We start from the raw sequence: 230,686 nt of genomic DNA on the forward strand, positions 1-230,686 counted from the left end.
ACGACCAAGCCGAGCCCGGCACGTGTATTTGCGAATGGGACTACGGCGTCGTGGAGGCGAAACTCGGTGCCCAGCTCAGGGCGCTCTCTCGCGCGCTGTCGAAGGGTGCGGCTGATGCAGTGCGCAGCGCGCGTGGCGCCCGCGAAGCGTTCGACGACGACGAGGATGACGAAGATCGCATCGACGGCGGCACCGAGGAAGGCGACGCCGGCTTTCCCGGCGACGTCTTCGGCCATGGCGGCGGCATGTACGCGGGCGCGCGCTACGACGAGGAGCGCTGAGCATGCATGCGATCGACAATCTGGCGGACCGGCTGGAGGCCGCGCTCGGAACGAGCGGTTCGTTGAAACGGTACGGCAAGGTGATCGAGGCGGTCGGCACGCTCGTCAAGGTGGGCGGGCTCGATGCGCAGCTCGGCGAGCTGTGCGAACTGCGCCGTCCCGACGGCACGTTGATGCAGCGTGCCGAAGTGGTGGGCGTCACGCGCCAGCACGCGCTCATCGCGCCGTTCGGGAGCATGACCGGCGTTTCGTGCAGCACGCGCGTGACGGGCAGCGGCGCACCGCTCTCGGTGGCGGTGGGGCCGCGCCTGCTCGGGCGTGTGCTCGACGGGCTCGGCGAACCGTCCGATGGCGCCGGGCCGATCGAAGCCGAATGCCGCGTGCCGGTGTTCGCGAACGCGCCCGATCCGCTGGAGCGGCGGATGATCGACACGCAGATCGCCACGGGCGTGCGCGTGATCGACGGGCTGATGGCCCTGGGCGAAGGGCAGCGTATGGGCATTTTCGCAGCAGCCGGCGTCGGCAAGAGCACGCTGCTCGGCATGCTCGCCCGCGGCACCGAATGCGACATCAACGTGATCGTGCTGATCGGTGAGCGCGGTCGCGAAGTCCGCGAGTTCATCGAGTTGATTCTCGGCGAAGACGGCATGGCGCGCAGCGTGGTGGTGTGCGCGACCTCGGACCGCTCGTCGATCGAGCGCGCGAAGGCGGCCTATGTGGGCACGGCCATCGCCGAGTATTTCCGCGATCAAGGGCTGCGCGTGCTGCTGATGATGGATTCGCTCACGCGTTTTGCACGCGCGCAGCGCGAGATCGGCCTGTCCGCCGGCGAACCGCCGACGCGGCGCGGCTTTCCGCCCTCGGTATTTGCCGAACTGCCGCGCATTCTCGAGCGTGCCGGCATGGGCCGGGACGGATCGATCACGGCCCTCTACACGGTCCTTGCCGAAGACGAAGAGGGCGGAGACCCGGTGAGCGAGGAGGTCCGCGGTATTCTCGACGGGCACCTCGTGCTGTCGCGCAAGATCGCCGCACGCAACCGCTACCCCGCGATCGACGTGCTCAATAGCCTGAGCCGCGTGATGCCGCAGATCGCCTCGGAGCAGCACTGCTCGGGCGCCGGCCGCGTGCGCCGTCTGATGGCGAAGTACGACGAAGTGGAAATGCTGCTGCAGATCGGCGAATACAAGGAAGGCAGCGATCCGGTGGCCGACGAGGCCATCGCGATGCACGAGGAGATCGAAGGCTTCGTGCGTCAGCGCACCGATGAGCTCGCCGACATCGAGCACACGCGCGGCGTGCTGGAGAGTTTCGGTGAATAGCGATGGCGATGACCGGCGCGCCCCATGAGCCGTTCTCCGCAGCAGGTATGGAAGACGGTCGTTGCCGCGAAGGAGCGGGCGAAGGAGCGCCTCGAGCAGGAGCTGTCCGACGCACGTAGGCATTACGAAGCGCTGCTTGGCGCGCTCGACGAAGCGCAGGCTGGCGTGCGGCACGCCGACGCTCAGCGGCTCGAACACGAGGAGCGCATCGCCGCGCTGCTCAGCGACGCGCGCGGCCTGTCGCCCGCGAGCTACCTGAACCACGACCTGTATCGCGCGCCGCTCGCGCAAGCACTCGAAGCTGCCCGGGCCGCACAGCGGCAGGCGGCCGATGCGGCCGAAGCCCAGCGGCGCGCTGTCGAGCGGCTGGGGTTTCTCGTCCGGCGCGCCGACGCCGCGCTCGAGGCCGTGCGCGAGCAGTTGCGTTCGGTGCTGGCGACGGCACAGCGGCGTAGCGACGAGCGCACCGACGAGGAAGCGGGCGAGGCGGCGGCGGCACGAATAAGACGGGAGGGATAGGGATGTCCGAAGGATTCGCCGTAGGCCACACGCTTGCGGCTCTGTTCAGCGAATACGAGGGGTTCTTTCTGACGCTTGCGCTGGCCGGCGCGCGGGTTGCGGTGCTGTTCCACATTCTTCCGGCAACGAGCGACGAAATGCTGCCCGGCGTCGCGCGCAATGGTCTCATCTATCTGATTGCATTCTTCGTGGCATCTTCGGAACCCGCGCACGGAATCGACACGCTCGGCTCCGCGCAGATGCTGATGCTGGCGGTCAAGGAGATGTTTCTCGGCGCGGTGCTCGGCTTTGCCGCATCGTCGGTCTTCTGGATCGCGCAATGCACGGGAACGATGATCGACGATCTGGCGGGCTACAACAGCGTCCAGATGAACAACCCGATGCGTGGCGACCAAAGCACGCCGATCTCGAACACGCTGATGCAATTGGCCGTGACGCTGTTCTATGTGGCCGGGGGCATGACGTTTCTGCTCGGCGCGCTGTTCGAATCGTTCAAATGGTGGCCGCTCACCTCGATTACACCGTCGATGAGCGACGTCGCAGAGTCGTTCGTTATTGCGCGAACCGATTCCATCATCGGAACGGCGGTGAAGCTCGCCATGCCCGTCATGCTCGCCCTTGTGCTCGTGGACGTTTCGATCGGCGTGCTTGCCCGCACGGCGGAAAAACTCGAACCGTCATCGTTGAGCCAGCCGATTCGCGGTGCCGTGGGTTTGCTCATGCTCGTCTTTCTCGTCGGTGTGCTCGCGCAACAGGTGACCGGCGCGCTGCGCCTCGACTCGTTCATGCGCGAAGCCGGCACGCTGCACGGGGCACCCGGCGGAGCGACGCGACGATGACCAACTATCGGGACGTGCATTGAGCATTGTTGTGAATACCGGTGAGATTGTTGAAACTGGCCCGCACGGCCGCCGCTAACATCGATCTCAACAAAGGCGGACCGTATAGCTCGGAACCGCCGATGCCCGGTCCCTGCCCGTTTGGCCGCTATCTGACGGGCGCTTTCGCAAGAGTGCTGAGCTATGTACCCGACGATTCATATGGCGTTGTTGTCTGCTTTCCGCTTTCGCGGCAGCTTGCCGCGCTATTCGGCAGCCCTTCTCGATGGCGACTTTGCACGCGCGTATTGCGCGGTGGACGACGCGGCCGACCTGAGCGCGCACTCGCCGGTACGCACCCGCGATCACGGTCATGAGGAACTGACGGCGCTCGCCGACGTCTCGCTTCTGCTCGACAATCATGAAGAGGCCGAGGAGTTTTATCGGCGAGCACAGAAGCTGATCTGGAAGAACGATCGCGCGCTTCGTATTGCATCGTGCCGCAATACCGGCTGGCTCTCGCTGATGCGTTCACGCCCCGGTGTGGCCGAGCGCAGCTTCGCGCGCATTGTCGCGGAGGCGGAGCTCGACGCGGAGCAACGAATCGAAGCGTATATCGGCATTGCGCTTGCCCGTCATCAACTCGCGTTTCAAGCGGGGGCCGACGATGCGCTGATCGCCGCAGCCGAACTGGCAGACACGCATACCGAGCCGCGCCTGCGCTTCGTCGTCGATCTGCTCGCACAGGAATTCGACGTCCGCTTGAAAGTGCGCGCGGCGCGCGCGCTGAACGATCACGCATTCTGGCAGTCCGCGCTCGCGAGCGCATCGCTCGGCGCGAGTGCACGCAACCGCGTGGAGCCGGCACAGGCAATTGGCCATCGCCCGACGCTGCTCGTACGGCGGATGGAGGAACTGCAGTGCCTGGACCGGCTTGCCGGCGGCGATCGCACATGGTCCGCGCAGACGCTTTGCGCGCGCGCGAAACAAAGCACGGGCGGCCCGCTCGCCTTTTTCCACGCCAACCTCGAGATGGCGCTCGCCGCACTTGCGGGCGGGCTTGCGGATCTGGCCGGCGAACTCGTCGAGAGGATGCCGGTGGGGCATGCCGACGAAGCGCGCCGCAATTTCGACTATCTCTACTGCATGGCGAAGGTGAATGTGCATCGCGGCAATCCCGCCGATGCGCTGAGGTTCTACTCGAACTACACGACCGAAGCATTGCGCTGCCTGCGCAGCGAAACGGCAACGCAGCCTGCGGCGAGCGGGCCGCGCAAGCGGGCCGATACCGCGAGCGACGACGTTTCCGCTCGCCTGCCGCCCAAGTACCGGCGCGCCTACCGCTATATCCTCGAGAACATCGATCGGCCGGACCTGACCACGCGCGAGGTGGCCGCGGAACTCAACGTCACGATGCGCACGATCCAGCTGGTATTCAAGCGCGCGCTCGGCGTGACGCCGTGCGGCCTGATTCGCGCGCTGCGGCTCGAGGGCATTCGGGGCGATCTTCTGCAAGAGAGCGGGCCTTTGAATTCGATTTTCGATACGGCGTCGCGCTGGGGCCTCACGAGCCGTTCGACGCTCGCAAAAAGCTACCGGAAGCATTTCGACGAATCGCCTTCCGAAACCATCGTCGCGCACGCGCGCTAAGGCGTCGATTCGGATCGGAGTCCTGATATGACCATGATTCAAACGAAGCCGCGCGGCGCGTGCCGCGCGCTACGTCTCTCCGCGCTTGCGTGCGCGCTTTCAGCGGCAACCGCACTGAGTCCGCGTACCGCGCTGGCAGGCCCTATCCCGTGGAAGGCGGGACACTTCCAGTACGTTGCGGACCACAAGGATCTCAAGGAGGTATTGCGCGATCTCGGCGCGAGCGAAAACATCGTGACGTGGATTTCGCCGCAGGTCGACGGCACGGTCACGGGCCGCTTCGACGAATCGCCGCAGCGCTTTCTCGAGCGCATGTCCGATTCGTTCGGTTTCATCTGGTACTACGACGGCTCCGTGCTGCGCGTCTCGGGGCCGAACGAGGCGAAGAGCGCGACGATCGGGCTGCAGCATGCGTCCGCGGAGGACCTGCGCCGTGCCTTCAAGCGGCTCGGCATTGCCGATCCGCGTTTTCCAGTGCTCTATGACGACGATACGGGCACGGCGATCGTATCGGGGCCGCCGCGAATGGTCGAGTTGGCCACGGACGTCGCGCATCTGATCGACCGTAGCGTGGAGCGCGCGGACGAGCCTGAAATTCGCACGTTCCCGCTGCACTATGCATGGGCGACGGATCGTACGCTGACGATCAATGGCCAATCGGTGGCCGTGCCAGGTGTGGCCACCGTGCTGCGCAGCATGTATCCGAACAGCACGATCGGCAGCGTGAGCGGGCAGCAGGCGCCGCGCGCGGATGCATACAAGATGCGCAGCCTGGACCCGTCGGGCGGTGCGTACCGGCCGAGCGGCAATACGAACTCGATGCCTACGTTGCCGGGGCTTTTCGGCGGCGATGCATCCGAGCGGCGCACCGCGCAGAACCCGCCGCTGCCGGCCAGCTACTCGCCGGGCGGGGGCGCGCCGGCGCCCGGCCTGCCGTCCGACGCGCAGACTGCCGAGGGTGCGCCGGCGGGCAGCACGGCGCGCGCCGTCGATCCGGTGATCCAGCCCGACCCGCGCAACAATGCCATTCTCATTCGCGCGCGTGCCGACGCGATGCCCGCGTTCGAGAAGCTGATCGCGTCGCTCGATCGCAAGCCGGGCGTCGTGGAGATCGACGCGAGCATCATCGAGATCTCCGAGACGGGCCTGAAGGAACTCGGCATCGATTGGCGGCTCCATTCGAGCCATTTCGATCTCGAGACCGGCAACGGTCAGGCGGCACAGGCGGGCTTCCCGGGATCGGTCAATCCGCAAGGCTTCAACAATCCGAACGACACGACCACGGCGGGTATGCTGGCGACCCCGCAGGGCGCGGTGCTGACCGCGGTGATCGGCGGGGCGGGGCGATATCTGCTGAGCCGCATCAGCGCGCTGGAGCAGAAAGACAACGCGCGTATTACCGCGAGCCCGAAGGTGGCCACGCTCGACAACATCGAAGCCGTGATGGACAACAAGCAGACCTTCTACGTACCGGTGCAGGGCTATCAGTCGGGCGATCTGTACAGCGTGTCGGCCGGCGTATCGCTGCGGGTGCTGCCGAGCATCATCGACGGCCAGCCGACGCCGCAAATCCGGCTCGATGTTCACATCGAAGACGGTCAACTGACGAACCAGCAAGTGGGGCAGTTGCCTGTCGTCAGCAACAGCACGATCGACACGCAGGCGCTGATCGATGAAGGGCAAAGTCTTTTGATCGCCGGGTATTCCGTCGATCAGGACGACAGCAGCACCTCCGGGGTGCCGGGTCTCTCGAAGATCCCGATCATCGGCGGGCTCTTCAAGTTCAAACATCATCAGGGCCAGAAGTTTCAGCGGCTCTTCCTGCTCACACCACGCATCGTTTCGGCGGCACCTCCTCAGCCGTCGCAAGGTACCTTGTGACACCCGGCGCGAAGGATGAGCGTCCGTCGAACCTGGCAAGCGCCTTCGCGCGCGCCTGCCCTGAATAATCCCATCGATGGGCGAAAAAAAAGCCGGCGCGAGCCGGCTTTTTTTAAGGACGATCAAACACCAGAGGTGCTCGGCGTGCCCTTTTCGTGTTGCATGATTTGCTGCAGCATCTTCGTGATTTCGCCGAGCATTTGCAGTTCGTTCCCGCCGAATTGATTGCCGCCGCCGTTGCCGTTGTTGCCCGAGGCGGACTGCTCGAGTTGCTTAAGCATCTGGATGATGTCTTTCAGCATCGATTCGATTTGTGCCATCGGCGAGTTGCCCGCACCGTTCGACGCATCCGTGCCGTTCGAGCTGTCCGGACCGCTCGCGCCGTTGCCACCGCCTGCGCCGCTGGTATCGCCCGAGCCGCCTGCGCTGCTGGTATCGCCGCCCTTGACGCCCTGTTGGCCGAGCATTTGCGAGAGCATCTGCGTGATCTCGCTGAGGATGTTCAGCAATTCGCCGTTCTGGCCGCCCGCTTGCCCGGAGCCGGATCCGCTGCCGTTTTGATTGCTAGTCTGCTGCAGATACTGCTGCAGCATCGAGATGATGTCCTGCAGCATCGAAGCGATCGACGAATCGCCGTTTTGGCCGTTGGCCGCGTTGGCGCCGCTCGCGCCGTCGGGACCGCCTGCGCCTGTCGGGCCGCCGCCGCCGCCGGGGCCGCCAGCGCCACCGGTGGACGGCACGCCGCCGCCACCGCCGCCACCACCGCCCTTCGTGTTCATACCGGTCTGCTGGTTTTGCTGCGCGATAGCCTGCTGCAGCATCTGCTCGAGCATTTGAAGGATTTCCGCCAGAATCTCTTCGAACTGGGCGATGCTGTTGCCCCCCGATTTCGATTCGCTCGTGCTGTCGAGCGACAGATTCGAGGAAGCGGCGGTGGAGTTGTCGATTGCCAAACTCATGGATGACCTCGTCGTGAGAAGATGAAGCGGGCCCCCCGCAGGCGGGCCAGTTGTTCGCCGCGCGACGACACGCCTTGCGCTGGCCGGAACGTGATGCGGCCAGGTAACGCATCGCTCGCCGTCAACGATAGCGGCAGCGCTGCGCCGGTACTCGCATCCACGGCGAACTGTGCGCGACCCCCGCGAAAAAGTCGCATACGTTTCCGGGCACGCGAAACAAGGTGGTTTCGATCGGCGATACGCGTTCCTGGCCTGCAATCGACCGCGCGGCAAACACGCGTGCCGCAGGCGCGGCCCGAAGCGGATTTCGTCGTGGATGGCGGTTGTTCGCCGTGCGCTCTCGGGCGATTCGACGCGGCGAGAAACAATGAGAGCGAATGAACGGGGGGAGGCCGGGGGCGCCGATCGCACCCCCGACAAGTGTTGGCGCCGCCGTCAGGCAACCTGTGCTTCGAGAACGGAAGCAGAGGAACGAAGCGGCACCGTACCGGGGTCGACCGCCTCCGCGGCGGCCGCATCAAGCTTGTAGCCGAGGGCATAGACCGTCTTCAGCGCAAGCTTCGAGCGGGCCGTGAGACGCAGTTTCCTGCGCAGCTTGTACACGTGCTGCTCGATCGATCGGCCCGCGATGTCTTCACATGCGCCCCATACGCTGCCGGCTATTTGAGCGCGGCTGAGGAATTTGCCCGGGTTCGAGAAGAAGAGCCAGGCCATCGCGAACTCGCGCGGCGTGAGCGGAATCTCCTCGCCGGCGAGCGTCACTCTTCCGAGGTCGCGCCTCAACACATAGTCGTGAAGGCTGATCTCGTCTTCGTCCGCGTCCTGTTCCGAGCGTTGAAGCGCGATATGCGCGCGCAGACGGACCTGCTCGATGTCGAAGCGATTGGCCACGTCGGTTGCTCCCGCGTTGACCCAGCGCAGCATCGCGGACCAGTTCGAAAACGGCGTCAGCACGATAATCGGCGTATGCAGGCTCGCATTGCAGTTGCGCCATGACAGCAGCGAATTCACGAGCATCGAATTGCTCTTGGCGTCGATGAACACGAGATCGAACGACGTCGTGCGCATGGCGCGCAAAATAGGCAACTCGCCTGAGAACGAGTCAATCGTGGTCGCATCGTCGCTGAAGCAGTCGACGAGGCTGGCGGACAACAAGGGGTCTTCTGTTACTAGAGCAAATCGCACATTCTTCTCCCATCGCGCGGCCCTTCGCGTCGTGGCTTACGGGGCTTGATTGGTGGTTGCCCGTTCGACGAGGCTACTGTCGAACGGTCCAGTCACGTTTCGTCCGCGACAAGCCGTGTACGGCTTGCCGTAGGCGATGCGTGTGCCTGGCTGGTCTATCCATGACACACGGATCGGCGCGACCGGCTACGCCATGCTTCATTCATGGATGAAGTCTTTGTCCGTAAGTGATGCTGTAAGCGAAATTCGATTCGTCGTAGGTAAAAACCCTAGGTTGATGGTGCGCAGCTCGCGCACTACCGGCTCAAGCCCGTGAATAGAGGGGAGCGCGGTCGGAAAGGATGTGACTATTAAGGATTCCCTGACGGGCGATTCCGCCAGGGCTGACAAGGTGGCCGAATGATGGAGGGGGTTTTTTAGTACACTACATACGCTCGTGAATAGTCGAGCTGAAGAAGACATTGCTGTTTTCTTTCGAAACCCTTTCGGCATCTCCGCGTAATAGACTCTCTTGGCTAAATACACTCATGGAAAAAAAGTATTCTACCTGTCGCTTACTGCGTGCCCAGGCGCCTTTTAAAGGAAAGCAGGGGCTCGATTACGCGGTTGGGATTTCCGCCGAGACCGTCGGCGCCACGGGAATCAATCTTCAGCTCGTGACGATTCCTCCCGGGGCGCGGGCCAAGACCCACGTGCATGCGGGCCACGAAACCGCCATTTACGCGCTCGAAGGCGTATCGCATGTCTGGTACGGAGAATCGCTTCAGGAGCATGCGACCGTAGCGCCGGGCGACTTTTTCTATATTCCCCCCGGGGTGCCTCATCAGCCATACAACAGCTCCGGCGAACCGGCCATCGTACTGATTGCCCGTACCGACCCGAACGATCAGGAAAGCGTGAAGATGCTTCCGGAACTCGATGGATTGCACCCGTGAGTGCGATCGCGGAATTTTTATAAAGAAATACCGATTTACGCAGATTGGCTTTCATCGGGAATTTTGGTTTGCCGCTGCCCTGTAAATTTCCCGAGTCGAACAGCGAGTTTAAACAAGAAACGCCATCGTTTTCGCCCATTGTTCGAAAAGTTTCGCGAGGGGCGCGTGCATTTCGCTGCACCGGACTGTTTCGCGCGGGCGTCGGACCGACAATCGACTTGCCCAGTGGATCCAGGGAGGTCTCGTATGCGCCGCATCAACTTTTTCCGCAGCACGGCCGAGCCGTCCTGGTCGAACAACGAAAGAACGGGCAATGATCAGCGTACTCGCGGCAGCGAGCATGACGACCCGGCTCGAACCGATCCCGATTCCGGCTCCTCGCCCCGGCCTCGATCTTTTGCCGCGGACAGCAACGCACCGCTCAGCAGGCTTTCGCGCAGCAAAAGCCTGCCGGCCCGGCTCGATGCCGCCGCAACGCAAGTCGAGGCGCCCCGGCCGCGTCGGCCTATCGATGCCGGTTCGAGGCCGGGGCGAGGCGCATTTTCTGACGAGAGCATGAACGCGGAGGCGCCCGGCCGACATCGAGGACGGGCGGAGGCTTCGGACGACCACCGGATCGAGATCGGCAGCCCACGAGACACGCCTGCGCAAAACCCTGACGGCGAAGGGCCGTCTGCCCACTCGTCGTCGTCCATGGCCGAATTGGCGAAAGGGTTCGCACGAATGTCCGACGTGCGAACGTTGCTGAGCCGCGCCGACGATCGGGAATTCGTTGCGGATCTGCGAACGCGTTCGAGCGGCGATGACGACGACGGCGCGCGGCTGGACCGGCTGAGCGCGCACGTTGGCGCGCTGAAAGCGCGAATCGATGAAGCGGGGCTCGGTGAAGCGCTGTCGGCCCGCTTCAAGAAGCGTCTCGACGAAGTAAGCGACACGCTCGTCGCGCTGCGGACCGATAAGCCGCTGCATGAACGGGCCATGAAGATCGTCGGCCTGAACCTGCTGCTCGCGCCGTTGCCGCTGATCGTTCCGCTCATGACCCGGCCGCGCCAACAAAAGACCGAAGCGGAAATCGCGGCACTGATGGCGAAGGCGATGGTGGAGGGTGTGGGCATGATCCGCACGCCGACCACCGATGCGAACCTGATCAAGGATCGCGCAATGGCGCGGTACTTCGCGAATACAGTGCAGGCGCTCGAGTTTGCGCTTCCGACGTTTGTGGGCAGTCTGCGGTTTCTCAACGAGAACGCGCCGTTCAACGTGGCGGCAGGTGTCCTGTCGACAGGCGCGCTTTTCGGTGGATTCCTTTCGAAGGAGATCCGCGACAAATACAACCTCTGGCGCAAAGGGGCGGTCTATCCGGATTTGCGCGCGGCGGGGCGGCAGTTCTCGCCCGAAACGAGGGCGGCGCTCGCGGCCGTGCGGGAAACGCTGGAATCGGACAAGGGTGCGCTGAACGCAGGCAAGGCCGCGTTCGTGGCAGACGACCGTCGCGAACTGAGCCCTTACGTGGCCAAGCAGGTGACCATCGCCGTCAATGCGTACCAGCGTCTTGCGGACGAGTTGGCGGACGCCCTGGGGCTCGAGCCTGCAACCTCGCCCGCAGAGAATGTCGACCGCTCCGCCAAGCTGGCGCTGGCGCTCTTTTCGACGGCTGTATGCGTTGCGACCACCGTCCTGATGCTGCCTGACAAGATCGGGACGGTCGATCTCGCGTCCGATGCCGCATTCACCGCCGCATTGATGTTCAGTTTGATGGCCGACAAGAATGTGAGCCGCAAGGACGCACTCGAGGAATTCAAGACATTCGTCGGGCTGAGTCTCGTCATGCTCGCCGTGCTTGCGGTGAACAAGGCAGCCCACGATTTCATCGAGCACGGGACGAGCGGGCTGCTCGTCGGATCGATCACAATGGCGGCACTGAACCTCACGATGCCGGGGCCGGTCGGGCACGCGAGCGCACAGGCTATCGAGCGGCTGCTCGGCGCGAAGCCGTCCGATCTTGTCGCCACGCTGAAGGACATCGGCCATCGCGTGTACCAAATGTTCGCTCGGCCGGCGGCGCGTACAAGCAGCGTGAGAATCGAGGAACTGCCGGCCGATCTGGAGGGCGGGCTGCCTGTGTAAGACGGGTATCGTTCGCACCGTTCGCCCCGTTCGGATCTGCCATTCCCGGAGGCGATCGCAGCATTCCTTGAATCGCCTTCCGCACCGAGTTCGGCTACGCGTCCGGCGGAGATTTCTTCTCCGTTTTCCGGAAGAGCGCCTGGGCGTTGCGACGCAGCCGTTCGGGCCAGCCCGCCGCCGGCTTCTTCGCCGCGACCGGCAGCGATGACGGCGACGGTCGACTCGAGCGTGGCCGCACCGCCTGCGGCGATTGGGCGGCAGAAGCGGGCATGGCCGACGAGGCGAATAGGCCTTTCTTCCGCGCTGCGCGGCGCTGTGCCGGCGTATCGATCGCTTCCGAGCGACCGACGGGCTCTCGGTTCAGTACCGTAGGTGGTTCGTTCGGTACGGTGTCGAGCCAGGCTCGCACGCGCTCGATCGAATCCGCAACCTTGTCGCGCCGCGTGGGCGTGGGCATCGTTGCGCTCGGGTCGATCGGCGAAACGGGTTCGTTCGAGCGTGTCGGCGCCGGGTGCGCGCTCGCCTCGGGCGAGGTGCCCGGCTCGCCTCGAGCAGCGGACGTCGTGTCGGTCGGGCCCATGTGACGAAGCGCCTGATAATGGTTGCCGAACATGACGATGCCGACGCGGTCCGTGCCGGTGCCGGCGGATTGGATCCGCACGGGCCCGTCGACGGTGGGCAGTACGAGCTGAAGGTCCATGCTGACACCGTAATCGCCATTGATCGTTTGCAATAGCGCTGCGATTGCGGGCTCGTCGTCGTAGAGCATCTGATCGCCTTCGGCGATCTCCGGATAGCGTTCGACGAGGGCGGCCCGATACCCGGCCGCGGCTGCGGCGAGCCGTGGCTCGTACTCGGCTTCGTAGCATCCCGTCGCATGCTGCAGCAGCGAGATGATCAGGCAGTCCATCGATGCGCCGCCGCTGTTGTATGCCGCTTCGATCCCGTTCGCCGCAAACCATCGATGCGTCTCGGCTGCGCCTTCGCCTTGCATCATCCGTTGCTGCCGCACGGCGTCGCCAACCGGTTGCGCGAGCGCGGCCGGCCTGGGGCGGAATACCGCAGCCGGCGGTGCGGGGGCGAGCTCGGCGCGTTCGTTGCCGCCCAGCAGCGGAATGACCGCCAATGCCCGTGCCGCTGCGGCGGGTTCGTACGCAGTGGGAACGCGCCCGGCGCTCTCCGGGGCGGCCGTGTCCGCGGCGACGGGCGGCGTCTGCGCGACTTGCGCGGGCGATGGCGGGATTTGGGCCTGCTCGGGGGAGCCGTCATGCCGTGCCGGTGACGAAGCAAGCGGCGCAGTGGCTTCGGCGGGAGAACCATCGCGGCTCAACTCGGTCAGTTGCGCGCGTACACGGAGACTCATCGCCTTGCCGCGATCGGCCGCTCGGCGCGTCATGGAGAGCGGCACTTGTGCGGCTGCCTGCGCAATCGGCGGAAAGACCGAAACGGCCACGCTGTTCGCGAGCATCGCCAATTGCTGCGATTGAAACTTTGCCCTGGTGCCCAGCGAGGCCTTCCGATACCGCCACTCGTAGTTCGACGTGGTGCCGCTGAGCTTGCCCGACGTCAGCTTCCGACCGTTGACGGCGAGCGCTATTTCGTCCGGAATGTCGTGCATGGCCTCCACGTCGGCCAGCAGTTTGTCCAATTCGGCATCGACATGACGATGGCCGAGATCGAGCAGCATGGGATTGGTCCCGGGCAGATCGAGTTTGACGATGACCGGCTCGCCCTTGCGCGCGAGCGTACCCACGAGCTTCGCCATCCCCGTTTTCTGAAAGCGTGCGCGCTGTGCGGCCGTGTACGGCGCGGTTATCGGGGCGCTGCTTTGCGCGAGCACGCGCGCATCGTTTTGATCGCCGTACTGCGGCGTCAGGTGAATACCGTGGCTTTCCTTGACTGCTTTCTCGATGTTGAGCCCGAGCCCCGCGGTGGCGCCGCCAATATTGACGAGCCCGGCAAGCGCGGCCGGGCCGGCATTGGTCATCGTGTAGCGCTCGGCCTCGCCGATCGTCATCCGCTTTGCACGCTCCGTGGCCTCTACCTGCTTGCGGCCATCAGTGCTGAAGAGGGCGCGGGCATCCGCGTTTTCGATGGCGGCGAGTGCCTGGCCGGCCGCGCGCAGCGACGCGCGCGCCGCTTCGGGGTCTTTTTCGGAGAGCGCAGCCTTCATGCGCGACTGTGCAAGCTCGAAATGAATCCAATCGCGCAGGCTCGCCTTGATATCGGCGCGCCGGCCAGCATGAATCTGTGCGCGCGCCATGCTCTCCCGCCGGGAATCGCGCGGTGCGGCAGCCTTGGCTTTCTCGTTGAACGTGTGCAGCGACGCAATCGATTCGGAGACTTTCCCGATCAGAAGCCGGCTCATATTGTCGAAACGCATCCGCTCGGGCGTTTTCCATCCGTCGGACGCGGTTGCCGGCTTGAACTGGTTTGCATGCGCCTCGACGAAGCGCTGCTCGATTGCCTCGAGCGCCGATGCATCCTCGCCGGCCTGTGCTGCCTCACGTCGGTAAGCGGCGTAGTCGAGCCAGTTCTTCAACGGGTCGAGATCGTTATCCGTCCGGTCGTTACGCGCGATCTCCGCGAGCGCGACGAGCAGCTTTTGCCTGGCCCGTGCACGGGCCTCGGGCTTGTACGACGCACGCTTGTCGGCCACGTACGTGCGGTAGGCCTCGGCGCGCGCCTTTTGCTGCGACGAGGCGTTGCCGGCAAGCAGATCGAGCGATTTCGCGAGTGCCACGATTGCGCGCTTTGCCTTGGCCTCGCCGTCCTTGCTCGGGCCGGGGCTCAATTGATAGCCGACATAGAGCAGGGCAGCAATCACAGCGGCACCAGCCGTCACGCCCGTCGTCACGGCCGTCGATACGATCACGGGCGTGAGGATGCCGAGTATGGTCGTGGTCGCGCTGAGCGCGCCGGTCCCCACGCTGACGCCGAGATATCGCTTGTTGCCGTGGTACTCGATCTTCGCGCTGTCGGCCGCGGTCTTGTAGTCGGCCTTCAGTTCGTTGCGCAGGCAAAAGCGCGCGAAGGCAATGCTGAGCTTCTCGCCCGCGGCCCGCGCATCGCGCGTGGCTCGTTCGCGCTCGGCGGGGGCCGCGTCGGGATTCGCGAGCCGTGCTTTGGCATCTTGCAGTTCGGCCTGGGCCTGCTCCATTCGCTCGACGTTCTTCGAGATTTTGCGCAAGTCCCAGAGCAACTGCATCGACGCGCGCATGATGTCGGGGCCGACCTTGGCGCTCGGTGCGGCATCGGCCCGGCCGAGCGGCATGACTTCTTCCGTGCCTGCGTTGCGAAGCCGCAGTTCCGCGGAAGTGAACGCAAGCCGTGTGGTCAATGCGGTGAGCAGCACCGTTATGCCTGATAAAGCGGTTTTCGTGGGCGTGTGGGCGGAAGCGGCCAATTGGGCCACGCTCAATGCGCCGCCGGCTGTCGACGACATGCTGACGGGCAGGCGATGAAGGCCGCCCGTGCCGGCTTTCTTGAAGCTGTCGAGCACTTCGTCCGTGTTGTCGAGCCCCATCGTCTTCAGAAACGTGACGATCATCTCCTGATAGTAGGCATCGTTCGACGAGCCTTCGGGCAGCAGACGCTGATCGCGCCGCTCGGGGGGGATTGCATCGGGCCGCGCGCGCTCGAAATTCAGCGCGACCAGGCGCGACAGGCCCACGACGGAAGGCTGCCGGCGCTGGCTTTCGAACCAGCGCTCGCAAATCTCCGTGGTGGCCGCTTCGTCCCAGCGCTCGGCGCTGACCGCGGGCCGGTGGTCCACGCGCTTCATGTCGATCAACTGAGCAAGACGCCCTTTGATCGTGCCGCGCGAAGGCCAAGCATCGGGTCGCTGCTCGGATGGCGCGCCCGGGGTGACCGGTGTGGTCGCGGGGGCCGTCGGGGCCGTATTTTCAGGCGTCGAAGCCGAGAAGATGCGAGGCATGGGCAGTACCTTGACCGGTTGGCCCGATATCGGGCGATTTACACCGTAATTCGGATGTGTGGCTGCAACAGGAGAGGCAGCGAAACGTCGTGTGTCTCGGCGAACCCAAAACGCATGCGATCGATGGCGATGAAAACAGGCTCATTGCTCGACGCGCGTGTTACGGCGCGGGCAGGTGTATATCGGTCCTCGCAGCGACAAACACGGGCCGAAGCCGTCGCGCTCACGCGTGCCCATGAGGTTTCGGCGATCGAGTGGCCACGTAGCGCCACCAGCCGCCGGCCATGCGCCATACGGAAGGCAGGCTTGCACATGCGAAACGGAGCGCATCGCCGAGAACCGCACGGCGGCGCGCGCCGCGCGCGATATCGCAGCGGCAAAGCGCGATCGTGGCGCACAGCACGTCGTGCATGAGGAACGCGCTGGCGACCATGAGCGCGAACATGCGCCGCGCACGCCCGAGGCCGTGATATGCAGCGACTTCCATCGCCACGTCGTAATGGCCGATTTCTTCGCGCGCATGCCAGCGCCACATGCGGCTTTCGGGCGACGCGTCGTGCACGAGCAGGTTGCGGTGTTCGACGATCTCACGCGAAACGAGCGCGGTGAGGTGCTCGAACGCGGCGACGAGCGCGAGCTTCGTTCGCATATCGAGCGCTGCCAGACTGTCAGCGGCACGGCTCGCGCGTTGCGCGGCGGCTGCCGCGAGCGGAAGATCGGCGACCAGCGCGGCGTTGTATCGTTCGTGCACCCTCTGGTGGGCCTGCTCCTCGCGGATGAAGCGGCCGACCTCGGCGCGCAGGCGCGGCGCCAACGCAGACCCCATCTGCGCGCGCCAGATCGACAGCGTTGCGATCATGAACGTTTCACCGGCCGGCAGCAGCAGCGACAAGGCGTCGAACGCACGGGTGCGCACGAGCGAGCCATTCCAGTGGACGCGTGCGCCGCTCGCCGACGCGGCAGTGCGCGACGGTGCGACTCGATCGGGCTGGGCAGGGCCGCGCACCTCTGCACGGGCGATGGGTTGCCAAAGCCTGGGACCGCCTGCCAGCCAGCGGCGCGCGAACGCCGAATAGGAAACGGACATTGCCGGCGAGACCGCGCGCGCACGGCGAGGCGCTTCGAACCACCGTATGCCGGGGTGGCGATGATGGGTGGCATGGAGCGAGCGATGCAGCGTCAGCCAGCCAAGGCCGGGTGGCAGCACGATATCGAGTGTCGAGGCACCTGGGCGGGGCGTGGCCGCGGCCGGCACGATAGGCGCCTCGTAGTGTTCGGCCTGCGTCAGCAGGAAGTCGAACCATGCGCACAGCGCAAGCGGAACGACATAGGCCCACACGAGTGCGTGCGGCGCGAACCATGCGGCAAGTGCGAGCAGGCCGCCGAACGCCACCATCCATGCGAGCGCTGCTCGACGCAGGCCGCTGTGCGCGCAGGGCACCAAGGGGCCGCCGATTCGGTTGAGATGCCACGCGACCCACGGCAACTCGAGCGGTGCGAGCAGCCAGATCCATCGTGTGGCCCAACTGCGCATGTAAAGCAGGCCCTCCGGGTCCGCATCGGTGCACGTGGCCCGGTGATGCTGAAAATGAAAATACCGGTAAGACGCGAAGTTGACGCCTGCAAGCGCGGCGCACACGATCCCGGCCGCATCGTTGAGCCGGCGGTTGGCGAAGAATGTGCCGTGCACGCACAGATGCTTGGCTTCCTGACAGCCGGCCAGCAACAATGCCTGCAACAATACGAGCAAGCCGCGCGCGACGGGTTGTGTAGCGTGAGCGATCGAGACGGTATTGAGCGCGACGACGCATAAGAAGAGCGCACTCGGCACATCCGCCAGCCAGCGGGCAGGGCCATGCGCGGCACGATGCATGGGCGCGGTCATAGCAGTCCGGCGAGTGCCTGGGTGATGCGTTGCACGACGGCAGGAGGCAACCGGGCCCAGAGCGGCGCAAGGCTGGACAGGGGGATGGTGCCTCTCAGCAGCACGCCATAGTCGAGCGACCGTTCATGCGGGAAATAACCGGGCTTGATGGCCACAATCTTGTTGAAACCGCGTGCGCGGTAATAGCGCAACTGTGGATCGACCGGGCGACCGCTGCGCGTGGCGCGCGCGTACCGTCGCACGCTGTCCGCGGGGTGGCCTTGCAGCCACTCGCGCAAGCCGGGTATCGGCGAGCCCAGATAGATGCGGCGCCAACCTTGCCTGAGCGCGCGTGGCCAATAAAACCGCAGCAGCGCATCGACCGCCGGCTGGCTTCGGCTGCTCAAGCTGATGCCGAAAAGTGTGGTACTGCGGCGCGGCACGGGTAAGGACGCGCACGCGCGCCAAGTCGTGGCCGTGCGATGAAAATCGTCGGGCACCGGCCTCAGGAACAACGATGCGAGCAAACGACCGGTACTTGTGCAGAACGCGCCCATGGCCAGATCCGGATACGCGTCGATGCGCGCGCGCAGCGCGTCTTGCGAAGCGGCCTGATCGACGTCCCATTTTTCATGCTCGAGTTCGAGCAATGCCGAGAGGTCCCGGTGCGTGAGCAGGCGGACATGAATCGGTTCGTTGGCGCAGGCGGGCGCGGCAGTCCGCGCGAAAATTCGAAGGTCGTAAGGCATGACGACAGCGGAGAAACGAGCGAAAGTCGCATTGATTAAAACGAGCTACGATTTCACTCGGGCGGCATGTCACGCTTATGACAATTCGTTAAGAAAAACTGTTAGTACGATGAACTGGTATTTTTTGAGATTCGTTGAGATTTTATTGGAGATAAATGGTGTATTTTTAATGCGATACGAAAACAGATTGAAAGGATGCGTAAAAAGGAATACGGTGCAATCGAAAGAGAAGTGCACCCCTGGCACGCGTGACGCGGTCGCAGAAGGGATACGCGCAAGCTGCGTGGCCCGCGCGGAGGGATTGACAGATGCTGATCGGAGCGGGGCGAGCAAAGCGTCGCTCAACTCGCCCCGAGGCACGCGGCGGCTGGAAGGGTGATTTACGACGAGGCCGAAAGGGCCGCCACTTCACGCACACCGCCTACGCTTTGCGAACTCTGCGCGTTGAGCAGGAAAGACAGGCCGAGCGTGCGTTGCGTGCCGATCGACTCGAGCACGTACAGCGACGCACGACGCCAACTGTTTTCGTTGCCCAGCACCTGCCGGATGTCAGCATCGATTCTCGCAAGTTCGCGGGCCTGCGCCGGGGTCGGTTTTTCGAGCCGCGCGAGCCGCTGTTTGCGATGCAACAGGAAGTCCATATTTTTCCCGGCCTGCCGGGTCATATGGGCACGCTCGCCCATGATGAGATTGCCCGCGTCGGCGCCTTCCCTTACCCGGGCGACCCACGTGTCGAGCTTTTTGCGCGCTTCGTCGCCGCCGCCCAGAGACGTGAGCCATTCGGAACGGTAAGTGTCGACAAATTGCTTGAAATCCTTGAACGTGCCGAACTCCGTGTCCTTGAACGTATGCTCCGGGATCGTCTGATCGCCGTCGCGCGCGATGCGCAGCGCGGCGTTCGTGTTGGTCGCGAACAACGTCGTCCCGATGCCGACGTACGGCTGAGAAGGAAACGAGAGCGCTGCGAGGTGTCCGCTGTGATGCGGCATCGCGGCGCTCGGCATGCCTTCGACCAGCGAGGCCGACACCGACGTCGCGCGGCCGCTGCTGTTCGTCGCGGTGTTGAGCACTTGCGAGCCGGTTTGATCCTCGAGCCGGTTCTTGGCTTGCGAGACACTTCGGTGGCTCACGCCCAGCGACGGCCCCCACTTGGTCTTCGCGGTTCCTCCGCGCAAGGTCGCGCCGGCCGAGGCCGTCGTGGACGACGTCTTATCGCGGTTATCGGTCCAGTTGATGGACACGGAAGGGTCCTTCCAAAACCGCTGAACCACGCCACCCCACATTTCGCCCGCGTTGCGCGGTGCTTCGTCGTTGGGGCCCGCGTGCCGCACGGTATCCAGTATGTCGAGCATCGTCGTGCGCCATGCATCGGGACTGCCCGGGCGTTCGTTGTCGGAGCGGCGGGTGCGGATGGTCACGCCGCGCGGCCCGCCCCGCTCGTAGCTTCGCCGAAGGCCGCCCGATACGCCGGCGCTGAAATGGCTTTTCTTGTCGAGCCCCCAGCCGAAGAAAGCGCCCGCGCCGAGGTAGGCGGTTCTGCGCACGTCGGAGCCGATGAAGATGTGGCCGAAATGCTGATTCGAGCCGACGTCGATCACCGCGTTGCGTCCCTGGACATAACCGACGTCGGGCACGGCGGTGAACGTCGGCACCTTCAAATGTTTCGAGAATGCCTTCAGCGACTCGGGCGGCACTCCCACGACGCCGAGCGTGCCACCGCTCGTGAAGCGAACGTCATAGGTGTCGGGCATCTGCCGGACGAGTTCGCCGATTGCGTCGAACTGGGTGTTGGCGTCGCCGGGCTTCGGCCGGATGCCGCCGCCCGAGAGGCGCGTTTGCAGCGTATCGATTTTTTCGGTGACGTAGGCAGGCACGCCGTCGTCCGCCGCGCTCCACGATTCGTTTGCCCAGGCCCGCAGTTGTTCAGGGGACATCTTGCCCAGCGTTTTCAATTCGGCACGTACCGCCTCCCTGTTGCGCGTGCGGCGCCCCTCATCGTCGCCGACGATAACCAGATCGGGGCTGGCGGCCCCCCCGGATGCCCTTTCGCGCGATTCGTTGCTCGCCGGTGTTTCCTCGTTGCGGCCGAGCGCTGGCCGGTCAGGCAGCAACGCCCGCGCGCGGACTTCGATCTTCTTGAGGTCCGACGACGAGAGCTTGTAGCTGCTTCGCAGCCCTTTCACCGCCATGCGTGCCTGCCATTGATCGAGGGTTGCGACGCGTACGGCATAGCGCGCCTTGGATTCCTGCGATGCCGATGGGTTCTGGATCTGTTCGACAAGCCGCGTTCTCAAGGCGTCGACCGTGTCGGTAAAGCGCGCGAATTCCTGCTCCGGATGGCCGAGCAGCAAGCCGCCCGTTCCGAAATTCTGCAGTGCGGACAGCGGCGATTTCTGTTTGCCGAGGAAGCCCGAGAGCGCACGCACGCCGAAACCCGTTTTCGCCGCGCGCTCGGTATACGTGAAAAGCTTGAAAAAGCGCTGCTGCGTTTTCTCGAGATCCGTTCCGGGCCCTTCGCGCTCGAAGCCGTTGCGCCACGCCATGTAGGCCGCGGCTTGATGGGGCGGACAATTCGCGGCCGGATCGGCGCGCAACGCGTTTGCCGCCTGCAGCGCCTTGATCGCAAGCGTATTGTGCGGATTCGCGAGCCAGGCCGGCATGGGCTCGGGCGTAGCGGGGAGGGCCGCCACGCGGCTGCTGTTGGTGCGCGCGCGCTCCGCGACCGGAAGCGCTTTATCGGCCAGCGCGGCCAGTTCTTCGAGGCTCGTCGGGCCGATTTCGTCGGCGGGCTTCGATCGAAGCAGATGGTCCGCGGCCCGCAACGCGTGCCGGAACGCCTCGCGCCGGATCTCGGGTGCGCCGCCGTCGCCTGCCTCGTGCGGCGGCAGTACGTGAGGCGCGAGCGCGAGCAAGGTCTGCAGCCCGGTACCTGACGCGCCAAGCGCGATCTGCGTGGCGAGCACGTCGGCGCGCACTCGCGGATCCTCGTGGTGGGCGCCGTCGAGCAGCGCATGCAGCGCGGCATGCGCGCGCACCGGATCTCCGCCTGTGGCATGGGCGAGTGCGTCCGAGAGCATGATTGCGTGGGAAGCAGCCTGCCGATGGCCGTCAGCGGGCACGCTCCCGTGCGTGCCGACCGGGCCCGCGAGCACACGCTCCGCTATTGCGGTGGCCAGGCGGTCGACGGCGGCCGGCGAGAAGTTGCCGTTGGCTTCCACCTCGCGCCATTGCGTGCCGATGTAACGCGTGGCACCCTCGGGCGTATGCATGTCTTCGGGTAATCCGAATCTGATCTCCGCGCGTGCGTCGATCGCCTTCGACTGCGGCACGATCGCATCGATGTTGCGTTCGTGCTTGTGGCCAAGCGCGCGCGGCGGACCCATGCGGCGCGGCGGTGGCGTCTCGGCCGGCTTCACGTCGGGCGCGGGTCTGGCACGTGACGGCGCCGTGCTCGTTTTTGTGTAGAACGGAAAGGCGACGGTTTTCGACGTCGCGCGCAACGTTCGCTTGACGGTCGATTGCAACTGGCTGAGCATGCCGCCACTGCCGCGTCGGCGCGCGGCATTCGAATCGGTGGAGGCCGATGAATCATTCCCACGCGCTGTGTCCGACACCGGCTCGTTGCCATGCGAAGCAACGCTGCTCGATGCCATGGGGGGCGACGTTATTCTGCCGGACATTTTCCGTTCCTTGCATTGAACGCGGAAAAGGAAGCGCGATCGACTCGATCGGGCTGGCGGGCAATCCGGGCCGCCGCGGGGAAAATGCGATAGCGCATTATTCGACAAAATAATGCGATCCGTCCTTCTCAGCCGTTTTTGTTGGGGGGATTGCAAATTTCATCTTTTGAATACGGATCACTAAATCGGTATAACGCTTCTTTTGTAAGAATTTGTGTCGTTATCGTCAGTGGCCATTATTTGATTTGCTTCCGTCGCGGCGAAATTGCGGGGAAGCGGGCGAAGCCGGCCGGCCGAGGTAACGGGGCACGTCGTGCACGCGCGAGGCGCGCCTCGCCGGCGGCGAATTGCCGTGCATGGCGGTGCACCCGGAGAGCGTGTCCGATTGCGCCAGCACCGGCCCTGCCGGCTAAAGCCCAGGGGTGTTGCCGGGTCCGGCTCCTCTCGCAGCAGCGAGGAATTGCGCTAGAAGTGCCAGACGACGTCGGCGGTCCAGCCGTGGGACAGGAGTGGGCCCATTCTGGCTCTCGTTGCCGCGGGGGCTTGCGTCCCGATGTACCAGAGATCGAATTGCACGGTGCGGTATTGGTAGGTCAGTCCGGCATCCGCATAGACATAGCCTCCGCCCACCTGCGCGCGCAGGTCGTAATAGCCGATTCCGGCCGTTGCCGAAAAGCCGTGTTCGAGCGGCAACCGCCCCGCGACGTCATACGAAAAAGCCCTCGTCTTCGAAGACCAGCCGATTGCCGTATCGGGGGAAGCGGTCAACGAGGCAAAGAGAAAGTCGCGCCAGCCGCCACGCAATTCGAGTTCGTGGTAAGCCATCCGTCCCGCGAACGGCACGCGTGCGAATTGGTAGCGCGATACGATGGCCTGCAGTGTCCAGTCGGCGTCGAGACGCCATGTATAGCCGGCGTCGGCCACGATCTTGGCCCCCGTCTGCGAGAAGGCTGAATTGCGTATCGACAACGCCGAGGCGCCAATGAAAAAACCGCCGCTCGGGTCGGGGTACCAGTTCGCGCCCACGCCGACTGTCGGTGCCTTGTTGCTATCGACGAGCCCGCGCGTGACCGCGCCCGTGGCAGCGCTGAGTTCGAATTGCCACGCGTCGGACGCTACGGCTGGCGACGGCAGCACGAAAGCGAGCCCGGCTAAAACAGCGATCATTCGTGCGCCTGCCGTCCCGGGCGGACGCGGCGCGAGCGGGCTCTTACGACACCTCGACTTCATATGAACGACAACTTGACCCGTGGGGGCGGAACATGGGGCCGGAGCGTTCCCGGCTGCGTGCGTCCCAAGGGGGCAGGACGATGCGTCTGCGCACTGCAATCCGCAAACGCATCCTAAAGCAGAACGAAAAAAATCTCGACCCAGGGTCGCTTTGTCGCAACATTTGGGACGCACGGCGACACTCATGGAGGTGCGCTATCGTGGGCATCGGCTTTTCCGATGGCGGGGCGTACCGCATAGGCAGCACGCGATGGCAAAATTCGCACGTCGACGCCGTGTCGGTTGTGCGCGAGTTGAGGATGACGCCGATGAACCTGAATGCAGCACCATATGCGCGATATGCACGATATGCGCAATGTACGCGATATGCGTTATCGCTCTGGCCGGCGTGGCTGGGCGCGTTTGCGGTGCTCCTGCTTGCCGGCTGCGGCAGCTCCGCCCTCATCCCGCCTTCGGCGAACGATGCCGATCCCGCGGTGGTTGCCCGGATGTATACAGCCGTCGACAGGATGGTCGTGATTGCGGTGGACAACCCTTCGGAATCGGTACCGGTGATGGCCGGCACGACGGCGGGCGGCTATAGCAGCCCGCCGGGTTATGTGGCCTACGGCAGTGCGCGTGCCACCATGGCCACGCTGGCGAAGGACTACCGCTTGCAGGAGGTGACCGCGTGGCCGATCCTGCCGCTGCATGTCCATTGCGCCGTGCTGGAGGCCGCCGATGCACGCGCGCGCGACGAAATTCTCGCGAAGCTCGCGCATGACCGGCGCGTGAGGCTGGCCGAGCCGCTGCAGTCGTTTCACACGTTGAGCACGACGCCCGGCTACGAAAGCAACTATCAGCCGCTCCAGCACGGCCTGCGCGACATCGATGCGCTTGCGGCACAGCGGGTGACGCGCGGCGACGGTGTGCGCGTAGCGGTGATCGACACCGGCATGGATACGACGCATCCGGGCCTGTCGGGCAAGATCGAACTCATGCGCGATTACGTCGAGCGCGACAAGACGCTTTTCAATCGCGACGTTCACGGCACGGCCGTCGCAGGTGTCATCGCCGCCAGCCCCACGGGCGGCCAGGGCGTGCTCGGCGTCGCGCCCGGTGCGAGGATTCTGGCGCTCAAAGCCTGCTGGCGCGTGCCCGGTACCGCAACCTCGGCCTGCAATTCGTTGACGCTGGCGGAGGCGCTTTCGGCCGCAATCGCCGCGCACGCGCAAGTGATCAATCTGAGTCTCACCGGGCCGCCGGATCCGCTGCTTGCCCAATTGACCGAATATGCGTTACTGCATGGCGCGGTCGTCGTCGGCGCAGTACCGCCGGACGGCGACCGCCGCGCTTTTCCGGTCGGCGTGCCGAACGTCATCGGTGCGGACTTGCCGGGCTCGAGCGTGAGCGGCGTGATCCAGGCTCCCGGGCGCGACGTGCTGACGCTCACGCCGGGCGGCCATTACGATTTTCTTTCCGGCTCGTCATTCTCGGCGGCCTACGTTTCAGGCATCGCCGCATTGCTGCTGTCCGTTGCCCCGCATCTCGACGCCACGCGCCTCTACACGGCGCTCAAGGGTAGCGTAAGCGGCCCCGGCCCGCAGCAGACGGTCAACGCGTGCAACGCCCTGGCCGCCGTCGCGGGCGGGGTCTGCTCGGCCGTGGCGTCGCGGTAGCGCGCCAGGGGCGCGATTTCCCTACGGCAGATTCAGCCGTTTCGTCATTCGAACAACGCGCGGCTGGCCGCCGGGTCGCGCCCGCATCGCACGCGCGGCGCCCGCATGTGCGGCGCCGCGGTTCGCGACCGGCGCCGGCCGCTGTGAGAGGATCTCTACACGATTATGAGGGGCATCGACGATGAGCGCGTGCATCTGCGCGTATGGGAATGTTTGCCGTGGATCGTCAACGGCCGTTCGTCGAAAAATGATGCGGAAGAAATGGCCCGGCACCTGCGTGAGTGCCGGCGCTGCCGGGCCGAACTGATCAACGAGCGCACGCTGTATAGGCGCCTGAGATCGGGCAGGCATTGCGGGCCTGAGATGGAATCGGGGCTCGCGAATCTGCGGCGGCGCATCGACGAGGTCGAGCATGAGGCAAGGGCCGTGTCCGCCGTATTGGCCGTATCGGCCGTATCGGCCGTGCCGGCCCGCAGTGGACCGGCGATGAGATTTGCCTGTGTGCTGGCTGCCATCGTCGTGCTTCAGGCCGGTGCGCTCGTGGCGATGGGGGTACGGCCGGAAAGCGATCGCACGAGCCCGGCATACCGCACGCTGTTTCGGATACGTCCCGCCGCCGCGGGATCGCGACAGATGCCGCGGGCAACGATCAGGCTTGTCGTCGATGACGGCATGGCAGCCGGCCGGTTGCAGGCGCTGCTTGCATCGCTGAAGCTGCAGATCGTCGGTGGCCCGGGCGAAAGCGGCATCTACTCGCTCGCGCCGCTCGGGGCGAGCGGCGACGTCGATCGAACAATCGAAGTGTTGCGTGCCGCGCCGGGCGTGCGCTTTGCCGAACCCGCCTCCGATTGAACCACTGCAGGCAACGCACAGCGACCAGAGCCCCGGTTCCGGGATGACCGCTCGACGCCGCACGCGGCGCCGAGCGGAGCGGGAAGTGCGGCGTCAAGCCGCCAGAGAGGTATTGGCGTACGGGTTCGAGCGGTTGTCCTGAGGCGCGTTGGCCATATACGCATCGATCTGCGCCGAGGTCGATGCGAACGTGGAGTCGTCCCCTCGCAGCATGGCCAACTGCTGGTTGTACTGCTCCTGCAGCGGGCCCATCTCGATGCGGGTCTTCAGGTTGCCGAGATAGTTCTCGGTATAGTCTTTCGCAACCGATACCGGAATATCGATGGCCTGATTCGCGGCCTTTTCGAGCACCTTCTTCGTCAGACCTTCCTTCATCGCGAGCTTGGCTTCAGGGCCGGCCATATCGCCCACGGCCTGGGCGGCCAGGCTCAGACCCGCTTCTTCCAGCGCCTGTTTGACGTTGCCGCCGCTGATCGCGGCATGCAGAACGTTCATCGCTTGCGATTCGCTTTCGATCGCCATCGATGCGGCGTCGGCCACTTCCCCGATCGCGGGGATGAAGCTCAGGGCGCTCAACGCGGTGGCTTCCCAGTCGAGCACCTTCGAGCCGATCTTGAGCGCATCGTCGAGCGCATGTTGCAGGAACCCACCGTTGTGCTTCGGCGTCTTGATGTCGGGCTGATCGGCCGTACCCATCATCATGTCGACGACGGCGCTCTTTTCAGCGTCCGTTTTCGGCTCGTGCGTCTGCGGCTTTTGCACGTCCTTGTTCGCCGGGGTCATGTTGTCCAGGAAGTGCTGGAAGTCCTTGCCGCTGATGTTGCCCGAGTCGACGGTATGACCGCCGCCAAAGCTGAAGAAGCCGTGATGCGTTTTGTAACCGGTGATCGAATTGTTCAGCATGCCGAACAGAACGGGATCGTTGAGCAACTGCTTGGCCGCGTCGCGCACGCCCTTGTCGAGGTGTTTATCGTTGACCATGCTCGAGAGCTTGTCGCGCGTGAGATCGCCGCTGCCGAAGAAGGCATTCTGATTGGCTTTCATCGTATCGAGCGTCTTCGTCTCTCTCTGTGTCAGGTGCATCGACGATGCCGCGGCCTCCTCGATATCCGATCTGCTCATGCGGCCGTCGCCCGACAACTTGTTCCAGGCATCCTGATGGTCGCGGAAGTACTGGGCGGCCGCAATGACCTGCGGCGGCGTTTTACCCGTCTTCGCATCGCCGTCGACGATTTGCTTGAGCTGGTCCTGATCGATCTTCTTGGGCAGGTTTTCCGAGTATTTGTACAGTTCGCGCAGGGCATCGCTCTCTGTCATCACCTGCGGTTTGCCGTTGCTCGAGCCATCCGAAGGGATGTAGTTGTTCACATAGCTTTTCGCCTGCTGCTCGTTGAACTGAGCCACTTGCGGATGATTCTCCGAGAACTTCTCGAGGTCCTTGGCCTTGATCTTGCCGCCGCAGCGACCGTCGCCTTGTGACCCGATCGCGATCGCGAGCTGCGGATCCTGCTGCAGCCCTTGCAGGGCGGCCTTCAGATCGGGCGGCGTGGACGGGTCGTTGATCTTCGCGTCGAGGTTGTCGATCTCGAGCGGGCATTGATCCTTGTGGCGATCGAGCACGGAGACGATCTGCAGTTGCTGATCGGTCAGCGTGCCGCCGTTCCAGGTGACTGTCGATTGCTGTTGTTGCGGGGTGGACGCGTCCTGTGCCGCGGACGACTGTTGGTCGTTCTGGCTATGCGTGATGGTCGAGTCCGGGTCCGAATCGTTGCCCACGAGCGAACTGAGGGACGACGAAAACATTGAATCGATCTGCGCGTTGATGCGCGCGCTCGTGTCGTCGACCGGCTGCTGAGTGCCGCCAGTGTCCGTTGGGACGGGGCTGGTCGAGAACGTACTGCTCGACGGTGTAACGGTGTTGAGCGACATGATATGCACCCTAGGGTTGGAGTTACGGATAGCTGCAAAACATCGGTTCCGAGCAGGTGGGCACGCGCAGGCACGGCCTCGGCCTTGCGGCCGCGCCGAGTCAAGGCGAGAGCGCCCGCCTGGATGCCAGCCTAGAGGGTGCGGCTTTCGTTCGTGCCAAGGGGCGGCGAAAGTTGGGTGGTGGCAGCGAAATCTCAGGAGTGGTATGCACGTGTTTGCCGATACCTGACATGGGGTGGATCTCACCCGGTACTGGGTGAAATCCACCCCAGTTTCGCCCGGCGGTGTGGCCGTCATCCCGCCGCTGCTGCGGTCGAAGGCCCGGTTGCCCCGAGGCTGTGGGCACGACCGATTTCCTGGCTTGCACTGGCTCGATACTTGCGTCGCGTGCGTGCTCTGCCTGCCGATAGCCATGGAGATGCGAAATGAAAGGTGACCCCAGCAAGAAGAGAAAGGCATCGGCCGGCGCCAGCGGACCCGGCTCGCCCGGGGCGGCGAGTAGCAGCAGTAGTAGCAGCAGTAGCCGTGGAAAAGGTAGCGAGCCCAAGGCGAAGCGGGCTTTTAGACTGCCTGCGCTGACACTCGATCCCGGCTTTACGCGCCAGCCCATCGCCGAAATCGGCAGGGGCATCGCGCCCACGTCGAAACATGGCTCGGAGTTCGTGGACGCGATCGAAAATCGACAGCCTCGGTGACGACCGTGCAGCGCAAACCGACTCGCCATGGCATCAAGGACGACTGATTCATCTCGGCACCGCGCACGCCTCGGGAGAAAGTCGTTCGCGCCCACAATTTCCGCTAAAGTTTCCGCGTGGATGTCCGTTAACCGCCCCCGTGCTTTCGTAGTGAACATGATTACGGTCTTATTCGAAATTTGTTTGCAACAACTTTCTCGCATAGCGTTTGTTTTGCGATGCGCAAATGGAGGGAGCGGGATCGCGCGATTTTTTCGCGGAAAGTACTTCAAAGTTCGTACGTTTACCTCTACGATTCCATACGCGCCGGCTGACCGAAATTCTCGAAACACTTGCCCGCGCAGGAGACCAACAGGCGGTAATGCCCGTGCAACTACACTGCACGCTGCCGCATTGTCGCGTCGCTCAAAAGAACAGCCGGATTCCTGCATCCGGCTACGAGGGCCAGTTCGGGAGTGCGCATGGATCCGTTCGTCCACCTGAATCTTCTCGGCTCGTCTACCGCCATGAAAGCGGTAAGGCGGCAAATCGAGAAGATCGCAACTGTCGACGTGCCTGTAATGGTGCTCGGCGAAACAGGCACCGGAAAGGAATTGGCGGTGCGTGCCGTTCATTACCTGAGCGAGCGGCGGCAAGCGCCATTCGTTCCCGTCAATTGCGGCGCATTGCCCGAAACGCTCGTGGAAAGCGAATTGTTCGGCCACGAAAGAGGTGCCTTTACCGATGCTAAGCTCGAAAGCCGCGGGCTGATCGGCGAGGCCGAGGGCGGCACGCTTTTTCTGGACGAGGTCGATGCGCTCGGGCTGCGGGCGCAGGCGGCATTGCTGCGCTTCCTGCAAGACGGCACTTATCGTCGCGTCGGCGGCGCCAAAACCCGGTGCGCCAATGTGCGTATCGTCGTCGCGACGAATGCCAACCTCGCCGAGCTCGTGGAGGCGAGACAATTCAGGCGGGATCTGCTATACCGGCTGGATGTGGTCACACTACGCATTCCCCCGTTGCGCGAGCGCGGAGACGACGTCGTCGAACTCGCCCTGGCGTTCGTCGAGCGGTTGCGCGTACGTTACGCGCGGGCCGAGATGCGGTTGCCTCAGGAATCCATCGCACACCTGCGCAGCCACCGCTGGCCCGGCAACGTGCGCGAACTCGAGAATGCCGTACACCGTGCTTTCGTACTGGCGGAGGACGACTTCGTGCGGCTCGGTCTGCCGAAAGACGATCTCGCGGGCTTGGCCAGAGCGGGGGGCGAAGACGAGTCGAGGCCGCGCAGTTTCAAGCACGAAAAAGCGGCGGCCATCGCCAGCTTCGAAGCGGACTACATCCGGCGGCTGCTCGCCGAGTCGAACGGCAATCTTTCACAAGCGGCACGTCTGGCTGGCGAAGAGCGCAGCGCGTTCGGCAAGCTCGTGCGCAAGCATGGTCTTGCGCGCGATCGCACAACCTGACCGGCATTCACGTTTAGTTCGGGTGCCACGCCGCATCGTTGCGATGGAATCGCCCTATGGATGACCAACGGGTTGCGAGCATCGCCGCTCGCATTGCGTCGTACCTCGAGCGCAACCGCCGCGCCGCCGATACGATCGACGGCATCATGCACTTCTGGGTCGGCGTCGACCTCACGCTCGGCTCGCGAGAATTGACGCAGGCCGCGCTCGAGCGCCTGCGCGACGAGGGGCGTATTGCGCGCGTCGCCATCGGCGGGCGCGAGCTTTGGCGTGCGGTCCCCACCAACGATCCCGACGGCGAGTAGCGCGTCGCCGTTGTCTTTCCGAAGCGGCACTGCGTTGACGCGCGCCGGCAACGCAGCCGGATGAATCTGCACACGCGGGTTGCCGCTCCTTCGCTTCCTCTCTTGCTTTTCTGATCGTCCTCCGCCTCGGCTTCCCCGATCCGTATCACGCCCGGTCCACCCAACGTTGGGTCGCGACGCACCCATGACCCTGCGGGCGCAGCATGGGCCGCGCGCTCGTGCTTTGCGCCGTTCGAATGTGTCTTGCGCCGTTGGGCGCAGGGTGATTCGGCACCCAACCGGCAGCCTCCCGCGCATGCATGTAGTCGCGCGCAGCGTTGACCCGCCTGCGTCTCGGGCGGCGCGTCGAACTGGCACGGACCTTGTATAACGACGGCGCGAGGAGAGATGCGGTCGGGCCGTACGCGATTCGTCTTTTCCATTTCATCCGATCGAAGCGAGGCGAACACATGGGGTTCATCGAGGACGACAACGTCCAGCAGAAACTGACGCGCGTGAGACCGCCGCGCGTGAGGATCACCTACGACGTCGAGACGGGCGGAGCCCAGCGGGCGACGCAGCTACCGTTCATCGTCGGCATCGTTGCGGACCTCGCTGGCGACGGGGGCGGCGCTCAGACGCCGATACCGTACAAGCAGCGCGAGTTCATCGAGATCGATCGCGACAACATTTTCGATGTCATGAAGGCGTCCGGCGCGTGCGTCGACCTCGCCCATGTGGCTTTGCCGCCGTCGAACGCGGGTGCTCAGGCCGAGCACGACGGCACGAAGCTCGTGTTCGGCACGCTCGATGATTTCTCGCCGATGCGGGTGGTCGAGCAGGTGCCGCGACTCAGCTCGCGCAATACGGCGCGGCGCAGCGTTCGGGGGCTGCAGGCCCGCGCCGAGATCGACGACGAGCTCGCCGCCGTTCTCGATCGTATTTGCTCCCCGGAGCAGGGCGCATTGCGCAAGGCCATCGCAGACAAGTACGCGCCGGGCACGGACAAGACGAAGCCGGGCGGCGAGCCGGCGTGGGCTGTTCTCGATGTGACGCCCGCGGCAAGCGGCGCGCTCGTCGAGGCCGACAACCTGAGCGCCGAGAACGTGCTGCCGCAACTGATGGGGCGGTTGATTTCCACACAGCCGCCGGCGCCCGAAGCGCAGGCGGCCGGCGCGCCGAAAACACCCGTCGAAGCTGCGAAGGAAACCGATGCGGGGGATACCGCGAAGGATGCGCCGAAGGACGGGAACGCACAGAGCCAGGCGGGCGCGGACGCGCCTGCTCGCGGCCCGGGCGCACCCGCCGCCGCGTCCGCCGGCCGGCCCGTGGACTGGCGCGACGCGCTGGTTCTTATCGGCCATTTCAACGAGACGGTGCTCGCGGCCATTCCGGCCGCGAATCCGCCGGCAAAACGCGCCGCGATCTGGATCGACGAAGCAGTGGTGGCGATCGATGGCTTCCTCGGCGCGAACCTCGATGCGATCCTTCATGCGCCGTCGTTCCAGCGGCTCGAGTCGACATGGCGCAGCATCGCCGGTCTCGTTGCGAGCACCGAGACTGGCGAAATGCTGAAGCTCAAGATATTCAACACGCGCCGCGCGGAGTTGTCGAGCGATCTCGAGAACGCCGTCGAGTTCGATCAAAGCACGCTTTTCAAGCTGATCTACGAGGCGGAGTACGGAACGCTCGGCGGGCATCCGTTCAGCGTGCTGATTCTCGACTATCCGATCTCCAACAGCGCCGTGGACGTCGAGTTTCTAAACAAGCTGACGCAGGTGGCAGCGGCCGCGCACGCGCCTCTGATCGCCGGCGCGGACCCCGCGATGTTCGCGCTGCAGGACTTCTCGCAACTGGGCAAGCCTCGCGATCTGGCGAAGCTCTTCGAAGGAAACGACTGGATCGCGTTTCGCGAATTCCGCAAAACCGAAGATTCGCGCTATGCGACGCTCGTGCTGCCGCGTCTGCTGCTGCGCTTGCCGTACGACTATACGGTGACCCCGGTGGGTTTCAACTACGTCGAAGACATCTGGTCGGACGGTGCGCGTTCGACAAGCGACGCAAGCAGCGCCGGTACGGAGGGGGCAGCAGCGAAGGCGACGCAGGTCGATGCGGCCAACAAGTTTCTGTGGGGTAATGCGGCCTATGCGCTCGCGCAGCGGATCACGAATGCGTTCGCGCTTTACCACTGGACGGCCGCGATCCGTGGCGAAGAGGGCGGCGGGCTCGTCGATGGCCTGCCGCTCTATCAATACCGCAACGATCGCGGCTCGGAAGTGCTCTTCTGTCCGACGGAGGTTGCGATCACGGACCGCCGCGAGAAGGAGCTCAGCGACCTGGGCTTCATCGCCCTATGCCACAGCAAAGGCTCGTCGCAGGCGGTTTTCTTCGGCTCGCAGACGATCAACAAGCCGATCGTCTACCTCTCGGACGAAGCCAATGCGAACGCGCAGCTTTCGGCGAGGCTGCCCTACATGCTTGCGGCATCGCGTTTCGCGCACTACGTGAAAGTGATGGTGCGGCGCAAGACAGGCGGTTTCCTGAGCCGGGGCGCGCTCGAGGCCTACCTCAACAACTGGATCGCGCAATACGTGCTGCTCGACGACAACGCCACGCAGGACGTCAAGGCAAGCTATCCGCTGCGCTCGGCCAGCATCGTCGTGACCGACGTTCCCGGTGCGCCGGGCGCCTACAAGGCCACGCTTTTTCTGAAGCCGCATTTCCAGCTCGAAGAGCTGACCACGTCGATCCGCCTCGTTGCCGATCTGCCGAAGGCGAGCTGATTCCACAAGACCCAAGGAACGAACGATGGACCTCATTTTGCTGCAACCGGGCGACCCGGACGTGTTCGGCGGCCCCAACAACTGGGGCAACGGCGGGAGCCTGATCGACAACCAATGGCGCGATTCCGTGCTCGCGCTCGGCGAATGCATGGAACTCGTGTCGGTGCATCAGGGCATGAAGCAGCAGATCACGACCGACGTCAGCAATTCGGCGCGCACGTCCGGGCGGCCGATCATCACCGAGTTCACCTGCACGAAGTACGTGGACAAGACCTCGGTGAAGCTTTACGACTACTGCCTGCGGGCCAAGCCGCTCGGCGCCGGGCCGGGTGCGCCGACGAAGCTCTACATCGCGCGCAACTCGGGCGAGAACACCGGCAACATCATGACGTTCCAACTGCGCGACGCGATTATCAGCGAGATTCAGTTTCAGTCGCATCCGGACGACATGCCGACGGAGCAGTTCAAGCTCAACTTCACCGAGATACTTTGGACCTATACGGTCCAGCGCGCCGATACGAAGGCCGCCGGGAATCTCGCGGCGGGGTGGAGCATCGCACGCAACCGGCCGATCGGGCAATTCACCGACTAGGCGGGGCCGGCCGCGCGTCGCGGGCTGGCTTCCACCGCAATCGATTCAGCGCTATCGCCTTATGCACTATCTGTTCGAACGGCTCAACTCGGTCGATTCCGGCCCCGCGCGCGCTCAACCGCTGGCGCAAGCCGTGGCCGCGCAGATCCAGCGCATCGTTGCCACGCGCCCCCGCGCGGCCGACGATACGAACGATCTGCTCGGCTTCGGCATGTTGAGCGTGGTCGACGTTTCCGCCGCGGGCGGCGCCGGATTGCGCCGCTATGCCGCGCGGCTCGCGCGCATGATCGAGCGCTTCGAGCCGCGTCTCGAGAACGTCGAGATCGCACTCGTGCCCGATCGCAATCCGTTGATGCCGAACCGGTTGAGCGTCTCGGGCACGCTGCGGCATACCAATGGCGAGGCGTTGCGCGTGCTATTCGATGCCGAGAACGGCATCGCGCTCGAGAGCGACCCATCATGAAGCTCACGGACACGACGCTCTCCGATTACTTCAACGCCGAGCTTGCGGCGCTGCGGCAGGATGCGGCCGTTTTCGCGCACAGCTATCCGGCGGCGGCCGGCGCGCTGGGCATGAGCCAGGGGCGTTCGACCGATCCGCACGTCGAACTGCTCATGCAGTCGTTCGCATTTCTGGCTGGGCGGCTGCGCTATCAGCTCGATCTGGGGCAGGCGTCGCTTCCGAATGCGCTGACCGATCATCTCTATCCGCATCTTTGCGCGCCCGTTCCGTCGATGACGGTGGCCGCGCTCGACGTGAAGCCGGACGGCGCGAATTTTTCGCGCAGGCAGGTGCTCCAGCGCGGGCGTCTCCTCACGGCGCGCGCGCACGATGCGGCGGGCAGGCCCGTCAGTTGCCGCTTCACCACCTGCTATGAGACGCCGCTCGTGCCGCTCGCGGTCGAATCCATTCAGCTCCTCGCACCGAATCATGCTTCGCTGCACGACGATTGGCGCGACCCGAACCTGCGCTCGGTGCTGAGCGTGAGGCTGCGCAGCAGCGGCAATGGCGCGTTGCGAGAACTACGCCTCGATACGCTGCGTTTTTATCTGAACTGCGAGCCGAACGAGCTGCATATCTTCTATGAAATGTTGAAGATCGGGCTCGCGAAGATCGTCGCGCAGCCGCTCGACAGCGAAGGGCGCGCACTGGGCGCGCCGCAGGAGCTGCCGACCGGCGCGATCAGATGGTGCGGCTTCGACGAGGACGAAGCGATGCTGCAGGCGAGCGCCAATACCCACCCGGGGTATCGACTGCTGCAGGAGTACTTCGCCTTTCCGGAGAAGTTTCTGTTCTTCGACGTGCGCGGTCTCGCATTCGATGCCGGCACGAACGCGTTCGATCTGATGTTCGTCGGTACGCAGCCGCTCGACGTCATCAAGTCGTTGCCGCCGGACCGGTTGCTGCTCAATTGCGTGCCGCTCATCAATCTGTATCCGCAGCGGATCGAATCCATCGCGCTCGATCACACCCGCTACGAATACCGGCTCGAGGGCGATGCCTCGAACCATCGGTACTGCGAGATCTATACGCTCACGGAGCTTTATTCGTCGCGGCCCGGAGAATCGCCGCGTACGCTTGCGCCGTATTTTTCGATGGACGACTTCCAGCGGCTGCGCGCGCAGGACTACTTCTACATGACGCGACGCGAAGAAGCGCAACTCGGAGACGTACAGGGCACGGAGGTCTACGTGTCGTTCGTCGACGCAACGTTCTCGCTTGCGCGGCCCGCCGATGAAACGCTCAGCGGCGCGGCGCTGTGCACGAATCGCGACCTGCCCGATCAGATTCGCGTGGGCGCGGTGCTCCGGCTCGAGGGCGCCGGCCCCATTGCGGGCGCATGGGTTGCGAGCCCCGTCACGTCGCATCAGACGCCGCGCTTGATCGGCGCACGGCCATGGGCGCTCGCGGCCCAGCTTGCGCTGAATCGCCTGTCGCTCGCGGAGGGGCCCGATCCGCTCGCGGCACTCAAGGATCTGCTCAAGCAGCATATCGGCACGCGCGGGCAGACGGGTTTCAAGCAAATCGACGGCATTCGCGCAATGAGCACGGCGCGCATCGTGGTGCCGCGCGGCCCGGACGCGTGGCGCGGGTTCATCGACGGCATTCGCGTGGACCTCGCACTCGATCGCGCCAGCTTCGCCGAGACGAGTGCGATTCTTTTCGGAGACGTCCTGCTGCATTTCTTCGCGCTCTATGGAGCGGTCAATTCCGCTGTGACGCTGCGCGTCAGCGTCAATGACACCAAAGGAATTCTTCACGAATGGCCACCGATCGCCGGGGCTCAGCCGCTTCTATAGAGGCGTGCCTGTTTTCCGAGCCCGACCGCTTCGACGTGTTTCAGCTCGTACGGCTGCTGCGCATCCGCGATTCGTCACGGCCGGATGCGGCGGCCGCCCTCAAGCGCAGATTGCGCTGGCGGCTCATGAGCGGCGAGGCGGACACGCGCAGCTTCGTTCGCTTCGCGCGCCGCCTGCGCTTCAGCGCCGAGCTGTCGGCAGCCTTCCCGGGGCGCGAGCTGACCGCCTGCACAATCATGCCGCAGCAGGGGGCCGGCCATGACCGGCGTGGGCGGACGGTTCCGGCGCTACCCGCGCCGCTCGCGCCCGGCGAGCACGAGGTGGTGGAACTCAAGACCCCGAATTACTGCGTCGCGAGCGAACTGGGGCCGCTGCCCGAGCCGTTTCTCGAGTGGGTGCGGGAGCGCACGCGCGACGACGACCGCACGTTCGCCGCATTCCTCGATCTCTTCAACCATCGCATTCATGTGTTGCGCCATCAGTTGAAGGCGATGCAGGACGTCGCGCTCGACTATGCCTTGCCACAAGATACGCTACAGGCCGACTATCTCGCGAGCCTTGCCGGCATCGCGTCGCTGAACGCGGAGGCCCAGCTCGCGTTGCCGCGCCGTGCGTGGCTCGGCATGGCCGCCACGCTCGCCGACCCGAGGCGGGCGGCCGCGCCGGCGCTCGCCGCGTTGCGGCAGTATCTCGGCGCGCCGCGCGCGCGGCTGGTCCCGCTCGTCGGCAACTGGCGCGCCCGCTCGAGTACGTCGTGGATGGCGCTCGGGCAGGCTTCGACACTCGGGGGCGACGCCGTGCTCGGTACGCGCGTCTGGAACCAGATGGCGAGCGTCTATCTGCGCGTGCCCGACATCGATTACGGCAGACTCTGCGCGCTGCTGCCGCCGCGGCGCGAAGAGAGCGGGGAACCCGCGCACGGCGTGGATGCCCGCGGCCCCGCGTGGCCGGCCGAGCGCAATGAGGGCGCGGGGGAGGCAGGGGCATCTCGCGCCCGAGAGCCCGAGCCGGATCCGCAGCGAGAGGAGCGTTCGTCCCCAATCGACGGCTACGAAGGCCTGGCGCAGATGGTCCGTCTGCTTTTCGACCGCAGGGTCGACTGCATCGTTGCGCTGACGACGGACGCCCGTCATCTGCCGCCATCGGTGCTCACCGCCACGCCAGGGGTGGGCGCAACGGCGCCATCCGCACCGGCCCTGAACGGTGCACTGGCGGACGGCGTGCCGTACCGGGGCCTGCTGCTCGGGCAGACGGCATGGCTCGCGGGCAAGGGCGGTGCGGCGGGCGGCAGGCGGCACGTCCGCTACACGATCGCAGCGGATCCTTCGGGGGCGGCGGCATGAGCGAGAACGAGACGATCGGTGCCACCCGGATTGCGCGCATCGGGGCTCCGGCTCCGGCGGTGTTTCTGCACGTTGCGGTTTTCCTGCCCGGCGGGCGGATACTCGGTGCGGAGACGTTCAGGCTCGTCAAGCTGAGCGGCGAGGAAAAGGTGTCCGAGCCGTTCGAATTCCAGCTCGAGTTGCGAGCCGATACGGTTGCCTCGGGCGCGCCGCCGCCGCTGCGCTTCGATCAGTTGATCGGGCAATCGATCACGTTCGCGATCGACCGGCCCGACTTCAGCGCGCCGGCCGGTGCCACGCGCGAGATACTCGTCGGTGCATCCAACGGGCGGTTTGCGGCCGCGCTCGCGAGCGGCGCCGCCGATCCCACGCTGTCGGTGTTCAACGGCATCGTCACCGCGTTTTCGATGAGCGAGCCCGGCGTTTATCGCGCGACCGTCAAGCCGGCTCTCTGGAAGCTGGCGCTCACCAACCGTTATCGCGCGATCGCGCAAAAGAGCGTGGCGCAGGCAATCGAGACGCTGATGAGCGAGCACGGTGTGCGCTGCACGGTCTCCGGCCTCGGCGGCTCGCACAATCTCGCGCAAACGCGGATCCAGGATTGGCTTCAGGCCGGCGAATCGGACTTCGCACTGTTGCAGCGGCTGCTTGCAAAGGCACGCATTCACTACTATTTCGAGCACACGGCCAATGCGCACACGGTCGTTTTCTCGAATGCGGCGCAGTATCCGGCGATTCCTTTCGGCCGGCCGCTGCGCTACACCTATGCGGACATTTCGGCACTGGGGCTCGCGCAGAGCGATGTGATCTCGCAGTACACGTATGAGCAATCGCTCGTGACGACGGGCGTCGAGTGCGTGCTTGCGCGTCAGCAGGAAACGTGGGACGTGGACGCGATTCCGACGTTCGAAACCTACGGCGCGCAGCCCGGTGACGCCGGCGTGCTGCCGTTCCGACAGTACAAGCAGTACCAGTACGGCGTCAGCGATTGGCAGGCGCGAGAGCTCGCGCAGACGGTGGATGCATCGCGGCGGGCATCGGCCGAGCGCTTCAGCGGGGCGAGCACCTGTGCACAGCTTCGCGTCGGGCACAGTTTCACCGTCGTCATGCCCCAAGGCGGCGCCGCGGGCATGAACGTTCAGCCGACGCTCGACAACCGCCGTTTCGTTGCCACGCACGTTTCGCACGAGGCGGCGGCCGAGGGCGATTATCACAACAGCTTCGACGCGACCGATGCGTCGCTGTTGATCACGCCGTTTTCGCTCGAAGAGACGCAGCAAGGTTCGCTGCTCGCCACGGTCGTCAATGCGGACGGCAGCACGACGCCGAAGACATGGCGATACTATGCGAAGCCCAACTTCGAGATGGGCACGAGTGTCGAGATCGATCGCGATGCGAATCCCACGTCGATGCAGGCGAAGGGCGTCTACGTGGCATTCGCGACCGACCGGGGCGCGAGCGGCTCTTCCGCCCCGGTGTGGGTCAAGCTCGCGAGCCATATGCAAACCGTGCCGGAGGTCGGCGTGACGGTGGTCGTCGCGCGCGCACAGGACGAGTCCGAGCTGCCCGAGATCCAGAGCATCGTCCATGCGAACGGCTCGCGCGTCGTGACGCCGTCCGGGTGGACGGCCAGCACTTCGATCGGCAACAGTTATTCCACGAGCTACAGCGACGGCAAGAGCATTCGTTTCGGCGCATCGTCGGACGTCTCGTCGGACCAGACGCTCGAGAACGCGATCGACATCGTCACGGCCGCCTATGCCACGAAGCAGTATCGCGACACGAGCTATTCACAAGGCGCGAGCTACAGCTACTCGACCTCGGAAGACAAGGAGCAGGGACTGCTGAGCCGGTCGTTTTCGTACGGATCGACCTACGGCAGCAGCTGGGCGGCGCAGCAGGAGAGCTTTTCCGCAATCGGCAAAACCTACAGTCAAAGCATCGTGGGCGAGTCGAGCCCAAGTGCGGCACAGCCGCAGGCCTCGCCGGATCCGAGCGCCGTGTCGGTCAGCACGAGCACGGTGCATGGCGATGCCTACAGCGAATCGACGAACCACGGCAACGTCAAGAACCTCTCGACCATCGACGGAAACTCCGCGTCCGAAAACACCGTCACGCGCGTGAGTTCCTCGAAGTCCACCGTGACCGAGTCGACTTCCGAATCGCTGACCGGGAAATCGACGAGCAGTGCCGTCACGGGCATGTCGAGCAACACCAACGTCGTCGGCGTCTCCGACGACGCTTCGACGATCGGCGTGTCGGTGAGCCGCTCGACGATCGGCGTGCAACGCAGCCTCGGCATGACGGGCAGCACGAGCGCCATCAACATGACGGGGGCCTCGTCGTCCGTCGCGATGACGGGCGAGCAAACCGCGGTCAACATGGTCGGCGTGTCCACGACCGTCGACATGCAGGGCTCGTCGAGTTCGGTGAGCCTCGTCGGCAGCGCAACGCGCCTGAATCTCTCGGGCGAGAGCATGGATGTCACGCTGGCAGGCGTCCAGACGCAAGTCTCCATGTCGAGCGAAAGCCACATCATTTCGTTCATGGGGCCGGGGCTGCGCATGAGCGAAGAGGCCGAAACGCCCGAAGTGAAGATGTCGAACGCGACGATCACGATCGTCGGCATCATTCAGATCTATCTGTGAGCGCGTGATGAAAGTCATCAAACCGTTGACGCTCGGTGTGCTGACGCGATCGTGCCGGATCGGCGGGGCGCGGCGGTTCGTCGTCTCGGCGCTCGGTTTCTTTCCGCTTGGCGTGTCGGTGCAGCGCTTCGCGACGGAAAGCGAACAGTGGCCTGTTGCCCTCGCGGCGTTGGCCGAGCAGGGCATCGCCCAGCCGCTCGACGAAGTCTTCGCGAAGCCGCGGGCGGAATGGCTCGTCGCCGGTAGCGCGCATGCGCCGAACGGTGTGCCCGTCGCACGCATGCGGGCGACGGTGCGCCTCGCGCACAGCGAGAAGACGCTCGAGATCGTCGGCGAGCGCGCGTGGCGCTACGCACCCTGGCTCGTCGTGGACGAGCCGCAGCCATTCGTGAGCATGCCGCTCGGCTACGCAAATGCGTTCGGCGGGCCTGGCTATCGTCGCAACCCGCTCGGACGCGGCTACGACGGCAACCGCTTTGCTGCGCTCGTCGGGGCCAATACGGCGGCGATGCCCAACCTCGAGCGGCCGGGCGAGCCCGTTCGCCGGCATTGGAAGCGTTATGCGCCGGCCAGCTTCGCGCCGCTTGCATTCGAGTGGCCGCAGCGCGTGCGTCATGCGGGCCGCTACGGCAGGCACTGGCTCGAGAACGAGGCGCCCGGCTTTCCGTCGAGCGCCTCGCCGCGCGTTTTCCAGCGCGCCCCCGACGATCAGTGGCTCGACGGCTTTCTGCAAGGCGGCGAGCCCTATCGGCTCCTGGGCCTGCATCCGACGCGCCCCGAGATCGTGGGGTGCTTGCCGGCGCTCGCGGCGCGTGCCTTTATCCGTCGCCGCGGAGCGGATTCCATCGAGCCCGTACCGCTCGTGTTCGATACCGTCTGGTTTTTCCCCGATCGGGAACTCGGACTTGCGCTGTTTCATGGCGAGGCGGCGCATGCGGACCCGCTGGGCTTCGATATCGACGCGGTGATGGTCGGCTACGAACACAAGGACCGGGCCCGCCCGCTCGCGCATTACGCGGACGTATTCGCCAAGCGCTGCGACCCGGCCGTGGCGATGGCGCATGTCTTCAACGAATCGGAGCTGGCGGCCGATTACGATGCGCCGACGCTCGCCGCGCGAGCCGACGCCGCGGCCGAGCGCGCAGCGGCGGCCGAGGCGGCGCTGGCGGCGCGCCGGCAGGCGCGACAGGCCGCGTTCGGTTTATCCCCGCACGCTGCCGGCGCGGGCAGCGTGCGCCCGCGACATGCGGGCGGGGCGCAGCTCGAAGCGGGGGCGCGGCTACCGGTGCCCGACGGCGTTGCGATCGCCGAATCGGACTTCGATCTCGGCCCGACGTTCGCCGCGGCCAAAGCGCTGATCGTCCAGGCGCAGGAGCAGGCAGACGCGCTGCGTGCCGCACTGCCCGAGCTTGCGGTGCCGTCAGCCTCGGCGGATCTGACGACGCGGCGCGAGCAGGCCTTTGCGCGCGCAAGCGAGGCGGCGCCGGATCTCTTGGATATGGAGGCGGGCGGGGGCACGATGGGCACGATAGGCACGCGGGCAGCGAACGCCGACGCGCGGCCGGCCGAGGGCACGGATGCGCTCGATGCCATGCTGACCCGTCAGGCGCGCCAGCAGCGGGCGGCGCGGCGGGCCCGCATGCGCTACGTCGATCCCGACGGGCCGCTGCCGTCCGATTTGGCCCGGTGGCTGGGCGAGCAGGTGTATCAGTGGCATCGCGCGGGCGTGTCGCTTGCCGGCCGGGATCTGTCGGGCATCGATCTGTCGGGCTTCGACCTGTCGGGTGCGGACTTGCGCGAGGTGCAATTGGAGAATGCGGACCTGCGCGGCACGCGGCTGGCCGGCGCCAGGCTCGACCGTGCGGCGTTGACAGGCGCCCGGCTCGACGGCGCGGACCTGCGGTGCGCTTCTCTCGTCGATGCGAATCTGAGCCACGGCAGCGCTAAAGGGGCCGTGTTTGCCGGCGCCGATCTCGGCAAGGCTTGGGCCGTGCAGGCGGTATGGAGCGATGCCGATCTGAGCGGGGCCAGCCTCGAGCGCTGCCTGGCTTACGGCATCGACCTGTCACGGGCGATCCTGTGCCGTGTCAAAGCGTCGGAAGCGGTGCTCATCGATGCTTGCGCGCCATCGAGCGACTGGCGCGAGGCAACGCTCGGCGCCGTTGTGCTGATGCGCGCAAAACTCGACGGTGCGGTGTTTGCGCTGGCGGCGATGCGCAAAGTCGTACTCGTGGGCGCATCCTTGGCGGGCGCTTCGTTCGAAGGTGCCGCACTGGTCGACGTCGTTGCAAGCGGGACCGACGCGAACTGGCGCGGCGTACGCGCCGCTGGACTGCGCGCCGAGCATTGCAGCTGGCATCAGGCGCAGATGCAGGGCAGCGGCTGGGACGGCGCGTCGATCTCGGCCAGCGATTTCGGGCGAGCGGATCTGTCCGGCGCGACGTTGGCCGATGCGCTATTGGCCAACTGTCTGTTCACGGGGGCGACGCTGCGCGGCATACGTGGCGAGCGGGCCGATCTCTTTCGTGCCGTGTGCCGAGGCGCCGATCTGAGCGATGCGTCGCTGGCACAGGCGAGCCTTTATCAAACGGATTTCGCCGATGCTCTGATGGCACGCGCCGACCTGAGCGGGGCGCGCCATGAAGCCGGGCGGAAGGTGGCGGCATGAACACGGAGCGCGCGGGCTCGACACGGCAACGGCGCACCAAGGAAGCGTGCGCACCCGAACTCGAAGAGGTGGCCCGGCAAACGGCGCTCGGCCAGCCGGTGGTCGGCCTCGATCTGTCGAATGCCGACCTGAGCGGCGTGGTTTGGGCCCAGGCCGTCTTCAAGCAGGTCGTATTCGCCGCCGCCGATTTCCGTGGCGCGGATCTGCGCGGGGCCCGCTTCATCGATTGCGATCTGACGCAAGCCCTGCTCGGCGAGGCCAAGCTCGTGCGCACGGCCTTCGTCGATTGCCGCTGCGGGAGCGTCTGCTTCGCGGGTGCGCAGGCGCTGCATTTGACGATGATGCAATGCGATATGAGCGGATCGGACTGGCATCGCGCCGCGCTGGCGATGTCGGCGCTTTCGTCATGCACGCTGCGCGGCGCCCGGTTCGCCGGTGCCGCTCTCGTGCGGAGTGTGCTTTTCGATTGCCGTGTCGAGAACGCCGATTTTTCGGCCATGCGGCTCGAACACTCGGCACTCAGCAAGACCGATTTACGCGCGGCCAAGCTGACGGGCCTGTCGGCCACGACGTCGGTTTTGATGGACTGCGATCTGTCGGGGCTCGACCTGCGCGGGATCGCACTCGTGCGGTGCACGCTGCAGGGCAGCGATTTCTCCGACGCGGATCTGCGCGATGCAGTGCTGACCGAAGCCAACTGCCGCGGCGCGACGCTTGCCCGCTCGCGCGTGAGCGGCCTTCGCGCCGAACGCGCGTTGCTGCTCGGCGCGCATCTCGCCGACCTTGACCTGTCGCGCACCGCGCTGAGCGGCGCGCTCTTCGCGAAAGCATGCATCGAGCGCGTTTCGTTTGCGCATGCGGCGCTCGAGCAGACGGTCTGGCACGAGAGCCGGCTCGTCGATGTCGGCTTCGATTCGGCGAACCTGACCTATGCGCAATTCGATCACGCGCGCGGCGAGCGCGTGTCGTTCGAGCGCGCGCGACTCGAACGTGCGAGCTTCCACGACGCCCGCTTCGAGCAGGCATCCTTCGCGGGCGCCCGGGCCTACCGCATGAAAGCGACCGACGAAGCGCTGCTTGCCGCGCAGCGCCGCACTCTGGAAAAGGAGACGCTTCGATGAACGAGAAGCTGCTGACGCAGCGGGATACCGCGCCGCTCGCACCGGGCCTGCGCGAGGCGACCGTTGCCGTGGAACTCGATGGTCAACGGTTCCTGCTCGACGATGGCCGCATCGCCATCGCTGCGGTGACCTGCCTTATCGCGCCACACGTGGGCGACACGGTGCTGTTACTCGAGCGGGGGGATGCGAGCCGATACATTCTGCACATCCTCGCTCGCAGCAGCGATGCGAACGCCGCGCCGGCCGAGGCCAGACTGAGCGTGCCCGGGGCCGAGAAACTGACGATCGAGCAGGCATGCGTCGATATCGTCGCGAGCGAGCGGGCGGCGCTGCGCTCGGCAAAGCATGCCGACATCGTTGCCGCCACGGGCACGCTCACGGTCACCGCGAACGATCTCTTTCGAACGGTTGCGGAAAGCGTCGTCGATGCGCTGCGCCACTATGTCGGCCACGCCGAGCACTATTTGCTCGACGTCGATTATCTGCTGCGGCAGCACGGGCAGCAGGTCATGGTCACAGCCGAAAAAGACGTCAAGGTCGATGCCGACCGGATCTCGATGGGATGAATCATGTTTGCGAACATCAATCTCGGTGTGCTCAATTTCGCGTTTCCGGACGTCTGCAAGCTGCTGCCGGTGCCGATTCCATTTCCATTCCCCAACTTCGCGCTTTCGTTCACGCACATTCCAAGCGTATTCAACGTGATCTTCGGTGGAGGGCTCGCGGAGAACCTGATGACGCAGGGCACGGTGAGCCTGGGGGACATCTCCGCCGGCGGCGTCGTCTCGCAGATCGAGCTGGGCCCCGATCGGCAGATCCTCGGCAGTTTCAAGGTGACCGTCGGCGTCATGTTCGCGACGCGGCTCACCACCGTGACGATGCAAAACGGCATGCCGCCGAACGCAGTCGGCATGTCCATCACGCCGGCGCAGTTCCGCGTGATCCTGCTTTCATGAGTGCCATGGATGCCACGTATGCCCGCACAGCCGTCCGTGTCATGAGCGCCGCCGTCATGAACCGCCACCCGTGTCGCCTCGCCGCTCGCATCGGGCACGTGAGCCGCGCCGCGCGGGCATCCGTGCTCGTCGTGATCGCCGCCCTGCTGGGCGGCTGCGGCTGGTTCGGCCCGACCCGCACGGCCTTGCGCGACGTGACCGTCGTGGCGCAAAGCGCGGCCAATAGCGGCAGCGCGACCGCGCTCGATCTCGTTTTCGTCTACGACGCGCCGACGGCGGCCACGCTGCCGCGCACGGGCCCTGAATGGTTCGCGCAAAAGGCGAGGCTGCTCGTCGCGCTCGGGCCCAGGATCGACGTGGCCTCGGTTCAGTTGCCCGCGGGCCAGAGCGTCTCGCGCGTGCCATTGCCCGAGCGCCACAAGAAGGCGCTCGTCGTCTACTGCTACGTGAACTTCGTCGCTCCCGCGGGGCAGGGCGTCGCGGATCTGACGACGTACAAGCGCGTCACCATCACGCTCACGCCGGACGCGGTCAGTTACGCAGTCAATTGAGCGCAGCAAACCCGAATCGACCAGAGGACCCCATGACCCGGCCCACCGCTTCCACCGATCTGCCCTACGACATCCAGTGGTCCGAGGGGTTGTTGCTGTCGCCGCAGCACCTGCAGCAAAGCGATCGGTTCTGGCATGCGCGCCTGCGCTACCTCATCGGCTGCGCCAGTCCGGATTTCGTCGGCGTGCATACGCTCGAGCTCGACGAGGGGTTGCTCGAAAAGGGGCGCGTAGTGATTCGCTCGATCGAATGCGTGCTCGACGACGGCACGCCCGTGCAGCTTCGCCGCGACCGCGACAAGCCGCTCGAGCTCGACGTGTCGGGCAAACTCGCGCAGGCGGGCGAACGGGCGACGATAGCGCTCGTACTGCCGATGCGCGGCGAGGCGTCGGCAGCGCGGGGGAGCATGAACCGGCGCTACGAATCGATGGCCGGATCGGCCGCCGTCGACGAGAACACGGGCATGACCGCCGTCACGATCGCTCGCCTGCGGCCGATCGTGCGGCTCGATACCGAATGGACGAGAGGCGCCAATCAACTCGCGGGCTGTCCGCTATTCGAACTCGAGCGCACGCCCCTCGGCGCGTTTCGGCGCACGGCTTACCATCCGCCGATGGCGACGCTCGGCGCATCCGCGTTTCTGAAGGACAAGGCACTCGCGCAGCGGGTCGAAGCGCTGCGCGATGCCGTGCGCCTGAAGCTGCGCGAGATCGCGCAGGCGGGCGAAACGGCGGCGGCCGATCCGGCGTCGGGGGACCTTTCGCTCGGCATGGCCGCGCGCCGTCTCGCGATGATCCTGCCAGGGCTCGATGTGCTTGGCGTCGGCGGCGACGCCGCCCCGCGCGACGTTTATCTCTTTCTGGCCGAGGCTGCGGGACAGGTTGCTTCGCTCGACCCGCTGCCGGACCCGCCGGTTCTCCCGCCTTACGATCACTTCGATTGCCAGGCGGGATTCGATGCGGCGCTGGGCTTCATCGAAGCCCGCGTGGCGGCGATCCGCCCGAGCTTCGAGCGTCTGCCGTTCGAGCGCGACGATGACGGGCAGTTCTCGCGCCTGCTGCCCGCCGACTCGGGCGACGTACTGCTCGTCGAAGTCGTCCCGGCTGCCGCCCAAACGCGGGCCGATATCGACCGTTGGTTCGAAAGTTGTGCGATCGCGCACCCGACGCTGCTCGACGAACTCGACAGCCGCCGCATGCCCGGGGCGGCGGCGGCACTGTCGACCGTGCGCCGCAAAGGCATGAATCCCGCGGCGCTTTACTACGAGATCCGCAACGCGGCGTTCGATTTCGCGGGCGGCAAGCGCAAGGCATTTGCCGCGGGCGAGCGGCTCGCGATCCGCAGCGGCAGCCGGCACGCACGGGCGTATGCACCGGCCGCAGTCGTGCTGTACCGCGAGCCGGGTGCCCCCGAGACGCGACATGCCGCGCCGCGGGCGGCCGAGCGCCATCCGGACGCGGCCCGGCATGGCGCGCACGAAAGCACGCGGACGGCCCCGGAACACGAGGGGCCGACGGGCGGACAAGGTGGCGGGCATGACGATCTCTGAGCACGAGGGACAGCACACCCGGCTGCCGCTTTACCGCTACTTCTGCGACTTCTATGCGCTGCTGGTGGAGGTGAAGCGGGCGCTGGCGAATCAGCCGGCCGTAGCGCAGGCGCCCCCGCCGCGCGCGCTCGCGCCCTCGGCAATCCACGAGCGTTTGCGCGAGCACCTGCGCGCGCAAGAGGCCACCGTGCGCGACGACGGCACGCCCGAACAGTGCGATCTCTATGGCGACGCTCAGTACGCGATGGCGGCGCTCGCCGACGAACAACTGCTGCTCGAGCTCGACTGGGCCGGCCGCGCCGACTGGCTCAATCTCACGCTCGAGAGCGCACTTTTCGATACGCGCATGGCTGGCGTGCGTTTTTATCGCGTGATCGACCGGCTGCTCGCGGTGCCCACGGCGACGCAAGGCCATGCCGAACTCGGCCTCGTGCTGCTCGGCGCGCTGCAAGCGGGCTTTCGCGGCGAGCTGCGAGGCCCGGACGAGGCGGCCCGGCTCGCCGAACGCCGGCATCAACTCGTGAGGTTCGTGCGGGAGCTGCGCGGCGACGAGCGCGGCCGGCATGCGTTCGAGCAGGCATACGAGCACACGCTCGGACCGACGCTCCCCGAGCCGGCCGACCGCCGGCTTGCACCGCTTTCACCGTGGTTCAATGCCGCACGCATCGGCGGGGCGGCCTACCTGGCCACCGCCGGTGCAATCTGGTTCGTCACGCTGCACCCGTTTCATCGCCTCGTGGCGGACGATCCCGGTGCACAACGGATGCGTTCCGAGCATACGAGCCAGTACGCCGAAGGCACCATCCTTGCGCCCGGCCAGGTGTCGGGCATCGGGGCCGCGTCTTTTGCCGCTGCGTCCGGGGAGCAGCCCGCGGGCACGGCCGGGTTGGGTGCCGGCGTGCCGGCGGATGGCGGCACCGCCTCACCGCCCGTTTTGCCCGACGGCCAAAAGGAGGTCCGGTGACCGCCGTATTTTTCGCGCTGCTTGCCGTGGGCACCTTGCTCGGGCTCGTCGCCGCCTTGCTGATCTGGCGGGCGCGAGCCAAGGGGCCGTCACAGGCAGCGGATACGGAAGGCCGTCTCGGACGTTGGATCGGCTCGCTCGTCGCCGCGCTCGACTATGCGAGCACGCGGCGCGCGTGGCGCTATCGGCTGCCGTGGGTGCTTGTGCTCGGGGAACCTGGCTCGGGCAAGACGAGCCTCGTGCTCTCTGCGAGCGATCTGCTGCAGCCGCAACCCGACGAGCGTTATGCATCGCTCGGCATCGCAGATGCAAGCTGGTCCGTGATGACCGGCGGCGCGCTTGTGGATGTGGCCGGGCAGGCATGGGCGAGTGCAGGGCCAGCGGGGCCGCGGCGCACAGCAGGCGAGGAGCAGGCCTCCGGCGCTACGGGAGGCTCGGCCTCTGCGACGTCGGCCGGGGCAACGGCGGCCGTGCCGCCGGACTCTCAAAAGTCGCGCTGGGGAACCTTGCTCGGCAAACTCGTGGATTTGCGCCCGGAGCGGCCCGTCGACGCCGTGATACTGACGGTTTCCGCGCGCATGTTGCTCGGCGCCGACCTGGCAGAGCTCGAGCGATCGGCTGCCGGGGCCTACCGTCGCCTTTGCGATCTGCAGGACACGTTCGGTTTCGTGCTGCCGGTAAGCGTGGTCGTGACGCAGTGCGATCGCGTCGACGGTTTCCCCGCGTTCTGGCGCGCGCAGCCGGCCGGCTTGCTCGGCCAGATATTCGGCTGGTCCGCGTCCGGGCTTGCGCGCAACGACACGCCGGCCGAATGGTGCGAAGCCGCGTTTGCCACGGTCGGCGATGAACTGCGCGCGCTGCAGATCGACGCGGCGGCGCGCGACGAAGATCCGTCGAGCGCCGAGGCGCGCGACGGCATGCTGCTCTTTCCCACATTCCTGCAGGCCCTCGAGGCGCCGCTCGGGCAATGGCTGAGCACGGCTTTCCGGGCGACGCTCGACCGTCCGGGGCATCTCTTTCGCGGGATTTTCTTTACCGGCGACATCGAAGGCAGCGGCGTGGCGCCGCGCCGCGACGTGTCGTTCGTCACCGGGTTGCTCAAGGACAAGGTCTTCGCCGAGCGCGGCAACGCACGCGTGGTTCGCGCCTCCGCGTGGTCGCGCAACCGCTACCTGCGCGGGTTCCAGATCGCGGCGCTGACAGTGGCCGCCGTGCTCGCGGTGGGCCTCGGCGCTTCGGCGGTTACACTGCACGACAAGGTCGCGCGTCTCGATCGCGCGCTCGTGCAACTGCGCGGCGAGCCTGCCTATGCCGGCGGGGTGTGTCCGAGTGCGGGCAAGATCTCTTCGCTGCTGCTGGCCGTGCGCGAACTCGATACGGCGTCGTTTCACTGGGCCAACCCGTGGAGCTGGTTCGGTCAGCCGCTACGCAGAGGGGCGGCACAGGTGGTGGCGGGGCACGTATTTGCGGATGTGATCCTGCCGGGGCTCGCGTGCCGCTTGTCCGTGCGCGCGCAAAATCTGCTCGCCAATGGCCAGGCCCCTTTGGCTGCGCACCAGGCCGCGAGCGCTAATCTGCGCGAGGCACGCTCGACGCTGACCGTGCAGTTGCGCGCGCTGACCGAGCTGGAGGCGGGCCTCGCGACGTACGAAGAGGTGGCCAAGCCGTTCTCGGGGGCGGCAACGGAAGACGACCTCAGGCGTTTCGCCCGGCTGCTCAATTTCGCGTACGGTTTGCCGGCATCGCTCGTTCGCCCCGAGGAGACCGGCAGCATTCTCGCGGCTTCGCTGAGCTGGGCGTCGACCGACGCGCGGCCGACGCTGCCCGACGACGCCGCTCGAAACTACGCCCGACAACTCGGGCAAATGGAGACCAGGCTGCGCGATGCGCTCGTTCTGGAGGCCGGCGCGGGGCAGCAACTGTTGCTCGAGCTGGGCCGGGGGCGGGGCGACGCGGCTGCGCAGACGAACGAACTCGTCTGGTGGCTCACGTGGACGCGCGACAACTGGCTCGGGCGGATGTCGGCCAACGCCCCCCGGAATCTCTGTGCGCAACTGCGCGCCGACCTCGCGCAACAGGTCCGCCAACTCGTGTTGACGGATGCGTCGTCGGGGCACGGCGCGGCAGGCACCGCGGCGGCGGCCTCGCCCTATAACGCATTGCTCGACGAGACCGCCACGATCTTTTCGCCACAGCGTTGCGACGTGCCCGTGTATGCGAGGCTCGATGCGATTGCGGTACCGCCATACGATCCGCTGATCGTTCATACGCAGGGCGAACGTGCCTTCAATCCGGCATTTACGAACGAATTCGCAGGCTTGATGGCATTGGCGAAGCTGCCGTTCATGCAAGTGGGCCATCTTCGCGAGCCTTTCGTCTGCGACGCCGCTGCGTTGGGCTGGGACGCGGACGCGCTCGGCGACGCAACCGCATACATCGCCCAATATCGTGGTTTCCGGCAACGCTTCGGGCTGGCGCAAGGCGCGGCCGGCCCGCAACCGCTCTATGCGCAGATCGCCTCGCGGCAGCTCGAAAGCGCGCTCAATCACGCACTCAATCGTGCGCAGCGGCCCAAGCCGAAAGGCTCGAACGTATGGCCGGCGCAAAGCGGCACGAACGCGCTCGCGCCAGCGCCATTCGACGAGCAGGCGCTCGCGCAGACGAGCCGTGACCTTGCAGGCGGACTCGGCACGCTGGTTTCGATCGAGCGCGCCTATCAGGCGTTCGGTTTCGCGGGCAGTTTTGCGGCGCTCTCCGGCTGCCTGCAGCAGTTCGCCGACAACCGGTTGTCGACGGTCGGCAGCCTCGCGGTGCAAAGTCAGCTCTATCGGCCGGCCGCGAGCGATACGGGCCCCGAGTTCTTCGATCTCGGCACCATCGATGCGACGCGCGATTATCTGGCTCGTCAGGTCGCGCGTGCCCAGGTGTTGGCTTCGTACGCGGCTCCGTTCGTTACGCTTGCGCAAAACTCCGGTACGGCGCGCGGCAACGACCCGCGCATGCAGACCACCGCGTATTGGAGCAACTCTATCGCCGAGGTGAACCGCTATGTGCCGTCGAACGATCCGGCGAGCGAGATGGGGCAGCTCGCGACATTGTTCGTGGACCGCCTGAACGGCATGACGGCGCAAAACTGCGGAGCGCGTCTGCAAAACCTCGCGGGCGCTTCCGGAGCGAACAACCTCTTTGCATCGGTACGTCGAAACCTGATCGGCTACACGGAGTTGCGCTGCCAGGGCAGCGATGCCGATGCGTTCTCGCAGCTCTTCGCTCTCTTCGATGCGACGCTGGCCGGACGTTACCCGTTCGGAGAAAGTGGCGCGCCCGAAGCTTCGCTCGCGGCCGTGCGGGACTTCTTCGCGCAGTACGACCTGCAAAGTGCGACGCTGCGCGCGAAGCTTCCGATGTTGCCGAGGCCGCAGCAGGCACCGGTGCGAACCTTCCTCGACCGGCTCGACGAAGCGCGGAGATTCCTCGCCGCGACATTGCGCGCAGACGGCAGCCTGGCCGTGCGTGTGCAGCCGACGTTCAACGTTCGGCCCGCCAGCGAGCGGGGCGCCGATCAGATCGTGAGATGGCAACTGAGCACCGCGGCGCAGTCCGCCGCCTATCCGAACAGCGTGGCGGCGCTCGACTGGCTGGCCGGACAGCCGCTGACGCTCGAGCTGACGTGGGCCGACCTGTCACGGTTCGCACCCTACGTCGATCCCGGTGTGCCGGATGCGCCGGCGGTAGAAGGGCGCCGGGCGACGTTCTCGGCCCAGGGCAATTGGGCGCTCATGCGGGTCGTGCAGGGCCATGCCGCGGATCGCGGCGCCTCGCCAGCGGACGGCATCACGTTGCGCTTCACCGTGCCGATCGTCGTCGCCGAGGGCGCGCCGGTCGACGCATCTGCGGGCGCGGCGGCCAGGCGGGGGCCGCGCCCGGCGGCAACGAGCTTCGCGCAGCTGATGCTCAACCTGCGGCTCGAGGGCACGGACCCGACGAGCCACGCGGCTGTCGCGCTGAAGCTGCCGGTGTTTCCGGCGAGGTCGCCGACTTTGCAGCCTGCCGCATCGGCGCTGCGCACATCGGCGGGCGGGCCGCCGATCCCGAGCGTGCCTCCGCTGCCGCCCTTGCAAACGCTGCCGCCCGCTGTCGACGTTCAGACGTCGAGTGCCGCGTCGGCCGATTGAGTAAAGAAACGAGGAGCCTGAAATGAGCGATGCGCTCGAGTACGCAAACAGCTTTCTTCTCGGCCGATACGGGATCGATTGCGCGCGCGTCTTCGCCCCGATCGATGCCCACGCGCCGCAGGGCGACATGCTGCGCGGCACGCCGCTTTGGCAGAGCATTCGCCGCGCGCGCGAAGCGGACGATGCCTCGCTGCCCCAGGGGGCCTGGGTGAAGCGGCTCAAGCGGGCCGAGTGGGACGAAGTGGCAAGGGCTGCACTCGATGCGCTGGCCACGCGCAGCAAGGACTTGCAACTGGCGGTATGGCTTGCCGAAGCTTTGCTGCGCGAGCATGGCTTCACCGGCCTTGCGGCCGGCACCGTCATCATCGACGGGCTGTGCCGGCGCTATTGGCGAACGCTGTACCCGATGCCGTCCTCGGACGAACAGGAGTACGAGCATCGTGCGAACCTCGTGCGCTGGTTCAACGAGAAGCTGCTTGTGCCGGCGCGGCTCGTGCCGCTGACCTCGGGGGCGGCCGAGCCCGATGCCGAGGGCAGCCCCCGGGCCTTCGCATGGGCTGATTTTGCGCAGTCGCGCCAAGCGCGGCATGCGCTCCAAGGCAGCGCGCGCGAGCGCGCCGAGCACGACGAGCGCGATGACGGGCCCCAAGCCGCCGAATTGGCGCAAGCGCTCGCGGCCACCTCGAACGATGCGCTCGTCGCAGCACATCGTGCGCTCGATTGCTGCAACCAGGCGCTGGCCGAGCTGGACGCGACGCTCGACGCGTGTTTCGAACGCAACGCTCCCGGTGTTGGCCAGCTTGCGGGGCTGCTCGGTGAAATTGCCGCGTTCGTCGCCGCGGAGCTTGATCGCAGAGGCCTGCTGCCGGCCGGAGAAGCGGCCGACGCAACGGGTACATCGGCCGGCCCCGCAGGCAGCGGGGGGCATGGAGACGATGGCATCGGCATCGGCATCGCCGAGCCCGATGGCTGCGCGGCGCCCGACGAGCAAGCGCCGGAGCCCGCGCGGGCGGCCGGCGAGAATGCGGCCATCGATGCCCGCGGTTCCGAAGCAGATCAGGAGCGCCGGCACCTGTGTGCGCCGGCGCTTGCCACGCGTCAGCGCGCGTACCTGCAGCTTGCCGAGGCGGCCGATTTGCTGGCGCAGCTCGAACCGCACAGCCCTGTTCCCTATCTCGTGCGCCGCGCGATCGAATGGGGGGCGCTCAACACGGCACAGCTGTACGACACGTTGTTCATTCGCGGTCAGGGACAACTCAACCTGTTCGAACTGCTCGGCATTGGCGTGCCGCAGGCAGAGGAGGCCACGTGAGGCGCGGCGCGCTGCGGCTGCGGCGGAACGCGAACCCGGCGCGGCGTGCACATATCGGCCCGCGCTACCCCGATGTCACCGGCGTCACCGGCGTCACCGGCGAAATTGGGCGTCAACGCCGGCCGTTGACGAGATCCGCGATGGGGGCAGGCAGCGAATCGGAGAGGATCGTGCGCGTGCGCTGCGGCAGCGCCTGCTCGATCGCGTTATCGGGTTGCCGCCGCGATGGCGCGCGCGGCACGCCCCAGGCATCGAGCGCCCGGAGCCGGCGGGCGACGTCGCCGCTGTCGGCCGGCTCGCGCGTGCCCAGCGTCGGGCGCTTCGCGCCGTCCGGCTTCACGAGCGTGACCGGTGTGCCGTCGGGCAGCACGGCAACCGTACCCGGTACGGCGGGCCGCCGAGGGGATGCTTCGGATGTCATGCGCAACCTTCTTTTCGGAAGAGACCGCGGGGAGGATGACGCAGTATCGTGGTTTGCGCGGCGCCATGCAAGCCGACGATGCGCGGCACGAAGTGCGGTGCGCGTAGCCGAACGCGTGGAGGCGCGTTGATGGCGCGCATCTATCAGGCCGAGTCGATGGGGATGGCCGACGTGCGGATCGCGCTCGTCCGCGACCGGGCGCGCGCGGACCTGCTCGCGTGCCGCGTATCGAGCTACGGCATGGCGACGGGGGATGCAAGATGGTTTATTACGACCGATCGGGCGCAGGCGACGGTCACTGCCTATTTTTGTGATGAAGGTTCGGCGAATTTGCGCGTCTGTTTCGTCTCGTCGCTTGGCGAAGCCGGCTGGCTCAGGCTGCATCGGCTGCAGGGGCGACTGGGATGAGCGGCGAACGCACGTACGCGGTGCGATGCGCTGCGCGGGCAGTGGCCCTTGCGGCCATTGCCGGGCGATCAATGCGCGGCCGGCAGCATGATGACGGGCGCGAGTGTCACTGATTTGAGTTCCTCTCCGAGGGCGAACTGCTGAGCGCGCGCGGCCTCGGGCGTCGGAAAATCGCCGACGGCGACGATGAATGGATGGTCGGCATCGCTCACGGGGACGACGACGGTGCGATGCCCGCGCGCGGCAAGCTCCGCTGCCAATGCGCCGGCTGCATCGCCCGATTCGAAACTGGCGGCCTGCAGGGCGTAGTGCGCCTTGGCGGGCGGCACGGCCGGCACGAGCAGATCGGCCATCGGTGCGGAGGCGGCATAGACGACACCCGACGCGGGCGAGGTGGCGCCCGCAGGCGCGGCGGCATGCGTGACGGTGCCCGTGCGGGCGATGCCGGTATCGGCGGCCTTGGCGGGCTGCCGTCCCGCCCCGACAGGCAGCCGCGCGGCGACCTTCGAGGCGAACGCTTCCAGTGGCGCCTTGACGTGTGCCGGAGCCAGCGCGCCGGCCGCGAACATCGCGGCGCCGAATAAAACGAGCAGCAACAGGAAGACGGGTTTGAGCATGGGCGTGCGGAACGAAAACGCGGTGGCAGGCCCCGATCATAGACAAAGCTCGGGCAACTGGCGAGCGGCGGCGGGGGGAGCTCTTTGCCGTCGCCGTCAGCAGCCCCCTGCATGCAGTCGATCGACTGCGGGAGCGTCATCATGATGGACCGCGTAGCTGACCTCGATTGCGATGCATTGCCGGCCGTCGACGAATGCCGTGCATCAGATGTTCGCGCGACGGACTGCGGACCGAACCCGTCGCTCGATACGGCGGAGGACGGCGCCCCCTGGATGTCGATGAGAGACGTGTGCTCCGAACTGCATGCGCCCGAGCCGCTCGGCGATACGTTGGCGGGGCCCGCATGGGCCGACGTCTGGGCACGGGCGATCGTGTTTTTCTGGCAGACCGAACATGACGCCGGGATGCTCGATTCGTCGGAGTCCGTTGTCATACTCGATTTCGCTCCAGGCAGCGGTGCGCTCGCATGGCTGATGCGGCTCGCGATCGACGAGCAGTTGCAACGCAGCACGTTGCCGGCGCTGCGCGTGTGCTATATCGCCTGCACGAACAGCGAAACGGATGCCGAGGCACTGCGCTCGAGCGAACGATTGAATCGGCCGGTCGGCGGGGATCTGTTTCGCGTCGCGCATTGGCACATCGAGGAGGGGGCGATACGGTTGGCCGCTCGCGGTGACTACGCGTGGGCCCATGGCGTGCGAGCCGGGCCGCTCGCCTCGATAAACGTATCGGCGAATCCCGCCGTCGTACTCGGCGCGGGCTTCTTTGGCTGCCTGCCGGCCGATCTCTTCGCGGCGTGCAATGGCGAATGGATCGAGGGGCGAGCACGCTTCGAGGCCGCCGCCGACGCGCCGGGCGGTCGGCGCTTGAACTACCAGTGTCAACCGGCGGGCCCGGGCGAGGGCGCACTGCAATGCGGGCCACCGTGGGACGCACTGATCGAACACTACCGGCGCCACCTCGTCAATGCGCCCGTCTTGCTGCCGACCGAAGCATTCACGTTCGTGAAAGCGTTGCGACAAACGATTGCCGGCCGCTATCTGCTGCTTGCGTGCGATGTCGCCGCCTGTTCCGAAAACGAGATCCGCGATGGCGCGCTGGCGCCGCCGCAGCCGTGGGTGTCGGCGGTGAGCGGACTTCCCGTCAACTACCACGCGCTGGCGTGGCACGAAGACGGGGCATGGTGCGGCACCAGACGCGTCGACGAAGGCGGACTCGCGCTCTACGCGGCATGGAGCCGAGGCGGAATGCCCCCTTCCCGTCGGGCGAGCGGCGAGATGGACGCGATCCTCAGCGGCTGGTCCCCGTTTGACGCGGGCCGGTTGGCGCGGGCTGCGGCCACTGTCCCGGACGACGCTTCGTTCGACATGGCGCTCGCGTTGCTCCGGACGTCGCGGTTCGATCCGCGCGTACTGGGCGCGATCGGAGGGCGCGTGCAGGGGGGCATGCCGTTGCGGCCCGAGTCGCGTCTTGCCTGGGGCACCGCACTCGAGCGTGCGTGGCGGGCATTCCTGCCGCATGCGCGTGCGGAGGACGTCGAGTTGGGAATCGGCTCGGCAGCGATGGCGCTCGATCGCTGGGACATCGCGCGCGACGCTTTCGCGGGCGCTCTGGCACGCGGCGGCGAGCCGCTCGCCGCACATTACTACCTCGCCTTCAGCCTCGCTTCGAGCGGGCGCCTGCAAGAAGCGCTGCACCATGCGCGGCGTGCGTGTGCCATCGATCCCAACCACGCGGCGTGCCGCGCGCTCGAGGAGGAACTGAGCGAGCGCGTGCGGCGCCGCTCTTCGTTCGATTGGTACCGTCCCGAATGCGCGCGCGACGGCAGCTTGTCGATCGAGCCGCTCGGCCCCGAACATGCGCGCGCGCTGACGGAGTACGTTGGGCCGCCGCATATCGCCCTGATGGCCAACCTCGAGACCTTGGACGACGAAGAGCAGGCGCTCGCCTGGATCGACACCGAAACGCGGCGCGAGGCCAAGATGAATTGCGCCATCGTCGACGAGCGGTTCGGGTTCGTCGGCATAGTCAGTCTCTTTCGAGCGGCGACGTCGGGCGACTTCTATTTCTGGCTGCGAGCCGACCTGCAGGGCAAGGGTATGGGCGTACGCGCGGCACGGTGCCTGTTCTCGATGGCGCATGCGGCCGGGGTGACCGATTTCTTCACGACGGTGTACGAAGGCAACGGGTATTCGGAACGTGCATTGGCGCGGCTCGGATTTCGCCGCCTTCCGATCCGGGAAGACAGCAACGCCAACGTTGGCTACTTTCATCGAACGGCGCAGCGGGTGGAGGGCAACCCGGACCTCGACGTCGCCGATATCATCCGCCGACTCCTGCGGTATTGCGACGAGATCGGCCAACCGCTGCGGCTGTGCGGCCATGCGGCGGCGGGGCGATGAAAAGAAACCGCGGAAGGGAATAACGACTGCGGCGGTGGCGGGGAATCGGGGGGAAAGCGGGGGAGAAGCGGGTGCGTCTAAAGACCGCACCCGCGTCATTCGCCTCGCTGCGGGCGTGAGCGCCTCGCTGCCCCCGTGCGTGGAATCGATTTCAACTATTTGGCTTCGATTTTATGTATTGCGAATCATTATCATTTGCGTTAGTGTTGACAAATCGTAAGATTCCCATCAACGAAGAAGCTCCGTTCAAGATTTCCAGATCATGTCATTTCGGCCTCGTCGTTTTGCCGTTGGGCCCGATTTTTCGGCCGCTTCAGTTCTCAATCCACTGTCGTTTTCCGCACGTCTTGTTTATGCGGGTGCGTTGAGCGTTATCACCGGCTCCGTTCATGCGCAGGTTGTCTCCGAGCCGATCATGGCCGCGAGCGAAGCCGATCAGACATTGCCAACAGTCGTGGTCAAGGCCGCAGTGCCCCTGGAGGAGCCCACCCAGCCTTACGCGGGCGGCCAGGTGGCGCAGGGCGGCCGAGTCGGGTTGCTCGGCAGCAAGAGCGTCATGGATACGCCGTTCAGCGTAACCAACTACACGTCGAAGCGCATGGAAGATCAGGAGGCCGCCACGCTTGCCGACGTATTGACGAAAGATCCGTCCATTCGTCTCACGGGGCAAACGGGTGGCGTGACCGATTCCTTTTATATTCGCGGTTTTCCGATCAATGAGGGAAATCTCAGCGAATTCGCATTTGACGGCGTTTATGGCGTTGTCCCCAACTATCACGTATTCACCGAATATGTCGAGCGGGTCGACGTGCTCAAAGGGCCGGCCGCATTCCTGTATGGCATGTCGCCGAACAGCGGCGTGGGCGGCGTGGTCAATATCGTGCCCAAGCGTCCGCTCGCGAAAGATCTGACGCGTTTCACCACTGACTACACGTCGGACTCGCAGGTCGGTGGCCATGTCGATATCAGCCGGCGCTTCGGCAGCGACCGACAGTTCGGCGTGCGCTTCAACGGACTGCATCGCCAGGGCGGCACGCCGCTCGACAATCAATCGTCGCGTGCGGAGGTCGGCGCATTGTCGCTCGACTATCAGGGCGAGAAATTCCGCGCGACCCTCGACGTGATCGAGCAATATCAGTGGACCGATGCGCCGTCCCGCCCGTTCCTGGTGGCATCGGGCGTTCAGGTGCCGTCCGCCGCCGACGGCCGGCGCAACGTCACCCAATCGTGGGGATGGTGGAAGTCGTACGATCAGTCGACGCTGCTGCACGCCGAATACGACATCGCCAAAAACGTGACCGTGTTCGCCGATGCAGGCGGGGCGAAGACCGACGTCGCGCGCCTTTCCGACCAGACGCCGACGATTGTCGACGCCGCGGGCGATACCCGCTCGACACCCCAGAACTGGAAGTTCCAGGTCAACCGCTGGAGCGCCGATACCGGCGTGCGCGCGAAGTTCGAGACGGGCCCCGTCGCGCATGCCGTCACGCTGCAGTGGAGCATCTACCACGATCGCCTTGCCCAGGCGAGCAATTCGGGCTCGGCGATCCTTTCGAACCTCTATGCGCCGGTTGCCAGCCCGGCGCAGGCCATCGCGTCGCCCTCGAGCGTTCCCAAGGTTTCCGCCTCCCAGCTCACGGGGGTCGCGCTGGCGGATACCCTGAGCATCCTCGACGGGCGTGTGCAACTCACGGCGGGCGTCCGTCAGCAGCAGGTCGAGTCAGACAACTTCAGCGCGGCCACGGGCGCGAAAACCTCCTCGTATGACAAGAGCGCCGTCACGCCGCTCGTCGGCATCGTGTTCAAGCCGGCTCAAAACGTCTCCCTGTATGCCAATTACATCGAGGGGCTCAGCAAGGGCGACATCGCGCCGGCCGTCGCCTCGAACGCGGGCCAGGTGTTCGCGCCGTACAAGACGAAGCAGCAGGAAGTCGGCGTGAAAGTCGACTTCAGGAACGTGATGGCAACGCTCGCGGCGTTCAGGATAACGAAGCCGAGCGGCCAGCTCTCCGGCACCGTCTACGGCGTGGACGGCGAGCAGCGCAATCAGGGGCTCGAACTCACGCTCGCGGGCGAGCCGATCAAAGGTATTCGCGTGCTCGGCGGCGTCACGCTGCTCGATGCCGAACTGACCAGGACAGCCAGTGCGGCGACCGTCGGCAACCGGCCAGTGGGCGTGCCGGCCTGGATGGCCAACGTCGGCACCGAATGGGACCTGCCTTGGGTGGCGGGCCTCACGCTGACGGGCGGGATCAACTTCACGGGGCGCGAGTACGTGAACCAGGCGAACACGCAGTCCGTTCCGGCCTGGGCGACCGTCGATTTCGGCACGCGGTACACGACCTCGCTCCACGGCAAGTCCACGACCTTCCGCGCGGGGCTGCTCAATGCGTTCAACCGCAAGTATTGGTCGGGCGTCGCGTCGTTCGGCACGATCTCGCTCGGTGCCCCGCGCACGCTGTTCGCTTCGGCAACGGTCGACTTCTAATCCACGAGAGGAGGGCGGATGCAAGCCAGCCCGTCGCATTCGACAGCTGAAATCTGCAACTTCCATGTGTCGGAGCCGCCGGTGCTCCGGCCCATTCTCGGCGCGGCGCTCGCACGCCTCGTCCGTTCCGCGCCGCAAGCGCTGTTCGAGCTGACGCAGGCGTATGGGTCTCCGCTCAACGTCGTCGTGCCCGATGTCCTCGTGCGCAACGTCGAGGCGCTTCGCGCCGTGCTGCACCGCCATGGCGTCGCATTCCAGATTTTCTACGGAGCGAAGGTCAACAAATCGCCGGCGCTCGTGAGCGCCGCGGTGCAGGCGGGCATCGGCATAGACGTGTCGAGCGTCTACGAAATGCGCGATGCGCTGCGTGCGGGCGTCGCGCCGGCACGGCTTTGCGCCACCGGCCCGGCGAAGACGCGCGTGTTTCACATGGCTGCGATCGCGAACGACGCCTTGATCTCGGTGGACTCGCCCGAGGAGTTGAAAGACATCGAAGCTGTCATCGGCGAGATCGAGCCCGATCGCCCCGCGCGCGTGCTGCTTCGCTACCGGCCGGAAGCGTCGGGTTCGAGCCGCTTCGGCATGAGCGCCGAAGCGCTGCTGGCGTGCATGAGGCGCGTCGCCCGCCGCGATGGCATGTTCTCGTTCGAAGGCTTCCATTTTCATCTGGGCGGGTATCGATACGAAACGCGCGCGGCCGCGGTGCGCGAACTCGTTTCCTTCGTCGAGGCGGCCCGTGCCATGGGGCTCGCCCCGAAAACGATCGATATCGGCGGTGGGCTGCCCGCGCAATATGTCGAGCCGGCCCGGTACGACGCGTTCGTTGGTGCGCAAGGCGCCGGAGACTACCGTAACGGACAGGTACCGGCATCGTTCTACCCCTATGGCGGCGCCATCGGCGCGTGCGATTGGCTCGACGGGTTCCTCGCGGCACCGTGCGCGAGGGGGCTGTCGATCGCCGGGTACCTGAAGGAGCAAGAACTCGCGCTTGCGATCGAGCCGGGGCGCAGTCTCGCGGATCAGACAGCTGTCTCGATCTTTCGAGTGACACGCGTCAAATCGCTCGCCCCCGGCGAGGCCGTGATCTTCGCCGAAGGCAGCAGCTTCAGCGCGTGCGAGACGTGGTTCTCGTCCGAGTTTCTGGTGGACCCGATCCTGATATCGACGCGCACGGATGGAATACACGGCGAGCCGCATGACCGAGCGCGGGACGATGTGCCGGTGCACGCCTGGATTGCCGGGCACAGCTGCCTCGACGAAGACGTCCTGACGAATCGCCTGATTCGCTTCGAGAGGAGACCCGAAGCGGGGGATCTGCTCGTCTATGCCAATACGGCCGGATATCAGATGGACCTGCTCGAAAACGAATTTCATCGCCATCCCATGCCGCGCCGAATTGCGGTGAGCTTCGACGCGGCGGGCCGCATGGGTATCTCACCTGACGTTTCGCACGGAGAATCGGAATGATTTTGAACAAGGTCACCGACCTCATCGGAAACACGCCCATTCTGAGCATAGCCGTTCCAGCCAAACATGCGCGGCTGCTGCTGAAGATCGAAAAGAACAATCCTGGCGGGAGCATGAAGGACCGCATGGCCCGCAACATGATCGTTGCAGCGCTCAAGTCCGGACGGCTCAGCCCGGGCGGCGTCGTGGTGGAGTCCTCGTCGGGCAACACGGGCATCGGCCTCGCGATTGCCGCCGTGGAGTTCGGGCTGCGCTTCATTGCCGTGGTCGATCACCACGCCGCGCCCGACAAGATCGCCGTCATGCGCGCGCTCGGCGCGGAGATCCGCTATGTCGAGGGCCAATATCGGGAAGACGAAGTGGCCGTGGTCGAGCGTCAGCGCATGGCCGCCGAGCTGGCCGGTCAGATCCCGGGCGCCGTGTTCATGAATCAGTCCGACAACGCCGCCAACGCCGGCGCGTATGCCGACTTCGTGAGGGAGGTGGTGGCCGAGGTGGGCGGTGTGGACGCCTACGTGGGCTGCGTCGGTACCGGCGGCTCGATGACGGGCATCGCGCACGGGCTCAAGGTTCACAATCCGCAAACGAAGACGATCGCCGTCGAGCCCGATGGTTCGATCGTGTTCGGCCAGCCCGGGCATCCGTACTATCAGTCGGGCACCGGCACGCCGGCGGGCGATACCGTGGGGCTCGTGCTCGATTACAGCTGCATCGATATGGGCGTGCAGGTCAGCGATGCGCAGGCGTTCGAGACGGCCCGCTATCTCGCGCGGCGCACGGGGCTGCTCGTCGGCGGCTCCACGGGCGGCGTGGTCTACAAGGCGCTCGAGTTCATCCATGGCGGGCTGATCGGCGGCAACGTGCTCGCGGCAGTGGCCGATGGCGGCGAGAAGTATCTGCACACGGTGTTCAGCGAGAACTGGCTCGAGGAGCGCAATCTGCTCGATCCGACGGTCTGGGAGCAGTTGGATACGTGGCTCGGCCAGGAGCAGCTTGCCGAAGCGCCGCGCGACGTCCCGCGCCTGCATGCGGTGCAAGCGGCATGACGGCGACGAACCCGAACCCGATGCCGGTGCTCAATGTCGTCGTGTGCGGCGGTGGCCGCACCGGACATCTCGCGGCGGTGCTGTTCAAGCAGCATCCCGGCGTACGTGTCGCACTGCTCACGAACAACCGCGACACCGTCGAGAAATATCGCGGCACCGAAGGCGGCATCGCCGTTTCAATGCCCGACGGCACGACATGCTCCGCGCGCCCGGACGTCGTGACGGGCGAGCCCGCCATCGCCCTGGCCGGCGCGGACGTGATCGTCGTCACGGTGCCCGCACACGTGCGGCCCCCGTTGCTGCGGGCCATCGCTGCGCATGTTCCATCCGACAAGCCGGTGTACGTCGGTGCAATTCCGGGCTTTTGCGGCTTCGACTGGCTCGCCGAGCAGGCCTTTTCCGCGTGTCCGAACGTGGTCATCTGGGGCATGAAGGACGTCTCCCATATCGCCTCCGATCTCGATCCGGGCAGGTCGGTCCGGATGGGCGGCGCCAAAAGCATGCTCTACGTCGCGACGCATGCGCGCGAGAGCGCCGCCTCGCGCGCAGCGTTGCTCGCCCATCTGCGAAGGCTCTATACCGCGCCCGTCGAATTGCTCGACGACTATCTGGAGATCACGCTCACGCCGGGCAACCCGATCATGCACAGCTCGGTCATCTACGGCTTGATCGGCCCATACGGCCAGTGGCACGACAAAACGTTTTCCGAGCCGATCTGCTGGTGGACGGACTGCCCCGAACTCGGCGCGTATTTCCTCGAGCGCAGCGACGAAGAGAACCAGCTGTTGTGCAAGACGATCGAGCGCCGCATGGGCCTGGACCTCTCTTCGGTCAAGCCGTTGAAGCAGGAGATCGTCGAGGCGTACGACGACCAGATCCGCGACGCGGGCACGATGCTGTCGGTCCTGCGCACGAATCGCGCGTACGACGCGATTCGTGCGCCGCTCGTCGCGGCGGCGGGCCGCCCTGGCTACGTCATCGACAAGACCCATCGCGCTTTTCACGAAGACGTGGCCTATGGGCTCGCCTTGCTCGTGGAGATGGGCCGGCGCCTCGGCGTGCCCTTGCCCCATATCGAAGAAGTCTTTCGCTGGACTGTGTCCTACATGGACGGACTGCGCAACTCGGCGCTCGACTACTTCCCCGAAACCTGGCCAGCCTGATTCAGGAGTCTCATGAAGACCTCTCTCTCCTTGTTGCAGCCCGATAATGCGTTTTATGCGCAGCGTCAGCAAACGGCGCTGGAATCGGCCCGGCACAATGCACTGCGCCGGGTCGTTCGCTGCCTGCTCGCCGAGCGGATCATCGACCGCGACCGGCTCGTGTTCGCCCCGGAAGGCCGCAGCGCCTGGCTGCCGCTTTGGAACACGCACGCGCTGCTGTTCTTCGGCGATCTGGAGGCCGCTCCGGCCGATACGTTCATCCTGCACGGCGCGCTGACGTTGATCGAATCCGATGGCACCCGCGTCAAGATTCGCTCGCCGGCGCAACTGATCGACCTGCTGCTTCCATACTTCGATTTCGTGCCCGGCGAGGAAGGCGTGGCCGGGCTCAAGCGCGATATCGCCAACAGCGTCGAAAACGATGCTCTCGCGCGCATCTATCGCGACGCATGGGACGCGGACTTGCGTACGAGGATCGACACGGCCGAAGCCGACGGCTTTGTCGGCTACCTTCACCAGCACATGACGGTGCGCGATGCGGCGGTGCTGCTCGATCAATGGGGCGCGTTGGAGGGGCATCCGTTCTATCCCACCTGGAAGAGCAAACCGGACCTGAATGCGCGCGAAGTGGCCGCGCTTTCGCCCGAGTTCAACGCCATCGTTCCCGTGCGCATCGCCGCGTTGCGCGCCGATATGGCCTATGTCGAGCGAATGCCGCACGTCGAGCGCTATCACGATTGGTTCGCCGCGAACTTCCCGCAACTTTGGGCGCGCTGGACGGCCGGCCTGCGCGAACGCGGGCTGGACGAGCGCGCATGGCTGCCGTTGCCCATCCATGGCTGGCATCTCGAACATTTCGTGCGCGAGGAGTATGCGGCGCTGATGGAAGAGGGCGCGCTGATCGTGGACGGCCCCGACATGGAAACCTGGCCGACCATGTCGTTTCGCACGATGATGCCGCGGCTGCCCGGGCCCGTGCCGTTCATCAAGCTGCCTGTCGCACTTTGGCTCACGAGCGAGCAGCGCAGCCTTCAGGCGAAATCGATCCATATGGGCCCGCGCATCAGCGCGGTGATCCAGCGCATCCTCGCGGACGAAAACGGCTTCGAGCACACGCTCGAGGTGTTTCCGGAAGAAGTCGCGCTGCACTTCAAGCACGCCGTGCATCAGGAGGACCGGCCGGGGCGCCACCTTTCGGTGGCCTTCCGCGCGAGCAAGGCGGCGTTCGAGCGGGCGGATGGCCTGTTGCCGATCACCGTCGCAGCCTTGTTGACCGCATCGCCCACAGATGGCCGCGCGCTCGCGACCGAACTCGTCGAAAAGCGCGACGGTGCACACGCGACGCCGGAAGCCGTCGAAACGTGGTTCAGGCGCTATGCGCACGTCGTCACGCACCCTGTGGTGGGTATCTATCTGCTCTATGGCATCGCACTCGAGGCGCATCAGCAGAACACCTCGGTACTGTTCGCCGCCGATGGCATGCCGGCCGGCCTCCTCGTCCGCGATTTCGGCGACGGCCGCACCTACGCACCGCTGTTGCGCGCGCGCGGCCATTCGCTCAAGCCCTATGTTCATCCGGGCATTCTGCCGACGGTTTTCGAGGAAGACATCGAGCCCGTGCGCGCCTTCGTGCTCGACGCCTGCTTCGTCTGCCATCTGCACGAAGTCGCGTTGCTGCTCACCCGGGAGTATGGTCTCGCGCCCACGCGGCTCTGGCAGATCCTTCGCGAGGAAACGGCGCGCGCGTTCGATGCGTTTGCCTCCCGCGTCACGAGCGAGCTATGGCGGACGGAGCGCGCCGCATTTCTCGAGCATCCGTGGCCGACCCGTTCGATTTTGCGCATGCATCTGCTCAAGTACTCGGACTACCGGCTGCAGCATCGATTGCCGAACCCGCTGCGACAGGCGTGCCGCGAGGACTGATCGATGACGAACGCCACGGTCGCGCCTGAGCGGGCGGCACGCCTGATTCACATCCTCTTCGCGATTCAACTCGTTTCCATGGGGGCGATGGAAATGAGCGGCCCGTTCTGGCCGCTGCATCTGAAGGCGCTCAGCACGTCCGATCTCGAATTCGGATTCGCGGGCGTGGCCGTATATGTCGGGCCGATGCTCGGCATCATGCTCACGAGTGCGTTCTGGGGGAGGGTGGGCGACCGTACCGGACATAAGCTCATGATGGTCCGCGCGCTCGTCGGATTGTCGGCAACACAGCTCGCGCTGGCGTGGGCAAGCAGCGTGTGGGCGATCCTGATCCTGCGATTCGTGCAGGGCGCATGCGCGGGCTACATCGCCCCGGCACAGACATACGGCGTCGGCATCGTCTCGTCGCAGCGTCGCGCGCGGCTCTTTGCCTATCTCCAGGTGTCCACGAACCTCGGCTCGCTGGCGGGCGCCGTTGCGGGCGGCTTGATCCTCGATAACGCGACGTTCTTCTGGATCAACATCGTGGCCGGCGTATTGTGCCTGTGCTGCGCCGGTGCCGTCATAGTCGTTCTCCCCGACGCAAGGGCTTCGAAGCCGGCGCCGGCTGCAGTGCGCAACCACGATCCGGCCACCGCCGCGCAACCCCAGGCGTTCGGATGGCGGGCTTCGCCGGTACCAGGGCTCCTCGTGATCGCGGGCATCCTGCTGGTGAGCAGAACGATCACTCAGGCGCCGTTTTCGCTCTATGTGAGTTCGATCTTCCACGTGGGCAATTGGGTAGTCGGGCTGTGTTACGGCATGTTGTCGCTCGGATTCGTGGTGTCCGCGTCGCTCTGGGCGCGCTACTTCGAGAACCGCATACGTGGCGAGTCGTTGCGGCGAATGACTTTGATCGCCCTGGCCTGCGCCGTGCTGACGCTGGCTGCCGCGCTGACACGGCACGTGGGCATGTTCGTCGCGCTCCATTTTGCGTGGGGCGTACTGCTGGGCGCAACCACGCCGGTGCTGATGTCCCTGGTCTCCAAGGCGGCCGGCGGGGTTCATCAGGGGTACGTACTGGGCATCGCACAAAGCACCACCCAGTTCGCTCAGGTCGCCGGCATCGCACTCGGCGGTTGGCTGAGCGATAGCGTAGGCCTGCAATACACCTACTTCTTCGTCGCGGCGTCCTATGCGCTCGCGCTCGCGGCCATCCTCGTGCTGGCCCGCGAACGCGGCGCGCTGGCACAGCCGCACGTTTCGGCGGGCTCGTGACACCGATTCGCTGAGGAGGCTCGATGCCGACTGATTTCTCATACTGCATAGCCGTCAAACCGATTTCGTTTCTGCAGGCGTCCGAGGTGGTCGACGAGAACCACGTAAGCGAACTGGCCGCCGTCATTCGCGAGGCGGGCAGATGGACGACACCGATCCCCATCGATACGGAAACCGGAATCGTGATGGACGGCAACCATCGCCTGCGAGCGGCGGCGATGCTCGGGCTGAGCTACCTGCCGTGCGTGTTGCTCGATTATCTCGACCCACGGGTATCGGTCACGCACTGGCGCACGGGCGAGCCGTTTTGCGTCAAGAGCATCGGCACGCGGTTGCTGCGCGACAAAATGCTCTTTCCCTACAAGACGACGCGACACCGGTTCGCATCCGTGCTGCCGCATACGGACATCCCGTTGGCGCTATTGAGCGCCCGGGGTTGAACACAGCCGAATATCATTTCCCCGCGCCAGGACTGGCCGGCCCGCCTTGCAGTCTTGCGAACAGCGACGTGCTGACGTAGCCGTCGGGCACGAGATGCTGACTCTTCTGGTAGGCACGGACGGCCTTTTGCGTACGATCGCCGATCACGCCGTCCACGGCACCCGGGTCGTATCCCTGGTCAGTCAGTTTCTGCTGAAGCAGCGCGATATCGGTGACGTTGTTCAAGGGGGGATCGTCGGTCGGCCACGGCTGGACAAGCTTGCCTTTTCCAACGTAGCTGTCGGCAAGCAGCGCCACAGCCAATGCATACGCTGTGGACGCGTTATATTTCAGAATCGCCCGATAATTGTTCAGAACCAGAAATTTCGGGCCGCGATAGCCGGCCGGCAGAATAATCGATGCCTGCAGATTCCGCATTTCCGACGAAATGGGCCCGCTTGCACCGATGACCCCCATCGCTTGCCATTCCGCCACGGATTTCCGGGTCGATAGCGCAGCCATTTCGTAATCGAACGCTTTGGGGACCTGCACTTCCATTCCCCATATCTCGCCACGCTGCCATCCCATATGCTCGAGGTAGTTCGCGGTGGACGCCAGTGCATCCGCGGACGAATGCCAGATATCGCGCTTGCGATCTCCGTCGCCGTCCACGGCGTATTGGAGATACGTCGTCGGAATGAACTGCGTCTGCCCCATCGCACCCGCCCAGGAACCGACGAGTTGGTCGCGCTGGACGTCGCCTTCCTGAAGCATCTGCAGCGATGCGAGCAGTTGCGCTTCCGCATACGGTTTGCGCGGCCCGTCATTGGCGAGCGTTGCGAGAGACCGAACGACGTAGCGCTGGCCCATATCGCTCCCATACTGGCTCTCGATTCCCAGAATGGCTGCGAGTACGTACTTGTTCACGCCATAGTCCCGCTCCAGCGTCTGGAATACCGAATACTTGCTCGCGACGAACGCATTGCCCTGCTGGACATTCTCCGGTGTCACGCGCTTATTCAGATAATCCCAGATGTAGGTCGTAAATTCCGGCTGCCGCCTGTCGAGATCCACGACGTCCGGGTCTGGCGTCACACGATCGAATGCATAGTCGAACGTGCTGGAAGGGATACCCTTGGCCAGTGCTTTTGCTCGAAAGCTCGCGCGCCATGCGTCGAAAACGGCCGCTTCCGCCGAAGGGCCGCTCTCGGTCGCCGAAGCGCCTTTCTCATTGGACGCCGGCGCATCCACGGCCTGTCCATGCGTGGTCAGACGAAACATACAAAGCGTCAGCAAGGAAAAAATCGTCGCCCCTCTTTTCAAGGTTTGCTTTTTCATCGTGAAGAATCAGATACAGAACGGAGGAGACTCCAATTTATCAATAAATGGCGACGTTCGAAATATTAAAAAAACCCGTCAAGCATAATCTTTCGACAGCGAAAAAATGGATATCGAAACGAATCTCGCCACTGCTGCCAACCTGGCGCTCGACGGCTCCGGGCGTTCCGCCCCAGCAATAGCTTTGCGTAAGCACCCGATGTTTTCGACAATGAAATCGGCGGTTCTGTCCACGTGAACAGGCGTTTATGGACGTTGTACCGATCGACGTATCGTTGGATGCGGCGATCGATTGACGCCCGCTCCCAAACGATCCGCGACCAATGCCTGTTGGGTGATCGACCCGAACCAGCGCTCGACGTAGCCAAGCCCCATCCGCAACATCGGTTGCGTACGCGCCCACGCCCGCCATCTTCCGGGACGGAACACTAGTTTCCCGTACCCGCGCTCGCTCCAGGCTCGCTTCGCGGCGCGGACCCCGGCGGTGAAGCTGGAACGGCCGGCGGCTCGGTGTCGGCCGGCTCGGGCGGTGACGTCCCCGCCGGCCGGGAGGCCGGTGCGCCAAGAATTGGCGGAAGTGCGGGGGACGACACGGCGGGCGCGGCCGACGATGCCCCAGCCGGCGCTGACGCATCGGGGAGCGCGAACGCGCCGATCGCATCGACCTCCGATGCGGCGGGTACGTTGGCCGCCGCGGCGCTGCTCGCTTCGCTGGCCTCGGGAGCGGGTGGCGGGCGGCGGCGAACCGCCTGCCCGTTCGAGGGCTGCGACGGCTGCGACAGTTGGGGCGCCTTCGCGCCGAACAATGTCTCGCGCCACGCCTGGAGACGCTCGCTGAGGCGGGTGCGGAACTGTTCGAACGCCGAAGGTTCCACGGCGGTATCGAACCGTGCGCGGGCATCGACGATTCGCGCGCGCAACGCCCGCTGGAAAAAGTCGCCAACGATCGGCAAAGCGGTATGAGCGCCTTGCCCCCAGTAATCGCTGCGCAGCGTGACGCGCCCGTCGTCGAAGCCCACCCACGCGCCGGCCACCAATTGCGAATGCATGAGAATGAACCAGCCGTCGGCGCTGTCTTGCGTCGTCCCTGTCTTGCCGGCCACGTCGGCACGAATGCCGAACCGGCTGCGAATCGACGAGCCCGTGCCATACGTCACCACGTCGCGCATCGCATCGACGAGCGTACGATCGACGTCGGCGTCGAGCGCGCGTTCGGCCTGCGACGGGGCGAATTCGGCAAGCACGTTGCCTTCCGCATCGTCGATCCGGGTGACCATCCGCGGCGCGCGATAAATGCCGTCGTCGGCAATCGTGCTGTAGGCGGAGACCATCTCCATCAACGTCACCGGGCTCGTTCCCAGCGCCAGCGACGGCACTTCCTCGAGCGGGCTCTCGCGCACACCCATCGCGCGTGCGAGCCGTGCCACCTTGTTGGGCCCGACGCGCTCGATCACCTGCGCGGTAATCCGGTTACGCGAGAGCGCAAGCGCGCGCCGCAGCGTGAATGCCTCGCCCGTCGGCGGCGCTTCGTCCGCCGGACGCCAGATTTCGCCGCCCTTGAGCGCGATCTCGACGGGCTGGTCCGTGAGTTTGTCGTCGGCCTTGGCGCCGGCAGCGAAGGCGGCACCATACACGAATGGTTTGAACGTCGAGCCTGGTTGCCGCCGGGCCTGTTGGACGTGGTCGAACGGTTCGCGCACGAAGTCGCGGCTGCCCACCCACGCGCGGATCTGGCCCGTACGCGGATCGATCGCGAGAAAGCCCGCCTGAACGTCCGTTTTGCTCGCACAGAGATTGCGCATGAACTCCCGGTCACGCGTCAGTTGCTTCATGGCGTCCTGCTCGCTTCGACCTGCTGCCAGCGCCGCGCGATACTCGGCGCTTTCGCGCACGAACGCCACGAAAAGCGGGTTGGCCGCCGAACAGCCGTCGCGCCCGGACCATGCGCGATTGGCTACGCCCTGCAACTGATTCGCCTGCCATGCGACAGCCTGCGTTGCCATTGCCTGCAGCCGCGCGTCGATGGTCGTATGCACGACGAGGCCGTCGGAATAAATGTTGTAATCGTTGCGGTCGGCCCAGGCAATCAGCCATTTACGCAGATAACGCGCAAAGTGAGGTGCGGGACCAGGCGGTTCCGTCTGCCGCTCGAAGTCCACGCCCAGCGGCCGTGTTTTCAGTTGCGCGAACTGAGCCGGCGTGAGCTTGCCGTATTTGACCATCTGGGAAAGTACGGTATTGCGCCGCTGCAAGGCCCGCTCGGGGTTGATGACGGGGTTGTAATAAGCGTTGCCCTTGAGCATGCCGATCAGCGTGGCTGCTTCGCGCACGTCCAGATCGGAGGCGGACTTGTCGAAGTAGGTGCGCGCGGCCATCTCGATGCCGTACGCGTTGTAGAGAAACGGCACGGTGTTGAGATAGGTTTCGAGGATTTCGTCCTTGCGGTAGACCGCCTCGATCTTGAGCGCGGTGATCGCCTCCTTCAGCTTGCGCGTGAGCGTAGGCGCCCGCCCGATTTGCTCGGGATAGAGATTGCGCGCCAGTTGCTGGGTGATCGTGGAGCCGCCTTGACGGTCCCCCGAGAACGTGTGCAGGGCGGCACCGGCCGTGCGGCGCCAGTCGATTCCATGATGCTCGTAAAAGCGATGGTCTTCTGTCGCGATCAACGCGTCGATCACGCGTGGCGAGATGTCGGCGAGCTTCACCCATTCCCGGTTCGAGGGCTTGAACTCGGCCAGGAGCTTTCCATCCGACGAGAGAATCCGCGCGGGACGATCCACGCGTGCCTTGCGGATGTCGCCGATGCCGGGCGTAAACGGGATCAGCAACAGCACATAAAGGACGAACAGCGCGGGCGGCACGGCGAGAGCGAGCAGGAGGCCGCGGCGGGTAGGGCGACGCAGGCGCTCGAGCGCGGCAACAGCCAGCTTGCGCGCGGAGGAAAGCAATCGCTGGGCAAACTCGATCATCTATCGGCACGGCGGGGGCGAAAGGAGGCATCGTACCAAAAGTTGGCTGGCTGCCGGCGCGCCGCCCGGCCGGACGTGCCATCCGCAAGGCCCGCCACATCGAGGATCCGAGACGGACGATCGCTTAAAAGGCTGACAGCGCCAAAAAGCAGAAGCGATTCTGATTGTCAAGGCGAATAGCGACCAGGCGTCGGGCATATTTCAGGAATATGACTTTGTGATTCTTTGAGGTTCTTTGAGAATTGGTATAAGGATTTCCTTATTTGCGCGTAATCCATTCTCTGTGCCCGGAATGCGCAAATGAAATAAATCAAGCAGAAAGCGGATGTTGTCGGCCATCGCCGAAAAATTCCACGCACCGAGGAAGTCGCACATGATTTGCGAAACGCCACGAACTGAATGATAATCTGCCCGCCTATAGCGGTAGGCCACCGCAATAGACCAAAACTCCCGTGATACGGGGCTGTCACATGCGGATTACTCGCGCGCGCAAAAGCATCACGTCAACTGGATCGGCAACCCGACCGTTGGCGCTCGCGCTCGGTTTTAGCCATTTCCCGGAGCCAACATGCCAAATAGTGGACCACTGAATGGTCTCTCATTTCGTTCGACCAACGTCTTCGTTTTGCCGTTACTGATTTCGGCGTCGCTTTGCGCGCCGTCGGCACATGCCGCCGAATGGGTTTCCACGCGCACGGGCGCGTTTATCGTCCCCAATACCGCGGGAAGCGCCGCCAGCGGCATCGCACGTTCGCTGATGGCGTCCGCAGTGGCGACATCGGGCTACAAGCTCAAACGCGCAGGCGAGCCGGCGCTCGTCAATACGCGCGTCATGCCACTCGAAATCAGCCAGCCCGTGCACGTCGCCGTCGTATTGAAAACGCATAATGCGGCGGATCTCGACAAGCTCGTCGCCGACGTGAGCCAGCCCGGCAGCGCCAATTACCGCAAATTCATCACGCCCGAGGAGTTCAAGCGCCGCTTTGCACCGACCGACGCCGAAGCCGCGGCCGTCGTCGCGCATCTGAAGTCGAGCGGCTTTTCCAACGTTCGAGTGGCGCCCGGCAACCGCGCGGTAACGGCGGTGGGCAACGCCGATACCGTTCGAACCGCTTTTCATGCCGGTCTCAAGCGTTTTCGCTATGACGGCCGCAATGTCTACGCGAACGATGCGGCAGCGTCCGTTCCCGCTTCGCTTGGATCGATCGTGGATTCGGTCCTCGGGCTGCAAAACGCCGTCGTGCCGAAACCTCTTTCGCATCGTCTGACCGACAGTGCCGTGGCCGGCGCCGCCGACTCCACCCGCAGCGATTCGCCAAGCACGGTGGTCGTGCACGACGTGACCGACTACGCGAAGATCTACGGCGCAAGCCGGCTGCCGGCCGCGACCGGCACCACCGTAGGCATCGTCACGTGGGGCGACGTGAGCCAAACGATAGCGGACCTCAAGACGTTCACGACGCAGGCGGGCCTGCCGCCCGTGGATACGCTCGTCGTACCGGGCGACACAGGCACGTTGGCCGACGACGGCAATCCCACGGAGTGGAACCTGGACAGCCAGACGATCGTGGCGACGGCCGGCGGCGTCAAGCAACTGATCTTCTACTCCGCGATCAATGGCGACAGCAACGACAGCGAGCTCACCGAAGGTTCGCTCATCATGGCGATGAACAAGGCCATCACGGACAACGTCGCGAAGATCGTCAACGTCTCGCTCAGCATCGACGAAACCGCCGAAAACGCCGCCGGCGTTCAGGCCGTAACCGATCAGTTGTTCCAGCAGGCGGCCGTGCAAGGGCAGATTTTCTCGGTAGCGTCCGGCGATTCGGGCGTCTATCAAGCGTCGGATTCTCCGGGAGGCACGCCGGGCATGGTCGGCACGTTCGACGGCACGACCGTGACGACGACGATCGATTTGACCCGGCGCAGTGTGGCGTGGCCCGCGAATTCTCCCTACGTGGTGGCCGTCGGCGGCACGTCGCTCGCGACGATCGATGCCACGAAGTGGGCGGGCGAAACCGTATGGAACGACGGCTTGTTTTACGCCGATCGTGATGCCCAGGGGCAGCCGGCTGACAATGCGGTTCGTCTGTTGGCCGCTGGAAGCGGCGTGAGTCAGTTCGAGCCGGCGCCCGTGTGGCAAACACTCGCGCTCGGCCGCTCCGTCACGAAGCGCGTACTGCCCGACGTTGCGTTTGCCGCTTCGGTCAAGTCCGGTGCCCGAATCATCGTGAACGGTCAGCCGCAAGTGCACGGAGGAACGAGCCTGGCGTCGCCGATTTTCGTCGGGGGGTTTGCTCGGGTCGAAACGGCACATGGAAATGCGATCGGCTTGCCCACACCGTGGCTCTACAGCAACCTGTCGCACCATCATTCCGCGTTTCACGACGTCACGTCCGGCAACACCGGCTATAAGGGCAGCGGATATTCGGCGGCAGCAGGGTGGGATAACGCCACGGGCTTCGGCAGCCTCGATTTCGGCAAGCTGAGCAAGGTGCTCGCGCCCGACTCGGGCTCGCTGTAGCGGTAGCAGCCCCCGAGCCCCATCGCGCGATGCGGTGCGGGGGCGCTCAGTCTCGTGCGCTCCACCATGAAGAATTCCGATGAGGAAAAGAAGAAGTAGCCGCGCCGGTCAGTCCGCCACTGCATGAGGCGGACCGCCTCTGCGTCTTCCGACTGCAGGGTTGGCTCAACGGCTCACCCGCCTCGCGTTGCAAATCGAGCGCGGCGAATGCGTCATGCCGCAACGACCAGCCCAGGGTTGTCCGGGGCGATCCTGTAGGCGCCGGGTCGCTCGCGGTTGAGCTCATCGAGCACCGCTGTCTTCACCGCGTTGTTCCCCTGATGGCCGACGATGTACTTCGTGCGGCCATTCAGATTGCCGGCGTCGCGGTGATACCTGAGAAGCGCCACGGCCAGCCCGGCGGCGACACCCTTGGGCCGCTCCGACGGCGGCGGGTCCACGCAGATGCGGTTGGCGTGGAAATCCAGCGCATTGGCCCCCGCATCGTATCCCGCATGGGGTTGGAAGACCCGCTCCTCGATGGCCGATACGATCAAAGCGCGGACCTGCTCGGGACGATTCGCGGCACTGTAGGCTGAAATCATCGCGCTGTACGTGACGAGATCCGCATGGCGCGAGGAGGCGCCGCGCTTGAGGCGGTTCACCTCGTCGAATAGAGCCTGCGCGTCGTCGAGGCGGCCCGCTTTACCGCATGCGATGATGGCCGCGTTGTATGCGCCGAGCTCCGGCTCGACCGATCCCCGCTCCGGCGCCGCCTGTTTCATTCTGTTCAGCACGCTCAGTGCGTCGTCCACGCGGCCGGCCCTGCCGCACGCCGAGATCACCGTGCTGTAAATGACCAGGTTCGGACGTACCGCAGCGTCGTCCCGGCTTCGTTTTTCCAGCCTGTCCAGAATGTGGAGCGCCTCTTCCGCGCGCGCATTGATCTCCAGCGCGCGAAGCACGGCGCCATAGGTGGCAACGGTCGGTCGCATTGCCGGCTGCGCATGCGCCAGCATCTCGAGTTCGTCGAGCAAGGCGAGGGCGGCATGTGCCTCGCCGGCATTGCCATAGGCGGATATGGCCGCGCCATATGTAGCGAGCGAGGGGCGCATCGAAGGATCATGCCTGGCCCGGTCCTTCAACTCGGCGAAGAGTCGGATCGCTTCGTCGGGCCGGCCGCCTTTGTCGCATGCCGCCATTGCGCAAGCATAAGTGACAACGTCAGGCCCTGTCGGCAACTGCTCGGCTTCACGCAGCAAGGCGAGCGCGCGATCGACCCACCCGGCGTTCTCGCAGGCTGAGATTGCCGCGTTGAACGTGACGACGTCCGGGCGCATCGATGCCTCGCGGCTGCCGAGGCGCTTGAGCTCCTCGAGCAGTGCCAAGGCCTCGTGCGGCAGCCCGCCCTTGCCGCATGCCGTCAGCGCTGCGTTGTAAGTGACCTTGTCCGGGCGCATGGAGGCATCCACTGCAGAGCGCTCCTTCAATTCCTCCAGCAGTTTTAGCGCTTCGTGCGGCCGGCCCGCGTTCGCGCAAGCGGAGATCACCGAGTTGTAGCTGATCGCGTTAGGGCGCATGGCCCGGTCGAGCGACTCCAGCGTCTTCATTTCGCGCAGTAAATTCAGCGCCGTGTCCGCTTGGCCTGCTTTCGCGCAAGCAGCGATGGCCGCGTTATAGCTGATATTGTTCGGGCGCATCGATCGATCGCCCACTGCCTGCTGTTTGAGATCCGATAGCAACGCGAGCGCCTCGCTTGCCCGTCCGCTCTTTGCGCACGCGGAGATCGCCGCGGTGTAGCTGATGAGCGTTGGGCGCATCGCCGCATCGTCGGTGGCAAGGGCCCTCAGTCCGTCGAACAATCGCAGTGCGTCGTCGGCGCGGCCGGCTTTGCCGAGCGCGGAAATGGCGGCATTGTAGGTGACGACGTCGGGTTTTCTCGACGGATCGCGCCGCGCGACGTCGTTCAGTTCCGCAAAGAGCCTGAGTGCTTCGTCGGCGTGCCCGGCTTTCTCGCACGCCGAAATCGCGGCGTTATATGTGATGACGCTCGGGGGAATGCCCGCCTCCTGCACGGCGCGAAACAGCTTCATCGTCGTCGAAAATTCGCCGCCTGCTTTCAGGAGCGAGGCGGTGACTTTCAGAACCTCGTCGGGAGCGCGTTTGCGCGCCTTGTATAGCGCGATGATGGCAGCGTTCGAGCGGGTGTCCGCTTGACGCGGCGCCTCGGCCTCGGCGCCCAATGGGCTGCGCGGCGGCAGCCTGCGAGACATGCCTGGGCGCTTCGATTCCGGCGCTGGGGCGGACGCATCTTGCAGGGTAGGCGCGAGCGTTGCCGGACGGTCGTCGTGGAACCCGGCGAGCGGCCGCCGCAGCAGGCGCGGCCGCTGAGCCGCAGGCTGCGCCTCGCCGGCCGCACGGTTGGCATCGAACCGGCTACGCGGCGCATGTTCCGTCGGCTCCGTCGACGGCTCCCCCCGCGCAGCAGCCGTATCGCCGCCGCGAGGGTGCTTCGTCAGGGTGATGAGACGTCGCGGTGCGTCCGCCGGGTTTCCCTTGGCGGGCGGCTGGGTCGCACGGGCGTCCGGCAGGCCCTCGAATTGCCCATCACGCGGTGATCGGCGCGTCTCCTGCAGGCGTTCTTGCCCCTGCTCGGGGGATGGGGCCTGCCGCGTGGCGAGCGCATCGCTTGCCGGGATGGGGGCGACCCTGGTCGTCTTCATCGGTTCGTCGAGAGTAATGATAAAAAAGCGTGGTGCAAGGCCGCGTGAATGATAGTGCAGTCCACGGCTCTCGGCCAGATTGTTCATGCGTCGATCGCCCGAGCGAGCTTTCGGCAAGGTACCGGGAAATCTACCGGACCGCCACACGCAAGGCGGTCAGGGACAGCGAAATCCCGGCGGCGAATCCGAACCGCCGCAAAACGATCCGAAGCCGAGCGCGAGGCGGTCCTCACGGCCCCAATACGGGTAGCCGGCTGGGATCGAGACAGCGCGCATATCGCTCAGATCGTCGGTTTTTCGCTTTTGGCGCCATGGATTGACGCCGGTATGAGCGAAGATGCCGCCGAGCTCCCCGAAACGGGCGCCATTTCTCATTTTCGACGCAACCGAAATCTCCGTTTACCGTCCGCATTCGCGGCCGGTAAACGGGCGGTCATGACCGATGTCCTGCGCGTTCCGCCGCAGCCTGACGTCCATGGCATGCATGACGCATGCCGCGGCGAATCTGAGCAATGCGAGTGGGCGATTTCTGACAACGCAGGGCGACGGCATGGACTCCTTTCTAAAATACGGCAACGTATTCAATCACGCGCAGTTTTCCGAGGCTTACCAACGCGCACTGGTGCCGAGAGACGTAGGCGGGCAGGCGAGCGGCGAACCGCCGCCGGCCGGGGGGCAGCCGATGGCCCCGCGCCCTCAGCCGATGGCCGGCGAATTGCAGGCGCTTCGCGATCTGCGCGGCGGAAATGCGCCGAAGCCCCGCTCGCCGCGCGCCGAACAACCGAACGCCGCGCACGTACCCGCTTGGCGGCCGGCAGCCGAGGCGAAGAACTCGGAGGCCCCGTTCGAGGAGCGCGTCGAGCAGGAGTTCGTCCGTTGGCTGGAGGGCGGGGGCCCCACCGCACGCCGAACCGAGGCGGCTGCGCGCATGGAATATGCGCGGCTTGAGAGCGCGCGCACGCTGAAGCTCGACGGTCTCTCGCTCGGCCGAATTCCGGCAAGAATCGGCCAGTTCGCGAAGCTGCAGACGCTTCGAATCGGCGGAAACGAATTGGACCATCTGCCGAGCGCCGTGACCCGCCTGACGCAGTTGCATACGCTCGACGCGCGAAACAATCGGATGACTGAGCTGCCGCCCAAGATCGGCCGATTGAGTTCGCTGAAGCATCTGAACGTCGACGCCAACAACCTGACGTCGCTTCCCAACGAACTTGCGGCGCTCGCACGGCTCGAAACCCTTTCCGCCCGCTCCAACCAGCTCAAACTCGTGCCTTCGCGAATGAGTGCGCTCGGGAACCTGAAAAAGCTGGATCTTGCCCGCAATCAAGTGGGCGACATTCCAGGCACCTGGGGGGTGCTGTTCAGACATCTCGAGCACCTCGATCTGTCCCATAACCGGCTCGAGCAGCTTCCGTCCACCTGCGAGGTGCCTGCCCGAAAGCTCCAGTTGGATCTTTCGGAGAATCGTTGGTTAAGCGGCCTGCCCACCGCGTTCCGCGGCTTCCGTTACGCATCGAGACTTCGTTTGTCGGCCGCGGACGATCACAAGCTGGAGTCTGTCGGCGGCACACTGGCGGTCAATACCAAGGGCACCGGGATTCGGCAAACGCTGGTGAACGAAGGTCGCCTCGAAGCGGGGCGAGGCATCGTGGTGAACCGGACCGTTCCGGGCCGCAACCGGCCGCGTCTTGTTCAGCTCGAGGGCAGCGATTGGAACTCGACGATTTCCGAACTGAGCTTCATACGAGATCACGCAGAGCCGGGCGGAATCGAGGGGCTTGAGCAGGCACGGCAGAACGCGGCGTTTGACGAGGATTGGGGCGAACAACGCCTGCAGGCCTGGGTCGAGGCAATGGCCGATCAATACGCCGAGCGGCACCTCGTCTCGCGGGGAGGTACGTCGGCGCCCGCGCAGCCGGAGAGCGCGCCGGAACCGGATGCGTGGACGGCAACGGGTGTCGATATCTTCGATCGAGGCCGCAGCGGGGCGCTTGCACCGCCCGCGTCGCAAGAGCCGCAAGCCGAGCCGCAAGCCGGGCCGGGACCTCGTACGGATTATATGGCGGCGCTCTATGACGAACTTGCACGACTGCCTCCGGCAGAAGCGAGCGCCGTAGCCGCCTATCTGCGCAGCATTCCGTCAGACCGGCTGGCGAGCGCGCTCGAGCAGTTGAGCGGCTCGGCGGAGCAGGGCGGGGCGGCCGTCCGGAGACACTAGCAGGATTGTTTCAGACAGGCGGGGGGCGTCAGACGCTGCACCGATTCCAATATATTTAGCACTACCAATAAATACGGGAGCATATGAAAAGCAGAATGGGCGGAGGCGGAACATATGCCGACGACGCGATCGGACCTTCCGCGCTACAAGCGCTGCAGGCGAAGAAAGACGAACGCAATCAGGAACGACCATGTTGAAGAAAATCGCTTCAAATATATCCGCATCGATCAGTTTCCCGGTGTCGTCGTCCAACGACGAGACGGCGAGCTCGAGCGCCGGCCACCGAAACATGCACGACTTCGAAACGTTGCGGTGGATCAACGATAAGAATCGTGAGAGCAATGAGCTTCGTCACACCGCGGCGGATCGTCTGACGACCGCCAGGCGCGGCGCCGACATCGATCTGGAGAGATTGGGCCTGACAGATGTGCCCGACCATCTGCTGGCTCGCGTTGCCGATTCGCGCACGGTCAGTTTGAAGGGAAACGGCCTGAACGAAGTGCCGCGCAGGATGCTGACTTTCGCGAAACTGCAGAGCCTCGATCTATCACGCAACAAGATCGAGGTGCTCTCGTCGGAAATCGGGCAGCTCACGACGATGCGCAAGCTCGACCTGTCGCACAACCGGCTCAGCGAACTTCCTGACAGCATCGGCCAGCTTACGCAACTGGAGTCGCTGCGGGTACGACACAACGCGCTGGAATTCGTGACGCCGTCCATCGGCAACCTTACCAATTTAAAGAAACTGCTGCTTCGTGCGAACGTGCTGACGGAACTGCCCGACGAGATCCGCCGATGCTCGCGCCTCCAGGAACTCGACCTGTCGCAAAACCATTTCACCGTACTGCCGGAAACGGTCGGCTCTCTTTCCCAATTGCGCAAGCTGCATGTCAGCGACAACGATCTCACCGACGAAGTCGTGGAGATCGACGATGTCGACGCACAGCACGAAGGCGAGCCCGGGCTGATGATCGATCGTGCGATTCCTCAGTCGGTCGGCGAGCTCAAAAAGCTCAAGGAGCTGGACGTGTCGGGCAATACCGGATTGTCATTCCTGCCGACCGGGTTTGGCCCATTGGAGTATGCGTCGACATCCAGGATGACGGTGAAAAAGTTTTCGGATCGGCCGTCGGTTCTGTCCGAACTCCGCATTCATATCGGGAATACGCCGCTGCCCGTCGAGCTTGCCAAGGACGGCCGCCTGCCGCTCCTGGCGTCGATTCCCGCCATCGAGCACAGGGAGCTCTACCAGCCTCCACTTGCCCGGGCGCGACGGACGCTTGACGAAGCGCATGATGCCGATCGGCCAGACCACGGGCTCGACGCGTTCGACGAAAACCCCATCGCGAGAACCGCGCATGCGATGCCGGAGATACTCGCGGCACAAACGGCGTTGGGTGGCAACGGTCAACCGGTTCTCGACGCATTGCTGCGATCCCTTGCGGGAGGATCTGGCACGCTCGGCGCGGGCTATGCCGGCATGCACCCGATTCACCCGCCGGCACCCGCCGGCGAATACACGGTGCCGGTGCAACAGAGCGAACGCGGCGTGAAACGCGTCGCGTTCGCCGATCGGCAGGGCGGCGTGCGCACGCCGTCCGGCGGCGCCAGGTCGTCGGCGCGCAACCGCGTATCGCCGCCTTCTCCGACATCTTCAACAAGCGCTTCCTCTCGCGCATCGTCGTCGCGCGTTTCCGAACCGGCCTCACCGCGGGTGCCGCAGGGTTACCCGCCGAGGGCGCGGCGCCATGACGACGGATATTCGACCATGCCCGCACCGGTGCAGCAGGCCGCGACGCAGATTCCTTATGCGGTCCCCTACATGGCGCCGTATCCAGGGCAACCCTCGGCGTCGCAGGCGTATGCCGCACAACCGCCGCAGATGCAGGCGCCCTACGCTCAACCGCCACATACTCAGGCCACGTACGCCCGGCCGGAATTCCCGCAGGCCGCTCAAAGCCCGGCTCTCGCGGAATTGCTGCGCGCGCTCGCGCTATCGTCGCGCGGCCCCCAACAGCCGCAGCCGCTGGCCGCGCCGCTGCATACGCAGGAAGTCCGGGAGACGCTGTTCGACTATGCGGCGTCGGGCCCCGCCGCGGCCGAGCAATTCGAAACCGACATGGTGGGCGTCGAGCAGGTACAACACGCGAGGCTGACGGGACTGGCGCAACGGCATATGCAGCAGATCTATATGCAAGGCCCGTGGCTCCAATACAACCTGACGAAAGCCAGGAACGGCCAAAGCACGCGCCGGGACCTATGGAATCTCGTGGTCACCATGTTCCGTCAGCACGTCATCTGCAAGCTGGCCGATGACGTCGCGAAAGAAAATCAAAAAAAGCTGGCCAGCGATCCCAGCAAGACGCACCTCGTAACGGACCCACTGCCGATTGCGCTGATGTACGAGGTGCTCGTCAGCGGCCCCGGCGAGCTCCAAATTCCGGGCTTCGAGGACCTGCGCGGCCAACTGGAAAAAGACGCGGGGTTGCGGATGATGTTCGCAGGCATCGTGCCCCCCGATCAATATGAATTTTTCCGAGCGCACATCATGATGGAAGTAAAAGCGGCACAAACGCAGAAAAACGGCCTGGACCTGAAGGAGTTCGCACGCAAGCAGGATTTCTGGCAGGCATTTTTGCGCGAGGAAGAACTAGGCGCACGGATGGCGCCCATAGGCCGGTACGGGTTTTGATCCTCGCACGCCGGAGAACGTAAATGAAGAACATAAAGCTATCAGGGCTGTTGTGCGGCGCGGGCTGGGCCGATTGCACGCAGCCCGCATCCCGGCGCGACGCAACGGGCGCAGGTGATCAGCCGTCATCGCAACGGCGGGCAGGTGGGCCGCTGGACGCGCTGAGCCCGCGTCGAACGCCTCCCGATTTCAAGAAAGGCCTCGACGTCTGGAAAGGAAAGGCGGCCCGCGAGCAACATCGGGCGGCAGCGGGCGAACTCATCGAGAGGGCTCAGTTGGAAGGAAAGGGAGAGTTGGTCCTCTCGAGTCTCCGGCTCACGAGCGTGCCGCCGCAAATCGGTGCGCTCAAGAAACTGCAGGTGCTCGACTTGAGCGACAACAATCTCAGTGATTTGCCGGCCTCGATCGGCGATCTGGAGTCGCTGACCCATCTGTTCCTCGATGCGAACCACCTGGAGCGGCTTCCCGACGAGCTGGAGAACCTGGGCCAGCTCAAGCACCTCTCTGCGCCGGGCAACCGCTTGTCTCAGGTGCCGGAATCGCTGCATAAGCTGCAGAGGTTACAGCGCGTAGACCTGAAATCGAATCAACTATGGACACTGCCGCCCAAATGGGCCGAACTCCTCACGCGATTGCGCAGGCTCGATCTTTCGGACAATCAGTTGACGCAAATGCCGACGTTGCCGGATCAGAACCTCGCCGGTGCGCGGGCGGATGTGCGTGGCCGGACGCTCGAGTTGAATCTGTCGAACAACGCGATCTCGAATCTGCCGATAAGCTATGGCTCATTTCGGTATCACAACCGGTTCAACGATCACACGCTCATCAATCTCGCGCAGACAATCATTGTGCGCACAGAGAATACGCGTATCCGCGAGAGCCTCGTGGCGGTCGGGCGCCTTTCTCCGGGACGCGGCGTGTCCGCGCATGACGCGAAAATGTTTGCACGCCAGACGAGCAGGGCAGCGCGCGGTAAGCAACCGTCCGACCAAGACGGCGCATCGTGCGATTCATTCGACGGCTACGTCCGCCGGCATGGCGAACAGGGGCAGGCCGCCCGCTTCGGGCGTCGACCGGAGATGCCGCCGGAGTCGCCACGGAGCGAGCTCGGCGAGCGGCCGGAATGGACGAAGCCGGCAGCCGCACGCGGACTCGACGGCGTTGCCGGCCTGTTTGCCGCGCTCGGCGCACGGCCCGCTCCGAACGCCGCCCCGGACATCATGGCCGTGCTGGCGAAGGAACTGCAAAATCTGCCGCAAGCGCAGCAGGCCGCTGTCATCGGTCAGCTGGCCGCTGTGCCGCCCGAGGTGCTGGAGGCCGAACTGGCTCGTATGCAAGCAGTCTGGCACGGCGGCACGGCCGAGCCGTCCGGCGCGCCGCCGAACGTGCCGCCTGCGTCGACCTTTGCACCGCAGGCTCCGTTTGCGTTTGGAACACAACCCACGCAGCCGCTCGCGCCGCAGTTTGGCATGGCGCCCCCGTCGTCAGTTCCGCCCGTGCCATCTTTCGCGATGCCGATGGCGAATCGCTTCACCGCTCAGCCGGTTCCACAGCCGTTCTTCATGGAGCCCGAGTTACCCCGAGGCGGGGCCCAAGCGTCCGCCGAGCGGACTGACGCATGGCACACCGTGAATGAGATTGCGGCGAATAACGCACCGCCCCCTTGGGCAGCGGCGCGCGCACAACAGTCAGGCGCGCATCAAGAAGGTGTCGATCGGTGGGCAAAGCCGACATGGACTACGCGATCCACGCAAGAGGAAGTCCGCACGAGCACTGAAACGAACGCCTATGCAGAGCCTCCGGTTTTCGATGCCCACGGATGGTCGCGTCAGTCGAACGCAACACCATCGGCGCAGAGCGGATATGACGCCATGCCTCAGTATCGAATGCCCGCCGCAGACGAAGCGCCCCCGGCATATCAGACTGCTTCCGACCATCAATTTCACGCTGCATATAGAACGGAGGCTGAGGACTTCGATGCCATCTCCATGCTCGAAAGAATGATGCGAATGATTAACGGAGACTCGGTCGATTAGAACGTCACAAGCACGTGCGAGATGCACTCGAGACACCCGGTCTCGCCGTGTAGCCCCGACGGCCTTGGGGTGCGCGCAATTCGCAGTTCAGGTCTTCCGCAATACGGGCGGAGAGATCATCCATAAATTTTTATGACGCGATCCTTGAGACAGGAGAAAATGCAATGAGCAGAATTAGTCGCGGCGACGGTAAAAATAGCAATCCCTGGTCGACAAGCCCCTCGATGGCACCAAGTGTGCAGAGTCAGGCTTCTACGCGAAGCAGGCGCTTCGCGATTTCGAGCATTTTGGAAAAACTGTCGTTGAAGCCGAGCGGTTCGGGATCGACCCGCGGCAACCCGCTGCCCGCCGATGCACCGCCGGCTCGCACCACCACCAGCCGCAGCCGGCGCCTTGCGGACACGGCGTCGGTGCTGAGCGACACGACGGCGGCAAGCGGCCGGTCAGGCCTGTTGTGCCACAGCCAGAGCGACCAGGCGCGTTTGACCGCGCCTACCGATCGGGCTTCGATCGCGCGGGCGGACGATACCGCATCCGTGCAAAGCAACAGGAGCGAGGCGAGCGGCCGCACGAATGCGTCGAACCGTTCGGCTTCGGCACTCAGCCGCAGTCGATCGCACGCGCTGGCGCAGAGCCTCGTACCGGGTTCGCGCCGAGAGGAATTGGGCCGTCCTGGTTCGTCTTCGTCGCAAGGCGGTGGCAGTTCCTACGCAGAACGGGCTGCGCATCAGTGGGATCCACAACGCGATCTCACGAGCGTCATGTTTGATTCCGATGACGAAGACATCGTCCAGAACGCCGTGGCTGAGGCGCGGGCAGGGGGCCGATTCCGCCCTGGCCCGATCCCGGAACGCAAAAAGTACTGACGCTCAGGCGACCACGCCGGAATAGTTGCGGTGTTCCATTCGTCCTGGCCTTCACGGACTATCAGGTATTGACGATGCCGAAAAATCGTTCGCTAAAGTTTTTTATGTTCGCTGGCTGCCTGTTGATCCTGGGCGTCGTCGGCGTGTGGAACGTGCTGACTTTGCACGAGGCGTTCGGTAGCGGATCGCCTTATTATTCGCGCAAGACGAACATGGATAAATGGACAGATCCGAGGCCGACATTGTTGGTTGTCGATATAGGGGTGTTAGCTCTGGTAGGCGCCGGGATGTACTGGGTCCGGCGAAACGCATGTCCAGCTGCAGCTGAACGGCAAAATTGGTGTCGTTCGCCGCAGGTCTTGAATTGATGCTGGTATCCCACGTGTTAGCTCTGTGATGACCCTTCAATTATCTTACAGAGCAACCATGAGTTCGATAATTATGATTATGTCAAATCATACATTCGCTCCGTGCGCATAGAGCGACACCGACGAGTTCGCTCGACACAGCGGCAAGACGCCGGCTCGCCGGCGATTTGCTTCGCCATCCCGATTTGGCTCAGGCCGAGCGCATCATGTCGTTGCAACTACCCCGTTCCCACCCTGCCTTCGACACCCGCCACTCGACTCGCCCGGACGAACGGTTCGCACTTGCCCAAGGCGTCACCAAACATCTCGGACGAAAACAATTGGTAATGATATATTCGGCGCGCACCGCGCTGAAATGCCGCATCGGTGCCCAACCCGGCGAGTAAAAAAGAACGATCGCCGCCGAAATACGAAAAAGCAAATCGATACCGCGCCGGCCGTCGCGAACCGAGCCTCGCTCGTGTCTTCCGCGTCGTTGGCGCGTGGGGGAAACGAACTTGAACCGCCGTTACCGGCTCGTGTGGAATCATGCGCTCCAAACCACACAAGTGGCCTCGGAACTAACGGTTGCGAAGTCGGCAACTTCAGGCCGCAGTACCTCGCGCCGGGCGCGGCGCGAGCGCAGCCGGCGCCTCGCGCGCGTCGCCGGGAATACGGCCCTCGCGCTCGGGCTCGCAAGCGCAGCTCCAGCAATTTGGGCCGCCACATGCACCTCCAGCGACACTACCGCCTGCAGCCCCGCGGGCGGAAACGGAGCGCCGGGTCGCGGCGGCAGCGGCGGCGCAGGTAACGGGCAAGGCGGAGGCGCAAGCAGTCTTGGCGGCAGCGGCACGGTCCTGACCGACGGCGGGCTGAGTACCGGTGGCACAGGCGGGACCGGCGTGGCCGGCGACCAGTCGAGCCCGACGACGGGCGGCGCGCCCGGTGCAGCAACCAGCATCAGTAGCGTCGTCGTCAACGGGGACTTGTCGGCCGGCGCCGGCACACAGCCAGTAGCCGGCTTGAATTTCGGCGGCGGTGGCTCGGGCGGCGGTACCGGTCTTTATTACAGCGGCACCTCGGTCACCATTAATAGCGGCGTGACCATCTCCGGGGGCAAAGGCGGCGACGGCGGCACCGTCTCCAATCTCGGCTCGGGCAACGGCGGTGGTGGCGGCGGTGGCGGCGCGGGGATGATCGCCGCGACCATCGGCACGCAAATCACCACCTTCGGCTCGCTCGTAGCCGGCAACGGTGGCGCAGGGGGCGACGGCGGCTTTGGTGGCGGTGGCGGCGGCGGCGGTGACGGCCTGCTCTCGCTCGGAGGCAGCACGCAAATCACCAACCTCGGTTCCATCACCGGCGGCGCGGGCGGCGCTGCGGGCACGGGTTTCTCCGGTAACGGCACGAGCGGAGCAAGCGGCGTGGGCGTCAACCTCGTCGGCGGCAACAATGTCCTCGTCAATGCCGGCACCATTACCGGCGGAGCCGGCATCGGCGCCGGAGCCGGCGTGGGCGTCATGACGCGCGGCTCGGACTTCATCAACAACTTCGGCACGATCAGCGGCGGACTCGACTCGGGCGGCACGCGTGCCGCCGCGATCGAATTCAGCGGCGCGAACAATACCCTGGCCCTGTCGAGCGGCTCGGTGTTCGTCGGCGGACTCGTCATCGATGCAGGGGCATCCGTCACCGTCATGCCGCTGAGCAACGGGCTTTCGCTCGACACGACAGTCTCCATGGCGAGCAGCAGCTCCGCCCTCACCTTCAATACGGTCTCAACGGCGCTCACTACCACAGGCGTCATCTCGGGCCCCGGCACGGTCACGCTGACCGGCGGCAAGACGCTGACGCTGACCGGCACGAATACCTACACCGGTACGACGACGATCACGAACGGCACCCTCGCCTTGTCGGGCAGCGGCAGCATCGCCGCATCGGGCGGCGTGGTCGACAACTCCGCGCTGGATATTTCGGCTACAACCGCTGGTGCATCGATTACGGCACTGACAGGCTCGGGGGCCGTCGCGCTCGGCGGCAAGACGCTGACCCTGAGCAATGCAGCCGGCACCTTCAGCGGCGTCATCGGAGGTTCGGGCGGCTTGACGGTGGCCGGCGGCACCCAAACGCTTACCGGCGCGAACACCTACACCGGCACGACGACGATCGGCAGCGGCGCGGCGCTCGTTCTGGGTGCGGGCGGCGGCCTCGCCTCTTCGAGCAACGTCGTCAACAATGGAACACTCGATCTTTCTTCCACGACGAGCGGCGCCTCGATGGCGGGCCTGGCCGGCAGCGGCAGCGTCGCGCTCGGCGCACGCACGCTCACGCTGACGAACGCGGCGAGCACGTTCAGCGGCACAATCAGCGGCACAGGCGGCTTGACGCTCGACGGCGGCACTCAAACGCTGACCGGTGCGAACACCTATGCCGGTGCCACGACGATCAACGGCGGCACGCTCGCACTTTCAGGCGCGGGCAGCTTGCCCTCGACCACCAGCATCGCGCTGGCAGGCAGCGGCGCGACACTCGACGTATCGGCCGCCGGCGCACAGGCGATCAAGGACCTCTCCGGCGTGACGGGCTCGCAACTCGCGCTCGGCTCCAACACGTTGGCAGTCACGACAACGACAGACGCCACGTTCGCCGGAACCCTGACGGGTAGCGGCGCATTCGCAAAGCAAGGCAGCGGGACGCTGACGCTCAACGGCATCAGCAGCGGTTTTACGGGTGCGACGACGGTCGCGGCCGGCACGCTGGAAGTGGGCGATGCGAGCAATGCCACCGCGGTGCTGGGCGGCAACGTAACGGTTGCATCGGCAGGCACGCTGCGCGGGCACGGCACCGTATCGGGCAACGTCCTCAACAACGGCATCGTCATGCCTGGCGGCTCCATTGGCACTTTGACGGTCGGCGGGAACTATACGCAAGCCAGCAACGCCACGCTAACGCTCGAAGTGAGCCCAAGCGCCGGCTCTCAGTTGAAGGTCAACGGTTCTGCTTCACTGGGCGGGGGGCTTTCGATCGTCTACGATCCGGGCACCTACACCGCGCGCCGGTACGCCCTGCTGACAGCCGCCAACGGACTGAGCGGCACATTCTCGAGCGTCGCTGCAAGCACGTCCACCGGCACGGACCTTTCTTCGCTGAAGCAGTCGCTGATCTACGGGACGAACGAAGTCGACCTGTTGCTTGCAGCCGCGGACACGACGAGCCCGGGCATCGGGGTTATCGTCGCGCCGACGAACACGAGCATCTATACTGCGGTTGGAACGACCGCTCTCATGCGTGCGCAGTCGTTCAACGAGGCGCTGCTCGAGCGCTCGGCGGCGGCACCGGCCGATGAGCAGCATGCCGGACGCCGCGCGTGGATCACCGCGACGGGTTCGGGTACGCACGTAGGCGGCGCCGACGGCCACCCCGGCTTCATGGCGCGCGAGTATGGGTTCCTTGCCGGTGCGGACGGCCGGCTGGGCGATTTCACGATCGGCGCGGCCGGCGGCTATTCACATACCTCGATCGACGAACAGTCGACCGGCGCGTCGGGCGCGACCGATTCGCTGCGCGTAGCGCTCTACGGTGGGCGCAAGGTAGGGCCGGTCGGCCTGTCCGCGACGGTCGGCTACGCCCTCGACTTCCTTTCGCAAAAGCGCCCGTTCGGGTCCATAGGGACGGCCGAAGGCGACCACCTCGGTCACGAGTTCACCACCGCCGCCCAAGCCGCACTGCCGATGCAACTCGGCGGCATCGTGCTCACGCCGAGCGTGGGTCTGCGCTATGCGTACTTCCGCGGCAACGGCTTCGGCGAAAGCGGCGCTGGCGGTCAGAACCTCTCGGTCGGAGCGGACAACGCGCGCAGTCTGCAACCCTACGCATCGCTTGCCATCGACAAGGCCTTCGGCGACGCGTTGAAACCGGTGAACGTGCAACTGCGCGTAGGCTACGCGCGCGAGCTGCTCGGCAGCGGGCGCACTGTGACTGTAACGGCGCAGGATGGCACCCCGTTCGCCGCACCGGGCGTCGCCCTGCAGCGCGACTATCTGACCACCGGCGCGAGCGTGAGCATTCATCCAACAAAGGCAATGACCGTCTCGCTGGGCTTCGATGCACTCGTGAACACCGGGCACGCATCGGCGCAATCGGGCCATGCGCGGCTCGACTATCGTTTTTGACAGCGACACCGGCAAGACCAGGTATGGCTCGATCGAATCGGGATACGTTGAGCCATATCAAGACATCGATAATATATCACAATATGACATATTATCGATGTGGGTTTCGGTACGAGTGCAGGTCGACGTGGATATACTGCGCCGGGTGTCCGTCAACCCGTCAAGAGCCGCTTGAATGTTGCTGCGTCAGGGAGAAGCCCGCAACCACGACATCGACCGCCAACTCGCCTGCATACTTGCTGCGATTGCGGGGGCGCTGAACACCGCGGCCTTCCACGCCGTAGGATATTTCTCGGCCAACATGACCGGAAACGTGTCGTCACTTTCGGATAAGGCCGCACTCGGGCAATGGTGGGGCAGCACCTTCTATCTGACCATCGTCGTCATGTTCGTTCTCGGCGGCACTACATCGACTCTGCTGATCAACGCAGGACGCCGGCGCACCATCCGCAGTATCTATGCGATCGCTATCCTGGCGGAAGCCATCCTCATGACGGTGCTCGGTCTGGCGGAATGGTCGATCCCCTCGATCGAACGCGGCCCCGTGCTGATCCTTGGCCTGAGTTTCCTGATGGGGATGCAGAACGCCGTCGTGACACGCATCTCCGATGCCCGGGTGCGTGCCACCCACGTTTCTGGCATGTCGACCGACATCGGGATCGAGTTCGGCATGCTCCTCGATATCATCCGCGGACGGGAACCGGATGCCGAGCTCGCACCTTATTCCGCCCGGCTACGCTTGCACGTGCAAACTGTTCTCTCGTTCCTGACAGGCGGGGTCGCCGGGATTATCGTTTATCGGGCAATCGGCACCCGACTCCTCTTTGCCGTGGCGCTCCTGCTATTCGCAATGGCGATCACGGCCATCGTCCGTGCCCGGATGCAGGTATGCCAGCTGTGACTGGCAACAGGGCCGCGCACCACCAGATACGCCCGACCCTCGCCACATCCGTCATCCCGGTGCGGCCCTTCGCGCGGCTCGACGCTTACAACGCCTCCACGAGCTCGCGCTTCATCGATCGGCAATAGGCCGAACAGGCCAAATGGGCTGCGTTTGCGGCTGCGTTGATCATCGCACTTGCATTCGCGGGCTTGCATAGCGAGACGACGATCGGCGGCGGCACGGGCTTGAGCGGCAACTCCACGAATTCGCCCGTTGCCAGCTCCTCGGTGACGAAGAGGCTCGGAATACAGGCCACGCCATACCCATCGCGGACGAGCTGGACGATGGCCGCGACCGAGGGCGAGCATGTCACGCGTGCCTGATCGGGGTGCAAGCCTTCCTGCTGGGCGAGCGTATGAACGATGCTCTGCAGCGCGACCTGCGGTGCCGTCCCTCGCCCGAACGTGAGGATCGGGCGCTGCAGCACACGCGAGGCGAGGCCCGTCGTGCGCTTGGACGTCAGGCCGCGACGGGCGATCCATCGCACAGGATAGCTCGCGATCGCGCTCGATACGATCTTCGTGCTGGCGATGCCCTCCACCCTGATTGCGAGATCGATCTCTCCCGCCAACAACCGCTGTTGCAGCACGGCGCTTGAATCGACGGTCAAGTCGACTTCGAGCTGCGGATGCTTCGCATTGAGCTGCGTGATGTAATGCGACAACCAGGAATGCACGACCGTCTCGATCACGCCGAGGCGCAGCCTGCCTCCCACCACCGTTTCCCGCCCTGCCGCCTCGCGCAACGCACGCGCCGCCTCCACCACGTTGCGAGCGAGACCCAGCAGGCTTTCGCCGACGGGCGTCAGCCGGAACTGCGTCGTCGAGCGGTCGACGAGCTCCGTGCGCAGTTCGTCCTCGAGCGACTTGATCCGCAACGAGATCGCGGCAGGCGTGGCATGAAGCACGCGCGCCGTTGCCCGGAAGTTCTCGAGTTCGGCCAAGGTGACGAATGTTTCCAGAAAACGAGTGTTCATACAGACCATTCAGGTAACCGACCACGACGCCACAACCGGTGCACGTCGCGCATCGACGATGCGATCCGACCGGGACCGGGCCGTGCCGAATACGATCGATGCGTGTGTTGAGCGAGGGCATGATGTCAGGATTATCTTTCGATAAACCGTGGCGCTTCGCGTCGTTCTATCCGCGCGAAACCTGGCATACGTACAAGGTTTTGCGCCGGGCCACGGCCACAGTATCCGCATGCCCCGGCCCCGTCGCATCAGTACAAACCCCGACCGAATCGTTAAGGAAAGCTTAACACTTACGGCCGGAATATCTTGCTGGCGTGGCCTTTTTGACGCCCCTAATCTCCTCGCATCGACACCAGCGAAGGATGCGTTCATGCCATACGATTTCCGCAAACAAATCCGCTCCCGGACGTTCAGGGGGCCGACCGCCGGCTACTGCGGCGACTACGCCCAAGCCAATCTCGTGATTCTCCCGAGCACCCATGCCGACGACTTTTTGCGCTTTTGCGTGCGCAATCCGAAACCATGCCCGCTGCTCGGCGTGGGCGACCGCGGCGACTGGCGTCTGCCCTCCCTCGCAAAGGATCTCGACATCCGCACCGACGTGCCCGGCTTCAACGTCTACCGCGACGGTGTGCTGAGCGAGCAACCGGACAACATCGTGGATCTCTGGCGCGACGACTTCGTCGTCTTCGCGCTCGGCTGCTCGTTCTCGTTCGAGCAAATGCTCATCGAAGAAGGCATTCCGATTCGGCATATCGACGAAGGCGTCAATGTGCCGATGTTTCGCACGAACATCGCGAACGTCCCCGCCGGGCCGTTCGGCGGCCAGCTCGTCGTGACGATGCGCCCCATGACGGGCGCACAGGCTATCCGCGCCGTGCAGGTCACGAGCCGTGTGCCATCCGTGCACGGTGCGCCGGTTCATCTCGGTAGCCCCGAGGCGATCGGCATCGCCGATCTCTCCCGCCCCGACTACGGCGACCCGGTCGAAATCCGCGAGCATGAGGTGCCGGTTTTCTGGGCCTGTGGGGTCACGCCGCAGACGGCGCTCGAGCAAGCTCGCCTGCCGCTGGCCATCACGCACCGCCCCGGCCACATGCTCGTTACCGATATCCCCAACGCCACGCTGGCCGTCCTTTGATCGACCTCCCAGGAGAACGCGATGAATCCTGAAGCACATTTCCCATCGACGCACGATACGGGCGTCGCCGCGCCGACGAGCGGCGCATTGGGCTGGTACCGCCGCATGCAGCCGAACGAGCGGCGGGCCTTCTGGAGCTGCAAGATCGGCTACGGGCTCGACGCCATGGATACGCAGTTTCTCAGCTTCGTCATCCCGACGCTGATCGCGACCTGGGGTCTCACGAAGGGAGAAGCCGGCCTCATCGGCACGGTGACACTGTTGGCTTCCGCCGTGGGCGGCTGGGCTGCGGGCGTTCTGTCCGATCGCTTCGGGCGCGTGCGCACGCTGCAGCTCACGATCGTCTGGTTCGCCGTTTTCACGCTCGCCTGCGCATTCGCACAGAATTTCCCGCAGTTACTCGTCGCGCGCGGCTTGATGGGCCTCGGCTTCGGCGGCGAATGGACCGCTGGCGCCGTACTCATGGGCGAGGTGATTCATGCACGCGATCGCGGCAAGGCCGTAGGCATGGTGCAGGCCGGCTGGGCGATCGGCTGGGCCGTCTCGGCCGGCCTCTATACGCTCGTCTTCACCATACTGCCGCCCGAGCAGGCATGGCGCGCGCTGTTCGCGATCGGCATTGCCCCTGCGCCCTTCGTGATCTTCATCCGCCGCTTCGTCGAAGAGCCGGAAATCCATCGCACGCAAAAGCAGCTCGAACGCAAAGAGCACGCCGATCACTCGTTCCTCGAAATCTTCGGCCCGGGCATCTGGTGGACGACGCTGCGCGCCGCGTTGCTCGCCACGGGCGCGCAAGGCGGCTATTACGCGATCACGACCTGGCTGCCGACCTATCTGAAGACCGAACAGCATTTGAGCGTCGTCGGCACGGGCGGCTATCTTGCCGTCATCATCGCGGGCTCCTACGCCGGCTATCTGTTCGGCGCATGGCTCAACGACCGCTTCGGGCGCAAGCCGTCGTTCATCGCCTTCTCGCTCGCTTCGATCGTCATCGCGATCGTCTATACCCGCCTGTCGCTCAACAACACGCTGCTGCTCGTGCTCGGCTTTCCGCTCGGGTTTTGCGCATCGGGCATCTTCTCGGGCATGGGTGCATTCATGACCGAGTTGTTTCCCACACGCGTGCGCGGATCGGGCCAGGGGTTCTGCTACAACTTCGGGCGCGCCGTCGGCGCGACCTTCCCTTTCCTCATCGGTCACGTCGCTCAGAAGATGACGCTTGGGGCCGCGATCGGCACGTTTGCCGCCGCAGCCTACGGCATCGTGATTCTCGCCGCCCTCACCCTGCCCGAAACGCGCGGTGCGCAACTCAAGAACTGACCTCCTCCCCTATTCGCATCCGATCATGAAGCAAGTCACTCCCGCTCCTTCGTCCCCGTCCCAGCGCTGGCAGTTCTGGATCGACCGGGGCGGCACGTTCACCGACATCGTCGCCCGCCGCCCCGACGGCACGCTCGTCACGCACAAGGTGCTTTCGGAAAATCCGGAGCGCTACCGGGATTCGGCCGTCCAGGGAATCCGCGAGCTGCTTGGCGTGGCACCCGGCGCGCCCGTACCGGCCGATCTCATCGAATGCGTACGCATGGGCACGACCGTCGCCACCAATGCGCTGCTCGAGCGCAAAGGCGCACGCACGGTACTCGCGATCACCAAAGGCTTTGCCGACGCACTGCGCATCGCTTATCAGAATCGCCCGAAGCTTTTCTCACGTCATATCGAGTTGCCGACGCTGCTCTACGAAACAGTGGTGGAGATCGACGAGCGAATCGGCGCGCGTGGCGAATGTGTGCGCGATCTCGACGAGGCGGGTACGCGGGATGCGTTGCAACGCGCATTCGACGAAGGCATCCGCGCCTGCGCCATCGTTCTGATGCACGGGTATCGCTACACGGACCACGAGCGGCGCGTGGCCGCGATCGCCCGCGAAATCGGCTTTGCGCAAATCTCCACGAGCCATGAAACGAGCCCGTTGATGAAGCTGGTTTCGCGCGGCGACACGACCGTGGTCGACGCCTACCTCTCGCCCGTGCTGCGTCACTATGTGGAGCAGGTCGAGCAGGAACTCGGCCCCGTGCCGCTGCAATTCATGCAAAGCAACGGCGGGCTGACCGACGCGCACCGCTTTCAGGGCAAGGACGCGATTCTCTCCGGCCCCGCGGGGGGTATCGTCGGCGCGGCACAGGTGGCGTCGCTGGCCGGCTTCGAGCGCATCATCGGCTTCGACATGGGCGGCACGTCCACCGACGTCACCCACTATGCAGGCGAATACGAACGCGAGTTCACCACCGAAGTCGCAGGCGTGCGCATCCGCGCCCCGATGATGAAAATCCACACCGTGGCAGCCGGCGGCGGCTCCATTTGCACGTTCGACGGCGCTCGCTTTCGGGTCGGGCCCGAGAGTGCCGGCGCCAATCCGGGGCCGGCCTCATACCGGCGCGGCGGCCCGTTGACGGTGACCGACTGCAACGTCATGACGGGCAAACTCGATCCGCGCTGGTTTCCGCGGGTGTTTGGGCCCAACGGCGACGAGCCGCTCGACGATGCAGCCGTGCATGGGCGGTTTGCCGCACTCGCGCGTGAAGTGGCCGCCGCAACGGGCGTCGAGCGCACTCCCGAGGAGATCGCCGAGGGGTTTCTCACGATCGCCGTCGAAAACATGGCGAACGCAATCAAGCAAATCTCGGTGCAGCGCGGCTATGACGTCACGCAATATACGCTTGCCTGCTTCGGCGGCGCCGGCGGGCAGCACGCCTGCCTCGTGGCCGATGCGCTCGGAATGACGCGCGTGTTCGTTCATCCGCTGGCAGGCGTACTCTCGGCGTACGGAATGGGGCTCGCAGACGTGCGCGCGCTGCGCCAGAGCGCACTGGAAACGCCGCTCGATACGGCGGCCCTCGACGCGTGCGAGACCGCATTCGCCGCAATGGCGCGGGCGGCTCGCGAGGAAGTGGCCGATCAGCGGATCGCTGGCGACCGGATCGATATCCGGCGCACGTTGCATCTGAAATACGAGGGTACCGATACGGCACTCGAAGTCGACTTTCGGCACGACGTTGCTTCGATCGTCGCACAGTTCGAGGCGCTCTATCGCACGCGATACGGCTTTCTCATGCCGAACCGCGCGCTCGTGATCGAGGCCGCGGCCGTCGAAGCGATCGGCCGCACGCAGCAGGCTGACGACGAGCGCTGGCCGCTCGACGCAGGCGCCTGCACGCGCCCGGCTGCGCTTGCCGCCACGCGCGTCTATACGGGCGGCGCCTGGCGCGACACGCCTGTGTACCACCGCGATGCGATGGCACCCGGCGCGACGATCGACGGCCCCGCGATCATAATGGAACGCACGGGCACGACCATCGTCGAGCCGGGCTGGCAACTAAGCGTGACGCGCCACAACCACCTCGTGGTCGAACGCCGTGTGGCGCGCGACGTTCGTCATGCTGCGGGCACGAAAGCAGACCCCGTTCTGCTCGAGGTGTTCAACAATCTTTTCATGTCGATCGCCGAGCAGATGGGCGTGACGCTCGCGAATACCTCGTATTCCGTCAATATCAAGGAGCGCCTCGATTTTTCGTGCGCCCTCTTCGACGCAGATGGCAATCTGATCGCCAACGCACCGCACATGCCGGTACACCTCGGCTCGATGGGCGAAAGCGTGCGCACCGTCATCGAGCGGCGGGACGGCACGATGAAACCCGGTGACGCCTATGCGCTCAACGCACCCTACGCCGGCGGCACGCACCTGCCCGACGTCACCGTGATCATGCCCGTCTTCGCGGGCGAACAGCAGGCGGCACCGATGTTCTATGTCGCCGCGCGCGGACATCATGCCGATATCGGCGGCATCACGCCCGGCTCGATGCCGCCCGATTCGACCCACGTCGACGAGGAAGGCATTCTGCTCGATAACGTTCAATTGGTTGCGCAGGGGTGTTTCCTCGAAGGTCAAATGCGCGACCGCCTGCTTACCGGCGCATGGCCCGTTCGCAACGTCGAGCAGAATCTCGCAGACCTTCGCGCCCAGGTGGCCGCATGCACCAAAGGCGCTCAGGAGCTCGCGCGCATGTGCGGGCAGTTCGGCGTGGAGACTGTTGCTGCCTACATGCGGCATGTGCAGGACAATGCGGAGGAAGTCGTGCGGCGTACACTCTCCGTGCTGCAAGACGGGCGATTCGAGTACGCGTTCGACGATGGCGCGAAGATCGCCGTGAGCGTGGCGATCGATCGCGCGGCGCGCTCGGCCGTGATCGACTTCGAAGGCACGAGCGCACAGCGCCCGAACAACTTCAACGCCCCGTCGTCGATTTGCAAGGCGGCCGTGCTCTACGTCTTCCGCACGCTCGTGGACGAGGATATTCCACTCAACGCCGGTTGCCTGAAGCCGCTCGAGATCCGCATCCCGGAAGGGTCGATGCTGAATCCGCGGTATCCGGCCGCGGTCGTCGCCGGCAACGTCGAAACGTCGCAGGCCGTCACCGACGCGCTTTACGGCGCGCTCGGCGTCATGGCCGGCGCACAGGGCACAATGAACAACTTCACGTTTGGCGACGCGCAATTTCAGTACTACGAAACGATCTGCGGCGGCTCCGGTGCCGGCCCTGACTTCGACGGATGCAGCGCCGTGCAGACGCATATGACGAACTCGCGCCTGACGGACCCCGAAGTGCTCGAATGGCGCTTCCCGGTGCGGCTCGACGCTTTCGGCATTCGCCGCGGCAGCGGTGGCGCAGGCCGGCACACCGGTGGCGACGGCGTGGAGCGGCGCATCCGCTTTCTTTCGCCGATGACGGCCGTCATGCTCGCGAACCGGCGCGAGGTGCCGCCTTTTGGCCTGGACGGCGGCGAAGCCGGCGCGACGGGCGAGAACTGGATCGAGCGCGGCGACGGCACGCGCGAAGTGTTCGGCGCACGGCATCGGATGGCGGTACAAAGCGGCGACGTCGTTGTCATCCGCACGCCGGGCGGCGGGGGCTACGGCGTGCGCCGATAGCCGGAGCATTCTCGCGTGCCGCCACTTGCTTTCGCTTCAGCGGCTCCTGCTACGCTTCGCCGCGCTCTTCTGTCGCCATCGCAGTACGCCGGTGACGAAGAGCAGCGGCATGGCGAATCCGGACATGAAGACGGCAATGCGGCCGGTCAGCCCAAGCGCTTCCCCGCTGTGCAGCGGGTGCAGCCACGCGAGAAACGTATCCCCCGCAGATTGCGTCGCGATGTCGCGTGCGCCGACTATGTTGCCGGTATAGGCGTCGACCCAGACGGTCGTCGCCGGAAATCGGAAGCCCGGCTCGCCCGTCCGATGCAAACGGAAGCGATAGCAGCTCTGCGGCCCGTCCGGCGTTTCGAGCCATCGCGGCACCGCACCGGGAAAGTAGCGCCGGGCCGCCTCGAGCGCCTCGTCAAGCGAGAGCCGCCTAGGGCCGGGGACGCTTTGGCACACAGGCGCTTTGAACAGCACAGACGTCCGTCCAATCATCGGATTGAACGTCTCCGGCATGTCCAGCAGCACACCGGTCACGATCAGGACGGCGACCACGGGCAGCAAATAGATTCCGCCGATTTTGTGCAAATCGTAGGTCGTACGCTGCCGGCTTGCGGTGAGCCGCAGCGTCAGCGCGGCGCGGAAGTTTCGGCGCCTCGGCCACCAAAGGTACAGCCCCGAGCCTGCCGAAACAAGCGCGATGAGACCGATGCAGCCGACGATCTGCCGCCCGATGCCATCCATCAGCAACGTGTAATGCAGGTCGTAGAGCCAGGTCATCAACGTGTCGCCCCAGAACGCGTGATGTACGACATCCATGGCGGCCGGATCGATCCAGACGAGCAGCGGAGCGAACGTCTTGTCCGCTTTCTCGGCGGGCCGATAGTAGCGCGCCCGGATCAGCGACGATGCGCCGGAGGGAAGTTCAAGGCGCCAGCCGCGCGTCCGTTCGGGCCAAGTGCGCTTCAGCAACTGGATGACGGACTCGTAGGTCGGCGCATCGTTCGGCATCGCGGCGTGCCGGATCGCCGGCAATTCCAGCGCGTCGTCGAGGCTCGTGTAAAAGACAAGTGCGCTGCCGGTCAGCCCGATCACCGCCAGCAGGGCGCCCACTGTGAGCCCGAGCCACAGATGAATGCGCAACCATACAGTGCGCAGGTTGCGCTTGCCGGTTTCGATTTGTGCGAGGTCGTGCGCCATCGTATCAGTAGCTCACGGTCAGCGATGCGAACGCCGCACGTCCCGGCGCGGGTGAATGGAGCGCCTGCGTGTCGTCGTACCAGACGTACTCGTTGAAGCGGTTGAAGAGGTTCGTCACCTGGACATCGACGGTCATCCACTTCGACAACCGATACGCGGCACGCGCATTGACGGTCACCGCGTCGCCGAACTTGCCCTTTGTGTTGGTCGGCTCGAGGTAGTACGCGCTCTGCGCGTTCACCCATGTCGACAGGCGCAAATCAGACGTCGCTTGATAGTCCATGCCCGCCGACAGCAGATGGTTCGGCACGTGATCGACCTGCTTGCCGGCGCTGCCCGGATTCGCCGGTCCCGGGTCAACGATGCGGGCCATCTGGTACGTGTACGCGAACCACACGCCGACATCGCGCGTCATGCGGAGGTTGGCCTGCAGATCCACCCCGTGCCGTTTCGTCTTGCCGAGGTTGTCGTAGTCGCCGGTCGGATCGTTGAGCTTGCGGCGGACTTCGTTGCTGGCAAGCTGCTCCCAGTACGCGACGCGGCCGTCGATCCAGTCGGCCGGCTTGAATTTCATGCCGACTTCCCAGCCGTCGTTGATCGACGGCGCAAGATCGGCCGTGCGCGGCGGGATCTTGTAGGCGCCGGCTCCCACGCCAACCTGGAACGAGCGTCCGTAGTTGCCGTAGAAGCTGTAGCCGCGCCACGGCGTGTAGACGGCGCCGATCTTCGGCTGCTGAACGACGCCGTAGTCGTTCATGTCGTAGCGCGTGCCCGTCAGGTTGTTGGTCAACTGTCCGCCCAGCACGTCAACCCGGTAAGCCGGAATGATCTTCAACGTGTCGATCGGCTTGATGACTGCTTGCACGTAGGCGCCCCACGTATCGTACGAAAACGCCTGATCGCGAGTCTGCGACGTACGGACATGCTGGTTCGTCAGCCAGCGTTGGCTGACGTCGTCTTGCCATTCGCCGCTCACGCCCGCTTCCAATGCGAGATCGTGAAGCCAGTTCACCTGTGGGCGAAACGTCAGCGTGCTCAGAAAGCCGAGATGCCGTTCGTCGGAGAAGCGCTCCTGCTGGCTTGCCGAGGAGGAGAAGGTCACCCAGCGCCGCTCCCGGAACGTGTTCAGATAGGCGGTGGTCGACCACGACAGCAGGTTGGTGAGATCGACGTCGGCATACAGTGCGTATTGACCGGTCTCCCGCGTCGCCTGATCCGTCGCATTGAACGCGTACGATTCGGTCGGGTGAGCGCGGGCGTCCGCATCGGTCAGATAGCCCGGTTCGTCAGCCGAAACGCGCGCGTATCGTGCAGAGAAACCGAGTCGCACGTCGGACGTCGGGTGGAAGAACCACTTGCCGCTCAGCGCGACCTTGTCCGAATCGGAATGATCGCGGTAGCCCTGCGACTTGCGATAGCCGAATGCGTAGTTCTGCGAGAACGCATCGGTCTCGTGGCCGGCAACCGTCTCCGCGTCGAACGTGTTGTAGCTGCCGTAGCCGATTCGCCCTCGCGCGTAGTTGCCGCCCGTCAGGGTCGAGATGCTCGCGTTGCCTGCGATGTTGTGCAGACCGTAGCGCGGGTCGTTGGTCCCCCGCACGGTCTCGAGCGAATCGATTTCGAGCGGAAATACCGCGTCCATGAATGGCATGTTGCCGTCGTTGCTGTTCGACGGCACGCCGTCGATCAGAAGCTTGACCGCGTTGATTTCGCCTTCACCGTTGAAGCCGCGGAACGAGAGCTTGCCCGACGTCGTGCCTTGATTGAAATCGGTCAGCAGTACCCCCGGCAGTTGGCCGAACAGCTCCCACGGACTGCGCACGTTCTGGTTCTCGATATGGTCCGCGTCGACGCGATCGACCGACGTCAGAATGTTCTTCGAAGTCAGCGATCCCGTTCGTGTGCTGCTGACGTTGACCGTGCCCAGCACGAACGTCGAGTCGGCGTTGCCGGACGCGCTCGGCAGCGCGGACTTCGTTGTTTGAACCGCGCTGCTGCCGCGCGCCTTCGCCGGCTCGCTTGCCTCAGGATCGCTATTTTGCTGCTGGACAGGATCGGCCTGTGCCGTCAGGGCGACGGCGAAGCAGGCCGGGATAACCCACCATTTGTTCTTTACGCTGATCCTGCCGGTCGTTGCGATGGCGCTCTGCGCGCACGCGCTCGTGGCAGAGCGAACCGAGGTCGCGCCAGAGCGCGCGATGGCGATGCGAGTCAAGCGAAACATGTTGTTGTTTGTATGGTCAGGTTGGATGCGAAACGGATCGAACGCGGTGCTCGCGCATGGCCGCGAGCCGTTGCACGCGCTCAGGCGCGCGGGGTCGACGTCATGCGCAAACGATGCGCGCACGATGGCGTCGCCCGCGCGGTGCGGGCGTTCGAATGAACGCTTGAATCAAGTCGTATCAGACGAACGGCACGACGGCTCGCGCATATCGAATGCACGAGCCGCTGCGCGGGAACGTTCAGCAGAACACAGGAGGAGCGCGGGGCGGCGGACGATCGTCGAACAGCGATCGCACACGGGGAGGACTGCCTGGGAGAATTCGAAAGCGCTGCGCAACCCCGACCGGAAACAGCAGTTGGAGCAGCATGAACGACGCCACCGCGACGAACAGCGCGGCATTGAACGCGCACGTACCGTCGCCGCTGCCCGGGGACTGCGCCTTGCCCGCGTGCGGGCCTTGCTCGATCGTGTCGACGAGCGCCGGCGCGTCGTTGGCCCCGGTGGTCTGGGCACTCACGTCGAAACGGGAGGCCGATACGGCCGGGTCGAGAATCAGGGGGCCGTGGCCCGAGCACAGCACCACCGAGCCCGCATCCAGACCGTCCGGATCGAGCATCACGGCGCCGGACACCAGCGCGCGGGACAGCACTGTCACCAGGAGAAGACCCCACAGCAGCTGTCGCGCGACGCCAGGCCGATGCAGGAAGCGGCGAAGTGCGTTCATGGCGCGCGATTGTACCTCGATCCGGCACGACGGCCATGCGGCTTCCGCGCGCAATCGCCGTCATGACCACGATGCCGCGCCGTTCCGCTCGCAGACTGCAACCGCCCCCTGCGCCGCGAAAACGCGGTGCATCGTCGATCATCGGGAGCGGATGCTGCTGCATCGGCGCCAGCGGCCTCACCGCGGGCGATGACTTCGGCCGTCGTTTATCGAGTGTGACGTTTGCGGTATTGGTCGGCGATCACGGCGGCGACGATAATGCCGCCCTTGACGATTTCCTGGATGTACGAGTCGATACCGAGAAAAATGAAGCCGCTGGAGATCACGCCGAGAATCAACGCGCCGATGACGGTCCCCGTAATGCGCCCCACACCGCCCGCGAGGCTTGTTCCACCGATCACGGCCGCCGCGATCGCATCGAGCTCGTACGACAACCCCATGCCCGACTGGCTCGTCTGTGCCCGCGCCGATACGACCACGCCGGCGAGCCCGCTCAGCAGTCCTGCGATCACGTACACCGCGATGAGGCTCTGCCCTACCGCGATGCCCGACACGCGCGCGGCGTGAACGTTGCCGCCGATCGCATAAAGGCATTTTCCGTAGCGCGTGTAGCGCAGGACGATATGAAAAATCAGCGCGGCGATCAGGAAGATGGCGACCGGCTTCGCGCCGTTGCCGATCGCCGAGTAGGCATCGGTGAACATGCTGATCGGCTGGCCGTGGGTGTAATAGCGCGCGAGGCCGCGCGCGGACACCATCATGCCGAGCGTGACGATGAAAGGCGGAACGTTCGAGCGCACCGTGACCATGCCGTTGACGAGCCCGCAGAAGCCCCCCGCCAGCACCCCCGCGATTACGGGCACCGCCACCGGAAGGTCCGTCAGGCCCGGAAATACGGTTGCCCCGAAGCCGCCCGCCTGCGCGAGGCTACCGGCGATCATGGCCGACAATGCGACGACGGAGCCCGACGACAGATCGATGCCGCCGGCGATGATGACCATCGTCACGCCCACGGCGATGAGACCGATCTCGGACACGCGCAGGACCATGATCATGAGGCCTTGCGGGTTGTAAAGGAAGGACTGCCCGCGCTCCATCCAGCCCAGGCCTTCGAAGGCGAGCGCAATTGCGAAAAGCACGAGGAGAATGCCTGTTTCCTGCGGCAGGCGCCATTTACGCGGTGCGATGCCTGCCACATCCGCCGTGCTCGTCATTGCCGGTACACGCATGTTCGTCTCCTTCTCGATGGCCGCTTCAGAGACGCTCGCCGGAGGCCAGCGCCATGATGGATTCCTGCGTTGCCCGCTCGCGCGGCAGGATGCCGCTCACGGTGCGTCCGTGCATCACCACTATCCGGTCGCTCATGCCGATGACTTCCGGCAGTTCCGAGGAGATCATGATGATCGCTGCGCCTTTCCTGGCGAGTTGGGTGATCAGTGCGTGGATCTCGGCCTTGGCGCCCACGTCGACGCCGCGCGTCGGTTCGTCGAGGATGAGAATCCTCGGCTGATTCAAGAGCCACCGGGCGAGCAGGACTTTTTGCTGATTGCCGCCGCTCAGGTTCTCGATGGTTTCGCCGAGCCCCGGCGTTTTGACCTTCAAGCTGCCGCACATGCGCGCGCATTCGCCGTCGATGCGCTGCTGCCTCACGAAGCCCAGCATGCAATAGCGCCGCATCGCCGAGATCTCCATGTTTTCGCCCACCGACAATTGCGGGAACATCCCGCTGCCCTTGCGGTCTTCGGTCAGGAACGCAAGGCCCGACTCGATCGCCTCGCGCGGCGTGCGGATTCGCTTCGGCTTGCCGTCGAAGGCGATTTCCCCCCGGTCGGCCGGCAGCGCGCCGAAAATCGCCTCCATGACTTCGGTGCGGCCGGAGCCCATCAATCCGGCGAAACCAAGAATTTCGCCGTATCGCACATCGAAGCTCACGTTCGAGAACGCGCTGCGCCGGCCGAGATTCGTGACCGCCAGGGCCACTTCGCCAATGGGCACCTGCTCCTTCGGAAAAACCTGCGTGAGTTCGCGCCCCACCATGGCGGCGATCAGCGACTGCTTGTCGAATTCGCTCGCCGGGCGAGAGACGATGTGATGTCCGTCGCGAAAGATCGAAATGTCGTCGGCGATCTCGAACACTTCGTCCATCTTGTGCGTGATGTATACGATGGCCTTGCCGCGGGCCTTCAACTCGCCGATGATCCGAAAGAGCTGCTCGACCTCCCTGTCGGTGATGGCCGAGGTCGGCTCGTCCATGATGAGCAGGTCCGAATCGAACGAAACGGCCTTAGCGATCTCCACCATCTGCCGATTGGCGATGCTGAGCGAACCCAGTTGCGCTTCGGGATCGATATGGATGCCGAGCTGGGCAAAGAGGGCCTCGGTACGTCTGTTGAGCGCCTTGTGATCGACGAGACCGAAGACGTAACGCGGCTCGCGGCGAATCCAGATGTTCTCCGCCACCGTCATGTCGGGCAGCAGATTCAGCTCCTGGTGGATCATCGCGATGCCGCTGTCGAGCGCATGGCGCGGCGACTTCAGCTTGATCGGCTCGCCCTTGAAGCGCAGCGTGCCGCCATCGGGCGTGTAGATGCCGGCAATGATCTTCATCATCGTCGACTTGCCCGCGCCGTTCTCGCCCATCAGCGCATGAACCCGCCCCGCATGGATCTCGATGGAGACGTTATCGAGCGCGACGACGCCGGGGAAAGCCTTACGAACGTTCCGGGCCGCCAGCAGCGGCTCCATGCCCGAATGCATCGGGAAATGAGAACGCGCATCCGAGGCGCACGCTGCGATCGTTGGATTGGACATGGCCGCACTCTCCTGACAAATCTGAGCAACGAAAACATTCGCTCGATGCGAGGGCGGCACGCAGCCGCGCCTCGTCGGATGATCGGACCGCTGCCTCTTATCGGCTCAGAAAGCTTTTGTAGTTCTCGGGGGTCACGAGTTGATAGGGGATCCAGTCCTCGCGCTTCACGTTCCGGTCCCCGCTTGCCAGCTTGGCTGCCATGTCGACGGCGGCCTTGCCCTGCCCCTTCGCGTCCTGGAAGACCGTCACGGCCAGATCGCCCTTGGACATCGCGAACAGCGCGTCTTTCGTTGCGTCGACGCCGCCGACCAGCACCGTCTTCGGCGAGATGCCGGCCTGCTTCATCGCAATCAGCGCACCGAGGGCCATTTCGTCGTTGTTGGCCGCGATCGCATCGAACTTCTTGCCGGCGCTCAACCACTGGCTCATGAGGTTGATGGCTTGGCTGCGATCGAAGTTGGCGGTTTGCTCCGCGACGATCTTGATACCGGGGTTCTTCGATAGGATGTCTTTCACCCCGCGCGTGCGGTCGCGGGTGGCATCGGTGGATAACTCCCCGAGCATGACGGCGATATTGCCGCGCCCATCCAGCTTTTTGGCGAGGTATTCCATCTGCAGGTGCCCGGCAACGAGGCTGTCCGAGCCGACGAAGTAAGCGCCGTTGCCCATCGGCTCGTCGGGCTTGCGGTTGACGTAGACGATCGGAATACCCGCCTTGCGCGCCGCGTCGGTCATGCGCTTCGTCGCCGAAGCATCGGCCGGATTGACGATGATCGCCGCCACGTGCTGCGCCACGAAAGCCTCGATCTGGCTGACCTGACGGCCGACATCGCCTTGCGCGTCCTCGAAGTCGAGGTTGACCGCCTTTTCCTTGCCTTCGGCCGCCATGGCCTCGCGCACCGTGGTCAGGAAGTTGTCGTCGAAATGAGCCATCGACACGCCGATCGTCGCGGCGGCGAACGCCGATGCGGGAAGTGCCAAGGCAAACGACAAGGTAAGCAGGCAACGCAAGGAACGCGCGAAAGACTTCATGTTTGTCTCCGGATATATAGTCGAATCGGCGTGCCGCCGCGCAACGTGCGATGCGGGCATCACGCCTTTCAAGCCGTGTTATTCACGGTCTGGCCATTACGCCGATCCTGCGGGTCGCGACAGATGCTGCCGATCCTGACGCCACGGCGTACGGTGGTTGCCACAAGACACGCGACAACCGGCATACGCCGGCCCGCAAACGCGTTATGCCGCCTCGCGCAAACGTGCGGCCTCCACACCGATGCGGACGTGAGCCATGCTCTCGCGCAACAACGCCTCGATGTCGCTTGCCTGGGCGATCTCCTCGGCGAACGGCTCGAATGAGATGTGCCCGCGATAGCCGCGTTCACGCAGCGCAATGAGTTGTCGAATGTTGCCGAGGCGATCGCCGCAGCCCACTAGCACGCGATGGCGGTCGCGCATCCCGCTCACCGGGACGGTGCCGTCCTCGACGCCCGAGATGTGGACCAGGCCCGTCAGATCGGGAAAGAAAATGTCCTCGCCCGACAGATGATGGTGGAAGGTGTCGTGCACGAGCTTGAAGTGCCGCTCTGCCGCTGCGTCGTAGATGCCCTTGACGGCATCGGACTTTCTGCGCAGGGCACATTCCTCGAAACCGAGCGTCTCGACGAGGCCGAGCACGCCGTGATCGTCGAGAATCGGTTTGAGCTGCTTGAGCGCGGCGACGTAATCGACATGCCGCTCGGCGGCCGTACGGCTATCCAGCACGCTGTTCGTCGGGCACATGACGAGTGCCTTCGCGCCGCAGCCGGCGGCGTATTTCGCCAGCGCCACGGCCTCCTCGGCGCGCGTCGCGTCGAACTGCTCGAAGCGCTGCAGCGCGTTGATGGTGAGGATCTCGAGACCGGCTGCCTGCGTCGCTTCCTTGATCCGCTCGGCCGGCGTTCCATCGACGAGTTCGATGCCGGGCAGATCGTTGCGAATTTCGATTGCCTGGACGCCCAGGCGCCGGCACAGCCCCACGTAGTCCGCGAACGGCATTCGCGGAGCGCTCATACGGTTCAACGAAAATTGCACGGCGACGCTCATCGATTTGCCTCCGGTTCACGCAGATGGATGGTGTACTGGCGCTCGCACGGCGCCACCCGATTCGCACGTGCACGCGCAGGGGGCCGCCGTATAGATGCTGGAAAGGTAAGTGACTGATTGACGCGCCTCAACGAAAAGATTGATGATTTATCGTCAGCCAGAACATAGGGGCACGAGGCGGGGCACGGGTGCTGTGCTGCGCCATCGGATAAGCCCCGGCAAAACATTGGGAGACACCGATATGACCGACGCCGCATCGCCACGGCGCAAACGTACGCCGCGCTTCGTCGAGATTGCCGAGGCTGCGGGCGTGAGCCCCGCCACAGTGGACCGCGTGCTCAACGAGCGAGGCAGCGTATCGGCAGAGATGCGCGCGCGCGTGGTTGCCGCGGCCCGCCAGCTTGGCGTGCCGCGCGTGCTGCCCGATACGCGTCATGGGCTCGTCCATATCGACGTTTTGCTGCCCCGAAACGACACACCGTTTTTTCGACGCTTGAATCTGGCGTTGCAGCGCTCGATGCAGATGCTCGACAGGCGCATCGTGCTGCATCGCCAGATCCTTCCCGAAGACGACGACGACGTGATCACGCGCGCGATCTTGAACCCGCCGTATCCGCGCGCGGGCCTCCTCATCACCACGCACGACACCGCGAGCGTGCGCGAGGCGCTGCGCACGGTGAGCAGCCGCGGCGAATCGGTGGTGACGATGGTGACGGACATTCCCGACGTCGGGCGTGTGCATTACGCCGGAATCGACAACGCTTGCGCCGGGCGCACGGCTGGCTATTTCGTGGGGCGGCTCGCAGCACGGCCCGGCCGCGTGCTGCTGCTGTGCAGTCGCAAGGATTACCGCGCGCATATAGAGCGTGTGCGAGGCTGTAAAACCGAGCTGCTGAAATCGTTTCCAACTCTCGTCTGCGAAGAGGAGCCGATGGAGACGCTCGACGACCCGGACCGATGTCATCGGGCCGTTGCATCCGCGCTCAAGCGCGGCGAACTGGTTGGGATCTATAACAGCGGCTATGGCTCTGCCGGCGTGGAAGCTGCGCTACGCGTGGCCGGTGTGGCGGGCAAGATCGTATGGGTCGGCCACGAAATGCTCGATCATCATCGGCAGTACATCGAACAAGGCACGATGGATATCGCGCTCGACCAGGACCCGGACGGGCAAGTCATGTCCGCGCTGCAGCATCTGCTCAATGCCTGCGGCGTAGTGGATGCGCCCGCGCCGCCCGGCCCGGTCGAATTCCGGATCTTCTGCTCGTCCAATGTCAGGCGCAGCCCGTATCTGGTCGACGACGAATGTGGCCACGCTGTTTCGACGGGGCGCGCGCGGCATGCGGCGGTTTGAGTACGGCTGTCGTTCGGCATCCACCGCGAGCGCCACGGAGGGGGAGGCACCCGCATCTCCTGGCCCACCACTCCGCCCGAGATTCGCCATGCATGCAAATTGTCTTTATAATTCAATGACTAATGATTTCTTGAATTCGCCAAGTGAACGCCAGCAACATGATCGAACCGGCCTTCCCTGACGACGGCCAAATGGTCGATGTCCTCGACAGAGTCGGCGATCTGCGAGCCGCGGCGGCCCGGCTGTCGGCGAGCGCGGGACCGGCCTCACGTGCGGTTCTCACACCGCTGCTTCGCGCGATGAATTCGTATTACACGAACAAGATCGAAGGACAGCAAACTTATCCTGCAGACCTTGAAGCCGCCCTGGAGCAGAAATTCTCGAAAGAACACGAGACATACCGCCGGCAACAGCTTGCCCTCGCTCATATGCGTCTTGAGGCCGAACTCGAGCCACTCGCGCTTCAGATGTCATGGGCAGAACAGCTCAGTCCGGACTGGATCACTCGTATTCATCGGCAACTCTACGAGCAGTTGCCTGCGGAGTCGCGGGTTATCCTTGACGCGCAAGGCCAAGTGCGCGGCTCTTTGGCCCCAGGTGCGTTGCGCGAGATCGAGGTAACGGTAGGCAACCACCTTGCCCCTCCGGCTGCAATGCTGCCCGACTTGCTGCGGCACTTTGTTTTTCGCTATGGCGTCGAGCACTATTCCGTCAACAAGAAGATCGTTGCAGCCGGCGCTTCCATGCACCGCCTATCATGGATTCACCCGTTTGCGGACGGCAATGGGCGCGTCAGCCGGTTGCAAAATCACCTCCTGTTGACCCATTTGGCGCTCACCGACGGCCTGTGGTCTCCGATGAGAGGACTTGCCCGGCGGCAGGGCGATTACTACGCTGCGCTTAGCGCGGCTGACCAGCGGCGCCGGAACGATACCGATGGGCGCGGAAACCCGAGCTCGAGCGGCTTGACACACTTCGTGTCGTTCTGGCTCGACGTCTGCCTCGATCAGGTCAATTTCATGGCTGGCCAGCTCGATTTCCCCTCGCTCGAGCACCGCTTCAACAGTTTGGCCTTGCAGATAACGCATGACTTCGGCCGCAGCATGGCGCACTCGCGTACGTCGATTTACCCGGAGCAACTCGGTCGGGCGCTTTACCGCTTGTTTCAGATCGGCAAGCTCGATCGCGGAGAGTTCAAGGCAATGCTCGGCGTTGCGGACCGGACTGCATCCCGCACGGTCGCTCAACTGCTGGCCCTGCGGCTCGTGAAGACGACAAGCCGGGTCGGGCCCATCGAGCCCGCCCTGCCGTTCTTCAGTCTGCGTTTCCTCTTTCCGGGCCTCTGGCCGGAAAGCGAGAGCGTTCCCCTGCCAACGATCGAATCACATCGAGCGCAAGACGCTCGCGGGATCGAGTAAAGCCGAGCGAAGCACACCGGCCGCCGCGTGGCCGGGATAGGGCCAGTGTCCGGCGCCGAGTCTCCAAGACACGGTCAAACCATTTCGCGGGCGCTCGCATCAATAGATTTTTCGGGCGAAGGCTCACGATTCACGTGAGCGCATCCGACGCGTTTCTATGCAGGTGGGCATGACGCATAGCCCGCCGAGCCCGGAATTCATCCGGATAACGATGCAAGGAGATGCAAGGAGCCTCATCATGCCTTTCGATCCGATACTGCCCCATCGCGTGAAACCAAGCGAACTCGAGTTGATCAATCCTGTCTGGATCGACATTGAAGCGAACCCCAAGGAGTTCGTTGCCGACCAGAGCCTGACCTATCTTTGGGTGTTGCGTGACGACGGCAAGGTCATTCTGGGCATCGAAGAGCCCTGGAAGTATCCGCAGGCATTCAGTGACGCGGTGCGCGAAAAGCTCGACGAGATGCGGGACCATTACGAGGCGCAATATCAACAGAACGAAAAGGACGGAAGCGGTGGACACCCTACCCTGGCGGCCTGGTTCGATGAAACCGGGAGGGCCGATCCCCGGGGAGGCTACGCCTTCCTCGGCGGGGAATTGAAATACGACGGCCAGATCGGCGGATGGATGCTGTCGAACAGATCCGGCCGATTTGGCCGTGGAGCGGGTCTGACCGACGGGACCGTCTCCGAGGAAGCGGTTCTGGAGGCGATGAGCTTCGCAGCCCAGGTGATCGAGGCGCAAACGGGCCTGAACGTGAGCATCGAAGTCGTGCGCAAATAATCGCGATCGGGCACGCAGAGGATGACCGACGCGGCGGATAAACCGCCGCCGCGGCCCGGATCACCGGCTCGGCTCGCTCGAAGCCCTCGTCGAGCAGAGCCGCCACGGCCGCTTTTTTTGTCAGCCGTCGCGGAAGATGAAACTGTATGCGCTCAACGCGGGCACACCGCCCAGATGCGCATACAGCACTTTCGAGCCCGGCTCGAATTCGCCGCGGCGCACTTTGTCGATCATCCCGTGCATCGATTTGCCTTCGTAGACGGGGTCCGTCAGCACGCCTTCCATGCGCGCGCAAAGGCGGATCGCTTCGAGCGTGCCCTCGTTGGGCAGACCATACTCGGGACCGGCATAGCGCGTGTCGAGCACGACGTCCTTCTCGGTGATGTTGCGGCCGAGATCGACGAGCTCTGCCGTATGCCGTGCGATTCGCGTGATCTGCGCGTGAGTTTTTTCCGGCGTTGCCGAGGCATCGATGCCGATGACCCGATCGGCACGCCCGTCCGCTGCGAAACCGACGACCATACCGGCTTGCGTGCTGCCCGTCACCGAGCACACGACGATGTAGTCGAACTTGAAACCAAGTTCCGCTTCCTGCTGGCGCACTTCTTCGGCGAAGCCGACAAAACCCAGACCGCCATACGGATGCTCGGAGCAGCCTGCCGGAACCGGATAGGGTTTGCCGCCCGCTTTGGTCACGCTCTCGAGCGCCTCCTCCCAGCTCGGGCGAATGCCGATATCGAAACCGTCCGGCACGAGCCGCACGTCCGCGCCCATCATGCGCGACATCTGAATGTTACCGACGCGATCGTAGACCGCATCCGAGTAATTGACCCAGTTTTCCTGGACCAGCACGCACTTCATGCCGAGATGCGCGGCAACAGCGGCCACCTGCCGGGTCTGGTTCGACTGGATACCGCCGATCGATACGAGCGTGTCGCACCCTTGCTCGAGGGCGTCGGGAATCAGGTATTCGAGCTTGCGCGTCTTGTTGCCGCCAAACGCAAGACCGCTATTGCAGTCCTCGCGCTTCGCATACAGCTCGACCTTGCCACCCAGATGCTCGGTCAGACGCTTGAGCGGCTGAATAGGCGTTGGCCCGAACGTCAGGGGGTAACGGGGAAAGCGTTGAAGGTTCATTCAGTGTCTCCGGAGAGGGGCGATCCATGCGAGTACGGGCTTCGCCGGCGGTGCGGCTGCGCGCGTTGCCGTAGGAAAAATGATAGGGATATCCGTGAGAAATAAGCTTGCGAAATAAATCGCAATGACCTACTTTGGAAGGCCACCCGGCGACGTATACGAATTTTTCATTCTTAACGCCCACGGTCCACGCAATGAAATTAGGCAGTCCAACGTCACCTCCTTCCGGCGCCCAGCCCGCATTGGATCGCATCGATCGTGCGATCCTCAGGTATCTGCAGCAGGATGCGTCGATCTCGAACGTCAACCTTGCCGCGAAAGTGAAGCTCAGCGCGCCCGCATGCCTGCGGCGCGTCGAGCGGTTGAAGGAAATGGGCCTGATACGTGGCATCGTCGCGCTGCTCGACCCGAAAGCGCTCGGCGTCGGGATGCTGGTCGTAATCGGTTTCGTGCTCGATCGGTCGACGCCCGAAGCGTTCACCGAGTTCGAGAAGGCCGCGCAGAAGGTGTCGGGGTGCGTCGAGTGCCACGTCGTAACCGGCGAGTTCGATTACTTCATGCTCGTGCGCACGAAGGACAACGAGAGCTTCAATCGCTTGCACGCCGAGCAGCTGCTGTACCTGCCGGGCGTGCGGCAGGTACGCAGTTTCATGGTGTTAAAGGAAATTTTGTCGACGCATGCGCTGCCGCTGTGATGCGGCTCCCCCGCAAGCACTGCGGCAACGCGTGGGACAACGTCGCGGCGGCCCGGCAACCGCATCTTGAGTTTCGGGCGTGGGAGGCTCAGCACTGCAACGGGTCAGCCCACTTACCATGCCCCGCCTGCAAAACGAAGACTGACCGACTCGCGGTCACGCCATTCGCAGCGATCGGATGACGAGCAAGCGGTCAGAACATCCAGCAACGCCTTCGGATCGCCTTCGACGCAAAGCAATTCCCTGTGCACGCGCGTCAGAAACGATTCGGCAACTACATGATCGAGAAATGTCAGCAACCGATCGTAGTACCCGCCGACGTTGAGCAATCCCAGCGGCTTCTCCAGATAGGCAAGCTGGTTCAACGTCCATATTTCGAAGAGTTCCTCGAGGGTGCCGATCCCGCCCGGCAAGGCAATAAACGCATCGGCCAGTTCCGCCATTAGTGCCTTGCGTTCATGCATCGAGCCGACGATACGCAAATCTGCCAGACCGCGGTGCGCGACCTCCATTTCGACAAGGGCTCGAGGAATAACGCCCGTCACATGGCCGCCCGCGGCCTGCACGGCGTCGGCGATCGCCCCCATGGAGCCGATCGCCGCTCCACCATACACGAGGCCGATGTTTCGCTCGGCGAGCAATGTTCCCAGGCCCGCCGCGGCCTCGAGGTAACGGGGCGCCCCCGCTTCGCTGGAACCGGAAAACACGCAAATCCTTTGCATCGAGCCCTCCTCAAAGATCAGCAATACGAAGGTGCCCCGCGCTCCCGGAGGGGGTACCTACCAGGCGTGAGCGACGTGCCTCCAACATGTCGGCGGTGAAGCGAACCGCTGCTCCTGCCAGCACGCATGCTCCCAATACTCGCGGGCGATGAGCTCGACCCAGTCATCGAAGATCTCAGGCGCCGCGTTCGACAGTTCGACGACCGGTATGCCAGCGGCGCGAGCGTAACCGATCAATTGCCGGTATCCGTCGATATCTTCGAGCACCGCGTGCGTTCTCGGATCGCGCCAAAGATCGACTAATTCGTCGAGCATGCTCCGTTCTCCAGCCGGCGCATCGAGCATCGCACGAGCACGGCCGCGGGCGCGCTTCATGAACACATCTTGCGCTGGCAAGGGGACTCTTTGCAGCACCCACTCGGCAATATGCGCCCATGAATCGTCCGCAGTCATCTCGTTGAAGAGAGAAACCGATCCTCCCTCGAGAATCAGCGCCGGCAAATGCCTTGAGTAATCGAGCACTTTCGCCTTGAGGAGCCGGTTTGCCTCGGCGGCCGACACGACGCCGTCCGCCACTCGCCGGTGGCAGAGATACTCGCGCGCCGTACCTTCCAATTCCTCCGGAGAGGGGCGACCGCTGCCCACGGCGATTTCATGGCAGCATTGCACACGGTCCAACGACAGCACAGGCACCCCGACCATGCGGGCAAGCGCCACGGACAGCGCGGTCTTGCCGGTCGTAGTAGGCCCCCAGATCATGTAAAGGCGGATCGTCATCGCGTTCCCCCCTCCTTCAGTTGTGCAGCAGGGAAATACGCGAACGTGTGCGGTCCGACAGTTCGCGAGCGTACTTTTCCAGGGAGCCCGCCACGTGGCAGGCAACGCCCTTGTTCCAACCCGACGAAAACAGCAGCCCGCACGCACCCGGAGCGTCAGGCGAGGGGTCGCGCCATTCGACGCCGCCCGAAAGGTAATCCCGCAGGGACGCCATCAGTTCCGTGCCGTAGCCGTGGTTCAGATAAAGCAGGCACACGTGAGCGCTCGATGTCATGCGCCGTTCGAACTTCTCGCCGATGCGCGACAAATGCGACAACCCGGCCGAGCGCCCCGGAACCACGACAAAAACGACCTCGCGCGCGAAAGCGCCCCGCTGTTCGTCGTCGGCCCGGCCAGCCGGTTCGAAAACAACTCGCTTGGTGCCGTTCTGGACCGTCAATGCCACGTACTCGCCATGCAGGTGCTGCGATGGCGTCACGAGGATCTCTCGCACCAGCGGCGCGAACTCGAGATCGTCGAAGCAGATCGCCTCGGTCAGGGCAATCAATTCGAGCGATCCGATGCCGTTAGGCGCATCATTCGACGACGACGATGCAAACATCTATCACTCCCCAATAACATTCCTAATATGCGTTTAGCCGGACCGTACGCTGCTCAGACGCACCCACCCCCACCCCTCAGAATGGGAATCACTCGCGTACCATATAAGTCATACGACGTTGACGTGGATTGCTTATCGATCCGATTTCCGGTGAAAAAGCCGACAATGTTATTGGCGCCGGTTTCTCGCATTTCGGAGCAGATCAGGTCTGCTACTTCCTCCGGCGTACCGGCGACAATGTCCTCGTCGAGAATGGACGGCAATTGCGCCTGTGCTGCACGCGCATGGCGGATAGCGAGGTCGTGCGTTTCGGCGACAAAAATGCACCGACGTACCGCCATGTCGTTCGGCGAAACGGATTTTCCGGAACGTTCCGCAGATTCACGATAGGCATCGAAGATTTCCACCACTTGCTGCCGCGGCAGGAATCCGGTGCAGATTTTGTGGCCGCGTTTTCCTGCTTCCCTGGCCGCGTTCACCGTGCGCGCCGTGGCCCAGATCGGCGGCGGCTGTTGAAGCGGCTTTGGGACGATCTGCAACCGCTCGTATGTCCAGTAGTCGCCGCGGTGCGAGATGCCGGGCCGCTGCCATGCACGCTCGAGGATGGCGAGTGACTCGAGGAACATCGGCACGACATCACTTTCGCCTATGCCGACCGCCGCCATTTCGGCGGGATTCGAGCCGCGTGCGACTCCTACCTCGAGGCGGCCCTGAGTCAGGTGATCGAGCACGGCAACTTCCTCCAGGAAGCGCCATGGTTGCCAAAGCGGCAGGACCCATCCCAGCACACCGATGCGTAGTCGCTGCGTTCGCGCAGCGACGAATGCGGCGAACAGCCCCGGTGCCGGAATGGCGCGGGCGCCACTGAAATGGTGCTCACTAAAGAAGATGCCGTGGAATCCCAATTGCTCCGCCCTCGCCCACAGATCGCTATGCCATGCATATTCGCGCGAACAATTTTGAACGTCGAAGTTGATCGGGTCGTCGTCGCTTGAAATATTGACCAAGTCGAATATCCATGATCGGATCATTTCTTCAATCTTCCTTTTCAGATTCCCCGCGATAGGATCAATTAATGAGGCCAATCAAGTTATTCTATGTCGACACGGGTTGCACCGTAACATATCGATCGCGTAGAATCGCCGCATCCCGCCATAACCGGCGTCGAATTGATTTTCGAAATATACCTGCAAGCGGAGGAGAATCTCGTGTTAAACAATGAATCGAGATTTGCTTGACGAACCGCTGTATCGTATGCCCTCTCGGTCAACTGCCACAAGCGAGCTGACTGTCTCCTCCTCTGCACTTGGCCTCTCGATGATTCTTATCAACGTGCAATGACTTTATATGTTCTCAGGAAGCCTGAAAAGGAGGCAGTTTTGCGACACCAGGTGACGAAAAGTAGACCTTCGACACGCGGCGAAGCGAAGGATGACAAGGCTCGCGACGTTTGCGGACCGGCGGCCGACGCGGCCGATCCATGTCCGGTGCGCGATGTGCTCGACCGGGTCGGCAGTAAATGGAGCCCGCTACTGCTCTTGTGTCTTACCGAGCGATCACAACGGTTCAATGCGCTGAGGCAAGCCGTCCCCGAGATCTCGAAGCGGATGTTGACGCAGACGTTGCGCAGCCTCGAGCGCGACGGGCTCGTTACTCGTCATGTGTTCGCGACGAAGCCGCCGAGCGTCGAGTACCGGCTGTCTCCGCTCGGACGGTCGTTCCTGAGTCCGCTTGGGGCGCTGATCGAATGGGCCGGCGAGCATCATACGGAGATACGCGTCGCACGGCAGCAATTCGATGGGGTTGGGGTTTGATTCGCCGCTGACGGGTCGGGCATTCAACACGCTTCGATCTCGCGCCACATATCGCGGATCCAATTCATCAGCAGCAACGACTCCGACCAGCGGTCGGTGGTGTCGTTGCCGTCGCGCCCCACAATCGCATAGGGCTGCGGCCCGAGCTCGCACGTGAACGCAAGCGTGTCGTTCTCTTTCGCCCGGCGGCGCCACGAGAGAAACCCGTAGCGCCACCATCCCATGAAGAGATCGACCCACTTGCGGTGCGGCGGAAACGACAGTTCGATCTGCACCTGTTCCCGGGTCGCCACGCGCCCATGAAATGCCCAGGAGTTATCCGCGATGCGGTGAATCAACGCATGGTTTTCGTCGGATACAGGCCATGGAAACTCGCGTCCGACGAGAAAGTGCGACAAATCGGCCAGCAACATCAGGTCGGGCCGAGCGTCGAGCAGATCGAGCGTGAAGAAAAGGTCCGTCGTCATCCGGTCCCGGTGCGTTTCGATATAGACCGGGAAATCGACCTGTTCGGCCAGCCGTCTCCAGCCATCGAGTAGCGCCAACGCTTCGCCGAGGGTCCGCGGCCGCACGTCGGGCTGCAAATCGAGGTGATGCACGCCGAACTCGGTCGCGTGCTCGAGCACCGGCTGCAGATCGTCCACCGTGCGGGGAAAACACTGCCCTTCCGCATCGAGGCCGAAATCGCGGCGCAACTGCGCGAGCCTTTTCACGCTCTCGCGGTCCGTATAGTGCGCGCTCACGCCATCGAATCCCGCATTGGCGATCATCTCGACGTTTTCCTCGAGCGAGCGCTCGTAACCATCGGTATGGCGCCGCTCCATGGCCCAGAGCGATTGGAACACCCGCAGCCGCTGCGCCATTCATGCCTCCTTCGTGCGCGGTTGTGCGCCGCATGTACGATCGATGAGATCGGTCACGGATTGCGCCGTTCTCGCAACAAGCTTTTGAGGTTGACGTCGAGATCGACGAGTTGCGCCGGCGTAACGGCGGCCTCGCAATCGACAAGCATGCGCGCCAGTTTCATTTCGCGTGCGAGCGCACTCGCCGGGCCGAATCCGCTGGCCCCGACAAGGCGGCCGTTGGCTGTACGACCGTTGTTCGCGCGGCCATTTCGCTCGAAATGAAAATGAATCTCCGCGCCGCCGCCGATCGGGCGCACGACCGAGTCCTTGCCGAGTGCGGGCTCGCCCGCAACCTGTAGCTGATGGTCGTACTGATCGGACCAGAACCACGGCAACTCGCGATACGCCGCTCGTGCCCCGAGCATGTTTCGGGCTGCCGCCCGCGCTTGCGTCTCGGCGTTGTGCCAGGTTTCCTGACGTATGCGGTGCGGTCCGAAGCGGCTCGGGAACACGGCCACGTCGCCTGCTGCATAGACGTTGCGCGCAGACGTTTCCAGCGCGTCGCTCACGACGATCCCTCGCTCCACATCGAGGCCTGCCGCGCGTGCCAGCGCATCGGCCGGCTCGATTCCGATGCCGACGATCACCGTATCGGCGCGCAATTCGTCGCCGGTTTGAAGCCTGACGACGATCGAGCCGTCGCTTTGCGGCTCGATCGCGCACGGCGCTGCGCCCAATACGAGCCGTACGCCGTTGTGCTCGTGCAGCGTGCGGGCACGCGCCGCGATCGGCTCGGGCACTGCGCGTCCCATCAGGCGCACGGCGCCCTCGACCACCGTCACCTCGCATTCGCACGCACGTGCCGACGCGGCCACTTCGAGTCCGATGAAGCCTCCGCCGATCACGACGATGCGCGCGCCGGGAATGAGGCGCCGGCGGATGCCGATCGCGTCGTCGAGCGTGCGCAGGCCATGCACGCCGGTGCCGCGCGCGCCGGGAATGGCGAGCGGCCGTGCGTACCCGCCGGTTGCCAACAGCAACGCTTCGTAATCGATCTGCCGGCCGCCATGAAGCCGGACCGTTTGCTCGTGCGGATCGAACGACTGCACGGTCGCAACGATGTGTTCGATGCCGTCCTCCTGCCACGCGCCCGGAGGACGCAATCCGCATTGCCCGGGCTCGCGCTGCGCCGTCAGCAGATCCTTCGAAAGCGGGGGCCGTTCGTAGGGCAGATGAGACTCCGCGCCGATGAGCGCGATGCCTCCGCGCCAGCCCGCCTCGCGAAGCGCTTGCGCGGCGCGTCCGCCGACGTGGCCGGCGCCCACGATCGCCATGACTCGTTCGCCCGCCATGACATCAGATCTCGATCAGGACGCGGCCACCCTCGACTCTCGCGGGGTAGGTCCTCAGCTTTTCGCAAACCGGCGCGCCGAGCGGACGCCCGTCGCGCACATCGAAACGGCCGTTGTGCTTCGGGCACTCGATGACGTGGCCCATTACGAGGCCATCGCAAAGGTGGACGTGTTCGTGGGTGCAAAGCCCGTCGCTCGCGTACACCTCGTCGTCGACACGATAGATGGCGAACGTACGCCCCGCATGATCGAAGCGCACCACGTCTTCGTCGTCGATTTCGTCGAATGCGACTGTGTCGATCCAATCGGTCATGTCGTGTCTCCTGTCCTTGTTATGAACTGAAATCGAAGCCGGATTCGTCGGCCCGGCTTACATCCGCGATGTTTCCGGCACGGGCCGTATCACGTGATACGAGGGGTCGCGCGTTTGCCGCATCAGCGCGGGAATGATCTCGGCGTAGGCCGACAGCGTGCTCGGATAAGGCGGCGGCATATCGTCCCTGACGATTTCGTGCAGACGCTCGAGAGCATGGAACGGCACCATGGGGAACATGTGGTGTTCGATGTGGTAATTCATGTTCCAGTAGAGAAAGCGGAACACGGAATTCATCTTCACCGTCCGGCAATTCTTGCGGTGATCGAGGACGTTCTCGGGCAAGCCGGCGTGCTGCGTCAACCCCAGGTAGAGATAGAGCCACGCGCCGTAAAGGCTCGGCAGTCCGATATAGAGGAGCGGCAGGACCGAATGCGATGCCACACTCGCGGCGATCACGGCCGCATGAATCGCAAGCATGATGCGGGCTTCGCGCACGGCCTTCGGCCATTCCGATTCCGGCACGAAGGTCTTGTCCTCCGCACCGATGTTGCCGAACGCGTTCGACACCATCTTCGGCAGCTCTTTCGAAACGTGCTTGAGCGCAAAGACGTTGAGCAGCAGCCCAAACCAGTCGGTCGGCCGCGGCGCGGCGATTTCCGGGTCGCGCCCGACCACGAGCGTGTCGGTGTGATGCCGCGCATGGCTCCAGCGCCAAACCGTCGCGCGGCGAAAGACCTGAAACGAAGCGAGCTGATACAGCACGTCGTTCATCCAGCGGGTCTTGAAGGCGGTGCCATGCCCGCATTCGTGCCAGCGCGAATCCGCCGGGCTGCAATAGAGCGTTCCGTAAGCGAAAAATGCCGGAATCGCCCAAAGCGAATCGGCACGCCACGCGAGCCACGCCCATACGCCGCTCGCGGCAATTGCTGCATACCAGACGATGGTATCGGCGATGGCACGTGCGTCGTGACGCTGCATCAGCGATTTCATCGTCGCGCGCGGCACCGGGCATTTGTACCAAACCGCATTCACGAGGCCCGCTGCATGCGCCGCGTCGCCCGCGCCGCCAATCAGCCGATACGCCCCATGGCGCGTGTCCGAGTCGCGCGAGCAGTTCTGCGTGTTCGACACCCGTTGTCTCCTTGTTCGAGTCGTTGCGCGGCGATCGGTCGCGCGCCAATGCGATCAAACATAGGCTTGTCGGGCACGGCCCTCAACGGAAACGTTGATGAAATTTCGTCAATGTGCGCTCGCGGGCCATGGTGCTGTCAGGGCCGTCGCGTAAGCGGGGCCCCGCACGCCGGTGGCTATCGCGATTTAGCTTTCGGGGGCTTCCTGCCCCCGACGGCACGCGCCGCATCCCTGCCGGGCATCACCAGACCGCCGCTCATTTGCTCCATCCAGGACAGCGTATCGGCGTATGCCATGAACCGCTGGAGATAATCGGGAGACAGCTCGCGCATGAGCATAAGCGCCCGATAAACGAGGCTGTTCGAGTTCAACGGACCCGCATTTCCTGGCACCTGTTCCAACGATTGACGCAGTTGCCGCTCGGTGCTGACCTTCGACCAGACGCCCCGGAAATAATCGACCACGTCGGTCGGCGGCTCCACGCCCGCTTGCGCTCGTCCGCCTCGTTCGGTATCGTCCTGGCCGCTTGCGGGCCATCGGCTCGAAAGTTTGTCCGCCAATTCGCCGAGCGGCCCGCGCGCCTGCCGGCCGCGCCCGATGTCCGCACCGGTATCGGCGCAAGCCGCGGCGGCGTCCTGGCCGGCGTTGCACCGGGCCTCGGCGCACGTGCGCTCCAGGTCGGCCGCGTAAGCCTCGACGAGCCGGGCGAGCTTATCGTCGAGAACCTTGCGCGGCTCGCCGCCGTAGCCGGCCGTCCGCCGCTCCATCGCATCGATGAGATCGAAGCGAAGCCGATCCATACGGTCGGCCCCGGACGCACGCCACACGTCCAGCTGCGCTCGCACCCGCGACTTGCCGTTATCCACGCGACTTCACCGTGGCGGCTGCCTGCCGCGGCACCGGCGCAATTTCCACTCGCCGGTTCAAGGCGCGGCCGGCTTCGTCGGCGTTCGAGCTGACGGGCTGCTCCGAGCCGAATGCGGCGGCAAACACAGACTTCGCCGGGACACCTTCGTCGATCAACGCGCGCGTGACGGTCAGCGCACGTTTGGCAGACAGCTCCCAGTTGTCGGCGAAGCGCGCGTTGCCTTCACGCACCTGCCTGTCGTCGGCGAACCCGCTGACCATGAGCGCCTCGTCGTGGCCTTGCAGGTACGCGGCAAGCGGCTTGGCCAGGCTTTTCAGCAGATCGCGCCCCTTGGGCTGCAGTTGATCGGAGTTCAGCGCAAAAAGCAGGCTGCCGCTGATGCCGATATGGCCGTTCGCGAGCGTGACGCGCCCGGCCGCCAGGGGCCCGGCCAGCGCCTGCTCCAGCGTCTTGCGGCGCTGCGCTTCGGCCTGCCGTTCCTTGACCTCGGCACGCAGCTGCGTCGAGAGCTGCACTTCCACGCCCACGACGCTCACGAGAATCAGCACGAATACGCCGAGCAGCACCGACATCAGATCGCCGAAAGCGGCCCAGACGGGAGCGCCGGCTTCCAGGCCGCCGTCGATCTCTTCGCTCATGCCGCTTCCGCTCCGGCCGACGTGCTGCGCGCGGCCACCTGCTGCAGCTCTTCGACGATCTGCTTTTGCGCCCTCATGCTGAGGTCGACCACTTCGCGCGCCTGGGCAACATAATAGGCAAGCTGCTCGTCGCTGCGCGCCAGCGACTTGTCGAGCGCGCCCTCGATGCGCCGCAGTTGCGCGAGGAGTTGATCGCTCGACTCGCCGAACACGCGCACGGCTTGTCCGAATGCTTCGCCGAGGCTGGCCACCTCGACGGCGCTGCCCGTCATTTGCGCTGCTACGGCGCCCAACTGCCCTGCCTGCGCCTCGATCTGTTCGCTGAACCGCTTGCCCGCGCGGTCGAGCAACTCGGCCGACGTGGCCACGAGCGCCTCGACGTTCGTGCGCTGCTCGTTACTGGCATGGTTGACCGCGTCGAGCAAGGTTTGGACGGTCGCGAGCAAACGGCTGCGCTCCTCCAGCATGGCGGTATCGCGTGCCATGCTGTCCGAGAGTTTCGCGCGCAGTTCGGCCACGACTTCGGCGGCGGCTTTCGGCGCTTCCGAGGCAGCCTGCACGAGTCCCGAGATCTCGGCGATCGTCGCATTCGCATGCGCTTGCGTCTGAGCCGATATCTCGCGCACGGTTCGCTCCAGCAGATCGCAGACTTCCCGCTGCTGGCTTGCCGTGCGCGCACCGGCCTGCTCCCACTGCTCGCCGAGCGTCCCGGCGAGCTTGGCAAGCGTCTCGGACCACGCCGCGAGCCGGTGCGCATCCTGCGCCGCGAGCTCCGCCTGCAAGCCCGTGTGCGCCTCGCTCAGGTCGCGCAGCAGCGAAGTCGAGTGCTGCCTGAATGCCTCTGCGGCGCCTTCGAGCGCGCGCTCGTTGCGCTGCGCCAGGTGCTCGCCTGTTTGCGCCTGGTGCGACAGCGCCTCGGTCCATGTATCGGACATGCCGCGCGCGAGCGTGTCCATGCGCACCGCCACCGCGTCGACGAGGCCGCGCGATCGCTCGTCGAAACGGTCGCTGAACCGATCGAGGGCGTCGCGCAGGCGTTGCGAGAGCGCCTCGCTCGAGCGCCGCTGCTCCAAGAGCGCTTCGTCCCAGATCGTCGCCACTCGGGCGGTGGACGCCTCGAAGCCCGTCGAGAGCGCATCGAGCTGCTGCTGCACGGATTGCGCGACCGTATCGCGCAGCGCGGCGCTCTCGCTCGCGAGCCCTGCCATCGTCGCCTGCGCCACGGGCGCGAGCGCGGCACCCGCCGCACGTGCGCTTTCTTCGACGCTTTGCTTCAACGCGCGCTCGACCGACGAGGCCAGACGCAGATACGCGGCCTCCGTACGGCCGTGGAACGCGTCCTGGCTCGCGGCCTGCCGCTCGCTCAGCGTCTCGCTCTGCCGTTCGATCGTTACCATCATGGCCTGCAGGCGATCCACGAGCGCCGGCATCACGGCCGCCTGCTGCTGCAGCAGCTTCAGCGCTTCTTCGCGCTGGTGCGCCGGCGAATGCACACGCAAGGTCGTCGCGATCCTCATGTCGAGCCATTGCGCGGCCTCGCCGCGCTCGCGGCGGCTCAGTGCCGACATCAGCCCCAACATCGACGAAGTGGCCACGCCGGCAATCGACGTGCCGAATGCGAACCCGAGCCCCGTGATCGGCGCCGCGAGCGAGGCACGAATCGCCTCCAGATCCGTCGCGCTGTCGAGCGCCGCCCCCGTTCCCTTCAACGTGACCACCATGCCGAGCAGCGTGCCGAGCATGCCCAACAGCACGAGGAGGCCGACGAGATACGGCGCGAGCGCCGGCGCCGGCAAAGGCACGCGCTCGCCTTCCACGCGCAGACGCACGGCGTTGCGCAGGCTCGGGTGCATTTGCTCGAGCCATGTCGCAAGCACCGGAGCACGATCGGCAAGGCACGCGACAGCCGCCGCCAGGCTCGAGGTCGCTTGTCGATAGCGATGCAGTTCGACCGCGCCGGTCACATAGCAGGCTGCGATCGACAGCGTAACGGCGAATGCGAGCGGGTTGGACGTGACGTAACCCGCACCGATCCAGCAGACGGCCGCCAAGCCGGCCAGAAACACGACGAGATAAGTAAGACGTCTGGACATACGATCCCAGTTAGCAGGTACGAAGAGCCGCGAGCAGCCCCTCGACCGGTTGTAGACGAAGATCCAATTCGGCCAGCAGCAGGCTTTGCATGTCTTTGCGAAAGACGTCGAGCCAGGTGCCGGCCGCGACCGGCACGGTCTCGGCGCAAGCGTCGGCCGCGGCCTGCGCCAGCGCCTGCTGTTCCCCCTGGCGAAGCCGCTCGAAATACCGGGCGAGCAGCGCGGGCAGCCCGGCAAGCAGCATCTGCTCGCGCGCGCCCAGCGCCTGCTCCATCGCGGCATCCACCCACGCAAGCCGCGCCATACGTGGCTCGCCGGCAGCGAGCATGCGCCGCAGGCGGCCGCGAAGATGGCTTACACCCGTTTCCATGGCCTGCTGCATCGACAAATAGCGCTGGCGAAAAAACGCAAAATCCGCCGCGGCGTCAGGCTCCCCTATGGCTGCCGGATGCGCCGCCCGCGCCCCGCCGCTCCGTTGCCGCAGGCCCGCGAAGGCACTGTCTTCGACGATCACGCGCGTGAGTTGCTGGCGCAGCCGCAGGCATTCGCCCGTGTCCGCGCCGCCGGCCGGCGGGGCAGCTTGCGCGCCCCCCGCCGGCATGGCCGCGGGTGCGCTCAGCGCCGTGGACAGCGCGATTGCGTCGGTCCAGTCGAGCCATTCGCTCAGACGCTGCGAGATCGATTGCTCGGGCTCGGGTACGTCGGCGTCGGCCAGCCTGGCGAGCAAGCGAATCAGGGTCGGGCCGCGCAAAGCGCTGGGCCGCGAGGCGTTCTCCATACTGGCTGGACAAAAACCCGCTAGTTTACACGTCGGCGGCCGGCGCGCACGCGTGGCACCGGTGCCAGTGCGAGATACCGACGGCAGCGCCGCCCGGTGCAAGGGCCAGCGGCGCCGCGGTGGTACGATGCACACACTCCATCAGGGTTTGGCGCGAGATGGGCAACCACAACATGCTGGTCGTCGGGCGGGCATCATGACGAGCCACCGCACACTGGGTCAAACGGACCGGGTATTCATCAGCGGTGCGTCCGATGTCGCCTGGGCGCGCCGGGCCGTTCAGGATCTCGCCGCGCGCGAGGGGCTCGGGCCTGCACGGGCGGCGGCGCTTGCCACGGCTGTCTCCGAGATCGCCCGCAACATCGTCGTGCACGCTGGCAGAGGCCAGGTGGCGTTCTCCGCGGTGACCGACGGCATGCGGCGCGGCATCGTCGTGGTCGCCCGCGACGACGGCCCCGGCATCCCCGATATTGCGCGCGCCATCGAGGATGGCTATTCGACGAAGGGCAGCCTCGGTTTGGGGCTGTCGGGTGCGAAGCGTCTCGTCGACGAATTCGCGATCGAGTCCGCGCCCGGCGCAGGCGTGACGGTCACGCTGACCCAATGGGAAGACGAGGTCTTGTGAGTCACACTTTCGCTTCCACGAACGCGAGCGGCAGGACTGCCGTCAACACGAATCCCGCACCGGGCGCAGTCCGGATACGGATTTCGCCACCGAGCAGCGCGGCGCGCTCGCGCATGCCGAGCAGTCCGAACGAGTGCCGGGCTCTCGGCCCGCCGCTGGTCGCGCCGCGGCCGTTGTCGGCAATCCGCACGATGCAGTTCGGGTCCTCGCGCACGATGTCGAGTACGACTTCCGTCGCCCTCGAATGGCGAGCCACATTCGTCAACGCTTCCTGCACCATCCGATACATGTCGATCCGGCATTCGCGGTTGAATGCAATCGCATCCGCGTCGATGTGGCGAACCACGCGAATGCGATAGCGCGCCGCGAACTCGTCGGCCAGCACCTCGATGGCGGGTATCAACCCGAGATCCTGCAGCATGGGCGGGTGCAGGTCGGCCGCGATGTGCCGCACGGAATGGATCAGTTCGTCGATCATCCCATAGATGCCTTTGAGCGCACTCTCGGGCGGTGACGGCTGCCTGCCGCCGCCGTACTCGAGCAATGACGTCGCCATCTTCAAGGCCGTGAGCTGCTGCCCGAGATCGTCGTGCAACTCGCGGGCAATGCGCGCCTTTTCCTCTTCGCGAACGTGCTGGATATGCGCCGACAAGCGCCGCAATTCTTCGCGCGATGCCCTCAGCGCTTCCTCGTCGCGCTTGCGCTCGGTGATGTCCATGATCCAGCCGACCATCCGATAGGCCAGCCCCGCTTCGTTCCAGAGCGCCTGCCCGCGCGAGTGCACCCAGCGAAACTCGCCCGATTTCGTACGCACCCGGTACTCGACGTTGTAGCTGCGGCGCTCGTCGAGATGCGCGCTCAGCGCCTGCTCGACCCGTCCCAAGTCGTCCGGATGGATCGCCCCCCAGTGCGCTTGCCGTTCGTTCGGCAGCTCGTCGTCCTCATATCCCATGATCCGCTTGAAGTGGGGCGAGAAGTACACTTCGCCCGTCCGGGGATTCCAATCCCACACCCCCGCGGCGGCCCAGCTCACGGCCAACTGGAAGCGCTCTTCGCTCGCCGTCAGCGCGGCGCGGTAGCCTTCGATGGAAAGCTCGAACGGCGCCAGCAGTTCGTTGAAGAAGGCATCGGCGGCATCCACGAGCTCGAGCTGATCGGCCGGCGCCGCCGGCAGCACGAGCGCATCGAGCGCCATCCGGTGCAAGGCGGCCATCTCGAGCAAGCCGATGCCCTCGGCCATCGCCCGACGGCCGATTTCATAGGCACGCGAAAGCTCGGTTTCGCTCCCCGCTTCAACGTAGCCTCGCAGCGCGGCAAGATATTCCGCGCGGAGCGCCTCGCGCCGCGCTGTCATGGATCCGCTCCGAGATAGCGCGCGACGACGACGTGAGCGTCGTCGTTGCCTTTCGCGTAGCCGGTCAGGACCGATTCGGCGATCTCCTGCGCGGCGGCATGCGGGCTCACCCCGGCGCCGAACGTACTCCGGATGCCGTCGGTCGCCATGACGAGGACGTCGCCGCGCGAGACCGCGATGCGATCGACGCGCAACGAGGGCAAACGGTAACCCACCACGCCGCCGCGCGTGGAGATGGCTTCATTACGCGATTGCCCGATTCTCAGCGCGCGGATCAATACGCAGTCGACGTTGCCCACGCCCACCCATGTCAGCGACGAATCGAGCACATCGAACCACGCTACGCTCATGACGGCACCGCGCGTCTTGCGCAACGCCTCGTGGCAGCGCTGCACGAGCGCGTCGACCGGTTCGCCCGCGTGGGCTTCGATCACCGGAATCGCTGCCCGGGACGCTTCGGCTGCCTCGAAGCCATGCCCCAGGCCATCGAGCAGCGCCACCACCGCCCCGCCGCGGCACTCGACGACGGCATGCGCATCGCCCGACGGTTCCTCGAGCGCACGGCCCGCCCAGCCCCATTCGATGACAGCCTGTCGCGGCGCGGGAGGGTCGCTCATCGCAGCCACCTTTTCATCCTTACGGTCGTGCCTTTGCCGACCGTGGACGTCAGCTCGAACTCGTCCATGATCCGCTTCGTGCCCGGCAGGCCCACGCCGAGACTGCGCGCCGTCGAATAACCGTCGCGCATCGCAAGCTCGATGTCGGGAATCCCGGGCCCTTCGTCTTCGGCGACGATTTCCACGCCCACGCGCATGCCTTCCTCGACGCGGCGCAGCGTGATCTCGCCCCGGCGAGCGTAGCTCACGATGTTGCGGGCGATCTCGGAGATCGCGAGCGCGATGATGGTCCGATCGGTGTTCGAAAAGCCCGTTTCCGCAGCCAGCTCACGCCCTTTTTGCCGAGCGATGACGACGTCCTCCTCGTGCTCGATGGGCACACGGATTTCATCCGGCATGGGGGATGCTCCCGCCTGCTGTCGTACGCAGGTATGCAAGACCTTCCTCGAGGTCGAGCGCGGTCGCGACACCGTCGAGCGTCAGCCCGAGCTGAACCATGGCGAACGCGACCTCGGGCTGAATGCCGACGACGACCGTCGTGGCGCCACGCAGCTTCGATACATAGGCAATGCCGCGCAGCGTACGCGTGGCGAAGGAATCGAGCACGTCGAGCGCCGTCACGTCGATGATCACCCCGCGCGTGCGAAAGCGCCCGATCTTCTCGGCGAAGTCGTCGCGAAGCTGAACGAGATCCTGATCCGAGAGTGCGGACTGGATCGATGCGATCAGCACGTCTGCCTGTTTGAGGATGGGAACGGACACGGTATCAGGCCCCTGCCCCGAGGTCGGCGTCGACCGGCTCCCCATGCGTCACCCGGTAGCCGAGATTGCGCTCGGCAAGCTCGATGCCGCCTTGCAGGTCGCCCACCGTGTCGAGCCCGCCGAGCTCGATGCCGAGCGAGACGAGCGACTGCGCGACCGCCGCCGAAATGCCCGTCACGATCACGCGCGCGCCCATCAGCCGGGCCGCCGTCACCGTCTGGAGGATATGGTTGGCCACGCGCGAGTCGATCGTCGCCACGCCGGTGATGTCCATCACGACGGCCCTCGCGCGGTTCGTGCGGATGGCCTCGAGCAGACTCTCGGTAATGAGGCGCGCGCGGTAGGTATCGATGACGCCGATGATCGGCAGCAACAGCAGTCGCTCGCGCAACTGAAGCACGGGCGTGGACAGCTCGCGAATCGCTTCCTGCTGCTGGCGTATGATTCGTTCCCGCTCGAACACGAGCACATCGATGATGAGCGCGATGTCGAAAAAACCGACCTTCGTCAGCGACATGAAGGCATCGAAGGCGCCGTCGCCCGCCTCGCCGGCACGCTTCATGACGTCGGCGCCGATCACTTTCAACAGGCGGTGGAACGCGCCCAGGAACACGCGCATATCGAGGCCCGCCGCAGCGTAGAGCAAGCCCAGCTCCACGCGTTGCTCGACATAGTCGGCCCCGTAGTCGCCCGCCGCCAGCGCTTGCAGATGCTTGACTTTCAAACGCTTTGCGCGCTCGAGGAACGTGCGATTGCCAAGGAGCGGCCGTGCCTCGTCGAGACTCGCGAGATGATCGAAGAAGGCTGCGGCGTAATCCTCCGCCCGGCCCAGCACGAGATCCTTGATCGTCTCGATGCGCTTGATATCGGCCGGCTCGAGGCCGACGATCTGTTTGCGGCGCTCGATCGCAGCGCTCGACAACCCCATCTGATGCATCAACGTCAGCGACTCGCGCTGCCCAACCTGATCCACCATGCGCGCCTCCTCGAGTGCTTGTCCGGGTCGAGCCGGCGCCCGACACCACGGGATCGGACAAGGATGATACGGATGCGGATACGGACACGGAGCAGCCGCACGGCTGCCGCCATGCGCATCCGCGGCTCATCGCGGCGCGTAACGGACGCCGCTGCATCGGTGCAGCAATTTTCGTTCTTCGCTCCGCACCGCCGCGCGAAGCATGGCGCCCCATGCGACTGGGCCGACTCATGCTAGCCGTTTCGTCGGAGTTTTCCAAGTATAGGCAGCGTCCGGGCACTGGCAAGGGCCGTGCCTGGCGCGAAGGAGGAGGACAAACCGCGGGAGGGGAGTACGCGGCGGATGCGGCGGCGGCCGGCCGCATCGCCGGCTCGAGCAGGGTGACGGTGAGCTCGCGACGAGCGTGCGGATCTACCACCGCTCGGCAAATGGCCTGATCGTATAGTCGAAGGTCCAGGCGGAGGGATGTTGATGAGCAATATGAAACACTTCGTCCGCGATGGCATCGGGCTGCGCGAAATATTCGTCTCGCGAGAACGGCCAGCCGGCCGGCGGCTCGGCCCAGGACGGCCGCGTGCGCCCGTCGTCACCCAACCACGCGGCATCGATGACCGCATCGATCATCAGATAGCCGACGTGAACACGCTTCGGGCCCAGGTCGCGCGCCAGCGCCTCCGCGAGCACGCGTTGCGCGGCCTTCGTCGGCGCGAACAGCGCGTAGTTCGGCTTGCCGCGCAGCGATGCCGTATTGCCCGTGACGACGATGGCGCCTTCGCCGGCCGCGATCATGTCGGGAGCGCAGGCGCGCGCCAGATGCAGCAACGCCGTGGTATTGACGCGGAAGTTGCGCTCGAGCGAGGCGGGGTCGCCCTCCAGGAACGTCGCGAACGTTTCCGACACGGCGTTGTGGACGACCACCGACGGTTTGCCCATCGTGCCACGCACCCGATCGATCACGGCTTCGAGCCGATCGGGATCGGATACGTCGCACGGGAAGGCAGCCGCCAAGGCAATCTCCTGCTCCAGGCGCGCCAGCCTCTCGCGATTGCGTGCCAGCATCGCCACGCGGTAACCGTCCCGCGCGAAACGCCGGGCAATTGCAGCGCCCGTCGCATCGCCCACGCCGGTGATCAGGCAGACCCGCTCGTTCGTCACCATGTTCGCTCCGTGCCCCTCGCGTGTTCGCATCGCGGCCGGCGCCGCATCGCCCCGCCCGACCCTCGCACGACGCGGCGCCGGTTCGGTCTCATGCGGCTGCCGCCACGCGCAGGTCGTGCAACTGGCCGAATTGCGTGCGGATATCCACCTTGTGGCCTGCCTCGAAGTCCCTTCGCAGGCGCGGGCGGGCATCCTTGCGCGACACATTGGGCCAGCGAATCGTCAGTTCGTTGAAACCGCGATTGACGATACCCGCGCTCGCACGCGTGCGCAATGCTGTCCAATCGTCTTTCAAAGTGGCCTGCATGATCGGCTTGCCGTTCAGTTCGACCACGACGTCGCCCGACTGCGTGGCCCCCGGCAGACGCGACGTGACGTCGATGGCCAGATCCTGCGGCGACGCGCAGCAGAATGTAAAGCGGCTCTCGACCCCATAGGCCGCGGCGTAAGCGCGCCGATACCAGCGGTTGCGATCGGTCAGCTCCATCGAGTGAGATTGCAGCAAATCGATCTCGTCGACTTCGCCGATCGAGAGTTCCGGCCCCGGCGCCGCGGACACCACCTCGGGAAACGCGCTCTCGATCGCGCGCAAGAGCGCATGCTCCTTGATCACGCCGCGCGCGAGCGGGCTATATCCGACGAGACACACCTCCGCAATGTCGTTCTTGACGATCCGGTCGAACGCGGGCAGCAGCACCGTGGGCGTCTGGTGGCGGTACGCGTCGTAGACGAGCGCGATATCGGCCGCGATTCCCGGATGGTATTCGCGCGCCTTGCGCAAGTGATAGCTGCAGATTTCCGGATCCTGGCCCCAGTGCGCATTGTGAATGCCGGCAAGCAGATGGGCCCACGCCTCGTGCTCCGGCTCGGGCCGCGATGCCGCATCGATCAGGTCGCGAAGGCCGGCCTCCTTGCGGAACAATGCGGGCAGCAGCTTTTGCGAAACAGCGGCCATGGCCACGCGCATGCCTTCCGAAGTGTGGTGACAGAAGTCGAGATAAAGACGCCGGCCCGGGATTTCATGCTCGTAGAGATCGCCGAAAAGCTGCGGCAGATCGACGACGGCCGCACCCAGTTCCGGCGCGACGCGGCGAATCGCGTCGGCCACGTTGACGAAGATGCCCGGTACCACGCGCGTATCCTCGATGATGTCGCGGCTCTTGCGCAGCGTTTCGTACACGTCCTGGCTGCGCTTGCCCAAGCCTCGCTGCGCACGGGCCAGCAAGTCGAGGCTGGCCGAAGAGGTGCCGCCATCGAGACCGATCGCGTTCGACGCGTAACGCTCGGCCGCCGCGAAATCTCCGCTTTGCACCGCCCGTCGCGCGGCTTCGTAGGCGCGGACCCACGCCTGGGTATCATCGGCGGACATGAGCGGAACGTCGAGCGATCCTGCCGGCGCGCCGGTCCAATCGGCCACGTTGATCTCGGGAATCGCGAACACCACCGGCACGCCGAGCGGCATCAGCGATGCGCCCAACTGCCTGACGACATGGGTCGCGAACTGCTCGAGGCCGCCCAGTTGCTTTTTCAGGATCTTGGCAAAACCATCGCGCGCTTCGATGAGCTCGCCATCGCCGATGAACGCGTCGACCGACGTATTGGCCAGCGCGCCGACACGCCAGTTGTTGCCGGCGAACACGACGACCGCATCGGGCTCGAGCAACGGCACCGAAGCGGCGATCTTCGAGAGCCACCACGGGTCGCAGTTGCTCTGTGCCAGATCGATCACCTCGACAGGCTCGCCGCAAGCCGTGAGCTGTTCGCGCAGCACCTTGGCCGGGCAATAAACGGGATCGAAGAAAAATCCGCGTGCGACCGATTCGCCCAGAAGAACGATGCGCTTCTTGTCGCCCTTCTTGCCGATGCGCTCGACGTCCGCGCAAAAGCGCCAAAGGTCGATATGCTTGCGAGCGCGAACGAATTCGCCGGTCTCTTCGTCTTCTTCCCAGATGCTGACCGCCCGCTTCTCGGCGGCCTGCCCCTTCAGGCTGGCGAAGTCCTCGCCGAGCGCGGCAAACGGGCCTGACCAATGATCGGAGCCGTGCGAATCGACACGCGCCGCGTCGTGGCTGAGTAGCTGCAGCACCGACAACGCCGCGTTGTCCTGCCTGAGCAGTTCCGCAAACCGGCCGCTCAGTTCCTGCCGTATCGAATTGTCTGCCATGTTGATTACTCCCGTCGTTGACATGAACGTGTGAACCTTCAGTGCGTCGCACGGCATCGTCGGCGCACGCATTGATCGAGTGAGGCGATGAAGCGGTGCACCGCGCCTGCCAGCCGCTCACGCATATGACGCCGCGAGTTCCGTACGGGCTTGCGCGCCGGTGCCCGCGGCCGCGGCTACACCATCCTGCATTTGCCCGCCATCGACGATCGTGAAAGCGGGCCGGCGCGTCGCGAGCAACGTCAACAACGCCGCACTGCCGGTGCGATAGTCGTCCGCGGCGTCGCGCTCGAACACGCATACGTCGGCTCGCATGCCGGGGGCGAGCGAGCCGACGTCGGCAAGCCCCAGCGCCGCCGCGGCCGCGCGCGTCAACGCATCCGCATAGCAATCGAGCTGCGCGGCCGGCGCAAGCTGTGCGAGCTGGGCCAGAAACGTCGGTGCGGCCTCAGCGCTCAAGTGCCATGCGGCAAGACCTTGCGCGAAAAGCGGTGCATATGCGCGCCACTGACCGGCCGCCTCCCCGCCCCCGGGAACGGCCATCGAAACCGCACACCGCATCCGCCTCAGCAGCCCGACATCGCGCCTATCGATCCCGGCTGCGCCAAACACGGTGACATCCTTGTCGTCGGGCAGCAGGTAGGCGATCAGCGCGCTTTCGGCGCAGTAAAACCGCGCGCGAAATTCGAGCGCCTCGTCGAGCGTCGGCGCGAGCCGCACGCCGACTCGCGCGCCCATCGTCTTCGCGAACTTCGCAAACTCGACGAGTTCCGTGGCGGACATGAGCGTGCCCGTTTCGAGCACCGGCATGACGGTCAGCGGGCGTCGCGCGTCCGTTCGCTCGCGGCCTCGCGACGCTTGGAGGAACCAGTCGAGAAAGCCGTTGACCTGCTCCAGGTAGTTCCCGCCGAATCGCAGCAGCGCCACCGTGCGCAGGGGCGCCGCCGGCATGGCCGCCGACATTTCGCGCATCGTGGCGCCATGCACGCCGACCGAGGTCACGCACGCCGGCCAGGCCGAACGTGCGGACCCGGCCATGGTGGCACCGGCTGCGCCGATACCGACGACGCCCGGCGTGCAGACGAGCCGCGACCCGTCCATGCCGTCGGTGAGCGTCGACGTGCCGGCGGGCAGCATGGCGCTGATACGCCCGCCGGTGATCTCCATATCGCGATGGACAAACGCATGATGCGCGCTGTCGAAGCAGAGGGTTTGCCGAATCACCCAGGATCGAACGTGGCCCATGCTGCGCGCTCCGGTGGATTACAGGAACGTATAGACGTTGACCGACTCGGGCACCGCGCGCTTTTTTGCCGAGCGCGCACTGAAGATCTCCTTGAGCTTGGACCAGGTGTCGAGTCTGAAGCCACGATCGACGATGTAATCGCCAATCACGAGCGCGTCGATGTCCGACACGACGAAGCACCAGATCGCATCCACCGGATCGAGCACGATCGCATCGCCGCGCATGTTGAACGAGGTGTTCAGCAGGATCGGGCATCCGGTCAGCCGGTCGAACTCGGTCAGCAATGCATGAAAGCGCGGATTGCTGGCTTCGGTCACGGTCTGCACGCGGGCCGAGCCATCGACGTGGGTGATCGCCGGCAGCGACAGCCGCGACACCACCTGACACGTCTCGAGCATGAACGGCGACGCATGATCCAGATCGAAATGCTCGGCGGCCTTCGACTCCAGCACCGCGGGCGCGAAGGGCCGGAACGCTTCGCGCATCTTCACGAGCGCGTTGATCCGATCCCGCATTTCCGGACGGCGCGGGTCCGCGATGATCGAACGCGAGCCGAGCGCCCGCGGGCCGAACTCCATCCGCCCCTGGAACCAGCCGATGACCTTGCCGTCCGCGAGCCGCTGCGCGGTTTCGGCGATGAGCGCCTCCGGCCGGTCGGTGCAGTCGACGATCGACGTGTCCGGGAACACCGCGCTCACCGCCTTGTGAATCTCGCGATTCGAATAGCTCGGGCCGAGATAGGCGTGCGGCAGCGGCTTGAGTTCGGGGCGCTCGCCCGTGAGGCGCACGTGCGCTACCGCGGCGGCGCCGAGCGAGCCGCCCGCATCGCTCGCGGCCGGCTGCACGAACAGCCGCTTGAAAGGCCCCTCGCGCAACACGCGCCCGTTCGCGACGCAATTGAGCGCGACGCCGCCAGCCATGCAGAGATTGTCGACGGGATGCGTGTCGTGCAAATACTGCGCCTTCGCGAGCAGGATATCTTCGAGCGTGCGCTGCAGGCTCGCCGCCAGATCCTTGTGGAACGACTCCAGATCCGATTCGGGCTCGCGCGGCGCCTCGCCGAAGAGTTCGGGCAGGCGGTCGGAGTACATGCGGTCGCCGTTGAGGAAATCGAAGTACTCCATGTTGAGCCGGTACTGCCCGCGCGCGTCCATTTCGAGCAGACGCTTGACCTGATCGACGTAGAGCGGACGGCCGTAGGGCGCAAGCCCCATGACCTTGTATTCGGCGTCATTCACGTCGAAGCCCAGATAGGCCGTGATCGTGCTGTAAAGCAGGCCGAGCGAGTTCGGAAAGGCCACCTCCTCGAAGAGATCGATCCGTTCGCCCTGGCCGAGACCATAAGTGGTGGTCGCCCATTCGCCGACGCCATCGACGGTCAGCAGCCCGGCCTCCGAGAATCCGGAGTAGAAAAACGAACTGGCCGCATGCGACAGGTGGTGGTCCACATACTCGATCGTCCCGTCGAAGCCGAGGCTTTGCCGAATGTCGCGCTCGGCCCGCTCCGGGTCCACCTTGAAACGGCGCCGCGGGTTTTGCAGCAGGTCCGACAGATTCGTTGCGATCTGGCGCGACGCCTTCTTGTACGGATCCTCGTAATACGCGATGCAATCGACGTCCTTGATCGAGACGTCCGCTTCGCGCAGGCAATAACGAAATGCGCCCGTGGGGATGCTGTTGTCGTGCTTCACTTTCGAGAAGCGTTCTTCTTCGGCCGCGGCAATGAGCTTCCCATCCTTGAGGATGCAACAGGAAGAGTCGTGATAATGCGCGGAAACGCCAACGATTATGCTCATGGTCTCACCAGTCTCGGGTTGGAACGAAGGGTAAAGAGAACCGTGGCGCGCGAGCCCGCGGCCGCGCCAATCCGCCGGTCGGTCATGCTTGCGTTACCGCGATACGGCGTTGAGCGCCTTTCTCAGAGACTCGAAAATGCGCGGCACGTCCGCCTCGCCCGTGCGCCAGTTCGTGAAGGCGACGCGTAACCCCCAGGTGCCGGCATACACGGTGCTCGTCACGAACACGTCGCCCAGATCGCGCACGGCGCGCACGTAGGCGTTGATGCGCGCCTCGTCGGGCTCGCTCGCGAGCGTGAAGCAAACGACGTTGACCCGCGTCGGTGCCAGCAGCCGAAAACCCGGATCCGCGCTGATCTTCTCGCCGAGCACCTGTGCCAGCGCGATGTTGCGCGCGACGATCTCCGCATGGCCCGCACGGCCATAGGCGGCCAGCGAAAACCAGGTGGCGAGCGCACGCAGCCGCCGCGAGTTTTCCGGCGTCAAATGCACGAAATCAGGGTTTTCCGCAGGCACGCCGAGATACGCGGCGCTGTTCTGGAACACGCGTACCTGCAGGTCGCGCCGGCGCGTGAACTGAACGGCGGCGTCGTACGGCACGTTGAGCCATTTGTGCAAGTCGATGCAGATCGAATCGGCGAGGTCGAGGCCATCGACGAGCCGCGCGTAATCGGGGGCGAGCGCCACGAACGCGCCGAACGCGGCATCCACGTGCAGCCAGAACGGATAACGCTGCTTGAGCGCCGCGATGGCTGCCAGATCGTCGAAGTCGACCGTATTGACGGTGCCGGCACTCGCGACGACGATGGCCGGCTCCCCGCCGAGCGCCGCCAGCGCATTTTCGAGCGCATCGACATCGATCGCTTCCCGCTGCGGCAGCGTCGCGATCTTCTGCACGGCGTTGCGGCCGATGCCGAGCATCGAAAGCGACTTGTAGATGCTCGAATGCGGCGTGGCCGAAAGCACGCGTACCGGGCCGAGCGCCGCCACGCCCTGCTCGAATACGCGAACCTGCTTGCATTCGCCGAGCCACTCGCGGCCGATTGCGAGCCCCACGAGATTCGACATGGTGGCGCCCGTCACGAACACGCCCTGCTGCGCCTCGCCGAGCCCGAACAATTCCTTCAGCCGGGCAACCGTCTCGCGCTCGAGATCGGGCGCCGCGCTATCGATGCCGGCGGTCGGATTCTGATCGTAGACGCTCGTGAGCCAATCGCCGGCCAGCGACGCGGGGGTCGCGCCGCCCGTAACGAAGCCGAGATAGCGCGGGCCCGCGCTGCCGGAAAACCCGGCCGCCCAGCGTTCGGCGAACTCGGACAGCGCGCCTTCGAGTCCGGCCCCCTCTTCGGGCAACGGGCGGACGTTCGCCGCCGGCGGGGCGAGCGCGGCTGGACGGTCGTCGAGACTGGCGAGCGCCGAAACCGCGTGCTGCCGGGTGCGCTCGAGCAGCGTATCGACGTTGGCTAGGTCGGAGGCAAGTGTCGGATGCATGGCGAAATTGAAAAACGGAAAGAGTGGCGACAAAAGGACGGGCGCCGGCATGCGCCGGCCGCCCGGCACGGCTTGCTCAATGCAGCTTGCGGTTCATCAGCTCCCGCGCGCCCGCGTAATACTCCTTCTCGATCTGGTAGCGGATCAGACACCCTTCGCACAGGTCCCGGATGAGACGCGGATTCTTGCGCGCGAGCGGCAGCAGCACGCGCGCGACCAGTTGCTTGCCATGATTCGCGTCCACCGGCACATGAAGCTCGTGGTAGTAACGGAACTCCTTGGGCACGTCGTGGCGCTGCATGCCCTTGAGCATGCGGGTGAAGCGGTACGGCACCGTCTGCTCGAGCAGCGTCAGCGCGCCGAGCAGACGGCCTACGTGCTGCCGCCGCAGCGCATACATCAACAGCAGGTTGCCGTTCTTCATCGCGGCCACAGGCATATCCACCTCGAGATCGAGCTCGCCGAGCTGAGCCTTGAAATACGGCGCGGCCCGCATGAACGTGCGCGTATGCATTTCGTCGAGTTCGCCGAGGCCCATTTCGTCCCAGAAATTCTCGGCAAGCGCGAGCTTCATGTCGCCATCCATGCCCAGTTGGGAGAGCGCGATGATGTCGTCGAAACGGCCATCCACCTGGGCCTCCAGCGCAACGAAAAGCGACAACTGCGGCAGCGATGCCTCTTCCGCGAGAAAGTCGAAGAACGGCGCCACCTCCTTGCGATGCGTATTGCGCAGCGCGACGTACCACTCCTCGAACTCGTCGGCATTGGAGGGCAACTCGCCGAGCACGACGCGCGAGGCTTCGTAGTCGCTCCAGGCCGTCTCCAAGCCGAGAATGCGTGCGTAGTCCTCGGCCAACGGCACCGTCTCGGGTGCGCTGGGCGGCGCCAGCTCTCTCAGGTAAAACGAATTGAGTTCCATTTGGCCGGCGAGCGTGTTGCAGCGGTCCGGCTCGTTCCATTGCGGTTGCGTACTCACGGTCTTGACTCCCATCTCGTCGATCGATTTATGAAAATGCGCATCGTCGATGCGCGGATGAATCAACGCAGTGCCGCGTGCGCGGCTTCGGTGTACGAGCGCAAACGCGAGGCCGCTGTCTCGCGCGACGACCCGCTGGCCGCGAAGAGCGCGCCAATCCAATCGCGCGTGGCCTGCCAGCGCTCGTGCGCGACAATGCCGGCCAGCGGCGCCTCGTGCGCCGAATAGGTCACCTTGCGTTTCAGCTGTGCGCCGATGGGCAGCTCCACCCAGCGCACGAGCGATGGATCGCCGCGGAACGCGTCGATGCCGGCGATTCCGTCGTACGTCTCCTCCTCGAGCGTATGGCCCGGAAAGACGAACCAGCCGTGCCAGCGGGCATTGGTCTGCGTTGGCGGCAACTGGCGCGACGGCGTCCCATCGATCAGCAGCCGCAGTTCTTCGGACGGCAGATGCACGCCCGTTGCGTACTCGAATGTGGCGACGACATCGGCTCCACCGACGCGGTTGCCGACTTCGAGAAACACGAGCTCGTCGCCGCTTTCGATTGCTTCGAGATGGAAGCTGCCCTGGCGGATGCCGACGGCGCGCAGCGCGGCGCTCACCCATTCACTCGTTGGCGCGGACACCGGAAAGTGATACGAACCGAGCGGCTTGCCGTTCGCATAGTCCAGGCACGTTCCGATATAGCGGCTTGCCGTGAGCGTCAGTACATCGCCCTGCGCGACGAGCCCATCGAAGTGCAGAATGTCTCCCGTCACGAACTCCTCGAGCTCGTAGCCACCGGTTGCCGGCGTTGGGGAGTCGAGCCGCGCGACGCCGCTGCGGCGCGAGCGGATGGCGGCGAGCGCCGCCTCCATCGTCTCGAACACCACCACGTCTTCGCTCGACGCACCCGCGAGCGGCTTGAGCACCGTCCGGCCGCGCCATCCGGCCGCGCCCGGCGATTCGACGAGCGCCGGCAGGCCGACGAATCGCGGCACGCGCAGGCCCGCGCGGCCGACCGCCTCCTTCATGGCCACCTTGTCGCGCACGAGCCGCACTTCGTCGTAGGTCGGGCCGGGCGCGACGAGCCACGCACGCAGCCGCGCCGCGTCGAGCAAGTCGTACTCGGAGAGCGCAATCACGCGGTCGAAATTCCGCGGCGTGCGTGTGAGCCACGCCTGCGCCTCCTCGAACGTGCCGGCCTGGCCCGGCCGCTCGACCTGCTCGCAACGCAGCCCGTGAGGAAGCGTTGCAAGCAGCTCGGGCACGCCGAAGTAGGTAACCTCGTGCCGATCGTGATCGATGCCGCGGGCGTATTCGATTCGCGGATAAGGCACGCGATGCAGGACGAGAATGTTCATCGGCTTGCTCCGGTCAGGCGGCGGCGAGCGTCGTGCGCGCGAGCGAGGCCGCATGCGCGGGCTCGAACACCTGGCGCGACTCGCCGAGCACGGAAAGCCACGTCGCGCGGACGGTGGCCACGACGCTATGGATGTCCTGCGCGTCGCTATCGACGACCAAACAGGCTTGCGCGGCAAAATCGGCGTTGTCGCGAGGCAATGCCGGGATGAAGCGTGTGCCCTCGCCCAGCCATCCGAACTCGATCCGGCGGATGGCCTCGGCGCCGAGCAGGGCCGAGGCGCGCGCGAGCGTCCGGTCGAACAGGATTTCGCCCTGTGCGGTATCGGGCGGCGTCAGCATGCCGTCGACAGGCACGCCGAGCATGACGGTGGCGGCCCGCTTCCCCGACGGGGCGACAGCCGGCTCGCGCGCCACGCCGAAAGCGGCATCGACCCACAACGCGTAGAAATCGATACCGTAGACCTGCTCCGCGATGGTCCAGATCTTCATACCCGCCGGCCGCCGGTTCGGCTCGACCACGGCCGCGCACAGGCCGGCGTCGTCGAGCTTTATTTCGTTATGGAACGGCCCCGTGTGCTGACCGACAAGCACATTGGCCAGCCGCCCGGCACGCGTGATCGTCGTCCGCTCTCTCGACGTGATTCGCGCCGGCAGGATTTGCGCAACCTCGACGGGGTACCGGCCGTGCGCGCTGACCTTCTCCGTGATGAACTCGGTGGCCCCGACACCGTCGAACGAAAATTCGCGCGAGAACGGTATGAATCCCTCGCAAATGGCGCCGCGCGACAAATACGGGGCAACGGCGGCGAACGCGGCATCGAGATTGTCCCCGCGCTTGACCACCACCACGCCCCGATTGTTGCCCTCGCACGACGGTTTGACGACGAACCCATTGGGGTGGGCGTCGGCAAAACGCCTCAGATCGTCGACGGTGCGCACCTCCACGCAGTCCGGCACCATGATCTGCTGCGCTTCGAGCAGGTCGCGTACGCGCGCCTCGCTCACGCGATACGCATGCTTGCTGTACGAATTCGCGGCAAGTGCCGACGAATCCACCGGCAACGACAACCGTTCGAGCAGCGCGGCGCCGCTTTGCACGGCGTTGTCGGAGAACACCATGCCCGCGCGCAGGCGGTCGCGCCACGGCTTCAGGTAATACAGCGCCTGCTCGACGAAATCGTCGGCGAGCGGATCGAGGTCGATCAGATATTGGCAGATCTGACGATCGCGCTCGTTCGGATTCGAACGGATCAGAATCGTGTCGGCACCATGCCGCTCGCGCGCGTACGACGCGATGTGTGCGACGTCCGCTACCCGCGTGAGGTTGTAGTCGACGATCAACAGCAAAGGTCTGGGCATGTTCATGATTGAGCCTCCAAAGCGAGAGATGGGGTCCGGTAACGAACGTCGATGGTCGTTGCCGACTCCGCCAGCAGCGCCGTGAGCGTTTCGTCACGCTCGGCTCGCGTCATGCTCCAGAGCAGTTGACCCAAAAAGGCTTCGCGTGGCGTATCGGGCACGACGTCGCCGGCCTTGAGAAGAATCTGTTCGATCACCGGGTGCCGTGTGCCGGGCCGGACTTCGATGCTGTCGATCTGGCCCGGCGCCGCGAAATAGACACGAAAGAACGTGGCGAGCGCGGTAGGCGGCGTGCCGTCCTGCTGGTAGGCAAGACGCCGGAACGTATTGGCGAGTCCCGCGTACTGAACACCGCCGGCCTGCTCGAGCAAGAGCGCGAGCCAGAGCTCGAGCATGCCCGCCTCGCCGTTCAGGGACTTGACGCTCGGCGAGATGAGGCTGCCGCCAACGCGCGGGTTGATCTCGATCAGGTCCCAGCGCGAGCCGTCGAAGCGGGCTTCGACGTGAAAGCAGCCCCAGTCGAGCTGCAACTGCGCGAATACGGCGCGCAGCCAGGCGAGCCCAGCCGCGACGCTGCCTGCCGAGATCGATGCAGGCGGGCTCGTGCAACTGTCTTCGAGCACTGTCCCGTTCGCTTCGGTCAGCTCGCACTTTTCGTGGATGGCGAAGACGTGCGGGTCTCCATGCGATACCAGCAGCTCGAAGCTGAACTCGGTGCCGCCGAGATAATCCTCGGCGACGAACGTCACCGTCTCGCCGAGCGCGGAGGCATAAACCGTATCGGCATGCGCGTGTGCGGCAATGGCTTCGAGCGTCGCCCAGGTCGTATCGGGCGCGAGCCGAAACGCGCCGTACGAGGCGATACCGCGCGCCGGCTTGATGAAGTATCTGCCGCCGTCGCGTTTCAGCGCATCGAGTACGTCGGGCGTGAGCACGCGCGCCGCGATACGCGAGAGGCCCGTGCGATGCAGCTCGCTGCGCACGGCGAATTTGTCGCGCAGGAACTCGATTCGCTGAGCCGGCAAATCGCTCACGCCCAAAAGCATGTTCGCGTGGGCCATCAGCGCGCGATAGCCCTCCCATACGCTGATACAGGCGCGAATCGAATGCCCCTGCGCCTGCAGCGAGGCGATCGCGCGCTCCACGTCCCCGGCCCCGAGCACGTGGGAATCGCTCGCCAGCACCGCTGCGGCCATGCTCCGCAGTTTGTTCAGCCGTTCTTCGCCGTGCTCCGGCAATGGAAGCGAGCTGAGCACGAACGGCTGCAGGCCGCGCGACCTGATTGCCGCGATCAGATCCTCGGCGAACGAGAATCCGCAATGACTCAGGATGAGAACGCCGGTGTGCGCCATCGCCATGTCTCCTCGTTGCCGGTCAGGCCGCGGCCTTCAACGCGGGCGCGATCTTGTCCTCGTAGAGCTCCTTGAAGTACAGGGCGAGGACCGTCTGATGCTCGTGCAGATAGCGCTTGAGCGCGTCGATATCTTCATCGCTGCGCAGCAGGTAGCGGATCGCCTGCCACACTTCGCCCGGATGGTCGTCGTTGATATCCGTATGCGAATGCGCTATCTGCCCGGTGATGTTGGTTTCGCCGACCGAATCCTTCAGCGCCTTGAGCTTGCGCGGCTCGAGCTTCACGTTGACGTACTCGACGAGGTAGGAATAGGCGATCACGCCAAGCGGACCCTCGTGGTCGAGCAGATAGGAGAAGAACCCGGTGAGCAGCTTGGTGGACAGGTACGGCTCGGTTGCCAGGAACTGTTCGCGCGAGACGCCCGCTCGCTCCAGGTCCTGAACGAAGAGCTCGTCGTGGAGCATCTCCTCGCGCTCGTAGTTCGCCCAGATCTGCGCCGCCTCGGGGCTTTGCTTGGCCACTTCCGCGAGCGTTTTCGACTCGGAAACGCGCAGCAAACGGATGCGCCAGGCCGTTTCGATCAGGTGGCGCCGGTAATACTCGGAGTCGACTTTCTTTCCTTCGAGATGAGCGGCGTAGGGTACCGTTTCGTACCAGTTATCGATTTGCGCGTCGATAATCGAGTCGATTTCCTTGCGCAATTCCAACGAGCGCTGGGCGTTGAGAAAAGGGATGCGATTGCCCAAGCCTGCGTTTTTGACGCGATTGCTCATAATTCCTTCCTTTAGGTGTAAAGAAGAGACCGCCGAAAAATCGGCCGAACAGATTGGTCTGGTTAACCTACTGCGAAGCCGCCCGAATCGTCACCGCTCCATTGACACTGCATTGACATGCCAATCTAAAAGAATCTCCGGGAAATCCGAGCGTCTCCAGAAAATCCCGCTCCTCTCTCCCCTTGGCGCCGAGATAATCCACGCCCTGCAATATCTCAATTACGCAAGCCCCGCACACGCCCGCCCGGCAGCCAAATGGGACGGATTCCTGACCATGAAGCTCAAATTCCAGTTCTGTCAAGGAGCTACCGTTCGGTAATATCACCTCAACGTTCTGAGGCATCAGCTTTACGATGTGCATGACGAATCCAACATGATTGTCGCAGCCCGACGGAAGTGCAGCCATGCAACGCGCCAGGCAACAAGAGGGCTATTGGTGCGAACGTCGAGCACAATATAAGGCATAGAGTTGCAAGTTGCAACTGTCATTTCATGAAATTCGAAGGCTTTTTACACGAGGGGGAATAGCGGTATTCGAGCGATTTTAAGCTAACACTTATTATAAAAGTCCGCTCGATTTACAGATAACTGCTCAACGGCATTGCCACTCGATCAAATGATCGGCGCATGAGCAAAAGGTAATTAAGCTGATGAATTACCTTTTTGAAACGATGTCGGGCAAAAGCGCGACGATACGCGCGGCGAGCTCGATGCCCGCCGCGGCCGGGCGACGCAACCTGTGATTGGACAACGGGCGTGCGAAGCGGCGGCGTCAGTCCGCTTCGTAGATGTCCTTTTCCGAGGCGAACTCCGCCACGTGGCGCCGTACCTCGTCAACCGTTCTGACGACCGTGTCTTCCGGGCCGAGCAGCCGCCCATCCTGCGAGCGAAGCTCGAGCCGCTTGACCGGTAGACCATGCTCCCGGTCGACCAGGCAAACACGGCATTCGGACGGTTCGAAGAAATATTGCTCGCCCCACTGCCTGAGCGCCACGAGCAGCGGAAACAACCCCCTGCCCTTTTCCGTCAATACGTACTTTTGATAGGCACTGCCATCGGACGCGGGCACCGTCTCGAGAATCCCATGCTCCACGAGGTTGCGAAGCCTCGTGGTCAGGATGTTTTTGGCAAGGCCCAGGTTTTTCTGGAACTCGCCAAAGCGCTCGAGCCCGTCGAAAGCATCGCGAACGATCAGCAGGGACCACCAGTCTCCGATCGCGTCCAAGGGCCGTGCTATGGGACAAGACGTTCCCTTGTGACTCGTTCGCTTGACCATCGGGCCCTCCAGTTTCAGCACAGAGACTGGTCCGGCCGGCCTCGATCGAGTACGTCACGGCAACGTACCGCCGAAGACCCTGGTTCGACCTTCATCGAGTACCAGACCATGGACGCGCCGCAACTTCGAACAACAATGTCGTGCGAAACCGCAGTGCAACTGGTTCCATTATAAAACTCAGACCGGGCGAGAACAAACCCGCCTGAGATTGGCCGCAGAGCGGTCGGCCTGCACCAAGGCGCATCCGGTTTCGCTCGATAGGCCAGCCGGGCACTTGCAAAGCGGGAATGCGCTTGTCAGCGCAGACGAAAATCGGTGAAGCGGATCCACACGAGCAGCCGGTTGCGATCGGGCTCGTCGTCGACACCGCGCGCATAGGCATGGCGCCGTGTAGGGAAACGCAGGCCCTGGACTTCGGCGTGGTCGGACACGTAGTGCGCCACGCGGGCCTTGCCCGAAACGTCGAGATGGTAATCCTGGCGCCGCAGCAGATAGTCCGGCCCGAAGTAGAACCGCTGCTCGCTGCTGTGGCTCGCGAGCGAATCGGGCAGCACGACCTGAAGCACACGCCAGACTTCGCCGTCTTCGTACCAGGGCGCGGCCTCTTGTGCCTGAACGCCCGGCAGCGCGAGCAGGAACGGCGTGGCGAGGTAGGTCCAAAGCGCGTAGCCGTTGAAGTAGGCGCGGCGGGGAATGTCCCAGTACGCGTGCTCGCCGTATCCGGCGAATGCCGCGCGCGGATCGGACAGTTCCTGCACGAGCCGATGATCGAAGTCTTCGATGACCACACGCTCGGGCGTAAACGTCATGCGGTGGTCTGGCGCATCGTAAGGCGATATGCTCGTCCACTCCTGCGCCGTCCTGATCGTGACATTGCCCCAGCCGTGGTTCTCCGGAATGCCTTTGGACGCCCAGAAGGGTCCGCCGGTAGCGCTTTTCACGGCCAGTTCGTTGAAGGCATTCCAACGATCGAGGCCGCCATAGGCGTCGAGTACGTTGCTCAAGAGATCGTCCATCGGACGCTCCTCGGAAAACGGAAAATGCGGGTGAATGAAGACCGGCGACGATGCCGGCAAGACGGATACGGCGGGGGCACCCCGTCACGCGAGGCAGGGTGCCCTGTCGTTGCGCGCGCCGCCTCGAGCGCGGCGCGCGCCACCCCATGTCTGCTCAAGTCCGCGCGGGTTGCCCGGCGCGTTGCGGCGCGAAGATCAACAGGCTGATCGCACCCAGGATCCAGACACCGAAGCCGCCATAGAGCATGAGCCAGCTGAACCCTTGCACGAGCGCGCCGTGCATGATCGCACCCGTCGGGTCGGCATGCGCGAGCGCGGGGAACCGCTCCGCGAGGGAGCCCGCGCTGCCCGCGGCGATTCTTTCCGCAAGCGTTTGCAGGTCCACGGCACTGAATGCGGTGGGCAAGGCGTTCTTCAGGTGATCGACGATGCCGGCAACGAGCACGAAGCCCATCACGGCAATATTGATCGCGAGGCTGATCAGACGAGCGCTGATGTCCATGCCCGAAGCCATGCCGGCGCGGTTGGACGGTACCGAGCCCGTGGTCGTATTCGTCGTGGGCGTGTTCGTGAGGCCGAGGCCGATACCGGCGATCAGCGATCCCGGCAGCATCGTCAGGCCGCTCGCGTGCTCGGCAACCGCACCGAATCGCATCAGGATGAATCCGAGGCCGATCGTGAACATACCGAGCGGGATGATCACGCCCGGTTGGTACCGGTGCGAGAGCTTTTCGGCGAGCGGAGGAATGACGAGCGTCGGCAGCGTATAGGCGAGCAGCGAGAACCCGGCCGTGACGATGTCGTAATGAAGACCGCTTTGATAGAAGATCGGCAAAAAGATGATGAACGGCCAGAAGCTGAAGTTCATGCCGATCGACCCCATGATCGCGCCGGAGAACTTGCGGATGCGAAAGACCGAGAAGTCGAACATCGGGTGAGCGGCGAATTGCTCCACGAGCAGGAACCCGACGAAACACACGACCGTGGCGGCGAGAATGTAAAGCGACGTACGGCTCGTGAAGCCGAGCTCCGATCCTTGCGTGATGTAGTAGCTGAGGCCGAATACCGCGAGCGAAAGCGTGACGATGCCGAGAAAGTCCAGCTTCCTCGCCTCCGGGTCGCTCGACTCGTCAACGCTACCCAGCGCCAGGAACAGTGTGAGCGCGGCAAGCGGAACGTGGACGAGGAAGACCCATTGCCAGCCGGAAACGGCGGCTATCGCACTGCCGATGATCGGGCCGAAGCCGAGGCCGAAGCCGAGGAAGATGCCCCAAATGCCGAATGCCTTGACGCGCTCCGTTCCCTCCTTGAACTGATTCGAAAGAATCGCGATCAGGCAGATGAACATCGAGCCGCCACCCATGCCTTGGACGAACCGGCCGGCGATCAACAGCGGGGTGCTTTGCGTGAGGCCGCAGACGAGCGAAGCCACGCCGAAAACGATCACGCTGATGAGGAACATCAGCTTGCGGCCGTACCGGTCCGCGAGCGTGCCCGCCGCCATCAGCACTGTCGTGCAGGCGATCGTGTACGCGTTCATGATCCATTGAAGGTCTTTGAATTCGGCCTGCAACAGCTTTTCCAACGTCGGCAAGATGACTGGCACGCTGGAAATTTCGAGCGCAAACATGAGTTGCGCGAGGCAGATGGCCGCCAGTGCCACTGTATTTCGGCCGGAGCGAGCGTAGGAGATGTCCATGGGTCGTTGTTTCCCGATTCGATGTTGACGGGCTGGCATTGCCACCGGCGCTCTCCCGCCGCGGCGTTGAGCCATTCGATACGAACGCGATACGGGCCAAGGGCGACAGCCCGCATCTGGTTTTAAAATGAAACCAATGCGAATGCTAGTCGATCAGGTATCAATTTGCAACCATATTGCATACGGGAATACCCTCGGTCGATCGCCCCGATGGGGCGACGCCGCAAACAGGACAAAGCGATGGAATCCGGCGCGGCAGGCCGCCGGGGCCGAGGCGGTGTAATGACGGCGGACGCCTGTGCCGCTGGCGCGCCACCGTACGCTGGACGGGTGCTCAACCTTCGAAGAGCGCGCGCTCGTCCGAAAAAATCTTCGTCAGAAAGTCGACGACCACTCTGACAGCGGTGTCGTTTCGGCTGTGCCTGCGCCTGAGCAGCCACAGTTCCCTCGTGGGCGGCGCTGGTTCGAGCACGCAGGGCATCAACGCCTCGTCGGCCCGGCCGAGGAAATGAGGCAGCAACGCGACGCCGGCACCTGCCTTGGCAGCCGCGGCTTGGGCAAGCAGACTGCTCGCGCCGATCGCGATTCGCGCGCGCGGAAAATGGCGCTTGAGCCAGTGAGACTCCGGTACATGCGCGTTGGCCTCGTCGAAGCCGACGAAAACGGGCGACGTACCGTCCTCGGTGCGGCGCCGCCATGCCGGCGCCGCGTAAAAGCCGTAGCCCACGTTCACGAGAAAGCTGCCGATGACGTCGCCATCTTGCGGGCGGCCCAGCCGCAAGGCGACGTCGGCTTCGCGCCGCTCGAGGCTGACCGAACGAACGTCGGCCGCAATATCGAGATCGAGTGCGGGATGCTCGGCCGCCAGCTTCGCGAGCCGGGCGCTCAGAAAACTTTGCGTGAGGCTCGGCAACGCATTGATTCGCACGAGGCCCGTCGCGCGGCCATCGCCCCCGTCGCGCACGAGCCTCGCGGCAGCCGCCTCCATCTCGCTTGCCGCGCTGAGCACGCGGGTACCGCCCGGCGTGAGCACATATCCGTCCGGCCGGCGCTCCACGAGCTTTTCCCCGAGCGTGCGCTCGAGCGCCTGAATGCGCCGCGATATGGTCGCATGGGTAACGGAGATTGCGCGCGCCGCGCCCGACAAGCTGCCGTGCCGGGCCAGCGCGACGAAAATGCGGACGTCTTCCCAATCGAGAGTTGTGCAAATTTGATCAGCCATTGAGAGAGATTAGCGAATTTTCACAAGCTCGACACCTGCTTACGATGGGTCTCCCGATAAACAAGGAGATCATCATGTCCGCTTCCGCCATCACGCTGACCTTGATCGGCGGCCCGACCGCCCTGATCGAGTTCCAAGGCATTCGCCTCTTGACCGATCCGACGTTCGACGCACCTGGCCTGTATCAGAAAACCCCCGTCTGGATGGAAAAAACGTCGGGCCCGGCCCTGAGCGTCGAGCAGGTGGGCGCGCTCGACGCCGTGTTGCTGAGCCACGACCAGCATCTCGACAATCTCGATCACGCAGGCCGCGCGATGCTGCCGCGCGTGCCGGTCGTCTACACGACGAGCGCGGGGGCGAGCCGGCTCGGCGGCAATGCGAGCGGCCTTGCCCCATTCGAGACGCGGGTGCTCGAGGCGCGCAACGGCAAGCGCCTTTTCGTCACGGCCACGCCCGCACGGCACGGGCCGATCGGCATCGAAAGGCACTCGGGAGACGTGATCGGCTTTGCGCTCGGTGTCGACGAACCCGGCGATCTTCTCTATGTGACCGGCGATACGGTCTGGTATCACGGCACGGCGGAAGTCGCGTCTCGGTTCGCGCCGCGCGTGGTCATGCTTCACACGGGCGCCGCGGAACCGCGCGGCCGGTTTCACATGACGATGGGCAGCGAAGATGCGCTCGAGGCAGCCTACGCGTTCCCCAATGCCGCGCTCGTGGCCATTCACAACGAAGGTTGGAAGCATTTTCGCGAAACTCAGCAGCAACTCGCCGAGGCTTTTGACACCCTCGGTGCGGGAAGCCGGCTCACGCGGCTCGAGCGTGGTGAACCGTTGCGTCTCGCGCTGGCGGGATGATGGTATCGGCGAGCGCGGTTGGCCCCACCGCTCGCCGCTTTATGCCGCTTTATGCCGCCTTAACGCGCTTGACGAATTAGGACGATTGCCCTAGCATCGACCCCAATTAGGATGATCATCCTAGACAGCAGCGAACCTACGTTTTCAGGCAGAACACCTACGCGCCACGCCGATGAACCACCGCTCGACACGAGAACTGATCGTAACCGCCGCCGATCGGCTCTTCTACGAGCGTGGCTACGAACACACGTCGTTCTCCGATATCGCCGATGCGGTAGGCATTTCGCGCGGCAACTTCTATCACCACTTCAAATCGAAAGACGAAATCCTCGATGCCGTCATCGACCTGCGGCTCGGCAATACCCGAGCGATGCTCGGTGACTGGGAACGGCGCGGCAAGAGCCCCCACGATCGAATCGAGCGCTTCGTGCGCATCCTGATCGTCAACCGCTCGAAGATCATGAAGCACGGGTGCCCGGTCGGCACGCTATGCGCGGAGTTGGCAAAGCTCGATCACGCATTGCGACATCGGGCGAACGAGCTTCTCACGCTTTTTCGCGCCTGGCTGGCCGAGCAATTCACCGCACTCGGCCACGAGCACGACGCGGACCGGCTTGCCATGCATTTGCTGGCGAGAGCCCAGGGCGTTGCCTCATTGGCAAGCGCGTTTCATGACGAGCGCTTCATCGAGCAGGAAGTCGGACAGATGCTCGACTGGGTCTCGGCAGTCACCCCGAAACGCCGCGCGCGTCGCGGCATCCACACACCTTAGCCCGCAGGGGGCCTCACCGATGTTCGTCGTGCTTCTGCAATTTTCCGATAACAAAGACAAGTCGGCCGAATTCATGAGCGGCCACAAGAACTGGATTCAGCAAGGTTTCAGCGACGGCGTATTTCTGCTTGCAGGCAGCCTCGATGACGAGCGCGGCGGCGCCGTGCTGGCCACGAACACGTCGCGCGCCGAGCTCGAGGCTCGCGTGGGCGCCGATCCCTTCGTGGCACACGGCGTCGTGCGCGCTCAGATCATCGGCATTACGCCGATGCGGCTCGACGCGCGCCTTGGAGCCCTGCTGTCATGAACTCGACGGTCATCGCCTCGGACGGCAAGCCGCGCTGTGGCTGGTGCAGCGCCGCACCCGAGTTTCTCGCCTATCACGACATCGAATGGGGATGGCCGGTCGGCGATGACCGGCGCCTCTTCGAAAAGCTCTGCCTGGAAGGTTTTCAGTCGGGACTCAGTTGGCGGACAATCCTGGCCAAACGCGAAAATTTCCGCGCTGCCTTTCACGACTTCGACTTCGATCGCATTGCACGCTTCACCGAACGAGACGTCGAACGGCTATTGAGCAACGCCGGAATCGTTCGTCATCGCGGCAAGATCGAGGCCGTGATTCACAATGCGCGCAAGGCGCAGGAACTCGTCGCGCAGGAGGGATCGCTCGCCGCATTCTTCTGGCGCTACGAGCCTGACGCCGAACAGTTGCCCGAACCGCAGACCGCCTCCACTTGCAGCGAATCGATTGCATTGTCGAAGGCACTCAAAAAGCTCGGCTGGAAATTCGTCGGCCCCACAACGATGTACGCCTTGATGCAGGCAATGGGATTGGTCAACGATCACGCCGCTGACTGCGTCATGCGCGGCCAAATCGAGAAGGCACGCAGAGCATTTTCGCGCCCTGGCAGCCGGCCCTAGCGCCATGACCGCCATGACCGCAATGACCGCGATGCACGGCTAAGCGTCGAGCAACGCCAGCGTCGGACGAAGCACACCCTCCATCAGCGCACGCTCGGGGCGCGAGCGCGCGAGCACGCGAATGCCGAGCAACGCGCCCAGCAACAGGCAGGCGAGATCTTCGGCGGGGTGGTCGGCGGAAATTTCTCCGCTGGCCTGCCCTGCCTTCACGCAGCGAAAAAAGAACCCCTCCACGCCGGTGAGCGCAGCGGCAATCATCCGCTGAAATTCGGAATCGTGCGGCGCAACTTCGAGTGCCGAATTGACGAGCAAACATCCCTTGCGCTCATCGTCGCCTACCGAGCACTCGATGACTTCCCGGAAGAAGGCATCGATCGCATCGCGCGGGGAAAGGCTCGCCTCGAAACGGCTGAAGCGGTCGCCGAAACGGCCTTCGACATAATGCTCGAGCGAGCGGCGAAAGAGCGAACGCTTGTCGCCGAACGCGTTATAGAGGCTCGCGCTCGTCATTCCCATGCTTTCGGCCAAGTCGCGTATCGACGTCGCTTCGTATCCTCGCATCCAGAATCGATGCACCGCAGCGTCGAGCACAATCGACTCGTTGAACTCTCTCGGTCTGGCCATTTCGTTTGGTCTCCTCGCTGCACAGAACAGTCTGGGAAACGGCAAAGAACTGTTCTTGCGGCTATTTCAAAACAAATGTTCTAAAACAACCTCGCGGCGAATGTCATCGCTCGGACGATGCCCCCGATAGCGGTCGGCCCGTGGCCGGCAATCGGGATCGCAAACGACCGTGCTGCGTACCGGGCATACGCGAACACGGCCCAAAAACGACTGGCGAAACGGTATCGAGCCCCGGCGAGCCGCCACGGCAAAGCGTCGGGCAAACAACGAAAACCGTCTGAGTGAACTGCGCGTCAGGTGCGGCCGGAGATCCGGCACCTGATCCGTATCTCCGGGAGATTGGCGACGCGGTTGCGCGGCAGTTCATACGCACGCGCCTCGCGATGCAAAGACCGCGGCGCAGGTTTTACCGCGGACGTACAGCACCGGCTAAAAAGGGGAGCGCCGCGCGCATGATAGCGAGCAATCTATGCAAAACGCAATGCCCTTTCGCGATGGTGAGAACGAGCGGGACCAGGCCCGCTTCTTCTTTTTTGTGCGAAACGGTGCGCGCAAGCGCGGAGACGCCGCGGCGGCCGGAAACCGGCAAACGTTTCCGAGAAAACGTTTCAAACCGGTTGCGCGTGTTTTTCGCGACGGGCCGCGCCGACTTGCCGAACGGCGCCGCATTATAGCGGAAAGCACGGCGGCAACGGGCCGGCCCGACCTGGATACATCGTTGGAAAGAAAAGACGTATGCCCTACGCAAAATCGTCGCACGGAAAGGTAAACTCGCCGGCTGATAATACAGACAGGGCTGCGCGATGCCCTTATTCACAGTTATCTCAATACGACGTTTCCGATGAGTAGTTGCATCGTCGAACAACTACAACCGGAAACGCCATGCTTTCCATTACCGATGGTCACGCGCTACGCGACACCCCGCTGCTGCGGGGGTTGTCGGAAAGACTCGTCGCACATATCGAAAAACATTTGACACCTTGGCCGAAACAGAGAAATCGCTTGTTATTTTTCAAGGGGGACGCGGAAAATTTCATCGCTTTCGTGCATCGCGGCCACGTTTATCACACCTTGCACGAGCCGGGCGGGCGCGAAATCATTCTCGATTACACGTTGGCGGGCGGGCTCGTTGGAGAGAGCGCACTGCTGTTTCCTCACCGCCGCAGCTTTACGGCGCAACTCAGCCCCGATTGCCAGGTGTCGTTGCTGCATTCCCAGCATTTTGGCCCGCTGCGCGCCGATACCGAATTGATGACGCGGGTTCAGCAACAATTGTGCGGCCGTTTGGAGAAACTCAGCGATTTCGTCGAATCGGCGTGCCTTTATCGATTGGAAGCGCGGCTCGCGCGCCATCTGCTCACGCGCATGGAAGGCAGCAGCCATCCTGAAGTACGACTGCCCGCCAATCAAAGCATCATGGCTGCCATGCTCAACGTGAGCCGACCGCGGCTGAACACACTGCTGCAGCGCTGGCAGCGCGAGGGGCTCATCCGTCCTTGCGCTCAGGTGCTTCGCATCGAGAACCCCGAGCGGCTTCGGCACATTGCCGCGGAAACGTAAGCCGCCGTACCGGTATGGCCGGGGCACGCGCACCGGCACGCCCTCTCTCGCGCCACTGTCTTTCGCTGTTACGCGCGTGACTGCGTTGCGCACTGCGTTACCGCGATTCTGGGCCTCCACACACACGGAGGTCGCAGAATGACGATCACAACACATTCCGAGGATGCCACCTGCTCGCCGGCGATTCAGTTCGATCGCACCTGGAGAGAAATGCACGGAAAGCTCCGGCGCCGCGCGCGGCTGCTTTGCAAGGGAGACATACATCGTGCCGACGAGCTGCTGTCCGACACGGCACTCAAAGTCCACCTCTATCTGCAGCGTTCGCCCGAGCGCGTAAGGAATCTTTCGGGCTTTCTCTTTCTCGCACTCAACCATGCGTTTCTCGATTACGCGCGCCGACGAGGCCGGGAAGATCGCGTCATCGAGCGAGATACGCTTTGCGACGACGATCGCGTAATCGAAATCGCGGACCACGCACCGCCGGCCGAGCACCAGATTTTACTCAAGGAGCAACTGGCGCAAATGCAGCACGCTTTGTCGATGCTGACGCCGCAGCAGCAAGCGCTCTTTGCGCTCAAGTTCGAGGAAGACCGCCCCTATCCGCAAATCGCAGCCGTACTCGGCATCAATGAGACGCTCGCGCGCAAGCGCGTCGAACTTCTGCGCAAGAAGTTGCGACAGCAACTAGGCTGAACGCTTCACAAGGGCCGCCCCGCCGCGTTCTTCAATACACGCGCGGCGGAGCATCCCGGAACCCGCCGTTTTTATCAACCCCATGCCGTACCCAGGAGTCGTCATGGCAGACAACACGCCCGTCAACGGACAAATCACCGATGCCGTCACCCAGACCAACGTCAAAGTTGTCGCGGAGGCACCTGCTCAAGCCATTGCCTCGCTTTATCAATTGGCAAGTCACTCGGCCGGCCTGTCGCTGCAAAACGCCGTTCACAGCCAGCAGGCGCTCAATCAGATTTCGAGCGCCGTGATATCGAAGGCTGTGACGATGATCATGTCGATCGGCGAGAAAAACTAAAGCCGTGTGAAAGGAGACGCCTGCCATGAGCCTCAAGGACTTCTTCAGCGGCAAGACTTCCGCCGCCGCGCCGGCGGCAAGCGGCACGCAAGCCCAGGCCGGCGATGCCGCTCCCACGCCCGCGGCACCGACCACCGCCGGCAGTGGAGGCGATAGCGCCGCCGGCACTGCAAGCACCGGAAGCACTGCAGGCACCGGAAGCACTGCAAGCACCGGAAGCGCTGCAGGCACCGGAAGCACATCGACCGCGCCGCCCAGCACGTTGAGCGGATTCACGGCGCAGATGAGCAATACGCCCGGGCCCCAGGCAACCGATGCGCTGAACAGCCAGATCCTTCAAGCGGTTCAGACAGCCAACAGCGAGACGGCGGCGTATGCGGCCAACCAGATCGCGGTCGGCCCCAACATGATGATCACGCAGGCAGGCGGGCTCGTGGCACAGTCCGCCGCAAACTACTTCGACGGCGCAAGCAAGCTGGCCTTGGCCAGCAAGAGCGTCTTGCTGAAAAACATGACGGAAAAGCTCGTTCAGCAAGACATAAAAGGTGCGGCCGAAGATGCGCTGGGCGTGCTCATCACCGACCTGCTCGTCGGCACCGCGGCCGCCGTTGCCGCGGCGGCCGGCGCGATCGAGGGAGAAGCGGCTCACTTCGCGCTGGACAAGATCGACCAGAGCCTCAATAAATACCAGGCGCTGCTCGACAAGAAGGGCTGAGCGGGCAGCCGCACCGAACTCGCGAATGCAGAGATGATGTCCATGCTCATCAACTTCATTTCGTTGCCTTCCAGCCTGCAGATCGTCGCCTGGTCGGGCTTCGGAGTAGGCATGACCTTCGCCGGCAAAATCGCGGTCCGCAAGATTGCCCCGCGCGAGCAGGCGCACGCGCACAACGGCGAAGTCGGAACGATCATGGCCGTCGGCGGCGTGTTCTACGGGCTCATCATCGCCACGATGCTCGTGCGCGCCGTCACGCACTTCGACGCCGCTGTCGATGCCACCCAGCACGAAGCCACGCGCGCAGCCGCATTTTATCGAACCGCCGTAGAAGGATCCGCTGAGCTTGCGCGCCGCGTTCAAGCACCGCTGCTCGAGTATCTGCGCGGTGTCATGCGTGACGAGTGGCCGCGCCAGATGCGCGGTCTGCCGATCGAGCCGGCCGCACCGCAACTGGCCACGCTGAGCACGGTGCTGCGAGACTACGATCCCGCCACGCCAAAGCAGGTCGCCTATCTGCAGCAAACACAGGTGCAGCTCAATCAGCTTTACGCCGCGCGGCATGCGCGGCTTGCCAATCTCGACACGACGATTCCCGAAGAAATCTGGATCATCAACCTGCTTGGCGAACTGATGCTGATTCTCTTCGCGTGGATGATGCATATTCCACGCAAGTCGCTGCACCTCGCACTCGTCGCGGGACTCGCGATCTCGATTTCGATCGTGCTGGCGGCCACGCTTATCTATGACACGCCCTTTTACGGCGACATCGCCGTATCGGAGGCGCCCTATCGCCACGCTGCGGACAACATTGCGGATTCGTCGCTTTCGTATTGAACGCCGCGCGCTTCACAACCGCACGGCACGCGCGTTTGTAAGTGTGTCATCCGCCGCACCCGCCATCAAGCCCGTTCACCGCCATGTCCTCGCCGAACGAAGAGCCGAACGCAGCCCTATCGAAAACGAGCCTGCCCAGCCCCGTTGGGCAGTTGGGAAAGAGCCCGGTTCATCTGCTCGCCGCCATCGTGACTGTGGCCATGGACAAGCTATGGGACATGCTGCTGCTCGACATGGGAAAGGCGCTTCCGCCGTACGAGAAAGCGCGCTTTTACCTCGGCGCCGGCATGGTGTTGCTGATCGCCACCACCATCAGCACCGCGCTCACGCAGCACTGCATCGAGAAAGACCCGCTCGGCATGGCACTCGCCAAGGGCGTGGCAATGGGCATTCTTGCCGGACTGCCCTATTCGTTCAGCACGACCGAAATGGGATTGGTGTTCATAGGCTGGTCCGGCATCAATGAATTGCAAAAGGTGAAGAAGTAGCGTCAGGAACTCTTTCAGGAGAACAGAACATGCGACTGCTGCAAGCCCGCTCCCCCAATCTCGTCAAATTCATGCTGGCCGCGCTTGTGGCAGGCCCGCTCGCCGCGTCTGCCACATCTGCCGCGCCGCCGCTACCGCCGCTCGCCGCCGACGCGAAACAAGTGACCGTATCGGGTCTGTCGTCGGGCGCATTCATGGCAGGGCAGTTCGGTGTAGCCTACTCGGCATCGATCGCGGGGGTAGGCATCGTTGCCGGCGGACCATTTTATTGCGCGGGCCTCGGTAGCCTCTCCGGCTCCGAGCGCTTTCTGACGACTGCAACGACGCAATGCATGCAGCCGCCGGGGCCGGCGCCTTCCGCGGCTGCCGCGTGGAAAGCCGCACAGCAGTTTGCGGCCGAAAAGCTGATCGACCCGGTGGACAACATCAAGCGCCAACGCCTTTACGTCTTCACAGGGGCCGCCGACAGCATCGTGCTGCCGAAAGTCGTGGCGCAGACGCGGGACTTTTATCGCGACGCAGGGGTGCCCGATCAGCAGATCAAGTACGTCGACAATGTCAACGCCGGGCACGCGTTCATTACCGCGAACGACAAAGATCTGAAATGCGCCGCCAACGCCGCGCCGAATCTCAACAATTGCGGGTTCGTGCAGTCGCACGAAATTCTTCGGCAGTTGTACGGCGTTCTGAACGCGGCGGCCGCCAAGCCCAGCGGAGAACTTGTCGATTTCGATCAGACCGAATTCACGCGAGGCGCCGGCTACACGGGCCTCTCGGATGTCGGGCATGCGTATATCCCCGCCGCGTGCCGGACGGCGAGCTGCCGCGTTCATGTGGTCTTTCACGGCTGTACGCAGGAGGATGGACGCATCGGCAATCGCCTGTACACCACCACCGGTTACAACGAGATAGCCGATAGCAACCGTATTGTCGTGCTCTATCCGCAGATTCGCACCGACCCCGCCCGCAACCCGCAAGGCTGCTGGGACTTCTGGGGATACAGCAGCAAGGATCCCGCGCACCCGACGTTTTACACGAAGGACGCGCCGCAGATGTCGGCCGTGTACGCAATGATCAGGCGCCTTCTCAGCCCCCGCCAATGAAAGGAAAAGCAATGAGTACGCAAACCTCGCATACGCGCACCGGTTCGGAACCGAATGGCTGGTCCGCCTGGTCATCGATGCTCGATCTCGCGCTCTCACGCGTGCCATCGGCCACCCAATGGAAGCAGGCGGCCAGCGCTCTTCTCGACGCGAACCAGCAATTGAGCGAACGTATGCAAGCGACCCAGCAACAGTGGCTGAGCGAATGGCATGAGCGTGCCGACACGCCGGGGTTCGTGGAATTCTGTCGGCAATGTGGCGATACGAGCCACGAGCTTTCAAAGCGGCTGATAGATTGGCAACTGCAAGGCACCGCACAGTGGCGCAGCCAGGTCTATGCCTTGACGGCCCAATTGCTCAGCTCGCGTGGAGAAGGCGACAACCTGCTGGCGTTATGCGCCGCTCAGCAAGCGGCGAGAAAACAATGGGACGAGCAGGGCGCTGCGCTCGCGCAATGGTTCGGCGGCGTCTCCCCTGCGTTCACGCAATGCTTGCAGCTTTGGCTCGACAGCGGTGCCGACGCTTCCCTCGTTCCACAGGCGGCCGCCGATCGGCCGGGCTGAAAGATCGCTGATGCATGCGCACGCACAAGCCGCGGGTAGATCGACCCGTTCGGCTCGTCGCGTGCGTTGCTGGCGAACATGAAAGCGTCTTCCGCGGTATTGAAGCCCGTGAGCGGCATCAAGGTGCACTATATTTCGGGTTATTTTCGATGAACACGCCAACATTCGATGAATATTCCGCATTGTATTCAAAGCGGACATTTTCTATTCCGATCGTCGAACTCAGGTAATACCGCTTCTTGCCGTAATATTCACGCATACACGGTTCGATCATGACGCGATTCCATTTGTCATAGCAGGCATTGATAGTCTGAGAAATCGGGATCTTTACGCCATACGCAAAGCCATGTTCATCGTACCGTGCGGCCTCCGTTCCGTGCTTTCCCTCGCGGAATTTGACGCCTTCGAACTGCGCCGTGTAGCTGCCCCCGCTCTGCCCCTCTACCACCGTGCAGGTGATCGTGTACTTACCCTCGCCGCCAGCAAGAAGAGGCTGTAACGGCACTTCGACGGCACCCTCCACCTGCTGTCCCTGAACGGTGGTGTGCCGCGAGGCGATCCCGGCTTGCTCGGAAAGGCATTGAATGGAACCAAGAGCCCCCGTGACGCCCTTGCCGAGCACGAAATCGATGGATGGCTTCGCGCACGCGGCCGCGCTCACACCCATTGCCGTCAAACCGATTGAAATTGCCGCCGTTAGATTCATTAAACCTCCCTATCCTCAATATCATCGTTTAACCAACGCCCCTCGGAACGAGGCAGGCCATCACGCATCACAACACAAGACACAACCACCCCGTAAATCAATCATAAAAATCTAGCACAACTCTAATTGCCATTAAATTTATATAAGCTATACCAGAATAATTCACTTACAACGAACGCCAAGCCCGCTTGACGGCCCGCGTACCCCGGCCGTCGAGCGGGCCGTTCCCCGTTCGTTTCTCACCACGAGCATCGCGTTTTCACAAGAGGCTACGAATCGGCGTCCCTTTATCACCGTGACTCAGCCAAGGAGATACGCCCCATGAAAACGAACCAAGCCGGCCTCGCCCTCATCAAGCAATTCGAGGGGCTGCGCCTCATCGCCTATCAGGACGTAGTCGGCGTTTGGACCATCGGATATGGACATACGGGATCGGACGTGACCCCCGGCCTCGTCATCACGCAAAGTCAGGCCGATCAGATGCTGTGCGGCGATCTTGCCGGCTTCGAGACAGGCGTGTCGAAGCTCGTCACGGTTGCCCTCAACGAAAACCAGTTCTCGGCGCTCGTCAGCTTCAGCTACAACCTCGGGCTCGGCAACCTCGGCAGCTCGACACTGCTGCGGCTTTTGAATGCGGGCGACTATCAGGGCGCCGCCGCGCAGTTCCCGCGCTGGAACCGGGCGGGCGGGAAGGTGTACGACGGGCTCACGAAACGCCGGCTTGCGGAGCAGGCGCTGTTCGAAACGCCCGTCAGCGCGTGACGGTTCACGCCCGCCGCGTGCCCGCGTCCTACGAATGAGCCTTGCCGACCTGCCGTCGCCGGGGCTGTCGACATTTGCCAATCATCACCCAGGAGAGAAGCCATGCAAGAAGAACTGAACAGCCTGCACGAGGTTGCCTCGAAGCTGCTGAGCAATCACCTCGGCAATTGGGCCAACGCCGTGACGAATGCGACGGCGGGCCACGACGACAGCAAGTTTCTCGGCGTCGTGCATGCATTGCTGTCGATCCGCAGCGCATTGGCTCCGCTCGTGAGCCAATCGCAGGACAGCAGCCATGGCTGACGAAACGCTCAACCCTGGATTGCGCCGGATTGCCGAGCAGTATCTGAATCGCCCGCTGCAACCGGACGAGGAGGCGCAACTGGCCAAATTCCAGCAGGGGTTCCAGCGCCAGCCGGGGCCTGCTTCGAGCGCTCCGCAGCAGGCCCAGCAACAAGCGCAGCAAGCAGTCGCCCAGGCACGCACGCGCGCGGGTACGGGCATGCGCGGCATTCTCGAGTCGATTCAGGCGAGTTCCACCAAAGCGCTGCAAGTGCAGGAAAAGGAAGAGCAGGCCATCTTGAAGCTGCTCGAGAGCTGTAGCTCGCTCGCTGAGCTGCGCCCGTCCACCCTGCAGCCCGGAATGTCGGGCCTGCAGCCGGGCACGCGTCTCGCGCTCACGCAGATTGCCGAGCATCTTTCGAATCTGGCCCGGCAGGAGGTGGAGAACTGCTTCAACCAGACCATCGGGCCGCTCGTGTCGCAGCTGCAGGCACTCATCCAGCGTCTTGCCGAAGAAGACGCGCAGCGTGCGGCGGCGAATGGCCAGGCCACGGCACAAGCTGCCGCGTCGAGCTCGCCGGCACAGGCCTCCACTGACGTTCACGCCGGAAGCGGTCAAGCGTCCTAGCAATAGCACACCGGGTGCCGACGGACCTGACGGATGGCGCTTCTTCCGTGTGCATCGTTATCAATCTGAACAGGAGCAACTCATGAGCTTTCCGACCTCGGTCAACGACCAGATCACCGATGCCGTGACGCAGTCGAACGTCAAGGTGCTGGCCGAATCTCCGGCCATGGCACTCGGCTCGATGTACCAGACGATGGCGCATTCGACGGGCGTGCTGTTCGAGAACGCCATCTCGGCGCAGCAGCAGCAAAACACGCTGACGCAAGCCGCAACGAACATGGGCGTCATGCAGATCTACAGCGTCGATACGATGGCGGGTGCCGCCGGCACGGAAAAGGTCTCGCAAGGCGGCATTGCCGATAACCTGACGAGCCTGATGACGGTGCTGCAGTCGTTCCGCCGCTAAAAGCCGTATCGACCTACGGGAGATAGACAATGGCTCACAACACGGATGTCAACAGCCAGATCACGGATGCGGTCACACAGGCCAACGTCAACGTGCTCGCGCAAAGCCCGGCGATGGCGATGGGCTCGATGTTCCAGACGATGGCTCATTCCACCGGCGTTTTGTTCGAGAACACGATTTCGGCCCAGCAGCAGCAGAACACGCTCTCGCAAGCCGCCGCGAACACCGGCGTCATGCAGATCTACAGCGTCGACACGATGGCCGATGCCGCGAGCACCGAAAAGGTCAGCCAGGCCGGCGTGTCCGACAACCTCGCGAGCCTGATGACGGTGCTGCAAAGCTTCCAGAACCGCTGAGCGCGCAATCGCCTACGCTAATCAAGTCAACTTAGGAGAACAGCAATGACGTTTCCCACTTCCGTCAACAACCAGATCACCGACGCCGTCACGCAATCGAACGTGAAAGTGCTCGCCGAGGCACCGGCGATGGCGATGGGCTCGATCTACCAGACGATGGCCCATTCGACCGGCATCCTGTTCGAAAACGCCGTCTCCGCGCAGCAGCAGCAGAACACGCTGGCCCAGGCCGCCGCCAACCAGGGTGTCATGCAGATCTACAGCATGAACACGATGGCCGACGCGGCCGCAACGGAAAAAGTCTCGCAGGGCGGCGTCGCCGACAATCTGACGAGCCTGCTCACCGTGTTGCAAAGCTTCCAGAACCGCTGAGCGCCGCGCAAGGATCGCCCCTGCGAAACCGGCCCGCCACGGGCCCTTTCAAGCCCTGCACGCGCCCCGTTGCAGGGCTTTTTTTTTGCACTTCGACAACGCATGAGAGTGGGCCGACGATCATCGTGCAAAGCAGATGGACTACCCGCGCGCGCGGCGCGGCAGACGCACGACGAACACCGTCTCCGTCCGATCGGAGCGGACGTCGATCGCGCCGCGGTGGGCCTTGGCGATTTCGCTTGCGATATAGAGCCCCAGCCCCAGGCCGTCGTTGCCGCGGGTCTTGTCCGGCCGCCCGGTGCCGCGCTGGAGCGGCTCGAAGATGCGCTCCAGCGTCGGCCCGTCGATGGCGGGACCGCGGTTCCGGACTTCGATGCGGACCTCGGCGTCGCCCCCTGCCACCACCACGCCAATCGGCATATCCGGCGCACCATATTTGATGGCATTGACCACCAGGTTGCTGAGCAATTGCTGCATACGCTGGCCGTCCCAAGTCCCTCGCGTGTCGCCCCGCACCTCCAGATCGATCCGGCGATCGGGATAAACGGCGCGCAGTTGATCGACTTCGTCGGCCAACACCTGCGCCAGATCGATGTCGCGAGGCACGATGTTGATCCCCAGCCCCAACTTCGTTCGATTGAAATCGCACAGATCATCGAGCAGGCTTTGCATGCGGGCACCGCTCCTGATCAACCGGGCGGCGGCATCCGACACGTCCCCCCCTGCGTTCAGCGCCGCGAGATACGATGCGGTCATTTGAATCGTTTGCAGCGGGCTTCGCATATCGTGGCCGAGCATGCCGAGCAACAGGTTGCGAGCCTGTTCGACCTGTTCGTTGAAAAAGGCGACAGATTCCGCCAAGGCTTGATCGATGGCTTCATTGAACCGGATCATGTCGTCCTGATTCGGGGCCTCCGCCCGACACTCGTCCATCCACAAGCGCAGCACACTGGCACGCAGCGCACGATACTCGGCGGCCATCTGGTTGATGGTGAAACCGCTTCGCGCTCGCAGCAGTGCATGTGTCTGCGCGGCCGTTTCCGGGGCGTCGACCGCCTTGGGCGCGCGCCCCCGGGATTTTTCCCGTTGCGCTTCCAGCGTTTGGGGCGTGGATATGTCCTTGGCCACAGCTTCGAGAATCTGCCGTGCGTGGTCACGCAGGGCGGACGCGCTCATTCTTCCCGCACTCGGCAAAAGCGTGGCCGCAAATTCGTCCCATTGTGCGAGGATAGGCTCGATATTTCGCACGATGAAATCTGCTAATCGCATGCGCGCCCCCCGTAAACGAAAGAACGATATGGCGCCATACTACGCTGAAGGCGGCGAGGGAACGACGTCTTCGTGACCCTCGCCGCGCCGAACAGCCGCTTTCGGCCTTCCCGTCGCCGCCTCCTTTCCGCCCGCCGATCACCCGGCGCAGGCCCCCGAGCGGGTGTCAACCACGCGACACCCTCGCCCGTTTACCGCGTGAAGCAATTCGCTTCGACCACAGTTGAGGGGACAAAGTCATGCTCATGCTGAAGAAATCGGCGTTGGTCGCCATCGCCGCGGTGTTCGCGGTCACGCTCGCGCACGCACAAGCCTCGGCCACGGCCGGCGCGGCACCCGACAGCTGCGAAGCGAAGGCGGTCGGCAAGAACGGCAAGCCGCTCGCCGGTGCGGCCAAAGCCTCGTTCCTGAAAAAATGTAAGGCGGACACGGTCGCCAAAGCGTGCGAAACCAAGGCCGTCGGATCGAATGGCAAGCCGCTGGCAGGCGCGGCGAAGGCATCGTTCGTGAAGAAGTGCAAGGCCGACGCAGCCAAGTAACGCAAGCACTGTATTTCAATCGAAGAAGGCCGCACCGCGGCCTTCTTCTTCATTTGCCGAGCGATGCGATCCTGGCGCGAAACTGCTCGGTGCCGGCCACGATCTTGTCCAGCACCGCGTCGAGCGCCCAGAAGCGATCGCGCACGTCGTAGTCGATCGCGCGGCAGCGCATCGACGCGAACGTACCGATCCGTTGATGGTGAATTTTCGCAAGCGCCGGGTAACCGAGCGCTTCGGATACCGCGCTGACAACCAGAAACGTCGCCAGTTCCTGCGCAAGCTCGGGATGATGGCTGCCGGACAAGCGCAGCCATCGATACAGGTCGGGGTGAAAGTTCGTGAATACCCCGTTGAAGCCGGCCGACCCGGCCTTCATCGCGTCCCACGCAATTGCCGCGTTCGCGTTGAGAATCTTGAGCGGCGAGCCTTGCGCAAGCGCCACGCGGCGCTCGACCGTCGCGAGATCGCAGCTCACGTCCTTGAGCATGACGAACCGGCCGGTATCGATGCAAAAGGCGATCTCCTCATCGGTCAGCAGCCGGCGATACGGCGCCGGGCACTCATAGAGCCCGAGCGGCAGATCCGACGGTAGCCTCTCGAGCAGCCGCGTGAGATTCGCGCGGAATGCGGCCGTGCCTTTGCGGTCGGGATCGAGCCGGTTCGTCACGAGCACGACGGCGTCCGCGCCGGATTCGGCCACGGCCTTCAGTTCCTCGAATTGCGCGTCGGGCGCGTAGCTGATGTGACCCGATGCGACCACAGGCACCCTGCCCGCCACGCGCTCGACCACGAAACGCGCGAGCTTCGCGCGCTCGGCCAGACTCAGGAACTGCATCTCGCTCGACTGCGCCACGGCGAACAGCGCATCGGCACCATGCCGCAGATACCATTCGATCAGCCGTTCGAGCCCGGCGTAATCGATCTCGCCCGCATCGTCGAACGGCGTCAGCATGACCGGCACAATGCCTTCGACCGACGTATCGGCGTGCCCTCTCGTATGCATCATTTCTCCCTGGGTATGGCGATATCCCGCGCGCTCACCGAATCGACGCGGGCAACGGCCCGGGCGCCGCATCGACTTCGCGCTCGGGAATCGGATGTCTGACAAGCAGCAGATAGGCCATCGCGCCCACGAACGCGATCGCCGCGGCGCTAAGCAGCGCAGGCACGAACGACCACCGCTGCGCGATCACGCCCGTGACGACAGGCGCGAGTGCACCGCCGATGAAGCCGCCAAAGTTCTGGATCGCGCCGAGCGAGGCCACGCGGCTCGGCGGCGCGGCCGCAGTGGCGAGCGCCCACGAGGACGCCGAGGCGGCGTTCGCCAGAAAAATCACGACCGAAATGCAGGCGAGCGCGACCGCATTGCTTTCCGCCAGCGCACCGGGAATCGTGAACACGACCATGCCGAGCATCGCGATCACGACCGCATTGCGGCGGCTTACGACAGGCATGCGGCTGTTGTGCGTGACGAGATCGGAAAACCAGCCGGCCGACAGTGCGCCGAGAAAACCGCAGAAGAATGGCACCGAGGCAGCTACGCCCGTGCGCATGAGGCTCATGTGCCGCTCGGCCGTCAGGTAGCCCGGGAGCCAGGTCAGGTAGACCCAGTTCAAATAGACGGAGCCGAAAAAGCCGATCAGCATGCCCCAGGTCGTCGCATGGGAAAACAGGTTGCGCCATTCGGCGAACGTCACTTTGGGCTGGGCAACACGCTCTTCGGCGCCTGCATCCAGATATCGGCGTTCTTCGAGCGACAGTTGCGCACGCACCGGGTCGCGGTAGAGCGCGAACCAGACCCCCGCCACGAGAAGGCCGATCGCGCCCGTGACGACGAACGCCCAGCGCCAGTGGAACGACACGACGAGAACCGAGAGCAGCAGCGGCGCCAGCGCGGTGCCGAGCGGCGACGCGGAGTTGAAAATGCCCGTGGGCGTGCCGCGTGCGCGAAGCGGAAACCAGTTGCTGACTACCCGTGCGGCGGACGGAAATTGCGGTGCTTCGCCAATGCCGAGCAGGATGCGCGCGAGGACGAACCAGCCGAACGTCGACACCATGCCCCCTGCCGCCTGCGCAACCGACCACAGCACGAGCCCGATGCCGAGCAGCCGCCGGGGACCGACGCGGTCGACCAGTGCCCCCACCGGCAACTGGCAAAGCGCGTAGCTCCACGAGAACGCCGAAAGCAGCACGCCCATCTGGGCAAGCGACAGCCCGAGGTCCGCGCGAATCGCCGAATTGGCTACCGCAAGCGTGCCGCGATCGAGGTAGTTGACGACCCCGCTCACGACCAGGAGCGCTAGCGCGATACGTTGCGAATGCCGGATGCGCGGCGGCGCGGCTGCTATCGAGGAGGTGTCGCTCATTGCCGGTGTCTCCATGTCTGTCCGCCTGGGTCCGTGTATGGCCGGTCGGATCTGGTTGCCGGGCCGCCGCCGCCCCTTTGGAACCGCGCGACGCTCTTCCCGTTGAAAGCCGCCCTGATGTAATCGCTTACATTTCCAACTTAAAAAAACCGTACGCTCGTCAGCACTCGCAATGGCGTTGTGTTTCGCCATTGCAGCGATTAGCATACGGTATGTCCGGGCGCCGCTTGTCAGCGCTTACATTCTCACAGGCACTCGCAGAAACGCAAGTGCTCTTTCGCCTCGCGAGGGTAAACGATGACGACTGCCGAGCGTATGCCGGCCTGCCCGCGCGACCGCGCGCACCAGGCGAGGAGCGCATGAGCCGCTGGCCCGCTCCACCGGACGCGCCCGAGCCCGTCTCGCGCGCCCGGCGTGGCACCGGCCGCTCGGTGCTCGGCGACGTCGCCAGGCGCGCCGGGGTATCCACCGCCACCGTTTCGCGCGTCTTCAACGAACCCGGCAAGGTGTCCGCCGAGGTCCAGGCGCGCGTGCACGAGGCGGCGCGGGCATTGAACTGGATTCCCAATGCCGCCGGCCGCGCGCTCGCATCCACCCGCACGCATATCGTCGGCGCCATCATTCCGACGCTCGACAACCACGTGTTCGCGTCTCAGGTGGCCGGCATGCAGGCGGTCATGGCGGCGCATGGCTTCACGCTGCTCCTGGGCTGCTCCAACTACGATCCCTCGCAGGCGCTGACACAGGTGCGAGCAATGCTCGCGCGCGGCGTGGAGGCGGTGTCGGTGGTCGGCGAAGCGCAGCCGCCCGAACTGTTCGAACTGCTCGAGAATCAGGGCGTGCCTTATGTCGTCACTTACGCGTACCGCGACGCCAGCCCTCGTTGCTGCATCGGCTTCGACAACCGCGCCGCGTTCGGCCAGTTGACCTCGCATCTGCTCGAACTCGGGCACCGCGATTTCGCCATCATCATGCAGCCGTCGGCCAACAACGACCGGGTCGAGGCACGGCTCGCCGGAATCCAGCGGTCGTTGGCCGAGCGCGGAATCGCCGTGCGTCCCTCGCATCGCCGCGAAGGGCCCGCGACGCTGCGCTTCGGGCGCGAAAGCCTGCGCGCGATCTGGCAGGCCCCCGAGCCGCGACCGAGCGCCGTCATCTGCGGCAACGACAATCTCGCGTTGGGCGCCCTGCTCGAAGCCGAGGCCCTCGGCATCCGCGTGCCGGCCGAGCTGTCGATCACGGGTTTCGACGATATCGAATTGGCCCGCGAGATCCGTCCCGCGCTGACGACCATGTGGGTCGACACACGCGCGATCGGCGAACGCGCGGCCTCTGCACTGCTCGATATGCTCGGCGGGCAAACCGCCGTTCCCGGTTTCGCGGTTGCAGCCGAACTGAGAGTGCGCGAATCGACCGGTCCGTGCCGCCGCGCGTCCTCCGCGATCGATAGCTGACGGCAAGAGGCCAAGGAACCAAGAACCAACAACGGACGGCCCCTGCGGCATTCAAGGACGCGGCACTGAACGGATGTCGCCTGTCTCGTCGTCGGCACGCCCGCGCTCCTCGGCGTAGGTGGGCAACGGAGCACCGGCCTCATAGGGAATGACTACGCCGTCGCGAACCGCATGGGGCGCGCCGGGATAGGCGTCGTCGACCTCTTCGCCGAACCGCGCCCGCACGAACGAACGAATAAGCGCGATGCGCGGGCTCGTTCCCTCGCCGTCGCTCGTGCGATCGCAGCCAGCAAACCGTGCGCGGCAACGGGTGTATCCGTCGTCGCCCGTCGTGAGCCGCAGGTCCCGCGCACGTTCGAGCACGTCGGCGGCGTCTGCCCACGCCGATGCCGGCGCAAAGCGTTGTTCGAGCTTGCGCAGCTCGCCATGCGTCAGCGTGACCACGAGCGCCGGCTCCACCGACACGAACCGCACCTCTTCGCGCTCGTCCACAAGCGCCCGGGCACACCAGTATTCGAGCGCTTTGCCCTCGAGCTCAGCCGTTTTCATCGCCGTCTCCTCGTGCTGCCGACAAACCCGTGTCGATCCGGGCAATCAGCGGGTAATGATCGGATGCCGTACGCGCGAGCGCCGTGCGGTGGACCTGCACGCTCGTCAGCCACTCGCCCGGATGGACCCAGACGCGGTCCAGCGCGAACACCGGAAAATATGTGGGAAACGTGCGCGGTGCCGGCGCGCGCCGAAAACGCGTGACGAGCGCGCGCAACGCACGCCCGTGCACGAACCACTCGTTGATGTCGCCGAGCAGGATGACCGGCAGCGCGCTCGTGTCGAATGCGTTGAGGAGCGATCGCACCTGTGCACTGCGCTCGCTCGCCGAGAGCCCGAGATGCGTCGCCACGACGCGCAGCACCACGTCGCCGCATTCGATGTCCGCATCCAGCGCGCCGCGCGGCTCTCGTCGTCGAAACGACAAATCGAGCGTACGCGCCGAGCGGATCGGCAAACGCGAGAGGACGGCATTGCCGTATCGCCGCCGCGACGTGTCGAGCGTCACGCCCTCGACAGCGTACATTCCGGTCGCATCGCGCAGTTGTTCCAGCACATTCGGCGCATCGGTGCCGCCGAGCGGCACCTCTTGCAGCGCGACGATGTCGGCATCGAGTTCCTTCACGACACCAGCCACCGCCTCGCTCGTCCGTTGAGCGCTTTGCCTCGCCCAACTACCCTGCCCACCATGGATGTTGTAGGTGGCGATGCGCAGCGCGCACGCCGCGGGGGCGCCACGCTCGCGCACGATCCGCGCGACGTTCGCATCGAGCATGGCGGCTTGTGGCTCATTGCCGTTCGCGCTCATTCGAGGCGCCCCAGCCATCGTTGAAGGAAGACCGACAGCGCGACGAGCGCCACCCCTATTGCCATCAGCGTCGCCCAAGCGCCGCCGCCCGGATGGCGGATCGCCGCGAGCAATTGATGCGCGAACGTGACGGTGAGCACGATACCCGGCAGCATCCCGAGCATCGTCCCGATCAGATAATCGCGCAGGCGGATATGCGACGCCCCCGCGACGAGGTTGACAACGGTGAACGGCGCGATCGGCAAGAGCCGCAGCACCATCATCGTGACGATCCCGCGCTTGCTGATGCGTTCGCTGAGCCGATTCGCCTTCGCCCCCGCAAGCCGGCGCACGGCGTCGCGCCCGAGCGTCACGCCGATACCGTAGGTGGCTGCCGCAGCGAGCAAGGTCCCGCCCAGCGCATAGGCCATTCCGGGCCATGCACCGAATACGAGCCCCGTCGCCGCGATCAGTACGGTGATCGGCACGGACAAGACGGCCGCGACGACGTAGCCGCCCAGTACGATCAGCGGTGCGAGCGGCAGCGCCCCGATGCGTTTTCCCCAATGCACGAGCGAGGCGAGGTTCAGGTGGTCTCCCAGCGCCGTAAAACGCCATAGCAGTGCGAGAACGACGACCCCCAGTACGAGCGCACCCAACAGCACAAAGCGCGCCCTCAACGATTTGCTGTGTTCCTGCGGCACGAACTCGCGCACGAGCGCGTCCGGCTCGACGGGCTGCTCGGGGTCGAGCCATGCGCTGACCGGCACGATCGCATCGACCTCCTTCGTCGTCGCAGGCGCGAAGGGCCGCAGGGAACGGCCGGTCTCGCGCGAGAGCGCCCCGATCGCCGCATGAAGGCCGCCCATGCCTTCGATCGCGCGTTCGACGTCGCCCACGCCCACGTCGAGATGCTCCGCCAGCAGCCGGTCGCGGCATCGGGCAATGGCCGCATGCACGCGCGCGTCGCCGTTCGCATCGATGGCGATGTTGCATTCCGTGTCGAGCACCATCGACCGGTTGTTCAGATTCGCGCTGCCGATCGTCATGAGCCGGTCGTCGACGATCATGACTTTGCTGTGCACATTGAGGCACCCGTCGCCGAGCCCGTCGATGTGCGGGCAGTACATGCGATAGCGGCCGTGGGCGTCGGCGCCGGTCAACGCCTGATGCTGCCGCGCGCGCAAGACGCCCATCGTCGCCTCTTGCAGCCAACCGCTTTGCATCCGCGGCACCACCACGGCGATGTCCGGGCCGTTCGGCTCGCCGAGCCGGGCGGCCAGCGCCTCGCGTACCACAGCGGCCGTGAAGTACTGATTCTCGATGTACACATGGCGACACGCGGCGGCAATGAAATCGGCCGTCAATGCGCGCACCTGCTGCAACGGCGTGCGGCCCCGGTGCGGCGGCTCGGTCAACGACACGCCTATCACCACGTCTCGAAGGTCGATGGGCGCCTCCGGCGGCCACGGGTCGCCGTCCTCGCTCAACGCGCGATCCGCACGGATGGCGATGCGCTTGCCGCACGAGCGGCGCCAGCGCTCGCGCGCAAGCTCGCCAATGCCGCGCGCCGCATCGCCGTCGAACATCGCCTGTACATCGTGAAACGGGCCGTACACCGTGCCGTTCGGGTCGCGCCTGCGCGGGTCCGCGGCGGCGTGCTCGGGAGTGTCCCAACGCGAGCGCGTGAGGTCGAGCCCGCCGACGAATGCGAGCCGGTCATCGATCACCACGAGCTTCTGATGATGCGATCCGCCGCGCGGATGCATGCCGTCCAGCCGAAACACGAGGCCGCGATGAGAGCGCCAGCCCGTCTGGTAGACCGGCATCCATTCGCGCTCGAACGCGTAGATCATCGCGAAGTCCCAGGCGAGTATGTATATGCGCAGGCGCCGCCGCGACACGGCCAGTGCCTGCAAGAACTCGCCGAGCGGCTCGGGGTAGCCGTCATGCGCGCCTTCGGGCACCAGCTTCATCCGGCTGTTGATATCCCATCCGACGATGAAGATCGTTCGCTCGGCGCGTATGAGCGCCTGCCTCAGCGTTGCGAAATAGGACTGCGCATCGATCAGAACGCTGAAGCGATCGGCGTGCAGGATCGAGCCGCAGTTGCGGCCAACCTCGAGCAGCCCGTGCCGCTCGATACCCGTCGTACGCTCCGAGTCCGGAAGAGGCTCTTGCGCTCGCGCTCGCGTCTTGCCGCGCTCGCGCGTCGGCAACGGGGCGTGAGCGACCCCGGTCGGCGCTCCCATGGCCGGCCCGTCAGATGATCGGCACGCCGCCCGTCACTGCGACCGTCGCACCCGAGATATAACTCGCTTCGTCGCTCGCGAGCATGACGTAGACCGGTGCCAGCTCGGCAGGCTGCCCGGGCCGCCCCATCGGCGTTTGCCTGCCGAACTCCTTGACGTTGTCCGCGGGCAGTGTGGCCGGAATCAACGGCGTCCAGATCGGACCCGGCGCCACGCAATTCGAGCGGATACCCCGGGACGCGAGCAGTTGTGCAAGCCCGCCGGTGAAGTTCTGTATCGCGCCCTTGGTCGTCGCATAAGGCAACAGCGTCGGACGGGGCTTGTCCGCATTGACCGACGCCGTATTGACGATGGCGCTGCCGGCTTTCATATGGGGCAGTGCCGCCTTGACCAGGCGGAACATTGCCCCGATGTTGATATCGAACGTGCGGTCCCACTCGTCATCGGTGATTTCGTCGATGGACTCGTGGTTCATCTGATACGCCGCATTGTTCACGAGAATGTCGATGCGGCCGAACGCCTCCACAGTGCGCGAGGCCACCTCGCGGCAATGCGCATGTTCGCCGATGTCGCCGGGAATCAGCACCGCCTTGCGGCCTGCCTGCTGAACCCAGCGCGCCGTTTCGCGCGCATCGTCGTGCTCGTCGTAGTAGGCGATGGCGACGTCGGCCCCCTCGCGCGCAAACGCGATGGCGACGGCCCGGCCGATGCCGCTGTCGCCGCCTGTAATCAGTGCCGCCTTGCCGGCCAATCGTCCATGTCCCCGGTAGCTCTGCTCGCCGTGATCGGGCTGCGGGTTCATCGGGGCTGTCTTGCCCGGCACATCGTCTTGCTGCTGCTCGGGCAAAGGCGGTGTCGGTCTGCTCGTCATGTGCACTCCCTTTTGACGTTCGTCGGAACGCGGTGGAACATGCCATCAGTCGAGCAACGGGCGTGCCTCCCCACGCCGCGGCGCCGCGCATAGCCGGTTTGCCGGTGCGCTCGCCCCGCCCCCGTGCCCCCTTGGAGGGGGGGTGAAGGGGCAGGCCGGCTGCCGTGTCAGTCCACTTTCGGGAAATCGAGCGGCGTATCGTTCACGCGGTTGACGAGATTCGTGAACGTGATCGACGCAATCGCCAGATTGATCTCGATCAGTTGGCGATCGGTGTATCCTGCGCGCCGCACGGCTTCGACCGTCTCGGCCGGCACCGTGCCACGCGTGCCCACCAGTGCGCGCACGTAGGCTACCAGCGCATCGCGCTTCGCATCGCCCGTCGAAGCACCCGCGCGCGCGGCTTTCATCGCCTCTCCGGCCAGACCGTTTGCCTTGCCCACAAACGTGTGCACGGCAATGCAGTAGTCACAGCCCGAGAACTCGCTGACGACGAGCTTCACGATTTCGATATCGGCCTTGGCAAGCGTGCCTCGGCCTACCGCCGCGTCGAACGCCAGCGCCGCACCGAGCGCGTCGTGGCTTTGCGTGCCGATAACCGCATAGGTATTGGGCACCTTGCCCACGGCTTTCCTGATGGCCGAGAACACCTCGGCAAGCGGGCCGGTGGCGTCTTCGGGTTTGATGGTGCGCAAGCGTGACATCGTCGTACTCCTTCGAAAGTGGATCGTCTGGTGGATCGGCAGCGCCATCGTCGATGGCCTGATGCACAGTCTAGGGCGCAAAGTCGAGCCGGTTAATGTCATAATGACGCACATTCATGCTCAAGCGTCTCATGGAAGTACTGAACAAGCTCCTTACGCTGATACCGGTCACGGGTCGCGTCGACGTCCGGTGCCACTTCGGCCCGCCCTGGCGGATCGAGCAGGCGGCCGCAAATCAATGGGAAGTGCCCTACCATGTGCTGCTGAGCGGCGAGGCAGTGGTCGAAAATGACGAAGGGCGGGCATTGCGGATGGGCCCGGGCGATATCGTGCTGTTCCCTGCGCGCGAAGGGCACCGGCTGCACGACGGCAGCGGCAAGCGAGCGCGCCGCATACACGAGCGGCAGGCGGATGGTTTGACGCTGGCAGACAACGACGCGAAGGTTCACGACGCCGAGCTGCTGTGCGGTCGCTTTCTGCTGCCTGTCGTTCCGCAACGGCTATTGCTCGACCATCTGCCAGGCATGCTGCTCGTGCGCGGCATGCAGCGCGACGCTGACGGGACGCCGGCTGCGCCCGCATCGTTCGCGGGTACGCGGCTCGCCCGGCTCATCGAGCTCATGCGCGAGGAAGCACGCGAGCAGCCCCCCGGCAGCGAGGCCGTGATCAATCAGTTGTCGGGTGCCCTCTTCGCCATGACGCTGCGTTTCGCGAGCGAATCGCCCGAGCCGCCGCGCGGGCTGCTCGCGCTCGCGCAACAGCCGCGGCTGCAGCCGGCGCTCGCCGCGATGTTCGACGAGCCCGGCCACGATTGGACGCTGCCCGTCTTGGCGGCGCGCTGCAACATGTCGCGCGCCACCTTCGTGCGGCACTTCGACGAAGCGTTCGGACGCTCGCCGAGCGAGTTGCTTACCGAGATTCGCATGACGCTGGCGGGCCGAAAGCTGGCGCAGACCCCGACATCGGTGGCCGCGATCGGCGAGTCGGTAGGCTATCGTTCCGATGCCGCATTTCAGCGCGTCTTCAAGCGCACGGTGGGGATGACGCCGGCGCAGTGGCGTGCGCGGGCACGCTCGACAGCACGAACGTAGTGACTTGCCGTGCGGGATTCATCCGCGCTTGCGGACGGCTCTCGCAAATGCTTTCGCCGCCCGCTGGCGTGGAATCAGATTCATCGATAGAGAGACGCCTCACTGAAGTAGACCCCATTGCCCGTCATCACTACGTTAACGGAGTTGGGTTCGCCGTCACTGTCGCTCATGCTGACATGAAGCTTGGCACCCTTGATGTCGAACCTGTCGCGCAGAGCGAGAAGGTCTCGCTCCATCTCGAAGCTGCCCTCGTCCTCGGCATTCGAAATCATGCCGCCCACGAGGAATATCTCCGGACGAGCCACACCGCTTTCGGCCATCATATCCTTCACGCAATCCAGCACCTCCTCGGCATCCTGGATGCCCGAGTAGTGGCACAGCCCGAGAATTGGCTCGCCACGCGCGTTCTTACCCTGAGCGCAGATGGCAATGCACGTTGCCACGCCGGTCGTCCCAAGGGCATCGTATCCATCGCGCGCCGCGTTGATCACGACACATTCGTCCATATCGACATCTTGTATCGTCGTGGCCGGGACGCCGCTTCTGCTCGAAACCTTGCGAATGTGCGTGGTTGCAAACAGATCGGCGTAGGTTCTCTCCAACGCTCGGTATGGCTCGATCTGCTCTCGGGTAAAGCCGTGCGGAACCCCGGAGAGTTCGCCACTGCATGGGAGGATGCGGCTACGAGCCCGGCGAGTGTTTGCGCAATCGCCCGCCGTCTCCGCAACACGTCTGCTCACGCTTTGCCGAGACAAGCCCTGAAAAGCTTCGTAGGGCCGTACGGATCGTTGCGGCGCACTCTCGGGGGCCGGGGTGGAAAAATCATCGGACCCGCCTGCGAGATGGTAATTCAACGAATTGCGCGAAATGGGATTAAACGGCATTCAAAAACCTTATAAATTCAAAATTTCCGAAAATATCGAAAATATGATAAAACTCGTCAAAGGCGAGGAAAATCGAACACGACATTCCACCTGCCCGCATCGCAGAGGATGCGCTCATCTGATCAACGAAATTCGAGCAGCGCCTCGGGCCATCCTGGCCCGAGATGGCGGCAGGCACCGCAGCCGCACCGGTCCGGCCGCGGCCATTGCGCTTGCGCGCGTGGATCGGGCGGGTTACTCGCTTCGATAGCCGGAGTAGTGATAGCTCACCCGCTTCGGCAAGCCATGCTCGGCCCTCACGGAGTTCTCGGAAGGCTCGCCCGACAGCGAATGCTTGTATTTGCCGAGGCCCACTGCCCGCAGTTCTTCCTTGCCCGCAGCGGTATCCGGATCGCGCGAATTCTGATAGCTTCCTTTCCAGGTTCCAGCCATCATATGCTTTGCATGAACCAGCTCGTGCGCCAGAAGGCTCACCTTGTCCCGGTTGCTTGATGTCGGACCGGTTGGATCTCCATCCTCGTCCAGCGCCATACTGGTCTGGTGAGCGGTCCATGAAACGACGACGCTCGATCCTACGTTAGGTCCGTCCGGCGTCTTGAGGGCGTACCGGCGCCCGGCCATTTCCCGAATATCGCTAAATTCGGTCAGCTCCGGATGGGCATCCCGCTGGCGACGAGAAAGGACCGGTTCGGCGATGGGACCCGTTCGCGACGGCTGCATTTCATGGATCGTAATCTTGTGCCTGCGTCCTTCCGCGAGCGCCGACAACTGGTTCAGCAGCATATTTCCGGTTGGTCGAGAGTTGATGGCATCGAGATGAACATTCACTTCGGCATTAAATCTTTCCAAATTTCTGTCATCATTAACAATGCTTTGCGAGTAAATTCCACTATATCTTGTTTCTACAGGCATAAATCACTCTCCAGATAAAACAACCAACCTAAAACCAATTAAATTCCCTCCGCCCGCGAAGCGCCGCGTCCACCCACTTCATCACGGGAACCTCCAATCCGGATCATAGCGCCAGATTCACCACAGCGAATTCGAGATTATTTCTAAAAAGATTGATGATATGCGCGCCGAAGTCAGCAGAACCGAGACGATTTCCGGAAATCAGGACACTTGCCATTTTCATCCTATAGCTCAATTTCTCAGCATCTCAAAAATCCCATTCCCCATAAAATCATTCGGCGAAAATGTTTGCACAGACGCGAAATATTATCGCCGCCGATTACACATTTAAGTTTCATCGACACGCATCGGCAATACACAAATTTAACGCTTCACGTGTGTTTTTTATGCGAGATGGCTGCCACCGTCATTGCACAGGAAAGCAGGTCTCGATGACATCGCCCGCACGCCCCATTCACGTCGAGCGTACCTGCGAACGCATCCTCGAAGAGGTTTGTTCACGCTCGACCGGCCCGTGGCCCGTGGCCCGTGGCCCGTGGCCCGTGGCCCGCGGCCCGGCCGAGCGGTCCTATGCGCGCTTGCGCAGCGCCTGAGCAACGAACGCACTCGGCGTCATTCCGCACCAGCGCTTGAAATGCCGGCCGAAGTGACTCTGATCGAAGAAGCCGAGCTCGCTTGCCACCGCCACGCTCGGCACACCGGCCAGCAGCAGCGACTGGGCGCGTTCGATACGGCGCCCGCACAGGTACCGATAGGGCGACGCGCCGAAGCGCTCGCGAAATGCGGTGGCAAAGCGCGAGACGCTGAGTGCCGCGGGAGCCGCCATCTGGGCCAGCGTCAGCGGCTCGTCGAAATGCGCATCGATGAATGCACGCGCCCGTTCGAGTCCTTCCGATCGCGTCATAGGGCACCTGCCTTTTCGCCGGTCGCCGCCGCACGCGCGGCAAATCTGTCGATCGCAAATGGCGCGAGCGAGATTTCCGTGCGGCCAGTGTGCACGAGTTCGGCGAGCGTCTCGCCCACGCCCGGTCCGAGCTGGAAACCCGCCCCGCTGAAGCCGAAGCCGTAATAAAGCCCCGGCACGCGCCCGCTTGCGCCGATCACCGGCTCGCCGTCGGGCAGATAGCCTTCTACGCCGCTCCAGGTGCGGATGACGTGAAGCGGCGCGAGCGACGGCACGAGCCGGCAGAATTGCCGCATCTGGCGCACCGTGTGAATCGGCACGGCGCGCGCCCGGCAGGTTTCGACGTCGGCGGGCCCCTGGAGCCCGCCGCCCAGAATGATGTTGCCGCGCGGAATCTGCCGGAAGTAGACGCTTTCTTCCTTGATCGACGTGAACACGCCCATCGTCGAACCGAACACGTACGGCACCGGCTCGGTCACCGCCATTTGCGGACCGCGCGCCTGAAGCGGGGCCGGCTCGCCGAATTGCGCGCTGAGCCGGTTTGCCCACGCGCCGGCACAGACGACCAGCCTGGAGCAGCGATAAGTTCGCCCGCCCGCGGCCTCGACGCGAAAGCCGGGCCCATCGCGTTCGACATGCCGCACCTCGACGTTCTCTTCCACGATCGCACCGAGCCTTGCCGCAGCACGTGCGAACGCGGGCGCCGCAAGCCGCGGGTTCGCGTGGCCGTCGAGCGGCGATACCGACGCCGCCAGCACTTCGCGGCTCAGAAACGGAAAGCGTTCGAACAGCGCCGCGCCTTCGAGCACGTCGAGTTCGAGCCCATGGGCGCGCGCGTCGTGCGCGTACTGCCGGAACGACTCGACGTCACGAGCGTGGTAGCAAACGCGCGTGTGCCCCGTCGGCAGAAATTCGACGTCCTCGCCGAGCCACTCCCGGGCGCGCTGCCACGTGGCCAGCGCCCGATTCGCGATCGGCAGTTGATGCATCGCGCGGCCTTGCCGGCGAATGCCGCCGAAGTTCACGCCGCTCGCCTGCTGCCCGGTCAGCCCGCGCTCGACGAGTGTGACGTCGCAACCGCGGCGCCGTAGGAAAAACGCCGTGGTCGAGCCCGCGATCCCGCCGCCGATCACGAGCACATCCGTTTCGCTCATGCGCGTACTCATGTTTCGGAATCCTCGACGATTGCCATCGGCATGGGCTTGACCGGGGACTGCGTGCGCAACCGGCCGACCTCCTGGAGCGGCACGCCAGCCGTAGCCGCGATGATCTCGGCCGCGGCATGCCCGCAGTAACGGCCCTGGCAGCGTCCCATGCCGACGCGCGAGAACGCCTTCGCCCGGTTCGCCTCGTGCGCCCCGGTAGCTTCGACGATGCGCCGCAACTCGCCGGCGCGGATGGCTTCGCATCGACAGACGATCGCATCGTCGGCCAGCGCCGCAGCATGGTCCGCCGGCCACGGAAATGCCTGACGCAGCCCCGCCGCGAAACGCGCATAGCGCGCCAGGCGGCGGCGCAGCGCCTCGCGGCCCTCGACGCTCACGCCGCGATCGGCCAGCGCCGCCAGTGCGGCGAGACGGCCCGACGCTTCCGCGGCGTCGGCGCCGAGCACGCGCGCGCCGTCGCCGGCCAGATAAATGCCCGGCACCGTGCTGCGGCCGTCTTCGTCGATGCGCGGCAGCCATTGGCGCGCGGCTTCGTCGAAAACGAACTCGCAGCCCGCAAGATCGGCGAGCTGCGTTTCGGGGCGCAGATGATGGCCGAGCGCCACCGCATCGCAGGCCAGCTCGAGCGCCGTGCCGTCGGCAAGCTCGGCCTTGACGCCGCCCACGCCGTCTTCGGGCGTACCGACGATTTCGATCGGCCTCACGCCGCGATGAATCGTCACGCCGGCCCGGCGCAACGTGCGCACGAGCGCAAGCCCCTTGAGCAGCGCGGCCGGCACCGCCGCCAGCGCGGGCAGTGCACGCAGGCGCCGTGCGGCGGGCGAGGTGTCGAGCACGGCCGCGAGCCCCGCACCCGCTTTCACGTATTGCGCCGCGAGCAGATAAAGCAGCGGGCCACTGCCCATCAGAACCACCCGTGAGCCGATTGCGCACCCTTGCGATTTCAGCGCGACCTGCGCGCCGCCGAGACTGTAGACGCCCGAGAAATGCCAGCCCTTGACCGGCACGATGCGATCGGTCGCGCCACCGCAGATCACGAGGGCATCGAACCCTAGCGCACGGTGGCACGTCCCCCCCGCGATCAGATGCAGCTCCCCCGGGCTCACGTTCCAACTGAGCGTCTCGGGCAGGTAATCGATGCGCGCCTTCAGCGCATCGAAGGCGCCGTGGATCCGGGCCGCGCGCGGTGCCTCCGTGCCGTACAACGTCGCGTAGGAACGCGTGAACCGGTCGTCCTGCCGCCGATAGACCTGCCCGCCGTCGCGGCGGCTTTCGTCGACCACCACGGGGCGCACGCCATGCTCGACGAACGCCTCGGCGGCGCGCACGCCGGCCGGCCCGGCGCCCACTACGACTATCCGCGCGGCCATATCCCCCCCTCGCTCTCGGCAAGCCGGGTGACGATCGACATGCCTGGCACCGCAGGCGTCGTACAGGCACGCAACCGCGTGCCGTCGGCACACCAGACCCAGCAGTCCTGGCATGCGCCCATGAGACAAAACCCGGCCCGGCGTCCATCGCCGAACTCCGAATCGCGCACGGCCCGCCGCGACGTCAGCAACGCGACGAGCACGGTGTCGCCCTGCGCGGCATCGCATGGCTCGCCATCGATGAAGATCCGGAAAGTCGGGCGTTCGCGCTCCGCCACGCGCACGAATCGGCCGCTCACATCGCACCTCCGGCGGGCTGCAGGCGCACGAGTTCCTCGGCCGAACGATGACAGAGTATTTCCGTGCCGGAATCGAGCCGCTTGGGCGACGGCGCGCTGACATTGCATCGGCCGTCGATTCTGACGCCGCAACGCGCCCGAAAGCAGCAGAGTTCCGCATGGCCCGCGTCGGACGAAAGCGGTGCGGGTATGGCCGTCGCCAGTTCGCGCCGCGCTTCGAGCCAACCGCGTTTCAATTGCGGTACCGAATCGACGAGCAGGCCCGTATACGGATGATGTGGCGGCGCGCCGAGCGATGCCCGCTGCCCCGCCTCTACACGCCGGCCCGCGTATAGCACGACGACCTCGTCGCAGATCGCGCGCACCGTCGAAATGTCGTGGCTGATGAAGAGATACGATACGCCGAGCTCGCGCCGCAATTCGCCGAGCAGATCGACGATCGCCGCGGCCACGACGGTATCGAGCGCCGAGGTCACTTCGTCGCAGAGAATCAGTGCGGGCTCCGCCGCCAGCGCGCGTGCGAGATTCACACGCTGCTTCTGCCCGCCGGACAGTTCCGACGAAAGGCGTGCGGCGGCCGACGCCGGCAGTTTGACGAGGTCGAGCAGCTGCGCGACCCGCCGTTTCGCGGCCGGGCCGCGCAAACCGTGATAGAACGCGAGCGGCCGGCTCAGGATATCGGCCACGGTGTGGCTCGGATTCAGCGCGGTATCCGCGTTCTGGAACACGATCTGGATACGCCGATATTGATCGGGCGTGCGCTTGGCCAGTTGCGCGGGCAACGGCTGCCCCTCGAAGCGAACCTCGCCGCCCGCGCGCCCGACCAGCCCCGCAACGACACGTGCCAACGTGGTCTTGCCCGAGCCCGATTCGCCGATCACGCCGACGGCCCTGCCCCTTCCTATAGTGAGACCGACATCGTCGAGCACACGGTGCGCCGGCTGGCCCTTGCGATCGAGCCCGCCGTAGCCGGCACACAGGCCTCGCACTTCGAGCAGTGGCGTAGCGGCCGCTCCGTGCGGCTGCGCATCGTCCGCGGTCGCGCGGCCGCCGTCGCCCCGGTGTCGTGACGCATTCAGCAACGCCCGCGTATACGGGTGCGCCGGCGCGTCGAGAATCTGATCGACGGTGCCGTTCTCCTGGACCTGCCCGCCATTGAGCACGACGATGCGATCAGCCATCTGCGCGACGACGGCCAAGTCGTGCGACACGTACACGGCCGTCGCGCCGAACTGCTTGATGACGCGTTTGAACGCGACCAGCACCTCGATTTGCGTCGTCACGTCGAGCGCGGTGGTGGGCTCGTCGAAGACGACTACCGCCGGATCGGTGATCAGCGCCATCGCGGCCATGAGGCGCTGCAACTGCCCACCCGACACCTGATGCGCGTATCGCTCGCCGAGCGTCTCCGGCGCCGGCAGTGCGAGCGCGCGAAAAAGCTCGACCGCCTTCGCTTCGGCGGCCTCGCGCGTCATGAGGCCGTGCAGCAGCGCCGGCTCCGTCACCTGATCCATGAGCCTGCGAGCCGGGTTGAATCCCGCTGCCGCGCTTTGCGCGACGTAAGCGACGGTACGCGCGCGCAAAGCGCGGCGGCCGGCTTCGTCGAGCGCGAGGACGTCGGTACCGCCCACGCGCACGCTGCCGCCGGCGAAGGCACAGCCCTGCCGCGCGTAGCCGAGCAGCGAGAGCGCAATCGTCGTCTTGCCGGAGCCCGACTCGCCGATGAGCGCAAGCACTTCGCCTTTATTCACCCTGAAACTTACGCCCTTGACGATTTCCGTTCGCGTATCGGGGGCGTCCCCCGCTTCGATCCGCAAGCCGTCTACTTCGATCATGGTCGTGTCGTTCATCGCGTCAGCTCCTTTTCGTCCAGCCGCCATGGCGGCGCAGGCTGTCGATCAGCAGATTGACGCCTACCGTCAGCGTTGCAATCGCCGCAGCCGGCACGAGCACGGCCGGCACGCCTTCAGCGAGGCCGCCGATGTTCTCGCGCACGAGCGAGCCCCAGTCCGCATTCGGCGGCTGTACGCCGAGGCCGAGAAAACTGAGGCCGCTCAGCAGGAGAACGATGAAGACGAAGCGCAGCCCGAAATCCGCCAGCACGGGATGGATCATGTTCGGCAGCAGTTCCACGCGCGCGATATAGGCGAGCCCTTCGCCCCGCGCGCGCGCCACCTGCACGTACTCGAGCGTCATGAGGTTCGTGGCCAGCGAGCGGGAGATGCGAAACGCGCCCGGAATATAGGCAGCCGCGGCTACGGTGATCAGCATCGGAATCGACGAGCCGAACGCCGCGACCGCGACGAGTGCGAGCACCTTGCTCGGAATCGAGATCAGCGCGTCGAAGAGGCGGCTCAGCACTTCGTCCACCCAGCGCGACGACACGGCTGCCAGAAGGCCGAAGCAGATGCCGATGCCGCTTGCCAGCACGGCCGCGCTGAGCGCGAGGCCGACCGTGTAGCGCGCCCCATCGAGTACGCGGCTCAGCATGTCACGGCCCAGATAGTCGGTGCCGAACGGGTGCGCGGCGCTGTAGCTGCCGAAGACGTCGGCCGATGCCAGCGCACCGCTCTGGTAAGGGGCGATATACGGTCCCACGACGGCGATGACGAGCCAGAACACGACGATCGCGAAGCCGATGCGGCCGAGCCACGAAAGGCGGCGCCGCTGTCGCCTGCGCGCCGTGCCCGCGGCGCTTGCATCGGTCTTCGACTCGCGGCTCTCGGGCATACTGCCGTCCGGGCCGACACCTTGCTCGTCGTACAGCTCGGTGCCGGCGTGCGGGAACGAGGGGTGGATGGGACGATTCATCGTGTGCGAAGCCTCGGGTTGGAAACGATCTGACAGAGGTCGGCCATCAGCACGAGCGCGAGATAAGCCGTGCAGAACACCATGACGCAGCCCTGAACGAGCGGCATGTCGCGGTTCGTGACGGCATCGACCATCAAGCTCGCGAGCCCCGGATAGTTGAAGATCGACTCGACGATGACGACCCCGCCGAAGAGATACGACAGACTCAGCGCGACCGCGTTGGCGATCGGACCCACCGCATTCGGCAAAACGTGTCTCAGCACGATGCGCGTGTGCGAGGCCCCTTTGAGGCTGGCCATTTCGACGTAGCTCGCATTGAGTTGGTCGAGCACCGCTGCGCGCGTCATGCGTGCCATCTGCGCGACGATGACGCAGCACAGCGTGAGCACCGGCATCGCATAGATGCGCAGCAGATCGCCGAGCGAATGGACCGACGACAGGTAGGACAATGCCGGCAGCCAATGCAGCTTGACGGCGAAGACGAGCACGGCGATCGTGGCAACGAGGAATTCGGGCACGGCGACGGCCGAGAGCGTGAGCACGTTCAGCGTGCGGTCGAGCAGCGAGCCGCGGTACATAGCCGAGAGCACGCCGGCCGCGAGTGCAAGCGGTACCGAAACGACGGTCGTGAGCAGCGCGAGCATCAGCGAGTTCGGCAGGCGCGAGGCGATGAGCTGGCTCACCGGCAGGCTGTTCGACATCGACATGCCGAAGTCGCCGCGCACCGCGTGTGCGAGCCATGCGGCGTAGCGCGCGAGCGCCGGCTGGTCCAGGCCGAGCTGATGCCTGAGCGCGGCCACGGCCTCGGGTGTGGCCGCCTGCCCGAGGGCCTGCTGCGCGGCATCGCCCGGCAACAGCCCCGTCATCGCAAAGACGATTGCCGATACGATCAGCAGCGTCAGAAGCGCAAGGCCGAGACGTGCCGCAACGAGCCTGCCCGCTTTTGCTTTCATCGACGTGACTCCTTCGTAGCGCTGCCGGCCGGCGCACGCGCGCCGCCGGACAGTCGGTTTTTACCGATGAGGCTCAGGCGTCGAGCCAGACGTGCTCCGAAAACGCGAAGCCCATCAGGCCCGCAAGCGGAATCGAGCCGAGCCCCTTGAGCTTCGTCGTGTGGCCGTCGAGCGAGCTCAGAAACATCGGAATGCCGACGCCGCCGGTCTCGTGCACGAGCACCTGCATGTCGCCATAGATCTTCTTGCGCTTCGCGTCGTCGGGCTCGCTGCGCGCCGCGACGAGCAGTTGGTCGAACTGCGGGCTTTTCCAGTTCGCTTCGTTCCAGGGCGCGTCGGACTTGAAGAACTGCGTGAACAACATGTCGGCGGTCGGGCGCGCATTCACCGATCCATAGCCGAGCGGATGCTTCATCCAGTGATTGGACCAGTAGCCGTCGGCCGGCACACGCGAAACCTGCAGGTTGAGCCCGGCAAGCGGCGCCGCCTGCTGCAGCAGCATCGCCATATCGACCGAGCCGTCGGCTGCAGGCGACGCGAAGAGCTGCAACGGTGCGCCGCCGAGGTTCGCTTTCTTGAAGTGGAACTTGGCCTTGTCGGGATCGTAGGCACGCTGAGGCAGGTCCGCGAGGTAGTAGCGATTCGTCGGGTCGATCGGCTGATCGTTACCGATCGCACCGTAGCCGAGGAAAATCGTGCGGCGCATCTGCTCCCGGTTTTGCAGGTACATGAGCCCGCGTCGGAAATCGGCATTGCCGGTTATGCCGCCTTCGTCTCGCACGACGAGATCCGTGTACTGGCCGGTTTTCGTTTCGAGCACGGTATAGCCCGGGGTGCTTTTGATCCGCCCCGTCGAGCGCGGGCTCAAGGCGTTGACGAGTTGTACGTCGCCCGACAGCAGCGCATTCACGCGAGCCGATTCGTCGCCGATGCCGATCAGTTCGATCTCGTCGAGATGCGGCAGCCCGGGCTTCCAGTAGCGCTCGTTCTTGACCACCACCGTACGTACGCCGGGCGCGAACTCCTTCACCTTGAACGGCCCCGTGCCGATCGCCGAAGTGAAGTCCTTGGCGCCATCCTTCACGATGAGGAAGTGGGCATCGGCAAGGATGACGGGCAGATCGGCATTGGGGCCGACGAGCGTGATCGTGACCTCGTTGGGCCCCGTCGCCTTGACCTCGCTGATCTGATCGGCGAGCGTCTTGGCCTTCGACGCCGTGGCCGGATCCTTGTGGCGCATCAGCGAGTAGATGACGTCGGCCGGCGCGAGCGTCTTGCCGTCATGGAACTGCACGCCCTGCCGCAGCTTGACGACCCAGACCTTCGCATCGGTCGTATCGAACGAGGTTGCGAGCGCCATCTTCGCCCCGAGATGCGCATCGAGCTCGGTCAGCCCGTTGTACACCATGTTGCAGCGGACATAGTCCGTGGCAAGGGAGCCCTTGGCCGGATCGAGCGTATCCGCGGTCGAAGCCGACTGCGTCGCCACCCGGATCTTGCCGCCCTGCTTCGGCTGGCCTTGCGCGTGCGCCGTGGCGCTCGCCGCAAGCAGGCCGATGCCGGTCAGGGAGACGATCCCCGCGGCGGCCAGCGAACGCAGCACGTCACGTCGCGAGGCGCCCTTGGCCGTCAGCTGTTCGAGCGTGGGGGCGGCTTGCAGATCGCCGCACAGTGGGGTCTTTTTGTTCATCGAACTTCTCCGCGAAGAAAAGCCACGGCTGGCTCATGGGTTAACGAAATATCAGTAGAAAACGTCCTTGATGCGGTAATAGGCGCCGACGATCGGCAAGAACCACGGTTTGCCCGTATGGCCCGGAATCGCGGGCCACGCGAAGTCGCGCCAGGGGTTCGCGTCCTCGCGTCCGGCGATGACGTCGGCCATCACCTGTCCCATGTGCGTCGACATCTGCGTGCCGTGCCCGCTGTAGCCCATCGAGAAATAGAGCCCGTCGTGCTGACCCGCGCGCGGCAGCCGGTCGGCCGTCATGTCGACGAGCCCGCCCCAGCAGTAGTCGATGCGCGCGTGCGCAAGCTCGGGGAACAGTTCGGCCAGCGCATGCTGCAAGATGCGGCCGCTCTTCGCGTCGGACGGCCGCTCGGAGGCGGTGAATCGCGCGCGCCCGCCGAACACGAGACGCGAATCGGCCGTCACGCGAAAGTAGTTGTGCATGAGGCGCGTGGTCGTATAGGCGCGGCGGCCCGGAAAAAGGCGCGCCACGACGGAATGCCCGAGCGGCTCGGTGACGACGATGAACGAGCCGATCGGTGCGAGCCTGCGCCGAAACCAGCCGAACGGGCCATGGCGCGACGGCCCCGTGGCGATCAACACGCGCTCCGCCTCGAGCGCCCCACGCGGCGAGCTGAGCCGGTAGCCGCGCGTGCCCAGTTTCTCTATTGCGCTGACTGGCGCATGCTCGTGAAACACCGCGCCGTGCCGTTGCGCCGCGGCGGCGAGCCCAACGGCGAACTTGCCCATGTGCATCTGGCCGCCGTGTCGCTGCAGCAGGCCGCCGTGAAACCGGTCGGAGCCCACTTCGTCGCGAATGCGGGCGGGGTCGATCAATTCGATATTCGGATCGACCTCGCGCCGGATCAACTCGGCCGTGGCCGCGAGGTGCTCGAAATGACGAGGCTTCGAGGCAAGCTTGAGCTTGCCCGAAGCGAGGTAGTCGCAGTCGATCGACTCCTCCTGGACGAGGCGCTCCACCGTATCGACGGCGGCCTCGTAAGCGAGATAGCAGCGTCTTGCCCGCTCGAGGCCGAGCTGAGCCACGAGCGCACCGAAATCCTGCGCCACACCCGTGTTGACTTGTCCACCGTTTCTGCCCGATGCGCCGCCCCCGATGCGCCCGGCATCGAGCACGGCCACCGAGGCGCCGCGCCGCGCGAGCGCCTGCGCCGCCGAGAGCCCCGTGAAGCCGCCGCCGACGATGGCGACGTCGACGCGACCCTCGACAGGCGCCGCCGCATCGAACGGCAATGCGGGTGCGGTGTCGAGCCAATAGGAGTCGAGCTTCATCGGCTACGTCCTTGCGGGATCCCCAGGGTTGATCGGTGCCGTGGCAGGTGGCGGCTTCTCGGTCAAAGGCCGAGCAGCGAGGCGAGATGCGGAATGTCGTCGACTTCGTAATATTCGTAATACGGTGTCGACGGTTCGTGCCCGCGTTTGACGAAGGCCTTATGCCTGATGCCGAGGTCATGCGCCGTCATCAGGTCGTAGCGCAGGCTCGAAGACACATGGAGAACGTCTTCGGGGTTGCAGTTCAATTGGTCGAACATGTACTCGAAGCCTTGCATGCGCGGCTTGTAGGACTGGGCCTGCTGTGCCGTGAAGACGGCATGAAACGGCGCACCGAGCTTGTCGATGTTGCGCTGAATCTGATCGTCCGCCGCATTGGTGAGCGTCACGAGCTTGTATTTCTTCGCGAGCCGGGAAAGGCCTTCCGGCACGTCCGGGTGGGGGCCCCAGGTCGGCACCGCCGTATAGATGCTCTCGGCCTTGGCCTCGTCGAACGGTACGCCCACGCGCTTGCAGGCGCGACGAAACGCGTCGACCACCACGTCGCGATACGGCTTCCATGCGCCGAGCACCTCGTCGCGGCGGTAGGCCGCGAAAAAACGTACGAGCGCATCGAGCCGCTCGCCGTCGAGTTCGCTGCCGTACAGCTCGCGCGTCATGTCGGCCATGCGGAATTTGATGAGGGTTCCGTAACAATCGAAGGTGATGTACTTCGGCTCGAAGTCGATCATGTCAGTGCGTCCTTTTGATAACGTCGGCGGTTTGCAAACGATCGTTCCGTGATCTAACGATGTCTGCGTCGTGAAAAAGATTTAATCAATGCAAAAAACTCCGATGTCTTCGATTCGGACCGGGCTGACGACATAAACGATGCGTTTTGAGGGGTGTCGACAGCACAGTCTGCGGTGCGGCGGGCGCGTCCGGCCGCCGCGCGGCACAGCCGCTCAGCCATTCAAATCGATGAGCACGCTCTTGAAGCGCAGGTTCGCCTCGTAGGCCTCGCGCCCCAGGTCCTTGCCGATGCCCGAGCGCTTGTAGCCACCCGTCGGAATCGCGAAATCGGCGCTGCGCCCATAGCGGTTGACCCAGACTGTGCCCGCTTCGAGCCCGCGCACGAAGCGCAGTGCGCGCCCGATGTCGGCCGTATGGACGCCCGCCGCGAGGCCATATTCCGGATGCTGCGCGAGGGCGAGCGCTTCCTCTTCCGTGTCGAAACTTTGGAGCGTCAGCACGGGGCCGAAGATTTCGCGCCTGACCGCGGCGGATTCGGGCGTCACATCTGCGATCAGCGTAGGAGCGTAATAGGCACCGCCTGTCGTGTCGCATTCGGCGCGGCAGCCGCCGTAACGCAGGCTCGCGCCGGCGGCGAGCGTTTCGTCGACGATCGTCTCTATCGTTGCGGCCTGACGTTGCGAAACGATGGGCGCGAGCGTCGTCCGCTCGTGCCATGTCGGGCCGGCTTCGAGCGTCGCAAAGCATTTCGCGATGCGCTCGGCCAGCGGCTCGGCGATGCGGCGCTCGACGAGCAGCCGCGAGCCAGCGACGCATACTTGCCCGGCGTTGTTCGTGATGGCGGCCGCAATCCGGCGCGCGACGTCGTCAAGGCGCGGCGCATCGGCGAACACGATCTGAGGACTCTTGCCACCCAATTCCAGCGTCACGGGCTTCGTGCCCGACTCGGCGCATGCGGCCATGATCGCGGCGCCCGTGCGCGTGGAGCCCGTGAAGGTGACCTTGCCGATGAGCGGATGGCGCACGAGCGCATCGCCCGTCGTACGGCCGTCGCCTTGCACGACGTTGAAAAGGCCGGCCGGCACGCCCGCCTCGACGGCGAGTTCGGCCAGGCGCAGCACGGAAAACGGCGTCAGTTCGGAAGGCTTCAGCACGACCGCGTTGCCGGCCGCGAGCGCGGGCGCGATTTTCCACGAGGCCATGACGAGCGGGAAATTCCAAGGTGCGATGGCGCCCACCACGCCGTAAGGCTCGGCGATCGTCATTCCCAGATGGTCGTGATCGGTTGCCGCAACCTGGCCGCCGAGCTTGTCGGCGAATTCCGCGAAAAACCGGATGCCTTCGGCGGTAAACGGCACGTCCCACGCGAAGGCGTCGCGCACGGGGCGCGTGGAGCCAAGCGCTTCGAGCGGCGCGAGCGTCGGCGCATCGGCCGCGACGAGATCGGCAAAACGCCGCAGGACACGGGCCCGCTCGCGCGGCGCCATGCGCCCCCAGCCGCTCGCGCGCCACGTCCGCCACGCGCACTCCACGGCCTCGTTGACGGTGGCCGAATCGCCGACAGGAACCGCAGCATAAGCTGCGCCGTCGGATGGCCGCTTGACCTCGAGCCGCAAGCCGCCCGGCTCGACATATTCTCCGCCGATGAAATGCGCGCCGCGTACGGAGACGCCGGCCGGATCGAAACTTTTCATGAGGCTCCTCGCTTGCCCGTGCTGTGCTGAGGGAAGCGCCGCGCAGTCATGCGCTCAAAGGCAAGCGCGGCTCATGAAAAATCGTACGGCGAGGGGCGCAGCATATTTCGCCGACAAAAATCGCCGGACGGTATAACGCGCGCGTCGTCGGGGGGGAATCAGCGATTTTGTGTGGAAGGGCGTGGCGCGAAGCCGGCAGTATCGCTGATTCGAGCCTTCAGCCGCTTGCGAATGGATTGAGTACGCGCACGCCCGTATACCGGAAATCATCGACGTTCCGCGTCACGACGGTCAGATCGTTGACGCGCCCTGGCCAAGATCTCGCGATGTTCAGCTTCGGCACTGCGGCCGTGCGCCGCAGCGCGCTCACGCAGGCTCTGCACGAGTACGTCATCCACATTGCGAACGAGAAGATTGGCCATGCTCCACCTCCAGGCATTTCAGGCATGATTGCCAGCAACGATAGCCCCCCTCCAGAAAATGCAATCATTGCCATCAGAGCGGCAGACCAACTTCCAAGTCACGAAAAGATCGTCCTAGTCACCGCGTGGGCGGGCGTGCGAAAGTGTCGATGAACAGGCTACCGAGGGGAAACGTGTGTCGGCTCTTATCCACTATCGGCGCTTTACCGAAGAAGACATCGCGGCGGCGCACGCGCTCACTGTCGAGCTGAAGTGGCCGCATCGCGTGGAGGACTGGCGGTTCGTAACCGGTATCGGCACGGGCTTCGCGGCGGTGGAAGGCGCGACGCTGGTCGGCACGGCACTGTGCTGGAAGTACGGCAGCCAGACGGCGTCGCTCGGCATGGTCATCGTCGCACCGTCGCATCAGGGTCGCGGCATCGGCCGCCGGCTTACCGAGCTCGCGCTCGAGGAACTCGGCTCGCGGGGCACTATGCTGCACGCGACGCCAGCCGGCCGGCCGCTCTACGAGCAACTCGGCTTTCGCGCGATCGGCGCGCTCGACCAACATCAGGGTGCCGCCCTGCAGCCCGCGCTCGTGAGCCTGCCGCCGGCCGAGCGCCTGCGTCCGCTCGGCGCGAGCGATCTGCCCCGCCTCGTCGAGCTCGCATCGCGCACGAGCGGCCTCGATCGTGCCGAGGTACTGCCGGCGCTCCTCGAGACCGCGGACGGCATCGGCCTCGATCGCGACGGCGAACTGATCGGCTTCGCGCTCTTTCGCCGCTTCGGCCGCGGCCGCGCCATCGGCCCTGTGGTCGCGCCTAAAACCGACGACCCATTCCGCGCCAAGGCGCTGATCGGCCACTGGCTGGCGTGCAATCCCGGCATGTTCGTGCGTATCGACGTGCCCGCGGAAGCGGGCCTGACCGACTGGCTGGAGGCGCTCGGGCTCTCGCGCGTCGACCATGTGGCAAAGATGGCACGCAACGGCGATCGCATCGCGTTGCACGATGACACCTACGCGCAGTACGGCATCATCAATCAGGCCATTTGCTGACGGATGCCGACCCGATGACGTTTCTCTACAAAGCCGATCCCGCGCGCGGCGAGACCTGGGCGCGCCTGTTCGCCGAACGCGCACCGCAGTTGCCGTTTCGTGTCTGGCCCGACGTGGGCGATCCGGCCGAAGTCCGCTATCTCGCCGCGTGGCAGCCGCCCGAAGACCCTGCACGCACGCTGCCGAATCTCGAAATCGTCTTCTCCGTCGGAGCGGGTGTCGATCAATTCGATCTCGGCGGCATTCCGGCCCGGATTCCGGTCGTGCGAATGATGGAGCCCGGGATCGTCGAAGGCATGGTCGAATACGTCTGCCAGGCCGTTCTCAGCCTGCAGCGCGACCTGTTCGACTATGCGAGTCAGCAGGAAGCAGGCGTATGGCGGCCATTGCCGGTTCGCCCCGCCTCGTCGTGCCGGGTAGGCGTGCTCGGCCTCGGCATGCTTGGAAGCGCCGTGCTCGAACGGCTACGTCTTTTCGGCTTTCCGTGCGCGGGCTGGAGCCGCTCGCCCAGGCGGCTGGAGGGCATCGCATGCTATGCGGGCCCACGCGAACTCGACGCGTTCCTGGCTCGCACCGACGTGCTCGTGTGCCTGCTGCCGCTCACGAACGAGACGCGCGGGATGCTCGACGCGACGCTACTGCGCAAGCTGCCCCGCGGCGCCTCGCTGGTCCAGACGGGCCGGGGCCCGCACCTGCGCCAGGACGATCTTCTCGGCGTGCTCGACGATGGCCATCTCGCCTACGCGCTGCTCGACGTCACCGATCCCGAGCCCCTGCCTGCCGACCATCCGCTCTGGCGTCACCCGCGCGTACGCATCACACCGCACATCGCGAGCGCCACGCGCCCGGAAACCGCCGTCGAAGCGGTGCTCGACAACCTGCGGCGGCATTGGTCAGGACTGCCGATGATCGGCCAGATCGACCGCAGCCGCGGGTATTGATCAACGCCGCGCCCCGGCCCCCGCATTCCACAGCAGAAAATGCTGCACACCCTGTCTAAAACGCGCGCGTCGCGCTTTTCGAGTGTTTTTTTCGTGCAGCGCCGCGTGGCGGCTCGCCGGTAGTATCGAAGCGTCTCCCGTTCATGCTCGCAGAGTACGCCACCATGCCGATCTCCTCGCTTATCGAAGCCGACCGTCAACATCTGATTCACCCCGTGGTCAACTATCGCGCGCACGAAGCGCGCGGTGTCACCGTTCTCGAATCCGCACGCGGCGCATTCGTGCGCGACGCCGAAGGCAACGAACTGCTCGATGCGTTCTCGGGGCTCTGGTGCGTCAACGTCGGCTACGGCCACGAGAGCATCGTCACGGCAGCCGCCGAACAGATGCGCAAGCTGCCCTATGCCACCGGCTATTTTCATTTCGGCAATGCGCCCGCCATCGAGCTCGCGAGCCAGCTCGTCGAACGCGCACCCGCATCGCTGCGGCACGTCTATTTCACGCTCGGCGGCTCGGATGCCGTCGATTCGGCCGTGCGCTTCATCACGCACTTTTTCAACGCCACGGGGCGCCCGCATAAAAAGCAGTTCATTGCTCTCGAGCGCGGCTACCACGGTTCGTCGTCCACAGGCTCGGGGCTAACCGCGCTTGCCGCCTTTCATCGGCATTTCGATGTGCCGTTGCCGCACCAGCATCATATTGCCTCGCCTTACGCCTACCGCAGCGATTATGCGAGCGATGCCGCGCTCATCGCCGCCTCCGTCAAGGCGCTCGAGGCGAAAGTCGCGGCGCTCGGCGGCGCCGAGCGTGTGGCCGCTTTCTTCTGCGAGCCAATTCAGGGGTCCGGCGGCGTGATCGTGCCGCCCGTCGGCTGGCTCAAGGCCATGCGCGAGGCCTGCCGCAGGCTCGGCATTCTGTTCGTCGCCGACGAAGTCATCACGGGCTTCGGCCGCACCGGCCCGCTCTTCGCCTGCGAAGCGGAAGGCGTCGAGCCGGATCTGATGACGATCGCGAAGGGGCTGACGGCCGGCTACGCGCCGATGGGGGCCGTCATGATGTCCGACGAAATCTACCGCGGCTTGGCCGACGCCGATTCCGATGCGGCCATCGGGCACGGCTACACCTACTCGGCGCATCCGGTCAGCGCGGCGATCGGCCTGGAAGTCATGCGGCTTTACCACGAGGGTGGTTTGCTCGACAACGCGCAGGCGCTCGCACCGCGCTTCGGCGCGGGGCTCGACGCACTGCTCGCGCATCCGCTCGTGGGCGACTCGCGCCACCGCGGCCTGCTGGGCGCGCTCGAACTGGTTGCCGACAAGGAAACGAAAGCCGGCTTCGATCCCGCGCTGAAGCTGCCCGAGCGGATCGCGGCGGCGGCCTATCGCAACAAGCTGATCTTCCGCGCATTCGGCGATAATATTCTCGGCTTCGCACCCGCGCTGTCCTATACGGCGGACGAATTCGACCTGCTTTTCGAGCGGCTCGCGCGCACGCTCGACGATGTGCTGGCGCAAAGCGACGTTCGCGCCGCATTAGGTAGCGGAATTGGCGCTCACGCGTGCTAAAGTAGCCGCCATGTTTTCCTCGCAAGGCGCAGGCGATTACAGACGATGAGCGGCGACTGCAAGCTGGACCGGATTGATCTGCGGATACTTTCGCAACTTCAGAAGCGAGGGCGCATCACGAACGTCGAGCTCGCCGACGCCGTTGGCCTCTCGCCGAGCCCGTGCCTCATCCGCGTCAAGCGGCTCGAGAAAGCCGGGTATATCGCCGGCTATGGCGCACAGATTCAGCTCGAAAAGCTCGGCGACGTGCAAATCGTATTCACCGAGGTGACGCTTGCCGATCATCGGCGGGAGGATTTCATTCGCTTCGTCGATGCAATCCGCCATGTCGACGAGATCGTCGAATGCCACCTCGCGAGCGGCGGATACGACTACCTGCTGAAGTTCGTCACGCGCAGCGTGAGCCACTATCAGAGCGTGATCGAAGGCTTGCTCGAACGCGATATCGGCATCGAAAAGTACTTCAGCTACGTCATCATCAAGTCGCCGTTCGTCAAGACGCACTATCCGCTCGAGGTGCTGTTTCCGCACGGTTAGGTGGCCGGAAGCCGGAATGGGTATCTTTCCCCCCACCACCCGGCTGACCATCAAGGTGCCCGATACTTGAACGGATTCGGGCCGCGATTCTTTTGGTTTGCGGCTTTGCTCGCCGCATCCGGCGGGCTCACCATCACGATGCTCGCCGACTTTCCGTCGATCAGATTCACCGTTGCGCTCGCACCACCTTGCTCGTAGCCCGCCACCGTCGCGAGACATAGTTGTACCAGCGCCGAACTCACTCCCGTGTTGCCGATCCGGCGCCCAATGTCATAGCCTTCCTCCACATTGCCGAGATCAAGCCCGTCGCCTCGCAATGCCTGCGTCAGCGGAATCGCCCATGCGCGATCCAGCGTCGTGTCGTAAAACACGCGCGCAGGTTTTACGCCTTCGGGCAGTGTCGCCAATGCCTGTTTCCAGCCGTCCTGCAGACGCTGTGCCTCGTCGGCGCGCCTCAACGGTTTACCATGGTCATCGGTCAGCTTCACTTCCACGGGGCGGTGCAGGTAGCCCAGCCGGGGGGCTTCGTCGAACTCTTCAACTTGCCAGTTCGCCCATCGTACCGGCAGAAAAGGGCTCGGCTTGAAGTCGCCCGGCCCCTTGTTGCCGATTTGCTTCCACAACTCAGGCAACTGAGAAATCCACCAGTCGGCTTTCATCGTGCCGGCGTCGTACTGGCCCGCCGCTTTCGCGGCTTTTTCGGCCTGAGCATCCTTGTCCCAGTAGAAATTCCATTGTTTGACCACATCGTATTGCGTCTTCGTCTTGTCGATGTCCGCAGTCATTTGCACGGCATAAGGTCGAACCAAACGGTCTACCCGGTCAGTCCGGGTAACCAGGAGTCCTCCCATACTGTCCGGAATCGGCGGGATGAACGGACCGGGTGGCTCCGGTGGCGTACCGGGCGTCTCGGCTGCCCATCGGTATTGCATCCCATCTTGCGTCAGGATCAATGCGGCCGGAACGTCCGGATGCTTATCGAAGAATTCGAATAGCTCCGTAACAGCCGGCGCAGCGCTCGTTGTGTTGTGATCGTTCACCCAGAGAAACTCCGTCACACCCAGGCCCGCACTCTGCCGCCCTCCTACAATTTCAACTGCGGCGCGGTACCAGCGCGAATTGGGCCCTCTCGGCGGCCCGATGATAATCACGGGCACCGGCCAGTGATCGACGGCTTCGCCTGCGGCGTATTCGAATGCAGCTCCCGTCGCGACATCCGAAAAAACCCTCCGCTCGTCGCGGTTCTTTCCGCAGCTTTTCGGATCGGACGAAAGAATCGTCTCGTAGTTGTTCGCCTTCTCCTGGATCTGCTTCCATACCGTGTCTTGATGCGCCCCCTTCACCGCGAGGCCAATCGCGCGGATTTCCAGCGCATATTTCTCGCCTGTGCCTGCAAGCACGTGAGTCACGTCAGGATTCACGGACGTGCCGATTATGGCCGGCGCGTTACCCGGTGCCCGCATCGATGAGGCGCTTTCATGCCCCACCGATGCATTCCACATCCAATGCCCCAGGAACGCGAACACACCCACCGAAGCGATCACCAGTAGGCCATTGCGCACATTCACGCTCCATCCCATCACGAGTTGTCCTTTGAGATCCCTGCATCGATGGGATGCGAAACATCAGATATCCCTGTCATGCAATCTTCAGCCCGACAAGAACCCGTATATAGGGATGTCGGCGAACGATAACGGCAAAGATATTCATCATCGTACGCTGTCCGTTCTTGCTCTCCGTCTGTTCGGCTGACCATCAAGGTGTCCGATACTTGAACGGATTCGGGCCGCGATTCTTTTGGTTTGCGGCTTTGCTCGCCGCATCCGGCGGGCTCACCATCACGATGCTCGCCGACTTTCCGTCGATCAGATTCACCGTTGCGCTCGCACCGCCTTGCTCGTAGCCCGCCACCGTCGCGAGGCACAGTTGTACCAGCGCCGAACTCACTCCCGTGTTGCCGATCCGGCGGCCAATGTCGTAGCCTTCCTCCACATTGCCGAGGTCAAGCCCGTCGCCTCGCAATGCCTGCGTCAGCGGAATCGCCCATGCACGATCCAGCGTCGTGTCGTAAAACACGCGTGCAGGTTTTACGCCTTCGGGGAGCGTGGCCAATGCCTGTTTCCAGCCGTCCTGCAGACGCTGTGCCTCGTCGGCGCGCTTCAACGGTTTACCATGGTCATCGGTCAGCTTCACTTCCACGGGGCGGTGCAGGTAGCCCAGCCGGGGGGCTTCGTCGAACTCTTCAACTTGCCAGTTCGCCCATCGTACCGGCAGAAAAGGGCTCGGCTTGAAGTCGCCCGGCCCCTTGTTGCCGATTTGCTTCCATAACTCCGGCAACTGAGAAATCCACCAGTCGGCTTTCATCGTGCCCGGCTCGTATTCCCCTCTCGCTTCTGCGTCTCTCTGGGCCTGAGTATCCTTGTCCCAGTAGAAATTCCATTGTTTCACCACATCGTATTGCGTCTTGGTCTTGTCGATGTCCGCAGTCATTTGCACGGCATAAGGTCGAACCAAACGGTCTACCCGGTCAGTCCGGGTAACCAGCAGTCCTCCCATACTGTCCGGGATCGGCGGGATGAACGGACCGGGTGGCTCCGGTGGCGTACCGGGCGTCAACTTATGCCAGCGATATTGCATCCCATCCTGCGACACCAGCAGCGCGGCGGGGACGTCTGGATGCTTGTCGAAGAATTCGAATAGCTCCGTAACAGCAGGGGCTGCGCTGGTCGTGTTGTGATCACTCAGCCAGAGGAACTCCGTCACGCCGAGCCCCGCCTTTTGACGGGCATCGACGATCCGGCTCGCCGCTCGGTCCCACGGGGTGTCCGCCCCCCTTGGTGGCCCGACGATAATCACTGGAATCGGCCAATGATCGACGGCTTCGCCTGCAGCGTACCTGAATGCAGCGCCGGTATCGACTTGGGAGAAAATGCGGCGCTGGTCGCGGCTAGCTCCATACTCGTCGGCATCGGCTGATAGTAGTGACTCGAAATTGTTGTTTTTCTCTTTCAACTGCTTCCATACCGTATCCTGATGCCGTCCAGATACGGCTAGACCAATCGCCCGGATTTCGAGTGCGTATCTCTCGCCGGTACCTGCAAGCACGCGCGCCACATCCGGATTCACGGAGGTCGCGATAGCCGTCGGTGTCCCGACAGCAGGGCGCATCGATGATGTATTTTCATGCCCACTCGACGCTCTCCATATCCAGTGCCCCAAGAACGCCAAGGCTCCCACTGAAGCAATCACAAGCAGACCGTTGCGCATCGCACTTCCCATTTCATCATCCAGTTGTCCTGTAATCGCCCAATATCGGTAGGAGCGAAACAGTGAATATCCGAGCCACGCAATCGTCAGTCCCACCAAAATCAGCACGTAGGGAAGCACTTTGGAGCGCGACAGGAAGATTAAAGTCCTCTTCATCGACGCACCATCCGGTCAATGACAGTCTCGCGGTCGATCATCTGCGGCGGCTCAGTCGGTACATATTCCGATGGGAATAATCCCCGCTTGTAATATTTGAAACATGCCTCCACCAACTTCCGCGAGCTCTGCAAAAGGCGCCTGTTGTAGCACGGATTCGCCATAATATCGTTCATTACGTCGGGGTCGATCTTCCAGTCAGCGATGAGAATAAGCAAGTTCCGCATATCCGGATCGTCCAGACACTTCGCCTGCCCAATGGCGACATCCATCGCAGCGACACGCCGCATATTATCGGCGTCGCGCAAGATCGCCGAGTGATACGAGTTCTTGTCCCACTTCGCGCGGTCGTTCTCCAAACGCGCACGCGTTTCGTTCGGCGTCTCCTCGCGTTCGAACAACTGCATACCCGCGCCACTGACCTGCCGCACCCAGGCCGTATGGTCTTCTGGATCCGGTGACCGACCGTTGAACCACGCCGCTACGGCGTCGCGCCCCTTGAGCGCGACATCCGCAGGGGCGTCGTTGACAATGACGGTTTTCACGCGCGCGTTCGGGTTTCCAAGCAGCGTGTCACGAAGCACGTGGTCCGGCCGATCCTTGCCCGGTTCTCGGGCCGTTCCCCTCTCGGCTTCGTCACCGTATAGGTTGGGCACGTACGGTGGTACGACTCCCTCCGCATTGATCAGCCGGTCTTCCGCTTTGCCGGTCGGGCCCTGCGCGACACGTTCGATACATGGCGGCGCCTTGCCAATCGCGCACGGCTTTCCGTCTGCCATGTTGCCGCCCTTGCTCCAAAGCCGCTGATAAAACCGGTGCTCCTTCAACGCATCCATCGCCTTGAGCGTCGCTTTTGTCTGGCCCCCGTCTTGTGCGTTCGAATTCCAGTGTTCGTCAATCGTATTCGCTACGCCGTAAGTGCCGATGCCCTTTACATTGGGCAATCCTACCGTCGTGTCTTCCGTGCAGAAATACAGATACACCTTTCCCCGGTTGTCCCGCTCGGCAAACACGTGCGTCGAGCCGTCCTTGCTGTCTATCCGCGTCGCCTGAGTGAGCGACCAGCCTTTGCCCGTGCGGCCACCGTACTTCGGATTCTGCGCCCCCAGTTCATCAAGCCCCGGAGCCGCATGAGGGCTCGTCGTCACTGCCTTGACAATTTCGAGCAACGTGTTGAGTTTGCCCCGCGTCGTATATTGCACCGCCGACGGTTGCGCGACTTGGGCCAGAAACGGCTCGCCCAGGCTATACGGGCTGTCCACCATGATGATGCAATCCGCGCAGCGGGCCCCCTGCTCCTTGCTTTCCGCAAGCATCGCCTGGGCGAGCAGCGTGATGACGGTGCCCTGGCTGTGCGCCATGACCGTGATGGTTTCGTCGGGATCCGCGCGTCGAATCTCAAGGATCAGCATCGCAAGGCGCACCGCCGCCAGTACCTGATAGCGACGATGCGGGCTCGTGGAGCTGTACTGATAGTCGCTCATGCCCACGAGCGCGGCCATCCGGTTGCCCGTGCTCTGCTGGAACCCCGTTCCATACATCTCGGGAATGTTCGTCGTCGCATTGTTGAACATCCCACCGCCCTTCGCAAAGTTTTTGCTTAGCCGGTTCCCGTGAATGTCCTGATATTGCCCTCGCAGCATGACCGGATGCTTTTCGCCTCCCTTGATCTCGCTCGGCGACGCACGGTATCCCCAATAAAATGGAATCAGCATGCTATGCGTCTCCTGGCCTTTCTGTGCGGATTCCGTGCGTTGGAACTGATACGTGTCCGGGTCGTATTTGACTTCCTTTTGGCGATCGAATCGGGGATCTTTGTACGTGGCCTCCTTCGCGTTGCGAAACTCAGCCCCATACTCCCCCGGACGCAAATCCCTTCTGCTCAACCGCTCGTTGAGCCCTTCGCACAGGCCTCGTTCAACGTGCTCGTAGCTCACGCCGGGATCGTTTACACCATGCAGGAAAATCACCACGCCCGGGCGATCGGCCGGAATCTCAATATGACGTGGACCCGGCCGGTTGGACATCGTCACGGCGGCACCCTGCGCGATGACGTGATAAGAGCTTGCTGTTTCGGCCATTTTTCTTCTCACAATGAGTCAATATGTCGCCGGTATGCTGGAGCGCGGTCGGTTCGGCCCCCACCGGATCCCGCTCACCGCTGAGCGCCGCAACTGATTCGGCCGTACAACCGGCAGCACCGAAGCCTTCGCGGAGCAGCCTAATGATACCGAGGCGTTACAGCCACCGTTCGAGCCAGCATTGCGACGCGGCGAATTCGAACCGAATTGCACGCCTCTTTGGGACGGTAATATCTGACAGAGCGCGCGGCAGGACCCCGTAGCTCACGGATTATTCTCTTCTTAAAATGCGCAATGCATAGTGACTCCAGCAGATCGATGCACCCGTTAAGGCGTCGCGAGTATAGAGGAGCCCCAAAACGATGGGCGAAATTATCAGTACCGGCCAGGCCTGTCAATTCAGACGCACCGAAAGGCAATTATTTCCGATCATCGAATTGAGTCGAGAAATAAATCCCGGCTCGAAGGCCCGCACGCGACGCCCATCTCAGTCTGAGCGGGAATCGTCGGTTGCTTGCAATTGCCCGGTCGAAAACGCCTCGGAGAGAAAATCCACGCACGCCCGCACCTTCGCCGACTGCGTAAGCCGGGCCGGGTAAACGGCCCAGACATCGGCCGGCTGCGTGACCTCGGGCAGAACGCGGCACAACCGGCCCGCATCGATGAGCGGCCCCACGTCCCACAGCGAGCGCAGTACGATCCCCCGCCCGGCCAGCGCCCATTGCACGGCCACCTCGCCATGGTTCGTCGAGAGCGGCCCGGTCACCTTCACGGAGACGGTCTCGCCGCGCACATCAAGACGCCAGACGCCGAACGGATGGTCGCGCTCCTTGATCGCCAGGCACGCATGCGCCACCAGATCGTTCACATGCCTGGGTGTGCCATGCCGTTCGAGATACGCGGGCGCCGCGCAGAGCACGCGATGGTTCGATGCGAGTTGCTTCGCGATCAGGTGCGAGGCGATTTCGTTGCCGATACGAACGTCGAGATCGAAACCCTCGCCCGCCACGTCGACGAGGCGATCGAACAAATCGAGCCGCACGCTGAGCTGAGGATAGCGCTCGGAGAATTGCGCCAGCGCCGGCGCGAGCACGTGCCTGCCGAACCCGAAGCTGCTCGAGATGCGCAGCGTTCCGCGCGGCACGCGCCGTGTCGTCGAAACATCCTCCACGAGGTGTTCGACATCGTCGATGATCTTCTCGGCCCACGCATATACGCGCTCGCCAGCCTCGGTGATCGCCACACGGCGCGTCGACCGATGAAGCAGCCGCGTACCGAGCGTTGCCTCGAGCACCCCGATGCGCTTGCTGACGTAGGCGGCCGAGACCGACAGCGCCTCGGCTGCCGCGCTGAAGCTCGCGAGCCGTGCCACGGCGCAAAACACACGCAGATCGTCGAGTTCGGGTGCGGACGGAGCATTCATCGGTGCGGATGTTTATCCACGAATCGTGAATAGTGACTTAACCAAAGGGCTCATTCTAAGCGATGGAGCGAGGAATAAAATGCTCGATGATCGGAATGTATAACCGGCGGGGTAGGTGCCCGCCGCCGCGTGGCCACGGGAGATTGACGCCTTGGCGCTCAACCCGCTGCCACGTGCCGACTTTCAGCTTTCCCCCATTTCTGCAGAACGACGACGGAGGCATTCCACGATGGCTGACAAATATCGAATCGCCGTGATTCCGGGCGACGGCATCGGCACCGAGGTCATGCCCGAGGGCTTGCGCGTGCTCGACGCCGCGGCGCGGCGCTTCGGCATCGAGCTCGAGTACGACCACATCGAGTGGGCGAGCTGCGACTACTACGAAAAGCATGGGCAAATGATGCCCGACGATTGGAAGGCGCAGCTCCTGCGCTGCGATGCCATTCTGTTCGGTGCCGTGGGCTGGCCCGCCAAGGTGCCCGACCACATCTCGCTGTGGGGGTCGCTGCTCAAGTTCCGACGCGAGTTCGATCAGTACGTGAACCTGCGCCCGGCGCGGCTCTTTGAAGGCGTGCCTTCGCCGCTCGCCGGCCGGCGCGCGGGCGACATCGATTTCTGGATCGTGCGAGAAAACACCGAGGGCGAGTATTCGTCTGTCGGCGGTGTCATGTTCGAAGGTACCGAGCGCGAATTCGTGGTGCAAGAGGCCATCTTCACGCGACACGGCAGCGAGCGCGTACTGAAGTTCGCGTTCGATCTCGCGCAACGGCGCCCGCGCAAGAAGCTGACCGTGGCCACGAAGAGCAACGGCATCGCGATCAGCATGCCGTGGTGGGACAAACGCGCCGAGGAAATGGCAGTCCGCTACCCGGACGTCGCCTGGGATAAACAGCACATCGACATCCTCAGCGCGCGCTTCGTGCTCAACCCCGACCGCTTCGACGTGGTGGTGGCAACCAACCTTTTCGGCGACATACTCTCCGATCTCGGGCCGGCCTGCACGGGCACGATCGGCCTCGCGCCCTCGGCCAACCTTAACCCTGATCGGTCGTTCCCGTCGCTCTTCGAGCCCGTGCACGGCTCCGCGCCCGACATCGCGGGCAAGGGCATCGCCAACCCGATCGCCATGATCTGGTCGGCCGCGATGATGCTCGATTTTCTTGGCCAGCACACGGGCAAAGGCCGCGCCGCGCACGACGCGATCCTCGCCGCGATCGAGGCCACGTTGAAGGAAGGCCCGCGCACGGGCGATCTCGGCGGACGGGCGCGCACCGAAGAGGTGGGTGCCGCCATCGCAGCCTGCATCGAGCGCGCCTGAGCGCATCCGATCCCAAACGGAGAAGTCATGACAAGCAGATTCGAACTCGAAGCACTGATTCGCACCGGCAATTTCATCGGTGGCCGGTGGGTGCCCGCCATCGACGGCGCGAAGTTCTCCGTCGTCGATCCAGCCACGGGCGAGCCAATCGCGGAAGTGGCCGACAGCGGCGCCGCCGACGCGCGAGCGGCGACCGATGCGGCAGCGGCCGCATTCCCCGCATGGCGCAACACATTGCCGAAAGAACGTGCGGCGATCCTGCGCCGCTGGCACGCGCTGATCGTCGCGAATCAGGAAGCGCTGGGCGCACTGATCTCGCGCGAACAGGGCAAACCGCTCGCCGAGGGCGTCGGCGAGGTGGCGTATGGTGCATCGTACGTCGCGTGGTTCGCCGAGGAAGCAACGCGCATCTACGGCGACCTGATCCCGCAGCAGCAGCCCGGCAAGCGAATGAGCGCCGTCAAGGAACCGATCGGCATCGTTGCTGCAATCACGCCCTGGAATTTCCCGCTCGCGATGATCGCCCGCAAGATCGCGCCGGCATTGGCCGCCGGTTGCACCGTCGTCGGCAAGCCGGCGGAAGACACGCCGCTCACGGCATCCGCGCTCGTGATGCTCGCGCACGAAGCCGGCCTGCCGGCCGGCGTGCTCAACCTCGTCACGTCGTCGCGCGAACGCGCCGTGCCCGCCGTGGCCGACTGGCTGCACGATGCGCGCGTGCGCAAGATCACGTTCACCGGCTCTACGGCCGTCGGCAAGTACCTCGCGCGCGAATCGGCGGGCACGCTGAAGAAGCTCTCGCTGGAACTGGGCGGCAACGCGCCGTTCATCGTCTTCGACGACGCGGATCTCGAGGCGGCAGTGGCCGGCCTCATGGCCGCGAAATTCCGCAATGGCGGCCAGACTTGCGTATGCCCCAATCGCGTCTACGTGCAGTCGGGCGTGTACGAGCGCTTCGCGGCACTGCTCGGCGAACGCGTCGAGGCGCTCGCGGTCGGCCCCGCCAGCGACAAGCGCACGCAGATTGGTCCGATGATCAATGCGCGCGCCATCGACAAGATCGCCCGCCACGTGGACGACGCGCTCTCGCGCGGCGCGAGGATCGTGACCGGCGGGCGGCGGCTGACCGACCTCGGCCCGAACTATTACGCGCCGACGGTGCTCGCCGATGCGAACGACACGATGCTGCTTTGCGGCGAAGAGACGTTCGGCCCGGTCGTGCCGCTATTCCGCTTCGACGACGAGCAGCAGGCGATCGAAGCCGCCAACGCAACGCCTTATGGGCTGGCATCGTACTTCTACAGCAACGATCTCAAGCGTATCGAGCGGGTCTCTCGCGCGCTCGAAGCGGGGATCGTCGGCATCAACGAAGGGGCGCTCGCTAGCGAAGCGGCGCCATTCGGCGGTGTGAAGGAGTCGGGCTACGGGCGCGAGGGCTCCAAATACGGCCTCGACGACTACCTCTCGATCAAATACCTCTGCCAGGGCAATCTCGCCTGACCATCTCTCCTCTCCAGGTGCCCGGGTCGTCACGCCCGGGCCCGGCCCCCCTCGCCCCCCTCGCCCCCCTCGCCCCCCTCGCCCCCCTCGCCGCCACTCGCCGCCACTCGCCGCCACTCGCGCCCGTCCGTCCGGGCGACTACACTTATTCGGCTGCGCGATAGTTCGTATTCTCATTATCGACTTGCCGCAGCGGCGCCTTCGCGATACAAAAACCGACCGGCCGGTGTGCGGCCGCGGCCATGGCGCCCACTGTGCCAGGCGATTCGACAGAAAAGACAAAACGATCGGACCGATGGCGCGTTTCTCGTCGTCAGGTTCCGAACACGCGGCCGCGGCAAGCGTTCAGCGCCGAGCCGCGTCCACCGAGAAGCATGGGAGACAGCAATGAGCAGTAATTCCGTCATCAACGTTCAGTCATACATCAACGAGCGGCCCTTTTCCGCCTTCCAATGGGTCATCTTCGCGATGTGCTTCGTCATCGTGCTGCTCGACGGCTTCGATACCGCCGCCATCGGTTTCATCGCGCCTTCCCTGATCGCGCAATGGCACATCGGCAAGCCCGAACTCGCCCCCGTGCTCAGCGCCGCGCTCTTCGGGCTGGCCTGCGGCGCACTCGCGTCCGGCCCGCTGTCCGACAGGCTCGGCCGCCGCATGCTGCTCATCGGCTCCGTGCTGCTGTTCGGCGCGGCCTGCCTCGCCTCCGCATTCTCGTCGAGCATCGGCCAGTTGACACTGCTGCGCTTCGTCACCGGCGTGGGCCTCGGCGCCGCCATGCCCAATGCCGTCACGATGATGGGCGAGTTCTGCCCGGACCGGCGCCGCGCCACCGTCATCAATCTGATGTTCTGCGGCTTTCCGCTCGGCGCCGCGCTCGGCGGCTTTCTGGCCGCCTGGCTCATCCCGACCTTCGGGTGGCGCAGCGTGCTGCTGCTCGGCGGCATCGCGCCGCTCGTCCTGTGCGTCGCATTGATCGCCGCCATGCCCGAATCCGTGCGCTTCCTCGTCGCCAGCAACGCCCGCGCCGAACGCATTCGTGCCACGCTCGCACGCCTCGGCGGCCAGCCGCCTCAAGCTCATGCATTCGTCATGACGGAAACCCAGCCCCAGTCGGACAGCAAGGGCCTCGGCGTCGTCTTCTCGCGCAGCTACCTCGTCGGCTCCCTGATGCTGTGGATCGCCTACTTCATGGGCCTCGTGATCTTCTACGCATCGATCAACTGGATGCCGGTGCTGCTCAAGGACGCAGGCCTCGCGGCGCAACGCGCGACACTGATCTCGGCCCTCTTTCCGCTCGGCGGCGTCGGCGCCGTGCTCTGCGGCGTGTTGATGGACCGCTTCAACGCAAATCGGATCATCGCACTTTGCTACGGTCTCACGGCCATCAGCGTCTACTGCATCGGTCAAGCCGCAGGCAACATCGGCCTGCTCGTGCTCACGGTCTTCTTCGCCGGCGTGCTGATGAACACGGCGCAATCGTCGATGCCGGCGCTGGCGGCCGCCTTTTATCCCACGGCGGGCCGCGCGACCGGCGTCGCCTGGATGCTTGGCGTCGGCCGCTTCGGCGGCATCGCCGGCTCGTTTCTGGTGGCGCAACTCGCGGCCCGCCACGTCAGCTTCGCCGGCATCTTCGCCACCGTGGCCACAGCGGGCGTCGTCGCGGGCGTCGCACTGTTGATCAAGCAGGCCGCCGTGCCGTTGAGGGCTCCGGACCCGCTCGGACACGCCGAAACGATCGGTCACTAAGCGGGTTGCGCCGGCTCGATGAATTCGCGCGCGAGCCGGCGCGCCGCCTGGGCGAACATCAGGATGTCGACGCCCGTCGCCACGAACGAACAACCCAGCTCGAGGTAGTGCCGCGCGAGCGCCGGGTCCGACGTCAGCGTGCCGGCCGCCTTGCCCGACGAAACGATCGTATCGATAGCCGCATCGATCGCCGCCTGAACCTCGGGGTGCGTGGGCTTGCCGCGATAACCCATCGACGCGGCAAGGTCGGCCGGGCCGATGAACACCCCATCCACGCCGTCCACCGCGCAAATCGATTCGAGATTGCGCAAGGCCTCGGCCGATTCCGCCTGAACGAGCACGCAAATTTCGCTGTCGGCGACGGCAAGATAGTCGCCGCGCGCGCTCCAGCGTGACGCACGGCCCACCGCGCTGCCGACGCCGCGGATGCCTTCGGGCGGATAGCGCGTGGCGGCCACCACGGCGCGCGCTTCATCGGCGGTATCGATCATTGGCACAAGCAGCGTGCGCGCGCCGATATCGAGCAGCCGCTTGATCGTGACGGCATCGCCCGATGCAGGCCGGACCACCGGCTCGGCGCCATACGCCGCGACGGCTTGCAACTGGGCGAGCGTGCTGCGCAGGTCGTTCGGCGCATGCTCGTTGTCGACGAGCAGCCAATGAAAACCCGCCGTGGCGCTGACTTCCGCCAGATAGGCATCGGCCATGGAAAGCCAGAAGCCGATGCGCGGCTCGCGCGCGGCGATGGCCGCCTTGAACGGATTAAGCGCTGAGGTCTGCATTGCGTTGGACATGCGGGGCACGCTCCGGAGTGTCGTCTTCGATGCGAATGGGCTCGACCTTTCCCATCAGGAAGAGATAGTTGACGATGGCGACGCCGATCAGCGCCGAAGAAAATACGAGCGCGGGTACGAACGAGCCGGTGGCGCCGACGATGGCACCCGTGGCGATCGGGCCGACGATTCCACCGACGTTCGACACGGTGTTCTGCACGCCGGCCACGAGCGATACCGCGCCGCGTGGAGCGACGTCCCCCGGCAATGCCCACACCTGGGAAGCGGCCACCGTCGTGCCCGATTTGGCGATGCAAAGCAGGATGACGGCGACGACGGCCGATTGCGCGAACGCGGCGAAGCCGATGCTCGAAGCCATAACGAGCCCGATCACGAGAAAGAGCTTGCGCGTGGCCGTCAGCGACAGCCGGCCCGAGGCATAGACGCGATCGGAGGCCCATCCGGCGAAGATCTGCACGACGATCGAGGCGAAGAGCGGCAGCGACGCCATGATGCCCATTTGCATCAGGCTGAAGCCGCGCGCCTTCACGAGATACGTCGGCAGCCAGGTAATGAAGAAATAGGAGTTGTAATTGATCATGAAAAAGCCGATACACATCGCCCAGATATTGCGGTGAGCGAGCAGCTTCTTCAGCGAGGGGCGGGCCTCGTGGTCCGCTTGCTGCGCCGTCTGACCTTCGAGAATATGCGCGAGTTCGGCGCCATTGACGCGGGGGTGCCGCTGCGGCGAATCGGTGAATACGAACTGCCAGACGCAGAACCACGCGAGGCCGAGCACACCGGTCACGGCGAACGTGAGCTTCCAGTCGAGCATGGAAAGCAGAAACGCGATCAGCGGGAGCGCGATCGCGCCGCCGAGCTTCGAGCCGCTATCGAAGATGGCGGCCACCGTCGCGCGTTCCTTCGAGGGAAACCATTTCGACGCGATACCGGCATTGCTCGGATAAGCACCCGCCTCGCCCGCACCGAGCGCGACGCGCAGCGTGACGAGCGACCAGAAACCCTTGGCCACGCCCGTGACGGCCGTGGCCGCGGACCACCAGAGTACCGCGAAACCGAGCACCTTCTTTTGGCCATACCGGTCGGCCAGCATCCCTGCCGGTACCTGCAACAGCGCATATGACCAGAAAAACGCGGACATGACGACCCCGAGTTCGACCGGGCTCAGATGAAACTCCGATTGAATGTGCGGTGCCGCGACCGACAGCACCGTGCGATCGATGTAATTGATCGCAATGGCCGCCCACATCAGTGCCGCCACCGTCCAGCGCACCTTCGAACGTCGTTCGCGCCCGAGATCATTTCCCATTTCTGTCTCCTTCGAATGTATTGTCGTCGACCGTTCCGGTCTTGCGTTCTTGCGCCGCACGCGCATCCGGGTCGCCCGGCCGCCTCGGCTAACTCACGATGCCCATGTGCCAGGGCACGAATTCGTGATCGCCGAGATCGAGCAACTCGCTTTTCGTCCGCTGCCCCGATGCGGTCCGCAGTATTCGCTCGAAGATGTCGCGGCCCATCTCCTCGATCGTCCGCTCGCCATCGAGCACGAGGCCGCAGTTGACGTCCATGTCGTCTTCGAGCCGGCGGTACATCGGCGTATTGCTCGCGAGCTTGAGCGTGGGCGCGGGCTTCGAGCCGAACATGGAGCCGCGCCCGGTCGTGAAGCAGATGAGGTTGGCGCCGCTCGCGATCTGCCCCGTCACGGCCACCGGGTCGTAGCCCGGCGAATCCATGAAGACGAAGCCGGCCCGGTCGATCGGCTCGGCATATTCGTAGACGGCCTGCAGCGGCGTAGTGCCGCCTTTCATTGCCGAGCCGAGCGACTTCTCGAAGATGTTCGCGAGCCCGCCTTGCTGATTGCCCGGACCGACCACGCCGTTGAACTGGCCATTGTGGCCGTGCGTGTAGCGCTCCCACCATTGCAGCCGATCGAGCAGCTTGCGCCCCACTTCGGGCGAGACGGCCCGGCGTGTCAGCATGTATTCGACGCCGTGTATCTCCGGCGTTTCGGAGAGAATGGCGGTGCCCCCATGACGCACGAGCAGGTCCATGGCCGCGCCGAGCGCCGGGTTCGCCGTAATTCCGGAAAAGCCGTCGGATCCCCCGCATTCGAGCCCGATCTTCAGATGACTTGCGCTCACGGGCCGTCTGACCACCTCGTTGGCCGCCGGCAGCATCTGCTCGACGGCCGCGATGCCCGCCTCGATCGTCGCACGCGTGCCCCCCTGTGCCTGCATGACGAGCGTGCGCATCGCGGGGCCCTCGTCCAGCGCCTGCGAGTCCACGAGTTCGGCCACCTGATTGCGCTCGCAGCCGAGCCCCACGATCAGCACGCCGGCCAGATTGGCGTGCCGCGCGTAGCCCGCCAGCGTGCGCCGCAAGACGTCGAAATGCTCGCTCGGGGAAGACATGCCGCAGCCGCTCGTCTGCGCGAAGGCCACCACGCCGTCGACGTTCGGGTAGCGCGCGAGCCGCTCCGGCGTGAATCGCGCCGCAATATGCTTGATGACGGTGGCGGAACAGTTGACCGATGCGAGAATGCCGATGAAATTGCGGGTGGCCACCCGCCCGTCCGCCCGGACGATGCCGTCGAACGTCGCGCGCTCGCCTGCGGGCACATAATCGACAGGCCGCACGTCGAGACCAAACCCCGGATCGCGTGCAAAGTCGACGAGTTCCATGTTGTGCGTATGCACATGCTCGCCCTGCGCGATATCGCGCGCCGCGCGGCCGATCACCGTGTCGTACTTGCGAATGGGCGCGCCCGCGGCGATGCGCGCGGCGGCCACCTTGTGGCCGGGCGCCACCTGAGCCCGCATACGCACGAGCTCGCCGCCGATGCGGAGCTGCTGGCCGAGCGCCAGCCCTTCGCGCGCAATGAGCACATTGTCCGAGCCGTGCAGTCTCAGCAACGGCCCGTCGAAATTCACGTTCGCCTGCAACATCCGTCCCTCTTCCTCCATTACGGCGGGGTCATCACGCGCCTTTTCGGCCGTATCCTTGTGTTGTTTTCACAGTTACCGGTTTATGTAACCGGTAACATCGATGCCATGCTAATACGGTTTTGGGATAATGGCCAACCCTTTTTTGCACCGGACAACCCGCGTCGTGAGCAGCACTCCTTCCGATTCCCCACCCGGCGCGACCGGCAGCGGCACTCGCCGCGCCCGCCGCGGCACCGGCCGCGTTACGCTCAGCGACCTCGCCGCGCGCATCGGCGTGACGAAGGTCACGGTATCGCGCGCCCTCAACACGCCCGAACTCGTATCGGCGGAGACGCTCGAACGCGTGCGCGAGGCCGTGCGCGAAACGGGGTACACGCCGGATCTGGTCGCGGGCTCGCTCGCGTCCAATCGCAGCCGGCTTGTCGTCGCGCTGATCCCGGCCATGGCTGGCGGCGTTTTTCAGGAAACCGTGGCTGCATTGACGAACGAACTCGCGGCGTCGGGCTACCAGCTTCTGTTCGGCCAAAGCGGGTATGACGAATCGCGCGAGGATGCGCTGCTCGACGCCATCATCGGCCGACGCCCGGCCGGCATCGTGCTCACGGGCGTCGTTCACTCCGAATATGCGCGCAAGAAACTGAAGGCCTCGGGTATTCCCGTCGTCGAAACATGGGAGCTCACGCGCTCGCCGCTCGACATGCTGGTGGGGTTTTCGCATCCGGACGTGGGAGCGGCGGCGGCGCGCTACCTCCATGAACGCGGTGCCCGGCGCCCGGCCGTGGTGACGCCCGGAGATCGCCGCGCGCAAGTGCGGGCGGAGGCTTTCGTCGCGTCTTTCGCCGCGTCTTTTGGCGGCGCGCACGAGGTGCCCGTCGTCAGCGCGCCGTCACCGGCCACGATCGGAGACGGCAGGCAGGCACTCGCTCATCTGCTCGAAGTCCACCCGCAAGTCGACGCCGTCTTTTGCGGCGCCGACGTCGTTGCGATGGGTGTGTTGATCGAAGCAAGGCACCGCGGGCTCGCGGTACCCGGCCGGTTGAAGGTGCTCGGCTACGGCGACCAGAATTTCGCCAAGGATGCGGACCCTGCGCTCAGCACGATACGCATCGACGGTACGCGCATCGGCAAGCTCGCGGCGTCGATGCTGCTGCAACGGCTCGAAACGGGCACGGTCAAGCGGCGGAAGGTCGATGTCGGCTTCGACCTGATCTCACGCGAAAGCGCCTGACCCACTGAACGGTAAGGCCGGCGCCGTCATCGGCCGCCGGCCTCGCCTTCGAACGTCGAACGTCGACCCTGTCCTTCAGATTCTCGGTGCCCGACTCAGTGGCCGAAGTAGATCGAACAAATCGGCCCACCCGTGCAGGACGCATCGCGCGAGCCTTTGAGCGGCATCGTCGCCGGCATCGCCGCCCCCGCCTCCGATCTGACTTCGGGCGTGCCGCCCATCGAATCGGACGGTTGCGCGGCCGGCGTGGCATTCATCGATCCGTCCGATTGCGCGAGCGCCGCATGGCGCTGATCGACGATACGCTGCGCCGCCCAAAGGTTGTCCGGATAGTGGTACCAATCGCGCGGGTTGTAGCCTGCCGCGACGAGTTCGGCGAGTTCCGCCTTGACGGCTGCCCGCGTCGGCGATCCGGCCGCCGCTTCGCCGACGCGGGCGGCCGGATCGCGGCTTTGCGCCTGTGCGCCCATCGCCCCGAAAAGCGCGGAGCACGCAATGAAAGATGTGCCCAGCGCCGCGTGCCACGAACGGGCGCGGAAAAGAGACTGTCGCATGATTTGACTCCTGGCGTAACGACTTCGAACAACATCGAATTGCGAGGGCGCACGAAGGCGCCCGTGGTTCCGCAGTTTGGTCAGGAGAACGAAACGTCCGGCGGACGGCAACGACTGGGTTCCTCGACTTCCCTGCTCGCTTGTTATTTCGGTTTCGCGGGGCACGTGGTTACAGCCGGAAGCAAAAACGGCCGAGCCGCCACCGCAAGCCATGGCCCGCAGTGGCGGCTCGACGAAGAAAAAGCGCGATCGAACAGAGCCGAAAACGACAGTCGCGTTATTTCACGGTATCCGGGCTCACCCAGGTAAAGCCGAGCTTGGTAACGCCCTGCACGATGCTCTTGAAATCGGCGAGACCGGGCGTGCCGAGGTCGGGTTCCAGCCAGAACGGATGGAAGAAGAACGAAGCAAATCCGTCCCGGATCGTAAGCGCGTATTGCGCATTCGTGTAGAGATCCTGCCACGTATAAGTCAGGCACGAGTATGGATCGATGCTGCAGATGTTGTACTCGATGTTGCCGAGATTTTCCGGCAGGACGCGCTGACCGTAGTAGTCGTTGTTGATGATGTACGGGAAGAACTGTCCAACGGCATAGTCGTGATTCGCAGCGGTCGAATTCAGGCTCGTGGGGTTATCCGACGTGTAATACACGACGCGCTGATACGTCGTCTTGAACAGCGGCAACGTAGCCTTCATCGCAAGCGGCGAAGCCTGATAATGCGGGGTTTCCCACGCGAACGGCGTGTAGCCGTTGGTCGTGAATTCGAGCAGCCCGGCGCTCAGCCGGCTGGTTGCCCACTGCAGCGAATCCTCGTCCACGGGACGATTCTGCGTCGCCAGCCAGAACTCGAAATCATTTCCGCTCACCGCGTTTTCCCGGTTCGGCGTCGAGTTGTATTGATGCGTGTAGCCATGCATCACGATCTTCCCGCCGCGAGCAAGCGCATAGTTCAGCGCTTTCTTCAGCCCTGTTGCCTGCGAGAGATGAACGGTCAGCGGCACTCCATTGTTGTAGGCGCCGAGCGGATCCATATAGAGCGGAATGGTCGCGATCGAGAACGGGATGCGCAGGCTGTAGAGATAGTCGGTCAGCGATTTCATCGACGAGGTCGTCGTAAAGGCGTTGACGTCCTCGAAGCGGACCATCGCGCGGTGCAATACGGGCTGGTTGGTGCCGAGAATATCGTGCAGCAGGTCGCAGATCACCAGATAGCGGTCGCGGGGGCCGATGTAGGAGAACGGCATGTCCGCGAAGTACCAGAAGTTGCCCGAGCGCATCACGTACGGCGCGACCGCCCCCGTCTGGCTATCCTTGATGGATACAAGCGCGCTGGCCTTCGTGGCATCGGACACCGCCGTGACGCCGATGTCGGGATCCGCGCTGACCACGCCCGTATTGGCATCGAAGGCGTAGTACTTCACCATGTTCATATTCTTGTAGACGACCGTATCGAAGAAATCCGGCGTCGGATTCGAGGTCGATGGTGCGCTGGCGAGCCCGTGCAGGCCCGTAAACGTAAAGCCGTAACGCGACGTGAAGTTGTACGCCGAATTCCATGCAAGCTGCCATAGGTTGTATTTGAACCAGACGACGGTCTTGTTCGTCACGGCGACGTCCGCAAGAAACGCGGACGGAACCAGGTTGTCGTAATAGTCGCCGAGATAGAATGCCGCCTGATAGTTCTCGATAGTGCCGGCCGTGTAGCTGCCGACGGGCGCGAGCGTGACGTTGGTATTGAAGTGGCCCAGCAGGTTACGCAACATGATCGCGTAGGCAAGTCCGAGCTTGCTGTACGGATCGTTGGCCGGCGCGTCGTAGAGCACCAGAACTTTGGCCGTAGTCGTTTGTGCCTGCACACCCGGGATCTGGACAAAAACGAGCCCGATCGCCAGCATGCATGCGAGCAGTATCTTTTTCATGATGGTCATCCTCGTTTTCGTTCATTCGCGTTCGTACGTGCCGTCCAGCGCGCGGAAGCGGTTGGACGTAAAGCGCGACGGCATGCCTCGCCCATGGTCCACCTCCCATTTCTCCAGATCGGGAATGCCCGGCATGACCTGGGTTGCCACGGCCGGCTTCGGCGGCGGCGTGACACGCTTTGCCGTCGCGGCCGCCTCGCCGTGTGTCGCGGCGCCCGCGCAAACGGGCAATGCACTCAATGCGATCGCAAGGGCTGCAATCGGCCCCATGAAGTAACGTGCGGATTTCAAGGATGGCTCCCGAAAGGTTGTGCACCGGCTCGCGGCGAAATGCGAGCAACACGCGGACAAGACGGCCATGTGCTCGCCCTCCCCGTGCCCTCGCGGCATCGGCGCGCCGATGGCGCGCAGCCGCAGCCTTGGTTCCGCACGTCGTCAATGCTCAGATGAATTGTCACTGGGCCAGTAACATATTCGGCCAGCAGACGGGACGCACGGATGCGGCGTAGCGTGAGAACGGCTTACGCACTGCCCTAGCATCACGCGTCGACATACGGCGTGAAAGCAGTCTGTCAACTCGCGTTGCGATTTTGCAGCCGGGGTAAAAGAAGCGGTGTGCAGCAGCGAACACAAAAGGGGCGATGCCGCTGCGGCCCACGGAGCGCGGGCACCCTGAAGCCGCGTGAGAGGGCCGTCCGGGAGAGGAGGAGTGTGTGGCGCGCCTATCGCGTGGCGGCGAGCACTCGCTCGCCGTGCCAGCGTCGCAGGGTGGCAAGATCGATCCAGCCGGGCCCGCCGTTGTCTTCGGGTAGCGGCGTGTGGGGCTCACCGAGATGAGCGATCACGGCCAGCGCGTCGTCGAAGCGATGGTTTCGCGTATAGGCAGTCGGCGTCACGATTACGGGAACATGCGCCGCCGATGCCGCGCGCACGCCGTTTTCCGAATCCTCGAATGCGATGCAGCGCGCGCCGTCGAGGCCAAGCGCCGCCAGCACGGCATAGTAGACATCGGGGGCCGGTTTCTTGACCGGCGTGGTCGACGCGTCGCACACGGCCGCGAACCGCTCGCGCCACGCGGCGCCGAAAGGCGCACTCAACAACGCGTCCAGATTGGCCGGTGTGGTGGTCGTGGCGATCGCCACCGGCAGGCCCGCCTCGTTGGCTTCATCGATCAGCCGCGCAATGCCGGGGCGCAACGCCAATGCGCCGCCTCGCACGCGCTCGGCATAGTAGCGCGTCTTGATGGCGTGCAGGGCGTCGACCGTTTCCGCCGCCTTCGCGCCCGCCGCTTCTTCGGGCTCGATGCAACGCCAATAATGGAGGATCCGCTCCTTGCCGCCCGCGATGTCGAGCAGCCGTGTATAGAGCGGCTCGTCCCAGTGCCAGTCGAGCCCGACTTCGGCGAAGGCCGCATTGAAAGCATGGCGATGCGCGGATTCGGTATCCGCGAGCGTGCCGTCCACGTCGAAAATCAGGGCTTCCATGCGCATCTCCTCTGAAAGCTGGGCGGCATGCGCACCGCGCGCGGCAACTGCCGCGCGGCCGCGCTCGGTAAGCCGAACCACCGCGATTTCGACCTAGCTTAGCCAGTCACGGAACGCGCGTGAATTCACGATTTCTTTGGCCGTCGTTAAGCGATGCTAAAGACTGACCGGCCATATCCGCCCAGGCCCCTGTCAGTTCCACCAGGGGGCCGGACTGTCGTCCCGGTGTAACATCGACTCGCTTGCCGCGCCGAACACGCGCTTCAGACCGCGCCGGTCATTGCAACGTAACCCGTATCAGCCTTGCACGTTTCCGGCAGAGCGCCGATGCCCCAGTTCTTCCTCATACATGCGGTAGATCATCCGCCCCAGGGCGCGACGCCGAGCTTCGTTCCGCCCGATGGCTCCGAGCAGGCAGGGCCTCCTGTCTCGCAGATGAGCCACGCGGGAATTGGCGGCCATGGCAGCAAGCCATCGATCGCGGGCTACCCGAGGCAAGCCACCGTGGAAAAACTGGCCGCCGCGCTCGTCGGCTCGTCCTCGCACGACTCGATGCCTCCCCCGCCTCGACAGCAATCCAGGCGTGCACCGGGAAACACCACCGGCGCGGGCCACGCAAAAACCGGGGCTTCGACGGATACGGAAGAATGGCTGGACGAGGAGCACGATCCAACGGAATTTGGCCGCTTGCCGGCCACCTACCAAAGGACATTGCGGCTCGCCTATAGAACTCGCATTCGAAAGCCGTATGACGTGGTGGAGGACTATGTGCACGCCGCGCGTCGCGCGCTGTTCCCTATCATCAACGATCGCGGATCGAAGATATGGGTCACACGATACGACGTCGACTACAGCGATTTCGAGGCTATCGTTCTTAAAGCTGTCACCAACAGCAGGGAAATCATCATCCTCACCGGCACGCATGGCGCGCCCAGCGGCTATCGCTCGATAAAGCACAAGGATTCCACATTCTGGGAAACTGACTGGGATAGGTTCGGACGAATGCCGTTCGTCACGATACGGGACCTGACGCGCATGTCGGTGAAAGAGGTGCGCGATGTCATTCAGGGAGACACCGAAGTCATTGCCGCATTCTGTCACTCCGCAAATGATTTCCAGTTGAGAAGCGCACTCGGTCTCAAGCCGGGCGGCGTGTCATACCTTCCTCCCGAGTGACGCCCGCCGCCTTCCCGGTTCAGCGATATCGCGAGCCGGGCCGCCGTCGCGCGTGCGCAGCGAATCCAGATAGGCGCAGAACATGTCGGCCATCGCGCCGGCATAGGAATCGATCTCCTCGAGCGTTCGCGGGCTCTCGGAGAACTGCTTGCCCGCCGCGCTCAACGTCGTCATCACCATCTCACCGGCCAATTCGCGCGTTGCCGAGGAAGCCTTCGGCAGTACTTCGCGCAGGAAATCGCCCATGATGCGCTCCCCCGCCGCCTTGACTTCGCGCACCTCGGGGGCGTCGCGATAAAGCGGCGCGGCGTCGTCGAGCGCGACCCGCATCTGCGCCTCGTCGCACTCCGAGCGAACGAAGGCATGCACGAGAGCCCGTAGTCGCTCGAACGGGGGCTTGCCGGCCTCTTCGAGGATGCCGCACAACATTTCGGTCGTCTGCCGCCATTCGTCGCACTGAAGCCGGAAGAGGATGGCCGCCTTGTTCGGAAAGTACTGATAGAGCGAACCGACACTGACGCCCGCCTTCTCGGCCACCCGCGCCATCGTGAAGCGCGGCGCCCCCTCGCTCGCCAAAACCTGAATAGCCGCTTCGAGCACGTCCTGCACGAGGCGGGTCGATCGTTCCTGCTGAGGCTGTTTTCTCGGGGAAATGCGGGCGGTTCGACGCGCGGACATAGGCGGCTCGGCAATGCGAATAGTAAAACACGACGAATCAATCGTATTCTACCTCGGCGCAACGACGCGCTCGATTTCACTTCCCCGGAGATTCTATGACCACGCCAGCCATGCCGACCACGTTGACTGCCGCCCCGCTCGCACCGCTACTCGAGCGCCTCTTCGCCGAGGCCGACGCAGCGTCTCCCGCAACGAGCCCCGGCATCGCCGCCATCTCGCCCGAAGAGCGGGGCCGCCTGATGCGCAGCAAGACCGAGTACCTGGACCTGTACGGGCGGCTGAAGGACTTTCCGCTCGCCGTCTCGCGCGAGACGGGCACCCTGCTCTACATGCTGGCGCGAAGCTGCCGCGCCCGCACGATCGTCGAATTCGGCACGTCGTTCGGCATCTCGACGTTGCATCTCGCCGCGGCGTTGCGCGACAACGGTGGCGGCCGCTTGATCACGACCGAGTTCGAACCGTCGAAGGTGGCCCGCGCTCGCGATCATCTGCGCGCCGGCGGCCTCATCGACCTCGTCGAGATCCGCGAGGGAGATGCGCTGCGCACGCTCGCCGCCGATCTGCCCGAGGCGGTCGATCTGCTGCTGCTCGATGGCGCCAAGGGGCTTTATCCGGAGATTCTGCACCTTGTCGAGCCTCGCTTGCGGCCGGGTGCGCTGATCGTCGCCGACAACGCCGATTACAGCCCCGAGTATCTGGCACGCGTACGCTCGCCCGTGGAGGGCTATCTGTCGACGCCGTTCGGCGAGGACGTAGAACTGTCGATGCGTCTGGGCTGAACGCCTCGCCTCGTCCGCCTCGCAGGCCAATCTCCGCACAGGAGCCGACCGAGTCGAGATCCGACCGAGTCGATTTCCGACCGAGTCGGGATCCGACCGAGTCGATTTCCGAAAATGCATGCTGTTTTTCGGAAGCCCCGGCCGCAGTTAAGCGGACAATCCACCGCCATCGACGAGAGGTGTGCCCGGGGCGACGCGCCGCATCGCTTGCATCGCTCCATGCGATGCCCGGCGAACGGATGGGGAGGTCCGACGACATGGATGGCGAATCTTTACTGCGCGAGTGTATCGAGACACTGGGTGAGCGCAACGGCATCGACGGTCTGACGCTGGAGCCGAACGGCTGCTGCGGTATAGAACTGCGCGATGGTCGAAGACTTTATCTGAAACTGGATCGCGAGCACGGCCGCGTATTCGTCTATCGAGTCGTGCTTGCGCTCGATACCGTCGATCAGGATCTGCTGCGGCGAAGCATGGAGTCCAATGCGCTCGAGGCCGAGACGGCGGGTGGCGTGCTTTCTCTGTCGCGCAGGATGAACGGCATCGTCTACCACAAGAGCGTTGGCGCGCAGTATGTCGACGTGGCGTGGCTCGAGCAGGCAATGGAGTCGATGGTCGTGCACGGCGATCATCTGGCGCAATCCCTATCGGCACGGACGTAGGCGCGTCAAGGCGCGTCGGGAGAAGCAATCATGTTTTCTCATGTGGCAGGTGCAATCGGAAGGGGGATGGTCGCTGTCGGTACCGGCATGGCGATCGATCGCATGAGCCGATTGAAGAACGCGAAGAAGACGCCGGGCATCGACGCTGTCGATGCCCGGAAAAGCGGGCCTTCGCACTGGAGCCCGCTACCGGCAACGGGAGACCAGCATCTGTCGGCTTTTCGCGGCAGGTTTGCGCCGAACAACGATTCCAATATCGTTGGCCAGGCGCTCGAGGCCCAGATTCAAAAGCGCATGTTGCTCGGCGAAAAGGTGTCCACCGCGCTATCCGATCCGTCGGCCGCGTTGCAGCAGTTGCAACAGAACGTCGCTCAGGTTGGGCGCGAACTGCATACGCTTCGTGGCGCCGCCAAGGTCGCGACAGGCGAAGCAACGATCTCCAACGCAGAGGCTGCGGAAATCGCGCGGGCGGCAGCCCGGGATTCGGCACTCGGCGCCTACGGTGCGCTCAAGGGCCTGGTCAAGAGTGCCTATGCGGCCAGCACCACGAGCGCCGAGGGCGCAAAGCAGGCCTCGGCCGCCGTTGTCGAGCGTGCCAGCCACGAAGCGGCCGAAATCGGCCTCGGCGTGGGCATCACGAACACGGTCGCCCGAGGCGTTTCGATGATCCCGCATCCTGCCGCAAAGTGGGTTGCGGCCGGGATTCAAGTAACGGGCACCATGGCCGCGGGAGCCCAGATCTCCCAAACGATGCATGAAATCGGCGGTACGTCCGAGCACGCGAGCGCCACAATGCAGGCGATGGCGAAAACGTTGCGATCGAAGGTCGGCGATGCCGGTGCCCGCACAGGCGATGCGGACGTGCGCCGCGCCGAACCCGCGTCATTCGATCCGCGGCATTGGTGAGCGCATTCGCGCCGCACCGTGCCGCGTCACGCCGTCAGGGCTTGGCGATATGCCACATACCCTTGACGCCGTCGCCCTTCGTATCGCCGGCCTTTTCGTCTTTCGCGAAACGATAGAGGCGCTGGCCCTTGTACGCCCACTGACGCTTACCGTCCGCCGTCTGCGCAAGCGACCAGTCGCCGCTCGCCTTGTCGTAGTCGTCGGCCGTCGCGGCCGGCCAGATCGATGCGCATTGGCCTGTACAGGCGCTCGTGCCGCCGGCCTTTGCGTCGGCGTCGAACGTATAGAGCGTCATGCCGTGCTCGTCGACGAGCGTGCCGCCGCGCGGCACGGGCTGTTCCGCGAGCACAGCCATCGGGGCCAAGCATGCCAGGGCCCAGAGCGCTTTCTTGATCATTGAGTTCTCCTGATTTCTCGGCGATCGTCGCCGGCGCAAGCAGCGTCAGCCGGCGAACCGGAACGGCACATCGCGTCGCCGGGCGATGCATGCGATAAACGGACGGCTCGCGTCCTGTATTCCGTTGAATCGCGTTTTTTTGCCCGGCCACGCGGAAAAAACGCCGACGCTACTGCCACGACTGCGACTTGCCGCCCAACGCGCCGCACACGTCCACGGCGATCGCCCTAAGCTTCGCCTCGGAAATCGAACCGGACAGCGCATAGCCGAAATGGTCGCTGGCCCAGTAAAACGTTCTCCGCTCGCCATCGCGCAGCAGCCGGAACGCGCTTTCGTCGCCAGGAATACGTGCGACGTAGAGCGTGAGGCGGGCCCCCCCGTTGCTCTCGTACATGAACTGCGCCGCCGGCCCGCTCTCGCCCGGCAACAGGCGCCCGCCCACGAGCGAATAGCCGTATTCCCGCAGCGACGGAACCGAAAGCGGCCGGCCCAGCCGTTTCGAGAGCCAGTTCATCAGATGCGCTTCGTCGCCTGCGCTCACCTCCACCGGATGCCGCACCTCCGGCGAATAAACGGCGTACGCGATATCGGCCCGGCGCGCGAACGCAGCCGTCTCCACGCCGCCTTTGGCGATGCGCGGAATGACACTGCCCAGTGCAGTGCCGATCGCAATGCCCGCCGCAACCCAGCTCGCCGCCATGGCAATCCGCACGGGCCATGACGTCCGCGTTCGCAGCACGACGACCGACGGCGGGTTCGACTGAGACTGCGGTGCGCCGCAAAGTGCCTTCAGCGCCGCCTTTTGCGCCCGCCATGCGTCCACGCGGGCACGAGCCTCTCGGTCATGTTCGAGTGCCGCGCCAACCGCCTCCCTCTCATGCTCGGGCAGTTCCCCGTCGATAAATGCCCCGAGCTTCGCCCACGCGGCTTGCCCGGAGCCATCCGATTCCTGGTGGTCGCTTGTCATGGCTGGTTTCTCACAACTTTCAGCGTCGTCTGTTTCGGCAATGGCCCGCCGTCGAGCAGTGTGCGCATGTGTTCGCGCGCACGCGAAAGCCTCGACATCACGGTGCCGATGGGCACGCCCAGTACCGTCGACGCCTCCTGGTACGTCAGCTCCTCGACACACACGAGCAGCAGCACCTCGCGCTGCTCGGTCGGCAAGTGATAGAGCGCATGCTGCACATCGCGCAGCACGAGGCCGTCCACCTCGCTGCGCGGCGCCTCGAGGCTGCGCCAGGGCGCGCTTTCGTCGTCCACGGCGAACTCGCGCCGCGCTCGCAGTTGATCGATGTAGAGATTGCGCAAGATCGTGAAGAGCCACGCGCGCAGGTTGCTGCCGGCGCGAAACGCACTGTGACGGACGAGCGCCCGCTCCGCCGTATCCTGAACGAGATCGTCGGCCCACGATGGGTCGCCCGTGAGCGCCCGGGCAAAGCGGCGCAGCTGTCCGAGCCGCGCAATAACGTCGGATTCGAAGCTCACTGCGTCACATCCGCCGACGCGCGACGACATGAGCGCCGCGGGTCGAGGTCGATCGCCGCCATCAATAGCCGCCGCTGCCGCTGCCTTTCGAGGTCGATGTGCCATACGACGGCGTGGATCCGTCCATGGTCGAGCATGCGCTGACCGAAAGCGATACCAGCGCGAGCGCCAGCACGGCGGCAAACGAGCAAAAAACACGGTGCAAGGTCATTTTCGTCTCCTGGATCGGGCGGCTGTGCGGGAGAAGCCACGCATCGCACCCGTTGCCTCGTTCGACTTAACGCCTGGCCGCCCCGCTTTATTCCGTCCACATCGATTTTTTTGCGTGGGCGCGTCGCCCGAAAACGCCGCGTCAATTTCCATGTGTCCGTATTGCCGCAAAGCGCATTTCCGTGTGCAAACAAGCCCCACCCCTATGCTATGCTGCGAACACCCCGCTGCACGAGCGCGCGTTCGAGCACCGCTCCCATTCCCCGCCCGCGCGAGGCCCGCATCGCGCGGTGACGCAGACCGCATTCAATACACCATGGACTATCGGCATCTCAAGAATCGCAAGAGCATGCACGCGCGGATCGTGCAAGAACTCGGCATCGAGATCGTCAGCGGCAAATTCGCGCCCGGCGAACGCCTGCCGCCCGAACCGAGCCTGTGCGAAGCCTATGGCGTGAGCCGCCCCGTGTTGCGCGAGGCAACGCGCGTACTCGTGGCAAAGGGGCTCGTCACCTCGAAGCCGCGCGTGGGCAGCGTCGTCAAGCCGCGCGAGGAATGGCACATGCTCGACCCCGACGTACTGTACTGGACGATCAGCAGTACGCCCGAGGGCGATTTCTTCCGCTCGTTGTTGACCGTGCGCCGGATCATCGAGCCCGCCGCGGCGGCGCTGGCCGCGACCGAGAGCACGGAAGAAGATCTGGCGCGCATCCGGCAGGCGTTCGCGCGCATGGAGCATGCATCGACGGCCGACGACCTGCTCGACCCGGACCTCGAATTTCATCGCGCCATCATGGCGGCAACCCACAACGACATGCTGGCCTTCATCGGCAACATGATGTCGCTCGCGTTGTCGGAATCGATCAAGCTGACGAGCCGCCACCCTAATACCCATGCGCTTTCGCTGCCGCGCCACCGGGCGATTCTCACCGCCATCGAAAGCCGCGATCCGCTCGGCGCCCGCCAGGCGAGCCTCGTCCAACTCGAACATGCGCAGGCCGATGCCGAGACGATTCTCGAAGTCGCCGCGCGCAAGGTACGCTGAGCGCGCATCCAGCGCATCCAGCGCATCCAGCGCAGGCACGCGAAACAAACGCCGCGGGCGGCGAGCGCGTTACACGCTCGCCGCCCGTCTCCGCTTCGGCTTGCTGTCCCGCTGTGTCTCGCGGATCAGTGCGAGTGCGGGGGCACCTCCGCGCCGCGGCAGCCGACGAGGAAGTCGAAATCGCATCCCTCGTCCGCCTGCAGCACGTGATCCACGTACAGATTGCGATAGCCGCTCGCATCCTTCGGCGATTGGCGAACGCCCTCCTTCCATTCGGCGAGGCGTGCGGTCATCTCCTCTTCGCCGATCTCGAGACGCAGGCTCCCCGCTTCGCAGTCGAGCGCGATCCAATCGCCGTTGCGCACGACCGCCAGCGGCCCGCCCGCACGCGCCTCGGGCGCAACATGCAGTACCACCGTGCCGTACGCCGTGCCGCTCATGCGCGCATCGGAGATCCGTACCATGTCGGTCACCCCTTGCGCGAGCAGCTTCGGAGGCAGGCCCATGTTGCCGACCTCGGCCATGCCGGGGTAGCCCTTCGGCCCGCAGTTCTTCATGACGAGAATCGAATCGGCCGTCACATCGAGGTCAGGATCCGCGATGCGTGCCTTGTAATCGTCGAAGTTTTCGAAGACGACCGCGCGCCCGCGGTGGCGCAGCAGCGATGCCGTTGCGGCCGAGGGCTTGAGCACGGCGCCGCGCGGCGCAAGATTGCCGCGTAGCACGCACAGGCCACCGTCGGCCACGAGCGGCGTATCGAGCGGGCGAATCACCTCGGCGTCGTAGATCGGCGCCTCCTTGCAGTTGTCCCACAGCGATTGGCCGTTGGCCGTGAGCGCGGCGGGATGCGGCAGCAGGTTCGCCTCGCCGAGCCGGCGCACGACGCCCGGCAGGCCGCCCGCATAGTAGAACTCCTCCATCAGAAAGCGCCCCGAGGGTTGCAGATCGACGATCGTAGGCGTGCCGCGGCCCACGCGCGTCCAGTCGTCGAGTTCGAGCGGTATGCCGATGCGCCCCGCGATCGCCTTCAAGTGAATGGCCGCGTTCGTCGAGCCACCAATGGCAGCGTTCACGCGAATCGCGTTTTCGAAGGCCTCGCGCGTCAGCAGCTTCGAAAGCCGCAGGTCCTGCTGGACCATCTCGACGATGCGCATGCCGGACAGGTGCGCGAGCACATAGCGGCGCGCATCGACGGCCGGAATCGCGGCATTGTGCGGAAGCGTCACGCCGAGCGCCTCCGCCATGCAGGCCATCGTCGATGCCGTACCCATGGTGTTGCACGTGCCGGCCGAGCGCGACATGCCGGCCTCGGCCGACATGAACTCGTGAATGGAGATCTTGCCGGCCTTCACCTGCTCGCTCAGTTGCCAGACAACTGTGCCCGAGCCAATGTCGCGGCCCTGATGCTTGCCGTTGAGCATCGGTCCGCCACTCACGAGGATGGCGGGCACGTCGCAGCTCGCCGCGCCCATCAGCAGCGCGGGGGTCGTCTTGTCACAGCCGGCCAGCAGCACCACCGCGTCGATCGGATTGCCGCGGATCGACTCTTCCACATCCATGCTCGCGAGGTTGCGCGTGAACATGGCCGTCGGCCGCAGATTCGATTCGCCGTTCGAGAAAACCGGGAATTCGACCGGAAAGCCCCCCGCTTCATATATGCCGCGCTTCACGTGCTCGGCGAGCTTGCGGAAGTGCGCGTTGCAGGGCGTGAGTTCCGACCACGTGTTGCAGATGCCGATGATGGGCTTGCCGTCGAACTCGTGGTCGGGAATGCCCTGGTTCTTCATCCAGCTGCGATACATGAAACCGTTCTTGTCGGCGGTGCCGAACCATTGGGCAGAACGGAGCTTGCGTGTCTTGTCGGTCATGTCGGTGTCTTTTCGTAGAAGCGTCGAAAATAGTCTTACTTTTTCAGCCCGAGCGTCGCTCAACCACTATTTGAGAAAGGCTAACTTTTGGTTGACGGGTCAGGCTCGTCAGCTTTCAATCTGCACGAGATTTCGCGGTAAATGCCTGCAAATCCCCGTATCGACCGCATAGAAATAGCATGACTATTAGATTCGGTGTGCTGGGGAAAACGCTAATCGCGGCGTCTTGTCGCCATGCCTATAGTTTGGCTATTTCCGAACGCAGCACCATGGCGGGGCGACCCGCGGCAACAACGACAAACCACGAGAAGACCGGAGACGAAGATGAGACGCACCGTACGCCAGGCAGTGAGTGCCCTGTTCGCAGTCACTCTTTTCTCGGCCGCTGCCGTCGGCCATGCAGAAGACAAGAAGATCACGCTGGGCTTTGCGCAGGTTGGCGCGGAAAGCGCCTGGCGCACCGCGAACACCGTATCGGTCAAGCAGGCCGCGAAAGATGCCGGAATCAACCTCAAGTTCTCCGATGCGCAGCAAAAGCAGGAGAACCAGATCAAGGCGATCCGCTCGTACATCGCGCAGAAGGTCGACGTGATCGCGTTCTCGCCCGTCGTGGAATCCGGCTGGGAGCCCGTGCTGCAGGAAGCGAAGCGCGCCCATATTCCCGTGGTGCTGACCGACCGCAACATCGACGTGAAGGACAAGGACCTCTACGTCACGATGATCGGCTCGGACTTTCTGGAAGAAGGCCGGCGCGCCGGCAAGTGGCTCGAGGAACGCTATAAGAACGATCAAGGCCCGATCAACATCGCGGAGCTGCAGGGAACGGTCGGCTCGGCGCCCGCCAACGATCGTCACTCCGGCCTGATGGAAGTGATCAAGAACGATCCGAAGTTCAAGATCATCGCCTCGCAAAGCGGCGACTTCACGCTCGCGGGTGGCAAGCAGGTCATGGAAGCGTTCGTGAAGACCTACGGCAAAAAGATCAATGTCGTGTATGCGCATAACGACGACATGGCGCTCGGCGCGATCCAGGCGATGGAAGAAGCGGGTATCAAGCCCGGCAAGGACGTGAGCGTGGTGTCGTTCGACGCGACGAAGGGCGGCTTCCAGGCGATGATGGCCGGCAAGATCAACGTCGACGTGGAGTGCTCGCCGCTGCTCGGGCCGCAGCTCATGTCCGCCGTGAAGGATATCGTTGCCGGCAAGCAACTGCCGAAGCGCATCGTCACCAACGAGACGGTGTTCCCGATGGAAACCGCGGCGCAGGTTTTCCCGCAGCGCAAGTACTGAGCCGCGCTTGTCTGACCATCGATCGACCGCGATTTGCCTGAACGAACGCCTATGACCGGTTCACTCGTACTCGAAACCGTCGGCCTCACCAAGTCGTTTCCCGGCGTCCATGCGCTGCGCGATGTCGGCCTGCGCCTGTTCGCCGGGGAAATCCATACGCTGATGGGGCAAAACGGCGCGGGCAAATCCACGCTCATCAACGTGCTGACGGGCGTGCACACGCACGATGCGGGAGAGATCCTCATCGACGGCAAGCCCGTCAGCTTCGCCGCACCGCTCGAAGCCGAGGCCGCCGGCATTCGCACGCTCTACCAGGAAGTCAATCTCTGCCCGAACCTCTCAGTCGCGGAGAACATCTTCGCGGGCCGGCAGCCCCGCCGCCGCGGCGCGATCGATTGGAAGGCGATCCGCAAAGGCGCGGAGTCCGCGCTGGCGGAACTGAATGTGTCGCTCGACGTGACGAAGTCGCTCGACACCTACTCCATCGCCGTGCAGCAGATGGTTGCCATCGCGCGCGCCGTCAGTGTCGAGGCGCGCGTGCTGATTCTCGACGAGCCGACCTCGAGCCTCGACGACAGCGAGGTGGCACGGCTCTTCGACGTATTGCGCAAGCTGAAGCGGTCGGGCATGGCGATTCTCTTCGTCACGCACTTTCTCGAGCAGACCTACGCCGTTTCCGACCGTATCACCGTCATGCGTAACGGCGAGCGCGAGGGCGAGTATCTCGCCAAGGATCTGCCCGTCGATACGCTCGTCGAAAAGATGGTCGGCGACGCGCGCATGGCCCAGCGTCAGGCCGGCGCCGACGACGCGCGCAACGTCCAGGCGGCCGTCGAGCCGGGCGCGGAGGGCGCGGCGCGCTTTCGCATGCAGGGCGTGGGGCGGCGCGGGCTGCTCTACCCCGTCGATCTTTCCATCGAGCCCGGCTCCATCGTGGGCCTCGCGGGCCTGCTCGGCTCCGGACGCACGGAAACGGCGCAACTGCTCTTCGGCGCGCAGCGCGCCGACACGGGCAGCATCACCGTCGACGGCAAGCCGGTGAAGCTGGGCTCGCCGCGCCATGCCGTACGCCACGGCATCGGCTATTGCCCCGAGGATCGCAAGAAGGAAGGCATCGTCGCGGCATTGTCGATACGCGAAAACATCGTCCTCGCGCTGCAGGCGCGCCGCGGCTGGTGGCGCCCGCTCGGGCGCGCACGCGAACGGCGCATCGCCAACGAATACATCAAGGCGCTCGGGATTCGCGCACGCGACGCCGAGCAGCCGATCGAACTGCTCTCCGGCGGTAATCAGCAAAAAGCGTTGCTCGCCCGCTGGCTCGCGATCGAACCGCGCATGCTGATCCTCGACGAGCCGACGCGCGGCATCGACGTGGCCGCCAAGTTCGACATCATGGACCGCGTGCTCGCGCTGTGTGCGAAAGGTCTCGGCATTTTGCTGATTTCGTCCGAACTCGGCGAAGTACTGCGCGTGAGCCATCGTGTGGCCGTGCTGCGCGATCGACGCAAAGTGGCCGAGCTCGCCGGCGACGGCCTCGACGAAGACCAGGTCTACAGGCTCATCGCCGGAGGCCAAGCCTCATGACACTCCTCACCCGCATCGTGCGTGCCGCCTCGCGGCATGCACTCGTCTGGCCTGCTCTCACGCTCGCGCTGCTCGTCGGGCTCGATGTCGCGCACCGGGCCGATTTCCTCGCGATCACGATGCTCGACGGGCATCTGTTCGGCGCCCCGATCGACATTCTCAATCGCGCCGCCCCGCTCGTTATCGTCTCGCTCGGCATGACGCTCGTGATCGCCACGCGCGGAGTCGATATCTCCGTGGGCACGGTGGTGGCCATTGCAGGCGCAACCGCCGCGACGCTGCTGGCGGACGATCCCGCCAACACGGGGCGGGCCGTTGCCGCCGCACTGGCCGTGGGCCTCGTGGCGGGCGCCTGGAACGGGTTGCTCGTCGCCTTCATCGGCATGCAGCCGATCATCGCCACGCTGATCCTCATGGTGGCGGGGCGCGGCGTCGCGCAACTGCTGACCGATGGGCAGATCATTCCGATCTCCGCGCCGAAGTACCTGGCGCTCGGCGGCGGCTACCTGGCCACCGTGCCGTGCTCGGTCTGGATCGCGCTGGCGGCGGTGATCGTCACGGCGCTGCTCGTCGATCGTACGGCGCTCGGGCTTTTCATCCGCGCGATCGGCATCAACCCCGTGGCGACGCGCCTCGTCGGGCTGCGTTCGAGCGCGATCGTGTTCGGCGTCTATGTCTGCTGCGGTCTGGCCGCCGCACTCGCCGGTGTCATCACGAGTTCGAACGTGCGCAGCGCCGACGGTAACAACGCGGGCCTGCTGCTGGAACTCGACGCGATTCTCGCCGTGACGCTCGGCGGCACTTCCCTTGCGGGCGGCCGTTTCTCGCTCGCGGGTACCGTGCTCGGCGCACTCATCATTCAGACGCTCACGTATACGACGTACTCGATCGGCGTGCCGCCGGAGGCGACGCTCGTCGTCAAGGCAATCGTCGTGCTCGTCGTGAGCATCGTTCAGTCGGCCACCGCGCGCGACGTGCTGACACGCGCCATCGCTCGAGCGCTGGCCGGCATGCGCGCCCCATCCGTCAACGAGGCAGCGAAATGAAGGCCGCCCTCTCGCGGCTTCTCGATCCGCGCACGCTGCCGATCGCCGTCACCGTCATCCTGTTCTGTGCGCTGTTCGGATTCGGCTCGGCGATGTACACGGGGTTCGGCTCCGTGCAGGTCCTGCTGAGCCTGCTCGTCGACAACGCCTTCTTGCTGATCGTGGCGATCGGCACCACGTTCGTCATCGTCTCCGGCGGGATCGATCTCTCGGTCGGCGCCGTCGTGGCATTCACGACGATCGTCTGCGCGATCTGCGCCGAACGGCTGCATTGGCCCGTGTGGGCCGTCGCTCCGTTCGTGCTCGCACTCGGGGCGGGCTACGGCGCGGCGATGGGTGCGCTGATCCATTTCTTCCGGCTGCAGCCGTTCATCGTTACGCTGGCGGGAATGTTTCTCGCGCGCGGCGCGTGCTTTCTGATCACGACGCAATCGATCCAGATTCAGGAGCCCTCGTTCCACGCGCTCGCGAGCTTTCATCTGTCCATCGGCAGCGGCGAGCTCAACGCCGGTGCGCTGATCGCACTCGCGATGCTTGCGGTGGCCCTCTATATCGCCCATTTCACGCGCTTCGGCCGCAACGTCTATGCGATCGGCGGCAACGAAAAATCGGCACTGCTGATGGGGCTGCCCGTCGCGCGCACGAAGATCGGCGTCTATGCATTCGGCGGGCTGTGCTCGGCGCTCGGCGGCCTCGTGTTCACGCTCTACGTGCTATCCGGCTATGGCCTGCAGGCACAGGGCATGGAGCTCGATGCGATCGCCGCGACCGTGATTGGCGGCACGCTGCTCACGGGCGGCGTGGGCTATGTGATTGGATCTGTGTTCGGCGTCGGCGTGCTCGGCACGATCCAGACGCTGATCACGTTCGACGGCACGCTCAGCTCATGGTGGACGCGCATCGTCATCGGCGCCCTGCTCTGCGCATTCTGTCTGCTTCAGCGCGTGATCGAGCGGCAGGCTGCGCGCCGAAAATCGAGCGGCTCCGGCTTCGGCGGACGCGCTCATACTCAAACCGAGCCGGGCGCAAGCGGTGAAAACGCGATGCCGCTCGGCCTGAGCGAGCGCGCGATCGACGCGCAGCCGCTCGCCCGATAGTGGATCTCAACGAGGAGTCGAATAGTGGTGAACCTTTCCCGTCCGTTCTCGGGCCTCTTTCCCGTCGCGCCCACGCCGTTCACCGAAACGGGTGACCTGGATCTCGACGGCCAGCGGCGCGTGATCGATTGCATGATCGACCAGGGCGTCGACGGCATCTGCATTCTCGCGAACTACTCGGAGCAATACGCACTCACGGACGCCGAGCGCGATACGCTCGTCGAGCTTTGTCTCACTCACACTGCCGGCCGCGTGCCCGTGATGGTGACGTGCAGCCACTTCAGCACGCGCATCGCGAGCGAGCGCGCCCGGCGTGCGGCCGCGGCCGGCGCGAGCATCGTCATGCTGATGCCGCCGTATCACGGTGCGACGATGCGCACCGACGAAGCCGGAATGTTCGAGCATTTCGCCCGCGTGGCGCAAGCGGCCGGCGTGCCCGTGATGATTCAGGACGCTCCGTTGTCGGGGGTCGCGCTGTCCGTGCCGTTCCTCGTGCGCGTGGCGCGCGAGCTTCCGCTCGTGCGTTACTTCAAGATCGAGGTGCCGCAGGCGGCCGCCAAGCTGCGCGCGCTGATCGCCGCCGGTGGCGACGTCATCGAAGGCCCCTTCGACGGCGAAGAAGCAATCACGCTCATGCCGGACCTCGATGCGGGCGCGACGGGCACGATGTCGAGCGCCTTGCTGCCCGACCTGATCCGCCCCGTGTTCGACGCGTTCCGTGCCGGCCGCCGGCAGGAAGCGCGCGAGGGCTATGCGCGCATCCTCCCGCTCGTCAACTACGAGAACCGCCAGTGCGGCTTGCGTGCCACGAAGACCGTGATGATGGAAGGCGGCGTCATCAAGAGCGACGCGGTGCGGCATCCGCTCGAGGCGCTCACGGGCGCTACGCGGGCGGAACTGCTCGAACTCGCGCGCGAAGCGAATCCGCTTGCGCTGCGCTGGGGCCGATAGGAGCGCGCACGGCCATGAGCAAGACAGTCAAACTGGGTCTCGTCGGCATCGGCAAAATCGCGCGCGACCAGCATTTGCCGGCCATCGCGGCCGATGCGGGCTTTGAGCTCGTTGCCTGCGCAAGCCGCAACGCCGAGGTCGAAGGCGTGCGCAACTACCCCAGCATCGAGGCGATGCTCGAGGCGGAGCCCACGCTCGACGCCATCTCGCTGTGCGCGCCGCCGCAAGTGCGTTTCGCGCAAGCGCGCGCGGCGCTGGCGGCCGGCAGGCACGTGATGCTCGAAAAGCCGCCCGGCGCGAGCCTGCACGAGGTCGAGGTCCTGCGCGAGATGGCGCAGCGTGCCGGCCTCTCGCTTTTCGCGAGCTGGCATTCGCGCCATGCGCCGGCGGTCGAGCCGGCGCGCGAATGGCTTGCCGCTCAAGCAATTCGTGCGGTCGAAGTGCGCTGGAAGGAAGACGTCCGCCGCTGGCATCCTGGCCAGAAATGGATCTGGCAGCCGGGCGGGCTCGGGGTGTTCGATCCGGGCATCAACGCGCTCTCGATCGTGACCCGCATCCTGCCGCGCGAAATCGTGCTGAGCGAGGCCACGCTGTCGGTGCCTGCGAACACGCATACGCCGATCGCCGCTTCGCTGGCGTTCGCCGATGAGCTGGGCGTGCCGGTGAAAGCCGAATTCGACTGGCGGCACGGCCCGCGCGAGCAATGGGAGATCGAGGTAACGACCGATGCCGGCACGCTGCTCATCGAACAAGGCGGCAAGGTCCTCACGATCGCCGGCTCGAGCGTGGAGGTCGGCCCCGAGCGCGAATACCCGTCGCTCTATGCGCACTGGCGGGACCTCATCGCGCGCGGCGAAGCCGATGTCGACGTGCGGCCCCTGCGTCATGTCGCCGATGCGTATCTGCTCGGCGCGCGCCGCGAGGTGGAAGCCTTCGTCGACTGAGGCAGCCGCGAAACATATCACGACCGGATCATGAAGCCGCTGCCAAGCGGCAGCCTTATCGATTTACCAACCACACCACCGGCCCGCCGGGCCGAAACCAAGGAGACATGTATGACCAGCAAGCTTCGCCGCCTTACGTTGTGCGCCGCATTGGCGGTGTCGTTCGCCGCGCCGTTCGCGATGCAAAGCGCGGTCAAGGCGGATGAGCCGCTCAAGATCGGCTTCCTCGTGAAGATGCCCGAGCAGGCATGGTTCATCAACGAGCAAAAGGCCGCCACGGCGCTCGGCAAGCAGGACGGCTTCTCGGTCGTGAACATCGGTACGCCCGACGGCGAGAAGGTGCTGGCCGCGATCGACAACCTCGGTGCGCAGGGCGCCAAGGGCTTCGTGATCTGCGCCCCCGACGTTCGCCTCGGACCGGCAATCAAGGCCCGTGCGAAGAAGTACGGCATGAAGTTCGTCACGGTCGACGATCAGCTCGTCGATTCGTCGGGCAAGCCGCTCGCGGATGTTCCGCACCTCGGCATGTCGGCCTTCAAGATCGGCAATCAGGTCGGCCAGGCGATCACCGACGAAATGAAAAAGCGTGGCTGGAAGCCCGAGGAAGTGGGTGCGGTGCGCATCACCGACTATGAACTGCCCACGGCCAAGCTCCGTACCGACGGCGCGACGCAGTCGCTGCTCGCCGGCGGCTTCAAGAAGGAGAACATCTTCGACGCACCGCAAAAGACGACCGACGACGAAGGCGGCTTCAATGCGGCCTCGCCCGTGCTGGCCAAGCACCCGAACATCAAGAAGTGGGTGATCTTCGCGCTGAACGAGGAATCGGTGCTGGGCGGCGTGCGTGCCACGGAGCAGTTGCACATTCCGTCGAAGGACGTGATCGGCGTGGGCATCAACGGCGCGGGCGAAGCGTTTGCCGAGTTCCAGAAGAAGGAGCCGACGGGCTTTTACGGCACGATCGCCGTGAGCTCGACGAACCACGGCAAGCAAAGCACGCAGAACCTCGTCGACTGGATCAAGGCGGGCAAGCAGCCGGCCGCCGATACGCAGACGACGGGCAAGCTGATGACGCGCGACAACTGGCAGGACGTGCGTAAGGAACTCGGGATTTAAAGGCATGCTCAACGCAAACGACCTCGCCGTGGCCGAAGGGCCCGGCGGGGCGCGCGCCCCCCAAGGCGACGCGCCCTACCTCGAACTCGACGGCATCACCGTGGCCTTTCCCGGCGTGCTCGCCCTCGACCGCGTATCGCTGAACGTGCGCGCGGGCGAAGTGCACGGGCTCATGGGCGAGAACGGCGCGGGTAAATCGACGCTGCTGAAAGTGCTGTCCGGCGTGAACGTGCCGCAGGCGGGCACGCTGCGCCTGGGCGGCGTCGAGCAACGGTTTGCGGGCACCAAGGCGGCCATCGACGCCGGCATCGCAATCATCTACCAGGAGCTGCATCTCGTCCCCGAGCTGACGGTGGCCGAAAACCTGATGCTCGGGCAACTGCCGAGCCGCGGCGGCGTGCTCGACGAGCGCACGCTCGTTGCGCGCGCAAGCGAAACGCTCGCGCAGCTCGGCGAGCGCATCGATCCGAACACGCCGGTGAAGGAGCTTTCGATCGGCCAGCGCCAGATGATCGAGATCGGCAAAGCGCTCATGCGCAATGCCCGTGTGATTGCCTTCGACGAACCAACGAGCTCGCTCTCGTCGCGCGAGACGACGCAGCTCTTCAAGATCATCAACGCGCTGCGCGCCGAAGGCCGCGCCATCGTCTACGTGACGCATCGTATGGACGAGGTGTACGAGCTGTGCGACCGCGTCACCGTCTTCCGCGACGGCCATTCGATCGAAACGTTCGAATCGATGGACGGCCTCGAGCGCGACCGGCTGATCAGCTGCATGGTCGGCCGCTCGATTCGCGACGTTTACGGTTATCGCCCACGCACGGCCGGCGACGTCCATATCGAAGCGAAGGGCCTCATGGGGCCGGGGCTCAGCGAGCCCGCCTCGTTCAGCGCCCGCCGCGGCGAGATAGTCGGCTTTTTCGGGCTTGTCGGCGCGGGGCGCTCCGAACTCATGAAGCTCGTCTGCGGTGCCGTGCGTCCGACCGAAGGTCACGTCGAGCTCGACGGACGCGCGGTCACGTTTTCGTCGCCGCGCGACGCCGTGCGAGCCGGCATCGCGCTGTGCCCCGAGGATCGCAAGCAGGACGGCATCGTTGCGATCGCCTCGGTGGCGGACAACCTCAACATCAGCGCGCGGCGGCATTTCAGCCCGGCGCGCTTCCTGCTCAACGAACGCCGCGAACGGGCGCTCACCGACGACTACATCGCCAAGCTCTCGATCAAGACGCGCAACGGCGACACGCCGATCGGCACGCTCTCGGGCGGCAATCAGCAAAAGGTGATCCTCTCGCGCTGGCTCGCCGAGAAAATCGAGGTGTTCGTGATGGACGAGCCCACTCGCGGCATCGACGTCGGCGCGCGCGCGCAGATCTACGAGCTGCTTTACGGCCTCGCCGAAAGCGGGCGCACCGTCCTGATGGTGTCGAGCGACCTCGCCGAAGTCATCGGCGTGGCCGACCGCATCGTCGTCATGAAGGAAGGCCGCCTGGTCGGCGATCTGCCGAAGGCGGACGCCACGCCCGATCAACTGATCAAACTCGCATTGCCGCAATAACGCTTGGAACCGGCGCGCCCGAGCGCTCTTCGGCGCGCCCTCGAACGAGAGACATCATGCAACAACCACCGAGCATTCGCCCCGCCGCCGAGCCGGCCCTTCCGCCCTCGTCCTCCGCGACGCAAGGTGCGCCCTCCGCCGCCTCCAGGCTTTGGCGCATCGCAAACAAGTCCGGCATCGTGATGGTCTTCGTGATCCTCTTCGCGGTGCTGGCGCTGACCGTGCCCGACTTCCTCACGAGCCGCAATATGCAGGGGCTCCTGCTGTCGGTCACGTTGATCGGCTCGATCGCCGTGACGATGATGTTCGTGCTCGCGCTCGGAGAGGTCGATCTCTCCGTGGCATCGATCGTCGCCTTCTCGGGTGTCGTCGCCTCGATGCTGATCACGGCCACCCATAATGTGCTGTTCGGCGTCGTGGCCGGCGTGGTGGCGGGCGGCGCCGTCGGCCTCGTGAACGGCGTGCTGATTGCGCGCTACAAGATCAATTCGCTGATCGTCACGCTCGCGATGATGGAAGTCGTGCGCGGCCTGGCGTTCATCGTTTCGAGCGGCGACGCCGTGATGATTTCCGAGGAGAGCTTCTTCGACCTTGGCGGCGGCTCGTTCCTCGGCATTTCGTATCCGATCTGGAGCAACATCGTCGGATTTATCGTCTTCGGCTTTCTGCTGAGGAAGACGGTGTTCGGCAAGAACGTGCTGGCCGTCGGCGGCAACGCCGAAGCGGCTTCGCTCGCGGGCCTGCCCGTCGTGCGCATCAAGGTTGCCGTGTTCGTGCTTCAAGGTCTCGTCACGGGCTTCGCGGGCGTCATGCTCGCCTCGCGCATGAGCCTCGGCGATCCGAAAACCTCGGTCGGCCTCGAACTCGGCGTGATCTCCGCCTGCGTGCTCGGCGGCGTGTCGCTGACGGGTGGCGTCGCCACCATCTCGGGCGTGCTCGTCGGCGTGCTGATCATGGGCTCGGTGCAAAACGCCATGAGTCTCATGAATGTGCCGACGTTCTATCAATACCTGATCCGCGGCGGCATTCTGCTGCTCGCCGTGCTGTTCGACCACGTCCGCCGCACGCGCCGCGTGCACTGAGGGCGGCGCACCCTCGAACGCGTCACGGACGGGCTGCTCGGCAGCCTCGTCCGCGCGCGGCCCGGCGTTACCAGCCGAACGCGTCGGCATCCCTCTCGTAGCTGCGCAGTTGTTCGCGCTGTTTGTCGGTCAACACGGCATCCATGCGCTTGCGGGCGTCCGCCGACGTGTCGAACATCTTCTGCCTCACGGCCGCGATGTCCTTGAACGCCGCATCGATCGCCGCATCGTCGCGCT

Annotated in this window: 192 protein-coding genes and 2 pseudogenes (2 of these 194 cut by a window edge); 94 read left to right on the forward strand and 100 right to left on the reverse strand. The window is 64.6% G+C overall.

Annotated features, from left to right (window positions below):
* The 6 genes from sctL to sctC form a co-directional block, all read left to right on the forward strand.
* On the forward strand, positions 1–281 hold the end of the coding sequence (gene sctL, locus U0034_RS20610) for a type III secretion system stator protein SctL (protein WP_158243509.1). The gene continues 559 nt to the left of window position 1, outside the view; the window shows 281 of its 840 coding nt (coding positions 560–840); its start codon lies beyond the left edge, outside the window; the stop codon is at positions 279–281.
* A 2-nt stretch (positions 282–283) separates the two neighbouring features.
* The gene (sctN, locus tag U0034_RS20615) at positions 284–1,603 is read left to right on the forward strand and encodes a type III secretion system ATPase SctN (RefSeq protein WP_085225266.1); all 1,320 of its coding nucleotides are present in this window, start codon (positions 284–286) and stop codon (positions 1,601–1,603) included.
* Between the two features lie 24 nt (positions 1,604–1,627).
* Complete coding sequence (locus U0034_RS20620) at positions 1,628–2,122, forward strand: hypothetical protein (protein WP_085225264.1); 495 nt, start codon at positions 1,628–1,630, stop codon at positions 2,120–2,122.
* Between the two features lie 2 nt (positions 2,123–2,124).
* Positions 2,125–2,961, forward strand: a complete 837-nt coding sequence (sctT, locus tag U0034_RS20625) for a type III secretion system export apparatus subunit SctT (protein ID WP_085225262.1) — start codon at positions 2,125–2,127, stop codon at positions 2,959–2,961.
* Positions 2,962–3,144: 183 nt separating this feature from the next.
* Positions 3,145–4,590 carry a helix-turn-helix transcriptional regulator gene (locus tag U0034_RS20630; protein ID WP_085225260.1) on the forward strand — a complete coding sequence of 482 codons (1,446 nt, stop codon included), beginning with the start codon at positions 3,145–3,147 and terminating at the stop codon, positions 4,588–4,590.
* Between the two features lie 27 nt (positions 4,591–4,617).
* A complete protein-coding gene (gene sctC / locus U0034_RS20635; RefSeq protein ID WP_233211901.1) occupies positions 4,618–6,471 on the forward strand; it encodes a type III secretion system outer membrane ring subunit SctC in 1,854 nt (617 codons plus the stop codon).
* A 122-nt stretch (positions 6,472–6,593) separates the two neighbouring features.
* Here sctC and U0034_RS20640 read toward each other — a convergent pair whose 3' ends face one another.
* Entirely contained in the window at positions 6,594–7,430 is an 837-nt protein-coding gene (locus U0034_RS20640; protein ID WP_162800995.1) for a hypothetical protein, read from the reverse strand.
* Positions 7,431–7,865: 435 nt separating this feature from the next.
* A complete protein-coding gene (locus U0034_RS20645; protein WP_085225254.1) occupies positions 7,866–8,585 on the reverse strand; it encodes a response regulator transcription factor in 720 nt (239 codons plus the stop codon).
* A 491-nt stretch (positions 8,586–9,076) separates the two neighbouring features.
* On the opposite strand from U0034_RS20645, the gene U0034_RS20650 reads away from it, so the two are divergent.
* On the forward strand, positions 9,077–9,550 hold the full coding sequence (locus U0034_RS20650; RefSeq protein WP_244142495.1) for a cupin domain-containing protein: 474 nt from the start codon (positions 9,077–9,079) through the stop codon (positions 9,548–9,550).
* A 723-nt stretch (positions 9,551–10,273) separates the two neighbouring features.
* Entirely contained in the window at positions 10,274–11,677 is a 1,404-nt protein-coding gene (locus U0034_RS20655; protein WP_139831120.1) for a hypothetical protein, read from the forward strand.
* Positions 11,678–11,771: 94 nt separating this feature from the next.
* On the opposite strand, the gene U0034_RS20660 is transcribed toward U0034_RS20655, so the two are convergent.
* The 5 genes from U0034_RS20660 to U0034_RS20680 form a co-directional block, all read right to left on the reverse strand.
* Positions 11,772–15,614 carry a hypothetical protein gene (locus tag U0034_RS20660; RefSeq protein WP_085225248.1) on the reverse strand — a complete coding sequence of 1,281 codons (3,843 nt, stop codon included), beginning with the start codon at positions 15,612–15,614 and terminating at the stop codon, positions 11,772–11,774.
* Between the two features lie 223 nt (positions 15,615–15,837).
* Entirely contained in the window at positions 15,838–17,499 is a 1,662-nt protein-coding gene (locus U0034_RS20665) for a metal-dependent hydrolase (RefSeq protein WP_085225246.1), read from the reverse strand.
* On the reverse strand, positions 17,496–18,227 hold the full coding sequence (locus tag U0034_RS20670) for a hypothetical protein (RefSeq protein ID WP_085225244.1): 732 nt from the start codon (positions 18,225–18,227) through the stop codon (positions 17,496–17,498). Before U0034_RS20670 ends, U0034_RS20665 begins: the two co-directional genes overlap by 4 nt.
* A 380-nt stretch (positions 18,228–18,607) precedes the next feature.
* Positions 18,608–21,907, reverse strand: coding sequence for a hypothetical protein (locus U0034_RS20675; RefSeq protein WP_085225242.1), 3,300 nt, complete (start codon positions 21,905–21,907; stop codon positions 18,608–18,610).
* 465 nt (positions 21,908–22,372) lie between these two features.
* Entirely contained in the window at positions 22,373–23,074 is a 702-nt protein-coding gene (locus tag U0034_RS20680; protein WP_085225240.1) for a TorF family putative porin, read from the reverse strand.
* A gap of 371 nt (positions 23,075–23,445) precedes the next feature.
* Between U0034_RS20680 and U0034_RS20685 the strand changes: the two genes are divergently transcribed.
* Positions 23,446–24,795: a S8 family serine peptidase gene (locus U0034_RS20685; protein ID WP_158243510.1), complete on the forward strand. Its 1,350-nt coding sequence runs from the start codon at positions 23,446–23,448 to the stop codon at positions 24,793–24,795.
* 21 nt (positions 24,796–24,816) lie between these two features.
* Here U0034_RS20685 and U0034_RS20690 read toward each other — a convergent pair whose 3' ends face one another.
* Positions 24,817–25,209, reverse strand: a complete 393-nt coding sequence (locus U0034_RS20690; RefSeq protein WP_139831119.1) for a hypothetical protein — start codon at positions 25,207–25,209, stop codon at positions 24,817–24,819.
* A 72-nt stretch (positions 25,210–25,281) separates the two neighbouring features.
* Here U0034_RS20690 and U0034_RS20695 point away from each other — a divergent pair, with 72 nt between their 5' ends.
* Positions 25,282–25,647, forward strand: coding sequence for a hypothetical protein (locus U0034_RS20695; RefSeq protein ID WP_139831118.1), 366 nt, complete (start codon positions 25,282–25,284; stop codon positions 25,645–25,647).
* 93 nt (positions 25,648–25,740) lie between these two features.
* Here the strand turns inward: U0034_RS20695 and U0034_RS20700 are convergent, their stop codons facing one another.
* Positions 25,741–27,576 (reverse strand): HrpF/NolX family T3SS translocon protein, encoded by a 1,836-nt coding sequence (locus U0034_RS20700; protein WP_085225230.1) that lies wholly within the window; start codon positions 27,574–27,576, stop codon positions 25,741–25,743.
* A gap of 1,156 nt (positions 27,577–28,732) precedes the next feature.
* Between U0034_RS20700 and U0034_RS20705 the strand changes: the two genes are divergently transcribed.
* The 17 genes from U0034_RS20705 to tssA all read left to right on the forward strand — a co-directional run bounded on the left by U0034_RS20705 (position 28,733) and on the right by tssA (position 52,964).
* Positions 28,733–29,716, forward strand: a complete 984-nt coding sequence (locus U0034_RS20705; RefSeq protein WP_085225228.1) for a sigma-54 interaction domain-containing protein — start codon at positions 28,733–28,735, stop codon at positions 29,714–29,716.
* Positions 29,717–29,772: 56 nt separating this feature from the next.
* Entirely contained in the window at positions 29,773–30,021 is a 249-nt protein-coding gene (locus tag U0034_RS20710; protein ID WP_085225226.1) for a hypothetical protein, read from the forward strand.
* Positions 30,022–30,470: 449 nt separating this feature from the next.
* Positions 30,471–32,783 carry a type VI secretion system contractile sheath large subunit gene (gene tssC, locus U0034_RS20715; RefSeq protein WP_085225224.1) on the forward strand — a complete coding sequence of 771 codons (2,313 nt, stop codon included), beginning with the start codon at positions 30,471–30,473 and terminating at the stop codon, positions 32,781–32,783.
* A 25-nt stretch (positions 32,784–32,808) separates the two neighbouring features.
* Positions 32,809–33,375, forward strand: coding sequence for an Hcp family type VI secretion system effector (locus tag U0034_RS20720; RefSeq protein ID WP_085225222.1), 567 nt, complete (start codon positions 32,809–32,811; stop codon positions 33,373–33,375).
* 61 nt (positions 33,376–33,436) lie between these two features.
* Entirely contained in the window at positions 33,437–33,838 is a 402-nt protein-coding gene (gene tssE / locus U0034_RS20725) for a type VI secretion system baseplate subunit TssE (RefSeq protein ID WP_085225220.1), read from the forward strand.
* Positions 33,835–35,676 carry a type VI secretion system baseplate subunit TssF gene (gene tssF / locus U0034_RS20730; RefSeq protein ID WP_085225218.1) on the forward strand — a complete coding sequence of 614 codons (1,842 nt, stop codon included), beginning with the start codon at positions 33,835–33,837 and terminating at the stop codon, positions 35,674–35,676. The genes tssE and tssF overlap by 4 nt, the downstream gene beginning before the upstream one ends.
* A complete protein-coding gene (locus U0034_RS20735) occupies positions 35,640–37,019 on the forward strand; it encodes a type VI secretion system baseplate subunit TssG (RefSeq protein ID WP_085225216.1) in 1,380 nt (459 codons plus the stop codon). Before tssF ends, U0034_RS20735 begins: the two co-directional genes overlap by 37 nt.
* Complete coding sequence (locus U0034_RS20740; RefSeq protein ID WP_158243511.1) at positions 37,016–39,667, forward strand: contractile injection system protein, VgrG/Pvc8 family; 2,652 nt, start codon at positions 37,016–37,018, stop codon at positions 39,665–39,667. Before U0034_RS20735 ends, U0034_RS20740 begins: the two co-directional genes overlap by 4 nt.
* Before the next feature lie 7 nt (positions 39,668–39,674).
* On the forward strand, positions 39,675–42,335 hold the full coding sequence (locus U0034_RS20745; protein WP_085225212.1) for a DUF2169 family type VI secretion system accessory protein: 2,661 nt from the start codon (positions 39,675–39,677) through the stop codon (positions 42,333–42,335).
* Positions 42,332–43,456 carry a pentapeptide repeat-containing protein gene (locus tag U0034_RS20750; protein ID WP_085225210.1) on the forward strand — a complete coding sequence of 375 codons (1,125 nt, stop codon included), beginning with the start codon at positions 42,332–42,334 and terminating at the stop codon, positions 43,454–43,456. The genes U0034_RS20745 and U0034_RS20750 overlap by 4 nt, the downstream gene beginning before the upstream one ends.
* The gene (locus U0034_RS20755; protein ID WP_233211902.1) at positions 43,453–44,022 is read left to right on the forward strand and encodes a DUF3540 domain-containing protein; all 570 of its coding nucleotides are present in this window, start codon (positions 43,453–43,455) and stop codon (positions 44,020–44,022) included. Before U0034_RS20750 ends, U0034_RS20755 begins: the two co-directional genes overlap by 4 nt.
* Before the next feature lie 3 nt (positions 44,023–44,025).
* Entirely contained in the window at positions 44,026–44,412 is a 387-nt protein-coding gene (locus U0034_RS20760; RefSeq protein ID WP_085225208.1) for a DUF4150 domain-containing protein, read from the forward strand.
* Between the two features lie 5 nt (positions 44,413–44,417).
* Positions 44,418–44,963 carry a hypothetical protein gene (locus tag U0034_RS20765; RefSeq protein WP_158243512.1) on the forward strand — a complete coding sequence of 182 codons (546 nt, stop codon included), beginning with the start codon at positions 44,418–44,420 and terminating at the stop codon, positions 44,961–44,963.
* Between the two features lie 32 nt (positions 44,964–44,995).
* Positions 44,996–46,513: a type VI secretion system baseplate subunit TssK gene (tssK, locus tag U0034_RS20770; RefSeq protein ID WP_158243513.1), complete on the forward strand. Its 1,518-nt coding sequence runs from the start codon at positions 44,996–44,998 to the stop codon at positions 46,511–46,513.
* The gene (locus tag U0034_RS20775) at positions 46,500–47,477 is read left to right on the forward strand and encodes a DotU family type IV/VI secretion system protein (protein WP_158243514.1); all 978 of its coding nucleotides are present in this window, start codon (positions 46,500–46,502) and stop codon (positions 47,475–47,477) included. Before tssK ends, U0034_RS20775 begins: the two co-directional genes overlap by 14 nt.
* Positions 47,474–51,652, forward strand: coding sequence for a type VI secretion system protein (locus tag U0034_RS20780; RefSeq protein ID WP_085225200.1), 4,179 nt, complete (start codon positions 47,474–47,476; stop codon positions 51,650–51,652). The genes U0034_RS20775 and U0034_RS20780 overlap by 4 nt, the downstream gene beginning before the upstream one ends.
* A gap of 22 nt (positions 51,653–51,674) precedes the next feature.
* Positions 51,675–52,964 carry a type VI secretion system protein TssA gene (tssA, locus tag U0034_RS20785; protein WP_085225198.1) on the forward strand — a complete coding sequence of 430 codons (1,290 nt, stop codon included), beginning with the start codon at positions 51,675–51,677 and terminating at the stop codon, positions 52,962–52,964.
* Between the two features lie 112 nt (positions 52,965–53,076).
* On the opposite strand, the gene U0034_RS20790 is transcribed toward tssA, so the two are convergent.
* Positions 53,077–53,385: a hypothetical protein gene (locus tag U0034_RS20790; protein ID WP_085225196.1), complete on the reverse strand. Its 309-nt coding sequence runs from the start codon at positions 53,383–53,385 to the stop codon at positions 53,077–53,079.
* A gap of 129 nt (positions 53,386–53,514) precedes the next feature.
* Between U0034_RS20790 and U0034_RS20795 the strand changes: the two genes are divergently transcribed.
* Complete coding sequence (locus U0034_RS20795; protein WP_085225529.1) at positions 53,515–53,793, forward strand: DUF6150 family protein; 279 nt, start codon at positions 53,515–53,517, stop codon at positions 53,791–53,793.
* Between the two features lie 68 nt (positions 53,794–53,861).
* Here the strand turns inward: U0034_RS20795 and U0034_RS20800 are convergent, their stop codons facing one another.
* Positions 53,862–54,410, reverse strand: coding sequence for an SPOR domain-containing protein (locus tag U0034_RS20800; protein ID WP_085225194.1), 549 nt, complete (start codon positions 54,408–54,410; stop codon positions 53,862–53,864).
* 141 nt (positions 54,411–54,551) lie between these two features.
* Between U0034_RS20800 and U0034_RS20805 the strand changes: the two genes are divergently transcribed.
* The 8 genes from U0034_RS20805 to U0034_RS20840 all read left to right on the forward strand — a co-directional run bounded on the left by U0034_RS20805 (position 54,552) and on the right by U0034_RS20840 (position 66,597).
* Positions 54,552–56,813, forward strand: a complete 2,262-nt coding sequence (locus U0034_RS20805; RefSeq protein WP_158243515.1) for a GNAT family N-acetyltransferase — start codon at positions 54,552–54,554, stop codon at positions 56,811–56,813.
* A 415-nt stretch (positions 56,814–57,228) separates the two neighbouring features.
* Positions 57,229–59,301 carry a TonB-dependent receptor gene (locus U0034_RS20810; protein WP_244951892.1) on the forward strand — a complete coding sequence of 691 codons (2,073 nt, stop codon included), beginning with the start codon at positions 57,229–57,231 and terminating at the stop codon, positions 59,299–59,301.
* Between the two features lie 18 nt (positions 59,302–59,319).
* Complete coding sequence (locus U0034_RS20815) at positions 59,320–60,768, forward strand: Y4yA family PLP-dependent enzyme (RefSeq protein WP_085225188.1); 1,449 nt, start codon at positions 59,320–59,322, stop codon at positions 60,766–60,768.
* Positions 60,765–61,814: a PLP-dependent cysteine synthase family protein gene (locus tag U0034_RS20820; protein ID WP_085225186.1), complete on the forward strand. Its 1,050-nt coding sequence runs from the start codon at positions 60,765–60,767 to the stop codon at positions 61,812–61,814. The genes U0034_RS20815 and U0034_RS20820 overlap by 4 nt, the downstream gene beginning before the upstream one ends.
* Positions 61,811–62,977 (forward strand): NAD/NADP octopine/nopaline dehydrogenase family protein, encoded by a 1,167-nt coding sequence (locus U0034_RS20825; RefSeq protein WP_233211903.1) that lies wholly within the window; start codon positions 61,811–61,813, stop codon positions 62,975–62,977. The genes U0034_RS20820 and U0034_RS20825 overlap by 4 nt, the downstream gene beginning before the upstream one ends.
* Positions 62,978–62,989: 12 nt before the next feature.
* Positions 62,990–64,900 carry an IucA/IucC family protein gene (locus U0034_RS20830; protein WP_085225184.1) on the forward strand — a complete coding sequence of 637 codons (1,911 nt, stop codon included), beginning with the start codon at positions 62,990–62,992 and terminating at the stop codon, positions 64,898–64,900.
* A gap of 3 nt (positions 64,901–64,903) precedes the next feature.
* Positions 64,904–66,157 (forward strand): MFS transporter, encoded by a 1,254-nt coding sequence (locus U0034_RS20835; protein ID WP_085225182.1) that lies wholly within the window; start codon positions 64,904–64,906, stop codon positions 66,155–66,157.
* Positions 66,158–66,180: 23 nt separating this feature from the next.
* The gene (locus U0034_RS20840; RefSeq protein WP_085225180.1) at positions 66,181–66,597 is read left to right on the forward strand and encodes a ParB N-terminal domain-containing protein; all 417 of its coding nucleotides are present in this window, start codon (positions 66,181–66,183) and stop codon (positions 66,595–66,597) included.
* A gap of 13 nt (positions 66,598–66,610) precedes the next feature.
* Here U0034_RS20840 and U0034_RS20845 read toward each other — a convergent pair whose 3' ends face one another.
* Together U0034_RS20845 and U0034_RS20850 are read right to left on the reverse strand one after the other, a co-directional pair.
* Positions 66,611–67,858 carry a lytic murein transglycosylase gene (locus U0034_RS20845; RefSeq protein WP_170151698.1) on the reverse strand — a complete coding sequence of 416 codons (1,248 nt, stop codon included), beginning with the start codon at positions 67,856–67,858 and terminating at the stop codon, positions 66,611–66,613.
* A gap of 485 nt (positions 67,859–68,343) precedes the next feature.
* A complete protein-coding gene (locus U0034_RS20850; RefSeq protein ID WP_085225176.1) occupies positions 68,344–70,884 on the reverse strand; it encodes a penicillin-binding protein 1A in 2,541 nt (846 codons plus the stop codon).
* Between the two features lie 568 nt (positions 70,885–71,452).
* On the opposite strand from U0034_RS20850, the gene U0034_RS20855 reads away from it, so the two are divergent.
* The gene (locus tag U0034_RS20855) at positions 71,453–73,408 is read left to right on the forward strand and encodes a S53 family peptidase (RefSeq protein WP_085225174.1); all 1,956 of its coding nucleotides are present in this window, start codon (positions 71,453–71,455) and stop codon (positions 73,406–73,408) included.
* Between the two features lie 212 nt (positions 73,409–73,620).
* Here the strand turns inward: U0034_RS20855 and U0034_RS20860 are convergent, their stop codons facing one another.
* Positions 73,621–76,110, reverse strand: a complete 2,490-nt coding sequence (locus U0034_RS20860) for a pentatricopeptide repeat-containing protein (protein ID WP_158243516.1) — start codon at positions 76,108–76,110, stop codon at positions 73,621–73,623.
* Between the two features lie 550 nt (positions 76,111–76,660).
* Between U0034_RS20860 and U0034_RS20865 the strand changes: the two genes are divergently transcribed.
* The 3 genes from U0034_RS20865 (at position 76,661) to U0034_RS20875 (ending at position 83,056) form a co-directional block, all read left to right on the forward strand.
* A complete protein-coding gene (locus tag U0034_RS20865; RefSeq protein WP_158243517.1) occupies positions 76,661–78,328 on the forward strand; it encodes a leucine-rich repeat domain-containing protein in 1,668 nt (555 codons plus the stop codon).
* 190 nt (positions 78,329–78,518) lie between these two features.
* Positions 78,519–81,020: a leucine-rich repeat domain-containing protein gene (locus U0034_RS20870; protein WP_085225166.1), complete on the forward strand. Its 2,502-nt coding sequence runs from the start codon at positions 78,519–78,521 to the stop codon at positions 81,018–81,020.
* Between the two features lie 23 nt (positions 81,021–81,043).
* Positions 81,044–83,056 (forward strand): leucine-rich repeat domain-containing protein, encoded by a 2,013-nt coding sequence (locus tag U0034_RS20875; RefSeq protein WP_085225164.1) that lies wholly within the window; start codon positions 81,044–81,046, stop codon positions 83,054–83,056.
* Between the two features lie 244 nt (positions 83,057–83,300).
* On the opposite strand, the gene U0034_RS20880 is transcribed toward U0034_RS20875, so the two are convergent.
* Positions 83,301–83,627 carry a hypothetical protein gene (locus U0034_RS20880; RefSeq protein ID WP_085225162.1) on the reverse strand — a complete coding sequence of 109 codons (327 nt, stop codon included), beginning with the start codon at positions 83,625–83,627 and terminating at the stop codon, positions 83,301–83,303.
* A gap of 1,145 nt (positions 83,628–84,772) precedes the next feature.
* On the opposite strand from U0034_RS20880, the gene U0034_RS20885 reads away from it, so the two are divergent.
* Together U0034_RS20885 and U0034_RS20890 are read left to right on the forward strand one after the other, a co-directional pair.
* On the forward strand, positions 84,773–88,441 hold the full coding sequence (locus U0034_RS20885; protein WP_327197072.1) for an autotransporter domain-containing protein: 3,669 nt from the start codon (positions 84,773–84,775) through the stop codon (positions 88,439–88,441).
* Between the two features lie 175 nt (positions 88,442–88,616).
* On the forward strand, positions 88,617–89,342 hold the full coding sequence (locus U0034_RS20890; RefSeq protein WP_085225157.1) for a YoaK family protein: 726 nt from the start codon (positions 88,617–88,619) through the stop codon (positions 89,340–89,342).
* Between the two features lie 85 nt (positions 89,343–89,427).
* Here the strand turns inward: U0034_RS20890 and U0034_RS20895 are convergent, their stop codons facing one another.
* Positions 89,428–90,360: a LysR family transcriptional regulator gene (locus U0034_RS20895; protein ID WP_085225155.1), complete on the reverse strand. Its 933-nt coding sequence runs from the start codon at positions 90,358–90,360 to the stop codon at positions 89,428–89,430.
* Positions 90,361–90,730: 370 nt separating this feature from the next.
* Here U0034_RS20895 and U0034_RS20900 point away from each other — a divergent pair, with 370 nt between their 5' ends.
* From U0034_RS20900 to U0034_RS20910, 3 genes are read left to right on the forward strand one after another with little or no spacing between them, the layout of a single operon-like run.
* Complete coding sequence (locus tag U0034_RS20900; protein ID WP_085225153.1) at positions 90,731–91,501, forward strand: putative hydro-lyase; 771 nt, start codon at positions 90,731–90,733, stop codon at positions 91,499–91,501.
* A 21-nt stretch (positions 91,502–91,522) separates the two neighbouring features.
* Positions 91,523–92,821: an MFS transporter gene (locus U0034_RS20905; protein ID WP_085225150.1), complete on the forward strand. Its 1,299-nt coding sequence runs from the start codon at positions 91,523–91,525 to the stop codon at positions 92,819–92,821.
* A gap of 25 nt (positions 92,822–92,846) precedes the next feature.
* Positions 92,847–96,488 carry a hydantoinase B/oxoprolinase family protein gene (locus U0034_RS20910; protein WP_085225148.1) on the forward strand — a complete coding sequence of 1,214 codons (3,642 nt, stop codon included), beginning with the start codon at positions 92,847–92,849 and terminating at the stop codon, positions 96,486–96,488.
* A gap of 36 nt (positions 96,489–96,524) precedes the next feature.
* Here U0034_RS20910 and U0034_RS20915 read toward each other — a convergent pair whose 3' ends face one another.
* The 7 genes from U0034_RS20915 to U0034_RS20945 all read right to left on the reverse strand — a co-directional run bounded on the left by U0034_RS20915 (position 96,525) and on the right by U0034_RS20945 (position 105,518).
* Positions 96,525–97,676 carry a PepSY-associated TM helix domain-containing protein gene (locus U0034_RS20915; RefSeq protein ID WP_085225146.1) on the reverse strand — a complete coding sequence of 384 codons (1,152 nt, stop codon included), beginning with the start codon at positions 97,674–97,676 and terminating at the stop codon, positions 96,525–96,527.
* A gap of 4 nt (positions 97,677–97,680) precedes the next feature.
* Entirely contained in the window at positions 97,681–99,900 is a 2,220-nt protein-coding gene (locus tag U0034_RS20920; protein ID WP_085225525.1) for a TonB-dependent receptor, read from the reverse strand.
* A 238-nt stretch (positions 99,901–100,138) separates the two neighbouring features.
* Positions 100,139–100,624 (reverse strand): hypothetical protein, encoded by a 486-nt coding sequence (locus U0034_RS20925; protein WP_085225523.1) that lies wholly within the window; start codon positions 100,622–100,624, stop codon positions 100,139–100,141.
* A 206-nt stretch (positions 100,625–100,830) separates the two neighbouring features.
* Positions 100,831–101,853, reverse strand: a complete 1,023-nt coding sequence (locus tag U0034_RS20930) for an ABC transporter permease (protein WP_085225143.1) — start codon at positions 101,851–101,853, stop codon at positions 100,831–100,833.
* Positions 101,854–101,878: 25 nt separating this feature from the next.
* Positions 101,879–103,435 (reverse strand): sugar ABC transporter ATP-binding protein, encoded by a 1,557-nt coding sequence (locus U0034_RS20935; protein ID WP_085225141.1) that lies wholly within the window; start codon positions 103,433–103,435, stop codon positions 101,879–101,881.
* A 97-nt stretch (positions 103,436–103,532) separates the two neighbouring features.
* Positions 103,533–104,468, reverse strand: a complete 936-nt coding sequence (locus tag U0034_RS20940) for a sugar ABC transporter substrate-binding protein (RefSeq protein ID WP_102622942.1) — start codon at positions 104,466–104,468, stop codon at positions 103,533–103,535.
* A 204-nt stretch (positions 104,469–104,672) separates the two neighbouring features.
* Complete coding sequence (locus tag U0034_RS20945; protein ID WP_085225139.1) at positions 104,673–105,518, reverse strand: TIM barrel protein; 846 nt, start codon at positions 105,516–105,518, stop codon at positions 104,673–104,675.
* A gap of 241 nt (positions 105,519–105,759) precedes the next feature.
* Here U0034_RS20945 and U0034_RS20950 point away from each other — a divergent pair, with 241 nt between their 5' ends.
* The 3 genes from U0034_RS20950 to U0034_RS20960 all read left to right on the forward strand — a co-directional run bounded on the left by U0034_RS20950 (position 105,760) and on the right by U0034_RS20960 (position 109,071).
* Positions 105,760–106,869 (forward strand): LacI family DNA-binding transcriptional regulator, encoded by a 1,110-nt coding sequence (locus U0034_RS20950; RefSeq protein WP_085225136.1) that lies wholly within the window; start codon positions 105,760–105,762, stop codon positions 106,867–106,869.
* 143 nt (positions 106,870–107,012) lie between these two features.
* Positions 107,013–108,287 carry a Fic family protein gene (locus tag U0034_RS20955; protein ID WP_102622943.1) on the forward strand — a complete coding sequence of 425 codons (1,275 nt, stop codon included), beginning with the start codon at positions 107,013–107,015 and terminating at the stop codon, positions 108,285–108,287.
* A gap of 238 nt (positions 108,288–108,525) precedes the next feature.
* On the forward strand, positions 108,526–109,071 hold the full coding sequence (locus tag U0034_RS20960) for a hypothetical protein (RefSeq protein ID WP_139831117.1): 546 nt from the start codon (positions 108,526–108,528) through the stop codon (positions 109,069–109,071).
* Between the two features lie 120 nt (positions 109,072–109,191).
* On the opposite strand, the gene U0034_RS20965 is transcribed toward U0034_RS20960, so the two are convergent.
* Complete coding sequence (locus tag U0034_RS20965) at positions 109,192–110,208, reverse strand: 1-aminocyclopropane-1-carboxylate deaminase (protein ID WP_085225129.1); 1,017 nt, start codon at positions 110,206–110,208, stop codon at positions 109,192–109,194.
* A gap of 194 nt (positions 110,209–110,402) precedes the next feature.
* Between U0034_RS20965 and U0034_RS20970 the strand changes: the two genes are divergently transcribed.
* The gene (locus U0034_RS20970) at positions 110,403–110,903 is read left to right on the forward strand and encodes an Lrp/AsnC family transcriptional regulator (protein ID WP_085225127.1); all 501 of its coding nucleotides are present in this window, start codon (positions 110,403–110,405) and stop codon (positions 110,901–110,903) included.
* Between the two features lie 113 nt (positions 110,904–111,016).
* Here the strand turns inward: U0034_RS20970 and U0034_RS20975 are convergent, their stop codons facing one another.
* Genes U0034_RS20975 through U0034_RS20990 form a run of 4 tightly spaced genes read right to left on the reverse strand, consistent with a single transcriptional unit; the run spans position 111,017 to position 114,034 of the window.
* Positions 111,017–111,625 carry an LOG family protein gene (locus U0034_RS20975; protein ID WP_085225519.1) on the reverse strand — a complete coding sequence of 203 codons (609 nt, stop codon included), beginning with the start codon at positions 111,623–111,625 and terminating at the stop codon, positions 111,017–111,019.
* Positions 111,626–111,682: 57 nt separating this feature from the next.
* Positions 111,683–112,402, reverse strand: a complete 720-nt coding sequence (locus U0034_RS20980; protein ID WP_085225124.1) for an isopentenyl transferase family protein — start codon at positions 112,400–112,402, stop codon at positions 111,683–111,685.
* A 16-nt stretch (positions 112,403–112,418) separates the two neighbouring features.
* A complete protein-coding gene (locus U0034_RS20985; protein ID WP_085225122.1) occupies positions 112,419–113,003 on the reverse strand; it encodes a hypothetical protein in 585 nt (194 codons plus the stop codon).
* Positions 113,004–113,056: 53 nt separating this feature from the next.
* Positions 113,057–114,034: an LLM class flavin-dependent oxidoreductase gene (locus U0034_RS20990; protein WP_085225120.1), complete on the reverse strand. Its 978-nt coding sequence runs from the start codon at positions 114,032–114,034 to the stop codon at positions 113,057–113,059.
* A gap of 360 nt (positions 114,035–114,394) precedes the next feature.
* On the opposite strand from U0034_RS20990, the gene U0034_RS20995 reads away from it, so the two are divergent.
* The gene (locus U0034_RS20995) at positions 114,395–114,817 is read left to right on the forward strand and encodes a winged helix-turn-helix transcriptional regulator (RefSeq protein ID WP_327197073.1); all 423 of its coding nucleotides are present in this window, start codon (positions 114,395–114,397) and stop codon (positions 114,815–114,817) included.
* 23 nt (positions 114,818–114,840) lie between these two features.
* On the opposite strand, the gene U0034_RS21000 is transcribed toward U0034_RS20995, so the two are convergent.
* The 8 genes from U0034_RS21000 to U0034_RS21035 all read right to left on the reverse strand — a co-directional run bounded on the left by U0034_RS21000 (position 114,841) and on the right by U0034_RS21035 (position 122,838).
* Positions 114,841–115,680, reverse strand: a complete 840-nt coding sequence (locus U0034_RS21000; protein ID WP_085225116.1) for a sugar phosphate isomerase/epimerase family protein — start codon at positions 115,678–115,680, stop codon at positions 114,841–114,843.
* Between the two features lie 53 nt (positions 115,681–115,733).
* Positions 115,734–117,014 carry an NAD(P)/FAD-dependent oxidoreductase gene (locus U0034_RS21005; protein WP_085225114.1) on the reverse strand — a complete coding sequence of 427 codons (1,281 nt, stop codon included), beginning with the start codon at positions 117,012–117,014 and terminating at the stop codon, positions 115,734–115,736.
* Positions 117,015–117,018: 4 nt separating this feature from the next.
* A complete protein-coding gene (locus tag U0034_RS21010; protein WP_085225112.1) occupies positions 117,019–117,327 on the reverse strand; it encodes a MocE family 2Fe-2S type ferredoxin in 309 nt (102 codons plus the stop codon).
* Positions 117,328–117,384: 57 nt separating this feature from the next.
* Positions 117,385–118,461, reverse strand: a complete 1,077-nt coding sequence (locus U0034_RS21015; protein ID WP_085225110.1) for a fatty acid desaturase family protein — start codon at positions 118,459–118,461, stop codon at positions 117,385–117,387.
* Positions 118,462–118,637: 176 nt separating this feature from the next.
* Positions 118,638–119,327, reverse strand: coding sequence for a DUF2894 domain-containing protein (locus U0034_RS21020; RefSeq protein ID WP_085225108.1), 690 nt, complete (start codon positions 119,325–119,327; stop codon positions 118,638–118,640).
* Positions 119,320–119,967: an OmpA family protein gene (locus tag U0034_RS21025; RefSeq protein ID WP_085225106.1), complete on the reverse strand. Its 648-nt coding sequence runs from the start codon at positions 119,965–119,967 to the stop codon at positions 119,320–119,322. Before U0034_RS21025 ends, U0034_RS21020 begins: the two co-directional genes overlap by 8 nt.
* Positions 119,964–122,060 (reverse strand): DUF802 domain-containing protein, encoded by a 2,097-nt coding sequence (locus U0034_RS21030; RefSeq protein ID WP_085225104.1) that lies wholly within the window; start codon positions 122,058–122,060, stop codon positions 119,964–119,966. The genes U0034_RS21025 and U0034_RS21030 overlap by 4 nt, the downstream gene beginning before the upstream one ends.
* Before the next feature lie 10 nt (positions 122,061–122,070).
* The gene (locus U0034_RS21035; RefSeq protein ID WP_085225102.1) at positions 122,071–122,838 is read right to left on the reverse strand and encodes a DUF3348 domain-containing protein; all 768 of its coding nucleotides are present in this window, start codon (positions 122,836–122,838) and stop codon (positions 122,071–122,073) included.
* 196 nt (positions 122,839–123,034) lie between these two features.
* Here U0034_RS21035 and U0034_RS21040 point away from each other — a divergent pair, with 196 nt between their 5' ends.
* On the forward strand, positions 123,035–123,463 hold the full coding sequence (locus U0034_RS21040; RefSeq protein ID WP_085225100.1) for an anti-sigma regulatory factor: 429 nt from the start codon (positions 123,035–123,037) through the stop codon (positions 123,461–123,463).
* Position 123,464: 1 nt separating this feature from the next.
* On the opposite strand, the gene U0034_RS21045 is transcribed toward U0034_RS21040, so the two are convergent.
* From U0034_RS21045 to U0034_RS21140, 20 genes are all read right to left on the reverse strand, one after another.
* Positions 123,465–124,817, reverse strand: a complete 1,353-nt coding sequence (locus tag U0034_RS21045) for a PAS domain-containing protein (RefSeq protein ID WP_085225098.1) — start codon at positions 124,815–124,817, stop codon at positions 123,465–123,467.
* Positions 124,814–125,434 (reverse strand): SpoIIE family protein phosphatase, encoded by a 621-nt coding sequence (locus U0034_RS21050; RefSeq protein WP_085225096.1) that lies wholly within the window; start codon positions 125,432–125,434, stop codon positions 124,814–124,816. The genes U0034_RS21045 and U0034_RS21050 overlap by 4 nt, the downstream gene beginning before the upstream one ends.
* On the reverse strand, positions 125,431–125,832 hold the full coding sequence (locus U0034_RS21055; protein WP_085225094.1) for an anti-sigma regulatory factor: 402 nt from the start codon (positions 125,830–125,832) through the stop codon (positions 125,431–125,433). The genes U0034_RS21050 and U0034_RS21055 overlap by 4 nt, the downstream gene beginning before the upstream one ends.
* Entirely contained in the window at positions 125,822–126,196 is a 375-nt protein-coding gene (locus U0034_RS21060; RefSeq protein ID WP_085225517.1) for an STAS domain-containing protein, read from the reverse strand. The genes U0034_RS21055 and U0034_RS21060 overlap by 11 nt, the downstream gene beginning before the upstream one ends.
* Positions 126,197–126,200: 4 nt before the next feature.
* Positions 126,201–127,172, reverse strand: a complete 972-nt coding sequence (locus U0034_RS21065) for a protoglobin domain-containing protein (RefSeq protein WP_114717905.1) — start codon at positions 127,170–127,172, stop codon at positions 126,201–126,203.
* A 411-nt stretch (positions 127,173–127,583) separates the two neighbouring features.
* Entirely contained in the window at positions 127,584–128,330 is a 747-nt protein-coding gene (locus U0034_RS21070) for an SDR family NAD(P)-dependent oxidoreductase (RefSeq protein ID WP_085225092.1), read from the reverse strand.
* An 88-nt stretch (positions 128,331–128,418) separates the two neighbouring features.
* The gene (locus U0034_RS21075) at positions 128,419–130,494 is read right to left on the reverse strand and encodes a hypothetical protein (RefSeq protein ID WP_139831116.1); all 2,076 of its coding nucleotides are present in this window, start codon (positions 130,492–130,494) and stop codon (positions 128,419–128,421) included.
* A gap of 117 nt (positions 130,495–130,611) precedes the next feature.
* A complete protein-coding gene (locus tag U0034_RS21080) occupies positions 130,612–131,739 on the reverse strand; it encodes a hypothetical protein (RefSeq protein ID WP_085225087.1) in 1,128 nt (375 codons plus the stop codon).
* An 18-nt stretch (positions 131,740–131,757) separates the two neighbouring features.
* Complete coding sequence (locus U0034_RS21085; RefSeq protein WP_085225085.1) at positions 131,758–133,536, reverse strand: carbamoyltransferase family protein; 1,779 nt, start codon at positions 133,534–133,536, stop codon at positions 131,758–131,760.
* Positions 133,537–133,629: 93 nt separating this feature from the next.
* Positions 133,630–135,078, reverse strand: a complete 1,449-nt coding sequence (locus tag U0034_RS21090) for a pyridoxal phosphate-dependent decarboxylase family protein (RefSeq protein ID WP_244951893.1) — start codon at positions 135,076–135,078, stop codon at positions 133,630–133,632.
* A 25-nt stretch (positions 135,079–135,103) separates the two neighbouring features.
* Complete coding sequence (locus U0034_RS21095) at positions 135,104–136,018, reverse strand: iron-containing redox enzyme family protein (protein WP_102622950.1); 915 nt, start codon at positions 136,016–136,018, stop codon at positions 135,104–135,106.
* Positions 136,019–136,065: 47 nt separating this feature from the next.
* Complete coding sequence (locus U0034_RS21100) at positions 136,066–137,349, reverse strand: ATP-grasp domain-containing protein (protein WP_085225508.1); 1,284 nt, start codon at positions 137,347–137,349, stop codon at positions 136,066–136,068.
* A 13-nt stretch (positions 137,350–137,362) separates the two neighbouring features.
* Positions 137,363–138,715, reverse strand: a complete 1,353-nt coding sequence (locus U0034_RS21105) for an ATP-grasp domain-containing protein (RefSeq protein WP_233211905.1) — start codon at positions 138,713–138,715, stop codon at positions 137,363–137,365.
* On the reverse strand, positions 138,712–140,067 hold the full coding sequence (locus U0034_RS21110) for an ATP-grasp domain-containing protein (protein WP_233211906.1): 1,356 nt from the start codon (positions 140,065–140,067) through the stop codon (positions 138,712–138,714). Before U0034_RS21110 ends, U0034_RS21105 begins: the two co-directional genes overlap by 4 nt.
* 16 nt (positions 140,068–140,083) lie before the next feature.
* Positions 140,084–140,836 carry an iron-containing redox enzyme family protein gene (locus U0034_RS21115; RefSeq protein ID WP_085225083.1) on the reverse strand — a complete coding sequence of 251 codons (753 nt, stop codon included), beginning with the start codon at positions 140,834–140,836 and terminating at the stop codon, positions 140,084–140,086.
* A gap of 67 nt (positions 140,837–140,903) precedes the next feature.
* The gene (locus U0034_RS21120; RefSeq protein WP_233211907.1) at positions 140,904–141,242 is read right to left on the reverse strand and encodes a 2Fe-2S iron-sulfur cluster-binding protein; all 339 of its coding nucleotides are present in this window, start codon (positions 141,240–141,242) and stop codon (positions 140,904–140,906) included.
* Positions 141,243–141,608: 366 nt separating this feature from the next.
* Complete coding sequence (locus tag U0034_RS21125; protein WP_085225500.1) at positions 141,609–142,112, reverse strand: winged helix-turn-helix transcriptional regulator; 504 nt, start codon at positions 142,110–142,112, stop codon at positions 141,609–141,611.
* A 296-nt stretch (positions 142,113–142,408) separates the two neighbouring features.
* The gene (locus U0034_RS21130; RefSeq protein WP_085225498.1) at positions 142,409–143,128 is read right to left on the reverse strand and encodes a hypothetical protein; all 720 of its coding nucleotides are present in this window, start codon (positions 143,126–143,128) and stop codon (positions 142,409–142,411) included.
* A gap of 154 nt (positions 143,129–143,282) precedes the next feature.
* Positions 143,283–144,821: an MFS transporter gene (locus U0034_RS21135; RefSeq protein ID WP_085225496.1), complete on the reverse strand. Its 1,539-nt coding sequence runs from the start codon at positions 144,819–144,821 to the stop codon at positions 143,283–143,285.
* Between the two features lie 340 nt (positions 144,822–145,161).
* Positions 145,162–146,049: a LysR family transcriptional regulator gene (locus tag U0034_RS21140; protein WP_085225079.1), complete on the reverse strand. Its 888-nt coding sequence runs from the start codon at positions 146,047–146,049 to the stop codon at positions 145,162–145,164.
* Between the two features lie 74 nt (positions 146,050–146,123).
* On the opposite strand from U0034_RS21140, the gene U0034_RS21145 reads away from it, so the two are divergent.
* From U0034_RS21145 to U0034_RS21160, 4 genes are all read left to right on the forward strand, one after another.
* Positions 146,124–146,906: an MBL fold metallo-hydrolase gene (locus tag U0034_RS21145; RefSeq protein ID WP_085225494.1), complete on the forward strand. Its 783-nt coding sequence runs from the start codon at positions 146,124–146,126 to the stop codon at positions 146,904–146,906.
* A 172-nt stretch (positions 146,907–147,078) separates the two neighbouring features.
* Entirely contained in the window at positions 147,079–147,678 is a 600-nt protein-coding gene (locus U0034_RS21150; RefSeq protein WP_085225077.1) for a TetR/AcrR family transcriptional regulator, read from the forward strand.
* A 19-nt stretch (positions 147,679–147,697) separates the two neighbouring features.
* On the forward strand, positions 147,698–147,985 hold the full coding sequence (locus U0034_RS21155) for a YciI family protein (RefSeq protein ID WP_085225075.1): 288 nt from the start codon (positions 147,698–147,700) through the stop codon (positions 147,983–147,985).
* Entirely contained in the window at positions 147,982–148,599 is a 618-nt protein-coding gene (locus tag U0034_RS21160; RefSeq protein ID WP_085225073.1) for a DNA-3-methyladenine glycosylase I, read from the forward strand. Before U0034_RS21155 ends, U0034_RS21160 begins: the two co-directional genes overlap by 4 nt.
* Positions 148,600–148,638: 39 nt before the next feature.
* On the opposite strand, the gene U0034_RS21165 is transcribed toward U0034_RS21160, so the two are convergent.
* Entirely contained in the window at positions 148,639–149,223 is a 585-nt protein-coding gene (locus U0034_RS21165; RefSeq protein WP_085225071.1) for a TetR/AcrR family transcriptional regulator, read from the reverse strand.
* A gap of 406 nt (positions 149,224–149,629) precedes the next feature.
* Entirely contained in the window at positions 149,630–150,040 is a 411-nt protein-coding gene (locus tag U0034_RS21170; RefSeq protein WP_085225069.1) for a hypothetical protein, read from the reverse strand.
* A gap of 65 nt (positions 150,041–150,105) precedes the next feature.
* Here U0034_RS21170 and U0034_RS21175 point away from each other — a divergent pair, with 65 nt between their 5' ends.
* The 8 genes from U0034_RS21175 to U0034_RS21210 all read left to right on the forward strand — a co-directional run bounded on the left by U0034_RS21175 (position 150,106) and on the right by U0034_RS21210 (position 155,522).
* Complete coding sequence (locus U0034_RS21175) at positions 150,106–150,783, forward strand: Crp/Fnr family transcriptional regulator (protein ID WP_085225067.1); 678 nt, start codon at positions 150,106–150,108, stop codon at positions 150,781–150,783.
* Between the two features lie 138 nt (positions 150,784–150,921).
* Positions 150,922–151,476, forward strand: coding sequence for an RNA polymerase sigma factor (locus U0034_RS21180; protein WP_233211909.1), 555 nt, complete (start codon positions 150,922–150,924; stop codon positions 151,474–151,476).
* 103 nt (positions 151,477–151,579) lie between these two features.
* Complete coding sequence (locus tag U0034_RS21185; protein WP_085225066.1) at positions 151,580–151,816, forward strand: RebB family R body protein; 237 nt, start codon at positions 151,580–151,582, stop codon at positions 151,814–151,816.
* A gap of 25 nt (positions 151,817–151,841) precedes the next feature.
* Entirely contained in the window at positions 151,842–152,531 is a 690-nt protein-coding gene (locus U0034_RS21190) for a hypothetical protein (RefSeq protein ID WP_085225064.1), read from the forward strand.
* A 33-nt stretch (positions 152,532–152,564) separates the two neighbouring features.
* On the forward strand, positions 152,565–153,368 hold the full coding sequence (locus tag U0034_RS21195; protein WP_085225062.1) for a bestrophin-like domain: 804 nt from the start codon (positions 152,565–152,567) through the stop codon (positions 153,366–153,368).
* A gap of 83 nt (positions 153,369–153,451) precedes the next feature.
* A complete protein-coding gene (locus U0034_RS21200; RefSeq protein ID WP_139831115.1) occupies positions 153,452–153,856 on the forward strand; it encodes a hypothetical protein in 405 nt (134 codons plus the stop codon).
* Positions 153,857–153,885: 29 nt separating this feature from the next.
* The gene (locus U0034_RS21205) at positions 153,886–154,959 is read left to right on the forward strand and encodes an extracellular catalytic domain type 2 short-chain-length polyhydroxyalkanoate depolymerase (RefSeq protein ID WP_085225058.1); all 1,074 of its coding nucleotides are present in this window, start codon (positions 153,886–153,888) and stop codon (positions 154,957–154,959) included.
* Positions 154,960–154,970: 11 nt separating this feature from the next.
* On the forward strand, positions 154,971–155,522 hold the full coding sequence (locus U0034_RS21210) for a hypothetical protein (protein WP_085225056.1): 552 nt from the start codon (positions 154,971–154,973) through the stop codon (positions 155,520–155,522).
* 118 nt (positions 155,523–155,640) lie between these two features.
* On the opposite strand, the gene U0034_RS21215 is transcribed toward U0034_RS21210, so the two are convergent.
* A complete protein-coding gene (locus tag U0034_RS21215; protein ID WP_139831114.1) occupies positions 155,641–156,228 on the reverse strand; it encodes a hypothetical protein in 588 nt (195 codons plus the stop codon).
* A gap of 321 nt (positions 156,229–156,549) precedes the next feature.
* On the opposite strand from U0034_RS21215, the gene U0034_RS21220 reads away from it, so the two are divergent.
* The 6 genes from U0034_RS21220 (at position 156,550) to U0034_RS21245 (ending at position 159,034) form a co-directional block, all read left to right on the forward strand.
* On the forward strand, positions 156,550–156,990 hold the full coding sequence (locus U0034_RS21220) for a lysozyme (protein ID WP_085225051.1): 441 nt from the start codon (positions 156,550–156,552) through the stop codon (positions 156,988–156,990).
* 102 nt (positions 156,991–157,092) lie between these two features.
* Positions 157,093–157,293: a hypothetical protein gene (locus U0034_RS21225; protein WP_085225049.1), complete on the forward strand. Its 201-nt coding sequence runs from the start codon at positions 157,093–157,095 to the stop codon at positions 157,291–157,293.
* Positions 157,286–157,900 (forward strand): hypothetical protein, encoded by a 615-nt coding sequence (locus U0034_RS21230; RefSeq protein ID WP_085225047.1) that lies wholly within the window; start codon positions 157,286–157,288, stop codon positions 157,898–157,900. The genes U0034_RS21225 and U0034_RS21230 overlap by 8 nt, the downstream gene beginning before the upstream one ends.
* Positions 157,901–157,982: 82 nt before the next feature.
* A complete protein-coding gene (locus tag U0034_RS21235; protein ID WP_085225045.1) occupies positions 157,983–158,306 on the forward strand; it encodes a RebB family R body protein in 324 nt (107 codons plus the stop codon).
* A gap of 29 nt (positions 158,307–158,335) precedes the next feature.
* A complete protein-coding gene (locus U0034_RS21240) occupies positions 158,336–158,662 on the forward strand; it encodes a RebB family R body protein (protein ID WP_085225043.1) in 327 nt (108 codons plus the stop codon).
* A gap of 45 nt (positions 158,663–158,707) precedes the next feature.
* Positions 158,708–159,034, forward strand: a complete 327-nt coding sequence (locus U0034_RS21245; protein ID WP_085225041.1) for a RebB family R body protein — start codon at positions 158,708–158,710, stop codon at positions 159,032–159,034.
* Between the two features lie 141 nt (positions 159,035–159,175).
* On the opposite strand, the gene U0034_RS21250 is transcribed toward U0034_RS21245, so the two are convergent.
* Positions 159,176–160,303, reverse strand: coding sequence for a sensor histidine kinase (locus tag U0034_RS21250; RefSeq protein WP_085225039.1), 1,128 nt, complete (start codon positions 160,301–160,303; stop codon positions 159,176–159,178).
* A gap of 239 nt (positions 160,304–160,542) precedes the next feature.
* Between U0034_RS21250 and U0034_RS21255 the strand changes: the two genes are divergently transcribed.
* Entirely contained in the window at positions 160,543–160,842 is a 300-nt protein-coding gene (locus U0034_RS21255) for a hypothetical protein (RefSeq protein WP_386092404.1), read from the forward strand.
* A 49-nt stretch (positions 160,843–160,891) separates the two neighbouring features.
* On the opposite strand, the gene U0034_RS21260 is transcribed toward U0034_RS21255, so the two are convergent.
* Positions 160,892–161,845 (reverse strand): dihydrodipicolinate synthase family protein, encoded by a 954-nt coding sequence (locus U0034_RS21260; protein WP_085225488.1) that lies wholly within the window; start codon positions 161,843–161,845, stop codon positions 160,892–160,894.
* A gap of 34 nt (positions 161,846–161,879) precedes the next feature.
* Positions 161,880–163,208, reverse strand: coding sequence for an MFS transporter (locus tag U0034_RS21265; RefSeq protein ID WP_085225038.1), 1,329 nt, complete (start codon positions 163,206–163,208; stop codon positions 161,880–161,882).
* A gap of 359 nt (positions 163,209–163,567) precedes the next feature.
* Between U0034_RS21265 and U0034_RS21270 the strand changes: the two genes are divergently transcribed.
* Positions 163,568–164,662, forward strand: a complete 1,095-nt coding sequence (locus tag U0034_RS21270; protein ID WP_085225486.1) for a LacI family DNA-binding transcriptional regulator — start codon at positions 163,568–163,570, stop codon at positions 164,660–164,662.
* A gap of 51 nt (positions 164,663–164,713) precedes the next feature.
* Here the strand turns inward: U0034_RS21270 and U0034_RS21275 are convergent, their stop codons facing one another.
* The 5 genes from U0034_RS21275 to U0034_RS21295 all read right to left on the reverse strand — a co-directional run bounded on the left by U0034_RS21275 (position 164,714) and on the right by U0034_RS21295 (position 169,825).
* Positions 164,714–165,211, reverse strand: coding sequence for a phage protein NinX family protein (locus U0034_RS21275; protein WP_085225036.1), 498 nt, complete (start codon positions 165,209–165,211; stop codon positions 164,714–164,716).
* Positions 165,198–165,986: an endonuclease/exonuclease/phosphatase family protein gene (locus U0034_RS21280; RefSeq protein ID WP_233211914.1), complete on the reverse strand. Its 789-nt coding sequence runs from the start codon at positions 165,984–165,986 to the stop codon at positions 165,198–165,200. Before U0034_RS21280 ends, U0034_RS21275 begins: the two co-directional genes overlap by 14 nt.
* A gap of 29 nt (positions 165,987–166,015) precedes the next feature.
* Complete coding sequence (locus tag U0034_RS21285) at positions 166,016–168,250, reverse strand: VTT domain-containing protein (protein WP_085225032.1); 2,235 nt, start codon at positions 168,248–168,250, stop codon at positions 166,016–166,018.
* 10 nt (positions 168,251–168,260) lie between these two features.
* On the reverse strand, positions 168,261–169,127 hold the full coding sequence (locus tag U0034_RS21290; RefSeq protein ID WP_102622944.1) for an SDR family oxidoreductase: 867 nt from the start codon (positions 169,125–169,127) through the stop codon (positions 168,261–168,263).
* Between the two features lie 161 nt (positions 169,128–169,288).
* Positions 169,289–169,825, reverse strand: a complete 537-nt coding sequence (locus U0034_RS21295) for a carboxymuconolactone decarboxylase family protein (protein ID WP_085225028.1) — start codon at positions 169,823–169,825, stop codon at positions 169,289–169,291.
* Between the two features lie 116 nt (positions 169,826–169,941).
* Between U0034_RS21295 and U0034_RS21300 the strand changes: the two genes are divergently transcribed.
* Positions 169,942–170,916, forward strand: a complete 975-nt coding sequence (locus U0034_RS21300; protein ID WP_233211910.1) for a cupin domain-containing protein — start codon at positions 169,942–169,944, stop codon at positions 170,914–170,916.
* An 80-nt stretch (positions 170,917–170,996) separates the two neighbouring features.
* Here the strand turns inward: U0034_RS21300 and xopAK are convergent, their stop codons facing one another.
* The 15 genes and pseudogenes from xopAK to U0034_RS21375 all read right to left on the reverse strand — a co-directional run.
* Complete coding sequence (gene xopAK / locus U0034_RS21305; protein WP_269149700.1) at positions 170,997–171,800, reverse strand: XopAK family type III secretion system effector; 804 nt, start codon at positions 171,798–171,800, stop codon at positions 170,997–170,999.
* Positions 171,801–172,034: 234 nt separating this feature from the next.
* Entirely contained in the window at positions 172,035–172,712 is a 678-nt protein-coding gene (gene xopG / locus U0034_RS21310) for a XopG/HopH/AvrPtoH family type III secretion system effector (protein ID WP_085225026.1), read from the reverse strand.
* Positions 172,713–173,280: 568 nt separating this feature from the next.
* Positions 173,281–173,616 (reverse strand): helix-turn-helix transcriptional regulator, encoded by a 336-nt coding sequence (locus tag U0034_RS21315; protein WP_085225024.1) that lies wholly within the window; start codon positions 173,614–173,616, stop codon positions 173,281–173,283.
* Complete coding sequence (locus U0034_RS21320) at positions 173,613–174,782, reverse strand: NAD(P)/FAD-dependent oxidoreductase (protein WP_176072581.1); 1,170 nt, start codon at positions 174,780–174,782, stop codon at positions 173,613–173,615. Before U0034_RS21320 ends, U0034_RS21315 begins: the two co-directional genes overlap by 4 nt.
* Positions 174,779–176,152 (reverse strand): FAD/NAD(P)-dependent oxidoreductase, encoded by a 1,374-nt coding sequence (locus U0034_RS21325; RefSeq protein WP_085225022.1) that lies wholly within the window; start codon positions 176,150–176,152, stop codon positions 174,779–174,781. Before U0034_RS21325 ends, U0034_RS21320 begins: the two co-directional genes overlap by 4 nt.
* Positions 176,137–176,451, reverse strand: a complete 315-nt coding sequence (locus U0034_RS21330) for a (2Fe-2S)-binding protein (protein ID WP_085225020.1) — start codon at positions 176,449–176,451, stop codon at positions 176,137–176,139. Before U0034_RS21330 ends, U0034_RS21325 begins: the two co-directional genes overlap by 16 nt.
* Positions 176,448–178,301 carry an ABC transporter ATP-binding protein gene (locus U0034_RS21335; RefSeq protein ID WP_085225018.1) on the reverse strand — a complete coding sequence of 618 codons (1,854 nt, stop codon included), beginning with the start codon at positions 178,299–178,301 and terminating at the stop codon, positions 176,448–176,450. Before U0034_RS21335 ends, U0034_RS21330 begins: the two co-directional genes overlap by 4 nt.
* Positions 178,302–178,305: 4 nt before the next feature.
* On the reverse strand, positions 178,306–179,262 hold the full coding sequence (locus tag U0034_RS21340; RefSeq protein ID WP_085225015.1) for an ABC transporter permease: 957 nt from the start codon (positions 179,260–179,262) through the stop codon (positions 178,306–178,308).
* On the reverse strand, positions 179,259–180,215 hold the full coding sequence (locus U0034_RS21345) for an ABC transporter permease (RefSeq protein ID WP_085225013.1): 957 nt from the start codon (positions 180,213–180,215) through the stop codon (positions 179,259–179,261). The genes U0034_RS21340 and U0034_RS21345 overlap by 4 nt, the downstream gene beginning before the upstream one ends.
* 73 nt (positions 180,216–180,288) lie before the next feature.
* A complete protein-coding gene (locus U0034_RS21350; RefSeq protein ID WP_085225011.1) occupies positions 180,289–181,905 on the reverse strand; it encodes an ABC transporter substrate-binding protein in 1,617 nt (538 codons plus the stop codon).
* A 51-nt stretch (positions 181,906–181,956) separates the two neighbouring features.
* A complete protein-coding gene (locus U0034_RS21355) occupies positions 181,957–183,234 on the reverse strand; it encodes an NAD(P)/FAD-dependent oxidoreductase (protein WP_085225009.1) in 1,278 nt (425 codons plus the stop codon).
* Positions 183,235–183,296: 62 nt separating this feature from the next.
* Positions 183,297–183,965 (reverse strand): haloacid dehalogenase type II, encoded by a 669-nt coding sequence (locus U0034_RS21360; RefSeq protein ID WP_085225007.1) that lies wholly within the window; start codon positions 183,963–183,965, stop codon positions 183,297–183,299.
* Positions 183,966–184,178: 213 nt separating this feature from the next.
* Positions 184,179–185,660 carry an aldehyde dehydrogenase family protein gene (locus tag U0034_RS21365; protein ID WP_085225005.1) on the reverse strand — a complete coding sequence of 494 codons (1,482 nt, stop codon included), beginning with the start codon at positions 185,658–185,660 and terminating at the stop codon, positions 184,179–184,181.
* Positions 185,661–185,877: 217 nt separating this feature from the next.
* Positions 185,878–185,964, reverse strand: a pseudogene (locus tag U0034_RS21370) (VapC toxin family PIN domain ribonuclease); the annotation flags it as partial.
* Positions 185,945–186,082 (reverse strand): annotated as a pseudogene (locus U0034_RS21375) (FitA-like ribbon-helix-helix domain-containing protein); the annotation flags it as partial. The pseudogenes U0034_RS21370 and U0034_RS21375, both read right to left, overlap by 20 nt.
* A gap of 175 nt (positions 186,083–186,257) precedes the next feature.
* Here U0034_RS21375 and U0034_RS21380 point away from each other — a divergent pair.
* The 4 genes from U0034_RS21380 to U0034_RS21395 all read left to right on the forward strand — a co-directional run bounded on the left by U0034_RS21380 (position 186,258) and on the right by U0034_RS21395 (position 190,161).
* Positions 186,258–187,118, forward strand: a complete 861-nt coding sequence (locus U0034_RS21380; protein WP_085225002.1) for a GNAT family N-acetyltransferase — start codon at positions 186,258–186,260, stop codon at positions 187,116–187,118.
* 14 nt (positions 187,119–187,132) lie between these two features.
* On the forward strand, positions 187,133–188,059 hold the full coding sequence (locus U0034_RS21385; RefSeq protein WP_085225480.1) for a 2-hydroxyacid dehydrogenase: 927 nt from the start codon (positions 187,133–187,135) through the stop codon (positions 188,057–188,059).
* A 164-nt stretch (positions 188,060–188,223) separates the two neighbouring features.
* Entirely contained in the window at positions 188,224–189,624 is a 1,401-nt protein-coding gene (locus tag U0034_RS21390) for an aspartate aminotransferase family protein (protein ID WP_085225478.1), read from the forward strand.
* A gap of 45 nt (positions 189,625–189,669) precedes the next feature.
* Positions 189,670–190,161 (forward strand): Lrp/AsnC family transcriptional regulator, encoded by a 492-nt coding sequence (locus U0034_RS21395; protein WP_085225000.1) that lies wholly within the window; start codon positions 189,670–189,672, stop codon positions 190,159–190,161.
* A 50-nt stretch (positions 190,162–190,211) separates the two neighbouring features.
* Here the strand turns inward: U0034_RS21395 and U0034_RS21400 are convergent, their stop codons facing one another.
* From U0034_RS21400 to U0034_RS21415, 4 genes are all read right to left on the reverse strand, one after another.
* Positions 190,212–191,741: a type VI lipase adapter Tla3 domain-containing protein gene (locus U0034_RS21400; RefSeq protein WP_170151699.1), complete on the reverse strand. Its 1,530-nt coding sequence runs from the start codon at positions 191,739–191,741 to the stop codon at positions 190,212–190,214.
* Between the two features lie 175 nt (positions 191,742–191,916).
* Complete coding sequence (locus U0034_RS21405; protein ID WP_085224998.1) at positions 191,917–193,584, reverse strand: type VI lipase adapter Tla3 domain-containing protein; 1,668 nt, start codon at positions 193,582–193,584, stop codon at positions 191,917–191,919.
* On the reverse strand, positions 193,581–195,665 hold the full coding sequence (locus tag U0034_RS21410; RefSeq protein ID WP_085224996.1) for a T6SS effector phospholipase Tle3 domain-containing protein: 2,085 nt from the start codon (positions 195,663–195,665) through the stop codon (positions 193,581–193,583). Before U0034_RS21410 ends, U0034_RS21405 begins: the two co-directional genes overlap by 4 nt.
* A 487-nt stretch (positions 195,666–196,152) precedes the next feature.
* Positions 196,153–197,088, reverse strand: coding sequence for a LysR substrate-binding domain-containing protein (locus U0034_RS21415; RefSeq protein WP_085224993.1), 936 nt, complete (start codon positions 197,086–197,088; stop codon positions 196,153–196,155).
* 229 nt (positions 197,089–197,317) lie between these two features.
* Between U0034_RS21415 and U0034_RS21420 the strand changes: the two genes are divergently transcribed.
* The 3 genes from U0034_RS21420 to U0034_RS21430 all read left to right on the forward strand — a co-directional run bounded on the left by U0034_RS21420 (position 197,318) and on the right by U0034_RS21430 (position 201,652).
* Entirely contained in the window at positions 197,318–198,406 is a 1,089-nt protein-coding gene (locus U0034_RS21420; RefSeq protein ID WP_085224991.1) for a tartrate dehydrogenase, read from the forward strand.
* Between the two features lie 27 nt (positions 198,407–198,433).
* The gene (locus U0034_RS21425; RefSeq protein ID WP_085224989.1) at positions 198,434–199,906 is read left to right on the forward strand and encodes an NAD-dependent succinate-semialdehyde dehydrogenase; all 1,473 of its coding nucleotides are present in this window, start codon (positions 198,434–198,436) and stop codon (positions 199,904–199,906) included.
* A gap of 387 nt (positions 199,907–200,293) precedes the next feature.
* A complete protein-coding gene (locus U0034_RS21430) occupies positions 200,294–201,652 on the forward strand; it encodes an MFS transporter (RefSeq protein ID WP_085224986.1) in 1,359 nt (452 codons plus the stop codon).
* Here the strand turns inward: U0034_RS21430 and U0034_RS21435 are convergent.
* The 3 genes from U0034_RS21435 to U0034_RS21445 form a co-directional block, all read right to left on the reverse strand.
* The gene (locus tag U0034_RS21435; RefSeq protein ID WP_085224984.1) at positions 201,649–202,446 is read right to left on the reverse strand and encodes an aldolase/citrate lyase family protein; all 798 of its coding nucleotides are present in this window, start codon (positions 202,444–202,446) and stop codon (positions 201,649–201,651) included. The genes U0034_RS21430 and U0034_RS21435 overlap by 4 nt on opposite strands.
* Positions 202,415–203,755, reverse strand: coding sequence for an MFS transporter (locus U0034_RS21440; RefSeq protein WP_085224982.1), 1,341 nt, complete (start codon positions 203,753–203,755; stop codon positions 202,415–202,417). Before U0034_RS21440 ends, U0034_RS21435 begins: the two co-directional genes overlap by 32 nt.
* Before the next feature lie 88 nt (positions 203,756–203,843).
* A complete protein-coding gene (locus U0034_RS21445; protein WP_085225474.1) occupies positions 203,844–205,391 on the reverse strand; it encodes a UxaA family hydrolase in 1,548 nt (515 codons plus the stop codon).
* A 163-nt stretch (positions 205,392–205,554) separates the two neighbouring features.
* Here U0034_RS21445 and U0034_RS21450 point away from each other — a divergent pair, with 163 nt between their 5' ends.
* The gene (locus U0034_RS21450; RefSeq protein WP_233211849.1) at positions 205,555–206,619 is read left to right on the forward strand and encodes a LacI family DNA-binding transcriptional regulator; all 1,065 of its coding nucleotides are present in this window, start codon (positions 205,555–205,557) and stop codon (positions 206,617–206,619) included.
* A gap of 95 nt (positions 206,620–206,714) precedes the next feature.
* On the opposite strand, the gene U0034_RS21455 is transcribed toward U0034_RS21450, so the two are convergent.
* The 4 genes from U0034_RS21455 to U0034_RS21470 form a co-directional block, all read right to left on the reverse strand.
* Complete coding sequence (locus U0034_RS21455) at positions 206,715–207,173, reverse strand: DUF4148 domain-containing protein (protein ID WP_085224978.1); 459 nt, start codon at positions 207,171–207,173, stop codon at positions 206,715–206,717.
* A gap of 277 nt (positions 207,174–207,450) precedes the next feature.
* Positions 207,451–209,094 carry a DUF2334 domain-containing protein gene (locus U0034_RS21460; protein ID WP_085225472.1) on the reverse strand — a complete coding sequence of 548 codons (1,644 nt, stop codon included), beginning with the start codon at positions 209,092–209,094 and terminating at the stop codon, positions 207,451–207,453.
* Between the two features lie 21 nt (positions 209,095–209,115).
* Positions 209,116–209,385 carry a hypothetical protein gene (locus tag U0034_RS21465; protein WP_139831113.1) on the reverse strand — a complete coding sequence of 90 codons (270 nt, stop codon included), beginning with the start codon at positions 209,383–209,385 and terminating at the stop codon, positions 209,116–209,118.
* 431 nt (positions 209,386–209,816) lie between these two features.
* Positions 209,817–210,578: an HAD family hydrolase gene (locus U0034_RS21470; protein ID WP_085225470.1), complete on the reverse strand. Its 762-nt coding sequence runs from the start codon at positions 210,576–210,578 to the stop codon at positions 209,817–209,819.
* Positions 210,579–210,905: 327 nt separating this feature from the next.
* Between U0034_RS21470 and U0034_RS21475 the strand changes: the two genes are divergently transcribed.
* A complete protein-coding gene (locus U0034_RS21475) occupies positions 210,906–211,754 on the forward strand; it encodes a hypothetical protein (RefSeq protein WP_085224974.1) in 849 nt (282 codons plus the stop codon).
* Here U0034_RS21475 and U0034_RS21480 read toward each other — a convergent pair.
* Positions 211,734–212,432, reverse strand: a complete 699-nt coding sequence (locus tag U0034_RS21480; RefSeq protein WP_085224971.1) for a TetR family transcriptional regulator — start codon at positions 212,430–212,432, stop codon at positions 211,734–211,736. The two genes, U0034_RS21475 and U0034_RS21480, sit on opposite strands and share 21 nt — an antisense overlap.
* A 95-nt stretch (positions 212,433–212,527) precedes the next feature.
* Here U0034_RS21480 and U0034_RS21485 point away from each other — a divergent pair, with 95 nt between their 5' ends.
* The 3 genes from U0034_RS21485 (at position 212,528) to U0034_RS21495 (ending at position 214,779) form a co-directional block, all read left to right on the forward strand.
* Positions 212,528–213,211 (forward strand): O-methyltransferase, encoded by a 684-nt coding sequence (locus tag U0034_RS21485; protein ID WP_233211848.1) that lies wholly within the window; start codon positions 212,528–212,530, stop codon positions 213,209–213,211.
* Positions 213,212–213,468: 257 nt separating this feature from the next.
* A complete protein-coding gene (locus tag U0034_RS21490; RefSeq protein ID WP_158243490.1) occupies positions 213,469–213,873 on the forward strand; it encodes a CesT family type III secretion system chaperone in 405 nt (134 codons plus the stop codon).
* A 102-nt stretch (positions 213,874–213,975) separates the two neighbouring features.
* Entirely contained in the window at positions 213,976–214,779 is an 804-nt protein-coding gene (locus tag U0034_RS21495; protein ID WP_143795622.1) for a hypothetical protein, read from the forward strand.
* Between the two features lie 34 nt (positions 214,780–214,813).
* Here the strand turns inward: U0034_RS21495 and U0034_RS21500 are convergent, their stop codons facing one another.
* From U0034_RS21500 to U0034_RS21515, 4 genes are all read right to left on the reverse strand, one after another.
* Positions 214,814–215,176 (reverse strand): COG4315 family predicted lipoprotein, encoded by a 363-nt coding sequence (locus tag U0034_RS21500; protein WP_102622890.1) that lies wholly within the window; start codon positions 215,174–215,176, stop codon positions 214,814–214,816.
* Between the two features lie 169 nt (positions 215,177–215,345).
* Positions 215,346–216,143, reverse strand: coding sequence for an anti-sigma factor family protein (locus U0034_RS21505; RefSeq protein ID WP_085224963.1), 798 nt, complete (start codon positions 216,141–216,143; stop codon positions 215,346–215,348).
* A complete protein-coding gene (locus U0034_RS21510; protein WP_085225466.1) occupies positions 216,140–216,661 on the reverse strand; it encodes a sigma-70 family RNA polymerase sigma factor in 522 nt (173 codons plus the stop codon). The genes U0034_RS21505 and U0034_RS21510 overlap by 4 nt, the downstream gene beginning before the upstream one ends.
* A gap of 61 nt (positions 216,662–216,722) precedes the next feature.
* Positions 216,723–216,872, reverse strand: coding sequence for a hypothetical protein (locus tag U0034_RS21515; RefSeq protein WP_158243489.1), 150 nt, complete (start codon positions 216,870–216,872; stop codon positions 216,723–216,725).
* Between the two features lie 315 nt (positions 216,873–217,187).
* On the opposite strand from U0034_RS21515, the gene U0034_RS21520 reads away from it, so the two are divergent.
* Positions 217,188–217,916 (forward strand): FadR/GntR family transcriptional regulator, encoded by a 729-nt coding sequence (locus U0034_RS21520; RefSeq protein WP_085224961.1) that lies wholly within the window; start codon positions 217,188–217,190, stop codon positions 217,914–217,916.
* Between the two features lie 125 nt (positions 217,917–218,041).
* Here the strand turns inward: U0034_RS21520 and U0034_RS21525 are convergent, their stop codons facing one another.
* A complete protein-coding gene (locus tag U0034_RS21525; RefSeq protein ID WP_085224959.1) occupies positions 218,042–219,784 on the reverse strand; it encodes an IlvD/Edd family dehydratase in 1,743 nt (580 codons plus the stop codon).
* Positions 219,785–220,108: 324 nt separating this feature from the next.
* Between U0034_RS21525 and U0034_RS21530 the strand changes: the two genes are divergently transcribed.
* The 9 genes from U0034_RS21530 to araH all read left to right on the forward strand — a co-directional run bounded on the left by U0034_RS21530 (position 220,109) and on the right by araH (position 230,449).
* Entirely contained in the window at positions 220,109–221,074 is a 966-nt protein-coding gene (locus U0034_RS21530) for an ABC transporter substrate-binding protein (protein ID WP_085224957.1), read from the forward strand.
* A 51-nt stretch (positions 221,075–221,125) separates the two neighbouring features.
* Complete coding sequence (locus U0034_RS21535; RefSeq protein ID WP_085224955.1) at positions 221,126–222,658, forward strand: sugar ABC transporter ATP-binding protein; 1,533 nt, start codon at positions 221,126–221,128, stop codon at positions 222,656–222,658.
* On the forward strand, positions 222,655–223,704 hold the full coding sequence (locus U0034_RS21540) for an ABC transporter permease (RefSeq protein ID WP_085224953.1): 1,050 nt from the start codon (positions 222,655–222,657) through the stop codon (positions 223,702–223,704). The genes U0034_RS21535 and U0034_RS21540 overlap by 4 nt, the downstream gene beginning before the upstream one ends.
* Entirely contained in the window at positions 223,701–224,801 is a 1,101-nt protein-coding gene (gene yjfF, locus U0034_RS21545; RefSeq protein WP_085224951.1) for a galactofuranose ABC transporter, permease protein YjfF, read from the forward strand. Before U0034_RS21540 ends, yjfF begins: the two co-directional genes overlap by 4 nt.
* Before the next feature lie 24 nt (positions 224,802–224,825).
* The gene (locus U0034_RS21550; RefSeq protein WP_085224949.1) at positions 224,826–225,752 is read left to right on the forward strand and encodes a dihydrodipicolinate synthase family protein; all 927 of its coding nucleotides are present in this window, start codon (positions 224,826–224,828) and stop codon (positions 225,750–225,752) included.
* 14 nt (positions 225,753–225,766) lie between these two features.
* Positions 225,767–226,696, forward strand: a complete 930-nt coding sequence (locus U0034_RS21555) for a Gfo/Idh/MocA family protein (RefSeq protein ID WP_085224947.1) — start codon at positions 225,767–225,769, stop codon at positions 226,694–226,696.
* 111 nt (positions 226,697–226,807) lie between these two features.
* Positions 226,808–227,812 (forward strand): arabinose ABC transporter substrate-binding protein, encoded by a 1,005-nt coding sequence (locus tag U0034_RS21560; protein WP_085224945.1) that lies wholly within the window; start codon positions 226,808–226,810, stop codon positions 227,810–227,812.
* Positions 227,813–227,816: 4 nt separating this feature from the next.
* Entirely contained in the window at positions 227,817–229,367 is a 1,551-nt protein-coding gene (araG, locus tag U0034_RS21565) for an L-arabinose ABC transporter ATP-binding protein AraG (protein WP_085224943.1), read from the forward strand.
* A gap of 56 nt (positions 229,368–229,423) precedes the next feature.
* Entirely contained in the window at positions 229,424–230,449 is a 1,026-nt protein-coding gene (araH, locus tag U0034_RS21570) for an L-arabinose ABC transporter permease AraH (protein WP_085224941.1), read from the forward strand.
* A gap of 67 nt (positions 230,450–230,516) precedes the next feature.
* Here the strand turns inward: araH and U0034_RS21575 are convergent, their stop codons facing one another.
* Positions 230,517–230,686: the 3' portion of a Spy/CpxP family protein refolding chaperone gene (locus U0034_RS21575; RefSeq protein WP_085224939.1), read on the reverse strand. 403 nt of this gene lie beyond the right edge of the window; 170 of the gene's 573 nt are visible here — the last part of the coding sequence; the start codon falls outside the window, past its right edge; it ends in the stop codon at positions 230,517–230,519.

Origin of the sequence: Trinickia caryophylli (assembly GCF_034424545.1) — a bacterium.
Lineage (GTDB): Bacteria > Pseudomonadota > Gammaproteobacteria > Burkholderiales > Burkholderiaceae > Trinickia > Trinickia caryophylli.

Excerpts from the sequence above, each read along its gene's own strand:
- U0034_RS21260 (WP_085225488.1), bottom strand. The coding sequence starts at position 161,845 with ATGCATACGAGAGGGCACGCCGATACGTCGGTCGAAGGCATTGTGCCG.
- U0034_RS21005 (WP_085225114.1), bottom strand. The coding sequence starts at position 117,014 with ATGGCGGGCGAACGAGTCATGGCGATCGTGGGCGCCGGCCACGTCGGC.
- sctN (WP_085225266.1), top strand. The coding sequence starts at position 284 with ATGCATGCGATCGACAATCTGGCGGACCGGCTGGAGGCCGCGCTCGGA.
- U0034_RS20975 (WP_085225519.1), bottom strand. The coding sequence starts at position 111,625 with ATGCAAAGGATTTGCGTGTTTTCCGGTTCCAGCGAAGCGGGGGCGCCC.
- U0034_RS20845 (WP_170151698.1), bottom strand. The coding sequence starts at position 67,858 with ATGTTTCGTCTGACCACGCATGGACAGGCCGTGGATGCGCCGGCGTCC.
- U0034_RS20940 (WP_102622942.1), bottom strand. The coding sequence starts at position 104,468 with ATGAAGTCTTTCGCGCGTTCCTTGCGTTGCCTGCTTACCTTGTCGTTT.
- U0034_RS21360 (WP_085225007.1), bottom strand. The coding sequence starts at position 183,965 with ATGATCGACTTCGAGCCGAAGTACATCACCTTCGATTGTTACGGAACC.
- U0034_RS21445 (WP_085225474.1), bottom strand. The coding sequence starts at position 205,391 with ATGTTGCAGGCGAACGTGAATTTCGACGGGCCGTTGCTGAGACTGCAC.
- U0034_RS21430 (WP_085224986.1), top strand. The coding sequence starts at position 200,294 with ATGAGCAGTAATTCCGTCATCAACGTTCAGTCATACATCAACGAGCGG.
- U0034_RS20860 (WP_158243516.1), bottom strand. The coding sequence starts at position 76,110 with ATGAAGACGACCAGGGTCGCCCCCATCCCGGCAAGCGATGCGCTCGCC.
- U0034_RS20985 (WP_085225122.1), bottom strand. The coding sequence starts at position 113,003 with ATGTTTGCATCGTCGTCGTCGAATGATGCGCCTAACGGCATCGGATCG.
- U0034_RS21055 (WP_085225094.1), bottom strand. The coding sequence starts at position 125,832 with ATGCCGGATGAAATCCGTGTGCCCATCGAGCACGAGGAGGACGTCGTC.
- U0034_RS21125 (WP_085225500.1), bottom strand. The coding sequence starts at position 142,112 with ATGGTCAAGCGAACGAGTCACAAGGGAACGTCTTGTCCCATAGCACGG.
- U0034_RS21470 (WP_085225470.1), bottom strand. The coding sequence starts at position 210,578 with ATGGAAGCCCTGATTTTCGACGTGGACGGCACGCTCGCGGATACCGAA.
- U0034_RS21500 (WP_102622890.1), bottom strand. The coding sequence starts at position 215,176 with ATGATCAAGAAAGCGCTCTGGGCCCTGGCATGCTTGGCCCCGATGGCT.
- xopG (WP_085225026.1), bottom strand. The coding sequence starts at position 172,712 with ATGCCTGTAGAAACAAGATATAGTGGAATTTACTCGCAAAGCATTGTT.
- U0034_RS21070 (WP_085225092.1), bottom strand. The coding sequence starts at position 128,330 with ATGGTGACGAACGAGCGGGTCTGCCTGATCACCGGCGTGGGCGATGCG.
- U0034_RS21000 (WP_085225116.1), bottom strand. The coding sequence starts at position 115,680 with ATGGCGCAGCGGCTGCGGGTGTTCCAATCGCTCTGGGCCATGGAGCGG.
- U0034_RS21040 (WP_085225100.1), top strand. The coding sequence starts at position 123,035 with ATGACGAGCCACCGCACACTGGGTCAAACGGACCGGGTATTCATCAGC.
- tssE (WP_085225220.1), top strand. The coding sequence starts at position 33,437 with ATGCACTATCTGTTCGAACGGCTCAACTCGGTCGATTCCGGCCCCGCG.
- U0034_RS20760 (WP_085225208.1), top strand. The coding sequence starts at position 44,026 with ATGTTTGCGAACATCAATCTCGGTGTGCTCAATTTCGCGTTTCCGGAC.
- U0034_RS20670 (WP_085225244.1), bottom strand. The coding sequence starts at position 18,227 with ATGCCTTACGACCTTCGAATTTTCGCGCGGACTGCCGCGCCCGCCTGC.
- U0034_RS21460 (WP_085225472.1), bottom strand. The coding sequence starts at position 209,094 with ATGAAAAAGATACTGCTCGCATGCATGCTGGCGATCGGGCTCGTTTTT.
- U0034_RS21215 (WP_139831114.1), bottom strand. The coding sequence starts at position 156,228 with ATGAATCTAACGGCGGCAATTTCAATCGGTTTGACGGCAATGGGTGTG.
- U0034_RS20970 (WP_085225127.1), top strand. The coding sequence starts at position 110,403 with ATGAAATTAGGCAGTCCAACGTCACCTCCTTCCGGCGCCCAGCCCGCA.
- U0034_RS20890 (WP_085225157.1), top strand. The coding sequence starts at position 88,617 with ATGTTGCTGCGTCAGGGAGAAGCCCGCAACCACGACATCGACCGCCAA.
- U0034_RS21145 (WP_085225494.1), top strand. The coding sequence starts at position 146,124 with ATGTCCGCTTCCGCCATCACGCTGACCTTGATCGGCGGCCCGACCGCC.
- U0034_RS21435 (WP_085224984.1), bottom strand. The coding sequence starts at position 202,446 with ATGTCCAACGCAATGCAGACCTCAGCGCTTAATCCGTTCAAGGCGGCC.
- U0034_RS21280 (WP_233211914.1), bottom strand. The coding sequence starts at position 165,986 with ATGCTCGATGCGAACGTCGCGCGGATCGTGCGCGAGCGTGGCGCCCCC.
- U0034_RS20855 (WP_085225174.1), top strand. The coding sequence starts at position 71,453 with ATGCCAAATAGTGGACCACTGAATGGTCTCTCATTTCGTTCGACCAAC.
- U0034_RS20980 (WP_085225124.1), bottom strand. The coding sequence starts at position 112,402 with ATGACGATCCGCCTTTACATGATCTGGGGGCCTACTACGACCGGCAAG.
- U0034_RS21010 (WP_085225112.1), bottom strand. The coding sequence starts at position 117,327 with ATGACCGATTGGATCGACACAGTCGCATTCGACGAAATCGACGACGAA.
- U0034_RS20900 (WP_085225153.1), top strand. The coding sequence starts at position 90,731 with ATGCCATACGATTTCCGCAAACAAATCCGCTCCCGGACGTTCAGGGGG.
- U0034_RS20750 (WP_085225210.1), top strand. The coding sequence starts at position 42,332 with ATGAACACGGAGCGCGCGGGCTCGACACGGCAACGGCGCACCAAGGAA.
- U0034_RS20665 (WP_085225246.1), bottom strand. The coding sequence starts at position 17,499 with ATGACCGCGCCCATGCATCGTGCCGCGCATGGCCCTGCCCGCTGGCTG.
- U0034_RS20710 (WP_085225226.1), top strand. The coding sequence starts at position 29,773 with ATGGATGACCAACGGGTTGCGAGCATCGCCGCTCGCATTGCGTCGTAC.
- U0034_RS21200 (WP_139831115.1), top strand. The coding sequence starts at position 153,452 with ATGTCCTCGCCGAACGAAGAGCCGAACGCAGCCCTATCGAAAACGAGC.
- U0034_RS20740 (WP_158243511.1), top strand. The coding sequence starts at position 37,016 with ATGAGCGAGAACGAGACGATCGGTGCCACCCGGATTGCGCGCATCGGG.
- U0034_RS20850 (WP_085225176.1), bottom strand. The coding sequence starts at position 70,884 with ATGATCGAGTTTGCCCAGCGATTGCTTTCCTCCGCGCGCAAGCTGGCT.
- U0034_RS20700 (WP_085225230.1), bottom strand. The coding sequence starts at position 27,576 with ATGTCGCTCAACACCGTTACACCGTCGAGCAGTACGTTCTCGACCAGC.
- U0034_RS21505 (WP_085224963.1), bottom strand. The coding sequence starts at position 216,143 with ATGACAAGCGACCACCAGGAATCGGATGGCTCCGGGCAAGCCGCGTGG.
- U0034_RS21530 (WP_085224957.1), top strand. The coding sequence starts at position 220,109 with ATGAGACGCACCGTACGCCAGGCAGTGAGTGCCCTGTTCGCAGTCACT.
- U0034_RS20825 (WP_233211903.1), top strand. The coding sequence starts at position 61,811 with ATGACGGCGACGAACCCGAACCCGATGCCGGTGCTCAATGTCGTCGTG.
- U0034_RS21265 (WP_085225038.1), bottom strand. The coding sequence starts at position 163,208 with ATGAGCGACACCTCCTCGATAGCAGCCGCGCCGCCGCGCATCCGGCAT.
- U0034_RS20920 (WP_085225525.1), bottom strand. The coding sequence starts at position 99,900 with ATGTTTCGCTTGACTCGCATCGCCATCGCGCGCTCTGGCGCGACCTCG.
- U0034_RS21490 (WP_158243490.1), top strand. The coding sequence starts at position 213,469 with ATGGATGGCGAATCTTTACTGCGCGAGTGTATCGAGACACTGGGTGAG.
- U0034_RS20835 (WP_085225182.1), top strand. The coding sequence starts at position 64,904 with ATGACGAACGCCACGGTCGCGCCTGAGCGGGCGGCACGCCTGATTCAC.
- U0034_RS21515 (WP_158243489.1), bottom strand. The coding sequence starts at position 216,872 with ATGACCTTGCACCGTGTTTTTTGCTCGTTTGCCGCCGTGCTGGCGCTC.
- U0034_RS21240 (WP_085225043.1), top strand. The coding sequence starts at position 158,336 with ATGGCTCACAACACGGATGTCAACAGCCAGATCACGGATGCGGTCACA.
- U0034_RS20705 (WP_085225228.1), top strand. The coding sequence starts at position 28,733 with ATGGATCCGTTCGTCCACCTGAATCTTCTCGGCTCGTCTACCGCCATG.
- U0034_RS21555 (WP_085224947.1), top strand. The coding sequence starts at position 225,767 with ATGAGCAAGACAGTCAAACTGGGTCTCGTCGGCATCGGCAAAATCGCG.
- U0034_RS20790 (WP_085225196.1), bottom strand. The coding sequence starts at position 53,385 with ATGACATCCGAAGCATCCCCTCGGCGGCCCGCCGTACCGGGTACGGTT.
- U0034_RS21320 (WP_176072581.1), bottom strand. The coding sequence starts at position 174,782 with ATGAGTACGCGCATGAGCGAAACGGATGTGCTCGTGATCGGCGGCGGG.
- U0034_RS21115 (WP_085225083.1), bottom strand. The coding sequence starts at position 140,836 with ATGAGCAATCGCGTCAAAAACGCAGGCTTGGGCAATCGCATCCCTTTT.
- U0034_RS21120 (WP_233211907.1), bottom strand. The coding sequence starts at position 141,242 with ATGGCTGCACTTCCGTCGGGCTGCGACAATCATGTTGGATTCGTCATG.
- U0034_RS20990 (WP_085225120.1), bottom strand. The coding sequence starts at position 114,034 with ATGATCCGATCATGGATATTCGACTTGGTCAATATTTCAAGCGACGAC.
- U0034_RS21155 (WP_085225075.1), top strand. The coding sequence starts at position 147,698 with ATGTTCGTCGTGCTTCTGCAATTTTCCGATAACAAAGACAAGTCGGCC.
- U0034_RS20620 (WP_085225264.1), top strand. The coding sequence starts at position 1,628 with ATGAGCCGTTCTCCGCAGCAGGTATGGAAGACGGTCGTTGCCGCGAAG.
- U0034_RS20870 (WP_085225166.1), top strand. The coding sequence starts at position 78,519 with ATGTTGAAGAAAATCGCTTCAAATATATCCGCATCGATCAGTTTCCCG.
- tssK (WP_158243513.1), top strand. The coding sequence starts at position 44,996 with ATGACCCGGCCCACCGCTTCCACCGATCTGCCCTACGACATCCAGTGG.
- U0034_RS21250 (WP_085225039.1), bottom strand. The coding sequence starts at position 160,303 with ATGCGATTAGCAGATTTCATCGTGCGAAATATCGAGCCTATCCTCGCA.
- U0034_RS21050 (WP_085225096.1), bottom strand. The coding sequence starts at position 125,434 with ATGAGCGACCCTCCCGCGCCGCGACAGGCTGTCATCGAATGGGGCTGG.
- araH (WP_085224941.1), top strand. The coding sequence starts at position 229,424 with ATGCAACAACCACCGAGCATTCGCCCCGCCGCCGAGCCGGCCCTTCCG.
- U0034_RS21065 (WP_114717905.1), bottom strand. The coding sequence starts at position 127,172 with ATGGTGGATCAGGTTGGGCAGCGCGAGTCGCTGACGTTGATGCATCAG.
- U0034_RS20925 (WP_085225523.1), bottom strand. The coding sequence starts at position 100,624 with ATGAACGCACTTCGCCGCTTCCTGCATCGGCCTGGCGTCGCGCGACAG.
- U0034_RS21025 (WP_085225106.1), bottom strand. The coding sequence starts at position 119,967 with ATGAGCGAAGAGATCGACGGCGGCCTGGAAGCCGGCGCTCCCGTCTGG.
- U0034_RS20765 (WP_158243512.1), top strand. The coding sequence starts at position 44,418 with ATGGATGCCACGTATGCCCGCACAGCCGTCCGTGTCATGAGCGCCGCC.
- U0034_RS21390 (WP_085225478.1), top strand. The coding sequence starts at position 188,224 with ATGCCGATCTCCTCGCTTATCGAAGCCGACCGTCAACATCTGATTCAC.
- U0034_RS20960 (WP_139831117.1), top strand. The coding sequence starts at position 108,526 with ATGCCTTTCGATCCGATACTGCCCCATCGCGTGAAACCAAGCGAACTC.
- U0034_RS21300 (WP_233211910.1), top strand. The coding sequence starts at position 169,942 with ATGCTCAAGCGTCTCATGGAAGTACTGAACAAGCTCCTTACGCTGATA.
- U0034_RS21415 (WP_085224993.1), bottom strand. The coding sequence starts at position 197,088 with ATGAATGCTCCGTCCGCACCCGAACTCGACGATCTGCGTGTGTTTTGC.
- U0034_RS21340 (WP_085225015.1), bottom strand. The coding sequence starts at position 179,262 with ATGAATCGTCCCATCCACCCCTCGTTCCCGCACGCCGGCACCGAGCTG.
- U0034_RS21210 (WP_085225056.1), top strand. The coding sequence starts at position 154,971 with ATGAGTACGCAAACCTCGCATACGCGCACCGGTTCGGAACCGAATGGC.
- U0034_RS20865 (WP_158243517.1), top strand. The coding sequence starts at position 76,661 with ATGGACTCCTTTCTAAAATACGGCAACGTATTCAATCACGCGCAGTTT.
- U0034_RS21095 (WP_102622950.1), bottom strand. The coding sequence starts at position 136,018 with ATGGGAGTCAAGACCGTGAGTACGCAACCGCAATGGAACGAGCCGGAC.
- U0034_RS21475 (WP_085224974.1), top strand. The coding sequence starts at position 210,906 with ATGCCCCAGTTCTTCCTCATACATGCGGTAGATCATCCGCCCCAGGGC.
- U0034_RS21090 (WP_244951893.1), bottom strand. The coding sequence starts at position 135,078 with ATGCCGGCGCCCGTCCTTTTGTCGCCACTCTTTCCGTTTTTCAATTTC.
- sctC (WP_233211901.1), top strand. The coding sequence starts at position 4,618 with ATGACCATGATTCAAACGAAGCCGCGCGGCGCGTGCCGCGCGCTACGT.
- U0034_RS21400 (WP_170151699.1), bottom strand. The coding sequence starts at position 191,741 with ATGGGATGGAGCGTGAATGTGCGCAATGGCCTACTGGTGATCGCTTCG.
- U0034_RS20910 (WP_085225148.1), top strand. The coding sequence starts at position 92,847 with ATGAAGCAAGTCACTCCCGCTCCTTCGTCCCCGTCCCAGCGCTGGCAG.
- U0034_RS20895 (WP_085225155.1), bottom strand. The coding sequence starts at position 90,360 with ATGAACACTCGTTTTCTGGAAACATTCGTCACCTTGGCCGAACTCGAG.
- U0034_RS21220 (WP_085225051.1), top strand. The coding sequence starts at position 156,550 with ATGAAAACGAACCAAGCCGGCCTCGCCCTCATCAAGCAATTCGAGGGG.
- U0034_RS21085 (WP_085225085.1), bottom strand. The coding sequence starts at position 133,536 with ATGAGCATAATCGTTGGCGTTTCCGCGCATTATCACGACTCTTCCTGT.
- U0034_RS21245 (WP_085225041.1), top strand. The coding sequence starts at position 158,708 with ATGACGTTTCCCACTTCCGTCAACAACCAGATCACCGACGCCGTCACG.
- U0034_RS20640 (WP_162800995.1), bottom strand. The coding sequence starts at position 7,430 with ATGAGTTTGGCAATCGACAACTCCACCGCCGCTTCCTCGAATCTGTCG.
- U0034_RS21325 (WP_085225022.1), bottom strand. The coding sequence starts at position 176,152 with ATGGCCGCGCGGATAGTCGTAGTGGGCGCCGGGCCGGCCGGCGTGCGC.
- U0034_RS21285 (WP_085225032.1), bottom strand. The coding sequence starts at position 168,250 with ATGGGAGCGCCGACCGGGGTCGCTCACGCCCCGTTGCCGACGCGCGAG.
- U0034_RS20810 (WP_244951892.1), top strand. The coding sequence starts at position 57,229 with ATGGCCGCGAGCGAAGCCGATCAGACATTGCCAACAGTCGTGGTCAAG.
- U0034_RS20965 (WP_085225129.1), bottom strand. The coding sequence starts at position 110,208 with ATGAACCTTCAACGCTTTCCCCGTTACCCCCTGACGTTCGGGCCAACG.
- U0034_RS21150 (WP_085225077.1), top strand. The coding sequence starts at position 147,079 with ATGAACCACCGCTCGACACGAGAACTGATCGTAACCGCCGCCGATCGG.
- U0034_RS21425 (WP_085224989.1), top strand. The coding sequence starts at position 198,434 with ATGACAAGCAGATTCGAACTCGAAGCACTGATTCGCACCGGCAATTTC.
- U0034_RS20655 (WP_139831120.1), top strand. The coding sequence starts at position 10,274 with ATGTCCGACGTGCGAACGTTGCTGAGCCGCGCCGACGATCGGGAATTC.
- U0034_RS21440 (WP_085224982.1), bottom strand. The coding sequence starts at position 203,755 with ATGGGAAATGATCTCGGGCGCGAACGACGTTCGAAGGTGCGCTGGACG.
- U0034_RS20935 (WP_085225141.1), bottom strand. The coding sequence starts at position 103,435 with ATGTCCAATCCAACGATCGCAGCGTGCGCCTCGGATGCGCGTTCTCAT.
- U0034_RS21405 (WP_085224998.1), bottom strand. The coding sequence starts at position 193,584 with ATGAAGAGGACTTTAATCTTCCTGTCGCGCTCCAAAGTGCTTCCCTAC.
- U0034_RS21315 (WP_085225024.1), bottom strand. The coding sequence starts at position 173,616 with ATGACGCGATCGGAAGGACTCGAACGGGCGCGTGCATTCATCGATGCG.
- U0034_RS21075 (WP_139831116.1), bottom strand. The coding sequence starts at position 130,494 with ATGGCAGACAATTCGATACGGCAGGAACTGAGCGGCCGGTTTGCGGAA.
- U0034_RS20660 (WP_085225248.1), bottom strand. The coding sequence starts at position 15,614 with ATGCCTCGCATCTTCTCGGCTTCGACGCCTGAAAATACGGCCCCGACG.
- U0034_RS20695 (WP_139831118.1), top strand. The coding sequence starts at position 25,282 with ATGAGATTTGCCTGTGTGCTGGCTGCCATCGTCGTGCTTCAGGCCGGT.
- U0034_RS21100 (WP_085225508.1), bottom strand. The coding sequence starts at position 137,349 with ATGAACATTCTCGTCCTGCATCGCGTGCCTTATCCGCGAATCGAATAC.
- yjfF (WP_085224951.1), top strand. The coding sequence starts at position 223,701 with ATGAAGGCCGCCCTCTCGCGGCTTCTCGATCCGCGCACGCTGCCGATC.
- U0034_RS21420 (WP_085224991.1), top strand. The coding sequence starts at position 197,318 with ATGGCTGACAAATATCGAATCGCCGTGATTCCGGGCGACGGCATCGGC.
- U0034_RS21495 (WP_143795622.1), top strand. The coding sequence starts at position 213,976 with ATGAGCCGATTGAAGAACGCGAAGAAGACGCCGGGCATCGACGCTGTC.
- tssF (WP_085225218.1), top strand. The coding sequence starts at position 33,835 with ATGAAGCTCACGGACACGACGCTCTCCGATTACTTCAACGCCGAGCTT.
- U0034_RS20735 (WP_085225216.1), top strand. The coding sequence starts at position 35,640 with ATGGCCACCGATCGCCGGGGCTCAGCCGCTTCTATAGAGGCGTGCCTG.
- tssC (WP_085225224.1), top strand. The coding sequence starts at position 30,471 with ATGGGGTTCATCGAGGACGACAACGTCCAGCAGAAACTGACGCGCGTG.
- U0034_RS21175 (WP_085225067.1), top strand. The coding sequence starts at position 150,106 with ATGCTTTCCATTACCGATGGTCACGCGCTACGCGACACCCCGCTGCTG.
- U0034_RS20630 (WP_085225260.1), top strand. The coding sequence starts at position 3,145 with ATGTACCCGACGATTCATATGGCGTTGTTGTCTGCTTTCCGCTTTCGC.
- U0034_RS20930 (WP_085225143.1), bottom strand. The coding sequence starts at position 101,853 with ATGCGTGTACCGGCAATGACGAGCACGGCGGATGTGGCAGGCATCGCA.
- U0034_RS20800 (WP_085225194.1), bottom strand. The coding sequence starts at position 54,410 with ATGCTCAAACCCGTCTTCCTGTTGCTGCTCGTTTTATTCGGCGCCGCG.
- U0034_RS20875 (WP_085225164.1), top strand. The coding sequence starts at position 81,044 with ATGAAGAACATAAAGCTATCAGGGCTGTTGTGCGGCGCGGGCTGGGCC.
- araG (WP_085224943.1), top strand. The coding sequence starts at position 227,817 with ATGCTCAACGCAAACGACCTCGCCGTGGCCGAAGGGCCCGGCGGGGCG.
- U0034_RS21165 (WP_085225071.1), bottom strand. The coding sequence starts at position 149,223 with ATGGCCAGACCGAGAGAGTTCAACGAGTCGATTGTGCTCGACGCTGCG.
- U0034_RS21520 (WP_085224961.1), top strand. The coding sequence starts at position 217,188 with ATGGACTATCGGCATCTCAAGAATCGCAAGAGCATGCACGCGCGGATC.
- U0034_RS20680 (WP_085225240.1), bottom strand. The coding sequence starts at position 23,074 with ATGATCGCTGTTTTAGCCGGGCTCGCTTTCGTGCTGCCGTCGCCAGCC.
- U0034_RS20795 (WP_085225529.1), top strand. The coding sequence starts at position 53,515 with ATGGCGCGCATCTATCAGGCCGAGTCGATGGGGATGGCCGACGTGCGG.
- U0034_RS21485 (WP_233211848.1), top strand. The coding sequence starts at position 212,528 with ATGACCACGCCAGCCATGCCGACCACGTTGACTGCCGCCCCGCTCGCA.
- tssA (WP_085225198.1), top strand. The coding sequence starts at position 51,675 with ATGAGCGATGCGCTCGAGTACGCAAACAGCTTTCTTCTCGGCCGATAC.
- U0034_RS21535 (WP_085224955.1), top strand. The coding sequence starts at position 221,126 with ATGACCGGTTCACTCGTACTCGAAACCGTCGGCCTCACCAAGTCGTTT.
- U0034_RS21355 (WP_085225009.1), bottom strand. The coding sequence starts at position 183,234 with ATGAAGCTCGACTCCTATTGGCTCGACACCGCACCCGCATTGCCGTTC.
- U0034_RS21335 (WP_085225018.1), bottom strand. The coding sequence starts at position 178,301 with ATGAACGACACGACCATGATCGAAGTAGACGGCTTGCGGATCGAAGCG.
- U0034_RS21350 (WP_085225011.1), bottom strand. The coding sequence starts at position 181,905 with ATGAACAAAAAGACCCCACTGTGCGGCGATCTGCAAGCCGCCCCCACG.
- U0034_RS21030 (WP_085225104.1), bottom strand. The coding sequence starts at position 122,060 with ATGTCCAGACGTCTTACTTATCTCGTCGTGTTTCTGGCCGGCTTGGCG.
- U0034_RS20755 (WP_233211902.1), top strand. The coding sequence starts at position 43,453 with ATGAACGAGAAGCTGCTGACGCAGCGGGATACCGCGCCGCTCGCACCG.
- U0034_RS20915 (WP_085225146.1), bottom strand. The coding sequence starts at position 97,676 with ATGGCGCACGACCTCGCACAAATCGAAACCGGCAAGCGCAACCTGCGC.
- U0034_RS20805 (WP_158243515.1), top strand. The coding sequence starts at position 54,552 with ATGATGGACCGCGTAGCTGACCTCGATTGCGATGCATTGCCGGCCGTC.
- U0034_RS21410 (WP_085224996.1), bottom strand. The coding sequence starts at position 195,665 with ATGGCCGAAACAGCAAGCTCTTATCACGTCATCGCGCAGGGTGCCGCC.
- U0034_RS20815 (WP_085225188.1), top strand. The coding sequence starts at position 59,320 with ATGCAAGCCAGCCCGTCGCATTCGACAGCTGAAATCTGCAACTTCCAT.
- U0034_RS21525 (WP_085224959.1), bottom strand. The coding sequence starts at position 219,784 with ATGACCGACAAGACACGCAAGCTCCGTTCTGCCCAATGGTTCGGCACC.
- U0034_RS20840 (WP_085225180.1), top strand. The coding sequence starts at position 66,181 with ATGCCGACTGATTTCTCATACTGCATAGCCGTCAAACCGATTTCGTTT.
- U0034_RS21480 (WP_085224971.1), bottom strand. The coding sequence starts at position 212,432 with ATGTCCGCGCGTCGAACCGCCCGCATTTCCCCGAGAAAACAGCCTCAG.
- U0034_RS20775 (WP_158243514.1), top strand. The coding sequence starts at position 46,500 with ATGACGATCTCTGAGCACGAGGGACAGCACACCCGGCTGCCGCTTTAC.
- U0034_RS21045 (WP_085225098.1), bottom strand. The coding sequence starts at position 124,817 with ATGACAGCGCGGCGCGAGGCGCTCCGCGCGGAATATCTTGCCGCGCTG.
- U0034_RS21105 (WP_233211905.1), bottom strand. The coding sequence starts at position 138,715 with ATGAACATGCCCAGACCTTTGCTGTTGATCGTCGACTACAACCTCACG.
- sctT (WP_085225262.1), top strand. The coding sequence starts at position 2,125 with ATGTCCGAAGGATTCGCCGTAGGCCACACGCTTGCGGCTCTGTTCAGC.
- U0034_RS20820 (WP_085225186.1), top strand. The coding sequence starts at position 60,765 with ATGATTTTGAACAAGGTCACCGACCTCATCGGAAACACGCCCATTCTG.
- U0034_RS21035 (WP_085225102.1), bottom strand. The coding sequence starts at position 122,838 with ATGGAGAACGCCTCGCGGCCCAGCGCTTTGCGCGGCCCGACCCTGATT.
- U0034_RS20830 (WP_085225184.1), top strand. The coding sequence starts at position 62,990 with ATGAAGACCTCTCTCTCCTTGTTGCAGCCCGATAATGCGTTTTATGCG.
- U0034_RS21365 (WP_085225005.1), bottom strand. The coding sequence starts at position 185,660 with ATGAAAAGTTTCGATCCGGCCGGCGTCTCCGTACGCGGCGCGCATTTC.
- U0034_RS20690 (WP_139831119.1), bottom strand. The coding sequence starts at position 25,209 with ATGCTCGACCTCGTCGATGCGCCGCCGCAGATTCGCGAGCCCCGATTC.
- U0034_RS21160 (WP_085225073.1), top strand. The coding sequence starts at position 147,982 with ATGAACTCGACGGTCATCGCCTCGGACGGCAAGCCGCGCTGTGGCTGG.
- U0034_RS20945 (WP_085225139.1), bottom strand. The coding sequence starts at position 105,518 with ATGAGCGTCGCCGTGCAATTTTCGTTGAACCGTATGAGCGCTCCGCGA.
- U0034_RS21455 (WP_085224978.1), bottom strand. The coding sequence starts at position 207,173 with ATGCGACAGTCTCTTTTCCGCGCCCGTTCGTGGCACGCGGCGCTGGGC.
- U0034_RS20745 (WP_085225212.1), top strand. The coding sequence starts at position 39,675 with ATGAAAGTCATCAAACCGTTGACGCTCGGTGTGCTGACGCGATCGTGC.
- U0034_RS21540 (WP_085224953.1), top strand. The coding sequence starts at position 222,655 with ATGACACTCCTCACCCGCATCGTGCGTGCCGCCTCGCGGCATGCACTC.
- xopAK (WP_269149700.1), bottom strand. The coding sequence starts at position 171,800 with ATGCCGTTTAATCCCATTTCGCGCAATTCGTTGAATTACCATCTCGCA.
- U0034_RS21205 (WP_085225058.1), top strand. The coding sequence starts at position 153,886 with ATGCGACTGCTGCAAGCCCGCTCCCCCAATCTCGTCAAATTCATGCTG.
- U0034_RS21185 (WP_085225066.1), top strand. The coding sequence starts at position 151,580 with ATGGCAGACAACACGCCCGTCAACGGACAAATCACCGATGCCGTCACC.
- U0034_RS21130 (WP_085225498.1), bottom strand. The coding sequence starts at position 143,128 with ATGGACGATCTCTTGAGCAACGTACTCGACGCCTATGGCGGCCTCGAT.
- U0034_RS21080 (WP_085225087.1), bottom strand. The coding sequence starts at position 131,739 with ATGGGCCACGTTCGATCCTGGGTGATTCGGCAAACCCTCTGCTTCGAC.
- U0034_RS21140 (WP_085225079.1), bottom strand. The coding sequence starts at position 146,049 with ATGGCTGATCAAATTTGCACAACTCTCGATTGGGAAGACGTCCGCATT.
- U0034_RS21395 (WP_085225000.1), top strand. The coding sequence starts at position 189,670 with ATGAGCGGCGACTGCAAGCTGGACCGGATTGATCTGCGGATACTTTCG.
- U0034_RS21560 (WP_085224945.1), top strand. The coding sequence starts at position 226,808 with ATGACCAGCAAGCTTCGCCGCCTTACGTTGTGCGCCGCATTGGCGGTG.
- U0034_RS21235 (WP_085225045.1), top strand. The coding sequence starts at position 157,983 with ATGAGCTTTCCGACCTCGGTCAACGACCAGATCACCGATGCCGTGACG.
- U0034_RS21230 (WP_085225047.1), top strand. The coding sequence starts at position 157,286 with ATGGCTGACGAAACGCTCAACCCTGGATTGCGCCGGATTGCCGAGCAG.
- U0034_RS21110 (WP_233211906.1), bottom strand. The coding sequence starts at position 140,067 with ATGGCGATGGCGCACACCGGCGTTCTCATCCTGAGTCATTGCGGATTC.
- U0034_RS21180 (WP_233211909.1), top strand. The coding sequence starts at position 150,922 with ATGACGATCACAACACATTCCGAGGATGCCACCTGCTCGCCGGCGATT.
- U0034_RS21270 (WP_085225486.1), top strand. The coding sequence starts at position 163,568 with ATGAGCCGCTGGCCCGCTCCACCGGACGCGCCCGAGCCCGTCTCGCGC.
- U0034_RS21190 (WP_085225064.1), top strand. The coding sequence starts at position 151,842 with ATGAGCCTCAAGGACTTCTTCAGCGGCAAGACTTCCGCCGCCGCGCCG.
- U0034_RS20675 (WP_085225242.1), bottom strand. The coding sequence starts at position 21,907 with ATGTCCGGCAGAATAACGTCGCCCCCCATGGCATCGAGCAGCGTTGCT.
- U0034_RS20950 (WP_085225136.1), top strand. The coding sequence starts at position 105,760 with ATGACCGACGCCGCATCGCCACGGCGCAAACGTACGCCGCGCTTCGTC.
- U0034_RS20685 (WP_158243510.1), top strand. The coding sequence starts at position 23,446 with ATGAACCTGAATGCAGCACCATATGCGCGATATGCACGATATGCGCAA.
- U0034_RS21385 (WP_085225480.1), top strand. The coding sequence starts at position 187,133 with ATGACGTTTCTCTACAAAGCCGATCCCGCGCGCGGCGAGACCTGGGCG.
- U0034_RS21195 (WP_085225062.1), top strand. The coding sequence starts at position 152,565 with ATGATGTCCATGCTCATCAACTTCATTTCGTTGCCTTCCAGCCTGCAG.
- U0034_RS21345 (WP_085225013.1), bottom strand. The coding sequence starts at position 180,215 with ATGAAAGCAAAAGCGGGCAGGCTCGTTGCGGCACGTCTCGGCCTTGCG.
- U0034_RS21295 (WP_085225028.1), bottom strand. The coding sequence starts at position 169,825 with ATGTCACGCTTGCGCACCATCAAACCCGAAGACGCCACCGGCCCGCTT.
- U0034_RS21275 (WP_085225036.1), bottom strand. The coding sequence starts at position 165,211 with ATGAAAACGGCTGAGCTCGAGGGCAAAGCGCTCGAATACTGGTGTGCC.
- U0034_RS20720 (WP_085225222.1), top strand. The coding sequence starts at position 32,809 with ATGGACCTCATTTTGCTGCAACCGGGCGACCCGGACGTGTTCGGCGGC.
- U0034_RS21255 (WP_386092404.1), top strand. The coding sequence starts at position 160,543 with ATGCTCATGCTGAAGAAATCGGCGTTGGTCGCCATCGCCGCGGTGTTC.
- U0034_RS21225 (WP_085225049.1), top strand. The coding sequence starts at position 157,093 with ATGCAAGAAGAACTGAACAGCCTGCACGAGGTTGCCTCGAAGCTGCTG.
- U0034_RS20905 (WP_085225150.1), top strand. The coding sequence starts at position 91,523 with ATGAATCCTGAAGCACATTTCCCATCGACGCACGATACGGGCGTCGCC.